The 230,686-nt window shown below is 63.1% G+C and carries 209 protein-coding genes, 2 tRNA genes and 6 pseudogenes (2 of these 217 cut by a window edge); 119 read left to right on the plus strand and 98 right to left on the minus strand.

Features of this window, described 5'->3' with window-relative positions:
* Positions 1-388 carry the 3' portion of an MmgE/PrpD family protein gene (locus V1292_RS07285; protein ID WP_334371417.1) on the plus strand. 983 nt of this gene lie to the left of the window's left edge, so the window shows 388 of its 1,371 coding nt (coding positions 984-1,371); the start codon falls outside the window, past its left edge; its stop codon occupies positions 386-388.
* Positions 389-584: 196 nt separating this feature from the next.
* Here the strand turns inward: V1292_RS07285 and V1292_RS07290 are convergent, their stop codons facing one another.
* Both V1292_RS07290 and V1292_RS07295 read right to left on the minus strand, forming a co-directional pair.
* On the minus strand, positions 585-2,009 hold the full coding sequence (locus tag V1292_RS07290; RefSeq protein ID WP_334371419.1) for a serine hydrolase domain-containing protein: 1,425 nt from the start codon (positions 2,007-2,009) through the stop codon (positions 585-587).
* A gap of 148 nt (positions 2,010-2,157) precedes the next feature.
* Positions 2,158-3,222 (minus strand): helix-turn-helix domain-containing protein, encoded by a 1,065-nt coding sequence (locus V1292_RS07295; RefSeq protein WP_334371421.1) that lies wholly within the window; start codon positions 3,220-3,222, stop codon positions 2,158-2,160.
* Between the two features lie 204 nt (positions 3,223-3,426).
* Between V1292_RS07295 and V1292_RS07300 the strand changes: the two genes are divergently transcribed.
* From V1292_RS07300 to V1292_RS07310, 3 genes are all read left to right on the plus strand, one after another.
* The gene (locus tag V1292_RS07300) at positions 3,427-4,344 is read left to right on the plus strand and encodes a pirin family protein (RefSeq protein ID WP_334371422.1); all 918 of its coding nucleotides are present in this window, start codon (positions 3,427-3,429) and stop codon (positions 4,342-4,344) included.
* A 69-nt stretch (positions 4,345-4,413) separates the two neighbouring features.
* Positions 4,414-5,328, plus strand: a complete 915-nt coding sequence (locus V1292_RS07305) for a phosphoribosylaminoimidazolesuccinocarboxamide synthase (RefSeq protein WP_334371424.1) — start codon at positions 4,414-4,416, stop codon at positions 5,326-5,328.
* A 224-nt stretch (positions 5,329-5,552) separates the two neighbouring features.
* On the plus strand, positions 5,553-6,356 hold the full coding sequence (locus V1292_RS07310) for a crotonase/enoyl-CoA hydratase family protein (protein WP_334371426.1): 804 nt from the start codon (positions 5,553-5,555) through the stop codon (positions 6,354-6,356).
* Positions 6,357-6,402: 46 nt separating this feature from the next.
* Here V1292_RS07310 and V1292_RS07315 read toward each other — a convergent pair whose 3' ends face one another.
* Together V1292_RS07315 and V1292_RS07320 are read right to left on the minus strand one after the other, a co-directional pair.
* The gene (locus V1292_RS07315; RefSeq protein WP_334371428.1) at positions 6,403-7,899 is read right to left on the minus strand and encodes an NAD-dependent succinate-semialdehyde dehydrogenase; all 1,497 of its coding nucleotides are present in this window, start codon (positions 7,897-7,899) and stop codon (positions 6,403-6,405) included.
* Positions 7,900-8,098: 199 nt separating this feature from the next.
* Positions 8,099-8,419 (minus strand): hypothetical protein, encoded by a 321-nt coding sequence (locus V1292_RS07320; RefSeq protein ID WP_334371430.1) that lies wholly within the window; start codon positions 8,417-8,419, stop codon positions 8,099-8,101.
* Between the two features lie 355 nt (positions 8,420-8,774).
* On the opposite strand from V1292_RS07320, the gene V1292_RS07325 reads away from it, so the two are divergent.
* On the plus strand, positions 8,775-9,968 hold the full coding sequence (locus tag V1292_RS07325; protein WP_334371432.1) for a serine hydrolase domain-containing protein: 1,194 nt from the start codon (positions 8,775-8,777) through the stop codon (positions 9,966-9,968).
* Positions 9,969-11,183: 1,215 nt separating this feature from the next.
* On the opposite strand, the gene V1292_RS07330 is transcribed toward V1292_RS07325, so the two are convergent.
* The 5 genes from V1292_RS07330 to V1292_RS07350 form a co-directional block, all read right to left on the minus strand.
* Positions 11,184-11,642 carry a very short patch repair endonuclease gene (locus tag V1292_RS07330; RefSeq protein WP_334371434.1) on the minus strand — a complete coding sequence of 153 codons (459 nt, stop codon included), beginning with the start codon at positions 11,640-11,642 and terminating at the stop codon, positions 11,184-11,186.
* Between the two features lies 1 nt (position 11,643).
* Positions 11,644-13,380, minus strand: a complete 1,737-nt coding sequence (locus V1292_RS07335) for an ATP-binding protein (RefSeq protein ID WP_334371436.1) — start codon at positions 13,378-13,380, stop codon at positions 11,644-11,646.
* An 8-nt stretch (positions 13,381-13,388) separates the two neighbouring features.
* Complete coding sequence (locus V1292_RS07340) at positions 13,389-15,335, minus strand: DNA double-strand break repair nuclease NurA (RefSeq protein WP_334371438.1); 1,947 nt, start codon at positions 15,333-15,335, stop codon at positions 13,389-13,391.
* Positions 15,335-16,843: a DNA cytosine methyltransferase gene (locus V1292_RS07345; protein WP_334371440.1), complete on the minus strand. Its 1,509-nt coding sequence runs from the start codon at positions 16,841-16,843 to the stop codon at positions 15,335-15,337. The genes V1292_RS07340 and V1292_RS07345 overlap by 1 nt, the downstream gene beginning before the upstream one ends.
* A 238-nt stretch (positions 16,844-17,081) precedes the next feature.
* Positions 17,082-18,083, minus strand: coding sequence for an adenosine kinase (locus V1292_RS07350; protein ID WP_334371442.1), 1,002 nt, complete (start codon positions 18,081-18,083; stop codon positions 17,082-17,084).
* A gap of 293 nt (positions 18,084-18,376) precedes the next feature.
* Between V1292_RS07350 and murJ the strand changes: the two genes are divergently transcribed.
* The 18 genes and pseudogenes from murJ to trmB all read left to right on the plus strand — a co-directional run bounded on the left by murJ (position 18,377) and on the right by trmB (position 36,667).
* Positions 18,377-19,945, plus strand: coding sequence for a murein biosynthesis integral membrane protein MurJ (gene murJ, locus V1292_RS07355; RefSeq protein ID WP_334371443.1), 1,569 nt, complete (start codon positions 18,377-18,379; stop codon positions 19,943-19,945).
* Between the two features lie 218 nt (positions 19,946-20,163).
* Positions 20,164-21,217: pseudogene (gene trpS / locus V1292_RS07360) on the plus strand (tryptophan--tRNA ligase).
* A gap of 278 nt (positions 21,218-21,495) precedes the next feature.
* Positions 21,496-21,990 (plus strand): universal stress protein, encoded by a 495-nt coding sequence (locus tag V1292_RS07365; protein ID WP_057844710.1) that lies wholly within the window; start codon positions 21,496-21,498, stop codon positions 21,988-21,990.
* 116 nt (positions 21,991-22,106) lie between these two features.
* Positions 22,107-22,676 carry a NifU family protein gene (locus tag V1292_RS07370; RefSeq protein ID WP_334371446.1) on the plus strand — a complete coding sequence of 190 codons (570 nt, stop codon included), beginning with the start codon at positions 22,107-22,109 and terminating at the stop codon, positions 22,674-22,676.
* Between the two features lie 237 nt (positions 22,677-22,913).
* The gene (gene tsaB / locus V1292_RS07375; RefSeq protein ID WP_334371448.1) at positions 22,914-23,612 is read left to right on the plus strand and encodes a tRNA (adenosine(37)-N6)-threonylcarbamoyltransferase complex dimerization subunit type 1 TsaB; all 699 of its coding nucleotides are present in this window, start codon (positions 22,914-22,916) and stop codon (positions 23,610-23,612) included.
* Positions 23,609-24,094, plus strand: coding sequence for a ribosomal protein S18-alanine N-acetyltransferase (rimI, locus tag V1292_RS07380; RefSeq protein ID WP_442895502.1), 486 nt, complete (start codon positions 23,609-23,611; stop codon positions 24,092-24,094). Before tsaB ends, rimI begins: the two co-directional genes overlap by 4 nt.
* A 52-nt stretch (positions 24,095-24,146) precedes the next feature.
* On the plus strand, positions 24,147-24,596 hold the full coding sequence (locus V1292_RS07385) for a Fur family transcriptional regulator (RefSeq protein ID WP_028347833.1): 450 nt from the start codon (positions 24,147-24,149) through the stop codon (positions 24,594-24,596).
* Positions 24,597-24,608: 12 nt separating this feature from the next.
* Positions 24,609-25,307 (plus strand): HAD family hydrolase, encoded by a 699-nt coding sequence (locus V1292_RS07390; protein ID WP_334371450.1) that lies wholly within the window; start codon positions 24,609-24,611, stop codon positions 25,305-25,307.
* Between the two features lie 140 nt (positions 25,308-25,447).
* Positions 25,448-25,843 (plus strand): hypothetical protein, encoded by a 396-nt coding sequence (locus V1292_RS07395; RefSeq protein WP_334371452.1) that lies wholly within the window; start codon positions 25,448-25,450, stop codon positions 25,841-25,843.
* A gap of 243 nt (positions 25,844-26,086) precedes the next feature.
* Complete coding sequence (locus V1292_RS07400) at positions 26,087-28,009, plus strand: ArnT family glycosyltransferase (protein WP_334371454.1); 1,923 nt, start codon at positions 26,087-26,089, stop codon at positions 28,007-28,009.
* Between the two features lie 200 nt (positions 28,010-28,209).
* On the plus strand, positions 28,210-29,640 hold the full coding sequence (miaB, locus tag V1292_RS07405) for a tRNA (N6-isopentenyl adenosine(37)-C2)-methylthiotransferase MiaB (RefSeq protein ID WP_334371456.1): 1,431 nt from the start codon (positions 28,210-28,212) through the stop codon (positions 29,638-29,640).
* A gap of 4 nt (positions 29,641-29,644) precedes the next feature.
* Complete coding sequence (locus V1292_RS07410) at positions 29,645-30,700, plus strand: PhoH family protein (protein ID WP_035726726.1); 1,056 nt, start codon at positions 29,645-29,647, stop codon at positions 30,698-30,700.
* Between the two features lie 83 nt (positions 30,701-30,783).
* Positions 30,784-31,287 (plus strand): rRNA maturation RNase YbeY, encoded by a 504-nt coding sequence (ybeY, locus tag V1292_RS07415; protein ID WP_442895503.1) that lies wholly within the window; start codon positions 30,784-30,786, stop codon positions 31,285-31,287.
* A gap of 1 nt (position 31,288) precedes the next feature.
* Positions 31,289-32,407: a hemolysin family protein gene (locus tag V1292_RS07420; protein WP_334371457.1), complete on the plus strand. Its 1,119-nt coding sequence runs from the start codon at positions 31,289-31,291 to the stop codon at positions 32,405-32,407.
* Positions 32,404-34,014, plus strand: coding sequence for an apolipoprotein N-acyltransferase (gene lnt / locus V1292_RS07425; protein WP_334371459.1), 1,611 nt, complete (start codon positions 32,404-32,406; stop codon positions 34,012-34,014). Before V1292_RS07420 ends, lnt begins: the two co-directional genes overlap by 4 nt.
* Positions 34,015-34,259: 245 nt before the next feature.
* Positions 34,260-34,676: a helix-turn-helix domain-containing protein gene (locus V1292_RS07430; RefSeq protein ID WP_213252774.1), complete on the plus strand. Its 417-nt coding sequence runs from the start codon at positions 34,260-34,262 to the stop codon at positions 34,674-34,676.
* 123 nt (positions 34,677-34,799) lie between these two features.
* Positions 34,800-35,927 carry a M20 family metallopeptidase gene (locus tag V1292_RS07435; RefSeq protein WP_334371462.1) on the plus strand — a complete coding sequence of 376 codons (1,128 nt, stop codon included), beginning with the start codon at positions 34,800-34,802 and terminating at the stop codon, positions 35,925-35,927.
* Positions 35,924-36,667, plus strand: coding sequence for a tRNA (guanosine(46)-N7)-methyltransferase TrmB (gene trmB, locus V1292_RS07440; RefSeq protein ID WP_334371463.1), 744 nt, complete (start codon positions 35,924-35,926; stop codon positions 36,665-36,667). The genes V1292_RS07435 and trmB overlap by 4 nt, the downstream gene beginning before the upstream one ends.
* A 422-nt stretch (positions 36,668-37,089) precedes the next feature.
* On the opposite strand, the gene V1292_RS07445 is transcribed toward trmB, so the two are convergent.
* Positions 37,090-37,998, minus strand: coding sequence for a DUF2189 domain-containing protein (locus V1292_RS07445; RefSeq protein ID WP_334371464.1), 909 nt, complete (start codon positions 37,996-37,998; stop codon positions 37,090-37,092).
* A 533-nt stretch (positions 37,999-38,531) separates the two neighbouring features.
* Here V1292_RS07445 and V1292_RS07450 point away from each other — a divergent pair.
* From V1292_RS07450 to V1292_RS07475, 6 genes are all read left to right on the plus strand, one after another.
* Positions 38,532-39,365, plus strand: coding sequence for a cytochrome c oxidase subunit II (locus V1292_RS07450; protein ID WP_334371466.1), 834 nt, complete (start codon positions 38,532-38,534; stop codon positions 39,363-39,365).
* Between the two features lie 76 nt (positions 39,366-39,441).
* A complete protein-coding gene (locus tag V1292_RS07455; protein WP_334371468.1) occupies positions 39,442-41,217 on the plus strand; it encodes a cbb3-type cytochrome c oxidase subunit I in 1,776 nt (591 codons plus the stop codon).
* The gene (locus tag V1292_RS07460; RefSeq protein WP_334371469.1) at positions 41,214-41,918 is read left to right on the plus strand and encodes a cytochrome c oxidase subunit 3; all 705 of its coding nucleotides are present in this window, start codon (positions 41,214-41,216) and stop codon (positions 41,916-41,918) included. The genes V1292_RS07455 and V1292_RS07460 overlap by 4 nt, the downstream gene beginning before the upstream one ends.
* Positions 41,919-41,929: 11 nt before the next feature.
* Positions 41,930-42,652, plus strand: coding sequence for a heme-copper oxidase subunit III family protein (locus V1292_RS07465; protein WP_334371470.1), 723 nt, complete (start codon positions 41,930-41,932; stop codon positions 42,650-42,652).
* Between the two features lie 9 nt (positions 42,653-42,661).
* Positions 42,662-43,069, plus strand: coding sequence for a cytochrome C oxidase subunit IV family protein (locus V1292_RS07470; protein WP_334371471.1), 408 nt, complete (start codon positions 42,662-42,664; stop codon positions 43,067-43,069).
* Between the two features lie 70 nt (positions 43,070-43,139).
* Positions 43,140-44,051, plus strand: coding sequence for a heme o synthase (locus V1292_RS07475; protein WP_334371472.1), 912 nt, complete (start codon positions 43,140-43,142; stop codon positions 44,049-44,051).
* A 40-nt stretch (positions 44,052-44,091) separates the two neighbouring features.
* Here the strand turns inward: V1292_RS07475 and V1292_RS07480 are convergent, their stop codons facing one another.
* Positions 44,092-45,162: a DUF2336 domain-containing protein gene (locus tag V1292_RS07480; protein ID WP_334371473.1), complete on the minus strand. Its 1,071-nt coding sequence runs from the start codon at positions 45,160-45,162 to the stop codon at positions 44,092-44,094.
* A gap of 338 nt (positions 45,163-45,500) precedes the next feature.
* On the opposite strand from V1292_RS07480, the gene rimP reads away from it, so the two are divergent.
* The 9 genes from rimP to V1292_RS07525 all read left to right on the plus strand — a co-directional run bounded on the left by rimP (position 45,501) and on the right by V1292_RS07525 (position 56,790).
* Positions 45,501-46,259, plus strand: a complete 759-nt coding sequence (rimP, locus tag V1292_RS07485; RefSeq protein WP_334371475.1) for a ribosome maturation factor RimP — start codon at positions 45,501-45,503, stop codon at positions 46,257-46,259.
* Between the two features lie 3 nt (positions 46,260-46,262).
* Positions 46,263-47,873, plus strand: coding sequence for a transcription termination factor NusA (nusA, locus tag V1292_RS07490; protein WP_057844732.1), 1,611 nt, complete (start codon positions 46,263-46,265; stop codon positions 47,871-47,873).
* A gap of 75 nt (positions 47,874-47,948) precedes the next feature.
* On the plus strand, positions 47,949-48,632 hold the full coding sequence (locus V1292_RS07495; protein ID WP_334371476.1) for an RNA-binding protein: 684 nt from the start codon (positions 47,949-47,951) through the stop codon (positions 48,630-48,632).
* Positions 48,633-48,707: 75 nt separating this feature from the next.
* On the plus strand, positions 48,708-51,365 hold the full coding sequence (gene infB, locus V1292_RS07500) for a translation initiation factor IF-2 (RefSeq protein ID WP_334371478.1): 2,658 nt from the start codon (positions 48,708-48,710) through the stop codon (positions 51,363-51,365).
* A 169-nt stretch (positions 51,366-51,534) separates the two neighbouring features.
* Positions 51,535-51,948: a 30S ribosome-binding factor RbfA gene (rbfA, locus tag V1292_RS07505; RefSeq protein ID WP_028347857.1), complete on the plus strand. Its 414-nt coding sequence runs from the start codon at positions 51,535-51,537 to the stop codon at positions 51,946-51,948.
* Positions 51,948-53,081, plus strand: coding sequence for a tRNA pseudouridine(55) synthase TruB (gene truB / locus V1292_RS07510; protein ID WP_334371479.1), 1,134 nt, complete (start codon positions 51,948-51,950; stop codon positions 53,079-53,081). Before rbfA ends, truB begins: the two co-directional genes overlap by 1 nt.
* Before the next feature lie 2 nt (positions 53,082-53,083).
* Complete coding sequence (gene rpsO, locus V1292_RS07515; protein ID WP_028347859.1) at positions 53,084-53,353, plus strand: 30S ribosomal protein S15; 270 nt, start codon at positions 53,084-53,086, stop codon at positions 53,351-53,353.
* 319 nt (positions 53,354-53,672) lie between these two features.
* On the plus strand, positions 53,673-55,829 hold the full coding sequence (gene pnp / locus V1292_RS07520) for a polyribonucleotide nucleotidyltransferase (RefSeq protein WP_334371481.1): 2,157 nt from the start codon (positions 53,673-53,675) through the stop codon (positions 55,827-55,829).
* A gap of 226 nt (positions 55,830-56,055) precedes the next feature.
* Positions 56,056-56,790: a superoxide dismutase gene (locus V1292_RS07525; RefSeq protein WP_334371483.1), complete on the plus strand. Its 735-nt coding sequence runs from the start codon at positions 56,056-56,058 to the stop codon at positions 56,788-56,790.
* Between the two features lie 81 nt (positions 56,791-56,871).
* Here V1292_RS07525 and katG read toward each other — a convergent pair whose 3' ends face one another.
* Complete coding sequence (gene katG / locus V1292_RS07530) at positions 56,872-59,025, minus strand: catalase/peroxidase HPI (RefSeq protein WP_334371485.1); 2,154 nt, start codon at positions 59,023-59,025, stop codon at positions 56,872-56,874.
* Positions 59,026-59,128: 103 nt separating this feature from the next.
* On the opposite strand from katG, the gene V1292_RS07535 reads away from it, so the two are divergent.
* Together V1292_RS07535 and V1292_RS07540 are read left to right on the plus strand one after the other, a co-directional pair.
* Positions 59,129-60,067, plus strand: a complete 939-nt coding sequence (locus V1292_RS07535) for a LysR substrate-binding domain-containing protein (RefSeq protein WP_334371487.1) — start codon at positions 59,129-59,131, stop codon at positions 60,065-60,067.
* 270 nt (positions 60,068-60,337) lie between these two features.
* Complete coding sequence (locus V1292_RS07540; RefSeq protein WP_334371489.1) at positions 60,338-60,934, plus strand: glutathione S-transferase family protein; 597 nt, start codon at positions 60,338-60,340, stop codon at positions 60,932-60,934.
* A 122-nt stretch (positions 60,935-61,056) separates the two neighbouring features.
* Here the strand turns inward: V1292_RS07540 and fabI are convergent, their stop codons facing one another.
* The 3 genes from fabI to fabA all read right to left on the minus strand — a co-directional run bounded on the left by fabI (position 61,057) and on the right by fabA (position 63,809).
* Positions 61,057-61,857, minus strand: a complete 801-nt coding sequence (fabI, locus tag V1292_RS07545; RefSeq protein ID WP_028347866.1) for an enoyl-ACP reductase FabI — start codon at positions 61,855-61,857, stop codon at positions 61,057-61,059.
* Positions 61,858-61,998: 141 nt separating this feature from the next.
* Complete coding sequence (gene fabB / locus V1292_RS07550) at positions 61,999-63,222, minus strand: beta-ketoacyl-ACP synthase I (RefSeq protein ID WP_334371490.1); 1,224 nt, start codon at positions 63,220-63,222, stop codon at positions 61,999-62,001.
* A 62-nt stretch (positions 63,223-63,284) separates the two neighbouring features.
* Positions 63,285-63,809, minus strand: coding sequence for a 3-hydroxyacyl-[acyl-carrier-protein] dehydratase FabA (fabA, locus tag V1292_RS07555; protein WP_057844746.1), 525 nt, complete (start codon positions 63,807-63,809; stop codon positions 63,285-63,287).
* Between the two features lie 334 nt (positions 63,810-64,143).
* Between fabA and irrA the strand changes: the two genes are divergently transcribed.
* Positions 64,144-64,635: an iron response transcriptional regulator IrrA gene (gene irrA, locus V1292_RS07560; RefSeq protein WP_057844747.1), complete on the plus strand. Its 492-nt coding sequence runs from the start codon at positions 64,144-64,146 to the stop codon at positions 64,633-64,635.
* Between the two features lie 128 nt (positions 64,636-64,763).
* Here irrA and V1292_RS07565 read toward each other — a convergent pair whose 3' ends face one another.
* Positions 64,764-65,291 (minus strand): SH3 domain-containing protein, encoded by a 528-nt coding sequence (locus V1292_RS07565; protein WP_334365903.1) that lies wholly within the window; start codon positions 65,289-65,291, stop codon positions 64,764-64,766.
* 344 nt (positions 65,292-65,635) lie between these two features.
* On the opposite strand from V1292_RS07565, the gene V1292_RS07570 reads away from it, so the two are divergent.
* The gene (locus V1292_RS07570) at positions 65,636-66,637 is read left to right on the plus strand and encodes a 2-hydroxyacid dehydrogenase (protein ID WP_334371491.1); all 1,002 of its coding nucleotides are present in this window, start codon (positions 65,636-65,638) and stop codon (positions 66,635-66,637) included.
* A gap of 186 nt (positions 66,638-66,823) precedes the next feature.
* Here the strand turns inward: V1292_RS07570 and V1292_RS07575 are convergent, their stop codons facing one another.
* The gene (locus tag V1292_RS07575; protein ID WP_334371493.1) at positions 66,824-67,741 is read right to left on the minus strand and encodes a LysR family transcriptional regulator; all 918 of its coding nucleotides are present in this window, start codon (positions 67,739-67,741) and stop codon (positions 66,824-66,826) included.
* Positions 67,742-67,859: 118 nt separating this feature from the next.
* On the opposite strand from V1292_RS07575, the gene V1292_RS07580 reads away from it, so the two are divergent.
* Positions 67,860-68,861, plus strand: a complete 1,002-nt coding sequence (locus V1292_RS07580; RefSeq protein WP_334371494.1) for an aldo/keto reductase — start codon at positions 67,860-67,862, stop codon at positions 68,859-68,861.
* Positions 68,862-68,875: 14 nt separating this feature from the next.
* Here the strand turns inward: V1292_RS07580 and V1292_RS07585 are convergent, their stop codons facing one another.
* Positions 68,876-69,679, minus strand: a complete 804-nt coding sequence (locus tag V1292_RS07585; RefSeq protein WP_334371496.1) for a HesA/MoeB/ThiF family protein — start codon at positions 69,677-69,679, stop codon at positions 68,876-68,878.
* 146 nt (positions 69,680-69,825) lie between these two features.
* On the opposite strand from V1292_RS07585, the gene V1292_RS07590 reads away from it, so the two are divergent.
* Positions 69,826-71,205 (plus strand): serine protease, encoded by a 1,380-nt coding sequence (locus V1292_RS07590; protein ID WP_334371498.1) that lies wholly within the window; start codon positions 69,826-69,828, stop codon positions 71,203-71,205.
* Between the two features lie 54 nt (positions 71,206-71,259).
* On the opposite strand, the gene V1292_RS07595 is transcribed toward V1292_RS07590, so the two are convergent.
* On the minus strand, positions 71,260-71,382 hold the full coding sequence (locus V1292_RS07595) for a hypothetical protein (RefSeq protein WP_334371501.1): 123 nt from the start codon (positions 71,380-71,382) through the stop codon (positions 71,260-71,262).
* A 244-nt stretch (positions 71,383-71,626) separates the two neighbouring features.
* On the opposite strand from V1292_RS07595, the gene V1292_RS07600 reads away from it, so the two are divergent.
* Entirely contained in the window at positions 71,627-72,403 is a 777-nt protein-coding gene (locus V1292_RS07600) for a nucleotide-binding protein (RefSeq protein ID WP_334371502.1), read from the plus strand.
* A gap of 107 nt (positions 72,404-72,510) precedes the next feature.
* On the opposite strand, the gene V1292_RS07605 is transcribed toward V1292_RS07600, so the two are convergent.
* Together V1292_RS07605 and mutM are read right to left on the minus strand one after the other, a co-directional pair.
* On the minus strand, positions 72,511-73,077 hold the full coding sequence (locus V1292_RS07605) for a GNAT family N-acetyltransferase (protein ID WP_334371504.1): 567 nt from the start codon (positions 73,075-73,077) through the stop codon (positions 72,511-72,513).
* Entirely contained in the window at positions 73,065-73,946 is an 882-nt protein-coding gene (gene mutM / locus V1292_RS07610) for a bifunctional DNA-formamidopyrimidine glycosylase/DNA-(apurinic or apyrimidinic site) lyase (protein ID WP_334371506.1), read from the minus strand. Before mutM ends, V1292_RS07605 begins: the two co-directional genes overlap by 13 nt.
* Positions 73,947-74,025: 79 nt before the next feature.
* On the opposite strand from mutM, the gene ubiE reads away from it, so the two are divergent.
* The 11 genes and pseudogenes from ubiE (at position 74,026) to trxA (ending at position 91,279) form a co-directional block, all read left to right on the plus strand.
* Complete coding sequence (ubiE, locus tag V1292_RS07615) at positions 74,026-74,787, plus strand: bifunctional demethylmenaquinone methyltransferase/2-methoxy-6-polyprenyl-1,4-benzoquinol methylase UbiE (protein ID WP_334371508.1); 762 nt, start codon at positions 74,026-74,028, stop codon at positions 74,785-74,787.
* Positions 74,784-76,358 (plus strand): 2-polyprenylphenol 6-hydroxylase, encoded by a 1,575-nt coding sequence (gene ubiB, locus V1292_RS07620; protein ID WP_334376969.1) that lies wholly within the window; start codon positions 74,784-74,786, stop codon positions 76,356-76,358. Before ubiE ends, ubiB begins: the two co-directional genes overlap by 4 nt.
* A gap of 58 nt (positions 76,359-76,416) precedes the next feature.
* Positions 76,417-77,856, plus strand: a complete 1,440-nt coding sequence (gene coaBC, locus V1292_RS07625) for a bifunctional phosphopantothenoylcysteine decarboxylase/phosphopantothenate--cysteine ligase CoaBC (RefSeq protein WP_334371510.1) — start codon at positions 76,417-76,419, stop codon at positions 77,854-77,856.
* Complete coding sequence (dut, locus tag V1292_RS07630; RefSeq protein ID WP_334371512.1) at positions 77,853-78,311, plus strand: dUTP diphosphatase; 459 nt, start codon at positions 77,853-77,855, stop codon at positions 78,309-78,311. The genes coaBC and dut overlap by 4 nt, the downstream gene beginning before the upstream one ends.
* Positions 78,312-78,581: 270 nt before the next feature.
* The gene (locus V1292_RS07635; protein WP_334371513.1) at positions 78,582-81,101 is read left to right on the plus strand and encodes a PAS domain-containing sensor histidine kinase; all 2,520 of its coding nucleotides are present in this window, start codon (positions 78,582-78,584) and stop codon (positions 81,099-81,101) included.
* The gene (gene tsaE / locus V1292_RS07640; RefSeq protein WP_334371515.1) at positions 81,098-82,618 is read left to right on the plus strand and encodes a tRNA (adenosine(37)-N6)-threonylcarbamoyltransferase complex ATPase subunit type 1 TsaE; all 1,521 of its coding nucleotides are present in this window, start codon (positions 81,098-81,100) and stop codon (positions 82,616-82,618) included. The genes V1292_RS07635 and tsaE overlap by 4 nt, the downstream gene beginning before the upstream one ends.
* An 89-nt stretch (positions 82,619-82,707) precedes the next feature.
* Complete coding sequence (locus tag V1292_RS07645; protein WP_057844762.1) at positions 82,708-83,031, plus strand: PilZ domain-containing protein; 324 nt, start codon at positions 82,708-82,710, stop codon at positions 83,029-83,031.
* A 128-nt stretch (positions 83,032-83,159) separates the two neighbouring features.
* Positions 83,160-83,882, plus strand: a complete 723-nt coding sequence (locus V1292_RS07650) for a nucleotidyltransferase family protein (RefSeq protein WP_334371516.1) — start codon at positions 83,160-83,162, stop codon at positions 83,880-83,882.
* Positions 83,883-84,222: 340 nt separating this feature from the next.
* Positions 84,223-87,369, plus strand: a complete 3,147-nt coding sequence (gene addB, locus V1292_RS07655; RefSeq protein WP_334371518.1) for a double-strand break repair protein AddB — start codon at positions 84,223-84,225, stop codon at positions 87,367-87,369.
* Positions 87,363-90,889, plus strand: a pseudogene (gene addA, locus V1292_RS07660) (double-strand break repair helicase AddA). Before addB ends, addA begins: the two are co-directional and overlap by 7 nt.
* A 69-nt stretch (positions 90,890-90,958) precedes the next feature.
* Entirely contained in the window at positions 90,959-91,279 is a 321-nt protein-coding gene (trxA, locus tag V1292_RS07665; protein WP_016847387.1) for a thioredoxin, read from the plus strand.
* Positions 91,280-91,362: 83 nt separating this feature from the next.
* Here trxA and V1292_RS07670 read toward each other — a convergent pair whose 3' ends face one another.
* From V1292_RS07670 to aroA, 12 genes are all read right to left on the minus strand, one after another.
* Complete coding sequence (locus V1292_RS07670; protein ID WP_334371520.1) at positions 91,363-92,103, minus strand: metallophosphoesterase family protein; 741 nt, start codon at positions 92,101-92,103, stop codon at positions 91,363-91,365.
* A gap of 252 nt (positions 92,104-92,355) precedes the next feature.
* Positions 92,356-93,696: a bifunctional folylpolyglutamate synthase/dihydrofolate synthase gene (locus V1292_RS07675; RefSeq protein ID WP_334371522.1), complete on the minus strand. Its 1,341-nt coding sequence runs from the start codon at positions 93,694-93,696 to the stop codon at positions 92,356-92,358.
* Positions 93,693-94,634, minus strand: coding sequence for an acetyl-CoA carboxylase, carboxyltransferase subunit beta (gene accD / locus V1292_RS07680; RefSeq protein WP_334371524.1), 942 nt, complete (start codon positions 94,632-94,634; stop codon positions 93,693-93,695). Before accD ends, V1292_RS07675 begins: the two co-directional genes overlap by 4 nt.
* 100 nt (positions 94,635-94,734) lie before the next feature.
* On the minus strand, positions 94,735-95,571 hold the full coding sequence (gene trpA / locus V1292_RS07685; RefSeq protein ID WP_334371525.1) for a tryptophan synthase subunit alpha: 837 nt from the start codon (positions 95,569-95,571) through the stop codon (positions 94,735-94,737).
* The gene (gene trpB, locus V1292_RS07690) at positions 95,568-96,785 is read right to left on the minus strand and encodes a tryptophan synthase subunit beta (protein ID WP_334371527.1); all 1,218 of its coding nucleotides are present in this window, start codon (positions 96,783-96,785) and stop codon (positions 95,568-95,570) included. Before trpB ends, trpA begins: the two co-directional genes overlap by 4 nt.
* Complete coding sequence (locus V1292_RS07695; RefSeq protein ID WP_334371529.1) at positions 96,782-97,441, minus strand: phosphoribosylanthranilate isomerase; 660 nt, start codon at positions 97,439-97,441, stop codon at positions 96,782-96,784. The genes trpB and V1292_RS07695 overlap by 4 nt, the downstream gene beginning before the upstream one ends.
* A 61-nt stretch (positions 97,442-97,502) precedes the next feature.
* Positions 97,503-97,895, minus strand: coding sequence for a LapA family protein (locus V1292_RS07700; RefSeq protein ID WP_334371531.1), 393 nt, complete (start codon positions 97,893-97,895; stop codon positions 97,503-97,505).
* Between the two features lie 71 nt (positions 97,896-97,966).
* On the minus strand, positions 97,967-98,272 hold the full coding sequence (locus V1292_RS07705; RefSeq protein WP_057844774.1) for an integration host factor subunit beta: 306 nt from the start codon (positions 98,270-98,272) through the stop codon (positions 97,967-97,969).
* Positions 98,273-98,443: 171 nt separating this feature from the next.
* A complete protein-coding gene (gene sppA / locus V1292_RS07710; RefSeq protein WP_334371533.1) occupies positions 98,444-99,424 on the minus strand; it encodes a signal peptide peptidase SppA in 981 nt (326 codons plus the stop codon).
* Between the two features lie 194 nt (positions 99,425-99,618).
* Positions 99,619-101,322 (minus strand): 30S ribosomal protein S1, encoded by a 1,704-nt coding sequence (rpsA, locus tag V1292_RS07715; protein WP_028347899.1) that lies wholly within the window; start codon positions 101,320-101,322, stop codon positions 99,619-99,621.
* Positions 101,323-101,750: 428 nt separating this feature from the next.
* The gene (gene cmk / locus V1292_RS07720) at positions 101,751-102,383 is read right to left on the minus strand and encodes a (d)CMP kinase (RefSeq protein WP_334371535.1); all 633 of its coding nucleotides are present in this window, start codon (positions 102,381-102,383) and stop codon (positions 101,751-101,753) included.
* The gene (aroA, locus tag V1292_RS07725; RefSeq protein WP_334371537.1) at positions 102,380-103,717 is read right to left on the minus strand and encodes a 3-phosphoshikimate 1-carboxyvinyltransferase; all 1,338 of its coding nucleotides are present in this window, start codon (positions 103,715-103,717) and stop codon (positions 102,380-102,382) included. The genes cmk and aroA overlap by 4 nt, the downstream gene beginning before the upstream one ends.
* A gap of 143 nt (positions 103,718-103,860) precedes the next feature.
* Here aroA and V1292_RS07730 point away from each other — a divergent pair, with 143 nt between their 5' ends.
* Both V1292_RS07730 and V1292_RS07735 read left to right on the plus strand, forming a co-directional pair.
* Positions 103,861-104,286 carry a TIGR02300 family protein gene (locus V1292_RS07730; protein ID WP_057844777.1) on the plus strand — a complete coding sequence of 142 codons (426 nt, stop codon included), beginning with the start codon at positions 103,861-103,863 and terminating at the stop codon, positions 104,284-104,286.
* A 65-nt stretch (positions 104,287-104,351) separates the two neighbouring features.
* A tRNA-Ala gene (locus V1292_RS07735) sits at positions 104,352-104,427 on the plus strand.
* 199 nt (positions 104,428-104,626) lie between these two features.
* Here V1292_RS07735 and V1292_RS07740 read toward each other — a convergent pair.
* A complete protein-coding gene (locus V1292_RS07740) occupies positions 104,627-105,085 on the minus strand; it encodes a MarR family winged helix-turn-helix transcriptional regulator (RefSeq protein ID WP_334371539.1) in 459 nt (152 codons plus the stop codon).
* 166 nt (positions 105,086-105,251) lie between these two features.
* On the opposite strand from V1292_RS07740, the gene V1292_RS07745 reads away from it, so the two are divergent.
* From V1292_RS07745 to V1292_RS07780, 8 genes are all read left to right on the plus strand, one after another.
* Positions 105,252-105,677 carry an organic hydroperoxide resistance protein gene (locus tag V1292_RS07745; protein WP_334371540.1) on the plus strand — a complete coding sequence of 142 codons (426 nt, stop codon included), beginning with the start codon at positions 105,252-105,254 and terminating at the stop codon, positions 105,675-105,677.
* Positions 105,678-105,852: 175 nt separating this feature from the next.
* A complete protein-coding gene (locus V1292_RS07750; RefSeq protein ID WP_334371542.1) occupies positions 105,853-107,049 on the plus strand; it encodes a CaiB/BaiF CoA transferase family protein in 1,197 nt (398 codons plus the stop codon).
* Between the two features lie 327 nt (positions 107,050-107,376).
* Positions 107,377-108,690, plus strand: a complete 1,314-nt coding sequence (gene ugpB, locus V1292_RS07755; protein ID WP_334371544.1) for a sn-glycerol-3-phosphate ABC transporter substrate-binding protein UgpB — start codon at positions 107,377-107,379, stop codon at positions 108,688-108,690.
* An 83-nt stretch (positions 108,691-108,773) separates the two neighbouring features.
* The gene (gene ugpA / locus V1292_RS07760) at positions 108,774-109,655 is read left to right on the plus strand and encodes a sn-glycerol-3-phosphate ABC transporter permease UgpA (protein WP_334371546.1); all 882 of its coding nucleotides are present in this window, start codon (positions 108,774-108,776) and stop codon (positions 109,653-109,655) included.
* Positions 109,655-110,503 (plus strand): sn-glycerol-3-phosphate ABC transporter permease UgpE, encoded by an 849-nt coding sequence (gene ugpE, locus V1292_RS07765; protein WP_334371549.1) that lies wholly within the window; start codon positions 109,655-109,657, stop codon positions 110,501-110,503. The genes ugpA and ugpE overlap by 1 nt, the downstream gene beginning before the upstream one ends.
* Positions 110,504-110,519: 16 nt before the next feature.
* Positions 110,520-111,602 carry a sn-glycerol-3-phosphate import ATP-binding protein UgpC gene (locus V1292_RS07770; RefSeq protein WP_334371551.1) on the plus strand — a complete coding sequence of 361 codons (1,083 nt, stop codon included), beginning with the start codon at positions 110,520-110,522 and terminating at the stop codon, positions 111,600-111,602.
* Positions 111,603-111,882: 280 nt separating this feature from the next.
* The gene (locus V1292_RS07775; protein WP_028347911.1) at positions 111,883-112,308 is read left to right on the plus strand and encodes an Hsp20 family protein; all 426 of its coding nucleotides are present in this window, start codon (positions 111,883-111,885) and stop codon (positions 112,306-112,308) included.
* A 52-nt stretch (positions 112,309-112,360) separates the two neighbouring features.
* The gene (locus V1292_RS07780) at positions 112,361-112,627 is read left to right on the plus strand and encodes a DUF1150 family protein (protein WP_065746389.1); all 267 of its coding nucleotides are present in this window, start codon (positions 112,361-112,363) and stop codon (positions 112,625-112,627) included.
* A 223-nt stretch (positions 112,628-112,850) separates the two neighbouring features.
* On the opposite strand, the gene V1292_RS07785 is transcribed toward V1292_RS07780, so the two are convergent.
* From V1292_RS07785 to V1292_RS07830, 10 genes are all read right to left on the minus strand, one after another.
* Positions 112,851-114,539: a methyl-accepting chemotaxis protein gene (locus V1292_RS07785; protein WP_334371554.1), complete on the minus strand. Its 1,689-nt coding sequence runs from the start codon at positions 114,537-114,539 to the stop codon at positions 112,851-112,853.
* Positions 114,540-114,657: 118 nt separating this feature from the next.
* The gene (ptsN, locus tag V1292_RS07790; RefSeq protein ID WP_028347914.1) at positions 114,658-115,119 is read right to left on the minus strand and encodes a PTS IIA-like nitrogen regulatory protein PtsN; all 462 of its coding nucleotides are present in this window, start codon (positions 115,117-115,119) and stop codon (positions 114,658-114,660) included.
* Between the two features lie 233 nt (positions 115,120-115,352).
* Entirely contained in the window at positions 115,353-115,955 is a 603-nt protein-coding gene (hpf, locus tag V1292_RS07795; protein ID WP_334371556.1) for a ribosome hibernation-promoting factor, HPF/YfiA family, read from the minus strand.
* 129 nt (positions 115,956-116,084) lie between these two features.
* On the minus strand, positions 116,085-117,734 hold the full coding sequence (gene rpoN, locus V1292_RS07800) for an RNA polymerase factor sigma-54 (RefSeq protein WP_334371558.1): 1,650 nt from the start codon (positions 117,732-117,734) through the stop codon (positions 116,085-116,087).
* A gap of 206 nt (positions 117,735-117,940) precedes the next feature.
* The gene (lptB, locus tag V1292_RS07805) at positions 117,941-118,948 is read right to left on the minus strand and encodes an LPS export ABC transporter ATP-binding protein (RefSeq protein ID WP_334371560.1); all 1,008 of its coding nucleotides are present in this window, start codon (positions 118,946-118,948) and stop codon (positions 117,941-117,943) included.
* Positions 118,949-119,142: 194 nt separating this feature from the next.
* Positions 119,143-119,826, minus strand: a complete 684-nt coding sequence (locus V1292_RS07810; protein WP_334371562.1) for an LptA/OstA family protein — start codon at positions 119,824-119,826, stop codon at positions 119,143-119,145.
* A complete protein-coding gene (gene lptC / locus V1292_RS07815) occupies positions 119,823-120,554 on the minus strand; it encodes an LPS export ABC transporter periplasmic protein LptC (RefSeq protein WP_334371564.1) in 732 nt (243 codons plus the stop codon). Before lptC ends, V1292_RS07810 begins: the two co-directional genes overlap by 4 nt.
* 130 nt (positions 120,555-120,684) lie before the next feature.
* A complete protein-coding gene (locus tag V1292_RS07820) occupies positions 120,685-121,299 on the minus strand; it encodes a ribonuclease D (protein ID WP_334371566.1) in 615 nt (204 codons plus the stop codon).
* Positions 121,300-121,666: 367 nt separating this feature from the next.
* Complete coding sequence (locus V1292_RS07825) at positions 121,667-123,280, minus strand: GNAT family N-acetyltransferase (RefSeq protein ID WP_334371567.1); 1,614 nt, start codon at positions 123,278-123,280, stop codon at positions 121,667-121,669.
* 235 nt (positions 123,281-123,515) lie between these two features.
* Positions 123,516-123,602, minus strand: a tRNA-Leu gene (locus V1292_RS07830).
* Positions 123,603-123,751: 149 nt separating this feature from the next.
* Between V1292_RS07830 and V1292_RS07835 the strand changes: the two genes are divergently transcribed.
* Complete coding sequence (locus V1292_RS07835) at positions 123,752-124,732, plus strand: complex I NDUFA9 subunit family protein (protein WP_334371568.1); 981 nt, start codon at positions 123,752-123,754, stop codon at positions 124,730-124,732.
* Between the two features lie 177 nt (positions 124,733-124,909).
* Here V1292_RS07835 and V1292_RS07840 read toward each other — a convergent pair whose 3' ends face one another.
* Positions 124,910-125,716, minus strand: a complete 807-nt coding sequence (locus V1292_RS07840) for an undecaprenyl-diphosphate phosphatase (RefSeq protein WP_334371569.1) — start codon at positions 125,714-125,716, stop codon at positions 124,910-124,912.
* Positions 125,717-125,899: 183 nt separating this feature from the next.
* Here V1292_RS07840 and V1292_RS07845 point away from each other — a divergent pair, with 183 nt between their 5' ends.
* On the plus strand, positions 125,900-126,592 hold the full coding sequence (locus V1292_RS07845) for a glutathione S-transferase family protein (RefSeq protein ID WP_028347923.1): 693 nt from the start codon (positions 125,900-125,902) through the stop codon (positions 126,590-126,592).
* Positions 126,541-127,728 carry a tRNA epoxyqueuosine(34) reductase QueG gene (queG, locus tag V1292_RS07850; RefSeq protein ID WP_334371571.1) on the plus strand — a complete coding sequence of 396 codons (1,188 nt, stop codon included), beginning with the start codon at positions 126,541-126,543 and terminating at the stop codon, positions 127,726-127,728. Before V1292_RS07845 ends, queG begins: the two co-directional genes overlap by 52 nt.
* Before the next feature lie 9 nt (positions 127,729-127,737).
* Here the strand turns inward: queG and V1292_RS07855 are convergent, their stop codons facing one another.
* Positions 127,738-128,208, minus strand: coding sequence for a nuclear transport factor 2 family protein (locus V1292_RS07855; protein ID WP_334371573.1), 471 nt, complete (start codon positions 128,206-128,208; stop codon positions 127,738-127,740).
* Positions 128,209-128,382: 174 nt separating this feature from the next.
* Complete coding sequence (locus tag V1292_RS07860; protein WP_334371575.1) at positions 128,383-129,189, minus strand: alpha/beta hydrolase; 807 nt, start codon at positions 129,187-129,189, stop codon at positions 128,383-128,385.
* 225 nt (positions 129,190-129,414) lie between these two features.
* Here V1292_RS07860 and infC point away from each other — a divergent pair, with 225 nt between their 5' ends.
* The gene (infC, locus tag V1292_RS07865) at positions 129,415-129,954 is read left to right on the plus strand and encodes a translation initiation factor IF-3 (protein ID WP_028347926.1); all 540 of its coding nucleotides are present in this window, start codon (positions 129,415-129,417) and stop codon (positions 129,952-129,954) included.
* 235 nt (positions 129,955-130,189) lie between these two features.
* Here the strand turns inward: infC and V1292_RS07870 are convergent, their stop codons facing one another.
* Positions 130,190-130,615, minus strand: coding sequence for a hypothetical protein (locus tag V1292_RS07870; RefSeq protein WP_334371577.1), 426 nt, complete (start codon positions 130,613-130,615; stop codon positions 130,190-130,192).
* Positions 130,616-130,879: 264 nt separating this feature from the next.
* Here V1292_RS07870 and rpmI point away from each other — a divergent pair, with 264 nt between their 5' ends.
* The 6 genes from rpmI to V1292_RS07900 all read left to right on the plus strand — a co-directional run bounded on the left by rpmI (position 130,880) and on the right by V1292_RS07900 (position 136,615).
* Entirely contained in the window at positions 130,880-131,080 is a 201-nt protein-coding gene (gene rpmI, locus V1292_RS07875; protein ID WP_008539890.1) for a 50S ribosomal protein L35, read from the plus strand.
* Positions 131,081-131,155: 75 nt separating this feature from the next.
* Positions 131,156-131,515, plus strand: coding sequence for a 50S ribosomal protein L20 (gene rplT, locus V1292_RS07880; protein ID WP_028347928.1), 360 nt, complete (start codon positions 131,156-131,158; stop codon positions 131,513-131,515).
* 224 nt (positions 131,516-131,739) lie between these two features.
* A complete protein-coding gene (gene pheS, locus V1292_RS07885; RefSeq protein ID WP_334371578.1) occupies positions 131,740-132,822 on the plus strand; it encodes a phenylalanine--tRNA ligase subunit alpha in 1,083 nt (360 codons plus the stop codon).
* Positions 132,819-133,208, plus strand: a complete 390-nt coding sequence (locus V1292_RS07890; RefSeq protein ID WP_334371580.1) for an ASCH domain-containing protein — start codon at positions 132,819-132,821, stop codon at positions 133,206-133,208. Before pheS ends, V1292_RS07890 begins: the two co-directional genes overlap by 4 nt.
* A gap of 9 nt (positions 133,209-133,217) precedes the next feature.
* Complete coding sequence (pheT, locus tag V1292_RS07895) at positions 133,218-135,626, plus strand: phenylalanine--tRNA ligase subunit beta (RefSeq protein ID WP_334371582.1); 2,409 nt, start codon at positions 133,218-133,220, stop codon at positions 135,624-135,626.
* Positions 135,627-135,844: 218 nt separating this feature from the next.
* Entirely contained in the window at positions 135,845-136,615 is a 771-nt protein-coding gene (locus V1292_RS07900; RefSeq protein WP_334371584.1) for a sulfite exporter TauE/SafE family protein, read from the plus strand.
* A gap of 144 nt (positions 136,616-136,759) precedes the next feature.
* Here V1292_RS07900 and V1292_RS07905 read toward each other — a convergent pair whose 3' ends face one another.
* Together V1292_RS07905 and V1292_RS07910 are read right to left on the minus strand one after the other, a co-directional pair.
* Positions 136,760-137,428 carry an ATP-binding protein gene (locus V1292_RS07905; RefSeq protein ID WP_334371586.1) on the minus strand — a complete coding sequence of 223 codons (669 nt, stop codon included), beginning with the start codon at positions 137,426-137,428 and terminating at the stop codon, positions 136,760-136,762.
* Positions 137,428-138,828 (minus strand): flavin monoamine oxidase family protein, encoded by a 1,401-nt coding sequence (locus V1292_RS07910; protein ID WP_334371588.1) that lies wholly within the window; start codon positions 138,826-138,828, stop codon positions 137,428-137,430. The genes V1292_RS07905 and V1292_RS07910 overlap by 1 nt, the downstream gene beginning before the upstream one ends.
* A gap of 189 nt (positions 138,829-139,017) precedes the next feature.
* Here V1292_RS07910 and V1292_RS07915 point away from each other — a divergent pair, with 189 nt between their 5' ends.
* The gene (locus V1292_RS07915) at positions 139,018-140,016 is read left to right on the plus strand and encodes a YiiX/YebB-like N1pC/P60 family cysteine hydrolase (RefSeq protein WP_334371590.1); all 999 of its coding nucleotides are present in this window, start codon (positions 139,018-139,020) and stop codon (positions 140,014-140,016) included.
* A 104-nt stretch (positions 140,017-140,120) separates the two neighbouring features.
* On the opposite strand, the gene V1292_RS07920 is transcribed toward V1292_RS07915, so the two are convergent.
* Complete coding sequence (locus V1292_RS07920) at positions 140,121-142,271, minus strand: TonB-dependent receptor (protein ID WP_334376970.1); 2,151 nt, start codon at positions 142,269-142,271, stop codon at positions 140,121-140,123.
* Between the two features lie 188 nt (positions 142,272-142,459).
* On the opposite strand from V1292_RS07920, the gene nikR reads away from it, so the two are divergent.
* On the plus strand, positions 142,460-142,906 hold the full coding sequence (gene nikR / locus V1292_RS07925; protein ID WP_334371591.1) for a nickel-responsive transcriptional regulator NikR: 447 nt from the start codon (positions 142,460-142,462) through the stop codon (positions 142,904-142,906).
* Positions 142,907-142,983: 77 nt separating this feature from the next.
* Here the strand turns inward: nikR and V1292_RS07930 are convergent, their stop codons facing one another.
* The gene (locus V1292_RS07930; RefSeq protein WP_057844804.1) at positions 142,984-143,259 is read right to left on the minus strand and encodes a metal-sensitive transcriptional regulator; all 276 of its coding nucleotides are present in this window, start codon (positions 143,257-143,259) and stop codon (positions 142,984-142,986) included.
* A 50-nt stretch (positions 143,260-143,309) separates the two neighbouring features.
* On the opposite strand from V1292_RS07930, the gene V1292_RS07935 reads away from it, so the two are divergent.
* Entirely contained in the window at positions 143,310-145,706 is a 2,397-nt protein-coding gene (locus tag V1292_RS07935; protein WP_334371594.1) for a heavy metal translocating P-type ATPase, read from the plus strand.
* A 271-nt stretch (positions 145,707-145,977) separates the two neighbouring features.
* Here the strand turns inward: V1292_RS07935 and V1292_RS07940 are convergent, their stop codons facing one another.
* Positions 145,978-146,916 carry a hydroxymethylglutaryl-CoA lyase gene (locus tag V1292_RS07940; RefSeq protein ID WP_334371596.1) on the minus strand — a complete coding sequence of 313 codons (939 nt, stop codon included), beginning with the start codon at positions 146,914-146,916 and terminating at the stop codon, positions 145,978-145,980.
* 123 nt (positions 146,917-147,039) lie between these two features.
* On the opposite strand from V1292_RS07940, the gene V1292_RS07945 reads away from it, so the two are divergent.
* The gene (locus V1292_RS07945) at positions 147,040-147,792 is read left to right on the plus strand and encodes a sulfate transporter family protein (RefSeq protein WP_334371597.1); all 753 of its coding nucleotides are present in this window, start codon (positions 147,040-147,042) and stop codon (positions 147,790-147,792) included.
* Positions 147,793-147,920: 128 nt separating this feature from the next.
* Here V1292_RS07945 and nth read toward each other — a convergent pair whose 3' ends face one another.
* On the minus strand, positions 147,921-148,673 hold the full coding sequence (nth, locus tag V1292_RS07950) for an endonuclease III (RefSeq protein ID WP_334371599.1): 753 nt from the start codon (positions 148,671-148,673) through the stop codon (positions 147,921-147,923).
* A gap of 23 nt (positions 148,674-148,696) precedes the next feature.
* Between nth and V1292_RS07955 the strand changes: the two genes are divergently transcribed.
* Positions 148,697-149,218, plus strand: coding sequence for a DUF2244 domain-containing protein (locus V1292_RS07955; RefSeq protein ID WP_334371601.1), 522 nt, complete (start codon positions 148,697-148,699; stop codon positions 149,216-149,218).
* Positions 149,219-149,274: 56 nt separating this feature from the next.
* On the plus strand, positions 149,275-150,171 hold the full coding sequence (locus V1292_RS07960; protein ID WP_334376971.1) for a bifunctional helix-turn-helix domain-containing protein/methylated-DNA--[protein]-cysteine S-methyltransferase: 897 nt from the start codon (positions 149,275-149,277) through the stop codon (positions 150,169-150,171).
* A gap of 260 nt (positions 150,172-150,431) precedes the next feature.
* On the opposite strand, the gene V1292_RS07965 is transcribed toward V1292_RS07960, so the two are convergent.
* The 13 genes from V1292_RS07965 to dnaK all read right to left on the minus strand — a co-directional run bounded on the left by V1292_RS07965 (position 150,432) and on the right by dnaK (position 164,897).
* Positions 150,432-151,055, minus strand: coding sequence for a 2,3-bisphosphoglycerate-dependent phosphoglycerate mutase (locus V1292_RS07965; protein WP_334371602.1), 624 nt, complete (start codon positions 151,053-151,055; stop codon positions 150,432-150,434).
* Positions 151,056-151,078: 23 nt separating this feature from the next.
* A complete protein-coding gene (gene dapB / locus V1292_RS07970) occupies positions 151,079-151,894 on the minus strand; it encodes a 4-hydroxy-tetrahydrodipicolinate reductase (protein ID WP_334371603.1) in 816 nt (271 codons plus the stop codon).
* Between the two features lie 180 nt (positions 151,895-152,074).
* Entirely contained in the window at positions 152,075-153,085 is a 1,011-nt protein-coding gene (locus tag V1292_RS07975) for a M23 family metallopeptidase (protein WP_334371605.1), read from the minus strand.
* Between the two features lie 16 nt (positions 153,086-153,101).
* Positions 153,102-154,310 carry a helix-turn-helix transcriptional regulator gene (locus tag V1292_RS07980; protein ID WP_334371606.1) on the minus strand — a complete coding sequence of 403 codons (1,209 nt, stop codon included), beginning with the start codon at positions 154,308-154,310 and terminating at the stop codon, positions 153,102-153,104.
* A 44-nt stretch (positions 154,311-154,354) separates the two neighbouring features.
* Positions 154,355-155,692: an HlyD family type I secretion periplasmic adaptor subunit gene (locus V1292_RS07985; RefSeq protein ID WP_334371608.1), complete on the minus strand. Its 1,338-nt coding sequence runs from the start codon at positions 155,690-155,692 to the stop codon at positions 154,355-154,357.
* The gene (locus V1292_RS07990; RefSeq protein WP_334371610.1) at positions 155,689-157,458 is read right to left on the minus strand and encodes a type I secretion system permease/ATPase; all 1,770 of its coding nucleotides are present in this window, start codon (positions 157,456-157,458) and stop codon (positions 155,689-155,691) included. Before V1292_RS07990 ends, V1292_RS07985 begins: the two co-directional genes overlap by 4 nt.
* A gap of 84 nt (positions 157,459-157,542) precedes the next feature.
* Complete coding sequence (locus V1292_RS07995) at positions 157,543-158,847, minus strand: calcium-binding protein (RefSeq protein WP_334371612.1); 1,305 nt, start codon at positions 158,845-158,847, stop codon at positions 157,543-157,545.
* Between the two features lie 400 nt (positions 158,848-159,247).
* Positions 159,248-159,550, minus strand: coding sequence for a DUF1330 domain-containing protein (locus tag V1292_RS08000; protein ID WP_057844815.1), 303 nt, complete (start codon positions 159,548-159,550; stop codon positions 159,248-159,250).
* 16 nt (positions 159,551-159,566) lie between these two features.
* The gene (gene pyrF, locus V1292_RS08005; protein WP_334371614.1) at positions 159,567-160,277 is read right to left on the minus strand and encodes an orotidine-5'-phosphate decarboxylase; all 711 of its coding nucleotides are present in this window, start codon (positions 160,275-160,277) and stop codon (positions 159,567-159,569) included.
* A gap of 6 nt (positions 160,278-160,283) precedes the next feature.
* Positions 160,284-160,862, minus strand: coding sequence for an NADPH-dependent FMN reductase (locus V1292_RS08010; RefSeq protein WP_334371615.1), 579 nt, complete (start codon positions 160,860-160,862; stop codon positions 160,284-160,286).
* 49 nt (positions 160,863-160,911) lie between these two features.
* Positions 160,912-161,511 carry a class I SAM-dependent methyltransferase gene (locus V1292_RS08015; protein WP_334365815.1) on the minus strand — a complete coding sequence of 200 codons (600 nt, stop codon included), beginning with the start codon at positions 161,509-161,511 and terminating at the stop codon, positions 160,912-160,914.
* 207 nt (positions 161,512-161,718) lie between these two features.
* Positions 161,719-162,852, minus strand: a complete 1,134-nt coding sequence (gene dnaJ, locus V1292_RS08020) for a molecular chaperone DnaJ (RefSeq protein WP_334371616.1) — start codon at positions 162,850-162,852, stop codon at positions 161,719-161,721.
* Positions 162,853-162,995: 143 nt separating this feature from the next.
* Positions 162,996-164,897, minus strand: a complete 1,902-nt coding sequence (dnaK, locus tag V1292_RS08025; protein ID WP_334371617.1) for a molecular chaperone DnaK — start codon at positions 164,895-164,897, stop codon at positions 162,996-162,998.
* Positions 164,898-165,454: 557 nt separating this feature from the next.
* On the opposite strand from dnaK, the gene V1292_RS08030 reads away from it, so the two are divergent.
* Positions 165,455-166,393: a hypothetical protein gene (locus tag V1292_RS08030; RefSeq protein WP_334371618.1), complete on the plus strand. Its 939-nt coding sequence runs from the start codon at positions 165,455-165,457 to the stop codon at positions 166,391-166,393.
* 122 nt (positions 166,394-166,515) lie between these two features.
* Positions 166,516-167,229 carry a bifunctional nicotinamidase/pyrazinamidase gene (gene pncA, locus V1292_RS08035; protein WP_334371620.1) on the plus strand — a complete coding sequence of 238 codons (714 nt, stop codon included), beginning with the start codon at positions 166,516-166,518 and terminating at the stop codon, positions 167,227-167,229.
* Positions 167,230-167,273: 44 nt separating this feature from the next.
* Here pncA and grpE read toward each other — a convergent pair whose 3' ends face one another.
* Both grpE and hrcA read right to left on the minus strand, forming a co-directional pair.
* The gene (gene grpE / locus V1292_RS08040) at positions 167,274-167,888 is read right to left on the minus strand and encodes a nucleotide exchange factor GrpE (protein ID WP_334371622.1); all 615 of its coding nucleotides are present in this window, start codon (positions 167,886-167,888) and stop codon (positions 167,274-167,276) included.
* A gap of 100 nt (positions 167,889-167,988) precedes the next feature.
* On the minus strand, positions 167,989-169,077 hold the full coding sequence (hrcA, locus tag V1292_RS08045) for a heat-inducible transcriptional repressor HrcA (RefSeq protein WP_334371624.1): 1,089 nt from the start codon (positions 169,075-169,077) through the stop codon (positions 167,989-167,991).
* Between the two features lie 281 nt (positions 169,078-169,358).
* On the opposite strand from hrcA, the gene rph reads away from it, so the two are divergent.
* The 3 genes from rph to hemW are packed head-to-tail and all read left to right on the plus strand — an operon-like array spanning position 169,359 to position 171,875.
* Complete coding sequence (gene rph, locus V1292_RS08050) at positions 169,359-170,072, plus strand: ribonuclease PH (protein WP_334371626.1); 714 nt, start codon at positions 169,359-169,361, stop codon at positions 170,070-170,072.
* Positions 170,073-170,083: 11 nt separating this feature from the next.
* Positions 170,084-170,713: an RdgB/HAM1 family non-canonical purine NTP pyrophosphatase gene (gene rdgB, locus V1292_RS08055; protein WP_334371627.1), complete on the plus strand. Its 630-nt coding sequence runs from the start codon at positions 170,084-170,086 to the stop codon at positions 170,711-170,713.
* The gene (gene hemW / locus V1292_RS08060) at positions 170,706-171,875 is read left to right on the plus strand and encodes a radical SAM family heme chaperone HemW (protein ID WP_334371629.1); all 1,170 of its coding nucleotides are present in this window, start codon (positions 170,706-170,708) and stop codon (positions 171,873-171,875) included. Before rdgB ends, hemW begins: the two co-directional genes overlap by 8 nt.
* A 129-nt stretch (positions 171,876-172,004) precedes the next feature.
* Here hemW and V1292_RS08065 read toward each other — a convergent pair whose 3' ends face one another.
* Positions 172,005-173,219 (minus strand): penicillin-binding protein activator, encoded by a 1,215-nt coding sequence (locus V1292_RS08065; RefSeq protein ID WP_334371631.1) that lies wholly within the window; start codon positions 173,217-173,219, stop codon positions 172,005-172,007.
* Between the two features lie 230 nt (positions 173,220-173,449).
* On the opposite strand from V1292_RS08065, the gene rsmI reads away from it, so the two are divergent.
* The 15 genes and pseudogenes from rsmI (at position 173,450) to V1292_RS08140 (ending at position 188,005) form a co-directional block, all read left to right on the plus strand.
* On the plus strand, positions 173,450-174,403 hold the full coding sequence (rsmI, locus tag V1292_RS08070) for a 16S rRNA (cytidine(1402)-2'-O)-methyltransferase (RefSeq protein ID WP_334371633.1): 954 nt from the start codon (positions 173,450-173,452) through the stop codon (positions 174,401-174,403).
* Positions 174,390-174,803 (plus strand): YraN family protein, encoded by a 414-nt coding sequence (locus V1292_RS08075; protein WP_334371634.1) that lies wholly within the window; start codon positions 174,390-174,392, stop codon positions 174,801-174,803. The genes rsmI and V1292_RS08075 overlap by 14 nt, the downstream gene beginning before the upstream one ends.
* Before the next feature lie 29 nt (positions 174,804-174,832).
* Positions 174,833-175,780, plus strand: a complete 948-nt coding sequence (gshB, locus tag V1292_RS08080) for a glutathione synthase (protein ID WP_334371635.1) — start codon at positions 174,833-174,835, stop codon at positions 175,778-175,780.
* Between the two features lie 293 nt (positions 175,781-176,073).
* Positions 176,074-176,904 (plus strand): hypothetical protein, encoded by an 831-nt coding sequence (locus V1292_RS08085; protein WP_334371637.1) that lies wholly within the window; start codon positions 176,074-176,076, stop codon positions 176,902-176,904.
* A 194-nt stretch (positions 176,905-177,098) separates the two neighbouring features.
* Entirely contained in the window at positions 177,099-178,082 is a 984-nt protein-coding gene (locus V1292_RS08090) for an MBL fold metallo-hydrolase (protein ID WP_334371638.1), read from the plus strand.
* Positions 178,083-178,379: 297 nt separating this feature from the next.
* Complete coding sequence (locus V1292_RS08095) at positions 178,380-178,562, plus strand: hypothetical protein (RefSeq protein WP_334371640.1); 183 nt, start codon at positions 178,380-178,382, stop codon at positions 178,560-178,562.
* Positions 178,563-178,645: 83 nt separating this feature from the next.
* Complete coding sequence (locus V1292_RS08100) at positions 178,646-180,184, plus strand: YifB family Mg chelatase-like AAA ATPase (RefSeq protein ID WP_065746343.1); 1,539 nt, start codon at positions 178,646-178,648, stop codon at positions 180,182-180,184.
* A gap of 152 nt (positions 180,185-180,336) precedes the next feature.
* Positions 180,337-180,531 (plus strand): periplasmic nitrate reductase, NapE protein, encoded by a 195-nt coding sequence (gene napE, locus V1292_RS08105; RefSeq protein WP_334371642.1) that lies wholly within the window; start codon positions 180,337-180,339, stop codon positions 180,529-180,531.
* A 7-nt stretch (positions 180,532-180,538) separates the two neighbouring features.
* Positions 180,539-180,835, plus strand: a complete 297-nt coding sequence (locus tag V1292_RS08110; RefSeq protein ID WP_334371644.1) for a 4Fe-4S dicluster domain-containing protein — start codon at positions 180,539-180,541, stop codon at positions 180,833-180,835.
* Entirely contained in the window at positions 180,832-181,119 is a 288-nt protein-coding gene (locus tag V1292_RS08115) for a chaperone NapD (RefSeq protein ID WP_334371646.1), read from the plus strand. The genes V1292_RS08110 and V1292_RS08115 overlap by 4 nt, the downstream gene beginning before the upstream one ends.
* Complete coding sequence (gene napA, locus V1292_RS08120) at positions 181,100-183,595, plus strand: periplasmic nitrate reductase subunit alpha (RefSeq protein WP_334371648.1); 2,496 nt, start codon at positions 181,100-181,102, stop codon at positions 183,593-183,595. Before V1292_RS08115 ends, napA begins: the two co-directional genes overlap by 20 nt.
* A complete protein-coding gene (locus tag V1292_RS08125) occupies positions 183,568-184,065 on the plus strand; it encodes a nitrate reductase cytochrome c-type subunit (RefSeq protein ID WP_334371649.1) in 498 nt (165 codons plus the stop codon). The genes napA and V1292_RS08125 overlap by 28 nt, the downstream gene beginning before the upstream one ends.
* A gap of 9 nt (positions 184,066-184,074) precedes the next feature.
* A complete protein-coding gene (locus V1292_RS08130) occupies positions 184,075-184,767 on the plus strand; it encodes a cytochrome c3 family protein (protein WP_334371650.1) in 693 nt (230 codons plus the stop codon).
* Between the two features lie 306 nt (positions 184,768-185,073).
* Positions 185,074-185,541, plus strand: coding sequence for a hypothetical protein (locus V1292_RS08135; RefSeq protein ID WP_334371651.1), 468 nt, complete (start codon positions 185,074-185,076; stop codon positions 185,539-185,541).
* A 224-nt stretch (positions 185,542-185,765) separates the two neighbouring features.
* Positions 185,766-188,005, plus strand: a pseudogene (locus V1292_RS08140) (ATP-binding protein).
* Positions 188,006-188,140: 135 nt separating this feature from the next.
* On the opposite strand, the pseudogene coaA reads toward V1292_RS08140, so the two are convergent.
* The 7 genes and pseudogenes from coaA to hisB form a co-directional block, all read right to left on the minus strand.
* Positions 188,141-189,098: pseudogene (gene coaA / locus V1292_RS08145) on the minus strand (type I pantothenate kinase).
* Positions 189,099-189,113: 15 nt separating this feature from the next.
* On the minus strand, positions 189,114-189,437 hold the full coding sequence (locus V1292_RS08150) for a phosphoribosyl-ATP diphosphatase (protein ID WP_334371653.1): 324 nt from the start codon (positions 189,435-189,437) through the stop codon (positions 189,114-189,116).
* Positions 189,438-189,520: 83 nt separating this feature from the next.
* Complete coding sequence (gene hisF / locus V1292_RS08155) at positions 189,521-190,297, minus strand: imidazole glycerol phosphate synthase subunit HisF (RefSeq protein ID WP_334371655.1); 777 nt, start codon at positions 190,295-190,297, stop codon at positions 189,521-189,523.
* A gap of 11 nt (positions 190,298-190,308) precedes the next feature.
* Positions 190,309-191,058, minus strand: coding sequence for a 1-(5-phosphoribosyl)-5-[(5-phosphoribosylamino)methylideneamino]imidazole-4-carboxamide isomerase (gene hisA / locus V1292_RS08160; protein WP_334371657.1), 750 nt, complete (start codon positions 191,056-191,058; stop codon positions 190,309-190,311).
* The gene (gene hisH / locus V1292_RS08165) at positions 191,046-191,696 is read right to left on the minus strand and encodes an imidazole glycerol phosphate synthase subunit HisH (protein ID WP_334371658.1); all 651 of its coding nucleotides are present in this window, start codon (positions 191,694-191,696) and stop codon (positions 191,046-191,048) included. Before hisH ends, hisA begins: the two co-directional genes overlap by 13 nt.
* Complete coding sequence (locus tag V1292_RS08170; protein WP_334371660.1) at positions 191,693-192,226, minus strand: DUF2628 domain-containing protein; 534 nt, start codon at positions 192,224-192,226, stop codon at positions 191,693-191,695. Before V1292_RS08170 ends, hisH begins: the two co-directional genes overlap by 4 nt.
* A gap of 38 nt (positions 192,227-192,264) precedes the next feature.
* Complete coding sequence (gene hisB / locus V1292_RS08175; RefSeq protein WP_028348312.1) at positions 192,265-192,858, minus strand: imidazoleglycerol-phosphate dehydratase HisB; 594 nt, start codon at positions 192,856-192,858, stop codon at positions 192,265-192,267.
* A 191-nt stretch (positions 192,859-193,049) separates the two neighbouring features.
* Between hisB and hslV the strand changes: the two genes are divergently transcribed.
* Genes hslV through hslU form a run of 4 tightly spaced genes read left to right on the plus strand, consistent with a single transcriptional unit; the run spans position 193,050 to position 196,055 of the window.
* Positions 193,050-193,601, plus strand: a complete 552-nt coding sequence (gene hslV, locus V1292_RS08180; protein ID WP_334371662.1) for an ATP-dependent protease subunit HslV — start codon at positions 193,050-193,052, stop codon at positions 193,599-193,601.
* A 13-nt stretch (positions 193,602-193,614) separates the two neighbouring features.
* Complete coding sequence (locus V1292_RS08185; protein ID WP_334371663.1) at positions 193,615-194,100, plus strand: GNAT family N-acetyltransferase; 486 nt, start codon at positions 193,615-193,617, stop codon at positions 194,098-194,100.
* Positions 194,097-194,702, plus strand: a complete 606-nt coding sequence (locus tag V1292_RS08190) for a DUF2585 domain-containing protein (RefSeq protein ID WP_334371665.1) — start codon at positions 194,097-194,099, stop codon at positions 194,700-194,702. Before V1292_RS08185 ends, V1292_RS08190 begins: the two co-directional genes overlap by 4 nt.
* A 51-nt stretch (positions 194,703-194,753) precedes the next feature.
* A complete protein-coding gene (gene hslU, locus V1292_RS08195) occupies positions 194,754-196,055 on the plus strand; it encodes an ATP-dependent protease ATPase subunit HslU (RefSeq protein WP_334371667.1) in 1,302 nt (433 codons plus the stop codon).
* Positions 196,056-196,141: 86 nt separating this feature from the next.
* On the opposite strand, the gene V1292_RS08200 is transcribed toward hslU, so the two are convergent.
* From V1292_RS08200 to V1292_RS08210, 3 genes are read right to left on the minus strand one after another with little or no spacing between them, the layout of a single operon-like run.
* Positions 196,142-196,738 (minus strand): Smr/MutS family protein, encoded by a 597-nt coding sequence (locus V1292_RS08200; RefSeq protein WP_334371669.1) that lies wholly within the window; start codon positions 196,736-196,738, stop codon positions 196,142-196,144.
* Positions 196,735-198,324: an MltA domain-containing protein gene (locus tag V1292_RS08205; protein WP_442895504.1), complete on the minus strand. Its 1,590-nt coding sequence runs from the start codon at positions 198,322-198,324 to the stop codon at positions 196,735-196,737. The genes V1292_RS08200 and V1292_RS08205 overlap by 4 nt, the downstream gene beginning before the upstream one ends.
* Positions 198,302-199,003 (minus strand): Tim44/TimA family putative adaptor protein, encoded by a 702-nt coding sequence (locus V1292_RS08210; protein WP_334371671.1) that lies wholly within the window; start codon positions 199,001-199,003, stop codon positions 198,302-198,304. The genes V1292_RS08205 and V1292_RS08210 overlap by 23 nt, the downstream gene beginning before the upstream one ends.
* Before the next feature lie 429 nt (positions 199,004-199,432).
* On the opposite strand from V1292_RS08210, the gene secB reads away from it, so the two are divergent.
* Complete coding sequence (gene secB / locus V1292_RS08215) at positions 199,433-199,921, plus strand: protein-export chaperone SecB (RefSeq protein ID WP_028348320.1); 489 nt, start codon at positions 199,433-199,435, stop codon at positions 199,919-199,921.
* Positions 199,922-199,946: 25 nt separating this feature from the next.
* Here the strand turns inward: secB and dnaQ are convergent.
* From dnaQ to V1292_RS08235, 4 genes and pseudogenes are all read right to left on the minus strand, one after another.
* Positions 199,947-200,649: pseudogene (dnaQ, locus tag V1292_RS08220) on the minus strand (DNA polymerase III subunit epsilon).
* A 28-nt stretch (positions 200,650-200,677) separates the two neighbouring features.
* Positions 200,678-201,277 carry a dephospho-CoA kinase gene (gene coaE, locus V1292_RS08225; RefSeq protein ID WP_334371673.1) on the minus strand — a complete coding sequence of 200 codons (600 nt, stop codon included), beginning with the start codon at positions 201,275-201,277 and terminating at the stop codon, positions 200,678-200,680.
* Between the two features lie 27 nt (positions 201,278-201,304).
* Positions 201,305-201,913 (minus strand): Maf family protein, encoded by a 609-nt coding sequence (locus V1292_RS08230; protein ID WP_334371675.1) that lies wholly within the window; start codon positions 201,911-201,913, stop codon positions 201,305-201,307.
* A gap of 10 nt (positions 201,914-201,923) precedes the next feature.
* Positions 201,924-202,763: a pyruvate, water dikinase regulatory protein gene (locus V1292_RS08235; RefSeq protein ID WP_334371677.1), complete on the minus strand. Its 840-nt coding sequence runs from the start codon at positions 202,761-202,763 to the stop codon at positions 201,924-201,926.
* Between the two features lie 445 nt (positions 202,764-203,208).
* Between V1292_RS08235 and hemJ the strand changes: the two genes are divergently transcribed.
* From hemJ to V1292_RS08270, 7 genes and pseudogenes are all read left to right on the plus strand, one after another.
* On the plus strand, positions 203,209-203,655 hold the full coding sequence (gene hemJ, locus V1292_RS08240) for a protoporphyrinogen oxidase HemJ (protein ID WP_334371679.1): 447 nt from the start codon (positions 203,209-203,211) through the stop codon (positions 203,653-203,655).
* 257 nt (positions 203,656-203,912) lie between these two features.
* Positions 203,913-205,178 carry a transcription termination factor Rho gene (rho, locus tag V1292_RS08245; RefSeq protein ID WP_057834504.1) on the plus strand — a complete coding sequence of 422 codons (1,266 nt, stop codon included), beginning with the start codon at positions 203,913-203,915 and terminating at the stop codon, positions 205,176-205,178.
* 305 nt (positions 205,179-205,483) lie between these two features.
* On the plus strand, positions 205,484-206,812 hold the full coding sequence (mnmE, locus tag V1292_RS08250; protein WP_334371680.1) for a tRNA uridine-5-carboxymethylaminomethyl(34) synthesis GTPase MnmE: 1,329 nt from the start codon (positions 205,484-205,486) through the stop codon (positions 206,810-206,812).
* A 131-nt stretch (positions 206,813-206,943) separates the two neighbouring features.
* A complete protein-coding gene (gene mnmG, locus V1292_RS08255; protein WP_334371681.1) occupies positions 206,944-208,827 on the plus strand; it encodes a tRNA uridine-5-carboxymethylaminomethyl(34) synthesis enzyme MnmG in 1,884 nt (627 codons plus the stop codon).
* Positions 208,828-208,959: 132 nt separating this feature from the next.
* Positions 208,960-209,658 (plus strand): 16S rRNA (guanine(527)-N(7))-methyltransferase RsmG, encoded by a 699-nt coding sequence (gene rsmG, locus V1292_RS08260; protein ID WP_334371682.1) that lies wholly within the window; start codon positions 208,960-208,962, stop codon positions 209,656-209,658.
* Positions 209,655-210,504 (plus strand): annotated as a pseudogene (locus V1292_RS08265) (ParA family protein). The gene rsmG and the pseudogene V1292_RS08265 overlap by 4 nt, the downstream one beginning before the upstream one ends.
* Before the next feature lie 148 nt (positions 210,505-210,652).
* Positions 210,653-211,537 carry a ParB/RepB/Spo0J family partition protein gene (locus V1292_RS08270; protein ID WP_334371684.1) on the plus strand — a complete coding sequence of 295 codons (885 nt, stop codon included), beginning with the start codon at positions 210,653-210,655 and terminating at the stop codon, positions 211,535-211,537.
* Positions 211,538-211,660: 123 nt separating this feature from the next.
* Here the strand turns inward: V1292_RS08270 and V1292_RS08275 are convergent, their stop codons facing one another.
* The 5 genes from V1292_RS08275 to V1292_RS08295 all read right to left on the minus strand — a co-directional run bounded on the left by V1292_RS08275 (position 211,661) and on the right by V1292_RS08295 (position 218,150).
* Positions 211,661-212,017 (minus strand): ADP-ribosylation/crystallin J1, encoded by a 357-nt coding sequence (locus V1292_RS08275; protein WP_334371686.1) that lies wholly within the window; start codon positions 212,015-212,017, stop codon positions 211,661-211,663.
* A gap of 1 nt (position 212,018) precedes the next feature.
* Positions 212,019-213,047, minus strand: coding sequence for a DNA polymerase III subunit delta (gene holA, locus V1292_RS08280; protein ID WP_334371688.1), 1,029 nt, complete (start codon positions 213,045-213,047; stop codon positions 212,019-212,021).
* A gap of 116 nt (positions 213,048-213,163) precedes the next feature.
* Positions 213,164-213,715 (minus strand): LPS assembly lipoprotein LptE, encoded by a 552-nt coding sequence (gene lptE, locus V1292_RS08285; RefSeq protein WP_334371690.1) that lies wholly within the window; start codon positions 213,713-213,715, stop codon positions 213,164-213,166.
* On the minus strand, positions 213,702-216,326 hold the full coding sequence (gene leuS / locus V1292_RS08290) for a leucine--tRNA ligase (protein WP_334371692.1): 2,625 nt from the start codon (positions 216,324-216,326) through the stop codon (positions 213,702-213,704). Before leuS ends, lptE begins: the two co-directional genes overlap by 14 nt.
* A gap of 132 nt (positions 216,327-216,458) precedes the next feature.
* Complete coding sequence (locus V1292_RS08295) at positions 216,459-218,150, minus strand: sensor domain-containing diguanylate cyclase (protein WP_334371694.1); 1,692 nt, start codon at positions 218,148-218,150, stop codon at positions 216,459-216,461.
* 117 nt (positions 218,151-218,267) lie between these two features.
* Between V1292_RS08295 and V1292_RS08300 the strand changes: the two genes are divergently transcribed.
* On the plus strand, positions 218,268-218,945 hold the full coding sequence (locus tag V1292_RS08300; protein WP_334371696.1) for a YggS family pyridoxal phosphate-dependent enzyme: 678 nt from the start codon (positions 218,268-218,270) through the stop codon (positions 218,943-218,945).
* Positions 218,946-219,093: 148 nt separating this feature from the next.
* Here V1292_RS08300 and V1292_RS08305 read toward each other — a convergent pair whose 3' ends face one another.
* Positions 219,094-219,879, minus strand: a complete 786-nt coding sequence (locus V1292_RS08305) for a 2-keto-4-pentenoate hydratase (RefSeq protein WP_334371698.1) — start codon at positions 219,877-219,879, stop codon at positions 219,094-219,096.
* A gap of 16 nt (positions 219,880-219,895) precedes the next feature.
* Complete coding sequence (locus V1292_RS08310; RefSeq protein ID WP_334371699.1) at positions 219,896-220,465, minus strand: L,D-transpeptidase family protein; 570 nt, start codon at positions 220,463-220,465, stop codon at positions 219,896-219,898.
* 268 nt (positions 220,466-220,733) lie between these two features.
* Here V1292_RS08310 and V1292_RS08315 point away from each other — a divergent pair, with 268 nt between their 5' ends.
* Both V1292_RS08315 and V1292_RS08320 read left to right on the plus strand, forming a co-directional pair.
* Entirely contained in the window at positions 220,734-221,420 is a 687-nt protein-coding gene (locus tag V1292_RS08315) for a response regulator transcription factor (protein ID WP_028348340.1), read from the plus strand.
* Positions 221,421-221,471: 51 nt separating this feature from the next.
* Positions 221,472-221,912: a cyclic nucleotide-binding domain-containing protein gene (locus V1292_RS08320; protein WP_334371701.1), complete on the plus strand. Its 441-nt coding sequence runs from the start codon at positions 221,472-221,474 to the stop codon at positions 221,910-221,912.
* A gap of 148 nt (positions 221,913-222,060) precedes the next feature.
* Here the strand turns inward: V1292_RS08320 and V1292_RS08325 are convergent, their stop codons facing one another.
* The 4 genes from V1292_RS08325 to V1292_RS08340 form a co-directional block, all read right to left on the minus strand.
* Positions 222,061-222,876, minus strand: coding sequence for an exodeoxyribonuclease III (locus V1292_RS08325; RefSeq protein ID WP_334371703.1), 816 nt, complete (start codon positions 222,874-222,876; stop codon positions 222,061-222,063).
* 73 nt (positions 222,877-222,949) lie between these two features.
* Positions 222,950-223,756, minus strand: a complete 807-nt coding sequence (locus tag V1292_RS08330) for an outer membrane lipoprotein carrier protein LolA (RefSeq protein WP_334371705.1) — start codon at positions 223,754-223,756, stop codon at positions 222,950-222,952.
* Between the two features lie 120 nt (positions 223,757-223,876).
* The gene (locus tag V1292_RS08335) at positions 223,877-226,324 is read right to left on the minus strand and encodes a DNA translocase FtsK (protein ID WP_334371707.1); all 2,448 of its coding nucleotides are present in this window, start codon (positions 226,322-226,324) and stop codon (positions 223,877-223,879) included.
* A gap of 13 nt (positions 226,325-226,337) precedes the next feature.
* A complete protein-coding gene (locus V1292_RS08340) occupies positions 226,338-227,564 on the minus strand; it encodes an aminotransferase class I/II-fold pyridoxal phosphate-dependent enzyme (RefSeq protein ID WP_334371709.1) in 1,227 nt (408 codons plus the stop codon).
* Between the two features lie 171 nt (positions 227,565-227,735).
* On the opposite strand from V1292_RS08340, the gene V1292_RS08345 reads away from it, so the two are divergent.
* On the plus strand, positions 227,736-227,972 hold the full coding sequence (locus V1292_RS08345; RefSeq protein WP_057844908.1) for an AbrB/MazE/SpoVT family DNA-binding domain-containing protein: 237 nt from the start codon (positions 227,736-227,738) through the stop codon (positions 227,970-227,972).
* Positions 227,969-228,379 carry a type II toxin-antitoxin system VapC family toxin gene (locus V1292_RS08350; protein WP_334371712.1) on the plus strand — a complete coding sequence of 137 codons (411 nt, stop codon included), beginning with the start codon at positions 227,969-227,971 and terminating at the stop codon, positions 228,377-228,379. The genes V1292_RS08345 and V1292_RS08350 overlap by 4 nt, the downstream gene beginning before the upstream one ends.
* Before the next feature lie 124 nt (positions 228,380-228,503).
* Here the strand turns inward: V1292_RS08350 and V1292_RS08355 are convergent, their stop codons facing one another.
* The 3 genes from V1292_RS08355 to V1292_RS08365 all read right to left on the minus strand — a co-directional run.
* On the minus strand, positions 228,504-229,946 hold the full coding sequence (locus V1292_RS08355; RefSeq protein WP_334371714.1) for an ammonium transporter: 1,443 nt from the start codon (positions 229,944-229,946) through the stop codon (positions 228,504-228,506).
* Between the two features lie 37 nt (positions 229,947-229,983).
* Positions 229,984-230,322: a P-II family nitrogen regulator gene (locus V1292_RS08360; RefSeq protein WP_008142813.1), complete on the minus strand. Its 339-nt coding sequence runs from the start codon at positions 230,320-230,322 to the stop codon at positions 229,984-229,986.
* Positions 230,323-230,629: 307 nt separating this feature from the next.
* Positions 230,630-230,686, minus strand: the 3' end of a protein-coding gene (locus V1292_RS08365; protein ID WP_334371716.1) for an ammonium transporter. It continues 1,251 nt past the right edge of the window; 57 of the gene's 1,308 nt are visible here — the last part of the coding sequence; its start codon lies beyond the right edge, outside the window; it ends in the stop codon at positions 230,630-230,632.

A 230,686-nucleotide genomic window follows, 5' to 3' on the forward strand; every position in this document is an offset into this window, starting at 1 on the left:
TGGGCAATTCTCGATGTTCTTCACCGGCGCGCTGGCGCTCGACCAGGGCCGTTTCGGCTGGGACGATTACGAGCGGCTCGGCGATGCCGCCGTCAATGCGCTCGCGGATAAATTCGACGTGGTGCAGGACGATCGCCTCGAGATCGGTCGCACCCATCCCTTCGGCGCGCGCGTCTCGATCACCACCGACGATGGCATGCATGAGCGGCTCTATGCCGATCCCTCCGGCGAGCCGGATACGTTTCCGGACGCGCAGGCGATGCAGCAGAAATTCCTCACGCTCGCGCGCCCCGTGCTGAACGGCCGCGCCGACCAGCTCGCCGACGCGATCCTGTCGCTGGAGCGGTTCGACCGCGTCGAGAAGGCCACGCAGTTGGGACGGCAGTAGCTGAGCTAGCTTCAGCGTCGGCGGTGTTACCCTCCCCTTGAGGGGGAGGGTCGGCTCGCATGGAGCGCAGCGAAATGCGAGACGGGGTGGGGTGATCTCTCCGCTCGGGCACTGTTGGACGTGGAGAGACCGTCACCCCACCCCGCCGCTCATTTCATGAGCGCCGACCCTCCCCCTCCAGGGGAGGGTAGGCACCTCAATTCGCGCCCGCCAGCTTTCCTTTGCTCCCCGTCGCCGCGACCACATCTCGCACGAGCTCGAACACGCCGTCGGCTTCAGGCGGCCAATTCGGCGAGCGCCCGAGCCGGACGATCACCAGCCGTTCGGAGGGCACCACGATCACATATTGCCCGAGCGTGCCCTTGGCGTAGAACGCATCGCGCGGCCAGCCGCGCTCGGTGCGGTAGGTTGCGCCAAAACTGTCGCCGAGATTGGTCCAGAAGCCCGCGCCCTGGCCGACCCAGGCGTTCGGTGTCGGCGTCGCCGTATATTTCACCCAGCCTTCGGGGAGGATGCGTTTTCCACCGGCCATGCCGTCATCGAGATAGAGCTGGCCGAAGCGCGCCCAGTCGCGCGCACTCGCCAGCAACTGGCTCGATCCTTCCGCATTGCCCGAGGCGTCGAATTCGAGCGTCACGTGGCGCATGCCGAGCGGCGCGAACAACTCCTGCCGCGCGAAGCCGATCATATGGGCCGCGCTGCCGCCGATGGCCTGGCGGATCAGATGCGCGAGGATGATGGCGTTGCCGTCATGGTAGTTCCATGCCGCGCCCGGCGCTGACTCCAGCGGCCTGCTCACGGCGTAGGCCGCCATGTCAGGCTCCATGAACTTCATGCGATTGACCGGCTCGAGCGCGGACGCCAGCGAGGCCTGCAGCGAACTGCCGAGCTTTAGCCCCGCGGTGTGCCGCAGCAGATGATCGAGCGTGATGGCCCGCCTTGGATCACCAGGCTTTTGCCACGCGGCGATCGGCACCGGCTCATGCAGCTTCAGCGCGCGCTTGCGCACGAGGATGCCGGCGAGCGCCGATATGACCGACTTGGTGGCGGAGAAGCCAAGCAGCGGCGTGTCGATGCCGATGCCTTGGGCATAGCGTTCGGCAATGATACGGCCATCCTTCAGGATCACCATAGCGCGGGTGTTGCGCGGCGCCGACTTGTCCGGCCCGGCGAAGGCGCGGTCGAGTGCGAGAGCAAGTTGCGGCGTCTGCGGTTCGACAATGGCACGGCCAGCGATGTCGGGCAGCAGCGCCGGTTTGGTCTCCGACGGCGGCAACACAATCTCGGCCACGGCACCATCATGATCGAGATAACAGCCCAGACCTTCGCCGCGGTAGACGGCGCGGCTCCCGCCCATGCCGAACAGCGTCACGGTGACGTCCTTGCGCGCGCGGTCGAGGCGATAGTCGAGCGCCCAGGCGATCAGGCCGGCGCCCGGCATCGCGGACGTGGTCTCGGCGAATACCCGCGCCGGGTCGAGGCCGGAGACGAAGGTCTCGGTGCAGAGCACGCTGGCGACGAAGCCGGTCGCGACCTTCGGCACGTCGCGGGCGCGGGAGGCCGAGAGCGCGCTGAGCACCGTGGTGGCGGCGAGGATAAGGATGAGATTTCGTCTGGTCACAGAGGCCTCCGGCATGACGCATCAGCGCGTGCCGGGGATGTTGATGAAGCCGCCGCCGGCCGCTCGCCGGATTTGGAATGCGCGCTGGCCGAATGCTCAATCGCCTCGCCGATTCTGCAATTACACAGCAGTAACAATATGATGCGGGCTAGACCATGGTCGCCTTGAGCCGGCGATATTCGGTCGGCGTAACGCCGGTGATGGCCTTGAAGGCGCGGTTGAAGGGGCCGAGCGACTGGAAGCCGGCATCCATCGCAATCGTGATCACGGGCACCTCGGCCTGGCTTGGATCAGCCAGCGCCGCCTTGGCTTCGGCGATCCGGTGCTCGTTGAGGAAGACATTGAAGTTGCGGTAGCCAAGCCGCTGGTTGATCAGCCGCCGCAGCCGGTATTCGGGAATGGCGAGTTTGGTTGCGAGCGTGCCGATCGTGACGTTGTCGCGCCGATAGATGCGCTCATCGGCCATCAGCCGCATCAGTGCATCGATGAGTTTTTGATCGGCGGCGCTGGATTCGACGACGGCTGCCGTCTCGATTGGATCCGGCTCGACGACCGCTGCGGCCGGAAACAGATCGGCGCCTTCGACCCGCATCATCGCAATCGCGATGGCCGCGACCACGGCGGCGAGCATCGCCGAATTCAGCGTGTTGGCAATCTCCATGGAGCCGCTACCGGACAGCGATATCTGCAGCACCGCATTCAGCCCGCCATACAGCGCCGCCGCGCTGACGATAAAGAGGCGGATGCGTCGCCGGCCCTCGACCAGATCGGCCGACCATGACGCGACGGTCTGCACGACGGCCAGCACGATGAAGCCGAGCGCGAGAATGTTGACCATGATGATGGAAAACTGCACGCCGGATGCGGGCGCCAGCCACATGCAGTTGACGAAGCTGAAAACCGCGACCGCCGCCCAGACCAGCGCGTGCCACCAGCGCAGCCTGAACGTCTCCTCAAACAGCGCGCGCGTAAACAGCCAGAACACCACGGCGTTGCCGGTCGACAGCGCGATCACAGGCGCGAGCGCCGGGGCTACCTTCGATGGCACACCGATCGAACAAGTCACGGCATGCGCCGCCGATCCCACTGCAAAGGCCACGGCCAAGCGCCCGACGAGCACCGCTCCAAATCCGCGAAACAGCGATACTGCCAGCACCAAGAGCAGCGCCACGGTGGCGCCGCGCAGGGCGATGTCGAGGGTGGAAAGCAGCATCGGACGGTCCGTTCGCGCGGGTCATCCCCGCGCGCCGTCAATCTAGTGTGAATCGCACCGTGGTTCAATTTCCGCCGATTAGCCCTTCCAACGATCGCGCGACGTCACCGGCGCTCACCATGGCCGCAGGGACGATATGCCGAGGGATTTGAACGCAATCCAGCAATTGCTGCTATAATCGCCGCCAAACCTGAAGGAGTCCCCATGAGCTGGCAACCGTCCAACGATCCCGTGCTCGGCGATCCCAAAAGCTGCGACGCGCTCGATCTTATCATCGTGCCGCGCACCCGCGATCTCGGCGACGGGTTTGCGGTGCGGCGCGCGCTGCCGCATGGCAAGCGGCAGATGGTCGGGCCGTTCATCTTCTTCGATCATTTCGGTCCCGTGCAGTTCATGGCCGGCAAAGGCATGGACGTGCGGCCACATCCGCATATCGGGCTCGCCACCGTCACCTATCTGTTCGACGGCTCGATCATGCACCGCGACAGCGAGGGCAACATCCAGGAGATCCAGCCCGGCGCGATGAACCTGATGACGGCAGGCCGCGGCATCGCGCATTCCGAGCGCACGCCGGACGTCCAGCGCCGCGATGGCCAGAAGATGCTCGGCCTGCAAAGCTGGATCGCGCTGCCGGCGGGCTCCGAAGAAATCGCGCCGTCGTTCCAGCATTACGCGGCCGAAGCGCTGCCGACCGTGAAGGAGAGCGGGTTCACCGCGCGCATTATCGCGGGCCACGGCTTTGGCGTGAAATCGCCGGTCAGCATGGTCTCGCCCTGGTTCTATACCGAAGTGACGGCGCAGGCCGGCACCAGCGTCCCGCTCGACCCTGACCATGAGGAGCGTGCGATCTACCTCGTCGACGGCGAAGTCGAGATCGCGAACGAGCGCTACGAGGGGCCGCGCCTCCTGATCTTCCGCCCCGGCGACCGCATCACGGTGAAGGCGGTCACGCCGGTGCGGATGATGTTTCTTGGTGGCGACGCGCTGGAAGGCCCGCGGCACATCTGGTGGAATTTCGTTTCCTCCAGCAAGGAGCGGATCGAGCAGGCCAAACAGGATTGGAAAACCGGCCGGTTTGCAGCCGTTCCGCAAGAACATGAGTTCATTCCGCTGCCGGAGTGAGCTATTGCTCCGCTTTCTCATTTGCCGCCTCGCGCTTGCACGAGGCCGCCTGTTCGAAAGCCTGACCAGATGAACGCGATGCTCGCCAGCGACTTGCCCCTGCCCCGGATCGGCCGCGGCAAGGTGCGCGATATCTACGCCGTCGGCAGCGACTGCGTGCTGCTGCTCACCACCGACCGCATCAGCGCGTTTGACGTGGTGATGGCGGAAACCATCCCGATGAAGGGCGCAGTGCTGACGCAGATCAGCGCGTGGTGGTTCCGCCAGCTCGAAGGCGTGGTGCCGCATCACATGATCAGCGCCGACGCCGACGAGATCATCCGCAAGGTGCCTGGCCTGAAGGATTATCGCGCCGACATCCTCGGGCGCGCGATGCTGTGCCGGCGCACCACCGTGTTTCCGGTCGAATGCGTGATCCGCGGCTATATCTCCGGCTCCGCCTGGAAGGAGTACGCGGCCTCCGGCACGCTGGCGGGCGAGGAACTGGCGGAAGGCCTGCTCGAAAGCGGAAAGCTCGAGCCGCCGATCTTCAGCCCGGCGACCAAGGCCGAGACCGGCCATGACGAGAACATCACCATCGCGCGCATGCGCGAGATCGTCGGCAACGATGTCGCCGAGAAGCTCGAGAGCATGGCACGCACGGTCTATAATTTCGGCGAGCGGATCGCCCGCCACCAGGGCATCATCATCGCCGACACCAAGTTCGAATTCGGCCGCGCGGCGGACGGTCGCGTCATCCTGATCGACGAGGTGATGACGCCGGACAGTTCACGGTTCTGGGCCGCCGACGTCTACAAGCCCGGCCGGCCGCAGCCCTCTTTCGACAAGCAGCCGCTGCGCGACTATCTCGACGCCGAGCGCCATGCCGGCCGCTGGAACGGCGACGCCCCGCCGCCTCCGCTGCCCGACAGCGTGGTGGAGGCGACGAGCAAGCGCTATCTCGAAGCATACCGGCGCGTGACGGGGGATGAGCTAGAGGTTTAAATAGTCAACCGCGACCTCGCTCATTCTCCTGCTGTCGTCGCCCGGCTTGACCGGGCGATCCAGTACGCCGCGGCTTCTCGATTCATTCACTGCTTTCTCTGGGATACTGGGTCGCCCGGTCAAGCCGGGCGATGACAACTGTGGACGAGGCGGCCTTACCGTCATTGCGTCACCCTCACCTCCAATGCCAAGCTTCCAGGAAATAATATCCAGGGAGCGCCTCAATGACCGAAGTCGATTCCGTGCTCGTCGAGCGTGATGGTCCGGTGACCATCGTTTCCATCAACCGTCCGCATTGTCGCAACGCCGTTGACGGCGCGACCGCGCGGAAACTCTACGATGCGTTTCTTGCTTTCGATGTCGACGAGAGCGCGTCGGTTGCAGTGTTCACCGGCACCGGCGGCTATTTCTGCGCCGGCGCTGATCTGAAGGCGGTGGCGGCGGGCGATCCGAACAAGAGGCGGGAACTCGGCGGCCACGATTCGATTGCGCCGATGGGGCCAAGCCGGTTGCGGCTGTCGAAGCCGGTGATTGCCGCGGTCGAAGGCTTTGCGGTGGCCGGCGGCATGGAGCTCGCGCTATGGGCCGACATGCGCGTGGTTGCGGAAGACGCGACCTTCGGCATCTTCTGCCGCCGGTTTGGCGTGCCGTTGATCGATCTCGGCACCATTCGGCTACCGCGGCTGATCGGGCACTCGCAGGCGATCGACTTGATCCTCACCGGCCGGCCGGTCGGCGCGCAGGAGGCGCTGCGGATGGGCCTGGCCAATCGCGTCGTTGGCCGCGGCGAGGCAGCCGCCCAGGCGATTGCACTGGCACAGGAGATCGCGCGCTTCCCGCAAAAATGCCTGCGCGCCGATCGGCTGTCGGCGCTGCGGCAATGGGATCTTGCGGAGGAGGAAGCGATCGCCAACGAAATGCGCGGCGGGCTCGCGGTGATTGCGTCAGGAGAAACACTGTCGGGCGCGACGCGGTTTGCTTCCGGCGTGGGACGTCATGGCGCGTTTGCGAGTGACGCGAGCGATTAGAGGAGCCGTCGTCCCTGCGAACGCAGGGACGACGAGAGAGTTTGGGCTACACCCCGGCCATCATCACGTATTTGATCTCGACATATTCTTCCATGCCGTGATGCGAGCCTTCGCGCCCCAAGCCTGACTCCTTGACGCCGCCGAAGGGCGCGACTTCGGTGGTGATGAGGCCGGTGTTGACGCCGACCATGCCTGACTCCAGCGCTTCGGCGACGCGCCAGACGCGGCCGAGATCGCGGGAATAGAAGTAGGAGGCCAGGCCGAACGGCGAGGCGTTGCACATCGCGATCACGTCGGCTTCATCCTTGAAGCGGAATACCGGCGCCAGCGGCCCAAACGTTTCTTCATGCGCGACCAGCGCATCCGGCTTCACATTCGACAGCACCGTCGGCTCGAAGAAGCTGCCGCCGAGCGCATGGCGCTTGCCGCCGGTGACGATCTTCGCGCCGCCCTTCACCGCATTCTCGATGTGTTTCTCGACCTTGAGTACCGCGTCCATGTTGATCAGGGGACCCTGCACCACGCCCTGCTCCGTGCCGTCGCCGATCTTCATCGCCGCGACCTTCTTGGAAAGCTTCTCGACGAACGCGTCGTAGATCTTGTCCTGGGCGTAGAGGCGGTTGGCGCAGACACAGGTCTGGCCCATGTTGCGATACTTCGAGATCATCGCGCCCTCGACCGCGGCATCGATATCGGCATCATCGAACACCACAAACGGCGCGTTGCCGCCGAGCTCGAGGCCGAGCTTCTTCACGCCGACGGCGGCCTGCTGATAGAGGATCTTTCCGACTTCGGTCGAGCCGGTGAAGCCGACGAACCGCACCGCGGGATGCTCGCACAGCACCTTGCCGATCGCGGACGAATTGCCGGTGAGGATGTTGAACACGCCCTTCGGCACGCCGGCCTTTTCGGCGAGCGCGACCAGCGCCAGCGCGGTCAGCGGCGTTTCATTGGCGGGCTTGAGCACCACGGTGCAGCCGGCGGCGAGCGCCGGCGAGACTTTCCGGGTGATCATCGAACACGGGAAATTCCACGGCGTGATCGCGCCGCAGACGCCGATCGGCTGCTTGATCGCGAGTAGCCGCGCATCCGGCCGCTGGGTCGGAATGGTTTCGCCATAGACGCGGCGGGCTTCTTCGGCGAAGAATTCGACATAGGCGCCGCCGATATCGACTTCACCGAGCGCTTCCGCCAGCGGCTTGCCTTGTTCCGACGTGAGGATCAGCGCGAGATCCTCGCGGTTTGCCGCGATCAGCTCGAACCACTTTCGCAAAATGTTGGAGCGCTGTTTGGCGGTGAGCTTGGCCCAGGCGGGGAATGCACGCTCGGCGGCTTCGACGGCTTGCGTCGCTTCGGCCGTGCTGAACGCCGGGACTTTTGCGAGTTCGACACCGTTGACCGGATTGGTGACCGGGCGCGACGGCGTGCCGACCCAGGCGCCGTCGATGTAGCAGCGGTCGCGCAGCAGCGAGGAATCTTTCAGGCGGTCATGCAGCGAGGGCGTGGAGGTTTTTGAAGCGCGTGCGGCAACGGGCGGGTTCATGGCGTACTCCTCGGATTTTCTTGAAGGATTGGTCCGAGTATAGGCCCAAACCAGCGCCGATGCACCGGCGCCAGACGCGGGTCTGCTTCAAGCAATTTTGAGGGGGTTATTGGCCGTCATTCCGGGGCGATGCGAAGCATCGAACCCGGAATCTCGAGATTCCGGGTTCGCTTCGCGCCCCGGAATGACGATCCCTCACTCACGCCGCGCCGCTCATATAGGTCTCGCGGCGGCCGATCATGCGCTGCGCGGCCGCCTTGGCGTCGGCTTTGGTGGAGGTCGCGCAGGTCCGGTATTCGAGATCGGGCAATTTGGCCGTATCACGGCGGCCGAACCAGGATTTGGAGCCGACCGCAAGTTGCGCCAGCGCCTGGGCGACGTTGTCGACCGCCTCGAACGAGTACAGCGCGCCGGTACCGGCGTAGCGGACTTCGTAGATTCCGGGCGAGATCGGCGCCTCGATATTTTCGCCACGCCCGGGACGGGGATAGCGCTTCCATTCACTCCAAGTCGAAATCATTGCGTACCTGTGCACAGCCGAGAAATGACAAGCATTTTGGTTAATTTGACCCCAGCCAACGCGCTGGCGTTTGTGCTGGAAACTGAACGCCTTACTGAAAAAGATCGGCGAGGGGAATCGCAGGCCTAATCACGTTATCGTGGATGGTTAAACCGGTCACTGCCATTGCCCTGCGTCCCCGCAGAAAGCGGCGATGTGTTGCCGTTTTGTGCCGCCAGCCCGGCGCACCTGCTGCCCACCCTCCTTGCTTATCACGAGATCGCGACATCGGCGGCGGCGCCCGCCGAGCGCTTGCGGGATCACGCGGCCGGGAGGAAGATCGCGCCACTCCATAAAAACAAACGGGAGGTGCCCCATGCAAAGCAAAGCCGCGATCGATCAGGTTCTGCGTCAGAAATGCGAGGCGAAGGAAATTCCCGGCGTGGTCGCGATGGCGGCCACCAGCAAAGAGGTGATCTACCAGGGCGCGTTCGGCCAGCGCGACCTTTCCAAGGACGACGTCATGACCGCCGACAGCGTGTTCTGGATCGCCTCGATGACCAAGGCGATCACGACCGCGGCCGGCATGCAGCTCGTGGAGCAAGGCAAGCTCTCGCTCGACGAGCCGATCGGCAAGCTGCTGCCTGATTTGGCCAACCCGCAGGTGCTGGAAGGCTTTGACGCCAGCGGCGAGCCGAAGCTGCGTCCCGCCACGAAGCCGATCACGCTGCGCCAGCTCATGACCCATACGGCCGGTTTCTGCTACGAGATGTGGAACGGCGACATGGGGAAATACATGGAGAAGACCGGCACGCCCGGCGTCATCACCTGCCTGAACGCCGCGCTGAAGGCGCCGATCATGTCCGATCCCGGCACGCGCTGGGAATACGGCACCAATATCGATTTCGTCGGCAAGGCGGTGGAAGCCGTCAGCGGCAAGCGGCTCGATGTTTACCTGCACGATAACATGTTCACCCCGCTCGGCATGAACGACACCGCCTTCAAGATCACCGATGCGATGCGCCAGCGGCTGGTCGGCATGCATGCCCGCGGCCCGGATGGCTCGCTGGCGCCAATCCCGTTCGAACTCGAACAGGCGCCGGAATTTCACATGGGCGGCGGCGGCCTCTACGGCACCGCGGCCGACTACATCAAGTTCACCCAGATGATCCTCAACAAGGGCCGCGGCAACGGCAACGAGGTGCTGAAGCCCGAGACGGTCGCGCTGATGAGCCAGAACCACATCGGCGATCTCACGATGGGCAAGATGGTGACGGTGGCACCGATCTACACCAACGACGTCGATCTCTATCCCGATATCGTCAAGAAGTGGGGGCTCTCGTTCCTCATCAACACCGCTCCGACGGCCGAGGGGCGCAGCACCGGCAGCCTGGCCTGGGCCGGCCTCGCCAACACGTATTTCTGGATCGACCCGGCGCGCGACGTCAGCGGTGTGATCCTGATGCAGTTGTTGCCGTTCGCCGACGCCACGTGCCTGGAAGCCTTTGCGGGATTTGAGCGCGGGGTGTACGCCGGGCTCGATGCCGGCAGCGGCCAACGCGCGGCGTGAGTGCAAGAGGCGACGCGATCGCCTTTGCTCTTCGTGCGTCACAGCAAGCTCCCTCCGTTCCCTCTCCCCTTGCGGGAGAGGGTCAGGGAGAGGGGTAAGCCGCGAGCGCCGGTGTGTGTGGCTTACCCCTCTCTCCAACTCTCCCCCGCAAGGGGGGAGAGGACGCAGCGGAGTTCGTGGCGAGCATCTGGAAAATGAACAACGAGAGCGGCGACGCTTTCGCGTGTCGCACTCCCTCACCTCACCCACAGACGTCATGCCCCGCGCATGCGGGGCATCCAGTACGCTGCGGCCTATCGATTCAATCATCGCTGTCTCTGGATCGTCATGGCAATGACGGGAGGTAGCGACACGCCCACAGCCGTCATCCCCGCGAAGGCGGGGATCCAGTACGCCGCGGCTTCTCGGTTCAATTACCGCTGTCTCTGGGATACTGGGTCACCCGCCGGAGCCTGTCATCGGGCGCGCATTCGCGCGACCCGTTGGCGGGTGACGACAAGAGAGTGTGCGGCGCTGTCATTGTTCGTCAAACACACCTTCGCGATCTCGCGACATGAACTGCCCGAGGTTTGCATCTTCGTTCGCCCTCCCTAGGAACAGAGGGCGCAGGGAAGACCGGGTGCGCGCTGCACCCGCGGTCTCGTGTGCAATTGCGCAAAAAGAACGCGCACACGAGCATACAGGTCCAGCGGAGAGCATCCGGCCTTCCCTGCGCAATGGTTTTACGGCGTACTTCGCGCTCTCCCCGGTGTGCGAATTCCTTTAGCCACCGTCATCCGCGGATTGATGGATGGGGTCGGCCCGGTCGGGCCGGCACATCCTCCGCGGACTTGACACCAGCCACGGGTGCCAGGACCACACGACTTGGCCGTACGCGGCACGCCTTTACGCCAGAAGCTTCGACGGGCTTGGTACCTATCCGCCGAGATCTAGCGAGAGGCGCTTTCAGCATCGGTCGTCTGCGTGCCGTCCCTTCGCTCACGAACTCAAGAAGAGCCCGCCCTGCGACGACGTCTGCGCGCCCGACGCTGCCGCGTCCACCGCACCCCGCCCCGCGTTTAGTGACGATCGCGAAACGCCCCTCTTTGGTGGGACGGGATGGCGGAAGTTGTACGAGTGATTTGGGTCAATCGCGAAGCGAATTATTTTTGCGGGAGGGGCGGTTTTTGATTTGCGTTGTCGGGCAAATCAGTGCTGGGGCGATGCGGAGCTTCGCTACCGCTTCAGCATCGGAATTTGAACAAGTCGACTTTTACTTGCGCAAATTGCGGTACGGAGTCGGGCCCACGTTCTTATCAACCCCTCAGGCGTGACAGCTCTTATCGAGCATTCCCACAGGACTATGACACGCCAACCTTGGAGGTGAAGTTGCTGAATTGCACGGCTGTCGCGAACACAAGTGTCGGAGATCTTTGTTCTCCAGAATTCGGTGCGCGTAGCGGGGAGCTTCGAGAGATGGCACCCATGACCATGCCAGAAGCAGCCATTGACAAAGATTGCGACGTTGTACTTGCGGAGTACAAGATCGGGGGAACCAGGCAGCGTCCGCACATGAATTCTGAACCGGAAGCCCATCGCATGGAGCGCTGAACGGACAAGAAGCTCGGGCTTAGTATTGCGGCCGCGGATGCGGCTCATGTTAAGCTGGCGCTGAGCGGGTGTAAGGACGTCCATCTTACCTACGCTTGACGCCACGCTTGCGATTGGCGTCCACTTTAGCCATTGAGTCCCGAACCCGCTGACGTGAAGCGGCTTTGGAGTCCGGTTTCCAATTTTGCGCTTGCGTCAGAAAATCCTCGTCACCGATTTCAGACAGCCTCAACTCATCATCCATCTTAATCCGGATCGGCAGTGGGAAGCGAACCACTTGTCCGCTTACGATCCCCTGGCCGGGGCCAAAGCCGGGTATCATTCGCGCATCAGAGTCGGTCAAGTTTTCCATTACTCTACGCACAAACGTTTGATCGTTTGGGTTGACCACACGGAGAATTAGAAACGAATTGCACTGCGACACAATGGTTTCATCCAACCGGCTCGGACGCTGCGAGATTAACATTAGGCCGGTTCCGAACTTCCGCCCTTCAGTAATTATTCTGCGGATCACAGCGAGCGAAACCGCGTCGTCGGTCTTCTCTCGAGTTGATGGAATAAAGGTATGAGCTTCCTCAACAACGGTGAAAAACGGCGCTATTCTCTCGGAGAGAGAAGCGCGGCAATTAAAGAGTGTCTCTAACGTGATGGCGGCAATCGAACATTGCGTTAGCTGGTCGTATCCGCCGAGATACAAAATAGAGGTCTGTCCTGGATGAATGATCTTCTCCGGTTCGCTGAAAGGATTTGGTAGCGCTTCAAAGGAGAGATTCTTAAGCTTGGAACTCTTACGCATCATCTCGCTGCTTCTGCGCATTGCTGACAGCTTACCTTCAACGATCCTTAAGGACCGGAGGACTGCGTACATGGTAGGCTGTCTTGCGCCCCCACCGCTGTTGGATCTGGCTTCTACCTCATTTTGAGTGATCAGACGGCGGAAATACTCAAGTGCATACTCGCCTTCGTTCGCAGGCTTTCTTGCGAATAATCCGCGGATATAGTCGGCTTGAGCTTCGGTCAAACCGTTAGTCATTTGACCGATTAGTGTCTCAACCAACCCCTCTCCGGATTTCTGCATTAGCAGCTCAGGATAGAAGAGCTTTATGGTTGTGCCGGGACTTTCTTTTTGAAGCAGCTCACGACATTTCCAAAGGCCGATGTAGTCTCCATGCGGATCCAAAATGAGCAGCGGATACTTCTGCTTGATAAGTTCCCGAATAATGCGTCTTGCTGCAACAGTTTTTCCTCCGCCAGTCATTGCCAGGATTGCGAGATGACGTGCAATCAGCCGGGGGGCGGAAAGAGCAACATCAACATCGCCGCGGGCAATCAAAGTTCCAACCGGAATATTCTGCTCTTCTTGGCGATCTCCCAGAAGGAGCTGCCGCACCGCCTCAGCCGGCGGGTGATAAACGGTTGACGCGGGCTTTACTGGATAAGTTAAGGGAAAAATGTTCGACAAGTTATCGTCGGTTGTCGCGCCAAGAATCAACGCGGCCGCTTCAAGTTGATCCAATGTGCCGGAGAGCACGGTATCTTCCAGTGAGACGGATTGCGCAGCCAGTTCCTGGGCTGCCTCCGTGGGAAAAAATGGGTTGAATCTCCTAATATCGGTAATTCGCGCCCAAACATAGATGCGATCCTGATTGCCATAACTCCCATCGGGCACCTCCATGCCCAGGGCTACTATGTCGCCAACCCGTGCCTGAAAACGACGCAAAATGAATGTAAATTCTGCTATACCCGCATTACCGACGACCGTACCAACAGCGCGCCAGTCCGTCGGAACATCCTGATCCAAGGTTGGACTAATCTGATCCATCACTCCCCCTATCGCATTGCTCCGGGACGCAACAACCAATCGCGGCTTGTCCCGCATAGGATCCTTCTCAAATTATCAAACAGTTTGTCGTCGCCGAGGTCCAAAGCGCGACGCAATGCTTGAACGGCCGTGTGAGTGTTGATTGGACGGCTCATCCAGTTCGGAATCTTTGCAAACTTATCGACGATGTCCAGCCCAACTGGAAACGCATATTGCGGGAGAAGCATAGCGCAATGAATTATGAGTGCCGCCGTCTCTTCAAATCTTTCGGCATCTTTTTCAAACATCTCGATGCGAATGGGAGCGTTCCATTCGGTCGGCTGAACATAAGAAACGATCGGCTTCGGATATTGCCCAATAATATCGTGCCAAGCCTTCGGCGCGCGTCTCATTTCGTTCCGATCAATTGCTACGGGTCGAAGAACCTCGCCTGGTTCGAGCACACAGCGGAATAGAAGTGAGTCCGTAATCCTTTGCACGTCACCATCATCATCGTCTGCGGGGTCGACCGTGGTCCTGAACCATTCTTTCCAGACTGCAGGCGAAGTAGGAAGGAGAGCAGCAATCTCATCATCATGGAGGCTATTGAGAATTGCTTTGATCACACTTGAGGTCGTGCTTTCACGCTCAATGACCCCGCAAACTACCGCCGATGATTGTTGCAATAGCTCTAGCTGACGCAGGTGCACGCTGACGAAATTAGCGTCGCGACCGACGCGGTTATTCTCGTTCGCAGGCAAGAGCTCCTTCAGAGCCATGGAAGAGAAATCCGGAAACCGATGAGCCACCCTTTCGTGCTTCATAACGTCGGTATACCGAGAAACCGGATTTACCAGCGCTCCGTGCTGGAAGACCCAACGAAAGTCAGGAAACTCCGATAATATCCTCACGCTCCCGGCCGCTTCGATTGAAATGCGTGCTGCGTCACGAAGAGCGCCAACGTCCGGAAAGCCCCCATCGTATACACTGCCGTTCTCGGCGGCGTATAATTCGGAAATTAGCAGCTTCAACGTCGTGAACGCCTCACGATCAGGCCCGCGCTGACCTGGTACGACGGAATAGCCACCGACCCGGCACGCGATCGGTGCTGATCCCAGGGAACTAAGATTAGCTAGTCCGCCATCAACGAAGCCGATGCGCGTTCCAGCGACCTTGGGCCAAAATGTCCCGTGGTCGCGACCGAGCTTTATGATACCCCCCGTCTCAAGCAAAACTTCTCTGAGTTGAGAAGCGAGCATCTCAACGTTCTGCATAAACTGTACTTGTGCAGGGGCCGACAGATCACTGGAAGCTCTGAACATCCTCTCCAAGATGCTCGGGCTCCGCAGCTTCTCTTTGATCGTGCGCTCACGTCGCGTTGCTTTTTTCTCATCACGCGGCATCGGCGCGATTGAGATTGAAATCTTCGACTTTTGCGCGGGGAGCCCGGGGACGGCAGCAGGAGCGTTCGGTGAAGGTGGGCGGGCCGTCAGCGCAACCAGTTCAGAAAAGATTGCATCTGAAGAATCAATAGTCGCAACACTGCGGTTCAAACGCGCCGTTAGCAGAGTACCCAGCCTCGCATGTTTGCCAGCGTCTGTAGCACGAGCAACGAACGTAAGCGAAATCGGAAAACTGCCATCATTTCCCTTGACGGAGCGGATAATGGCGAAATCTGCGCTATCAATCTGCGCGTAAAGCCTGCCTGCGAGCCGTTGCCCTCCCAAACGCCAGTTCTTGTGTATCTTGGCGAAACTACGTTTCGAACGCTCCTGAACAGAATCAAAAACTGTTAGGCAATCGAGCGCATCACCGCCACTTTCATACAGATCGCGGCTTAACAACTGTTGCGCAGCGGGGGCATTAATATTCAGGGCTCTTTGCTTGCTGCTTGCGGCGGCTCTGTGCGCAGCGAAAATCCCAAGGTCGGAATCCGTCAGTGACCTAACAATCAGGAGCTCCGCTGCGTCGGCCACTATCCCACCGCCTCTTTGACATCGATCCGCGATCCAGGCTCTTCCATCGAAACGCCCGCGTACATTTTCCTGATGAGAGTTTCCGCGAGACGCTGCGCAAGCAATGGCGGCACCGCATTGCCTATCTGCTTGAATGCAGGATTCATTGTTCCAGAAAAAACGAATCCATCGGGAAAGGATTGCAACCGCGCCGCCTCACGAACGGAAATCGTCCGCGCTTGGTCGCTGTCGTAATGTATGTGGCTGTAACTATCCTTCCCAAGGTGCGCCATAAGCGTGCGCGCCGGCCAATCCTCTTCCATCTTACGCCATTTGTTCGGAAACTTGTTCGGATCGTATGGCGGCACAATGCCGTCGCGCAATCTGCGCCAAGCCGCGGTGCCTGCTTCTGGCGCCACACTTTGCTTCCGTAGTTGTGCGAGCCTCTCTTCAAACATCTTCTCAGCGCAGGCGTAAGCTTGGGGGTACTGATCTCCCGGCTGAAGGCGTGAAAATAACTCGTAGTCTCGAGGCAGATAGCGGATCACATGATCATATAGCGAGGGTTTTGCTTGAAAGGCCGGCCAAGAACGCATTAACGCAGCGTATTGGCTTATTGAACGTGGGCGTGTGAACGCAATCGGAACGTTAAGCCGCCGTGCACCGCGGGTAAGCGATCCGTCACTCAGGAGCTTGCGGGCGTAGATTGTCGGGAGATCGCCGATAGCTTGCTTGGCCGTCACTGCCGGCTGAAGCGCCTTATCCGCTTCAGGTGGAGCGACGTAGTGTCCGTTATCGGCAAACAAATCTCTCGAAAGAAGTTTCAGCGCAACAGCACGAGACCCCTCATAGCCAGACGGAAGATCTACCCAATGCGTGGGTTCCGGAAAATCAACGATCTGCCGAAGTTCTTTGCGATATGCTATCAAAAACATTCGCTCGCGCATCTGCGGGACGCCGTAACGCGCGGCGTTGAGCAAGGTATAACCACAGCGATAACCGCGACTTTCCAGAACGTCGCTTATCTCTTCCGCAATGTTGTGCCCGCCGTGATTCAGAATGTCGGGCACATTTTCCATAAGGACCGCTAGCGGCGCGCACTCCTGTACGTACTCCAAGTACTCAATGTAAAGTCGCGCCCGAGGGTCGTGCCGGAATGCCTCCGGATGATCCGCTACCTCGCGGAGCTTTGAGCGCCCTACGCGCGCGAACGCTTGGCAGGGAGGCCCACCAATCACGACGTCGAAGGCAAGGGACTGGTGACCCAGTTTGAGCGCCTTCGTAAGCTTAGCCGGCGGAGTCGCGGAAATATCTCGCGGCTCAGTATGCTCCTTTGCGCCAGCGTGAAAATTCAGACCGTGAGATCTTGCGGCGTCTGGATCACACTCGACGGCCGCTGCAATCTCGCAGCCAGCCGCATGAAATCCTAGCGACAGCCCGCCACATCCGGAGAAAAGATCTAAGACGCGGACTTTTGCCCCCGTCTGGAGTCTGGCCAGTTTCTGACGAATCGCTGAAGGTGTAGCCATCAAAGAAATAACTTCTTGGAGTCAATGCTGCTGCCGCCTGCGACTCACCAATAACACGCACAGGCGCATCGTACTACGACTGGTTGCGCCTGGGATATTGTTGATTCGAGTAATGAACAGGCTAGCGGGCTCTCCCGTCTTGGAGCAGCCTCCCCAAAGAGGGAGACCTTGGTCCTCAAGCCTGCAGGATCCAGATAAAGGCAATCCAGCGTAGACTCACCTGGCTTGAGGAAGCCGCCTACACCCCCAACCCGTTCTGTTCCGCCAATTCCTTCAGCGACACCTGCGGCCTCGCCCCGATGTGCTGAATCACCTCGGCTGCCGCCAGCGCCCCAAGCCGGCCGCACGTCTCGTGGCTCGCCTCGCGCACCAGGCCGAACAGGAAGCCGGCGGCGAACAGGTCGCCGGCGCCGGTGGTGTCGACGAGCTTTTCGATCGGGAACGCGGGCGCCGCGACAACGCCATCGGACGACACCACGACGCAGCCCTTCTCGCTGCGGGTGACGACGGCGAGTTTTGTGTCCGCGCGGAGCTGCTTCAGCGCGCCCTCGAAATCCGAGGTCTGGTACAGCGAGTGCAGCTCGGCCTCGTTGGCGAAGACGAGGTCGACGGTGCGTTTGCGCATCAGATCGAGAAACTCGTCACGGTAGCGATCGACGCAGAAGGAGTCCGACAGCGTGAGCGCCACCTGTCGGCCGGCACCATGGGCGATGCCCGCGGCCTTGACGAAGGCTTCCTTGGCGTTCTGGGGGTCCCAGAGATAGCCTTCGAGATAGACGATGCGCGATGCCGCAATCTGCGCCTCGTCGATGTCGGCCGGCCTCAGGTCCTGCGCCGCGCCGAGATAGGTGTTCATGGTGCGCTCGCCGTCCGGCGTCACCAGAATGTAGGAGCAGCCGGTGGCCGGGCCGTCGGAGGCGGCCCTGGTTTCGAAGGCTACGCCCGCGGCGCGGATGTCATGGGTGTAGAGGCCGCCGATCTGGTCGCTCTTGACCTTGCCGACGTAAGCGGCGCGGGCGCCGAGATTGGCGATGCCGACGATGGTGTTGGCGGCCGATCCGCCCGACACCTCCGTCGCCGGGCCCATGTCGCGGTAGATCGACGCGGCGCGGGCCTCGTCGATCAGCGCCATGCCGCCTTTGGTCATGCCGTGATCGGCCAGGAATTTTTCGTCAGTTTGCGCGAAGACGTCGAAAATCGCATTGCCGATAGCGAGAACGTCGTATTTTGCGTCAGTCATTCATCCGTCCTGCTTCACGGCTGTTTGCGATGAGGTTCGGGCTACCACGGCAAGGCCCGCGGCAGCAAGGTTGCCTGTTCCTCATCCTGAGGAGCGGCGCTCGCGCCGCGTCTCGAAGGATGTAGGGCCGTCTGTGGCCGCATCCTTCGAGACGCGGCGGAGCCTGTCATCGGGCGCGCGTTCGCGCGACCCGTTGGCGCTCCTCAGGATGAGGGGATAGATCGCACCGAGACGCGCTCCTCAGGATGAGGGTCTGCTGGCAGCAAGCCAGGCTGCTGCTATAAGCCCCCTCAATGATCCGCTCCTTTCTCACAGTCTCCTCGGGAACGCTGGCCTCGCGGCTGCTCGGATTCGTGCGCGATTCCGCGCTGGCGGCGCTGCTGGGCGCGGGCGCGGTGGCGGATGCGTTTCTGGCGGCGTTTCAGCTCGTCAATGTGGTGCGAAGGCTGCTGACCGAGGGCGGGCTGAACGCCGCGCTGGTGCCGGCATGGCTGCGCGTCCGAGAGACCGGCGGCGTTGCGGCTGCGGCGGCTTATGCGGGCCGCGTGCTCGGCACGATCACGGCTGGGTTGATCGTTGCCACGGCATTGCTGGCGCTCGTTATGCCGCTCGTCATCACCGTGCTGGCGCCGGGATTTGCCGGCCGCGAGACGCTGCAGCTCGCGACAGACAATGCGCGGCTGATGCTGCCGTACCTCGCCTTTGCCGGTCCGGTGACGGTGATGATGGCGCTATTGAATGCACAGGGGCGATTTGCGCTGACCGCGTTCTCGCCGCTGCTGTTCAACATCGCGCTGATCGCGGTGATGGTAGCGCTGCTGGTCGTGCAGCCGGATGCCACGCGGGCCGCGCAGATCGTCGCCGCAACCGTCGGCATCGCCGGGCTGTTGCAACTCTCCGTGCTGGTGCTGCGCCGTGGCGAAAACGTCGCGACACCCGTTGCGACCCCCTTGCGCGTCTCGTTCGACAAGGAGATCCGCGGCTTTCTCGGCAAGGCGGTGCCGGGCATGATGGCATCGAGCGCGCCGCAATTGCTTGTCGTGGCCGGCGCGATCATCGCGTCCTCGTCGCCGTCGGCGGTGTCGTGGCTCTATTTCGCCAACCGGCTGGTCGAACTGCCGCTCGGCATTGTCGGCGTCGCGATGGGCACGGTATTGATCCCGGAACTGACGCGCGCGGTGCGGGCCGAGGACCGTGCTGCCGTTGCTCACGCCGAATCCCGCGGCCTCGAACTCGCGGTTGGCCTCGCGCTGCCCGCAACGCTCGGCCTGATCGTGTTAGCTGCGCCGATCGTGCGGCTGTTGTTCGAGCATGGCGCGTTCACCGCCGATGACACCAAAGCCACCGCCCGCGCGCTGATCTGGCTGACGCTGGCATTGCCGGCGCATGTGCTGGTCAAGGCGCTGTCGCCGGCGTTCTTCGCGCGCGAGGATACGATGACGCCGCTGACCGCCGCGCTGAAAGGCGTGGTGCTGGCGATCGCTTCTGCCTTCCTGCTCAGCCATTGGTACGGCGCAGACGGCATCGCGGCGGCCATTGCTGTCGGCGCCTGGAGCATGGCGTTCAGCCTGATCCGCCGCGGCGCGAAAGCCTTCGGGTTTTCGATCGACACGGAAGCAAAACGACGGCTGCCGCGCATCGCGCTATCCGCACTCGCCATGGGCGCGTTGCTGTGGCTTGCGACGCGGTCGCTGCCTTCCCTCACCTCGGGCGCGCACGGCCTTGTGCAGGCCATCCTGCTGCTGGTCGTGATCTCGGCAGGAATTGCGATTTACGGCCTGCTCTTAAGGGTTTTCGGCGTCATCGGCTGGCGCGACGCGGTTAACGCCTTGAGTCATGGTCGCTCCAACCCCTCATCCTGAGGAGCCGCCAACGGGTCGCGCGAACGCGCGCCCGATGACAGGCTCCGCGGCGTCTCGAAGGATGAAGGCCCGTCTGTGGCCTCATGGTTCGAGACGCGCTTCGCGCTCCTCACCATGAGGGCTCGAACCGCCCCTTAACGGCTTGCACGGACACTGCCCGCGTGGCAAACGACGGCGCGAAACAGGCATCCGAGACAGGATCCTTGGGGAAGCTGACAATGGCTTTTGTTGAACGGGTTTTTTCGGGCGTCCAGCCGACGGGCAATCTGCATCTCGGCAATTATCTCGGCGCGATCGTCAACTTCGTGAAGATGCAGGAAACCCACAACTGCATCTATTGCGTCGTCGACATGCACGCGATCACGCAAGGCGTGGACGTCTGGGGCGGCCCGACGGAACTGGCCCGCAACACCCGCGAGGTCACCGCGGCCTTCATCGCCGCCGGGATCGATCCGAACAAGCACATCGTGTTCAACCAGAGCCAGGTCGCCGGCCACGCCGAGCTCGCCTGGATCTTCAACTGCGTGGCGCGGGTCGGCTGGCTCAGCCGCATGACGCAGTTCAAGGAGAAGGCCGGCAAGGACCGCGAGAACGCCTCCGTCGGGCTCTACGATTATCCGGTGCTGATGGCGGCGGACATTCTGCTGTACCGCGCCACCCATGTGCCTGTTGGCGAGGACCAGAAGCAGCATCTGGAGCTCTCGCGGGATATTGCGCAGAAGTTCAACAATGATTTCGGCGATTCGATTCGCGGCCACGGTTTCAACGACGGCGCGTTCTTTCCGCTGCCGGAGCCCTTTATCACCGGCCCGGCGACGCGGGTGATGTCGCTTCGCGACGGCACCAAGAAAATGTCGAAATCGGACGCCTCGGACAATTCGCGCATCAACCTGACCGACGACGCGGATTTGATCGCGCAGAAGATCCGGAAAGCCAAGACCGATCCGGAACCGCTGCCGTCGGAGGAAAAGGGGCTGGAAAATCGCCCCGAGGCCGACAATCTCGTCGGCATCTATGCGGCGCTGGCCGAGCGCAGCAAATCCGATGTGCTGCAAGAGTTCCGGCGGCGGGCAGTTCTCCAGCTTCAAGAATGCGCTGGTGGAACTTTGCGTGGCAAAACTCGCGCCGATCGCCTCCGAGATGAAGCGGCTGGTGGCCGATCCCGGCCATGTCGACAAGATCCTGGTCGACGGCGCCGACCGCGCGCGCGTCCTCGCCGACGAAACCATGCGGGCGGCGCGGGACATCGTCGGTTTCATCCGAAAGAGCTAGAACTTTCACCCTCCCCTGGAGGGGGAGGGTCGACTCACATTGAGCGAAGCGAAATGTGAGACGGGGTGGGGTGATCTCTCCACTCGGGCACTGCTGGATGTGGAGAGACCGTCACCCCACCCCGTCACGCATCTCGCTTCGCTCGATCCGTGCCGACCCTCCCCCTCCAGGGGAGGGTAAGTTTCCATCACCGCGAGATTGAGGAACAGCGTCGCCGCTTGTCGAAAGCGGCTGCGCCGTGGCAGCATGCGGCGGTTTGGCGCAGCACCGGGACATGCATGACCACCCAGCGACGAAGCTACGAGACGGGTCACAAGCCGAAATGTCTTGTCATCGTTGACGACACCGCGGAATGGGACCGCGCGGTATATTACGCCAGCCGCTGGGCCGTGCGTGTCGGCGGCGGCGTGGTGATGCTGCGAATCATCGCGATCGAAGACCAGAACCAGCAATGGCTCGGCGTCGCCGACCTGATGCGCGCCGAGGCCGAGGACGCCGCCAATGAAGCGCTCGACCGCGCCTCCGGCCGCGCCAACGGCATCGCCGCGATCACGCCCGAACGGGTGATTCGCGAGGGCGATCCGACCACCCAGATCCTCGACGTGATCGACAAGGACGTCGATATTTCGATGCTGGTGCTGGCGGCCAATCCGGGTCCCGAGGGGCCGGGACCACTGATCAGCATGATGGCCCAGGCCGCCGGCTCGTTCCCGATTCCCGTCGTCATCGTCCCCGGCGATCTCAGCGATTCCGAGATCGACGGGCTGTCTTAGGGCTTGATCTGGTTAAAGAATTTCTGATTTCCGCCCTTGACCGTGCGCGCGGCGTCGCCATCTGCTATGGGAGACCCCACGCGCCGGCCTTGAACCGGCGACGCCGGAGAAAACCAATGTTCATTCAGACCGAAGCCACGCCCAATCCCGCCACCCTGAAATTCATACCTGGCCGCACCGTGCTCGACACCGGCACGATGGAATTTTCCAGCCGCGAAGCCGCCGCCCGTTCGCCGCTCGCCGAGCGACTATTCGGCGTATCAGGCGTCTCCGGCGTGTTCTACGGCTACGATTTCGTCACCGTGACCAAGGCGGACGGCGACTGGCAGCACCTCAAGCCCGCGATCCTCGGCGCCATCATGGAGCATTACATGTCCGGCGCGCCGCTGCTGGCGGACGGCACCGTCGGCAATGACGAGGCGGCGGACGAGGACGGCGAGTTCTTCAACGAGGCCGACGCCGACACGGTGGCGACCATCAAGGACCTGATCGAGACGCGGGTGCGCCCCGCGGTCGCCAATGACGGCGGCGACATCACCTTCCGCGGCTTCAAGGATGGCGTTGTCTATCTCAACATGAAGGGCTCCTGCGCCGGCTGTCCGTCCTCGACGGCGACGTTGCAGCACGGCATCCAGAATCTGTTGCGACATTTCGTGCCCGACGTGGTCGAAGTCCGCCCGATGTAAGGGATCTCGTAGGGTGGGCAAAGCCACCGGGTCGCGCGAATGCGCGCCCGATGACAGGCTCCGCGTGCCCACCACCCGCAGCACGACCAGTATGGTGGGCACGGCGCGAAGGGCGCCTTTGCCCACCCTGCGAACCACCAGCCGACGTTATGAGGAGCGAATGGCGAGTAGCGAGTGGCGAATAGAGACGGATATCGATAATCTATTCGCCACTCACCATTCGCTATTCGCCCCCTCATGCTGATCCTTTCCATCGATACCGCGCTCGATGCCTGCGCCGCGGCCGTGCTCGACACCAGCGCGGGCGGTTTGATTGCCCGGGAATCGCAGGCGATGAAGCGCGGTCATGCCGAGGCGCTGATGCCGCTGATCGCGCGCGTCATGAAGGCGTCCGGCGTTGCCTTTGCCGCGCTCGACCGCGTCGCCGCGACGACCGGTCCGGGCAGCTTCACCGGATTGCGCGTCGGCCTGTCCGCCGCCCGCGGCATTGCCCTCGCCGCCGGCAAGCCCGTGGTGGGCGTGACGACACTGACCGTGTTTGCCGCCCCCATCGTCAGCGAGAGCAGCGAACATCCCGTCATCGCCGCGATCGATGCGCGGCATGATCACGTCTATTTCCAGGTGCTCGGCGGCGACGGCAGTTCGCTGGTCAAGCCGAAGGTGGCGCCGATCGCCGAAGCGCTCGAGGCGGCGCGCTTCGGCGCGCCGCATCTGGTCGGCAATGCGGCGAAAATTCTGGCCGAGCGCTGGCCGGCCGATGCGCCGCCGCCTTTCAAAATCAATCAGCAGGCCGCGCCCGACATCGCCTGGGTGGCGTGGCTGGGCGCCGCGGTCAATCCCGAGAGCTCACCGGCACGGCCCTATTATCTGCGCGCCCCCGACGCCAAGCCGCCGAAAAATCCGTTATCCGACGCATCGCAGCCGCCGGCATCATGATGACATGGTTCACCGAATGGTGGGGCGGCGGCACTTCGGTGATCGAACCGGCCATTCCGCGCGATGCGCGACGTCTGGCGCAACTGCACGGCGCATCGTTTCACCGCGGCTGGGGCGAAGGCGAATTCGAGGTGATGCTGACCGAGCGCAACACGCTCGTTCACCGTCTCAGGCTCGGGCGCAAGATCATCGGCTTTGCAGTGTCGCGCATGGCGGCCGATGAGGCGGAGCTATTGTCAATCGCCATCGACGCGACTGAGCGTGGCCGCGGCCTGTCACGCAACCTGTTGCTGACGCACCTCGGCCATCTCGCCGGCCGCGGCGTGCGCAAGGTGTTCCTCGAGGTTGAAGAAAATAATCAGCCGGCGCGGCGGCTGTATGAATGGGCCGGCTTCGAGGTCGTCGGCCGCCGGGAACGCTACTATCAGCAGCCCGGCGGGGAGCAATTGAATGCACTTCTGATGCGACGTGACTTGTCGTAATATGCGCAGGGTGGCACAACAGCCCCGACGTGTTCTTCAAGGCCCCAAGGTCATGCCCGTACTGAAATCCCCGTCTGCGCAAAAAAATACCGGCATCGAGGCTCGCTGCGCCGCCACCGGCATGCGCATGACCGAACAGCGCCGGGTGATTGCGCGTGTGCTCGCGGAATCGGCCGACCATCCGGATGTCGAGGAGCTTTACCGGCGCTGTGTCGCGGTCGACGACAAGATCTCGATCTCGACGGTGTATCGCACCGTCAAGCTGTTCGAGGATGCCGGCATCATCGAGCGGCACGATTTCCGCGAGGGCCGCGCGCGCTACGAGCAGATGCCCGACAGCCACCACGATCATCTGATCAATCTGCGCGACGGCAAAGTGATCGAGTTCACCTCCGAGGAGATCGAGAAATTGCAGGCCGAGATCGCCCGCAAGCTCGGCTACAAACTGGTCGATCACCGGCTGGAGCTTTATTGCGTGCCGCTCGACGACGACAAATCCTGATCGCGTGCCAACTTGAACCCGAACTTCGATCTGGTCATCTTCGACTGCGACGGCGTGCTGGTCGACAGCGAAGTCATTTCATGCCGCGCGCATGCGGAGACACTGACGCGCCACGGCTATCCGATCACGGCAGAACAGGTTCTCGAACGGTTTCTCGGCGTGTCGGACCGCGAGGCGCGCCAAACCATCGAACGCGAGATCGACCGAAGACTGCCCGATGATTTCGAACAACAGGTGAAGGCGGCCACGCTGAAGTTCTACGAGGGCGATTTGCAGGCGATCGCCCATGTCGGCGAGGCGATTGGCGCGATCGGCCTGCCCAAATGCGTGGCTTCGAGCGGAACGCCGGAAAAGATTCGCCACGGCCTCACCTGCGCCGGCCTTTATGACCAGCTCGCTCCGCATATTTTCTCCGCTACGCAGGTCAGCCGCGGCAAACCTGCGCCCGACCTGTTTCTGTTTGCTGCCAAGCAGATGAATATCTCACCGGAACGCTGTGTCGTGATCGAGGATAGCGTTCCCGGCGTCACCGGCGGCCGCGCCGCTGGCATGACCGTGCTCGGTTTTCACGGCGGCAGCCATTGCCGCCCCGGCTATGGGGACAGGCTGCGCGATGCCGGCGCCATCGCTGTTTTCGACGACATGCGGCAATTGCCCGGGCTTCTTGAGAAGATCGGGGTTGAGGCAACACCGAACCAAGCTCTGTACTGAGAATCGGTCAATGTCCGCTTTGCTTCATAAAGCAGGATCTTCACCGACACCTTCGGTATGGAAGGAACCCCCGAATATCTGCGGACGTTTTCTCGTATCCCTCATTTCGAGCGAGAGACAACCTCAAGCAGGAGGTTCAGATGTCTACACGCATAGTGACCGCAACAGCATTCGCCCTTATCCTCGCGTCGCCAGCGTTTGCTGATTGTAACCAGGAACTGAAGGCGCTCGAGCCGAATATCGTTGCCGCGGGGACGGGCGCGAGCGAAACGGGAATGCCGGGGACCAAGCACCAGGAGGAGGTTCTGGCCGGTAAGCAAAAGAGCGCTGAGCCTGAAACCACCGGATCAACGGCAGCGGCCGTGCAGCCCACTTCACCGCATCAGGAACAAGTCACGAGCAAGAGCAGCACCCAGAAGAGCGCCGAGCAAGCCAACCAACTGATGGCCGAAGCCCGCAAGATGTCTGAGGCTGGCGACGAATCAGGGTGCATGAACAAAGCGGCAGAGCTCAAGGACGTCTTGGGAGTCAAGTGAGCGTCAGGTTGCCGGGTGCGCAAAACTGGCAATGACCTGGATCAGAGTGCGTTCACGCGCGTCCTAGACACGCGATGGCTTGCGGCGTGATGCGCTGCGACGCGTCCGGGACATGAGATACCTTGCCGCGAGCTAACCTTGCCGCGAGTTAACTGGGCGCCGGCGCCGCAGGTGATAATTTCAGATCGACCTGCGCGAGGGGAGCGGCGCATTCTGAAATTACCCGACATATTGAAGACGGCCTTGCCGCTCTCGCTCATCGTAGCGCTGGCTGCGCTTGCGCGAACCTGGCAACTTTCGCAGAACGATTTTGGAAGACAGTATTATGCCGCCGGCGTGCGCAGCATGCTCGGTAGCTGGCACAATTTCCTCTTCAACGCGTTCGACCCTGCCGGCTTTGTCTCCATCGACAAGCCGCCGGTGGCGATCTGGCTGCAGGTCGCCAGCGCCAAACTGTTCGGCTTTGGCGCGCTTTCGATTCTGCTCGCGCAAGTGATGGCGGGATTGGCCGCGGTCCTGATCGTTTACGTTCTGGTGCAGAAATATTGGGGCAGGACGGCCGGAGCCGTGGCCGCGCTGGCGCTCGCGCTCAGCCCGGTCAATGTTGCAGTCGACCGCTCCAACAATACCGAGAGCTGTCTCATCCTGGTGCTGCTCGCCGGCGCATGGCTCGCAATGCGGGCCGCCGAAACCGGCCGGCTCGCGATGCTCTGCGCCGCGATGGCCGCGATCGGCATAGGCTTCAACGTGAAGATGGGAGCGGCGCTGGTGCTGGCGCCGGTCGTGGCGCTGACGTTCAGCCTCGCCCGGCCGACCGCGCCCATCACCTGGCATATCGGGCGACAGGCCGTCGCGGGCGTCGTGCTCGTTGCCGTCTCGCTATCTTGGGCGATCTTCTTCGATTTCGCGCCGGCGCGGGACCGGCCCTATGCGGGCAGCACCAAACACAATTCGATGCTGGAGCTCGCCTTGGTGCATAATGGCGCGGCCCGCTTCCTCGCGACGAGTTCGGCACCCCCCTCCCCCGCCGTCTCGGGCGAGACGGCGCCTGCAGGCGCGGAAGTCCGGTCGCAACCCGTTATGACGGATGACTCGCCAACCGGTCTTCTTCGCCTGTTCCGGCCGAAGCCGGCGACGCAATTTGCCTGGCTGCTTCCGCTTGCGCTCGCAGGCCTCGTTTTCGCCTGGTCGGATGCATCGGCTCCGGCCACGCCGGCATCACGCCGCATCGCCGCCGCTGTCTGGACCGGCTGGCTCGTGATGTACTGGATCGTGCTCAGCTTTGCGGGCGGATTGATCCACACCTACTATGTAGCCGTGCTCGGTCCACCGCTCGCGGTGTTTTCCGGCATCGCGGTCGCCGGGTTTTGGTCGAGGTGGAAGGCGGGCACACCAGCGCGGATATTCCTGCCGCCGATCGTCGTGGCCACGGCCGCGTGGCAGGCGTATCTCTGCGTGGCGCAGTCCGAAACGATCGGGTCTGATTGGCTCAGCCTGACATGGCTGACGGCGATCGGGGTCGCCACGATTTGCGCGGCCGTTCTCTACGTATTTCCGCTGCAGAACACATCATCAAAACTGTTCGCGGTCATAGCGATCGGCGCGCTGCTCGTTCCGCCGGCATTGACCGCCGCGAGCGTCGTTCTCAGGCGCCCGAACATAGCGGCGCCGGTTGCCAATATGAGCGCGCTGCTCGCACCGCCAGACACTGAACGCGCGGCATTCCGGACATCGCGGCTGGAAGCCTCCCGCCAGAAACTTAGCAGCTACCTGATCGCCAATCGCGAGGCCGCAAACTTTCTCGTCGCGGTTCCCAACGCAAACGTCGCCGCGCCGCTCATTATCTCGACAGGCCTGCCCGTCATGGCGATGGGCGGATATCTCGGCGACGATCCGATCCTGACGCCTTCAGATATCGAACGCCTGGTCTTGGACAGGCAACTGCGCTTCGTGATGCTGGGCGGATTTACCCTGGCGCCGGCAAAGCAGGCGGCGGCGCTCGAACCGATCGCTCGATGGGTGCGTGCCAACGGTCGCCTCGTCGATCCAAAGTTGTGGCGTCTGTCAGGGCCCTCGAGCAGCGCACCCTATCGCATCAACCTTGGCAACCAATGGGTGGAGGTTCCGCCGCCCGAACTGTACGATCTCTGGGGGAATGCGGACTAGCCCAGCCGGTCATTCCGGGATGGTCCGAAGGACCAGACCCTGAATCTCGAGATTCTCAGGTGCGCAACTGCGCACCATAGTTCGATGCTGCCGCATCGCCCCGGAATGACGTTGCGCCAGCGCTGGATTTTCAGCGGGTTAGCCTATAATTAAGCCCCAGCCGCCGCCAGGGCGCTATTTCCACCAACACCCAAGGTTCCATGAAGCCGCCGCGCAAGCTGCACATCAAGTCCTATGGCTGCCAGATGAACGTCTACGATGCGCAACGCATGGTGGATACGCTGGCGGGCGAGGGCTTTGTCGAGACTGAAAGCGCTGACGATGCGGATCTGGTGATCCTCAACACCTGCCATATCAGGGAAAGGGCGTCCGAAAAGGTCTACTCCGAACTCGGCCGGCTGCGCGTCGCCAAGGACGAGGCGGCACGCAACGGGCGCGAGATGCGCATTGCGGTTGCCGGCTGCGTCGCGCAAGCCGAGGGCGAAGAGATCATCCGCCGCGCGCCGACGGTTGACGTCGTGGTCGGGCCGCAAAGCTATCACCATTTGCCGCAGTTACTGGCGCGCGCGAAGAGCGAAGGCCGCGCGCTGGAAACCGAATTTCCCATCGAGGACAAATTCGGCTTTCTCCCCGCCCCCAAGCCGGATGCGATCCGCGCGCGCGGCATCTCCGCTTTCGTCACCGTGCAGGAAGGTTGCGACAAGTTCTGCACCTTCTGCGTGGTGCCCTATACGCGCGGCGCGGAAGTCTCGCGCCCGGTCGCAAAGATCGTCGACGACGTGAAGCGCCTGGCCGATAACGGCGTGCGCGAGATCACCCTGATCGGACAGAACGTCAATGCCTATCACGGCGAGGGCCCCGATGGCCGGACCTGGCCGCTCGGCAGACTGTTGCATCGCCTGGCGGAAATCGAGGGCGTCGTGCGGCTGCGCTATTCGACCAGCCATCCCCGCGACGTCGACGATTCGCTCATTGCAGCGCATCGCGATCTCGCAGGCCTGATGCCGTTCGTCCATCTTCCGGTGCAGTCCGGCTCCGACCGGATTCTTGCCGCCATGAACCGCCGGCATACCGCCGATGACTACCGCCGCGTCATCGACCGTTTTCGCTCGGCGCGCCAAGATATTGCATTTTCATCGGATTTTATCGTCGGTTTTCCGGGCGAAACCGAGGGAGAATTTGCCGCGACCCTCGCGCTTGTCACGCAAATCGGGTACGCTGCGGCGTATTCGTTCAAATATTCGCCGCGGCCCGGCACGCCGGCGGCGGACATGCGGGAGACGGTGTCAGCGGCTGAAATGGACGAGCGATTGGTGCGGCTCCAGGAATTGATCGACAGTCAGCAATCGGCCTTCAACAGGGCCATGATTGGCAACACCGTCGATGTGCTGTTCGAACGCGCGGCCCGCAATCCCGGCCAGATCGTCGGCCGCACTGCCTATCTTCAGCCCGCGCATGTGTTTGCCTCGCCCGACATTATCGGACAGGTGCTGCCGGTCAGGATCGAGAGCCTGGAGCGTTACAGCCTGCTCGGCGAACTCGCTGATACCTCAGCCATCCCATCGCCTGTTTCACACATGACCGATCCTTCTCCATTGACCGATTCTTCTCAAAAGATCATGGGAGCCTGAACCCTTGCCAAAAAGCGCATCGGATTCGTCTTCGCTCGCTCCCAGCCGCAAATTTGACCGCGACATGCAAATACCGCCCGAGACCCAGGTCGTTATCGATTTCGACGACAACCGCGCCGCTTCCGCCCTCGTCGGCCCTTACGGCCAGAACCTGGCGCTGGTCGAACGGCGGCTCGGCGTTGTGGTCGATTCCCGCGGCAACCACATCACGATCGCCGGCTCGCGTGACGGCTGCGACGCCGCACGGCGCGTGCTGGAGACGCTCTATTCGCAGGCCGTGCAGGGCCACGACCTCTCGCAGGGCGAAGTCGAAGGCGCGATCCGCGCCGTCCTCGCGCAGGGCTCGCTGTTCGAGTTCGACGCCAAGACCGCAAAGCCCTCGTTCGAGACCATCAACCTGCGCAAGCGTCCGGTGCGCGCGCGCACCGCGGCGCAGGATTCCTACATCCGCGCCCTGAAACGCCACGAGCTGGTGTTCGGCATCGGCCCGGCCGGCACCGGCAAGACCTGGCTTGCGGTGGCGCATGCCGCGCAATTGTTCGAACGCAAGGAAGTCGATCGCATCATCCTGTCGCGGCCTGCGGTCGAGGCCGGCGAGCGGCTCGGCTTCCTGCCTGGAGACTTGCGCGAAAAGGTCGATCCTTACTTGAGGCCGATCTACGACGCGCTGTACGACCTGATGGACGCGCGAGTGGTGGAACGTGCATTGCAGGGCGGAGAAATCGAGATCGCGCCGCTGGCCTTCATGCGCGGCCGCACCCTGACCAATGCCGTGATCATCCTCGACGAAGCGCAGAACACCACGTCGATGCAGATGAAGATGTTCCTGACCCGGCTCGGCGAGAACAGCCGCATGATCGTCACCGGCGATCCATCGCAGGTCGACCTGCCGAACGGACAAGCTTCCGGGCTTGCCGAAGCCTGCAAGCTGCTCGACAACGTCGAAGGCATTGCGCAGGTGAAATTCACCGCGGAAGACGTCATCCGCCATGAACTGGTGGCGCGGATCGTCGCCGCCTATGAGGGATTGCCGCAGAAACCGGCAACCGGAAAATCTTGACCGCAAACTCTTCGCGCCCGGACCTGCCGCCGGCAGGCCGGGGCCGCAACCCCAACATTGCAATGCAAACCGCTGGAACGCTCGTGTCGTCCGTCCTTCCCCTCACCGAAGTTCTCGCCGTCGCCGATTGCTGGCAGGCCGAGCCGGAGGCCGAGGCGGTGATCCATCGCGCCATCAATGCGGCGGCCGAAATTGCCGATGCCGACGTCGGCGATACGGAACTTGCGGTCATGCTGACCGACGATGCCGGAATCCGCACGCTGAACAGCAACTGGCGCGGCATCGACAAGCCCACCAACGTGCTGTCGTTTCCGGCGCTGCAGCCAGCCGCGGGCGCGCCTGCGGACGCGCCGCGTATGCTCGGCGATATCGCCATCGCCTATGAGACCACCCGGAAAGAGGCCGATGAGGAAGAAAAGCCGTTCGATCATCACCTCAGCCATCTTGCGGTTCACGGGTTCCTGCATTTGATCGGGTACGACCACGAGAAGGACGACGACGCCGAGGCCATGGAGGATCTCGAACGGGAGATTCTCGCGCAGCTCGGCATTCCCGACCCCTATGCGGACCGGGAGCGGATGGACTGAAATGCCGGACTCCGACCCGATACAGGACAACCCGCGCGACACGCGCAACTTGCCCGTGGTGGTGCAGGAAGGCGAAGTTATACGTCCGACCGCCGAGAGCTGGCTGATACGGGCGATCCGCACGCTGTTCGGTTGGAGGGCGGGATCGGTGCGCGCCGATCTTCAGGTGGTGCTCGATACTTCCACCCCTGACGATGCCGGCTTCTCCGCCATCGAGCGCACCATGCTGCGCAACATCCTCGGGCTCAACGAGCGGCGGATCGCCGACGTGATGGTGCATCGCGCCGATATCGTCGCGGTCAAGCGGGATATTCCGCTCGGCGAACTGATGGGCCTGTTCGAGAGCGCGGCGCATTCGCGGCTTGTGGTCTACGACGAAACCCTCGACGACCCCGAAGGCATCGTCCACATCCGTGACCTGCTGGCGTTCATGACCGCGAAGGCGCGCGTCGGCGATACCACCAAGCCCAAGCGCAAGAAGCCGTTCCCGGCGGGGCTCGACCTGCGCGCGGTCGACCTCGCAATGCCGCTGGCGGAGGCCAACATCATCCGCAAGCTCCTGTACGTGCCGCCGTCGATGCGGGCGATCGATTTGTTGGCGCAGATGCAGGCCTCGCGCATCCACCTGGCGCTGGTGGTGGACGAATATGGCGGCACCGACGGGCTGGTCTCGATCGAGGACATCGTCGAGCAGATCGTCGGCGAAATCGACGACGAGCACGACAGCGACGAGCCCCCATCGATCGTCCGCCAGGGAGATAACGCCTTCATCGCGGATGCCCGCGCCAGCCTCGAGGATGCGCGCAAGATGATCGGCGAGGAATTCGTGACCGGCGAGGGGAGCGAGGAAGTCGCCACCCTCGGCGGCTATCTGGTGTCCCAGGTCGGCCGGCTGCCCGTGCGCGGCGAGGTCATTGCCGGTCCGGGCAACTTCGAGATCGAGGTGCTCGATGCCGATCCGCGGCGGGTCAAGCGGCTGCGGATCGGGATTCGGAAAGAACGCCCCGCGCCGCGCTCGACGCGCGAGCGAAGCCGCCGCGAGGCCGCGCCCGACACCGGCACGGCGCCGACCAACGACAACACGCCGCCGGCTTCCGGCGATGGAGCCGGCCCGCAGTGATCTCAACCAGCAAATTCCGTGTCGCGGGACTTTCGATCATCCTGGCCTGGGGCTGGAAGCGCGCAGCGATTGCGCTCGTCGCCGGCGCCATGTCGGCACTTTCGATGGCGCCGTTCAACGCCTGGCCGGTGCTGTTTGTGACGTTTCCGGTCGTGGTCTGGCTGATCGACGGCGCGGCGGCCGGAAAATGGCGCGGGGTGCCGGCGGCGGCGATGGCGGGCTTCTGGTTCGGGCTCGGCTATTTCGTGCCCGGGCTCTACTGGATCGGCAACGCCTTCCTGGTTGACGCGCCGACCTTTGCCTGGCTGATGCCGTTCGCGGTGCTCGGCCTGCCGGCCTATCTCGCCTTGTTTCCGGCGCTCGGCTTCGCGCTGGCGCGACTGATCTGGACGCGGGATGCGTCGCGGGTTCTGGCGCTCGCGATCGGGCTGACGGTCAGCGAATGGCTGCGCGGCTATGTGCTATCGGGATTTCCCTGGAATGCCTTCGGCTACGCGCTGTCGGAGCCCTTGGCGCTGGCGCAGGCGGCGTCGCTGATCGGGCTGTGGGGCATGACCTTCCTCAGCGTTGCGATCTTTGCCAGCCCGGCAGCGCTGATCGACGGCTCATCGCGCGGCCGCAAGCCCTGGATCGCGCCGGTGGCGGCACTCTTGCTGCTCGCGGCGATGGGAATTTACGGCGCCGTACGGCTGTCGCTGCAGCCGACGGCCCTGACCAAGGTCAAGCTACGTATCATGCAGCCGAACCTGCAGCAGGACGTCAAATTCAACTATGGCGCCAAAGCGGAGGTGATGCAGAAATACCTTGCTCTGTCCGACCGCGCTTCAGGCCCGCAGTCCACCGGCGTGCGCGACGTGCAAATCCTGATCTGGCCGGAATCGGCTTTCCCGTTTTTCCTGACGCGCGAAGCCGACGCGATGGCACAGATCGCCGAGCTCCTGCCCAAGGGCACGGTGCTGATGACCGGCTCGGTGCGCGCTCCGGACACCCCGCCCGGCGTGCGCGTCTCCCGCGCCTATAATTCGATCTATGTGATCGACCACGACGGCGGCGTGCTGTCGGTCTACGACAAGCTGCATCTGGTGCCGTTCGGCGAGTATCTGCCGTTTCAAGAATGGATGGAGAAGCTCGGCTTCGTGCAGCTTACAAAAGTCCACGGCGGCTTCATTCCGGGCACGCGGCACCACCCGATGGAGATACCGAATGCGCCGCGCGCGCTACCGTTGATCTGTTATGAGGCGATTTTTCCCGGAAATGTTGCAACGCGTGACGACCGCCCCGGCTGGATCGTCAACCTGACCAATGACGGCTGGTTTGGAAATTCAACGGGCCCCTATCAGCACCTGCAGCAGGCGCGGCTACGTGCGATCGAAGAAGGTCTGCCGATGGTGCGCGCCGCCAACACCGGCATCTCGGCGGTAATCGATCCCTCGGGGCGAATTGTGGCACAGCTCGGCCTCGGCATCGAAGGCGTGCTGGATGCCAGCCTGCCGCTCGCGCTGTCGCCGACGGTTTATGCTCGCCTTGGAGATATCCCGGCGGCCGTGATTGTGGCCGCAGCCTTGTTGGTCGTCGTCAGACGCCGCGTTGCGAAGCACGCTGCCTGAGATTTGCACTGACCGAGTTGTCACTGGTTTACTAAAAACGCTGCGTGCGCGGCTCCACCAGTTGACAGAGAGCCTGCGATTCGCTTTCTGCGCTTGCAAGCCAAATACGACAACCAGTCACTTCCGTTGCTCAGATCGTCCGCAATTCTACCCGATCCTCCGAGCAGGATATGACGGTACCGGCGCGCCTGAGGCATAGATTTCCACTGCCTCATTCCGGCGCGCAATCCCTAGGAGTGATGCAGATGTCCACCAAAGCGCCCAATCCGGTCGACAAATATGTCGGCAGCCGCGTCCGGATGCGCCGCATCATGCTGGGCATGAGTCAGGAAAAGCTGGGCGAAGCGCTCGGCCTCACGTTCCAGCAGGTTCAGAAGTACGAAAAGGGCACCAACCGGGTCGGCGCCAGCCGCCTGCAGCAGATTTCCGAGATTTTGCAGGTGCCGGTGTCGTTTCTGTTCGATGGCGGGCCGAGCGGCATAGCGAATGCGGACGGGTTTGGCGACGGTGGCTCTCCGGCCTACGTGTCCGATTTCCTCGCGACGTCAGAGGGTCTGGCGCTGACGCGCGCGTTCACGCGCATCACCGATTCCAAAATGCGCCGCTCCATCGTCGAATTGGTCGAGCAGATCGCGTCGCGCGACGGCCCGGACCCGCGCTGATTTTTATCGCGCACCGGTTTGAGAATTTCGTATTCCGGAATATGCCGTCATTTCCCGCCTGCATTGGCGCGGGTTCACGATGTGCAATTGCGCATCGGGGCATGACGCCGTATCGGATACGACATGACGACAACCAATCCCTTCGATTCCGCACCGATCCTCGAGGGCATTCGCCGCTGGGTCGAAATCGAAAGCCCGACCGAAGCGCCCGAGCAGGTCAACAAGCTCGCCGACCTCGTCGCTGAAGGCTATCGCGGCCTGCCCGCGACGGTGGAGCGGATCGCCGGCCGCTCCGGCTGTGGCGATCATCTGGTGGCGCGCTCGGCATGGGGGCAGCGCGAACCGGGAATCCTGGTGCTGAGCCATCTCGATACGGTGCATCCGCTTGGCTTCATCGAGCGGCTGCCATTCCGGATCGAGGGTGACAGCGCATTCGGCCCGGGCATCTACGACATGAAGGGCGGCGCCTATCTCGCCTATCATGCGTTTCGGCAAATCTGCGCCGACAGTGCACGGCCGCCGCTCGGCATCACGCAGCTCTATGTCTCCGATGAAGAGATCGGCAGCCCGACCTCGCGCGCGCTGATCGAGGCCGAAGGCCGCAAGGCGAAATATGTGCTGGTCACCGAACCGGCGCGCGACGGTGGCAAGATCGTCACCGGACGCAAGGGCGTTGGTCGCTTCGAGGTCTTCATCAACGGCGTGCCCTCGCATGCCGGCACCCGGCCGGAGGATGGCCGCAGCGCCATCCGCGAACTCGGCAATGTCATTCAAACGCTGGAGGCGATGAACGATCTTGCACGCGGTATCACCGTCAATGTCGGTGTGGTCCGCGGCGGCACCAGGCCGAACGTAATCGCGGAAGAGGCCTATGCCGAGGTCGATTTGCGCGTGCCGACGATGGCCGATTCCGACGAGGTCGTTGCCAAAATCCTCAATCTGAAATCGCGCAGCGATGGCGTCACCGTGAAGGTGATCGGCGAATTGAACCGCCCGCCTTACGAAAAGAGCAATGCCGGCGCCGCGCTCTACGAGCATGCCAGGACGATCGCGGCGGAGATCGGCTTCGATCTGGTCGACACCTCGACCGGCGGCGGCTCCGACGGCAATTTCACCGCGCCGCATACCGCGACCCTCGACGGCCTTGGCGTCGACGGCCGGGGCGCGCATACCCACTACGAGCAGATGTACGTCTCCTCGATCGAGCCGAGGGCGCGGCTGCTGTTCCGACTGTACCAGACGCTGCGATGATATCCGCTACGAACGATACGGAAGATCGCAGCACCCCGCCCGATGACGGCGCGGCTACGCATGCGCGCGGCTCGTTCTTCGGGCGCCGCAAGGGCCACAAGCTCCGCATCCACCAGGCCGACCTGATCGACAAATTGCTGCCGCATCTCGCGCTCGACATTGCGACGCCTGCGCCGGAGCGGCTTACCGATCTGTTCGATGGCCGACCTACCGATGCCAGGCTCGAGATCGGGTTCGGCGGCGGCGAACATCTGATCGCGGAAGCGCAGGCGTATCCGAACATCGGGTTCATCGGCTGCGAACCGTATGTGAACGGCATGGCCAAGATCCTGACGCAGATCGAGGCGCACAACATCGGCAATATCAGGCTCTACGCCGGCGACGCCGCGGAATTGCTGGCCTGGCTGCCGCCGCGGTCGCTGACGCGGATCGACCTGATCCATCCCGATCCCTGGCCGAAGCGGCGGCACTGGAAGCGGCGCTTCGTGCAGGACGCAACGGTGAAGGCGATGGCGCGCATCCTCAAGGACGGCGGTGAATTCCGTTTCGTCAGCGACATTGACGATTACTGCGCCTGGACGCTGGCACATCTGATGCGCTCGCCGGATTTCGTCTGGACCGCCGAGCGCGCCGCCGACTGGCAGAAGCCCTGGGACGCCTACACCATGACGCGCTACGGCCGCAAAGCCGAGCGTGAGGGAAGAGTGGCGGCGTATCTGCGGTTTCGGCGGGTCGGCTAGCGGGGAACCTTTCTGAGCCTGGATGCTTGAGTCCACCCCATGCGGGGCGACGAACTGAGAGGCGGGAATGCTCCTGACGGGACTTGGCGCGCTCTTCGTTATCGGCGGGCTCCTGTATATGGCGCGCACCACCATTTGGCGGGGACCGCTTAGCGGTCGGGATTCTGCCAGACCGGTTCGCCAGACTTTGGAGCCGCCCCAGCGCAGCGTGCGATTCTTAGGGTTTGGCGCGAATTGGCCGGGCATCCTCCTTATGGCCCTCGGTGGAGCTTTGTTGGTGTCGGGGGCCAATTTTTAGCCCCCGATAACCAGAGCCGTATGTCAGCAATGAATGGCGCCGAAGGCGGCGACGCGGGTCAAATCGATTTGCCGTAGACACGAACTCGGCAACTCGATCCCCGGTTCTATTTCACCGTTACGCGCTAACGCTCGCGGCTCCACGGGAAGAGATTGGCCGGGAAATCCGCTGCGTAACGGTGTCCTTTCCGCAGGCGAGGCTGCTCCTGTGGAGGATTGGAATCCGGCTCCACCACCTTTCGGTACAGATGCCAGGTGGCATGACCGAGCAATGGCAAAGCAACAGCGAGTCCAACGAAGACCGGCAACGAACCGAGCACCAGCAGCGCCGCGACAATCAGTCCCCACCCGGCTATTTCAACCGGATTCTTCATCACGACCCGCAGCGAGGTCCGGATCGCGTCAATCGCAGTCGCATGGCGGTCGAGCATCAACGGAAACGACACAACACTAACGCACAGGGCCGCGACCGCGAACAGGAAGCCAACGCCGCAACCAACGATGATGAGCGACCATCCGTCCGGCGTCGTCAGCACGCGCGTTGCGAAATCGGGGATGCTCGCAGCCGGCGCGTGGCCGAAGATCGAGACGTAGATAGCGTTCGCTGCGCCGATCCAAGCCCCGAACAGAACGAGCAGGAGCACGCCGAGTTCGACCATGGCACCGAGAGCCGGAGCGCGCAGCACGGAAAGCGCATCCCATGCGCCGACTTCCTCGCCGCGCTCGCGGCGGCGGCTGAGCTCGTAGAGACCGATCGCGGCAAAAGGTCCAATCAAGGCAAACCCGGCCGCCAGCGGAAACAGTAGCGGCAGTACCGAATAGCCAAGGACCATCCTGAACAGAAAAATACCGAGGACGGGATAAATCACGCACAGGACAACCGCGTGACTTGGCATTGCACTGAAGTCTTCCCAGCCCAGGCGCAGCGCCTCGCCCAGGTCGGATAGTTTGATTTTGCGAACGGGATACGTGGCGGCGTCGCCGAATACGTGCCGTGCAACTCTTGAGATGTTGTCGGAATAGACAGTGGCCATGGACGCACCCTCCCGTGCTCACAGTTGCGGCGGTCGAAACGACGCGCCGCAACATGCGCGTCTCCGCCCTGGTGTGCGAGAGTCGCGGTCGAGCCGAGTACGGCAAACCCAAATGCATCGAAAGGAGCTTAGCCGGACGAAACTTGTCGCGACCTCGCCGACAGCTTAGCGCCATAGCGTCCCGACAGTGCTCACGGTTCGGTGAACTGTGCACGTTCACGGTCATTTGGTGCATTGCGTCATCTCAGACGAATTGTGCTGACTGATGCTCGCCAGCTTGCTGGCATCCGCGCAGACGCTGAAGTGATCTATTGACGCCAGCCCCGACGCGTACCATCCTCACTACTGACGCCCCAGACTTGATGGTAATCGGTCGTAACGTGTGCCCGGCGCCACGTTTGGATGTCGCGACCGGTCAAAGTGGGCGAGGCAAGACACACTGCGATGGCGCACGTGAAGTCGGCCATCCAGACGGTGTGAGCTCCGCCCTCCGATTTGTCTCCGTTGCCTTAGGTGGCAAGGAGGACTGAGGGATGATTGTCGCTATCATACTGCTTTTGGTCGCAGTCGGCTCGGTGCTGTTTCACATCTACAGCCCGTGGTGGTGGACGCCGATCGCCACTAACTGGCGCTACATTGACGACACCATCAACATAACCTTCTGGATCACTGGGGCGGTTTTCTTCGCGGTCATCGCTTTCATGGCCTATTGCGTCTTCCGCTTTCATCACAAGGAAGGAAGACAGGCACACTACAATCCGGAGAACAAGAAGCTCGAGTGGTGGCTCAGCATCGGGACGGCAATCGGCGTCGGAGCCATGCTGGCGCCTGGCCTGTTCGTCTGGCACCAGTTCGTCACGGTTCCGGCGAACGCTACCGAGATCGAGGTCATGGGCCAACAGTGGCAATGGGCCTTCCGCCTGCCGGGGAAGGATGGCCGGATGGGCACGACCGATGTCCGCCACATCAGTCCCGAGAACCCTATGGGCCTGAATCGCGACGACCCGCACGGGCAAGACGACGTCGTGATCGAAAGTGGCGAGATGCACCTCCCGGTCGGAAAGCCGATCAAGGTTTTGCTCCGCTCAGTCGACGTCCTGCACGATTTCTATGTGCCCGAATTCCGGGCCAAGATGGATATGGTGCCCGGCATGGTCACCTATTTCTGGATGACTCCGATCCGAACCGGAACGTTTGACGTGCTGTGCGCCGAGTTGTGCGGCGCAGCGCATGCACAGATGCGGGCCAAGGTCATCGTCGAGGAAGAAAGCGAATATCACGCCTGGCTGGAGCAACAGAAGACGTTTGCGGAATTGTCAGGCCGAAGCGCCGTTACGAAGGCGACATACAGATCAGGCGGCAAGTAGGTGCCGCTGCGAAGATAGATCGGGCGCGTGAGACCGAGTCCTCACCCCCGACGGAAACGACCGAGGAGGTATTTCTATGGTCGATGTTCCATATGAAGCAACCGTCGACGTTCCGCCTGCCGAAGTGGCAGAGGTTGAACTCTATCACCCCAAAAGCTGGTGGACACAGTACGTCTTTTCGCAGGACGCCAAAGTCATCGCCATCCAATACTCGCTGACGGCGACGGCAATCGGTCTGGTGGCGCTGGTGCTGTCGTGGCTGATGCGCCTGCAACTGGGGTTTCCGGGCACATTTTCCTTCATCGATGCGAGCCAGTACCTCCAGTTCATCACCATGCACGGCATGATCATGGTGATCTACCTGCTTACAGCCTTGTTCCTGGGAGGCTTTGGCAACTACCTGATCCCGCTGATGGTCGGCGCCCGGGACATGGTTTTCCCCTATGTGAACATGCTGAGCTACTGGGTCTACCTGCTCGCCGTCATCGTGCTGGCTTCGACCTTCTTCGTACCCGGCGGGCCCACCGGCGCCGGCTGGACGCTATACCCGCCGCAGGCGATTCTGTCCGGCACCCCCGGGCAGGATTGGGGCATCATTCTCATGCTGTCCTCACTGATCCTGTTCATCATCGGCTTCACGATGGGCGGGCTGAACTACGTGGTGACGGTGCTGCAGGCGCGCACCCGCGGCATGACGCTGATGCGGCTGCCCTTGACAGTATGGGGCATCTTCACGGCCACCATCATGGCGCTATTGGCCTTCCCGGCGCTGTTCGTCGCCTCCGTCATGATGCTGTTCGACCGTCTCCTCGGAACCAGCTTCTTCATGCCCGCACTCGTCGAGATGGGGCAGCAGATGAAGTATGGCGGCGGCAGCCCGATCCTGTTCCAGCACCTGTTCTGGTTCTTTGGACATCCCGAAGTCTATATCGTCGCCCTGCCCGCCTTCGGCATCGTTTCCGATCTGATCAGCACGCATGCGCGAAAGAACATCTTCGGCTATCGCATGATGGTTTGGGCCATTGTGGCGATCGGCGCGCTCAGCTTTATAGTGTGGGCGCACCACATGTATGTGAGCGGCATGCACCCGCACTTCGGGTTCTTCTTCGCTACGACGACGCTCATCATCGCCATCCCCACCGCCATCAAAGTCTACAACTGGGTGCTAACCCTGTGGCGCGGCGACATTCATCTCACGGTGCCGATGCTGTTCGCGCTCGGCTTTATCATAACATTCGTGAACGGCGGGCTCACCGGCCTCTTTCTCGGCAACGTCGTCGTGGATGTGCCGCTTTCGGATACCATGTTCGTTGTCGCGCATTTCCACATGGTGATGGGCGTGGCGCCCATCATGGTCGTGCTGGGAGCAATCTATCATTGGTACCCCAAGGTCACCGGGCGGATGCTGGATGACTGGATGGGCAAGTTCCATTTCTGGGTCACGTTCCTCGGTGCCTACCTGATCTTCTTCCCTATGCACTATCTTGGACTGCTCGGGGTGCCGCGCCGGTATCACGACATCGGCGAAGCGGCGTTCATCACCCCATCGGTGCATACGCTGAACGCCTTCATGAGCGTGGTGGCGCTGATCGTGGGCCTCGCCCAGATGGTGTTCCTGTTCAACCTGGTCTGGAGCTATTTCAAGGGCAGGCCTTCCGGCGGCAATCCGTGGCGGGCAACAACACTGGAATGGCAGACGCCGGAGACGCCGCCCGGACACGGCAACTGGGGCAAGGAGCTCCCGGTGGTCTATCGCTGGGCGTATGATTACAGCGTGCCAGGCGCCAAGGAAGATTTCATTCCGCAGAACCAGCCGCCCGCGACACGGGCCGTTCAGGAAGCTGCGCCATGAGCGCCATCATCCTGTTCATGGCTGTGATAGCGGTCATCATTGGATGGTGGCTGTCGCGGCAACGGCTGACAGCCAAACCCTGGCTGGAAGAAGGTTCGATCGATCACTTCCCGGGCACGGGAGCAATGACCCTGCCGGCAGCGAAGATCGGACTGGGGGTATTTCTCGCGGTCGCCAGTTCGTTGTTCGCACTTTTCATGAGCGCTTATTCCATGCGCATGAACATGGTGGACTGGCGGGCTCTGCCCGTGCCGGGGCTGCTGTGGTTCAACACCGGCGTCCTGGTCGTGAGCAGCGTCGCGCTGCAATGGGCATACGTGGCCGCGCACCGGAACAGCATGGACGGTGTAATCATCGGCCTGTGCGCAGGGGGAGCGTCTGCCGTAACATTCCTGGTTGGGCAACTGCTGGCGTGGCAACAGCTTAGGGCCGCGGGCTATTTCATCGCGTCCAATCCAGCCAATTCCTTCTTCTACATGATCACCGCGGCGCACGGGTTGCATCTGATGGGCGGTCTGGTGGCCCTGGGCAGAACGACTGCCAAGGTGTGGCGCGGCGCTGAGATGCCCCAAGTGCGCCTGAGTGTGGAGCTCTGCACGATCTACTGGCATTTCCTGCTGTTGGTCTGGCTGGTCTTGCTTGGCCTGTTGACGGGCTGGACGGACGATTTCGTCGACATCTGTCGCCGGCTGCTCAGCTAGGGAGAGACCAGATGGCAGAGACGGTGCTGACAAACTCTGGAAAATCGCCTGCGCAGACTGCCGGCTTGAAGGGTGTCGCCGCCGACTGGTCCTCGGATCAGCGCGCGTTCAAGAACGTGTCCTGGGGGAAGGCCATGATGTGGATCTTCCTCCTGAGCGACACCTTCATCTTCAGTTGCTTCCTGCTCTCGTACATGACGGCGCGAATGTCCACGACCGTGCCGTGGCCCAATCCGAGTGAGGTGTTCGCTCTCGAGATTGGGGGGCATCACATCCCGCTCATCCTGATCGCCATCATGACCTTCGTCCTGATCAGCAGCAGCGGGACGATGGCGATGGCCGTTAATTTCGGCTACCGCCGCGATCGCGTCAAAACCGCAGTCCTGATGCTGGTTACGGCAGCACTTGGCGCAACGTTCGTCGGGATGCAGGCCTTCGAGTGGACCAAGCTGATCATGGAGGGAGTGCGGCCGTGGGAGAACCCCTGGGGTGCGGCGCAGTTCGGCTCCAGCTTTTTCATGATCACAGGCTTCCACGGAACGCACGTGACCTTCGGCGTGATTTTCCTGATCGCTATCGCGCGAAAGGTCTGGCGCGGAGATTTTGATCACGGACGACGCGGATTCTTCACGAGCCGGAAGGGAAACTACGAAATCGTCGAAATAATGGGCCTGTACTGGCACTTCGTCGATCTCGTGTGGGTATTCATCTTTGCCTTTTTCTATCTTTGGTGAGGTCAACGCATGACAAACGTGGCGGTAGATTTGGGGACCCGACAACCTTCGCTGCACACTCACACGCATGAGGCAGTCGCAGTCGCTGCTGGAGCCGCGCACGCAGAGGGCCAGCAGCACCCGATCAAGCTCTATCTCGTGGTCTGGGGATGGTTGTTTGTCCTCAGCGCCTGCTCCTATCTCGTCGACTACTTTGGCCTTCAGGGTTATCTCAGATGGTCGCTGATCCTGCTGTTCATGATGTTGAAGGCGGGCCTGATCGTCGCCGTCTTCATGCATATGGCCTGGGAGCGGCTGGCTCTGGTCTACGCTATCCTGCTGCCGCCGGTGCTGGTGCTGGTGTTCGTGGCCATCATGGTGTTCGAATCCGACTACACGCACTTCATCCGGGTCCTGTTCTTCGCATCACCGACGTAGTTATTTTTGCTTCGCGCGGAGGTGCTTCAAGGCGTCGCCAGTTCGCTTGCAACAGGGGGGCATCAGTCTCATGCAAATCAATCGTTCAATTCTCCTTCGCGGGAGGTATGCCAACGTCGGGGACTATGTCGCGCTGACAAAGCCGCGCGTTATGTCGCTGGTCGTATTTACGGCACTCGTCGGCCTCATGGTCGCGCCAGGCGACATCGATCCATTCGCCGGTATGGCTGCCCTTCTTTGCATAGCTGCCGGAGCTGGCGCTGCAGGTGCTCTCAATATGTGGTACGACGCCGACATCGATGCGGTGATGGCGCGCACCGCCATGCGTCCAATTCCTGGCGGCCGTGTATCTCGCTCGGAAGCATTGGTTTTCGGGCTGATGCTCGGCGTGTGCGCCGTTCTGGCTCTCGGCACTTTGCTGAACTTGGCCGCGGCTGCGCTGCTTGCGTTCACAATTTTCTTTTATGTCGTCGTCTACACGATGTGGCTCAAGCGCCGAACACCGCAGAACATCGTCATTGGCGGTGCTGCTGGCGCGCTGCCTCCAGTGATCGGCTGGGTTGCTGCCGCCGGAGGTGCCGGGATTGAGCCGCTGATCCTGTTCCTGATCATCTTCCTTTGGACGCCACCCCACTTCTGGGCACTGTCGCTCAATCTTGCCGGAGAATATACTAGGGCCGGCGTGCCGATGCTGCCGGTCGTAGCCGGCGAAGCCGAAACAAAACGCCAGATTCTTCTCTACAGCGTTTTTCTCGCTCTGATCTCATTGCTACCTTGGGCGCTGGGGTTCGCCGGAGCGATCTATGGCGCGGCTGCGGCGATCCTTGGGGCGATCATGGTTTTTCTTTCATGGCAAGTACATCGGAGCGACGATAAGCAACGGCGGCCTGCTCGTCGCCTGTTTGCGTTTTCGATACTCTATCTGGTTCTTCTGTTCGGCGTGCTGCTGATGAATGCGACACCCTACGCTCAGCCCCGCTAGAACGAAGCCCGCGCAATAACGCCGGCAGCCGGCGAGACCGTTACCGCGTCTTCCAGAACTCGACGACGCGCTGGGCGGTCATGGGCATCAGGCGCACGTAATTCACACGCGCGCTTTCGATGTCGGCAGGCGATGCCGTCCGGTTCGGACCGAGCCGAAGGATGATCAGCGCGCGCACCGTCGCCCATTCGAGATCGATGGCTTTGCCGGCGATCAGGATCGGATCGTAGCGATCGCCGCTGATCAGGCGGTCGAGGGTTTCGATCTTGACGCCGGTCATCGCCGACAGCGCGGCGATCGATTCCTCGTATTTGAAGACCCTGGCAAAGTTGAGCAACGCGCCTTCGCCGAGCGCGCCTTCGCGGTGGAGCTTCAGCACCGTGCGCTGCGCCGGCACGAAGTCGCGTCGCTCCTCGCGTTCGGACGGGCCGGTGATGGCAGTCATTGCCTGCTTGATATCGGCCTGGCGCTCGGGCTTGACGACCTGGAACAGGCGGCGACGGATGATGTCGATGGAGCCGGAGAGCAACTCCTTCAATTGCGCAGGCGACAGATCGTCGCGCTGGCCGAGCCTGATCGTCAGCACGCCGTCCTGGCCGGCGCGCTTGATCAGCGTCGAATAGCCTTCCGATGAAAAGGCCGCGCCCGCATTGCCGGCGGCGCGCCTGACCACCGCGCGGTCGCCGCGGGCGATCATGACGTCGGTGAGATCGGCCGAAAGCGTCGGCCGCTCCGCCATCGCCAGCAGATGACCCTGGCCCTTCATGGACGCAATTTCGAACAGCATCTTTTCGTCGATGACCGGCGAGCGGCGCAGCAGCGGGCCGGCAATGGCGATTTCATCCTCATGGGCAAGTTGGCCGACCAGGCCACGCGGCGCATTCGCCAGCGTCGACAAGCGCTCGGCCAACTCGGCGCGCGCCTCGATCTCGGCATGCGGAACGAGGCCGGTCAGAACGCCATCGAAAAAATCGACGTGATCGGGGCGGAAGCTTGCTGCACCCTGCAGGAAGAGTTCGCTGATACGGCGCGCGGCATCGGCGCGGCGCTTGGGGTCGCCACGACTGACAATGTCGTCGAGTTCCGGGATCAGCGATGGTGAAGCAATCATAAACCTACCTAAACCGGCCAAAATTGGCTGGTTTTCGGGGAAATCTAGGCGGCGTTCATGAATGAAGGGTTAGACTTTACCCCGCTCTCAAAGCTTGGCAAAATCGGCCTTAACGGGATTGCGGGCCTTGTCGGATTGCGGAAAAACCGCTATATCCGCGGCAACTTATGGTTCTCATACGATCGCGTATTGAGAGTGGGCCCCCCGGGACCCGCTCTTTTTTATTACCTGAACCCGCCTTGCCCAGAACGGGCCTCAAGGGCGGTTCGGGGAACCGACCGGACCTCCGGTTAGGCCCGGCCTAAACCCATGCAAGTAAGACGCTTTTGACCCTGGACATGACCGATCCAACTGCTGTTCCCGAGGATGCCGACCTCTTGGCCGAGCCCCGTCTCGTCGTCGAGCCGGGCGTGGCGGCGCGGGTGTCGGCGGTTGCCGGCCCGGTTTTGCAGGGAATGGGCTACCGGCTGGTTCGGATCAAGATCTCCGGCGAGGCCGGATGCACCGTCCAGATCATGGCGGAGCGGCCCGACGGCTCGATGCAGATCGAGGATTGCGAGGCGATCTCGCGGGCGCTGTCGCCGGTGCTCGACGTCGCCGATCCGATCGACCGTGCCTACCGTCTGGAGATTTCATCACCCGGCATCGACCGCCCGCTGGTGCGTCGCTCCGATTTCGAGCGCTACGGCGGTCATCTCGTGAAGATCGAAATGGCAGTCGCCCATCAGGGCCGCAAGCGCTTTCGTGGTACGCTCGCCGGCGTCGAGGGCAATGCCGTGCGGCTACATCGGGATGACACACGCGCGGACGAAGATGCCGACGTGCTCCTGGTGATGGAAGACATCTCCGACGCACGGCTGGTTCTGACCGACGAGTTGATCGCTGAATCGATGCGGCGCGGCAAGCAAGCCGAGCGCGAGTTGAAGCAGAATCTCGGGCTGGTGCCGCCGCCTCCGCCGCACGCAAAAAAGAGCGATCCGGCGAAGGGCAAGAAACCGAAGACCGGCAAGAAGCCGGAGCCGACGAATACAAAGAAACACCGCCTCGCTGCAGAAAGACTCCGCAGGGGCGAGATCGATCCTACCGAAGGAGACTAAGCCATGGCAGTCAGTGCCAACAAACTCGAGCTGCTGCAGATCGCAGACGCGGTTGCCCGCGAAAAGTCGATCGACCGCGGCATCGTGATCGCCGCGATGGAAGACGCCATCGCCAAGGCGGCCCGCGCCCGTTACGGCAGCGAGACCGACGTTCACGCCGAGATCGACGCCAAGAAGGGCGAACTGCGGCTGTCCCGCCATATGCTGGTGGTCGATCACGTCGAGAACTCGGCGAACCAGATTTCGCTGGCGGACGCGCAGCGCGCCAATCCGGGCGCCCAGGTCGGCGACACCATCGCCGACACGCTGCCGCCGCTGGAATATGGCCGCATCGCCGCGCAATCCGCCAAGCAGGTGATCGTGCAGAAGGTGCGCGAGGCCGAACGCGACCGGCAATACCAGGAGTTCAAGGACCGCATCGGCGACATCGTCAACGGCGTCGTCAAGCGCGTCGAATATGGCAGCGTCATCGTCGATCTGGGCCGCGGTGAAGCGATCATCCGCCGCGACGAAATGCTGCCGCGCGAGGTGTTCCGCAACGGCGACCGCGTCCGCGCCTATATCTTCGACGTCCGCCGCGAAACCCGCGGACCGCAGATCTTCCTCTCCCGCACCCATCCGCAGTTCATGGCCAAACTGTTCGCGCAGGAAGTGCCGGAAATCTACGACGGCATCGTCGAGATCAAGGCGGTGGCCCGCGATCCCGGCTCGCGCGCGAAAATCGGCGTGATTTCCAGGGATTCCTCGGTGGATCCGGTCGGCGCCTGCGTCGGCATGCGCGGCTCGCGCGTGCAGGCGGTGGTGAACGAACTGCAGGGCGAAAAGATCGACATCATTCCGTGGTCGCCCGACATCGCGACCTTCGTCGTCAACGCGCTGGCGCCCGCCGAAGTCGCCAAGGTCGTGATCGACGAGGATCGCGAGCGGATCGAGGTCGTGGTTCCCGACACCAACAACCAGCTCTCGCTGGCGATCGGCCGGCGCGGCCAGAACGTGCGCCTCGCTTCGCAGCTCACCGGCTGGGATATCGACATCCTCACCGAGCAGGAAGAATCCGAGCGCCGTCAGGCCGATTTCGAGAACTCGACCCGCGTTTTCATGGAAGCGCTGAACGTCGACGAAGTGGTGGGTCAGTTGCTGGCATCCGAAGGCTTCACGTCGGTCGAGGAACTGGCGCTGGTCGATGCCAAGGAATTGGCCGGTATCGAGGGTTTCGACGAGGAAACCGCCAACGAGCTGCAGAGCCGGGCGAGAGAATATCTGGAGCAGCTCGAAACCGAGCTGGAAAACAAGCGCAAGGAACTCGGCGTGGAAGATGCAATGAAGAAGGTCCCCGGCGTGACCTCGAAGATGCTGGTGAAGTTCGGCGAAAACGACATCAAGACGGTCGAGGATCTGGCGGGCTGCGCCACCGACGACCTGGTCGGCTGGACCGAGCGCAAGGAAGGCGGCGAGCCGACCAAGCATCCCGGCATTCTCGACGCCAACGAGATCTCGCGCGAAGATGCGGAAGCCATGATCATGCAGGCTCGCGTCATTGCCGGCTGGATCACCGAGGCCGAACTCGCCAAGCAATCCGAGACGGCTGAAGCCACCGAAGACCAGACGGCGTAATGCGGGTGTTCCGCAAAACCGAAACTCTTTTCTGCGCGCAAACCGTGCGCAGATGACTGGAGCCATCAAACAGGCATGCTTGCTTTGGCTGACCCCGATCTCGACCATGGGCCGCGGACCGACAAGTCCGCGACCATGCGGATGTGCGCGGTCAGTCGCGAGGTGCGTCCGATCGACGAGCTGATCCGGTTCGTTGTCACCCCCTCGGGCGAGGTGATCCCCGATTTGAAACGCAAGCTGCCCGGCCGCGGCCTCTGGGTATCGGCCTCGCGCCGGACGGTTGCGGAAGCGGTGCGGCGTCACCAATTTAGCAGAGGGTTCAAGCGCGACGTCCGGGTCGCGGCGACCCTTCCCGCCGATACCGAGGCCCTGCTGGAACGAAGCTGCACCGAGGCACTGGCCATGGCGGCCAAGGCCGGTCAGGTGGTTTCCGGCTTTGCCAAGGTCGAGGGCCTGCTCGAACAGGGCAGGGCCGAAGTCCTGGTCCACGCTTCCGACGGCGCGGCCGACGGAATCCGCAAATTGGACGCGATCGCCGGGCAAAGGGGCCGAAATATCGGTGAATCGCGGGATTTGCCGATTGTTAGTGCCTTAACCTCGGCACAATTGGATTTGGCACTGGGCCGGTCAAATGTGATACATGCTGCGCTGCTCGCGGGCCCGGCGAGCAAAACGTTCCTGTCGCGCTGCCAGATCCTGGTTCGATACCGGACGGACGATGACGACAAGACCGGGATGGCGGCCAGAAATTCTGACTGACGAAGATTGGTTCCGAAGACCTGCTTCAATGACGGTGCGGAAAACGCACAACGCTAACGAGATTAGGACTGCTGAATGGTTGATACCAAAACGCCTGGCGACAAGACTTTGAGTGTTCCGACCAAGACCTTGACGCTGAAGCCGCGGGTCGAGACGGGCACCGTGCGCCAGAGCTTCAGCCATGGCCGGACCAAGCAGGTCGTGGTCGAAAAGCGTGGCAAGCGCCGCGTCGGCGGCGACGCGCCCGCCACTGAGACGCATGCGCCCGAGCCGGCCGCCGCCAAGGCGGCGCCCGCCGCAAAGGCCCCCCTCTCCCGCCCTGCAGCAACGCCGGGTGCCGCGCCGCGCGGCGGTTCGGGCGTGGTGCTGCGAACGCTGACGGAAGACGAGCGTTCCGCCCGCGCCAGCGCGCTGGCCGACGCCAAGATGCGCGAAATCGAGGAACGCCGTCTGGCCGAGGAAGAGGCCAAGCGCCGCGCCAGCCGTGAAGGCATCGAACAGGCCGAACGCGAGGCCGCCGAAGCCCGCCGCAAGGCCGAGGAAGAACGGCACCGCCTGGAAGAGGAAGCCAAGCGCAAGGCCGAAGTCGAGGCCAAGAAGCGATTTGGCGAGACCGAGGCCAAGCCCGCGGCGACGACGACGCCGGCACCCGCCGCAGCACGACCCGCCGCCGCCCGCCCGGCCGGCGCCCGTCCGGCAGCGGTGCCGCCCGCGCGTGCCCCGGGCGTTGCCGCCGACGGTTCCGATGAAGACGAAGGTCCGCGTCAGATTCGGCGCGGCCCCGGCGGCGCCATGCGCCCCGTAGCCGCTCCCAAGACCACCCACAAGCCCGGTCCGCAAAAGGAGCGCGGCCGCCTGACCGTGGTCACCGCGCTCAATGATGACGTGCGCGAGCGTTCGATCGCCTCGTTCCGCCGCCGCACCCAGCGCCTGAAGGGCCATGCCGCCAACGAGCCGAAGGAAAAGCTGGTCCGCGAGGTCACGATTCCGGAAGCGATCACGATCCAGGAACTTGCCAACCGCATGTCGGAGCGCGCGGTCGATGTCATCCGCATGCTGATGAAGCAGGGCGCGATGCACAAGATCACCGACGTGATCGATGCCGATACAGCGCAGCTAATCGCCGAGGAACTGGGCCACACCGTCAAGCGCGTCGCCGCGTCCGACGTTGAAGAAGGCCTGTTCGACGTCGTCGACGATTCCACCGATACCGAGCCGCGCTCGCCGGTCGTCACCGTGATGGGCCATGTCGATCACGGCAAGACCTCGCTGCTTGACGCGCTGCGCCACGCCAACGTGGTGTCGGGCGAAGCCGGCGGCATCACCCAGCATATCGGCGCCTATCAGGTGACCTCGCCGGAAAGCGGCAAGAAGATCACCTTCATCGATACGCCCGGCCACGCCGCGTTCACCGCGATGCGTGCGCGCGGCGCCAAGGTAACCGACATCGTGATCCTGGTGGTGGCGGCCGATGACGGCGTCATGCCGCAGACGGTGGAGGCGATCAACCACGCCAAGGCGGCGAAGGTGCCGATGATCGTGGCGATCAACAAGATCGACAAGCCCGACGCCAAGCCGGAACGCGTGCGCACCGAGCTGTTGCAGCACGAGGTTCAGGTCGAATCGTTCGGCGGTGAAGTCGTCGACGTCGAGGTCTCCGCCAAGAACAAGACCAATCTCGACAAGCTGCTCGAAATGATCGCGCTGCAGGCCGAGCTGCTCGACCTCAAGACCAATTCGGAACGGCCTGCCGAAGGCACCGTGATCGAAGCCAAGCTCGATCGCGGCCGCGGCCCGGTTGCGACCGTGCTGGTCCAGCGCGGCACGCTGAGGGTTGGCGACATCATCGTGGCCGGCGCCGAAATGGGCCGTGTCCGCGCGCTGATCTCGGACCAGGGCGAGAACATCGACGAAGCCGGACCTTCGGTGCCGGTCGAGGTGCTCGGCTTCAACGGCCCGCCGGAAGCCGGCGACCGCCTTGCGGTGGTCGAGAACGAAGCCCGCGCCCGCCAGGTAACGAGCTATCGCGCCCACCAGAAGCGCGAGAACGCCGCTGCCTCGATTTCCGGCATGCGCGGCTCGCTCGAGCAGATGATGTCGCAGCTCAAGACCGCGGGCCGCAAGGAATTCCCGCTGATCGTCAAAGCCGACGTTCAGGGCTCGCTCGAAGCCATTTTGGGTTCGCTGGAAAAACTCGGCACCGACGAAGTCGCCGCGCGCATCCTGCACGCGGGCGTCGGCGGCATCTCCGAATCCGACGTCACGCTGGCGGAAGGCTTCAATGCCGCGATCATCGGTTTTTCGGTGCGCGCCAACAAGGAAGCTGCCGCGGCAGCCAAGCGCAACGGCATCGAGATCCGCTACTACAACATCATCTACGATCTCGTCGACGACATCAAAAAGGCGATGTCCGGCCTGCTCGCGCCGACGCTGCGCGAAACCATGCTGGGCAATGCGCAGATCCTGGAAGTGTTCAACATTTCCAAGGTCGGCAAGGTCGCCGGCTGCCGCGTGACCGACGGCACCGTGGAGCGCGGCGCCAATGTTCGCCTGATCCGCGACAACGTCGTCGTGCACGAAGGCAAGCTTTCGACGCTGAAGCGCTTCAAGGACGAAGTGAAGGAAGTGCAGTCCGGCCAGGAATGCGGCATGGCGTTCGAGAATTACGGCGACATGCGTGTCGGCGACGTCATCGAATGTTATCGCGTGGAGACGATCCAGCGCTCTCTGTAAGTCCAAGTCTTACGAAGAGCTTGGGATTTTTGAACTAAACCGTCATGCCCCGCCTGGTGCGCAATTGCGCCCTGGGATGGGGCATCCAGTAGTCACCGCAACTAACGTTGAGCACGGAATACGTCATCACCCGCTTTCGCGGGTGATGACGGCAATTGGGATTTCGACAATGCCCCGCCATCACAGCAAGGGTTCCGCTCCCGGCGGCTCGCAACGACAATTGCGCGTCGGCGAAACGGTGCGCCATGCGGTCGCCGATATTCTGTCGCACGGTAACGTGCACGACCCCGACCTCGAAGGCCACATCATCACCGTTCCCGAGGTGCGAATGTCGCCGGACCTGAAACTCGCGACGATTTACGTAATGCCGCTCGGTGGACGCGACACCGACGTCGTGATTGCAGCGCTCGAACGCAACAAGAAATTCCTGCGCGGCGAGATCGCACATCGCGTTAACTTAAAATTTGCTCCCGACCTTCGCTTTCGCGTCGACGAACGATTCGACGAAGCGGAACGGATCGAGAAATTACTGCGAACACCTGCGGTGCAAAGAGACCTCGCACCCGATTCGGACGATAAGTGATGGTTACGACCGCTGCCAACCGCGCGATCGAGCAGCAAACTGCCGATTCGCACGACGCTGAAAAAAATAATTTTTCCGATTCACGCAACGATGGTGAACGCCGCGCGGACGATAGTAATCGCCGCGACAACAACGATCCGCGCCACACCAAGCAGCCGCGCCAGAACAACCAGCCGCGGCGCGACAAGCGCGACGTTCATGGCTGGGTGATTCTCGACAAGCCGATCGGCATGACTTCGACGCATGCGGTCGCCATTCTCAAGCGCCTGTTCCAGGCCAAGCGCGCCGGCCACGCCGGCACGCTCGATCCGCTGGCGTCCGGCGGCCTGCCGATCGCGCTCGGCGAGGCCACCAAGACGGTTCCATTCGTGATGGACGGCCGCAAGCGCTACCGCTTCACGGTCGCCTGGGGCGAGGAGCGCGACACCGACGATACCGAGGGGCGGGTGACCCAGAGCAGCGAACTCCGCCCGTCAGCGGACGCGATCCGGGCCCTGCTGCCTCAGTTCACCGGGCTGATCGAGCAGATCCCGCCGCAATATTCGGCGATCAAGGTCCAGGGCGAGCGCGCCTATGACCTCGCGCGGGACGGCGAAACCGTCGAATTGAAGCCACGGCCGGTCGAGATTCACGAATTAACCCTTGTAGAACATGGAGATAACGGCCAATCCGTGTTCGAGGCGGAGTGCGGCAAGGGCACCTATGTCCGGGCGCTGGCCCGCGATATCGGCCGAATTCTGGGCTGTTTCGGCCATATCTGCGCGTTGCGGCGGACGTTGGTCGGCCCGTTCCGCGAAACGGACATGATTCCGCTGGAAGAGTTGGAGGCTTTATGCAATAGAGCCGCGTCTGGCGAGGGAAGCCTCGCCGACGCGCTTTTGCCCGTTGAGACCGCGCTGGACGACATCCCGGCACTGGCCGTCACACGGGCTGATGCGGCAAGGCTCCACAGGGGCCAGGCCGTTTTGTTGCGCGGACGGGATGCGCCCAATAGTAGCGGCACAGTCTATGTCACGGTGGCAGGCCGTCTTTTGGCGCTTGCTGAAATTGGCAATGGCGAACTCATCCCCAAGCGCGTGTTCAACCTGACCGGGCTGACTGCCAGTCCCGGTCGCAGCAATGAGAGAGTTTGACGATGTCGATTACCGCCGAACGCAAAGCGGAAGTCATCAAGACGAATGCCACCAAAGCCGGCGACACCGGCTCGCCCGAGGTCCAGGTTGCGATCCTGTCGGAACGCATCAACAATCTCACGGGCCACTTCAAGACCCACGTGAAGGACAATCATTCACGCCGCGGCCTCCTGAAGCTCGTGTCGACGCGCCGCTCGCTTCTCGACTACATCAAGAAGAAGGACGAGGCGCGTTACAAGGCGTTGCTCGAAAAGCATAACATTCGCCGTTGATTTGAGTGTACGCGCGCGCAGTTTGCGCGCGTTTTCGCATGATTTTCCGAAGAAGCGGACTCCAGTTTTTGGAGGCGATCATGCGCAAGGAGCATCATCCGACAAGGATCGTGCTCGACAAACGTCCAGCAGCAATCCGGCCGCTGGACCGGGCAAGGTGCCCATGACTGCCGGGAGGATGGACGCCATCCGAAAGATAAAGACCATGGCAGGATCGCCGGATGCTGATCTCATGTTGCGATCAGCGTCCCGCCATCTTGCGCATGGTCTTTGTGTTTTTGGGCTCCGCTCTCTCGTGAACCCATGAAAGAAGACCACTATGTTTAATACGCATTCCGTCGAGATCGACTGGGGTGGACGTCCCCTCAAGCTGGAAACCGGCAAGATCGCCCGTCAGGCCGACGGCGCCGTGATGGCGACCTACGGCGAGACCGTCGTGCTTGCCACCGTCGTTGCCGCCAAAGCGCCGCGCGAAGGCGTCGACTTCCTGCCGCTGACCGTGGACTACCAGGAAAAGACCTACGCCGCGGGCCGCATTCCCGGCGGCTACTTCAAGCGCGAGGGACGTCCGACCGAAAAGGAGACGCTGGTCTCCCGCCTGATCGACCGCCCGATCCGTCCGCTGTTCGCTGACGGCTGGCGCAATGAAACCCAAGTAATCGTCACCGTGCTCTCGCATGACATGGAGAACGATCCCGACGTGCTGTCGATGGTCGCCGCCTCGGCCGCGCTGACGTTGTCGGGCGCTCCGTTCAAGGGACCGATCGGCGCCGCGCGCGTTGCCTTCAGCAACGACGAATACATCCTCAACCCGACGCTCGATGAAATGACCGACACGCAGCTCGACCTCGTCGTCGCCGGCACGTCGGACGCGGTGCTGATGGTCGAATCCGAAGCCAAGGAGCTCTCGGAAGAGATCATGCTCGGCGCGGTCATGTTCGGTCACCGCCACTTCCAGCCGGTGATCAAGGCGATCATCGAGCTGGCCGAGAAGGCCGCCAAGGACCCGCGCGAAGTCACCATCATCGACAACAGCGAGATCGAGAAGGAAATGCTCGGCCTGGTCGAGCAGGACCTGCGCTCGGCCTACGCGATTCCGATCAAGCAGGAGCGCTATGCGGCGGTCGGCAAGGCCAAGGAAAAGGTGATTGCGCACTATTTCCCGGAAGGCCAGGAGCCGAAATACGACAAGCTGCGCATCGCCGGCGTGTTCAAGGAGCTCGAAGCCAAGATCGTTCGGTGGAACATCCTCGATACCGGCAAGCGCATCGACGGCCGCGACAGCAAGACCGTGCGCAACATCATCGCCGAAGTCGGCGTCCTGCCGCGCGCCCATGGTTCGGCGCTGTTCACCCGCGGCGAGACCCAGGCGATGGTCGTGACCACGCTCGGCACCGGCGAGGACGAGCAATACATCGACGCGCTGTCAGGAACCTACAAAGAGACGTTCCTGCTGCATTACAACTTCCCGCCCTACTCGGTCGGTGAAACCGGACGGCTCGGCGGCACCAAGCGCCGCGAGATCGGCCACGGCAAGCTCGCCTGGCGCGCGATCCATCCGGTGCTGCCGCCGCATCACGAATTTCCCTACACCGTGCGCGTGGTCTCCGAGATCACCGAATCCAACGGCTCGTCGTCGATGGCCTCGGTGTGCGGCGCCTCGCTGGCGCTGATGGATGCAGGCGTTCCCTTGAAGCGGCCGACCGCGGGCATCGCGATGGGCCTGATCCTGGAAGGCTCCCGCTTTGCGGTCCTGTCCGACATTCTCGGCGACGAGGATCATCTCGGCGACATGGACTTCAAGGTGGCCGGCACCGACCAGGGCATCACCTCGCTGCAGATGGACATCAAGATCGAGGGCATCACCGAGGAGATCATGAAGGTCGCGCTCGGTCAGGCGAGGGAAGGGCGTGTCCACATCCTCGGCGAAATGGCCAAGGCGCTGACCAACGCCCGCGCCGAGCTCGGCGAATACGCGCCGCGCATCGAGACCTTCAAGATCGCGACCGACAAGATCCGTGAAGTGATCGGCACCGGCGGCAAGGTGATCCGCGAGATCGTCGAAAAGACCGGCGCCAAGGTCAACATCGAGGACGACGGCACGGTCAAGGTTGCCTCCAATGACGGCGAGGCGATGAAGGCCGCGATCAAGTGGATCAAGTCGATCGCCTCCGATCCGGAGATCGGCCAGATCTATGAGGGCACCGTGGTCAAGGTGATGGAGTTCGGCGCGTTCGTGAACTTCTTCGGCGCCAAGGACGGCCTGGTCCACATCAGCCAGCTCGCCGCCAACCGCGTGCAGAAGACCTCCGACGTCGTCAAGGAAGGCGACAAGGTCAAGGTCAAGCTGCTCGGCTTCGACGACCGCGGCAAGACCCGGCTGTCGATGAAGGTGGTCGATCAGGTGACCGGCGAGGACCTCGAGGCCAAACAGAAGGCGGAAGGCCAAGCGCCGCGTGAAGCCGCCGGCGAGTAAGGCATCGCTAAAATGTGAACAAGAGGGCGGCCGAACGGCCGCCCTTTTTTGTTGGCGGCCCGAGTTACACTGCCAGGACCGCGCGGCACCTGTGCGATTCCGTCGCAGGGCTATGAGGAAAGAAAACGAAACCCGATCGCGCCCCTCGCCCGTAACTTGCCGCGCAGCGGCCAGCGGCGTCCCGTCCACACATATTCACCAGGCTCACCTACATAAGGAGAATTCGATGTCATCCATGTCCCGGCGCCACTTGATGTTTGCTGCAACCGGTATCGCGGCCGTGGCTGCAGCCCCACGTCTGGTCTTCGCGCAGGCCGCTGCTCCCGCCCCAACCGGGCCGTTCACGCTGCCGCCGCTGACCTATCCGACCAATGCGTTCGAACCCCACATCGACGCCAAGACGATGGAAATCCACCATGGCAAGCACCATGCAGCCTATGTCGCCAACCTCAACAACGTCGCCAAGACCAATCCGCAATTGGGCACGGCGAAGATCGAGGACGTGCTCGGCAACCTGAATGCGCTCGACGACAGCATCAAATTCACCGTCCGTAACAATCTCGGCGGCCATGCCAACCACACCATGTTCTGGGAGATCATGGGCCCGAACGGCGGCAAGCCGGAGGGCGAGGTGCTGGCGGCGATCGATCGCGATCTCGGCGGCATGGAAAAATTCCAGAACGATTTTAATGCTGCCGGCGGACGCCAGTTCGGCTCGGGCTGGGTGTTCGTGACGGTGGGCAAGGACGGCAAGCTTGCGATCGAGACCCGTCCGAACCAGGACAATCCGATGATGGACGGCAAGCGCGCCCTGATGGGTAACGACGTCTGGGAGCACGCTTATTACCTGAACTACCAGAACCGCCGCGCGGATTATCTGAAAGCGTGGTGGAATACGGTGAACTGGGCCAAGATCGCCGAGCGTTATGCCGCGGCGAAGGCCGGTACACTCGGCGTTTGAGCGCATCCCATGTGAAATCCCATGTGGAAAGGGCGGCCTCTCGGCCGCCCTTTTTTGTTTTCCGGATGGCTCTTGCCAGGATCAGGCGATGTCGAATCGATCGAGGTTCATCACCTTGGTCCACGCCGCCACGAAATCCTTCGCAAACTTCTCCTTCGAGTCCGTGCACGCATAGACTTCCGCGAAGGCGCGGAGCTGCGAGTGCGAACCGAAGATCAGGTCAACGCGGGTGCCGGTCCACTTGACGGCATTCGTCTTGCGGTCTCGGCTCTCGTATACGCCGTCGGAGCCGGCGGGCTGCCATTGCGTGCCCATGTCGAGCAGGTTGACGAAGAAATCGTTCGTCAGCGTGCCGGGCTTTTGGGTGAACACGCCGTGCTTCGACCCGCCAAAATTGGCGCCGAGGACACGCAGGCCGCCGACGAGAACCGTCATCTCCGGCCCCGTCAGCCGCAGCAACTGCGCCCGGTCCACCAATGCTTCCTCAGGCTTCATGAACTGGTGCTTCTTAGCACTGACGAAGTTGCGGAAGCCGTCGGCACGCGGTTCGATCGGGGCGAAGGATTCGACGTCGGTCTGGTCCTGCGACGCGTCCATGCGCCCCGGCGTGAACGGCACCTTCACGTCTAGTCCGGCGTCCTTGGCGGCTTTTTCGACCGCCGCGCAGCCGCCGAGAACGATCAGGTCGGCAAGCGAGACCTTCTTGCCGAACTCCTTCTGGATCGCCTCTAACTTCTGCAGCACGCTCTTGAGCTCGGCCGGCTGGTTGACCTCCCAGTCCTTCTGCGGGCTGAGGCGAATCCGCGCGCCGTTCGCGCCACCGCGCTTGTCGGAGCCGCGGAACGTCGAGGCCGACGCCCATGCGGTCGAGACGAGCTGGGACACCGAGAGGCCGGAGGCGAGAATCTTCGCCTTCAGCGCGGCGATGTCCTGCTCGCCGATCAGCGGATGATCGACCGCCGGAATCGGGTCCTGCCAGATCAGCGTTTCCTTCGGCACCAGCGGGCCGAGATAACGCGCGATCGGGCCCATGTCGCGGTGCGTGAGCTTGAACCAGGCACGCGCGAACGCATCCGCAAACTGGTCCGGATTCTCGTAGAAGCGCCGCGAGATCTTCTCGTAGGCCGGGTCGAGGCGCAGCGACAGGTCGGTGGTCAGCATGGTCGGCACATGCTTCTTCGACTTGTCGTAGGCGTCCGGGATCGTGGCTTCCGTCCCTTTTGCCTTCCACTGCTTCGCGCCAGCCGGGCTCTGCGTCAGTTCCCATTCGTTTTCGAACAGGTTCTTGAAGAACAGATTGCTCCACTTGGTCGGCGTCTGCGTCCAGATGACTTCAGGGCCGCCGGTGATGGCGTCGGCGCCGACGCCCGTGCCATGCTTGCTCTTCCAGCCGAGGCCCTGATCCTCGAGCGCACCGCTTTCCGGGTCCGCTCCGACCAGCGAGGGATCGCCGGCGCCGTGGGTCTTGCCGAAGGAGTGACCGCCGGCAATCAGGGCGACGGTTTCCTCGTCGTTCATCGCCATGCGAAAGAAGGTCTCGCGGATATCCTTGGCCGCCGCGATCGGGTCCGGATTGCCGTTCGGCCCTTCCGGGTTGACGTAGATGAGGCCCATCTGCACGGCGCCGAGCGGCTCGGCGAGCTGGCGTTCGCCGCTATAGCGTTCGTCGCCGAGCCAGGTGCCCTCAGGCCCCCAGAACAGCTCCTCGGGCTCCCAGACGTCGGGGCGGCCGCCGGCGAAGCCGAACGTCTTGAAGCCCATCGATTCCAGCGCGACGTTGCCGGCCAGAATCATCAGGTCGGCCCACGATATTTTCCGGCCGTATTTCTGCTTGATCGGCCACAACAGCCGGCGCGCCTTGTCGAGATTGGCGTTGTCAGGCCAGCTATTCAGCGGCGCGAAGCGCTGCTGACCGGCGCCGGCGCCGCCGCGGCCATCCGTGATGCGGTAGGTGCCCGCGCTGTGCCACGCCATGCGGATCATCAGGCCGCCGTAGTGACCGAAGTCGGCCGGCCACCATTCCTGCGAGTCCGTCATCAACGCGTGCAGGTCCTTGATCACGGCATTGAGGTCGAGCGTCTTGAATTCCTTGGCGTAGTCGAACGCCTCGCCCATCGGATCGGAGAGCGTGGAATTGCGGTGAAGGACCGAAACGTCAAGCGAGTCCGGCCACCAGTCGCGGTTCGTGCGTGCGCGATTGCCGCCCGAGAACGGGCATTTGGTCTTGTCATCCATGATTGTCTCCTGAGGTCGCTTCCTGTTCGGATTGGAAGCACTCTAAGCAGTGCCTTCCATCAGGTGAAGTTGATTTTAATGATCGATCTGATAAGATATTCTGATGATCCAGATGACACTCAGACAGCTTCGCTATTTCGATGCGCTGGCACGTCACGGCCATTTCGGACGCGCAGCAGAGGCATGTTCGATCTCGCAGCCGGCGCTGTCGATGCAAATCAAGGAAATGGAAGAAGTCCTGGGCGGCGTGCTGCTGGAACGAAGCGCGCGACAGGTGACGTTGACGAAATTCGGCGAAGAGATCGTCCAGCGTGTCCGCGACATCCTGCGCTCGGTCGATGAACTCGGAGATTTTGCCCGTGCCTCGCGTGACCGGCTCGCAGGGCGCTTACGCATCGGCATGATTCCTACGATTGCGCCCTATCTTTTGCCGAAGGTGATCGAGAATCTCGCGCGCCTGCATCCGGAGCTCGACATTCACGTGCGTGAGACGCTGACGCCGAAGCTTATCAAGGAAGTTGTCGAGGGCCGGCTCGATACCGCGATCGTTGCGCTGCCGGTGTCGGAGCCTTCGCTGACCGAGGTCGCGTGTTTTTCTGAGAATTTCCTGCTGGTGCGGCCGGGCGAGGATGAAGGAACGCCGGTACCGAGCCACGACACGCTGCGCGAAATGCGGCTCCTGCTGCTCGAGGAGGGCCACTGCTTCCGCGATCAGGCGCTGTCGTTCTGCAACATGCAGTCCTCGCCGCCGCGGGAAGTCCTGGACGCGAGCTCGCTGTCGACGCTCGTGCAAATGGTCGGCGCCGGTATCGGCGTCACCCTGATCCCGGAAATGGCGGTCGCGGTGGAAACCCGCTCGGCGCCGGTCTCCGTCGCCCGCTTCAGGAATCCGCAGCCGTCGCGAACCATCGGCATGGTCTGGCGCAAGACGAGCCCACTCGCCGGACAGCTCCAGCAAATCTCCGAAGTGGTTTGCCTCGCAGCCGACGCGTTGCGCGAACAGCGCAAGACGGGATCGTCATCACGGAAATCACGGGCCTGACCAGCCGGGCGCCTCGGGAGTTATCGGCGTGGAAGCTATGCTCGGCTTGCGGACGACATCTGCACCCTCTAGTTTATCTGCCTTGTGTCATCAACTAGCTTCGCTGCTGCCATCCACGTGTCATGCTTCGCGGTAAGATCTGCTGCGCGGAAGTTGACCAACATGTCGTTGAAACACGGCTCGCTAGTTCCAGGCGTAGTGCATTGCCAATTCGCGGTAGACGCGCAATGAACAAGCGCTGTCTGTCCACGCCGAAGAAAGGTTCGTCCCATGATCCAACTCTACTGGTCGCCGCGCTCCCGCTCCTTCTCCGCGATCTGGCTGCTGGAAGAAGCCGGGCTGCCTTATGAGCGCGTGCTCACCGACATCACCACGGGCGCGCAGAAGGCGCCGGAATATCTAGCGATCAATCCGATGGGCAAGGTGCCGGGATTGAAGGACGGCGACGCCGCGCTCGGAGAGGCGGCCGCGATCTGCGCCTACATCGGCGACCGCTATCCGGAAGCCAACCTTGCGCCGGCCGCCACCGATCCGCTGCGCGCAAGATACCTGCAGTGGCTGTTCTTCTCGCCGAGCTGCATCGAACCGGCGCTGATCCAGCTCTTCACGAAGCTGGAGGTGCCGTCGAGCACGGCGGCGTGGGGAAGTGCGACCCAGACGTTCGACGTGCTCGATGCCGCCTTGCAGAAGGGCCCTTGGATTCTCGGAGAGAAATTCTCCGCCGCCGACATCATGCTCGGCTCCGGCCTGAATTTCGCGGTGCGGATGTTCAAGATGGTGCCGCCACGGCCGTCGTTCGACATTTATATCGACCGCTGCGCGGCGCGTCCGGCCTTCCAGCGCGCGGAGAAGATCGCTGCGGGATGATCGAATCGTAGGGTGGGCAAAGCGCAGCGTGCCCACCGCTCAAGATGCATCTGGCGATAGGTGGTGGGCACGGCGGTAATGCGCCTTTGCCCACCCTACGAATCTGCCGTGCATTGGCAGCCCTACTCGCCCTTCAGCTCTTCGGGCCGCGGCATCGAGATCACGTTGTAGCCGGAATCGACGTAGTGGATTTCGCCGGTGACGCCGGTCGAAAGATCGGACAACAGATAGAGCGCCGAGTTGCCGAGTTCGTCCAGCGTTACTCCACGCCCGAGCGGCGAATGCTTCTGCATGAACGCAAACATCGCACGGGAATCGCCGATGACCGCTCCTGCAAGGGTTCGCACGGGGCCGGCCGAGATCGAGTTAACACGAATTTTTCGCCCACCGAAATCGGCCGCGAGATAGCGCACCGAAGCTTCCAGCGCGGCCTTGATCACTCCCATGACATTGTAGTTCGGCATCACGCGGGTGGAGCCGCCGAACGTCAGGGTAATGATCGAGCCCCCGGATTCGGGCATCAGATCGGCAGCACGCTTCGCCGTCTCGGTGAAGGAAAAGCACGAGATGACCATCGAACGGGAAAAATTTTCGCGCGTCGTGTCGGCATAGCGGCCGCGAAGTTCGTCCTTGTCGGTGAAGCCGATGGCATGGACAAGAAAATCCAGATGGCCCCACTTGGCTCGCAGAGTTTCGAACACCGCATCAACACTGGCGATATCTTCGACATCGCAAGGCAACACGATGTCGGCGTTCAGCGATTGCGCCAGCGGCTTGACGCGCTTGCCGAGCGCCTCGCCCTGATAGGTGAAGGCGAGTTCGGCGCCCTGCGCGTGAAGCGTCTTGGCGATGCCCCAGGCGATCGAATGATCATTGGCGACGCCCATGATCAGCCCGCGCTTGCCTTTCATCAGATCTTGCATTGTACGCACACTCCATTGTTCCCCGACGTCATCACCCGCGAAGGCGGGTGATCCAGTATTCCAGAGGCGTCAGTGATTGAATCGAGAGGCCGCGGCGTACTGGATGCCCCGCCTGCGCGGGGCATGACGACCAATTGAAAACTACGCATCCAGCCGCTTGAACACCAGCGTGGCGTTGGTGCCGCCGAAGCCGAACGAGTTCGACAGCACGGTGCCGAGCTTGGCGTTGTCGATGCGCTTGCGCACGATCGGCATGTCGGCAAATACCGGATCGAGCTCGGTGATATGGGCGCTCTCGCAGACGAAGCCGTTGTTCAGCATCAGGAGCGAATAGATCGCCTCCTGCACGCCGGTGGCGCCGAGCGAATGGCCGGTCAACGCCTTGGTCGCCGAGATCGGCGGGCACTTGTCGCCAGTGCCGAACACCTTTCGGATCGCCTCGATCTCCGGCGGATCGCCGGCCGGCGTCGAGGTGGCGTGCGGATTGATGTAGTCGATCGGCGTCTTCACCGTCGAAATCGCCATGCGCATGCAGCGCTCGGCGCCTTCGCCCGACGGCGCCACCATGTCGTAACCGTCCGACGTCGCGCCATAGCCGACCAGTTCGCCGTAAATGCGCGCGCCGCGCGCCTTGGCACGTTCGAGCTCTTCCAGCACCACCACGCCGGCGCCACCAGCAATGACAAAACCATCGCGGCTGATGTCGTAGGGACGCGAGGCTGTCGCCGGCGTGTCGTTGTATCTGGACGACATTGCGCCCATGGCGTCGAACAGCACCGACAGGGTCCAGTCGAGCTCCTCGCAACCGCCGGCGAAGATCACGTCCTGCTTGCCGATCTGGATCGTCTCATAGGCGTTGCCGATGCAATGGTTGGAGGTCGCGCAGGCCGACGAGATCGAATAGTTCACGCCCTTGATCTTGAACCAGGTTGCCAACGTCGCCGATGCCGTTGATGACATGCCCTTCGGCACCGCGAACGGGCCGACCCGCTTCGGACCCTTGGTGCGCGCGATGTCGGCCGCCTCCACGAGCGTCCGCGTCGACGGTCCGCCCGACCCCATGATGATGCCGGTGCGCTCATTGGAGACTTCGTTGGGTTCAAGGCCGGAATCGCGGATCGCCTGCTCCATCGCGACGTGATTCCAAGCCGCTCCTTCGGCGAGGAATCGCATGGCGCGACGATCGATCACGTCAGCGGGATTGAGCGTTGGCGCGCCCTGCACCTGCGATCGAAAACCGAGCTCGGCGTGCTTTTCCGCACGCGTGATGCCGGATTTTGCCTCGCGAAGGCTCGCAAGCACTTCCTGGGTGTTGTTTCCGATGGATGAGACGATACCCATCCCCGTGATGACAACCCGCCTCATGATCGCCTCGCCTTGCCGTTTACGTTGTTCTGTGAAGGTGTGTTGCTGCTTGATCGCGTTGCTCAGCCGCCCGGCGCGGAGCCCTGCTTGAACAGCCCGACCTTCAGATCCTTGGCGCGATAGATAATCTCGCCATCCATGGAAAGCCAGCCGTCGCCGACGCCGAGCACCAGCTTTGAACGCATCACGCGTTTCATGTCGATGTTGTACACAACCTTGCGGGCGTTCGGCAGCACCTGGCCGGAGAACTTCAATTCCCCGAGCCCCAGCGCCCGGCCGCGTCCCTCGCCGCCGATCCATCCGAGGTAAAATCCGACCATCTGCCACATCGCGTCCAGGCCAAGGCAGCCCGGCATGACCGGGTCGTTCTTGAAATGGCAGCCGAAAAACCACAGGTCCGGCTTCACATCGAGTTCGGCGCGGATCAGGCCCTTGCCGAACTCGCCGCCCTTGTCGGTGATCTCGGTGATGCGGTCGAACATCAACATCGGCGGCAGCGGTAGCTGCGCATTTCCGGGGCCGAACATCTCGCCGCGGCCGCAAGCGAGCAAATCCTCGTATTCATAACCGCTGCGCCGATCCAGCATCGTATTCAGCCTCACCTTAGATGTCCCGATGGAGCGCTTTGAGTGAACCGGACCCGTTTCCCCACGGGAGAACGTTTGTTTCCCGCAATTTGGCGCTACTTAGGGTGCTATCGGCATTAGTCTCTGCCGAAATCGCATATGTGGTCCGCGCGCTCTGTAACATAGGCATTAGGGCCCGGCAAAGCACTGGAACGGGCTAAAACGCCCCATAGTCACGCTGGTTCCTCTTAACCTTGGGCCGGTTCTAGTTGCGAAAAACTTGCATCTACCTGATTTCCTTTTATATTGGGCAAGATTATTGCCCAAGTTAGCGCGTGTGGTATCCGAAGTGGACATGAACGACCAAGCCTCGCCCCTGAACGACGACGGTATCGATCCGGCTGCCCGCGCCGCTGGACACCAGCCGGCGTTGACCGGCTGTCCTTGGCACGACGTCAACGAAATGCTGCAGGCCGCAGGTCTGCGGCCCACCCGCCAGCGCATGGCGCTGGGCTGGCTCCTGTTCGGCAAGGGCGCCCGCCATCTCACCGCGGAAATGCTTTACGAGGAGGCGACGCTCGCCAAGGTTCCGGTGTCGCTGGCCACCGTCTACAACACGCTTAATCAGCTCACCGACGCCGGCCTGTTGCGCCAGGTCTCGGTCGATGGCACCAAGACCTATTTCGACACCAACGTCACCGCGCACCACCACTTCTATCTCGAGAACAATCACGAGCTGGTCGACATTCCCGATCCGCATCTGGTGCTGTCGAAGATGCCCGACGTGCCCGAGGGCTACGAGATCGCCCGCGTCGACATGGTCGTGCGGCTGCGCAAGAAGCGCTGATCTTCTCCGAACTATTGGCTGTCATTCCGGGGCAATGCGTCAGCATCGAACCCGGAATCTCGAGATTCTCAGGTGCGCAATTGCGCACCATAGTTCACGCTTCGCGTGCCCCGGAATGACGCTGCGCGTCAATCCACCCTCTCGTCCGCATACACGCCCCAGAGGCGCTGCTGCTCGATCCAGCCGTCAAAGCCATTGCCGACGACGCGGCACCAGCCATTGGCGCACTTCTTGACTTGCGCGACGACGCCGGCCTGCAGACGGGCGGCGACCGCGCTGGTTGGATCGGGACTATCGTACAGCGACGCCAACTCGTCCTTGCTCTTCATGGTGACGACCGCAGTGCGGCGGCCGGACAGCAGCGAATGATAGACCCAGCCCTCGGCGCCTTCGGAATCGCGCACGCGCCGCCAGTTCTCGAACTCGGCGGTGATTTCGACCGGCAGACCCGAGCGGGTATAGACCCAGGCGACGTCGTTGTCCTTGGTAGGACCGGCCCGCACATTCACATGATCGGATTTGAGGCTGACATATCGTGGCACCGGCAGGCCGCTCGTGGTGGTGGCCGAATCCTTGGCCGAAAACCCTGTGCTGACGGAAGCGACAAGCCAGCACGCCGCCAGCACCGCCACCGAACAGAAACGCCCCAATGCCATCAACCCGTCTCCTGCCGGGCCACGCCCAACTCGAATTCTCCGAGTTGAAACCGCCCGCTAACGCCCGAAACCCCAGACCCCGTGCCCCGCTTTGGCCGCACCCGGCTTGCGGCGACCGAGGGTTCTTGTCTTGGCCCGGTCTTCTGATAGAGAGGACGGAACGCCTAGAACCAGAACGCCCGGATTTTCTGCCGAAAATCCGAGGCAAGTATTGGGGAACCCAAGGGACTTAACCTCAGCAAACAGCCGGATACCGAGACCGCGTGGCCACCGCAGTGTCGAACAACCGGGTTAATGAGGTCTGAACGGTGCGCCTTCGCGCACCTCCCTCATGAGAGCAGGACATGTCGGTCAAGAAAAAACCTCTCGTCGTCGTCACTCGCAAATTGCCGGACTCGATCGAGACCCGGATGCGCGAGCTGTTCGACGCGAGGTTGAATCTCGACGATACGCCGATGACGCCGCAGCAGATTGCCGAAGCCAGCCGCTCGGCCGACGTGCTGGTGCCGACCGTCACCGACATGATCAGCGAGGAGATGCTCAAGCACCCTGACTGCAAGCTGCGCATGATCGCCAATTTCGGCAACGGCGTCGACAATATCGACGTCACGGCGGCACATGCGCGCGGCATCACGGTGACCAACACGCCGAAAGTCCTGACCGAAGACACCGCCGACATGACCATGGCGTTGATTCTTGCCGTGCCGCGGCGCCTGATCGAAGGCGCAACGATCCTCCCCGACGGCAAGAACTGGCCCGGCTGGTCGCCGACCTGGATGCTCGGCCATCGCATCGGCGGCAAGCGCCTCGGCATCATCGGCATGGGCCGCATCGGCCAGGCGGTGGCTCGCCGTGCGCGCGCCTTCGGCCTGCAGATCCACTATCACAACCGCCGTCCGGTGGCGCCTGTCATTGCAGAGGAACTCGGCGCGACCTATTGGGAAAGCCTCGACCAGATGCTGGCGCGGATGGACATCATCTCGGTGAACTGTCCGCATACGCCGGCGACCTATCACCTCTTGTCGGCCCGGCGGCTCAAGCTGATCCGCAAAGACGCCTACATCGTCAACACCGCACGCGGCGGCGTGATCGACGAAGACACGCTGGTCAAGCTGCTCGAAGCCGGTGACGTCGGCGGCGCCGGGCTCGACGTCTACGAGCACGAGCCCGCGGTCAATCCGAAACTGGTGCGGCTCGCCAAAGCCGGCAAGGTGACGCTGCTGCCGCATATGGGCTCCGCCACCATCGAAGGCCGCGTCGAGATGGGCGAGAAGGTGATCATCAACATCCGGACCTTCCTCGACAACCACAAGCCGCCGGATCGCGTGCTGCCCAGCATGCTGTAAGCCGGATTGGCCCGATATTACCCTCCCCTGGAGGGGGAGGGTCGGCTCACATTGAGCAAAGCGAAATGTGAGGCGGGGTGGGGTGATCTCTCCTCACGGGGCACTGTTAGACGTGGAGGGACCGTCACCCCACCCCGCCGCTCATTGCATGAGCGTCGACCCTCCCCCTCCAGGGGAGGGTGACAGCTACGTCTTGCTCTTCCGCCTCTCCCGCTTCCGCCATTCCGCGACAAAAGCCACGAACGCGGCAAGCGCCGGCGGCGGCTGGCGACGGCTCGGATAATACAGAAACGGTCCCGGAAACGGCGGGCACCAGTCGTCGAGCACGCTGACCAGCGCGCCCGACTTGATGCCGTAGCGTACATAACCCTCGAACGTCAGCCAGAAGCCCACCCCGTCATGGACAGCGCGCAACGCCAGCCCCAGATAGGTCGCGACCAGTTTGGCCGGCGGTGAAACCTTTACGACGCGGCCCGCTTTCTCGAACTCCCAATCCAGCATCGCGCCGCTGCCGAAGCGGGTGCGGATACAGGCATGGTCGAGCAGATCCTTCGGCGCTTCCGGTCGACCATGCTGAGCAACATATTCCTTCGACGCCACCACCGCGTAACGCTGTGGCGCCCCGAGCGAGACCGCGATCATGTCCTGCGCCAGATGTTCGCCATAGCGCACGCCGGCGTCGAACCCGCCGGCGACGATATCGACAAACGCACTCTCGCCGACGATCTCCAGCTCGATCTTGGGATGCTTCTCGAGAAACGGCGCGACCATCGGCGCCAGCACCAGGTCGATTGCCGGCGCCGGCGCATTGATGCGCAGACGCCCCGACGGCACGGCCCGCAGGCCGCGCACCTGATCGAGCGCCGCACCGACATCCGATAGCGCCGGGCCGACGCGCCCCAGCAACAACTCGCCGGCTTCGGTGAGGGCTACGCTGCGCGTGGTGCGATTCATCAGGCGCACGCCGAGCCGCTCCTCCATGTCGCGCAGCCGCTGGCTGAGGCTCGAGACGGAGACGCCTTGCTCGACCGCGGCACGCCGGAAATTCCGGGTGCGCGCCACGGCAACAAAAGCATCGAGGTCGCGGAGGTCGAGATCCTTCATTGTTCGATATAGTGAACAAGCTATTTGAAATTGTCCACCTTACCGGTTCAGTCGAGAAGGTTCATATCAACCGCGTCATCACGGCGCAGATCCGGCGCCGACTACGAGGAGAACCGCCATGGAAACACGCAAACTCGGCTCTACCGGCCCAACCGTTTCTGCCATCGGCCTCGGCTGCATGGGCATGTCAGACTTCTACGGCCCGGCCGACCGCAGCGAGAGCATCGCCACCATCCACGCCGCGCTCGATGCCGGCATCACCCTGCTCGACACCGGCGACTTCTACGGCATGGGTCACAATGAAATGCTGATCGGCGAAGCGCTTGCCGCGCGCGGTCGCGATAAGGTCCAGATCAGCGTCAAGTTCGGCGCGCTGCGCGATCCCGCAAAGAACTGGTCCGGCTATGACAGCCGCCCGGCGGCGATCAAGAATTTCCTCGCTTATTCGCTGCAGCGGCTGCGCGTCGAGACCATCGACATCTATCGGCCGGCTCGGCTCGATCCGGACGTGCCGATCGAGGAGACGGTCGGTGCGATGGCCGACATGGTGAAGGCCGGCTGGATCAGGCATATCGGCCTGTCGGAGGTCGGCGCGGAGACCATCCGCCGCGCCCATGCGGTGCACCCGATCCGCGACCTGCAGATCGAATACTCGCTGATCTCGCGCGGCATCGAGGACGACATCCTGCCGACCTGCCGCGAACTCGGCATCGGCATCACGGCCTATGGCGTGCTGTCGCGCGGACTGATCAGCGGACACTGGACGGCCGACCGCGGGACCAAGGATTTTCGTGCCATGAGCCCGCGTTTCCAGGGAAGCAATCTCGACGCCAATCTGGCGCTGGTGGACTCATTGCGTGCGATTGCAACCGAGCTTGGCGCCTCCCCCGCACAGGTCGCGATTGCATGGGTCGCGGCGCTGGGCAACGACATCGTGCCGCTGGTCGGCGCCCGTCGCCGTGACCGTCTCGCCGAGGCGCTCGGCGCGCTCGATGTCAAACTGACGCGGGCTCACTTGTCCGCGCTGGCCGAGGCGTTTCCGCCGGGCGTGGCGGCCGGCGCACGCTATCCCGAGGCGCAGCTTGCGCATATGGACAGCGAGAAGCGCGTCGGTGCGTGAGTGGATCGGGCACGCTACGCCGCGTGCCCGCTCAAATCGGTGATCGTGGGCGTATCGCCGTTGAGCGGGTTTTGCGGATCGCGCGCGTAACGCAGGGTTTCGAACCGCATCGCGCGTGCATCGACCATCACCAGTCGGCCAACTAGGCTCTCGCCGAAGCCGACGATCTCGCGGATCGCTTCCAGCGCCATCATCGAGCCCAGCATGCCCGCCAGCGCACCCATGACGCCGGCCTCGGCGCAGGCCGGAATGGTGCCGGGCGGCGGCGGTTCGGGAAACAGGCAGCGATAGGTCGGATTGAAGTGGCCGTCGGCGTCCCGTTCATGCGCCCGGATCGTGGTCAGCGATCCGTCGAACATCCCGAGCGCCGCCGTGATCAGCGGCTTGCCGGCAAAGAAGCAGGCATCGGAAACCAGATAGCGGGTCTCGAAATTGTCGGAGCCGTCAAGCACGAGATCGTAGTCGTCGATCAGCGACATCACGTTCCCCGCCGCGAGACGCACTCCATGCGCCTCGAAACGAATATGGGGATTGAGCGCGTGAACGGTCTCCGCGGCGCTATCGACCTTGCGCCGCCCGATGTCCGGCGTGGTGTGGATGATCTGCCGCTGCAGATTGGACAGCGAGACGACGTCGTCATCGACAGCGCCGAGCCTGCCGACACCGGCCGCCGCCAGATACATCAGGACGGGCGCGCCGAGACCGCCGGCGCCGATCACCAGCACGGACGCCGCTTTCAAGGCGGCCTGCCCGGGACCGCCGACTTCGCGCAGCACGATATGGCGGGCATAGCGTTCGAGTTCGTCGGCGCTCAGCATGGTGGTGTGCTGTCCTTCCTTCGCTGGCAAACCCTCATGGTGAGGGGATCCCCCTGAACCGGGGCGCGGTTGTTGCCGACTAAGCAGATGTGCTTAATTGGCCGGGCGTCAATGATCGCACTCTCCTTATTCTGCCGGGATTTGTCATGAGATTGGTGCTTTCAGCAACATTGATGATCGCAGCCTCGGTTTTTGTGATCTCCGGGGCCGCCGCGCAGACGCAAATGACGCCACCTTCCACGGCGGGCGCCAAGCCGAAGCAAGTCACGACGGTGCCGATCCGTCCCGCGCTGCAGAAGCCGGAAGACACGGCGAAGGCCTTAGGCCAGGCCGAACGGCTGGCGCTGCAGTCGGACCTCGCCTGGGTCGGGCAATATAACGGCGCGATCACCGGCGACGTCAGCGAGCGCATGGTCAATGCGATCAAGGAATTCCAGAAGTCGCGCGGGGCTAAGCCAACCGGCGTGCTCAATCCGCAGGAGCGCGGCCTCCTCGCCGATACTGCCAGGAAAAAGCAGGAGAGCGTCGGCTGGAAAATCGTCATCGATCCCGGCACCAGCGCGCGGCTCGGCATTCCCGCCAAGCTGGTACCGCAGCAGGCCAGCGACGCCAACGGCACCAAATGGACGTCACCAACCGGCACGATCCAGATCCAGCTTTCGCGGCGCAAGGAAGCCAATCCGACCACGGCGAAACTCGCCGAGCGCGAGAAGAAGGAGCCGGGCCGCAACATCGATTACACCGTGGTCAAGCCGGATTTCTTCGTGCTGTCCGGCCTGCAGGGCCTGAAGAAGTTTTATATGCGCGGCACCTTCAAAGGCGACGAGGTCCGCATCCTCACCATCATGTACGACCAGGCAACCGAGAACACCGTCGAGCCCGTGGTGATCGCGATGTCGAGCGCGTTCAACGCATTTCCGGCGCCTGCGCAGACGGCGGGGCCTCCCCCGCGCAAGAGCGTGGAATACGGCACCGGTGTCGTCGTCGGCGACGATGGCGCGATTCTGGCCGACCGCCAGATCACCGACGGCTGCCTCACGGTCGCGATCGCGGGGTTCGGCAATGCCGATCGTGTCGCCGAGGACAAGGAGCACGATCTGGCGCTCTTGCGCATCTATGGCGTGCGCGGGCTGAAGGCGCTCAATCTCGCCAATGCTGCCACCAAACCGGCGCTCGACCTCACCGGCATTGCCGATCCGCAGAACCAGGGCGGCGGCGCGGCGGTGACCAGCACCAAGGCCACGGTAGCCCAGCTAGGCGGCAGCAGCGACATCACGCTGACGCCCGCGCCGGCGCTCGGCTTCTCCGGCGCGCCCGCGCAGGACGGCGACGGCAAATTCGCCGGCATCGCGCTGTTGAAGCCGGTTCAAGTGGCGGGACCTACCAATGGCGTGCCGGCGGCGCAAGCGATGCTGGTGACCGCCGAAACGGTACGCGACTTCCTCAAGGCCAACGGCATCAACGCGGCTGACGGATCGACGGACGCCAAGGCGTCGGTGGTCCGCGTGATCTGCGTGCGGAAATAGTGCTCGTGTCCCGGACGCGGTGCAGCGTGTAGCGCTGCTCCGCAGAGCCGGGACCTATGCCGCGAAACGATAGGCCCCGGCTCTGCCGCGCATCGTCTCGGACTGCTTCGACAACTCGCTCGACGCCTGCAGCATCTGATGGGCGGCGGCGCCGGTATCGCGCCAATGACCCGTCATGCTGTTTCCCGCTTCTGCTGTCGTTTTCATCAGGACAAATGCGCCGCACGGCAGTATTTGCCCGGATGACCACATTTCCATAATCGGGCATCATTGCAAACTGACTGATTCGGACTACCGCGATCCCCTGACCTTTGGATCGGGCTGGGCACGTCTGAACGAGCGTGTAACTCGGCGCCGCAGAATGCGGCGCAGCTCGTGTGCCGTAACCAAGATGCCTTGAAAGCCATCCAAAGGATCTGAAATGCAGACGATCGTATTGGCCACCCAGAAGGGTGGCTCCGGCAAAAGCACGCTCGCCATCAGCCTTGCGCTTGCCGCCATCCGGGCCGGGCACAATGTCCGCCTGATCGAGACGGACTCACAGGGCACCCTTTCGAACTGGAAGCGCCGCCGCCCCTATGCCGCGCCGCTCGTCGAGCCGATCTATGCTGCCCGGGAGGTGGAACAGCGCCTGCAATCACTCGCGCGCGAGGGCGTGACCGTGACGATCGTGGATACCGCCGGCGGTATTACCGCCGCGACCACTTCAGCGATTCGCTATGCCGATTTCTGTCTGATTCCGACCCGTCCGAGCATTGCCGACATCGAGGCAACCGCCCCGACGCTTAGCTGTATCAGGGCGTGGAGAAAGCCGTTCGCCTATGTCCTGAACCAAGCCCCAATCCGGGGCGCGGCGCGCCTCGCCGGCGCGGAAAACTTGCTGAGCGACGAGGCCGCGCTGGATATCGACGATATAGTTGCCCGCCCCATCATCATGATGCGGAACGATCACCAAGATGCGCTGACGGCCGGCCTTGCGGTCTGCGAATACGCGCCAGGCAGCAAATCCGCCGAGGAAATCCGCGATCTCTGGCAGTGGATCGAAACGCGGCTGGGCAACGTCGCGGCCGCCAGCGACGAACCGATCATCGAGAAGTTCGTGGAAATGGAAAGGCGCACGAGACTTCCGACAGTGGCTGCGCTTACCTCCATCGTGAACGACACGGCGCTGTTCCTGAGGGTGCAGGCCCGAAACTGACAACCCTTCCCCGCGACGCGGGGAGCGAGCGACTTGTCCGCCATAGCTTGAAGAGCAAAGACGAAAGCAATCCAGCCGACCAGCCCCGCTGGATTGCTTCGCTCCGCCTACCTGTTCCGGCGCAGCCATTGTTCCCGCGTCACACGCCATCGTTCCGCCAGCGTCTGACCGTTGTGATGGGCAAGCTCGGTGTAGCCGACCAATTCGGCGCCGGTCTTTTGCTTGACCCGGCGCGATGCCTCATTGGTTACCGCGTTACAGACGTAGAAAACCTCGAGACCCAGTACGCCGAAGACGAAATTGTTCACCTCCGCGACGGCTTCACTCATCAGGCCTTGATTCCAATAGCGCTCCGCGAGCCAGAAGCCCCGGTTGCCCTTCGCATTGTCCGACCTCGGGCGAAAGCGAATATTCCCGATCGCCTCGCCATCACCGCCGCGCAGCACCAGCATCCAATTATAGATCTCTTCCCCCGCGGCGACCCTCTCCAACTCCCTCGTGATGAAAGTCGTCGCGCCGTCCTCCGGATATGGCCAGGGGACAACCGATGCGAGATGCTGGATGATATTCCAGTTGTTGAAATGGCGCTGGATCGCCGGCGCATCGGACAGCGCGAGCGGCCGCAAGATCAGTCGCTTCGTTTCAAGCGTCGGCGTGTTGGTTATTTCTGACATTTCGGGCACCAGAAGGTTGAACGGCCGTTCTGTACGAAGCGTCGCACGACGCCGCCGCAGCCTTTAGTTTGGCACTTCTCGCCCTCGCGGTCATAGACCTGGAACGAGTGCTGGAAATAGCCGAGCTCGCCCGAGGTCAGCCGGTGATCGCTGATCGAGGAGCCGCCGGCCTTGATCGCCTGATTGAGCACTGTGTGAATTGCATTCACCAGCCGCCCGGCGTGATCGGTCGGCTCGCCCTTCTTCGTTGCCAGCGTCGCCGCCAACCGCCGCGGCGAGAGATGCGAGCGGTACAGCGCCTCACAGACATAGATATTGCCGAGACCGGCGACCACGCGCTGGTCGAGCAGCGCGGCCTTCAGGCTGGTCTTCTTGTTGAAACACGAGCGCGCCAGCATCCCGGCGTCGAATTCGTTGCCGAGCGGCTCCGGACCGAGCCCCTTCAATAGCGGTTCATCCTCCAGCACGTTGCGGGCAATAATCTTCATGTAACCGAAGCGGCGCGGATCATTGAACACGACGGATCTGCCCGACGACATGTGAAACACCACGTGATCATGAGCGCGGTCCTCGCTGCGCGGATGGTGGAATTGGCCGGGCGTATTGTTAGTGCCGCCATCGAGCACCCGGAACGAGCCGGACATACCCAGATGCATCAGCAGCACATCGCCGGAGGTAAGATCCGCCATCAGGTATTTGGCGCGGCGGCCAAGGCCGGTCACGGTCTGGCCCTCCAGCCGAGCGATAAAGTCTTTTTGAAAGGGAAACCGCAAATCCTTGCGCCGGGCTTCCGCCTTGAGGATTTTCGACCCCTCCATGGCGGGTTGCAGGCCGCGGCGGACGGTCTCAACTTCGGGCAATTCAGGCATGAAGGCATTCACCTTATGGAGGTGACGTGATAGCGCCATTGCGACGGGCGCGCTATGGTCCGCTAGTGGAGTACATCTAATGGTTCGGCCGGATCAAACCACCCATTTTGGCTTCAGGGACGTGCCCTTAGGGGACAAGCAGACGCTGGTGAACGACGTGTTTCACAGCGTGGCAAGACGCTATGACCTGATGAACGACCTGATGTCGGCGGGCCTGCACCGGGTCTGGAAAGACATCATGATCACGGCGCTCAACCCGCCGAAAAGTGATGCGCCGTTTGCGCTGCTCGACGTCGCCGGCGGCACCGGCGATATCGCCTTCCGCGCGGCCAAGGCCGCAGGCTTTGGCTTCCGCGCCACCGTCTGCGACATCAATGCGGATATGCTCGAGGTCGGCCACAACCGCGCGCTGGCGCAGCATCTCGACCATCAGGTGTCTTTCGTCGAAGGCAATGCCGAGGCGCTGACTTTCCCGGATCGCTCCTTCGACGCCTACACCATCGCCTTCGGCATTCGCAACGTGCCGCGGATCGATGTGGCGCTGCGCGAGGCCTATCGCGTGCTGCGGCCGGGCAGCCGATTCCTGTGTCTGGAATTCTCCACCGTCGACGTTCCCGGACTGGACTGGCTGTACGACCAGTTCTCGTTCAGGGTGATCCCGCCGCTCGGCCGCGCCGTGACCGGCGATGCCGAATCCTATCAGTATCTCGTCGAATCGATCCGGAAATTTCCCCGGCCCAATGTATTTGCCGAGATGATCCGCGGCGCCGGCTTTGCGCGGGTGAAGTGGGAAAGCCTCTCCGGCGGGATCGTGGCGCTGCATTCGGGCTGGCGCTTGTGATTTCTGCGGCGACCCACATCGCGCGGCTTGTCCGCGCCGCTTACGTGTTCGCGCGCGAGGGCGTGTTCGGCGTCGTCGATCCGAGCCTGGTGCCGGCGCCCGGGCAGCTCGCGCTGCGACTGGCGCGATTGATCGAACGACCCGGCGCCAAATCCGGCCCGCGACTATCCCGCGCGCTGACGCGGCTGGGACCGGCGTACCTCAAGCTCGGGCAGTTTCTGGCGACCCGCCCCGACGTGGTCGGGGTTGCCATGGCGCGCGACCTGGAAAGCCTGCAGGATCGGCTGCCGCCGTTTTCGCAAAGCGAAGCGGAAGCGGTGATCGCACTGTCGCTGGAACGCTCTGTGGCCAAGGCCTTTGTCAGCCTCGGCCCGGCGGTCGCCGCCGCGTCCATCGCGCAGGTGCATCGCGGCGAGATCGAGCGCAATGGCGTGCGCCAGCCGGTCGCCGTAAAGGTACTCCGGCCCAACGTCGCCTCGCGTTTTCGCCGCGACCTCTCCGACTTCTTCTTTGTCGCACACAACGCGGAGGCGCATTCGGCCGAAGCGCGGCGGCTGCGGCTGATCGAGGTCATCAACACGATGTCGCGCACGGTCGCGATGGAGATGGACCTGCGGCTCGAGGCTGCCGCTCTTTCCGAGATGGCGGAGAACACCCGCGACGATCCGGATTTCCGCGTGCCGGCGGTCGACTGGGACCGCACCACCCATAACGTGCTGACGATGGAGTGGATTGACGGCATCGCACTGAACGACCATGCGCGCCTCGAAGCAGCGCAAGTCGATTTGCCCGACCTTGGGCGCAAGGTGATCCAGAGCTTCCTGCGCCACGCGCTGCGCGACGGCTTCTTTCATGCCGATATGCATCCCGGCAATCTGTTTCTCGACGACACCGGACGGCTTGTGGCGGTCGATTTCGGCATCATGGGCCGGCTCGGCGTGAAGGAGCGGCGTTTCCTCGCCGAAATTCTCTTGGGCTTCATCACGCGCGACTACCGCCGCGTTGCGGAAGTCCATTTCGAGGCCGGCTACGTGCCGGGGCATCATTCGGTGGAAAATTTCGCGCAAGCCATCCGCGCCATCGGCGAGCCGATCCACAACCGCACCGCCGAAGAAATCTCGATGGCGAAGCTGTTGACCCTGCTGCTCGAGGTCACCGGCCTGTTTGACATGCAGACCCGGCCCGAACTGATCCTGCTGCAGAAGACCATGGTGGTGGTCGAAGGGGTAGCCCGGGGATTCGACCCCAAGCTCGATATCTGGAAGGTCGCCGATCCCGTGGTGCGCGAATGGATCGAGCGCAATCTCGGCCCGCTCGGGCGGGTTCAGGGGGCCATGACCGGCGCTGGCGAACTCGGCCGCGTGATGACGGGCCTGCCGGCGATCGCCTCGCGGGCGGTTGCCGTGATCGAGAACATGGAAAAGATGACCCGCGAAGGCCTGACGCTGTCGCCGGAGACTATTGCGGCCCTGGGCCGGGCCGAAGGCCGCAAGAGCCGCTGGCGCACGGTGGCGCTGTGGATCATCGCAGCGACCTTTATCGGAATTCTGTTTGCGATCCTGCAGTTGTGATTGCAATGCTAGCATAGCGTGCTAGCATTGACGGCATAGTTTTGCCGGAGGCCGTCCTATGGCCAGCCTGACCATCCGAAAACTCGATGAAACCGTCAAAGCCTATCTGCGGCTCCGGTCGGCGGGAAACGGCCGCTCCGTCGAGGAGGAAGTCCGGGTCATCCTGGGAGAACTCGTCCAAGGGCGCCCCGAACTATCAGGCGCCAGCACGTCACCACCATCCGCAGAGGCCAACGCACAGGCAGTGCCGGTCAGCGCCTCCAGCGAACGGAGTGTCACCCTGATCATCGGCGGCGGAATCGCCGCTTTCAAGTCGCTGGAGCTGATCCGGCGGCTGAAGGAGCGACACGTTCACGTCCGCTGCGTGCTGACCAAGGCAGCCCAGCAATTCGTCACGCCGCTTTCCGCCAGCGCGTTGTCGCATGAGCGCGTCTATACGGACCTGTTCAATCCCGAGAGCGAATTCGACGCCGGACACATCCGGCTGGCGCGCGAATGCGATCTGATCATCGTGGCGCCGGCGACCGCCGACCTGATGGCGAAGATGGCGCACGGCCATGCCGACGATCTCGCTACCGCCATCCTGCTGGCAGCCAACCGGCCAATCCTGCTGGCGCCTGCGATGAACCCCCTGATGTGGAACAACGCCGCCACCCGCCGCAACGTGATGCAGCTTCGCCGCGACGGCGTTCACATGATCGGCCCCAACGCCGGGGAAATGGCCGAGTCCAATGAGGCCGGCATCGGGCGGATGTCGGAGGCGGTCGAGATTGCCGCCGCCGCCGTCGACATCCTGCGCCCGCCGCGGCCGCGTCCGCTCGCGGGCAAGCGTGTGCTGATTACGGCAGGGCCGACGCATGAGGCGATCGATCCCGTGCGCTATATCGCCAACCGCTCGTCCGGCAAGCAGGGTTATGCCATCGCCGCCGCGGCACAGGCCGCGGGCGCGGACGTCACGCTGGTGTCCGGTCCGGTCGACTTGCGCGATCCCCCCGGCGTCACGGTGATCCGGGTCGAATCGGCGCGTGACATGCTGCATCGGGTGGAAGCCGCCTTGCCGGCGGACATCGCGATCTTCGCCGCCGCCGTTGCCGACTGGCGCGTTGCCAATGAAGGCGAGCAGAAACTGAAAAAGACGTCCGCCGGCATGCCGCAGCTCGCACTGGTGGAAAATCCCGACATTCTGGCGACGATCTCGAAACTGAAGGAGAAGCGTCCGCCGCTGGTGATCGGCTTTGCCGCCGAGACCGAACATCTGATCGACAACGCAAAAGCCAAGATCGCGCGCAAGGGCTGCGACTGGATCGTCGCCAACGACGTTTCGCCTTCAACCGGCGTGATGGGCGGCGACCGCAACACCGTTCACCTGCTGACGCGCGATGGCGAGGAGATCAACGTCAACAGCATTAAAGTGGAATCTTGGCCGGTGATGACCAAGGAACAGGTCGCAGCCGAACTGGTGGCGAAGATTGCGCAGACCATGGAGAAGAATTCGTGAGCGTGACGGTGAAGGTCGACGTCTGCCAATTGCCACATGGCGAAGGTCTCGCACTGCCGGCCTACCAGAGCGCCGATGCCGCCGGGCTTGATCTGCTGGCGGCGGTGCCTGCGGATACGCCGCTGATCCTCCCGCCCGGAAAATTCGCGATGGTGCCGACCGCACTCACGATCGCGTTGCCTTCCGGATATGAGGCGCAGGTGCGGCCGCGCTCCGGCCTTGCCGCCAAACACGGCGTCACGGTGCTGAACTCGCCCGGCACGGTGGATGCGGACTACCGCGGCGAGATCAACGTGCTCCTGATCAACCACGGTGATACGCCCTTTCCGATCAAGCGCGGCGAGCGCATCGCGCAGATGGTGATTGCGCCTGTGGTGCAGGCGAAATTGGTTCCCGTCACTTCGCTGGCGGCAACCGGCCGTGGCAGTGGCGGTTTTGGCTCGACCGGACGCTGAATCGTTCGGTTTGAACGGTTCTGAACGATGCCGCCTTGATTTTTTCACAGGCAGTTTTGCGTTCACGGTCTGGACTCTTACCGGTCGACTTCCGAAGGGGATACTCTCGACCCGATTCGTGTAGAGCGCGACCAGCAAAAGTGGGGTCCGGTTTTGTGTCCGGGCGCGCTCAATCCTTAGTCGGCGCATAATCTCAACGCAAACCGCTCACATTTTGGCGGATTATGCGCTGGGGGTGGTGCCAGCAGTCATGCGTTCTTGGGGCAAATAATGTCGGGCGTAGTCGCTGCGATGCGTCGAACCCTGCTGTCGTGCACCTCACTGGCGCGCCACGGCGTGATTGCGCTCGCCACCGCCCTCTCCGCGCTGCCGGAGCCCGCGTTGGCCGACGAATTGACGATCACGCAGGCGATTTCCGCCTTGTTCGACCTCAATCACCAGGAGTTCGCGGCGCTGACCACGGCGCTATCGCTGCTCGGTTTTACCGTGGTGGCCGCGATCCTGCTGATGCGCACGCGGATTCGGGCCACCCGGATGGAACTCGACCTGCGCTCCGACATCGCCGACCTGCAGGTACAAGCCGACCGGCTGCGCGCGCTGTTGTTCGCCGAGCCCCAGATCCTGATCGCCTGGGCCGCGGGGGACAACCGGCCCCAGATCAGCGGCGACACTTCGCTTCTGATCTCGCAGGACGCACTGTCGAATTCGCCGCAACGCATTCTCGCCTTTGGAACCTGGCTGCCGCCGGAACCGGCGCTGCAGATGGACCATGCGGTCGACGCGCTGCGCGAGGCCGGCGAAGGCTTTCTGCTCAACCTCTCCACCTCGAATGGCCGCGCCATCGAAGCGATGGGCCGCGCCATTGGGGGGCAAGCCATTGTGCGGATTCGCGAACTTGGCGGCTTGCGCCGTGAGCTCGCCGAATCCAATCTCCGCTACAGGACGCTTTTGGAGGAGACCGATTTGCTGCGCGACTTCGCCGCCGCGGCGCCCTGGCCGATCTGGGCCAAGAGCGCCGAGGGCAATCTGCGTTACGCGAACACCGCCTATGTGCGGGCCACCGAAGGCGCAAGCGTCGCGGACACGATCTACCGCAACCTCGAGCTGCTGGAGAACGACCAGCGTTCCGAGATGGGCCGGGTGCTGAACGACAATTCCACCTACGCCGCGCGGCTGCCGATCGTGGTCGGCGGCGAGCGGCGCATCTATGACGTACAGGCGCTCAAGCTCGGCGGCGGCAGCGCCGGCATCGCCATCGACGCCAGCGAGGCGACCCAGTTACGCGACGCCATGGAGCGGATGGCGGAAGCCCATCGCCGCACCCTCGACCAGTTGTCATCGGGGGTTGCCGTATTCGACGGCCAGCGGCGGCTTGCCTTCTACAACGAATCCTACCGGCGGCTGTGGGGCCTCGATCAAGCCTTCCTCGATTCCAACCCCGACGATTCAAGCGTGCTCGATCGGCTCCGCGCGGCGCGCAAACTGCCCGAGCAACCGGATTTCCGCGCCTGGAAGGCCAAGCTCCACGAAGCCTACCGCGCCGTCGAGCCGGAGAACTACACCTGGTTTCTGCCCGACGGCCGCGCCGTCAGCGTCGTCACCACGCCGAACCTCGAAGGCGGCGTCACCTATCTGTTCGACAATGTCACCGAAAGCTTGGATCTCGCACGCCGCTATGACCGGCTGACCCGGGTCCAGCATGAAACGCTCGACAATCTGGCTGAAGCGGTCGCGGTGTTCGGCAGCAACGGCCGCGTGGAACTGTTCAATCCCGCTTTCCTGAAAATGTGGAAGCTCTCGGCGGAAGCGCTCAAAGAACAGCCCCACATCGAAACCGTGGAAGCTTGGTGCAAGCCGCTGTTCGACGATGCGTTGACTTGGCGGACGCTGCGCGAGGCGATCACCGCGATCGAGAACCGGGCGCAGGTGGCGCAGAAACTCGAACGCAAGGACGGCAGCGTGCTGGATTGCATGACCATGCCGCTGCCCGACGGCGCGACTCTTTTGACATTCCAGGACATCACCGATACCGAAAATGTCGAGCGCGCGCTGCGCGAGCGCAACGAGGCGCTGGAAGCCGCCGACCAGATGAAGGTGGATTTCGTCCACCACGTGTCCTACGAGCTGCGCGCACCGCTGACCACCATCATCGGCTTCGCACATTTCCTCAGCGATCCCTCGACCGGCCCGCTGACGCCAAAGCAGGCCGAGTATCTCGACTACGTCACCAAGTCGACCAACGCGCTGCTCGCGCTCACCAACAACATCCTCGATCTCGCCACCATCGATGCCGGCGCCATGAAGCTCGAGCTCGGCCCGGTCAATATCGAAGGAGCCATTCAGGCCGCCGCCGAAGGCATCCAGGACCGGCTGGCGACCGACCGCATCGAGCTCAAGGTCGATATCGATCCTGAGATCGGCAACTTCACCGGCGACGAGCGGCGCGTGGTGCAAGTGCTCTATAACCTGCTCGCCAACGCGGTCGGGTTCTCGCCGCACGATGCCGCGGTCACGATCAGCGCGCGGCGAACCGAGCATCGCGTGATCTTCACCGTCTCCGATTCCGGCCCCGGCATTCCCGCCGAAGTGAAAGACAGGGTATTCGACTGGTTTGAGAGCCACTCCCACGGCTCGCGCCACCGCGGCGCCGGCCTCGGCCTGTCGCTGGTACGCTCGTTCGTCGAACTGCATGGCGGCAAGGTGCGCGTCGACTCGGTCGTCGGCAGAGGCACGACCGTCACCTGCGATTTTCCGATCGACCAGAACGCCCACCGTAACGCCGCCGAATGACCGCGCCTGCGACATTTACAGTGGCGTTGGCGAACGAGGCGGCAACGGCGCATCTGATGGCCGACCTCGCGCTGCTGATCGGCCCCGGCGACGTCATTACGCTGTCGGGCGATCTCGGCGCGGGAAAGACCGCGGCGGCGCGCGCCATGATCCGCTATCTCGCCGACGATCCCGCGCTCGAAGTGCCGAGCCCGACATTCACGCTGGCGCAGAGCTACGAGCTGCCGTTTCCGATTGTCCACGCCGATCTCTACCGCATCAACGATTCGAGCGAGCTGGAGGAAATCGGCTTGTCGCCACTGCCGGAGGGCACGCTGGCGCTGATCGAATGGCCGGAGCGCGCACCCGACGCACTGCCCGAAGATCGCATCGACATCGCCTTCAGCCACCGTCCCGCGCTCGGATCGAGCGCGCGGGCCGCCGAAATCACCGGCTATGGCAAGGCGGCGGCGCAGGTGGCGCGACTCAGCAGCTTGCGCAAATTTCTCACTGAAGCCGGCTTCCTCGATGCAGCGCGCGAGCGCATGCCCGGCGACGCCTCGACGCGCTCCTACGCGCGCCTGATCGGCGACGACGGCACATCCATCCTGATGAATTCGCCGCGCCGTCCCGACGGACCGGCGATCTATGACGGAAAGTCCTACAGCGCGGCCGTTCATCTCGCCGAGGACGTCAAGCCGTTCGTCGCCATCGACAATGGCCTGCGCGCACACGGTTTCTCGGCGCCCGCGATCCGCCACGCCGATCTCGATTCCGGTTTTCTGATCACCGAGGATTTCGGCAGCGCCGGCATCGTCGAAGGCGACCCGCCGCGACCGATCGCCGAGCGCTATGAGGCGGCAACCGACATGCTCGCGGCGTTACACCGCGAAACCCTGCCCGAAACGGCGCCGCTCGGGCCGCAGGGCTCTTACGAAATTCCGGTCTACGATATCGATGCATGGCTGGTCGAGATCGGGCTGATGCTCGAATGGTATCTGCCGGTTCACGGCGCTGAAGTCAGTCCGCAACAACGCGACGAATTCGTCGCGATGTGGCGAACACTACTCGAAAAGCCGGCGGCTGCGCCGCGAACCTGGGTGCTGCGTGATTTTCATTCGCCCAACATCATCTGGCTCGACGACCGCACCGGGATTTTACGTGTCGGCATCATCGACTTCCAGGACGCCGCGTTGGGCCCTGCCGCCTACGATTTGGTATCCCTGTTGCAGGACGCGCGGATCGACGTCCCCGAACCGCTCGAGTTGTCGCTCTTGACCCGCTACATCAAGGCGCGCCGCGCGGCAGATGGCCAGTTCGATCCGGCCAGCTTTGCCGAGCTCTACGCCATCATGTCGGCGCAGCGGAATACGCGCCTGCTCGGTACCTTCGCCCGGCTCAACGGGCGCGACGGCAAGCCGCAATATCTGCGCCATCAGCCCCGGATCTGGACCTACCTGAACCGCTCGCTGGCGCACCCCGCCCTGGCGGCGTTTCGCGAATGGTACGCCGCCAACGTGCCGCCGCCGCTGGCCTGATTTACCTCCTGTTAGCCACCGCGCATTTAATCTGGAACCGGCACGCTGCGCAGGCGTGGACCAGCATTTTTTGAAACGGAAGGACGGCCATGGCGGCGGCGGAACGGCGCAAGGGAGATCGAGTCGTATTCGAGCGCGGCTTTGCGGCGCACATGATGGGAATCGACGGCACCTGGCGGCGTGATTGCGTGATGGAAGACGTCTCCGAGACCGGCGCCAAGCTGACGGTCGAAGGCTCAGTCGAGGGCCTGCATCTGAAGGAATTCTTCCTGCTATTGTCGTCGACGGGACTGGCCTATCGGCGCTGCGAGCTGGCCTGGGTCAATGGCGATCAGATCGGCGTCAATTTCCTGAAGCAGGGCGACAAGAAGAAGAAAATGGCCAAGCGCGGGGCCGAGGACGCCGAGGCCTGAAGTTGGCAAGCACCGCGGCCGTCGTACGGCCGTCATGTGCGGCCACTAAGGCCTCATGGTTGCTGGGTTCAAGCGAATCGCCGTGGTATGATCCATGGCGCAATTTGAAGGTTCGAGAAACTCCAAGAATGTCCGTTACGCCCACCAAAGCCATGGTCCTTGCCGCCGGTCTCGGTTTGCGCATGCGCCCGCTGACCGACCACATGCCGAAGCCGCTGGTGAGCGTGGCCGGCCAGCCGTTGCTCGATCACGTGCTCGACAAGCTCGCCGGCGCCGGCGTCGGCGAGGCCGTGGTCAATGTGCATTACCTGCCTGACCAGATCATCCAGCACACCGCCAACCGTACCCTGCCCCGCATCATCATTTCCGACGAACGCGACCAGGTGCTCGGCACCGGCGGCGCGGTGGTGAAGGCGCTGCCGCTGCTCGGCAAGGAGCCGTTCTTCCACGTCAACGCCGATACGATGTGGATCGATGGCGTACGGCCCAATCTGACGCGTCTTGCCGAAACCTTCGACGCGGATCGCATGGACATCCTGCTCCTGATGGCGCCGACCACGAACAGCATCGGCTATGCCGGCCGCGGCGACTACGCCATGCTGCCGGATGGCGCGCTGCGCAAGCGGCGCGAGCACCAGGTGGTGCCGTTCGTCTACGCGGGAGCCGCAATCATGTCGCCCTCGCTGTTTGCCGACGCGCCGGCAGGCGAGTTTTCGCTGACCAAAATGTTCGACCGCGCCAACGAGCAGGAACGATTGTTTGGCCTCAGGCTCGATGGCGTCTGGATGCATGTCGGAACGCCCGACGCGGTACAGGCGGCGGAAGAGGCGTTTTTGGAAAGCGTGGCGTAGCCCCGCCCACAGCCGTCATGCCCCGCCACCGGGTCGCGCGAATGCGCGCCCGATGACAGGCTCCGGCGGGGCATCCAGTACGCCGCGGCCTCTCGATTTGATCACGGCCGTCTCTGGGATACTGGATCACCCGCCTTCGCGGGTGATGACAGATTCGTATGGTGGGCACGCTTTCGCTTTGCCACCCTACCGCTCAGACAAAAATCTCGAAAACAACCCCATGCAAAGTAGAGTGGGCGCGGACTGCTTTGACAGTGAGTAGCGGGGACGCCGCCCTCACCCGCATGACCTCCCCCTCATTCCTCCCTATATTGGCCGCTGATCTCGAATCAGGAAGCCCATGCGCGTTTTCAGCGTTCCCGTCTCCGCACCGTTCCTGCGCACCGTCATCGCGGCGCTGGTCGACGGCCGGCTGGTCGAGGGATTCGAGGCGCGAAGGGATCCGCTCAATCTCGCAACGGCAACGCTCTATCTGCCGACCCGGCGCGCCGGGCGGCTGGCGCGGGAGATTTTTCTTGATGAGCTGAAGACCGATGCCGCGATCCTGCCGCGCATCGTAGCCCTCGGCGACATCGACGAGGACGAGCTGGCATTTGCGGAAGGTTCCGAACAATTCAGCGGCGTCTCGCCGCTCGACATTCCGCCACGGCTCGGCGAACTGGAGCGCCGCCTGACGCTGGCGCATCTGGTTGCGGCATGGGCAAAGAGCCCGGTGTCGGCGCCGCTCGTGGTCGGCGGCCCGGCCTCGACGCTGGCGCTGGCCGGCGACCTGGCGCGGCTGATGGACGACATGGTGACGCGCGGCGTCGCCTGGGAAGCGCTCGACAGGCTGGTGCCCGACCAGTTCGACAAATATTGGCAGCACTCGCTGGAATTCCTGCGCATCGCGCGCAAGGCATGGCCGGAACACTTGAAGGAAATCGGAAGAATCGAACCTGCCGAGCGGCGCGACCGCCTGATCGAGGCGGAAGCCGCGCGCCTGACTGCGCACCACGAGGGACCGGTGGTCGCGGCCGGCTCGACCGGCTCGATGCCGGCAACCGCGAAATTCCTCAATGCCGTGGCCCGCCTGAAGCAGGGTGCGGTGGTGCTGCCAGGGCTCGACACCGATCTCGACGAGGAAGCCTGGCAGACGATTGGCGGCGTCAGGGACGCTCAGGGCAAATTCACTACGCAGCCCTCCTCGAACCACCCGCAATTCGCGATGCATGGATTGCTGGATCGCTTTGGCATCAAGCGAAGCGACGTCGAAATTCTCGGCACGCCGGCCCGGCAGAGCCGGGAAGTACTGGTATCGGAGACGATGCGCCCATCGACGGCGACCGAGCAATGGCACGAGCGGCTGGCGCAGCCGGAAGTGTCTGCGAGGATCGCGGCCGGCATGGCAAATCTTGCCGTCGTCGAGGCGCCCAACTCGGAGATGGAAGCGCTGGCGATTGCGGTGGCGATGCGCGAGGCGCGGCATCTGAACAAATCAGCCGCGCTGGTGACGCCGGACCGCGCGCTGGCGCGTCGGGTGATGGCGGCGCTGAGGCGCTGGAATCTCGAATTCGACGATTCCGGTGGCGACGCGCTGATGGATACGCCAAGCGGCATCTTTGCCCGCCTCGCCGCAGAAGCCGCCGCCAAGGGGCTGGAGCCCCCGACGCTGCTGGCGCTGCTAAAGCATCCGCTGTTTCGGCTTGGTGGCGCATCCGGCGCCTTCAAACATGCCATCGAGACCCTCGAATTGGCGCTGCTGCGCGGCACCCGGCCGCAGGCAGGAACGGCCGGCTTGGCGCGCGACTTCGATCGTTTCCGCGTCGAGCTCGGAAAACTCAGGCGCAAGGAAACCTCCTCGCTTCATGCTTCGGAGCCACGGGCGAAACTAAGGGATGACGAACTCGATCAGGCCCAGGCGCTGATCGCGGCGTTGCAGAAGGCGCTGTCGCCGCTGGAAATCATGGGCTCATCAAAGCCGTACGATTTCGCCGAGCTGGCGTTCCGCCATCGCGAAACGCTGATCGCGCTGTCCTCGGATCACAACGGCGTTGCGGTCGTGTTCGAGGAAGCCCAAGGCTCGGCCCTGTCAGCGGCGTTCGACGACCTGCTTGCCGAGCAAAAGCCGAGCGGCCTGATGGTCCAGCTCGGCGATTACCCCGATGTGTTCCAGACCGCCTATGCCGACCGCACCGTGCGGCGTCCGGAATCCGCAAATGCACAACTCCAAATCTACGGCCAACTCGAAGCGCGGCTGACCGAATCCGACCGCGTCATCCTTGGCGGGCTGGTCGAAGGCGTGTGGCCGCCGGCGCCGCGAGTTGATCCGTGGCTGAGCCGGCCGATGCGCCATGAACTCGGCCTCGATCTGCCGGAGCGGCGCATCGGCCTCTCCGCGCACGACTTCGCGCAATTGCTGGGCACGCCAGATGTGATTCTCACCCATGCGGCGAAAGTCGGCGGCGCGCCGGCGGTCGCCTCGCGCTTCCTGCACCGCCTGGAGGCGGTGGCCGGTGAACCGCGCTGGGAGGAAGCCAAACGTGCCGGAGAATGTTACGTCCGCTTCGCCGCCGAACTGGATCAACCCGACGAGGTCAAGCCGATCGAGCAGCCCGCGCCGAAGCCACCGGTCGAGACGCGGCCACTCAAGCTATCGGTCACGGCGATCGAGGATTGGCTGCGCGATCCCTATACGATCTACGCAAAATATATTCTGCGGCTTGATCCGCTCGACCCCGTCGACATGCCATTGTCGGCGGCCGACCGCGGCTCGGCGATCCATGACGCGCTCGGTGAATTCACGCAAGTATTCGCCGACGCCCTTCCGCCAGAGCCCGCGCTGGCGCTGCGCGGCATCGGCGAGAAATATTTCGCGCCGTTGATGGAGCGGCCGGAGGCACGCGCCCTGTGGTGGCCGCGGTTTCAGCGCATCGCCGCCTGGTTTGCGGAATGGGAAAAGGCGCGACGCGACGACATCGAGAAGATTACCGCCGAGATCAGGGGCGAGATCAAGATTCCGCTCGACAATGAGCGCATCTTCACGCTGTCCGCGCGCGCCGACCGGATCGAGCAGCGCCACGACGGTAGTTTTGCGATTCTCGATTACAAGACCGGACAGCCGCCGACCGGCAAGCAGGTGCGGATGGGCCTGTCGCCGCAACTGACGCTGGAGGCCGCGATCCTGCGCGAAGGCGGGTTTGACAATATCCACGCCGGCTCATCTGTCGGCGAACTCGTCTATGTCAGGCTTAGCGGCAACAATCCGCCCGGCGAGCAGCGCTCGCTGGAACTGAAAATCAGGAACAACGATACGCCGCAGCGGCCGGACGAGGCGGCCGACTACGCGCGCGAACAGCTCGAGGCGCTGATCCGCAAATTCGAGAACGTGGAGACCGCCTATACCTCGCTGAACCTGTCGATGTGGTCGAACCGCTACGGCGCTTATGACGACCTCGCCCGGATCAAGGAATGGTCGGCGGCCGGCGGGCTGGGGATCGAGGAATGGTGAAGGCCCGGCGCATCATCCCCGACGCCGTCCGCGCGACGCAGGCGCGTGCGTCCGATCCGGCGGCGTCCGCCTTCGTCTCGGCGAATGCGGGCTCGGGCAAGACGCATGTGCTGGTGCAGCGGGTGATCCGGCTGTTGCTCGACGGCGTGGCGCCGGAGAAAATTCTCTGCATCACCTTCACCAAAGCTGCCGCCGCCAACATGGCGGAGCGCGTGTTCACCACACTCGGCCATTGGGTGACGCTCGACGACGACGCGCTGGACGCGGCGATCCGCGAGGCCGGCATTCCCAATCCCAGCGCACGCCTGCGCAGATCGGCGCGCAAACTGTTCGCCTGCGCGCTGGAGACACCGGGCGGGCTGAAGGTGCAGACCATCCACGCGCTGTGCACGCGGCTGCTGCAGCAATTCCCGTTCGAAGCCAACGTGCCGGCGCGGTTCGCCGTGCTCGACGAGCGCGACCAGAACGAGATGATGGAGCGCGCCAATCTGGCCGTTTTCCTCGAGGCGTCGCGCAACCCTGACAGCGCCACCGGGCGAGCGCTGATGACGGCGATGGCGAGCGCCGCCGACGTCACCTTCAAGGACGTCGTGCGCGAGGCCTGTCTCAGCCGCGATCATTTCATGGCCTGGACGGATGCCGCCGGCAGCGCGCAGGCGGCCGCCGCGCAGATTTCAGCCGCACTCGGCGTCAGTGCCGATGATCGCATTGAAGATGTCGAGCGCGAGATCGTTGAAGGACCCAACCTGCCGCGATCGCAATGGCAGGAAATCGCCTTGGTTCTGGATACCAGCAGTAAAGCCGACCAGAAACAGGCCGATCGGCTTCGAGAGGCGCTGGCGTTTACCGGGGCTGCCCAAGTTGACGCGTATCTCGGATTATTTCTCACAGATGAACGCACACCACGAGCAACGGTCGTCACCAACAGCTTTGTCAAAAAGAATCTTGCGGTTGGTCGATTGTTCGATTCGGAAATCAGCCGCCTCGCTCCCCTGATCGAACGCCGCCGCGCGGTCGTCGCACGCGACCGCACCGAGGCGCTGCTATATATCGCAACCGCCGCAGCGGCGAACTATCGCCGCGAGAAGCAGGAGCGCGGCCTGCTCGACTATGACGATCTGATCGACAAGACGCTGGAAATGCTCGACCGCGTCTCCTCGGGCTGGGTGCATTACAAGCTCGATCGCGGCGTCGACCATGTGCTGATCGACGAGGCGCAGGACACCAGCCCGCGGCAATGGGACATCGTCGCGCACATCATCTCCGAATTTACTTCAGGCGCCGGCGCGCGCGACGGCGTGGTGCGAACGGTGTTCGCGGTCGGCGACGAGAAGCAGTCGATCTTTTCGTTCCAGGGCGCGGCTCCGCGCGAATTCGACCTGCGCCGCCGGGCCTTGCAGCGGAAGTTCGAGGGCGCCGGACTGAAGTTCGATCCGGTTTCCTTCACCTATTCGTTCCGCTCCGGACCGGAGATCCTTCACGCGGTCGACCAGGTGTTTCGCGAGCAGGATATCTATCGCAGCATTCACGCGGTCGATATCGGCAACCCGATCCATCACGCGCTGGCCGATGCAGGTCCCGGCCAGATCGATCTCTGGGAGCTGGCGGAAGCCGATGACCGGCAGGATATCGAGGGCTGGCGCGCGCCGTTCGACGGCGTGTCCGCAACCAGCCCCGAAGTGAAGCTGGCCCGGCGCATCCAGGCAGAGATCAGGGCGCTGGTCGGTAGCGGCGCGATGACGGGAAGCAAGAACGATCGCCGCCCGCTGCGCTATGGCGACATGCTGGTCCTGGTGCGGCGACGCGGCAACGCGTTCGACGCCGTGATCCAGGCGCTGAAGCATGCCGGTATCCCGGTCGCGGGCGCCGATCGCCTCAAGCTGACCGAGCACATCGCGATCATCGACCTGATGAACCTGGCCGACGCGCTGCTGCTGCCGCAGGACGATCTGGCGCTGGCAGTCGCGCTGAAGAGCCCGCTGTTCGGGCTCGACGATGACGACCTGTTCAAGATCGCCTGGCAGCGCAAGGGATCGTTGCGCGCCGCATTGACCGCGCGCGCCTCAACCGACGGCCGCTTGCGGGATGCGCTTTGGCGGCTCGAGCAGTGCGAGCGCCGCTTTGCCAGCGAAACGCCGTTTGCGTTCTATGCCTGGCTGCTCGGCGGCGATGGCGGCCGCGCGCGAATCCTGCGGCGGCTTGGGCACGAGGCGAACGACGCGCTGGATGAGTTTCTGGAGCTGGCGCTGAGCTATGAACGCAAGGCGCCGGCTTCGCTACAGGGCTTCATGGCCTGGCTGCGCACCGCCGATCTCGAAGTAAAGCGCGACATGGAAATCTCGCGCGACGAGGTCCGCGTCATGACCGTGCATGGCGCCAAGGGCCTGGAAGCGTCCGTCGTGTTCCTGGTGGACACCACGACCTCACCCTCGGATACGCAGCGGCTGAAGCTCATCAACCTGCCGCTGGGCAATGCCGATCCGCATGCGCCCGGTGTCGTGGTGTGGGCCGGCCGCAAGGCCGAGGATCCGCCCGCGGTCGTCGCGGCCCGCGCGGCGATGATCGGCGATACCGAGGATGAATACCGCCGCCTGCTCTATGTCGCGATGACGCGCGCAGCGGACCGCCTGATCGTCGGTGGCTGCATGCCCGGCAACATGAAAAGTGTCCGGCCTCAGTCCTGGTACGATCTGATCACCAAGGGGCTCGCCGGCTCCGCCTTGCAGCTTCAGGAGATCGAGACCGCCATCGGCCGGGTAAAGCGCTATACGCGGCCCGAGGAATCCGCCCCCTCGGCCGCTCCGCCTGCTGCGTCATCGCCGGCGGCGCCGATCGTGCTACCCACCTGGCTGCTGACGCCGGCGCAGCCCGAAATTTCCCCGGAAAGTCTGTTGCGGCCTTCGGACCCCGCTGACAGCGACAGCCACCCGGTACGTACGGCGGAGTCGCTCACGAAGCGTGCCCGCGCCCTGCAGCGCGGCACATTGGTGCACCGGCTTCTGCAGTCGCTGCCCGATATCGCCGCCGAGCGGCGCCGCGAGGCCGCGCTGGCCTATCTGGCCCGCAATGCCGATGGCTGGACCGAGGAGGAGCGGCAGGTGCTGGCCGAAAGCACGCTCGCTTTGATCGCTGATGCGCGGTTTGCGCACGCTTTCGCACCGGGCAGCCGCGCCGAAGTCTCGATCGTCGGGCGGCTGGAGCGACCGGGCGGACGGCCGGCGCTCGTGTCCGGGCAAATCGACCGCCTCGTAGTGACCGAGCGCGAAGTTCTGATCGTCGATTTCAAGACCAACCATGCCCCGCCGGGCCGGCCCGAGGAGGCGCCGAGGGGCTATGTCCGCCAGCTCGCGCTGTACCGGGCGGTGCTCGGCAAGCTTTATCCCCAGCGCCCGGTGCGGGCGGCGCTGCTTTGGACCGAAACCTCTGAATTGATGGAGATTTCCGCTTCCGCGCTGGAGGCCGAGCTGGCATCCATCATCTCGGCGTGACCGCGCTTGACCCGGCGGGATCGCGTTCATAGGTTTGCCACATCATCCCAGGGCGCGATTCTTGACCGCGCCCCTTAATTTCTAACCGAGAGGTAATTCCGATGGCCGTTGGCAAGGTTTCTGACGCCGATTTCGAAGCCGAAGTGCTCAAGGCGACCGGGCCGGTGGTCGTCGATTTCTGGGCCGAATGGTGCGGCCCCTGCCGCATGATCGCGCCTGCGCTCGACGAGATTTCCGGCGCCATGGGCGACAAGGTCAAGATCGTGAAGCTGAACGTCGACGAGAGCCCGAAGACGGCCTCCAAATACGGCGTGATGTCGATCCCGACCCTGATGATCTTCAAGGGCGGCGAGATGGCCTCCCGCCAGGTCGGCGCCGCGCCGAAGGCGAAGCTGCAGCAGTGGATCACGGCGGCGGTCTGATCGGTTTCGATTTTCTGATTTTGAAACGGCCGGCGAATAGCCGGCCGTTTTGCTTTTGTGGCGGATGATCTCGTAGTCCGGGACTATCTGATCCACCCCGTCGCCAGCGCGTCCGCCAGTTCGGCTTGGCCGTTTTGCCGCGCCAGCGCCGCCATCGCCTCGTGATCATATGGCACATGCCGAAACGTGACGCGCCAGGCGCCGTCAGCAAGTTCGAGGATCGCATAGCGCGCATCCGGCGTGCCGGCCTCAATGACATGCGGAAAGGGATGCACGTCGCGATAGCCGGGCGAGCCGACGCTGCCGGGGTTGACGATCAATCGGCCATCGCGAAGCCTGACCGCGCGGGCGAAATGGGTGTGCGCGCAGAGGATCAGGGACTGCGTGACGCCCCGCGCGCGCTCCTCGATTTCATCCAGCGATGACATTCGCACGGTGCCGTCGGGCAACACCGTTTCCAGCCAGTAGACCTCGTCATGCTCGGGCGTTGCATGGCAGAGGAAGACCCGATCGCGAAACACGGCCGTTTTCGGCACCGCGCGCAGCCAATCGAGATGGCGCTTTTCGAGCTGCGCGTGCGCCGGCCGGTCCCATGATCCCATCTTCTCCGGCGGCCGGTCGATCAGATAGCGATCATGATTGCCGAGTACGTGAACGGCATCGAGCGCCATCAGCGCATCCATGGTCCGTCGCGCGTCGAGCGGTCCGCTCGCCATGTCGCCGAGATTGACGATTTCGCCAATGCGCAGTGCGTGGATGTCGGCCAGCACCGCTTCCAGCGCGAGATAATTTCCGTGCACGTCGGCAATGGCGGCAAAACGCATGGGGATTCCAGCTTTGATGATTGTCGCACGGCCCTGCAAGAACGATGCTGCGCCATCTACCTCATTTGGGTGAAGCCAGCCCGCAACATTATCCTTACTTCCTATTGCGGAACGAAGGTTCCGACTCGCAGCTCTCAGGCGTCTTGGCTAGTCTTTGCAAAGACCGGGGCTGGCTAGTTTCATAAGCAATCGATATTTTTTCCCGGGCGGCCGCTGGAAGCGATTCCAGCGGTCATTTAATTTTGGGGCATACTATGTCGGCGGCGTGCCGTTGATGGCAAGCACGTGGCCGACGAGATAGAGCGAGCCGGTGACCAGAATCCGCGGCGGCACTTCGTAGGCGAGACGCGAGAGCGCGTGCAGCGCGGCTTCGACGCTTGCAGCATTTTCCACGCGCATGCCGAGCGCGCGCGCCGCATCCGCCAGCCGGTCCGGCGGCATCGCATTGTCGCGCCCGGGGATCGGCACCGCCACGATGTGCCGCGTCAGTCCTGCGAAATTGGCGAGAAACGCGCCGGCATCCTTGTTCGCCATCATGCCCGCGATCACCACCAGGGGCCGCGACACCCGCTCTTCGAGATCGCCGAGCGCGGCCGCAGCGACGCGGCCGCCTTCCGCATTGTGTCCGCCATCGAGCCAGATCTCGCAGCCCTTCGGCCCCTGATCGACCAGTGCGCCCGAGACCAGCCGCTGCATGCGCGCCGGCCATTCTGCGCCAACGATGCCGGCCTCGAACGCCGCCATTCCGATCCTGAACGCCTCGATCGCGCGCAGCGTGGCGATGGCAAGGCCGGCATTGTCGAATTGATGCCGCCCGAACAGCTTTGGCGCCGCAAGATCCATCAGGCCGCGCTCGTCCTGATAGACCAGCCGCCCGCGCTCGACACCGACATGCCATTGCTGCCCGGCAGCATGCAACGGCGCGCGCATGCGGTTGGCCTGCGCCTCGATCATCGCCATCGCCTCCGGCGCCTGCTCCGCGCAGATCACCGGCGCACCGCGCTTGAGGATGGCGGCCTTCTCGCCGGCGATCGCGGTCAGCGTGTTACCGAGAAATTCCGTATGGTCCATACTGACTGGCGTGATCACGGTCGCGACCGGCCGGTCGATGACGTTGGTGGCGTCGAGTCTTCCGCCGAGACCGGCTTCCAGCAGCACGACATCGGCGTCATGCTCCGCGAACAAGCAGAACGCCGCCACGGTCTCCATCTCGAAAATCGTGATCGGATCGCCCGCGTTGACCTGCTCGCAATGCTCTAGCACCCGGCGCAACTCGGCATCATCAGCCAGCCGTCCGCCGCCCTTCTCGCCCAGCCGGAAACATTCGTTGATCCTGACCAGATAGGGCGAGGTGTAGACGTGCACGCGCAGGCCTGCAGCCTCCAGGATCGCGCGCAGATAAGCGATGGTGGAGCCCTTGCCATTGGTGCCGGCGACATGGATCACCGGCGGCAACAGCCGCTCCGGATGATCGAGCCGCGCCAGCAGGCGGTGCATCCGATCAAGGTTGAGATCGATCCGCTTCGGATGCAAGGCAGAAAGCCGCGCGATCAATTCACCGAGCGGCTGGGATCTGGCGGCAGGCAGGCTCACGCGTGGGGCGCAGCCGGCACCGCTTCCGGGGCCGAGACGATCTGGGCCGGGTCTGTGACCACAGGCAAAGGCTTTGAGGCGACGTCAAGCGGCGGCGATTTGGTCAGGAGCCGGCACAGCCGCGCCAGCGTCGAACGCATCTCGTGGCGGTGCACGACCATGTCGATCATGCCGTGGTCGAGCAGATATTCGGCGCGCTGGAACCCTTCCGGCAATTTTTCACGGATGGTCTGCTCGATCACGCGCGCGCCGGCAAAGCCGATCAGCGCGCCGGGTTCGGCGATCTGCACGTCGCCCAGCATGGCGTAGGATGCAGTCACGCCGCCGGTGGTCGGATTGGTCAGCACCACGATGTAGGGCAGCTTTGCTTCCCGCAGCATCTGCACGCCGACGGTGGTGCGCGGCATCTGCATCAGCGACAGGATGCCTTCCTGCATGCGTGCGCCGCCCGAGGCCGCGAACACGATGAACGGCGACTTCTTCTCCACCGCAAGCTCGAGCCCGCGCACGATCGCTTCGCCCGCGGCCATGCCGAGCGAGCCGCCCATGAAATCGAAATCCTGCACCGCGATCACGACGCCGGCGCCTTCGAGCTTGCCGTAGCCGACCTTGATGGCGTCGTTCAGCCCGGTCTTGGCGCGGGCGTCCTTGATGCGATCGGCGTATTTGCGTTCATCGCGGAACTTCAGCGGATCGGCCGCCACTTCGGGCAGCGCGATGTCGTACCAGGTCTCGTTGTCGAAGATCGACTTCAGCCGCGCCACCGCGCCCATGCGCATGTGGTAGTTCGAGCCGGGAATGACGAACTGGTTGGCCTCGACGTCCTTGTAAAACACGAGCTGCCCGGAATCCGGGCACTTGATCCACAAATTCTCCGGCGTCTCGCGGCGCAGGATGTTGCGGATTTTGGGCCGGACGACATTGGTGAGCCAATTCATGGTTCGCTCCGAATGCGGTTGGACGCATTGACTGGATATATGGCGGCCGGCTCCAAGGCCGGCAAGCCGCTGTTAACGCCTATTTCCACGCAATTGTGGCTTATTCCGCAGCCTGCTTCGCGCCCCGGACGCCCTGCGCCAGCGACGCCACGACGTCAGCCACCGCGGCCACGGTCTTGGCGGTCGCGTGCCCCTGGGTGTCGAGGCTGTCGCGCAACGCATCGACCAAGGCGGTGCCGACTACGGCGCCATCGGCCTTCTCGGCAATCGCGCGCGCCGCCTGCGGGGTGCGGATGCCGAAGCCGACGCACACCGGCAGCTTGGTGTGGCGCTTGATACGGGCCACCGCATCGCCGACCACCTTCGAATCGGCCGCCGCAGCGCCGGTGATGCCGGTGATCGAGACGTAGTAGACAAAGCCGGAGGTGTTCGCGAGCACGGCGGGCAGGCGTTTGTCGTCCGTCGTCGGAGTCGCCAGGCGGATGAAGTTGAGCCCGGCCTTCAGCGCGGGGATGCAGAGCTCATCATCCTCCTCCGGCGGCAGGTCGACGATGATGAGGCCATCGACGCCGGCGGTCTTGGCGTCGGCGAGGAACTTGTCGACCCCATAAATATAGATCGGATTGTAATAGCCCATCAGCACCAGCGGCGTGGTGTTGTCTTCCTCGCGGAAGCCGCGCACCATCTCAAGCGTCTTCCTCAGGGTCATGCCGCCCTTGAGCGCGCGCAGACCCGCGGCCTGGATCGACGGTCCGTCCGCCATCGGATCGGTGAAAGGCATGCCGATTTCGATGATATCGGCGCCCGCCTTGGGCAGCGCCTTGATGATGTCGAGCGAAGTCGCGGGATCGGGATCGCCGGCCATCAGGAAGGTGACAAACGCCGAGCGGCCTTCTTTTGCGAGCTCGGCAAAGCGTGCGTCGATGCGGGTGGTCACTGCTTCCTGCCTTTCAAGATCTCCGTGATCTGCGGAATGTCCTTGTCGCCACGGCCGGAAAGATTGACCACCATCAGATGGTCCTTCGGCCGCTTCGGCGCGAGCTCCGTGACCTTGGCAATCGCGTGCGCCGACTCCAGCGCGGGTGGAATGCCTTCCAGTCGCGACAGCAGCATGAAGGCGGCGAGCGCTTCCTCGTCGGTCGCCGAAAGGTAAGTGACGCGGCCGGTTTCGTGCAGCCAGGAATGCTCCGGCCCGATGCCGGGATAATCGAGCCCCGCCGAGATCGAATGCGCATCCTGGATCTGGCCGTCGTCGTCCATCAACAGGTAGGTGCGGTTGCCATGGAGAACGCCGGGCCGGCCGCCGGCGATCGAGGCGGCATGCAGTTGCGTCAGCCCATGCCCGGCCGCCTCGACGCCAAAAATTTCGACGGAGGGATCGTCGAGGAACGGATGAAACAGGCCCATCGCGTTGGAGCCACCGCCGATGCAGGCGACCAGCGAATCCGGCAACCGGCCTTCGGCCTCCTGCATCTGCTTGCGCGTTTCATCACCGATCACCGACTGGAAGTCGCGCACCATCATCGGATAGGGATGTGGCCCCGCTACCGTGCCGATGCAGTAGAAAGTGTTGTGCACGTTGGTGACCCAGTCGCGCAGCGCCTCGTTCATGGCGTCCTTCAGCGTGCGCGTGCCTGACTGCACCGGCACGACCTTGGCGCCCAACATCTCCATGCGGAACACGTTCGGCGCCTGACGGGCGACGTCCACCGCGCCCATATAGACGACGCATTCGAGACCAAAGCGTGCGCACAGTGTCGCGGTGGCGACGCCATGCTGGCCGGCGCCGGTCTCGGCGATGATGCGCTTCTTGCCCATGCGGCGCGCGACCATGATCTGGCCGAGCACGTTGTTGACCTTGTGCGAGCCGGTATGATTCAGCTCTTCGCGCTTCAGGTAAATTTTGGCGCCGCCGAGATGCTCGGTGAGCCGCTCGGCCAAATAGAGCGGTGATGGTCGGCCGACGTAGTCCTTGAGATAGCCGTTCATCTCGGCCTGGAATGACGGATCGGCCTTGGCCGCCGCATAGGCTTTTTCCAGGTCGAGGATCAGCGGCATCAGCGTTTCCGCGACGAAGCGGCCGCCGAAATTGCCAAAATGCCCGCGCTCGTCGGGACCGGTGCGGAATGAATTGGGCAGGCGTTGATTCATCGGACCATCAATTCTTCGGTGGCGCGCGCGGCGCGAATGAAATGGCGGATCAGCTCGGGATCCTTGACACCGGGCGCACTTTCCACGCCCGAGGATACGTCGACGCCGCCGGCGCGGGTAACGCGAACCGCGTCCGCGACATTGTCGGCGCTGAGCCCGCCGGAGACCATGAAGGGCAATTGGAGATCGAGCTTTTCCAAAACGTGCCAGTCGAACACGGTCCCCAACCCGCCAGGACGGGTGGCGCCCTTGGGAGCGCGAGCATCGAACAGGATGCGGTCGGCAGCGCTCGCATAGCCCGGGAGCGCGGCGAGATCGGCCGCGGTTTCAACGGCGATCACCTTCATGACCGGCAAGCCGAATTTTTGTTTGATGTCGCGCACCCGCGCGATGGTTTCCTTGCCGTGCAGTTGCAGCAGGTCCGGCTGCAGCGTCTCGGCGATATTTTCGAGCGTCGCATCGTCGGCATCTACGGTCAATGCCACCTTGGCCGCGCGGCCCTTGGCCTGCCGGCCGAGTTCGCGCGCCGTCTCGAGGCTGAGATGGCGCGGCGACGGGGAGAAGAACACGAATCCCACCATGTCGGCACCCGCCTCAAGCGCTACCTCAAGCGTCTCGCGCGTGGACAGGCCGCAAATTTTGACGAGCAGGGACATGGTCTCTCGGGCACATATTTCGCCCCGCAACCGGGTGGAACAGGGGCTGACGGGGCGGGTTCTACAACGTCGCGCCCTGCTTGTCTCGCCCGGCGGCCCCATAGAAGCCGTACGGGGACGGTGCCGGAAGCCGCTGCTGGTCGGCCCGGGAAACTGCCGCCGCGGCCCGTAAATCAGCCGTTTCCGCCCTTGCCCGGCGGGCATCCGCTTCATGCTGGCGCGCCGCACGGCGCCAGTGGCGTTGGCGGAACCAGGTCGCCATGCCGCCCGCCGCGACCCCCAGAATGGCCACGGTGATGATCACGGCAAACAGCGGCATGCTCACCGCGATCGCCGGATCGGTCGAATTGAAGGGATCGAACGATACCGTCACGAAATGGCGGTTGGCGACTGCGAAAATGATGAAGATCAACCCTAAGGGAATGACGACCAGCGCCGTGAAGAACTTTCGCATGACCATCTCTCGCAGTGATGGAGAAAGGCGGGCACGAGGCCCGCAACACGGCTACAGATCGCAAAAATGGGTTACGCGCCGGCCTCGGGCGAGCCGTTGTCGCGGTTCAGCCGCTCGCGCATTTCCTTGCCCGTCTTGAAGAACGGCACGCTCTTCTGGTCGACCGGCACATGGGCGCCGGTGCGCGGATTGCGCCCTGCTCGCGCCGGGCGATGCTTGACCGAAAAAGCGCCGAAGCCGCGCAACTCGACACGGTCGCCGCGCGCCAAGGCAGCAACGATCTCATCGAGGATCGCGTTCACAATGTTCTCCACATCCCGCTGATAGAGGTGCGGGTTGTGCTCGGCGATGCGCTGAACAAGTTCGGATTTGATCATCGAAGTTGGGGTCCGGGATCGTGCGGACTTCCATTTCCGTGAAAATGCCTTGCACTGTCAAGACGCTAAATCACTTTTGGGCATCGCGAAATGGCGTGACGAACCGCCCGGAAGGGGTTTGTGACAACACCCGCAATGCGGGAGGGCGTCGCGAAAGGCAGCCCCTGCGGTTCAATTGGAGGCTGCGGGGCGCCACAACGCCAGCATGCCATCGAGCGCGAGCTGATCGACCGCCTGTGCGACGCCGGCCTGTTCAATCTGGCGTGCAATGGAACTCAACCCGAGCGCATCGAACGCGATGGAAGCCGCCGTTCGCAGAAACGTCAGGTCGCCAAGCTGCGGACTCAGCTTGTAATCGCGCACCGGCAGATCTTTCTTGATCTTCTTCTCGGCGACCAGCCATGCAACGGCTGCTTTTTCGTCGCCGAGCTGATCGACCAGTTTCAGTTCGACCGCCTGGCGGCCGGTGAAGACCCGTCCGTCCGCAACTTTTTCCAGTAGCGCCTCATCCATGCCGCGCCGCTCCCTCACCAGGCCGCGGAACCAGGCATAGGAATCCTTCACCAGCGCGTCGAGCGCAGCGCGCGCTTCAGGACTGGTCGGCTCGAAGCCATTGGGCGCAGCCTTTAGCGGCGAGGATTTCACCTCCTCGACCTTGACGCCCACGGTCTTCATCAGCTCGGTAAAATTCGGAAATTGAAACAGCACGCCGATCGAACCGACCAGCGAGCTCTGCCGGGCGACGATATGATCGGCGGCCAGCGCCGTGATGTAGCCGCCGGAGGCGGCCAGCCCCTCCACCACCACGACCAGCGGCTTCTTGGCCTTCAGCCGCACCAGCGAGTCGTAGAGCTGCTCGGAACCGGCCGTGGTGCCGCCCGGCGAATTGATGTGCAAGATGACCGCAGCATGGCTCGATTTCTCAAGCCGCTCCAGCGCCTCGACGCGCTGCTGGTCGCTGCGGATCAGCCCTTCGATATTGACGCGCGCGATCGATCCCGATGGCGTCAGGGCAGCCGGCCCGCTCGTTGTCGCGATTGCACCGGCGGTGACGATCGCCGCGATCGTCACCAGGCCAGCCATGATGCGCCAGAACGTCAGCTTCCGGCGGATCCTGCGGCGATCGACGATCACGTCCGAATCGAGCGACATCGAAATTCTCCTGAAAACATCGGCCCGTTTTGCAGTCGCAGCGTGAGCGAAGCGTTACCTGATTACACCAATTGCGATGCAATATGAAGAAAGCAAGGCCCGGCTTCGTTTCCCCTCTCCCCTTGTGGGAGAAGGAAAAACGAAAAGGCCCCGGTCGAAACCGGGGCCTAATGTCGCAGCCGATAAGCGAACGCTTACTTCTCGCGGTTCTTGAGCGCTGTGCCGAGAATGTCGCCCAGCGTCGCGCCCGAATCGGAGGAGCCGTATTGCGCGATGGCTTCCTTTTCTTCGGCAACTTCCAGCGCCTTGATCGAGACCTGCACCTTGCGGGCCTTCTTGTCGAACTGGATCACGCGGGCATCGACCTTCTCGCCGACGGCGAAGCGTTCGGCGCGCTGATCGTTGCGGTCACGGGCCAGTTCGGAGCGCTTGATGAAGGTGGTGAAGTCGGTGCCCGAGATCTTCACCTCGATGCCGGCCTCCTTCACTTCCAGCACTTCGCAGGTCACGACCGCGCCCTTCTTGACGTCGCCGGGTTCTGCGAAGGGGTCGCCTTCGAGCTGCTTGACGCCAAGCGAGATGCGTTCCTTCTCGACATCGACGTCGAGCACCACGGCCTTGACCATGTCGCCCTTCTTGAAGTTGTCGATGACCTGCTCGCCGGGCAGCTTCCAGTCCAAGTCGGACAGATGGACCATGCCGTCGACGTCGCCGTCGAGGCCGAGGAACAAACCGAACTCGGTCTTGTTCTTGACCTCGCCCTCGACCACCGAACCGACCGGGAACTTCTCGACGAAGACTTCCCAGGGATTGCGCATGGTCTGCTTGAGGCCGAGCGAAATGCGGCGCTTGACGGAATCGACTTCGAGCACCTGCACTTCGACTTCCTGCGAGGTCGAAACGATCTTGCCGGGGTGCATGTTCTTTTTGGTCCACGACATTTCCGAGACGTGAATCAGGCCTTCGATGCCCGGCTCCAGTTCGACGAACGCGCCGTAGTCGGTGATGTTGGTGACGCGGCCGGTGAAGCGCGCGTTCAGCGGGTACTTCGCCTCGATGCCCTGCCACGGGTCGTCCAGCAACTGCTTCATGCCGAGCGAAATGCGGTGGGTCTCGTGGTTGATCTTGATGATCTTGACCTTCACGGTCTGGCCGATGGTCAGCACTTCCGTCGGGTGATTGACCCGGCGCCAGGCGATATCGGTGACGTGGAGCAGGCCGTCGATGCCGCCGAGATCAACGAATGCACCGTAATCGGTGATGTTCTTGACCACGCCGTCGATCACCTGACCTTCTTCGAGGTTCTGCACCAGCTCCTGGCGCTGCTCGGCGCGGGTCTCTTCGAGAACCGTGCGGCGCGACACCACGATGTTGCCGCGGCGACGATCCATCTTGAGGATCTGGAACGGCTGCGAGTTGTTCATCAAGGGAGCGACGTCGCGGATCGGGCGGATATCGACCTGCGAGCGCGGCAGGAAGGCGACAGCGCCGTCGAGGTCGACCGTGAAGCCGCCCTTGACCTGGTTGAAGATGACGCCGTGAACCTTCTCGTTGTTGTTGAAGGCCTTCTCGAGCTTGCCCCAGCTTTCCTCGCGGCGCGCCTTGTCGCGCGACAGCACGGCTTCGCCGAGCGCATTCTCGATCCGGTCGAGGAACACCTCGACCTCGTCGCCGACCTTGAGATCGCTTTCGCGGCCGGGGCCGGCGAATTCGCGCAGCGCCACGCGGCCCTCGGTCTTCAGGCCGACGTCGATGACGGCCATATCCTTTTCAATTGCAACCACCTTGCCCTTGATGACGGAGCTTTCCTGCAGATTGCCGCCGGCAAAGGACTCGTCCAGCATCGCAGCGAAATCGTCGCGGGTCGGATTATAAGAAGCAGCAGTAGTCGAAGCCATTTGTTCTCCAATGCGGGATCTTGCCGGCCGTTCGGGTTAAAGGGCGCATCGCGCGTGAAGTGTCAGGGGTCCGCAAACCCTGACGACCGCATTTGCGGAGGGCGCAAAAGCGGGCCGGCAGCATGCCTGCACGTTCGATACGTTTGATGTCGCGCATTCCGCAAAAGCGGGTACCGGCTCAGCGGAAGGGTGCGCGTAGCGTCAGAAATCCGGAGCCTGAAACGAGCATATCGACTTCAAGAACCTGGAGCGGGCTTTCCTCCAATGACGGCGGGAGGTTCAAACCTCCGGCCGGCCCGCTCGGACAGCCCTGATCTCATCGATGGCGGCCCGGATGGGCGTGGATATAGCCCCACGGGCCATTTTCGGCAAGCCGGAAATGCCCGATTTACGAGCGGTTCGGGCCACCGCGACGGGTCAAATCCTGGCTATTTCCGCTGGGCGCGGACGGCCTCGACGATGGCAATTGCGGCGCGAACGCCGGCCTCGATGTCGAGATTGGAATTATCCAGGATGTGGGCGTCGTCGGCCGCTTTGAGCGGGGCGGCGGCGCGATTGCGGTCGCGCTCGTCGCGCTTGAGGATATCGGCCAGCACCAGCGCCTCATCGGCCTCCTCGCCCCGCGCGCGGGCTTCGAGCGTCCGGCGGCGGGCCCGCACCTGCGGATCGGCGACTACGAAAATCTTCACGTCGGCGTTCGGGCAGATCACGGTTCCAATGTCGCGCCCGTCGAGCACGGCGCCCGGCGGATCGGCCGCGAACTGGCGCTGAAAATTGACCAGCGCCTCGCGCACGCTGGGGATCGCCGACACCACCGAGGCGGCATCGCCGATCCGTTGTGTCTTGAGCTCGGGATGCCCGAACTTCTCGGGATCAAGCTCCATCGCGACGGCGACGGCCCGCGCCTCGTCCGTCAGATCGAAACCCTCGTCCAGCAACGCCTTCGCCACCGCGCGATAGATCACGCCGGTGTCGAGGTGGCGATAGCCGTAATGATGGGCGAGGCGTTTGCCGAGCGTACCCTTGCCGGATGCCGCCGGCCCGTCGATGGCGATGATCATGAAAACTCAGCTCCCAGCGAGCGCATCATCGGGATGAAATCCGGAAAGCTGGTGGCGATGAAGGCGGTATCGTCGACCTTGACCGGCTTGTCGGCCGCAAGCCCCATCACCAGCGCCGACATCGCAATACGGTGGTCCATGTGGGTGGCGACGAGACCGCCGCCGGGCACGTGGCCGCGGCCCTCGACGATCAAATCATCGCCCGCGATCTCGACCCTGACGCCGTTGACGCGCAGCATGGCGGCGGTCGCCTCCAGCCGGTCGGACTCCTTGACGCGCAGTTCCTGCAGGCCGCGCATGATGGTGGTACCTTCGGCAAAGGAGGCTGCGACCGCGAGCACCAGATATTCGTCGATCATCGAGGGCGCGCGTTCCGGCGGCACCTCGATGCCGCGCAGTTTTGAAGCGCGCACACGCAAGCGGGCCATCGGCTCGCCGGCGTCGCCGCGAACCTCGCTTTCCTCGATGGCGGCGCCCATCTCGCGCAGCGTCGTGAGCAGGCCGGTGCGCAACGGGTTGGTCATGACGTCGGAGAAGGTCACGTCGGAGCCCGCGACGATCAGCGCCGCCACGATCGGAAATGCCGCCGAAGACGGATCGGCAGGCACCACGACCTCGGCGCCGTGCAGTTCGGGCTGGCCGGTGAGCGCGATCTTGCGGCCGTGGCTGCCTTCCCTGACTGAGACGATATCTGCGCCGAAATGTTTCAGCATCAGCTCGGTATGATCGCGGCTGGCTTCCTGCTCGATGACGGTCGTGACGCCAGGCGCGGCAAGTCCCGCCAGCAGCACCGCCGACTTGATCTGAGCCGAGGCCACCGGCGTGCGATACAGGATCGGCACGGGATCGCGGGCGCCATGCAGCGTCAGCGGCAGGCGGCCGCCTTCCCTGGTCTCCCCGGCCTTGGCCCCCATCAGTTCCAGGGGATCGAGGATCCGGCGCATCGGGCGGGAGCGCAGCGAGGCGTCGCCGTCGAACACGGCCGTGATCGGGCAGCCGGCCACAGCCCCCATCACCAGCCGGCACCCGGTGCCGGAATTGCCGAAATCGAGCGGGGAGGTCGGCTGGGCGAAGCCTGCCACGCCCACGCCCCTGACCTGCCAGGCAAACGGTCCGGTTCGCTCGACCCGAGCGCCCAGCGCCTGCATCGATTTGGCGGTGTTGAGGACGTCCTCGCCCTCCAGCAGGCCGGAGATCCTGGTTTCGCCGACCGAAAGCGCCCCCAGGATGAGCGCGCGGTGTGAAATCGACTTGTCGCCGGGAACGCGGACTTTCCCGGCCAAGGGACCGCTGGCGCGGGATTCCAGCGGGGTCTGGATGGTTGAATGGGTCAAGATGGTGGTCCTCTGCGGGGGCGGCAGTATCACATGGACCACACGGCGTCACGCGGCTCTCAAAAGCTTCAAAGCGCTATTGACACCGGCCCCTCAACTAGCCAAGTGAAGCACCGTTTTTCAGAATTTCCCAGGATCTACACGTGGCCAAATCCGATCTCGGAACCAAGCGTATTTGCCCGACGACGGGTAAAAAGTTCTATGACCTGAACAAGAGCCCGGTGATTTCGCCCTACACCGGCGAGGTCGTCCCGATTGCCCCGGTCGCGCCGCCGCGAGCCGCCCGTGGCGATGCCGCGCGCGCTGCAGCCGCCGCGTCGGCTACCGCTGCCGCCGATATGCCGGAGGCCGCCGAGGCCGAAGAATTGGTCTCGCTCGAGGAGGCCGATGCCGAGGAGAACACCGGCAAGGTCAAGGCCGTGGTTCCCGAATCGGAAGACGATATCGAGATCGACGAGACCATCGAGGACGATGACGACGACGATTCTACCTTCATTCCCGACGAGGAAGAGGGCGATGAGGACGTTACCGACATCATCGGCGACGTTGGAGGTGACGAAGAGACTTGAGATCGGCCCTAAACTGTGGTTCAGGGTCATTGCCCGCACGCCGAATTGAGGCGCGCGATTCTTACGGGGCCATAGCTCAGCTGGGAGAGCGCTTGCATGGCATGCAAGAGGTCGGCGGTTCGATCCCGCCTGGCTCCACCACGCTTCGCCCTTCGGGCCACGCGTGGCGCAGCCACGTGATGCCCGAAGAGCGAAGCGTGGTGCCCGGCGTAGCCCGAAGGGCGAAGACGGGCTGGTACTGCGCCTTTCCTGATAAGTACAAAGCGCTTGAGTTCGAGAAGTATCTAAAATCTCACTCCGGCCGCGCCTTCGCCAGGAAGCGCCTCTAGCCGCCCGTGCCTCACTCCCCCACCACCGCATTCAACCGGTCGCGCAGCGCGACGATCTCGTTCTTCATCGCCACGAGTTCGCCGACCGAGCAGGCCGACGCCGCCAGGATCGCCTGCGGCACAGCCCGCGCTTTCTCCCGCAGTGCTTCGCCCTTTGGGGTTAATGCGATCAGCACCTGCCGCTCGTCCTCGGTGCTGCGTGTCCGCTTGATCAGTGCGGCCGTCTCCAGCCGCTTGAGCAGCGGCGTGAGCGTGCCGGAGTCCAGGTGCAGCCGCTCGCCGATGTCTTTCACCGGTACGCCGTCGCGCTCCCACAGCACCAGCATGACCAGGTATTGCGGGTACGTCAGGCCGAGCCGGTCGAGCAGCGGCTTGTAGACGCGGTTGAACGCGTGCGCGGTGGAATACACCGCAAAGCAGAGCTGATTATCGAGCTTCAGCGGCAGGTCAGCCGCATGTTTTCTGGCCATCACAACCTCGTCAACGGGCGGCGCCCCTGCCCCGATTCGGAGCCGTAAGCGCTTGATTTCAATTGTATACAATTAAATCGCGGCCTCTGCAATAATTTTGATTGTGCAAAATCTAATTGTGTGCAATACATAATCCACCAAAACGGCAAACCCAGAGGAGACCGACATGTCCGTGAACGTGCTCTACAAGACCAGCGCCAAGGCCACCGGCGGCCGCGATGGCCACGCCGCCACCCTCGACGGCGCACTCGACGTCAAGCTCGCCACCCCGAAAGAGCTCGGCGGCGGCGGTGGCGCCGGCAACAATCCCGAGCAACTGTTCGCGGCCGGTTATGCCGCCTGCTTCATCGGCGCCATGAAATTCGTGGCTTCGCAAGGCGGGCCAAAGGTGCCGGCAGATGCTTCGGTGACCTCCACCGTCGGCATCGGTCCGCGCTCGGCCGGCGGCTTTGGGCTCGATATCGAACTCGCCGTTTCGCTGCCCGGCGTTCCCAAGGCGGAAGCGGAAGCCCTCGTCGCGAAAGCCCATCAGGTGTGCCCTTACTCCAACGCCACGCGCGGCAATGTGGATGTGCGCCTGACGGTCGTCTGACGGCATGATTCAAACGGCCCGCCGCTGATATCGGCGGGCCGTTCGTCCCGCGGAATTTTCGAGTTCGTGCTACGGCGGCCGCGTCATGCGCCTGTGCGCGAGACGCCATTGCCGCCGCGCCTGAAGACCGCTAGCTCAAAGCCTCCATTTCTCACCCTGAGCGAAGGTCTTCTCCATGAGTTATCCCGGCGCAATGACCGGCCTGCGCGTGATCGATCTGACGCGCGTGCTTGGCGGCCCCTATTGCACGCAAATCCTCGCCGACCACGGCGCCGACGTGATCAAGGTCGAGCCGCCGGCCGGCGATGAAGTCCGCGACTGGGGCCCTCCGTTCCACGAGGAGGACGCGGCCTATTTCGTCGGCATCAACCGCAACAAGCGCTCGATCGGCCTCGATCTCGCGTCCGAAGACGGACGCGCGGTGCTGATGAAGCTATTGGAGACGGCCGACGTCCTGATCGAGAATTTCAAGCCGGGCACGCTCGACAAATGGGGCATCGGCAACGACGTCTTGCGCGCGAAGTTTCCAAGACTGGTACACTGCCGGATTTCCGGGTTCGGCGCCGACGGTCCGCGCGGCGGCAATCCCGGCTATGACGCGATCATCCAGGCCATGACCGGCATGATCGCGGCGACCGGCTCGCCCGAAAGCGGCCCGATGCGGATCGGCGTACCGCTGGTCGACATCACCACCGGGCTTTACGCGGCGATCGGCATCCTGATGGCGCTGTCGGAGCGGCAGCGTTCGGGGCTTGGCCAGTTTCTCGAAACTACGCTATATGAAACCGGCCTTGCGATCATGCATCCGCACACCGCGAACTATTTCATGCATGGCAAGCCGCCGTCGCTCACCGGCAACGAGCACCCGAACCTCGTTCCTTACGCGATCTTCCCGACCAAGACCGACAACATCTTCATCGGCGTCGGCAATGACGGCACCTTCCGCAAGCTCGCCAAGGAAATCGGCAAGCCCGAACTCGGCACCGATCCGCGCTTTGCCCGCAACAAGGACCGTATCGCCAACCGCGAGGCGCTGCGCGCCGAGCTCGCCGCCGTGTTCAGCCAGCACGAGGCCGAACCGCTCTGCAATCGGCTGCTGGCGGCGGGACTGCCGGCGGGCCCGGTGCAGAAGATCGACCAGGCGCTGACCAATCCGCATACGCTGCATCGCGGCGATATTATCGAAAAGGACTGGTACAAGGGCGTCGCCTCCCCGATCCGGCTGGAGCGGACCAAGCCCAGCCTGCGCCGCACGCCGCCGAAATTCAGCCAGCACACATCGGAGGTGCTGGACGAGTTCGGCTACTCGAACGGCGAGATCGAGGCGCTGGTCGCCAAGGGCGCGGTCTGCGGCTCCGAACGCAAGCGCTAAGTCTTCGCGGATTAGAAGGTCGAACTGCCGCCACGCTCGAAATCAGAGCTGCTACGGAGGCAGTCCCGATGACGCCACCCCTCTCCCCAACCCTCCCCCGCAAGGGGGGAGGGTTGGGGAGAGGGGTATGCCCCGGGCGCAACCGGCAGACACATTGCCATGCTGCATCAACAATCTCTAAGCCGCCGCACGCGTCGCAGAAAAATTCCCGCTTCCCCTAAGGTTCACTTCCCCCCTACGATTGGCTCGCTTATACGGTCATTTGCACGTCATCCGGCGCTGTTATCGCGCGAAACGAAGGTGACGACCCCAACCTGGAGGAATTACATGGCATTTCGACAATTCGGCCCAGCCGCGGCAGTCACTGCTGCGCTGGCGTTCGCAACACCTGCCCACGCTGTGACCGAGATCCAGTGGTGGCACGCCATGACCGGTGGCAACAACGACATCGTCAACAAGCTCGCCGAAGAGTTCAACGCCAGCCAGTCCGACTACAAGGTCGTGCCGTCCTACAAGGGCAGCTATCCCGACACCATGAACGCCGGCATCGCGGCGTTCCGCGCCGGCAACGCGCCGCACATCATGCAAGTGTTCGAAGTCGGCACCGCCACCATGATGAGCGCCACCGGCGCCATCAAGCCGGTCTACCAGCTCATGAAGGATGCCGGCGAGCCGTTCGACCCCAAGGCGTACCTGCCGACCATCACCGGCTACTACTCGACCTCCAAGGGAGACATGCTTTCGTTCCCCTTCAACTCCTCGTCGACGGTGATGTGGATCAACAAGGACGAATTGAAGAAGGCGGGTGTCACCGAAATCCCGAAGACCTGGCCCGAAGTGTTCGACGCCGCCAAGAAGCTGAAAGCGGCGGGGCATGCGACCTGCGGCTTCTCCAATGCCTGGGCGAGCTGGGTGCATATCGAGCAGTTCTCGGCCTGGCACAACGTGCCGATCGGCACCAAGGCCAACGGCCTCGACGGTTTCGATACCGAGCTGAAGTTCAACTCGCCGCTGCATGTAAAACACCTGCAGAACCTGGTCGATCTGCAGAAGGACAAGACCTACGATTATGGCGGGCGCACCAGCACCAACGAAGCTCGCTTCGGCTCCGGCGAATGCGCGATCTTCCTGACCTCGTCGGGCTATTACGCGACCGCCAAAGGCACGGCCAAATTCGACTTCACCTCGGCGCCGATGCCCTATTACCCTGACGTTGCCGGCGCCCCGCAGAACTCGATCATCGGCGGCGCGTCGCTCTGGGTGATGGGCGGCAAGAAGCCGGAAGAGTACAAGGGCGTCGCCAAGTTCTTCACCTTCCTGTCGGACACCAACCGCCAGGCCAAGCTGCATCAGGAGTCCGGCTATCTGCCGATCACCAAGGCGGCCTACGAGAAATCGATCAAGGACGGCTTCTATGAGAAGAACCCGACCCTGCAGACTCCCTTGAAGGAACTCACCAACAAGGAGCCGACCGAGAATTCGCGCGGCCTGCGCTTCGGCAACATGGTGCAGATGCGCGACCTCTGGTCCGAGGAGATCGAGGCGGCGCTGGGCGGCAAGAAGTCTGCGAAGGAAGCCCTCGATGCGGCCGTCTCCCGGGGCAATGCGATGTTGCGCACCTTCGAGAAGACTGCCAAGTAGGCGAAGCTGAACCAGACTACCGGCGCTCCCTCCTGCAATGCGGGAGGGAGCGCTTGCATCACCGGGAAGACCGCGACGCCTGAATGGAAAAGTCCACCGTCTTCAACAACCGCCTGCTGCCTTATCTGCTGCTGCTGCCGCAGCTTGTCATCACGGTTGTCTTCTTCTATTGGCCGGCAAGCCAGGCGATCTGGCAGTCCTTCCTGCGCGAGGACGCGTTCGGCCTGGTCTCCGAATTCGTCGGGCTGGAAAATTATCAGGCCCTGTTCGCTCAGCCGGAATATTACCGATCGATGCTGACGACGGTGATCTTCTCGACGCTGGTTGCGGCGCTGTCGCTCTCGATCGCGCTGTTGTTCGCAACCCAGGCCGACAAGAATCTGAAGGCCGCGCCCGCCTACAAGACGCTGATGATCTGGCCCTACGCGGTGGCGCCCGCGGTGGCCGGCGTGCTCTGGTTCTTCATGTTCCAGCCTTCGCTCGGCATGCTGGCGCGTCCGCTGCGCGGCATGGGTCTCGACTGGAATCCGCTGCTCAACGAGAACCACGCCATGATGCTGGTGGTAATGGCGTCCGTCTGGAAGCAGATCTCCTACAATTTCCTGTTCTTCCTAGCCGGCCTGCAGGCGATCCCAAGGAGCGTGATCGAGGCCGGTGCCATCGACGGCGCCCGGCCGATGCGCCGCTTCTGGACCATCATCTTCCCGCTGCTGTCGCCGACGACGTTCTTCCTGCTGGTGGTCAACGTCGTCTACGTCTTCTTCGATACGTTTGGCATCATCGACGCCGTCACCGGCGGGGGCCCCGCCGGCGCCACCACCACCATGGTCTACAAGGTCTATGCCGACGGCCGTCTCGGTGGCGACCTCGGCGGCTCGGCGGCGCAGTCGGTGGTGCTGATGGTCATCGTGATCGCGCTGACCGCGATCCAGTTCCGCTATGTCGAACGCAAGGTGCAGTACTGATGGTCGAGCACCGCCCGCTCACCGATTTCATCGCCTACGCGATCCTGACGCTTGGCATATTCATCGTCGCTTTCCCGGTTTATCTCGCGCTGGTCGCCTCGACCCATGATGCGGCGACGGTGGTCGGCGGCCACATGCCGGCTGTGCCCGGCAGCCGCACGTTGGAGAACTATTATCGCGCCATCTTCGTCGGCGGCGCACGCACCAGCCGCGAGCCGGTGGCCAACATGCTGATCAACTCCTTCGTCTCGGCGATCGGCATTGCGGTGGGCAAGATCTTCATCTCGATCCTGTCGGCCTATGCGGTGGTCTATTTCCGATTTCCCTTCCGCAAGACCGCGTTCTGGATCATCTTCATCACGCTGATGCTGCCGGTCGAAGTGCGCATCTACCCGACCTACAAGGTGGTCGCGGATTTGCGCCTGCTCGACACCTATGCCGGCCTGATCCTGCCGCTGATTGCATCCGCCACCGGCACGCTGCTGTTCCGCCAGTTCTTCATGACGGTGCCGGATGAACTCCTGGAAGCCTCGCGCATCGACGGCGCCGGACCCTTCCGCTTCTTCTGGGATACGCTCTTGCCGCTGTCGGTGACGACCATGGCGGCGCTGTTCGTCATCCAGTTCATCTATGGCTGGAATCAATATCTCTGGCCGCTTCTGATCACCACGCAGGATTCGATGCAGACCATCGTGATCGGCATCAAGAAGATGCTGGTGACGACCGACGAGCTGGCCGAATGGCAGCTCGCAATGGCGACCGCGGTCCTCGCCATGCTGCCGCCCGTCGCCGTGGTCATATTCATGCAGCGGCTGTTCGTCCGCGGCCTGGTCCAGACGGAAAAGTGAATATGGCGAATGCTCGATGGCTAATGTAACGCTCCGCAACGTCCGCAAAACCTACCTTGGTGGCTTCGAGGCCATCAAGGGCATCGACTTCGAGGTCGGCGACGGCCAGTTCTGCGTGCTGGTCGGCCCGTCCGGCTGCGGAAAATCCACGCTCTTGCGCATGGTCGCGGGGCTGGAGACCATCACCGGCGGTGAGATCGATATCGGCGGGCGCGTCGTCAACCAGATCGAGCCGGCCGACCGCGACATCGCAATGGTGTTCCAGAACTACGCGCTCTACCCGCACATGAGCGTCTACAACAACATGGCCTATGGCCTGCGCAACCGAGGCATGGCGGAGGGCGAGATCAAGACGCGCGTCGAGGAAGCCGCCCGCATTCTCGAGCTCGGCGCAATGCTCGAACGCAAGCCGCGGCAATTGTCCGGCGGCCAGCGCCAGCGCGTCGCGATGGGCCGCGCCATCGTGCGGCAGCCAAAAGTGTTTCTGTTCGACGAGCCGCTGTCGAACCTCGATGCCAAACTGCGCATCGCCATGCGCGTCGAAATCCGCAAATTGCAGCGCCGGCTGTCCACGACATCGATCTACGTCACCCACGACCAGCTCGAGGCGATGACGCTGGCCGACATTCTCGTGGTGATGAACGGCGGCCAGGTCGAGCAGATCGGCAATCCGCTGGAAATTTACCAGAAGCCCGCCACCACCTTCGTTGCCTCCTTCATCGGCGCCCCGCCGATGAACCTGATGCCGCTGCGCTCCGAATTGAAATCGCAATTGGCCGGCGATGCCCGCGCTGGCGAAGCCGGCATCATCGGCATCCGGCCTGAAGACTTTGTGATCTCGAACCAGACGGTGTCCGGCGGCGTGGCGCTCGGCCTCACCGTGGAAGCGATCGAGCGCGTCGGCGCCGAAACCTTCGTCTACGGGACGAGACAGCAGGAGATGCAGGGGGTGGCCGCTACTCCGGGCGAGCTGCCGCCTGGGGAAATCATCGTGCGGATTCCCGGCGCCGTCGGTCCCGCCATTGGCGAGCGAATCAGGGCGGTTGCCGCGCCCGAAAAGCTGCATCTATTTACCGCTGATGGACGGAAGCGGGTCTGAGTACGTCATTCCGGGATGGTCCGAAGGACCAGACCTCAGATGCGCAATTGCGCATCGGGGAATCTCGAGATTCTCTGGGGCGCAAGAGCGCCCCCATAGCTCGACGCTTCGCGCCGCCCCGGAATGACAGCTGTGGCGGCCCGATTTACGCAGCGTTCAGAGGTGCTTGAACCCTCCCCAAATCACCCCCATATTCCCTCATGACCGGACGGCAAGTCGGCCGGCCGGTTGAATGGGGCGCCGCAAGGGCCCCTCAAAGTCGCTTCGAGAGGACTTTGTGATGTCTCGTGTTCCTTCGTTATCAAGTCCGTTCCTGCTTGGGTTCGACGAAATCGAGCGTGCGCTCGATCGCGTCGTCAAAGGCGCCGACGGTTATCCTCCTTACAACATCGAGCGGTGTGACCGCGCCAACGGCCAACCCGAACGGTTGCGCATCACGCTGGCGGTGGCGGGTTTTACCCGTGACCAACTCGATGTGACCATTGAGGAAAACCAGCTCGTGATCCGGGGCCGCCAGCAGGACGACAAGGCCCGGCAATACATCCATCGCGGCATCGCCGCGCGCCACTTCCAGCGCACCTTCGTGCTGGCGGAGGGGATGCAGGTGCTGGGCGCGGATTTGAAAAACGGGCTGTTGTCGATCGACCTTGCCAGGCCGGAGCCTGAAAGGGTCGTTAAGACAATCGCTATCAATGAGCACGAATAATAGTGGAACAAGGAGCGGACTCGACCGCTTAGTCTCCAGAGGAGTCGAGACCATGAGTGACATGAGTGTGACCTTCGAATCCGAAAAGGTTTCCGTTGAGGCGCTGGCCCATCTTGGTGAAGGCCATATCGCCTACGTGAAACAAGTCCGTTCCGAGGACGTGCCGGGACTGTTTCCGCAAGCGCCGAAAATCGCGCCAGGGCTGAAACTGTTCGCGCTGCATGCCGCCGACGGCACCCCGATCATGCTGACCGACAGCCGCGAAGCGGCGATCGCCAACGCATGGAGCAACGAGCTTCAGGCCGTCAGCGTGCACTGACGCAGCGCTTGCTGCTGTCACTGACGCAGCACTGCTGCTGTCACTGACGAAGCTTCGCCGGTATCGACTGATCTGATTCCGAGTGAATGCGAGAAGAGAGTTTCGGATACGCGGGCATCGCCCGCGTATCTTCGTTAGTAGCAAATTCCAGTCCGCCTATATCATCTCTTTGTTTGAGCATGATCTTTTCGGAAAACCGCTTCGCACTTTTCCGGATCATGCTCTAGGCCGCGCGAACGGTGGAGAGGAATTTCTCCACTTCGCCCTTGAGATGATTGCTCTGTCCCAGCAGCGAGCGGGCCAGACCATGCACATGCGTCGATGCCGCGCCGGTATCGGTCGCGCCGCGGTTGACGTCGGTGATGCTGCCCGCGACCTGCGTGGCGCCCTGCGCCGCCTGCTGCACGTTGCGCGAGATCTCCTGGGTTGTTGCGCCCTGCTCTTCCACCGCTGCCGCGATTGCCTGCGAGATTTCCGCGATGCGGCCGATCGTGCCGCCGATTTCCTGGATCGCCGACACCGACTGATTGGTCGCCGATTGCATCTGGCTGATCTGCTCGCTGATTTCCTCGGTCGCTTTCGCGGTCTGCGCGGCAAGCGCCTTGACCTCGGAGGCGACAACCGCAAATCCGCGGCCCGCCTCACCGGCGCGCGCCGCTTCGATCGTGGCGTTCAGCGCCAGCAGGTTGGTCTGCTCGGCGACCGCGCTGATCATCTTGACCACTTCGCCGATCCGGCTGGCGGACTGCGCGAGATCGGCAATCCGCGCGTTGGTCTGCTCGATCTGGCTGACCGCCTCGCGGGATATCTTGTGCGAATCCTGGACCTGGCGGCCGATCTCAGACACCGACGAGGCCATCTCTTCCGCGGCCGCCGCGGCGGACTGCGCGTTGGCCGACGATTGCTCCGATGCGGAGGCAACGGTTGCCGAGAGCATCTGGGTCACTTCGGCAGTCTTGGTTAGCTGTCCGGCCGATGATTCGAGTTCGGATGAGGCGGTCGATACGGTCTGAATGATCTTTCCAATCGCGGCATCGAAGCCATCGGCCATCTGCTGCATCGCGGCCTTGCGTTCGCCTTCGGCCTTCGACTTCAGACTTGCCTGCTCCGACTCCATCGACTGAACGCGCAGCGCGTTGTCCTTGAACACCTGAACCGCGCGCGCCATGGCGCCGACTTCGTCGTCGCGGCTGAGGGCCGGGACCGAGACAAAGAGATCGCCGCCGGCAAGGCCCTTCATCACGTCGGTCATTTCGGCGATGGGGCGTATGACGCCGAATGCCACACCGAAAATGCCCGCGCCGATGACCAGAAACACCGCGGCCGAAACGCCCCACAGCACCCACGTGAACGTGCTGACGCGCCCCGTCGCCGCGACCTCCGTCGCCGCGTTCTGCTCGTTGGTCTGCTTGACGATGTCGTCGATGATGGCGCGGTGCGCGGTATAGCGTGCGGTGATCTCGGCATAGGATTTCGCCGCAGCCGTGCCGTCGCCCTTGGCGAGCGCAGGCAACAGGCCGCCCTGGATTGCGGTCCAGAAGCGGCGCACCTCGCTGTCGGACTTCTCGACCAACTTCGTCTTCAACACCGGATCGAGATCGGATTTGGTCCAGAAATCGTGCCGCTCGTCATATTCCTTCTTGAGCTGCGCAATACGGTCGCGATGCGACGAAAGCTGCGCCGGATCGTGCAGCACGAGGGTGGCCTCGAGATAGGCCTCGATGACATATTCGGGCGGCGGCAGGATGTCGGCAATGAGGTCGTTGCCGAGCTTGATCTGGTTGTAAAGCGGACCGCCGACCTTGAGCTGCGACAGCCCGTAAACGCTGGTGGCAATGACGGCACCGAGGCCCAATGCAGTAACCAATCCAAAAATCAATATTGCGCGCGAAATCGTCAGCCGCAGCGTCATGGCAATGTTCTCCGGGCGTTGAAAAAAATCCCAGCGACTGAAATTGCTAATATTTAGCTTAAAATTGCGTTTATCCGGTGTACTACCGGGCAGGGAATCACGATTCCGTTTGACGGAATTACGCCGCGCTCGCCGGCGGCAGCGCCAGCACCGAATAGATCGCCTGGGCGTCGCGGGAGGCGCGGAGCTTCTTGGCGACGTCCTGGTCGCGCAACAGGCGCGCAATCCGCGCCAGCGCCTTCAAATGATCGGCGCCGGCGCCTTCCGGGGCCAGCAGCAGGAAGATCAGGTCGACCGGTTGGCCGTCCATCGCCTCGAAATCGATCGGGCGTTCCAGCCGGGCGAACAGCCCGAACAGCTTTTCCAGTTTCGGCAGTTTGCCGTGCGGAATGGCGACGCCATAGCCCACCGCGGTGGTGCCGAGTTTCTCCCGCTGCAGCAGCACCTCGAACACCGAGCGTTCGTTCTGGCCGGTCAGGGCGGAGGCGCGCGCGGCCAGCTCCTGCAGCGCCTGCTTCTTGCTGATGACCTTCAAAGCGGGGAGAATCGCCTCGGGTGCGACCAGATCGGTAATCGTCATGGGGCGTTCCGAGGTGAATTAAACCGTCAAGTTGCGAGGATAGGTTCTAGAACCGGGGCGTCAAGAAGATGAGACGGGAGGCGGGGTTAAACCCGGGGCCCGATTTGCACGGCTTCTACTCCAACGCACGCGCGGTGCCAACTCCCGAAGGGCCAGTTCCGGCACCCCATGCTTAAAGCGCGGCGGACCATAGGGAGGGCCGATGGGGGCGTCAATGCCATTGGGCATAGATCTCAGGGGGTAACCGAGGGAGGGTCGATCCAGCCGACATTGCCGTCCGGCCGGCGGTAAATGATGTTCACCCGGCCGCTGGACCCGTGCTGAAACACGATACAGGCGGCCCCCGTCAGATCGAGTTCCATGACCGCCTCGCTGACCGAAAGCCGCTTCAGCGACGTGGTCGCCTCGGCGATGATAACGGGGCTATAGGATGTGACCTCCTCTTCGCCTCCCGCCGGCGCCTCGATCACATAGCTCGGCGCATCGAGCACCGGGGTATTGATCTCGGCCAGCGCTGCGGAAGCCGCATAGGCCTTGCGGGCCGAGCGGTCCTTCAGCCGGCTCTTGTAGCGGCGCAGGCGCTTCTCGATCATCAGCAGTGCCTGGTCGGCGCTGGCATAGGCATCGGGAGCATTGGAATCGGCCTCCAGCGTAATCCCGGAGTCCAGATGCAGCGCGCAATCGGTGCGGAAGCCGAAGCCATCCTTGCTCAGCGTGATGTGGCCGGAATAATTGCCGTCGAAATATTTTCTCAAGACCTCATCGGTGCGCTCGCTGACGCGCGAACGAAGCGCCTCGCCGACACTGATGCTTTTCCCGGAGATTCGAAGGGTCATTTGATGCCTCGCTTGATGCCTCGACTACTCTGGTGTTGCCGGAGCATGGCCCATTCGGAAAACCGGTGTCGCTTTCCGGGCCACGCTCTGTCGGGGACCTGACACTATCGCGATCCGACGCGAACGCAATCAGGCCGGCGCCGCATCGCGGGACCGGTCGGAGGAAGTGGCGGGAGCGGAAAGGGCGTTACCGAGCATGCTCTGTTTGTCGCGGCGGCGCTGGACCGAAGAAGGAATGCGCATGGCTTCGCGGTACTTCGCGACCGTGCGGCGGGCAATATCAATGCCCGATTCGCGCAATCGTTCCACGATGGTATCGTCGGACAGGATCGCACTCGGCGCTTCCGCATCGATCAATTGCTTGATGTGGTGGCGGACCGCTTCCGCCGAATGCGCCTCGCCGCCATCGGCCGAAGCGATCGAGGCGGTAAAGAAATATTTCAGCTCAAAACTGCCGCGATTGGTCGCCATGTATTTGTTGGCGGTGACCCGCGACACCGTGGATTCATGCATCTGGATCGCGTCCGCCACCGCTTTCAAATTCAGCGGTCGCAGGTGCGCGACGCCATGGGTGAAGAACCCGTCCTGCTGGCGGACGATTTCGGTGGCGACCTTCAGGATGGTGCGGGCGCGCTGATCGAGCGCGCGCACCAGCCAGGTCGCGTTCTGCAGGCAGTCGCTGAAATAGGATTTGTCGCCGTCCTTGCGGATCGTCTTCGACAGCTCGGTGTAATAGACCTGATTGACCAGCACGCGCGGCAAGGTGTCGCTGTTGAGTTCGACATGCCATCCGCCGTCCGGGCCGGGCCGCACATAGACGTCGGGCACCATGGTCTGCGTGCGCGCCGAGCCGAACTTGAGGCCGGGCTTCGGATCGAGACGCCGGATCTCGCCGATCATGTCGGTGATGTCTTCGTCGTCGACGCCACACAGTTTGCGCAACGACGCAATGTCGCGCCGCGCCAGCAGATCGAGATTTTCCACCAGCGCCTGCATGGCCGGGTCGTAGCGGTTGAGTTCGCGGAGCTGGATCGCGAGGCATTCGCTCAGGTTCCGCGCGCAGACGCCGGGTGGATCGAACGTCTGCAGCACCGCGAGCACGGCGTCGACATCCGCCTGCGAGGCGCCCAGGCGCTCGGCGGCCTGCCCCAGATCCGGCGGCAGATAGCCGGCGTCGTCGACCAGATCGATCAGATACTGCCCGATCATGCGCTGCGCCGGCGCACTGAAGGCGACCGCGAGCTGTTCGGCGAGGTGGCCGGATAGCGTCACCTCGGCGGCGACGAAGGCTTCCAGATTGTATTCGTCGTCATTGGAGGCGCCCCCGCCCCACTCGGTGTAGGCGGTCGGCGCCGCGTCCTGTGCGGCCCGCGCGGCGGCTTCGGCGGGCTCTTCGGAAAAGACGTTGTCGAGCGGGGTGTCGAGCGTCTGCTCGATCTCGGTTCGGCTGCCGAGGTCGCGGTTCAGCCAGTCCTCCTGGCCGGGCTCGAATGTCTCGCTCCCTGGGCCGATGCCCATATCGGAGGCATCGCCGCCGCCATCCTCGCCATAGCTGCCGGAATCGGAGAATTCGGCGCGCTCGGATACCGGCTCGCCTGCAACCGGCGGTTCGGGGCCGTCGCTGGCCCGGTCCAGCAGCGGATTGCGCTCCAATTCCTCCTCGACGAAAGCCGAGAGGTCGAGATTCGACAGTTGCAGCAGCTTGATCGCCTGCATCAATTGCGGCGTCATCACCAGCGACTGCGACTGCCGGAACTCTAATCTCTGCGTCAGCGCCATGAGGCCAAGAACCGATCCACCAAAAGTTGGTCCGATTCTTGCTTATATTAGTCCAACGCCCTTGTACACGCCTTGACGAACGCGAAAATTGGGCTATGGCGCGATCAGCGACCGCGGGAAGCCGAGCCGCTCCCGGGCGCGCCAGAAAATCCTGGTTGAGTGCAATACCTTATGACTGAACCGCCGATACTCTGGCGGGTCGCGCGCTATAGTCGGAATTCCTCACCAAGGTAAAGACGGCGTACATCCGGATCGTTGACGATCTCTTCCGGACTGCCCTCGGTCAGGATCTGTCCGGCATAGACGATATAGGCGCGGTCGGTGAGGCCGAGCGTTTCACGCACATTGTGGTCGGTGATCAGGACGCCGATGCCGCGGTTGGTGAGGTGGCGGACCAGGTCCTGAATGTCGCCGACCGCGATCGGATCGATGCCGGCAAAGGGCTCGTCGAGCAGCATGTAGTTCGGACGCGTCGCCAGCGCGCGCGCAATTTCGACGCGGCGGCGCTCGCCGCCGGAGAGCGCGATCGATGGCGATTTGCGCAAGCGCGTGATGTTGAATTCGTCGAGCAGCGAATTGAGCTCGGCCTCCCGCTTCTTGCGGTTGGGCTCGACGACTTCGAGCACGGCGCGAATATTCTGTTCGACGGTGAGGCCGCGAAAGATCGAGGCTTCCTGCGGCAGGTAGCCGATGCCGAGCCGCGCGCGCTGATACATCGGCAGTTGCGTCACGTCGTGACCGTCGAGTTCGATGGCGCCGCGATCCGCCTTGATCAGTCCGGTGATCATGTAGAACACGGTGGTCTTGCCGGCGCCGTTCGGGCCGAGCAGGCCGACCGCCTCGCCGCGGCGAACATAGATGCTGACGCCGCGCACCACTTGCCGCGTGCCAAAACTTTTTTCCACGCTGTGCACAGCGAGAAAGCCGGGCCGCTTGATCAGGCGGGGCGCTTCGCCGCCATTGGGCTTGGCGCGAGGCGCCTGTGCCCGTGAACGCGCTCTATCCTCGCGGGGTTCGACGTGGGGCTCGGGCTGCGGCAATTGCAACCCGGGCAGCGAAGCCGAACGCGCCATTGGCGGCGCATCGCGCACCGGGCTCGCCAGCATGTCGCCGAAGGAATCGCCGAGCGCGGTAATGTCCTCGCGCGAACGCGCAAAGCCCACAGGGCCGCGTTTCGCGGGGCGTCGACGGAACATGCCGAATAAATCCACCATCCCGCTTCGCTTAAGCCTTTCACGGTGATTCCGCGACGCGCCCGCCGGCGAATCGCTTCGCTAGCGAACCATGAATGAATGGATGTCCCTGCCCAGCGAAACACCCCGCCGTGCGCCCTGCCCTGTAGATACAGGCTCGCGCTACCGGCTTCAACCGTGACCGCCCCAAATAATCTTTAAGGCGCTGATCTGGCTTATTTTTTACCAGGGATCAGCGAGGGTATCTGGACCGGAGCGGGCTTCGACCCGCCCGATCCCGACCCGCAATTCTCTCCCTGGATGAACATGCCCTGCACCTTGCCGCTGTCGGATTCGACGCGCGACACGCCGGTCGTCATGTCGACCTTGAGCCGATCGCCCTTGAGTACGTTCTTGCACTGGGTGAGCACGACCCCGCCCACCATGGTGATGAGGTTGGCCCGCGTGTCGAAAATCGCAGTCTCGCCGGTCACGACCTGGTCCTTCTGCGTGACCACGACGGAGCCCTTGGCTTCGAGCCGGCGGATAGACGAGCTGCCGCCAGGCCCGGGGCTCGCGGACTGCATCGACGCGGATTTCGATCCCTTGGGTGCAGCGGGCGGCGCGTCCGATGCCGGACCGGAGTCGTAAAACACCACCAGCGACTTCGAGGTCATGGTGGTATCGCCCTGCACGACCTTCACGTTTCCGGAAAAGGTCGCCTCCTTTTTCTTGTCGCGCATTTCGAGCGACGCCGCCTCGATCTGAATCGGCTGATCGCGGTTTTGCGAAAAGCCCTGCATCGCATTCGGCACGCCCGACATGGCGCCTTGCGCGAAGGCGCCATCGGAGGCGGTCAACGCGAGCACAAGCGCTGCCGCCGCAAACCTGCGCGAGAACAACTGCATCATAGATATCATTTCGTGTTGGCGGACTTCCCGCTGATGGACCGCGTCTTCGGCGCTGGCTGCGGCTCAGGCTCAGGAGCAGGTGCCGGAGGGCTTTCCATGATCAGATTCATCACGACATTGCCTTCGAAGCGCACGATCTCGCCGCTGTTGATGATCCTGAGCCGGTCTGCGGTGAGCGTCCCGTTCAGCAATTTGACGTCGACATGCTCGTCCGACGTCACCGTGCCCTTGTTGATGTCGACATAGGCCTGCGACAGTTTCGCCTCATAGCCGGTGGAGGATTGCAGGAAGATATCCTTGCGCAGGTCGAGCATCTGCTGCTTGCTGTCGAAAAATCCCGTGCGGGCATCCATCGTCACCGTGCTCTTGTCCTCCATCATGACCTTGGCCCGCAGCGTCTGGAGTTCGACGTGATCGGGGTTGGCGAGATCCTGGATCGCCGCCTTGGCCCACAAATCGTATGGGCGCTGGTCGGTGGAGAAGCCGGCAAGGTGCGGCGTTTCCATGGTGATCTTGGTGCCTGACACCACGAGATTGCCCATGTCGACCGGCAGCTTCGAGAGCCCCGTGATGCGGAACGGGTTGAAGACCGAGATCGCGACGATCCCGGCCATGGCCAGCACCACGGCTGCCGGAACCGCGACCCGCAGCACCCGCACCATCCGGCTGTGACGGGCGGCCGCAGCGAAGCGGGCCTCCATTCCGGTGGCAAAGGCTGGGTTCTGTATCGAGTTCACCGCGGCTCCAAGGACGCCCAAGAGAGCGTCATCCTACCCGCAATCGCGGGATTATGCAGCCCGGACACTCGCGATGAGTGTGACCGAAACGGGGCGGAGGCGGGCAGCCCGGCGCTTCAAATGGTCCCGGTCACGAATGCGCGAAGATGTCCTCGGCCTCCCATCCGCCGAGATCGAGTTTAGCCCGGGTCGGCAGGAAGTCGAAACAGGCCTGTGCCATCGCCGTACGCCCCTCGCGGGCCAGCATGGCATCGAGCCGTTCGCGAAGGCTATGCAGATGCAGCACGTCGGAGGCGGCATAAGCGAGCTGCGCCTCGCTCAAACTCGCTGATCCCCAGTCGCTCGACTGCTGCTGCTTCGACAGATCGATGTTGAGGACTTCGCGCACCAGGTCCTTCAGGCCGTGGCGGTCGGTATAGGTGCGGCTCAGCCGCGAGGCGATCTTGGTGCAATAGACCGGCTGCGGCATCACGCCGAAGGTGTTGTAGAGCACGGCGACATCGAAGCGGGCGAAGTGGAAGATCTTCGTGATCGCCGGATTGGCGAGCAGCGCCTTCAGGTTCGGCGCGTCGGTGTGGCCCTTAGGGATCTGGATGACATCAGCGCTGCCATCGCCGTTCGACATCTGCACCACGCAGAGCCGGTCACGGTGCGGATTGAGCCCCATGGTCTCGGTATCGATCGCCACCGAATCCTTGTAGCGGGACAGATCGGGCAGGTCGCCACGATGCAGGCGGATTGTCATGAAGGGAAGCCTCGCGTCTTCGGTCGATTCGACGGAACACTAGCGCCCGAAACCGCCGGAGGCGAGCGGTTGGGCATGGCTTATGGGACGGGAATTGCGGAGTTCGCCGTGATTTTGTCCGCCAGTCAGGCCATCGCCCGCTTCGTGCATGGCGACGTATGCTCGCTGCCCTTAGGCAGGGCCGGCTTCCGCTCTTTGGACAGCTTGCGCGGCAGCCTGACGGTCTCCGTCATGGGTTTCTCCAGCGGTAAATTACACGCTCGCCCAGACTGCGGAACAGCAGTCAACTTACTGTTTTTATTGATGTATTCTACTAACCCGGTTACTGAATCTCGCTTGAGGGAACCGAGGCCGAGGTCTGCTCGCTTCAATGGCGGCCCTGGCTGTCCTGGACAATATTGTTCCGCTGCGTGATGGCGAGATCATAGTCGGGCTTGAGCTTGATGGCCGAGTTGAAGCTGGCGAGCGCTTCCTCCCGTCGGTTCAGGTACTTCAAGGCGAGGCCGAGATTATAGTGAGCCGCGGCAATATTGGGCTGAAGGCCAATGGCCCGGCTAATCTGCCGCTCTGCCGATTCGAACTTGCGCTGCTGCAGGAAAACCACGCCCAAGAGATATGCAGCTTCGACGTGGTTCGGGTCTGCCTTCAGAATCGCGCGATACGCATTCTCCGCCTCGGACGTTTGCCCGCGTTGATGGAATGCTTTGGCCTCGTGCAGACCGGCCGGCACTCTGCGCTGCTGTTCGGCCTCAAGCTCTTTCAGCAGGTTGGCTGTATCGGCGTGGCGCGGGTCGACCGCCAGGATCTGGCGGCAAGCTTGCTGGGCATCGTAGAGGGCGCCTGCCGTCTTGAGCCCCTGCGCACGCGCGAAAACCACAGGCAGGCTCAGCGGATCCAGTTGACCGCGAAGATTCTGCTGATCAAGCGTGGCCACGCGCATGCATTCGATCCTGCGTTCCAGCCCGCCAAAATCATACTTGTAGGCAAAATTTCCGGTCTGGAGATCGTACACGGTGAAGCCGTTCTCGATTCCCCATCGGATGCATTCAAGATGAAGAACAAAGCCGGGCGGGGGACGCTTGACGCTGAGATCGCGTCCGTTCAACAGGCTGATCAATGTGCCGTTCTTCCGGTCGATGAGGCTGACCTGGAGCCCGATGCGCGTTTCCCCTCGCCAGAGGATGGGCATAAGAAGCACATTGTCCGCGAAACAGCACTTCAGCATGTTACGGAAATTATTCATCATGCCGTAAGGCAGTCCTGGATTGTATCGCGCCGCCAGTTTGGCCGCCCACTGATTCTCCCAGAATTTCAGCAGCGCCTCGATGTCCTCGTCGATCGTATCGGCAGTCGGGCGCGTGATCCGGTATTCACCGCCGTTTTCGACCTGCCGGAAGGCCGCCCGAACGTTCCTGCGCGTGCTCGCGCTCAATGTTTGATGGAGAAATGCATCCCAATCGGCAGGCAGGTTCACGTAGACGTAAATGTCGTGGTCGATGCCGTCGCCGTCATCAGGGCGCTGAAGTTTCTCGATCACAAACTCGGTCGGCGAAAATTCATTCAAAAAAAGCGCAAGACGATCCGGCGAAGCCAGGATGTTGTCCAGGAAAAACACGGTCCAGTTTCGCCGCTTGGCGTGCTCGGCAAATGCACGCATTAGCTCGGCCTCGTGCCGGGGATCGCAAAGGAATCCGTTGTAGCCGGCGAAATACCCGCCGCCGGTTCTCAGTTGATTCTGGAATTTCCCGTCTTTGTTTCTAACGGTGCGCAGTTGCAGCGGAAAGAAGCCGACGTAATCCGGCGAGCCAGGGTCCTGCTTCGCTGCGAGGACGATCCATTGAGACCCGAGCCGTTCGAACCAGCCTGCCATCCAGGAAAAGGACATGTAAAGCTGCGCTTGGGGGTCAGCCTGATAAACAGCTTCCCAGTTGCTCTTGAGGCGGAGCAATTTGTCGAGACTCGAAATAACATCGACGTGCATGGCGTTGGCCTTTGCTCAAGGGAGCAGGTGGCGAACTGTGCAATGGTGGCGGCTCTGAATCCCTTGTCTTAAAAAACAACGTACAGTTCCATTTAGCCATGGAAGCCGGCTCGCTGGCAACCGGTCGGGTGGGGGATCAACTAGGGGGCTATGGCCCATGGTCGGGCGCGTCCGGCCAGCGCCTCGCCAGCCGCTCAACATGATTTGGGCATGGGTGGTACTTGGGCATGGGCAATGGTGCCCAGGAAAGGACTCGAACCTTCACGGCCGTGAAGCCACTGGCACCTGAAGCCAGCGCGTCTACCAATTCCGCCACCTGGGCCCGGGCGGGTTAGTAAGGATCAGTCACGCGCTTGTCAAATCGCTTCGATGCCATTCGAAATCCGCTGTACAGCGAAGCCGTGTTGGCGTATCGCGAATCCGCTAAATCCCACCGATATCTTCGAATTTGACCGGCAGGAATTGACCCCGATGACATCGCACGCGGCAGCGAACCTGGAAACGCTCATCACGGTGTTTGGCGGATCGGGCTTTCTGGGGCGAAACGTGGTCCGGGCGCTGGCCAAGCGCGGCTATCGGATTCGGGTGGCGGTGCGGCGGCCCGAACTGGCCGGGCACCTGCAACCGCTCGGCCGCGTCGGCCAGATCCACCCCGTGCAGGCCAATCTGCGCTACCCGGCTTCGGTGGAGGCGGTGATGCGCGGTTCCGAAACCGTGGTTAACCTGGTCGGCACCCTGGCCGAGAGCGGCGCGCAGACCTTCGATGCGGTGCAGACCAAAGGCGCCGAAACCATCGCCAAGGCCGCCGCCGCGATCGGCGCGCAGATGGTGCATGTATCGGCGATCGGCGCCGACGAGAATTCGCCGTCGGCCTACTTCCGCTCCAAGGCTTTAGGCGAGAAGGCCGTGCTGGCGGCAGCGCCATCGGCCACGATCCTGCGGCCGTCGCTGCTGTTCGGGCCCGAGGATCAGTTCACCAACCGCTTTGCGTCGCTCGCCCGGATATCGCCGTTCCTGCCGCTGATCGGCGGCGGCGAGACGCGGGTGCAGCCGGCCTATGTCGCCGACGTCGCCAACGCGGTCGCCGATGCTGCCGAGGGCAAGACCAAGCCGGGCGCGACCTACGAGCTCGGCGGGCCTGACGTGCTGACCATGCGCGAGATCATGGAAATCATCCTCAAGATCACCGACCGCAAGCGCATGCTGATTTCGCTGCCGTGGGGACTGGCGAAGCTAAAGTCGCAGTTCCTGCAATTCGCGCCGGGTCCGTTGAAGCTGACGCCGGACCAGGTGGCGATGCTGCAAGTCGACAATGTCGTGTCGGACGAAGCGAAGGCGGCTGGTCTGACGCTGCAGGGGCTCGGCATTACGCCGGAAGCGATGGAAGCGATCGCCCCGCAATATCTCTGGCGCTTCCGCGCCGCCGGGCAGTTTCAAAGGAAGAGCGCGTAATCTTCGTAGGGTGGGCAAAGGCGCTCCTGCGCCGTGCCCACCATTCAATAACCGCGCTCGTGATGGTGGGCACGCTTCGCTTTGCCCACCCTACACCCTGAGCTGGAGCTCCAGCTCATTTCAACAATCAAGATTTGTGGTTATGGGTCCCCGCGTTCGCGGGACGACGGAGAGAGCCTACTTCCCCAGCGCCAGCGCGATCAGGCCGAGCGCGCCGATGGCGACGCGCCACCACGCAAAGAACGTGAATCCGTGGCGGGTGACATAGGTGAGGAACGTCTTCACCACGATCGCCGCGGTGATGAACGAGACCACGAAGCCGATCGCGATGATGCCGATGTGATCGGTCGTCATCTCGGCGCGGTTCTTGTAGAAATCATAGGCGAACGCGCCGATCATGGTCGGGATCGCGAGAAAGAACGAAAACTCCGCGGCCGATCGCTTGTCACCGCCGAGCAGCATCGCCGCCACGATGCTGGCGCCGGAGCGCGACACGCCGGGAATCATCGCGACGCACTGCGCGATGCCGATCCACAGATACATCAGCAGCGGATAGCGCGTGGCGTCGTGCTGTGTCGGCTTGAGATAGAGTTGATCGACCCACAACAGAATTGCGCCGCCGACGATCAGGGTGAAGCACACCACCCACGGATTGAAGAGAAACTCCTTGATGTACTTGCCGGCAACCAGGCCGATGACCACCGCAGGCAGAAACGCCAGCAATACGCCGATCACGAAGCGCTGGTCGTCGGGGTTGCTGAACATGCCGAGCGCGACGCGCCACAATTTGACGAAATAAAGCATGACGATCGCGAGGATCGCGCCGAGCTGAATCAGCACGACAAAGCTCTGCCAGAACGCGCCCTCGCCGAGCCCGAAGAATCGTTGCGCGACCAGCATATGGCCGGTCGATGAAACCGGCAGGAATTCCGTGACGCCCTCGATGATGCCGAGAATCACCGCCTTCACTACATCCGACATCATGATGGGGGTCCGTTTTGACTGGAAAAACCGCGTCCTTCTCGCCTATTCATCCCGATGCCGCAATCGCAAAAAAACGCCAAAGACAGTTGCCTCTTGCGTCTGCTTGGCTAGTGTCGCGATTCGCATGACGCGGCTTGACCGCTCGGGTTCCTTGAGCGTCGCCGCGAATTGTTCAAGGATTTCATGTACACGCTCTATCATCATCCGTTCTGTCCGCATTCGCGCTTCATTCGCCTGGTGCTGGGCGAACACGGCCTCGACCTGCGCCTGGTGGAAGAGCGAGCCTGGGAGCGGCGTGAAGGGTTTCTCGTGCTCAATCCCGCGGGCACCACGCCGGTGTTGATGGCTGACGGCTTTCCGCCGATTCCCGGCGCAGGCGTCATCGCCGAATATCTCGACGAGACGCACGGCCTGGAGGCCGGCGAGCGGCGGCTGTTGCCGGCCTCGATGGCGGAGCGCGTCGAGGTCCGCCGGCTGATGGCGTGGTTCAACGAAAAATTCTTCGAGGAGGCCTCGAACCCGCTGGTAACCGAGCGCATCTATAAGCGTTTCATGAGCGAGGAGAATGGCGGCGGCGCGCCGGCGGCCGACGTGATCCGCGCAGCCAAGGCCAATGTGCGCTATCATCTGGCCTATATCGGCTGGCTGGCGCAGACGCGGAACTTCCTCGCCGGCGACCGGCTGAGCTACGCGGATCTCGCCGCCGCGGCGCACCTTTCGGCGATCGATTATCTGGGCGATGTCCCATGGAGCGAGGACGAAGCGGCAAAGATGTGGTACGCGCGGGTGAAATCCCGCCCGTCGTTCCGCCCGCTCTTGAGCGAGTGGCTGGCGGGCGTGCCGGCGTCACGCACCTACGTGGACCTCGACTTCTGAACAAGGCCGTCAAGCTCCCCGCCAGCGATCTAAAGTCCGCGCTCGTGCGCGAAGCCGCGACACTCGGTTTCGATTGCATCGGCGTCACCGATCCCGGCGCGCTCGGCAATGCCGGAAAATATTTCCGCGAGTTCCTCGATGCCGGCGCGCATGGCGACATGGACTGGCTCGCGGCACAACCCGAACGGCGGATGGATCCGCGCGTGCTGTGGCCGGGTGTGCGCTCGATCATCATGCTCGGCTTCAACTACGGACCCGATGACAATCCGCTCGCGCTTCTCGAAAAGCGCACACGCGGCGCAATCTCTGCCTATGCCCAGGGCGACGACTATCACGACGTGATCAAGAAGCGCCTGAAGACGCTGGCGCGGTGGCTGGTCGCGGCGTCGGGCGAGGAAGTTAAAGTATTCATCGATACTGCAGCGGTGATGGAAAAGCCGCTGGCGCAGGCGGCGGGACTCGGCTGGCAGGGCAAGCACACCAATCTGGTCTCGCGCGAGTTCGGCTCATGGCTGTTTCTCGGCGCGATCTTCACCGCCGCCGAACTGCCGCGCGACACCGCCGACACCGACCATTGCGGCTCATGCAACGCCTGCCAGGAGATCTGCCCGACTGCAGCGTTCCCCGCACCTTACAAGCTCGATGCGCGGCGCTGCATTTCCTACCTGACGATCGAGAACAAGGGCCCGATCCCGCGTGAATTCCGCAAAAGCATCGGCAACCGCATCTATGGCTGCGACGATTGCCTCGCCGTGTGCCCGTGGAACAAATTCGCGCAAAAAGGCCGCGAAACCAAACTCGCTGCACGCGCGGAATTGCGCGCGCCTTCGCTAGGAGAGTTGGCGCGGCTCGACGACGCCGCATTTCGCGCGCTGTTTTCGAAATCGCCGGTCAAGCGCATCGGCCGTGACCGCTTTGTCCGCAACGTGCTGATCGCGATCGGCAATGCCGGGGATGCGGCGCTGGCGATTGAAGCAGAGCGATTGCTTGACGATGCAAGCCCGCTCGTGCGTGGCGCAGCGGTCTGGGCGCTGTCGCAATTGGTCGAGCGAGAGAGATTCGACGCGTTGGCTGCGAGGGCTTCGAAGAGTGAAGACGATGAAAGCGTTCGGCAGGAATGGCTGCAAGCTTGCTAGCCTCCGCCGTCACTCCGCCAAATGCCGCTTCATCTCCGGCCGTGCCTTCAGCGCCGCGCCCTGCTTGGCCACGATCTTGGCGATCCGCTCGGGCGCGAATTTGAGGTCGACGAACGCCGGCGCAGTGTTGGCGACCTCGTGATATTCCATGATCTTGCCGTCGCGCAGCCGCATGATCGCGACGCCCTCGAACATCGCCCGCGCACCCTCAGCCTCCGGCAGCGTCGAGCGATAGCTGAATGTATAGCGCGCATAGAGCGTGTGGCCGTCGGTGACGGGATCATGCATGTCCCAGCGAAAATCGGTCGCGGTGCGATAGAACCAGTCGTCGATCAGGTCAGCGATTTTGGCCCGACCCTCGAACGCACCGTAGAACACGTCGTGATAGACGCCGTCCTCGGTGAACAGTTCCGCGAAAGCCTTGCCGTTGCGCTGCTCGACGGCGTCACAGAAGGCGCGGAGCATGGTGGATGTGTTCATGGCGTTGTCTCCCTGCACGTGATTTTTTCTTCCCTCTCCCCTTGTGGGAGAGGGTGGATCGAATGAGCGAAGCTCATTCGAGACGGGTGAGGGGTTCTCTCCGCGGAGACAAACCCCTCATCCGCCTTGCCTTCGGCAAGGCACCTTCTCCCACAAGGGGAGAAGGGAAAAAGATCACCCCATCTCCGCCACCGCAGCGATGATCCGCGCGATGTCCTGTGGGCGGGACAGACGGTGGTCGCCGTCCTGGATCATGGTCAGCACCACGTCCTCGGCCGGCAACCGGTGCGCCAGCGCGAAAGCGTGCTGCCAGGGCACGTCGGGATCCTGCGCGCCCTGCAGGATACGCACGGGACATCCGACCTCGATGGCGCTACCGAGCAGGAGATGGTTGCGGCCCTCCTCGATCAGTGCGCGCGTGATCGGATAGGGTGCGCCGTAGCCATACTCCGACGGCCGCATCCACACGCCCCTGGTCCTGATCTCCTCGCGAACCTCGTCGGAGAGGCTGTTCCACATCAATTGCTCGGTAAAGTCCGGCGCCGGCGCGATCAGCACCAGCCCGGCGAGGTTCGCCTGCGTCGCCTCACGCTCGGCGATGGCGCGCGCCAGCAGGAGCGCCAGCCAGCCGCCCATCGATGAACCGATCACGATCTGCGGGCCCCGGCAGAACTGTTCGAATACCGCAACGCTCTCTTCCAGCCAGCGTCCGATGGTGCCATCGACGAAAGCGCCGCCCGATTCGCCATGGCCGGAATAATCAAATCTAATACAGGCCCGGCCGTGTTCCGCGGCCCACGCGTCCAGCGCGAGCGCCTTGGTGCCCCGCATGTCGGAATTGAAGCCGCCGAGCCAGAATAGCCCGGGCCCGCTGCCGGCGCGGGCACGCACCGCGATCCGGCGGCCGGCGACGCCCTCTCCCACCTCGATAAAGGTCGGTTCCTGGTCGATTGGCGCTGAATTTGTCGCTGAATCAGTCATTGGATCGGTCACTCTCGCCCTGCCGCTTTGTCCGCGAGTGCGCTCTATCGGTCAAGCACGAGACCGCCCGGCGCTTGCGGATCAGGCCGCCGCGCTATATTTGCCGGACGTGACCGAAATGCCTCGCATTTGACGGTTTTCGGGCGCAGACCGCGAGTTCGCTTGCTGTCTTGAGCGTATTGCTTCAAACTGCGGCCCTTCTTTCACAACTTTGGAGAGTTACCCATTCGCCGTCCCAACAGAGCCCCGCCCGCTGCAACCAAAGACGGGCCGCGCACCAATGATGATATCCGCAACGCGCAGATCCAGCTGATCGATCAGAACGGCACCAACCACGGAACGGTCGAGACCGTGGTCGCCATCAAGATGGCGCTCGAGGCGGGCATGGATCTTGTCGAGATTTCGCCGAACAACAATCCTCCCGTCTGTAAGATCATGGACTACGGGAAGTTCAAGTATTCGGCACAGAAGAAGGCCGCCGAGGCGCGCAAGAAGCAGAAGATCGTCGAGATCAAGGAGATCAAGCTGCGGCCGATGATCGACGATCACGATTACGACGTGAAAATGCGCGCCATGCAGCGGTTCTTCGAGGAAGGCGACAAGGTCAAGATCACCTTGCGCTACCGTGGCCGCGAAATGGCGCACCAGGAAATCGGCACCAAGCTTCTGGACAAGGTGAAGGCCGACGTCGCCGAGTTCGCCAAGGTCGAGCAGGACGCCAGGTTCGAGGGACGCCAGGTCGTGATGGTGCTGGCGCCGCGCTAGGTTGAGTTAGTAGAATCGAAAGCGGCCCGTCGGATGACCCGGCGGGCCGTTTCTCGTTGGTGCCGATTGCGTTCCCCGGATGCTGCGCAACGCCAACAGCGCGTTCACGCGCGTCTTCGACGCGCTATGGCACTTGCGGCGTGGTGCGCTGCTGATCCGGGGTCCATGTGGCCCGGGGTCCCGGCTCTGCGATGCACCGCTCCGCGCTGCATCGAGTCCGGGACACGAGCTGGATCTAGGTCCGCGTGGCCTGCCAGGTGCCGCTACAGCGGTCACCGGTGATGATGCCGCTCCACGCGCCCGCCCCACTGATGCCGACGAGGCGGCCGCCGCCGCTGGCCTTGGAGGCGCCGACGGAAACCTTGACCGCAACCGCGCCGGTGCGATTGACCGAACCGGAAACCCGGCCGCCGCCGGCCGATGACACGCGGTTACCGGCGACAGTAAACGGGACGCTGTATCCGGAACTGCAATTGCCCCGCGTCGTCGCGAAGATCACGTTCCAGGTGCCGTCATAGACACCTGCGGCCCTTCTGGTGGCCGCATCGGCACCACCAGGTGTGGCCACCGCGGCAAGCGCTGCGAGTACGGGAAGCCAGCGCAGGGAGCGCAGGCCGGGAAACGCGTTAAAACAGGCAATCGATCGCTGAAATCGGGTCATTCTTCCTGCTCCACACCAAGGTGATTGATGACATCACGGCGTTGGTAACGGCACCGCCCCCCGCGGTTCATCGTTGCCATTTGGCATTTCCTCTGCCATAAGCCCGACCTTCATCGCCCGGCTGATCAAGGGCTGCCGTGTCGATGTTCGTGCGGGTTGTCTCGCTTTTTGGGAAAAACCTGAGCACTTTCAACGCTCTAACGAGCATTTTAAGCCGCAAGAGCGCCCCTCGGGCGCGTTTTTCTGCGGCCACAGGAGAGCCAAATGCCCAAGCTGAAGACCAAGTCAGGCGCTAAAAAGCGCTTCAAGGTGACTGCCACCGGCAAAGTGATGCACGCCCAGCGCGGCAAGCGCCACGGCATGATCAAGCGGACGAAGAAGCAGATTCGTCAGCTCCGCGGCACCCGCGTGCTGTTCAAGACCGACGGCGACAACGTCAAGAAGTACTTCTTGCCGAACGCCTGATCGCGTTCACGTCATTGCAGCCGAGCCGCGCCCGCGCGGCGATCCCGTCATCTATTCTGATCAAGGATACCAGTCATGTCTCGCGTCAAACGCGGTGTGACCGCTCACGCCAAGCACAAGAAAGTCTACAAGGCCGCCAAGGGCTTTTACGGCCGCCGCAAGAACACCATCCGCGCCGCCAAGGCCGCCGTCGAGAAGGCCGGGCAATATGCGTTTCGCGACCGCAAGCGCAAGAAGCGCACCTTCCGCGCGCTCTGGATCCAGCGTCTCAATGCCGCCGTGCGCCCGTATGGCATGACCTACAGCGTCTTTATCAACGGCCTCTCGAAGTCGGGCATCACGGTGGATCGCAAGGTGCTGTCGGATCTCGCCATCAACGAGCCGGCGGCGTTCCAGGCGATTGCCGAGAAGGCCAAGGCCGCGCTGGCGGCCTAATTCGCAATCGCTGCGGCGTTCTTGCAATTCCGGTGTCATGACCCGCCTTGTGCGCATTGCGCACTGGGGCGGGCATCCAGTAAACCACCGACCGACATTTTGACTCCGGGGGTTACTGGATCATCCGCCTTCCGCCTTCGCTCGCTGAGCTTCGGCGGACAAGTCGCGGATGGTGAGGGTCCCGTTTGGACTGCGAGCGCGCGTTCCCCAAAGGTACCGTCGCCATGTCCGACCTAGCTCAACTCGAATCCCAAATTCTCAGCCAGATCGCGGCCGCCGGCGACGAAGCCGCGCTCGAATCCGTGCGCGTCGCGGCGCTCGGCAAGAAGGGCTCGATCTCCGCGCTGCTCGCCACCCTTGGCAAGATGTCGCCGGACGAGCGCAAGACGCAAGGCGCCGCGATCAACCTCGCCAAGGACAAGGTTACGCAGGCGCTCTCCGCCCGTCGCGACATCCTGAAATCGGCAGCACTCGATGCGCGTCTGGCATCGGAGACCATCGACGTCACCTTGCCGCTGCGCGAGACGCCTGCCGAACAGGGCCGCATCCATCCGCTGAGCCAGGTGTTCGAGGAGGTCAACACGATCTTCGCCGACATGGGATTTGCGATCGCCGAAGGTCCTGATATCGAGACCGACGATTACAATTTCACGAAACTGAACTTCCCCGAGGGCCATCCGGCGCGGGAGATGCATGACACCTTCTTCTTCAATCCGAAGGAAGACGGTTCGCGCATGCTGCTGCGCACTCACACCTCGCCGGTACAGGTGCGCACGATGTTGTCGCAGAAGCCGCCGATCCGCGTGGTTTGCCCGGGCCGCACCTACCGCATCGATTCGGACGCGACCCATACGCCGCAATTCCACCAGGTCGAAGGCCTCGTGATCGACAAGAGCTCGCATCTCGGCCACCTCAAATGGATCCTGCACGAGTTCTGCAAGGCGTTCTTCGAGGTCGACCACATCAACATGCGGTTCCGCCCGTCGTTCTTCCCGTTCACCGAACCCTCGCTCGAGGTCGACATCCAGTGCCGGCGCGACAAGGGCGAGATCCGTTTCGGCGAAGGCGAAGACTGGCTGGAGATTCTCGGCTGCGGCATGGTGCATCCGAACGTGCTGCGCGCCTGCGGCATCGACCCCGATGTCTATCAAGGCTTTGCCTGGGGCATGGGCATCGACCGCATCGCGATGCTGAAATACGGCATGTCCGATCTCCGGCAATTGTTCGAGAACGACGTGCGCTGGCTGTCGCATTACGGCTTCAAGCCGCTCGACGTCCCGACGCTGGCGGGGGGATTGAGCACGTGAGTGCGGTCCCTGCGAAATATCAGGGTTTGCGCTCCTTCGCGTTCGGCGATGGGCCGGAGCTTGCCGACGAGTTGCTCGACCTCGTGGTCAAGGGCGTGAAGACTGCGACCTGCTCTACTGAGGACGAGCCGAACACGTCGACGCCGGGCGAGCAATGGATCGTGCTCGACGGGCGCCGCGCGCCGCGCTGCGTGATTGAGACGATCGAAGTCACTTACCGCCGCTTTCCCGAAGTGGATGCCGCCTTTGCCTATGAAGAAGGCGAAGGCGACCGCAGCCTCGCCTACTGGCGGCAGGCACACCGCAATTATTTCGGACGGCTGGGCAAGTTTCGCGAAGACATGATGCTGATGTGCGAACGATTCCGGCTGGTCGAGGTTTTCTAGGAACGTAAAATGAAATTCACGCTCTCCTGGCTGAAGGAACATCTCGACACCGACGAGCCGCTGGAAAAGCTTGCCGACAAGCTCACCATGATCGGGCTCGAGGTCGAGAGCATCGAGGACAAGGCGAAGGCGCTCGCGCCGTTTTCGATCGCGCGGGTGATCTCGGCCGAGCAGCATCCCAATGCCGATCGTCTGCGGGTCTGCATGGTCGACACCGGCAATGGTGCTGCGCCGGTGCAGGTGGTCTGCGGCGCGCCGAATGCGCGCGCTGGGCTCGTCAGCGTGTTCTCGCCGCCCGGCACATTCATCCCGGGCAAGAACATCACGCTCGGCGTCGGAACCATCCGGGGCGTCGAAAGCCGCGGCATGCTGTGCTCGGCCGCAGAGCTGCAGCTTTCCGAGGACCATGACGGCATCATGGAATTGCCGGCCGATGCGCCGATCGGCAAGGGCTATGCCGAATGGGCAGGCCTCGGCGATCCCGTGCTCGAAATCAACCTCACGCCGAACCGGCAGGACTGCACCGGCGTGCACGGCATCGCGCGGGATCTCTCCGCTGCCGATATGGGCAAGCTGATCGATCCCGGAATCAAACCGGTTAAGGGCGAATTCCCCTGCCCGGTGAAGCTGACGGTGGAAGATGCGACGCTGTGTCCAGGCTTCGCGCTGCGGCTGGTGCGCGGCGTCAAGAACGGCCCCTCGCCGGAATGGCTGCAGAAGCGCCTGGCCTCGATCGGCTTGCGGCCGATCAATGCGCTCGTCGACATCACCAACTTCATGACCTATGACCGCGCCCGGCCGCTGCATGTGTTCGACGCAAGGAAAGTGACGGGCAATCTCACCGTACGCCGCGCCAAGGAAGGCGAAAGCCTGCTGGCGCTCGACGGCCGCACCTACACGCTCGATCCCTCGATCTGCGTGATCGCGGATGAGCACGGCGTCGAATCGCTCGCCGGCATCATGGGCGGCGAGACTTCCGGCTGCGACGAGAACACGACGGACGTGCTGATCGAATCGGCGCTGTGGAACGCGATTAACATCGCGCAGACCGGGCGCAAGCTCGGCATCAATTCGGACGCGCGCTACCGCTTCGAGCGCGGCGTCGATCCGGCCTTCATGGTGCCGGGGCTCGAGCTTGCGACCAAAATGGTGATGGAGCTCTGCGGCGGCACGCCGTCGGAGACTTTCATCGTCGGCAATGCGTTCGGCGACGACCGCATCATCGACTTCCCGCTCGCCGAGGTGAAGCGCCTCGCGGGAATCGAGGTGCCGCTGGTCGAGATGCGGCGCATCCTCGGCCATCTCGGCTTCATGGTCGCCGGCAACGGCCCGGTGGTGAAGGTCGCCGTTCCCTCCTGGCGTACGGATGTGGACGGCAAGGCCGACATCGTCGAGGAAATCGTCCGCATCGTCGGCGTCGACAAGGTACCGATGACGCCGTTCGAGCGCGGCGACGAAGCGCGCAAGCCGGTGCTGACCACGATTCAGTCCCGCACCCGCCGTGCCAAGCGCGCGCTCGCCGCGCGCGGCATGGTGGAAGCCGTGACCTGGTCGTTCATCTCCAAGCTGCATGCTGAGATGTTCGGTGGCGGACAGGCAGAACTCGCGCTGGCCAACCCCATCGCTTCCGATCTCTCGGACATGCGGCCGAGCCTTTTGCCGGCCCTCGTCGCCGCGGCGCAGGCCAATGCCAACCGCGGTTGCTCCGACGTCGCGCTGTTCGAGGTCGGCCAGATCTTTAAGGGCGACAAGCCCGAGAACCAGTTCGTCGCAGCCTCCGGCGTGCGCCACGGCTTTGCGTCGACAAAGGGCATGGGCCGGCATTGGTCAGGCTCTGCCCAGACCGATGCACTCGACGCCAAGGCCGATGCGTTCGCGGTGCTCGCGGCGGTCGGCGCGCCGATGCAGGCGCTGCAGATTGTGCCGGGCGGCGCAAGTTGGCTGCATCCGGGTCGCTCCGGCACCATCCAGATCGGACCGCAGAACGTGCTCGGCTATTTCGGCGAGCTGCATCCGCGCACGCTGGAGGCGCTCGGCGCCGACGGCCCGATGATCGCGTTCGAAGTGATCCTCGACCGCATTCCCGATGCCAAGAAGAAGCCGACCCGCGCCAAGCCGCTGCTCGAACTCTCCGCGTTCCAGCCGGTATCGCGCGACTTTGCCTTTATCGTCGATCGCGCCGTCAAGGCCGGCGACATCGTGCGCGCGGCGCAGGGCGCGGACAGGAAGCTGATCACGGACGTAGCCGTATTCGACGTCTATGAAGGCAAGGGCATCGATCCGGCCCAAAAGTCGATCGCGATCGCCGTGACGATCCAGCCGCGCGAGAAGACGCTGACGGATCAGGAGATCGACGCCGTAGCGGCGAAGATCGTGGCCGAGGTGACGAAGAAGACCGGCGGCACGTTGCGGGGATGAGCCGACGGGCCTGACGGGATAACCGCACGACGAGCTGCAACCTCTCCCGCTTGCGGGGGAGGTCGCATCGCATCGAAAGATGCGATGCGGGTGGGGGCTCTCTCCACTCGAACAGTCTCATTTGTTGCGACACCCCCATCCCAGCCTTCCCCCGCAAGCGGGAGAAGGAGCCCACCTCTGATGCGGTCGCAGCTGAACCCAATCTCAGGCGCTAAAGAATGAACTCGCTTGGCCTGATTCCACCCGACATCAGCCTCAACGCGGCAATCGCGATTTGCGCCGTCGCCTTCATGTCGGGCACGGCGCGGGGTTTTTCCGGGTTCGGGGCGGCGCTGATCTTCATGCCGCTGGCCAGCTCGTTCGCCGACCCGCGGCTGGTGGCCGCGCTGCTGCTGATCATCGATTTCGTCGCCGCCGCGCCGCTGCTGCCGAACGCGTGGGAGAAGGCTGACCGCAAGGCGACTGCGGTCATAGTGTTGGGCGCCCTGATTGGCGTGCCGATCGGCACCTATTTCCTGAGCCGCCTCGAGCCGGTGACGACACGCTGGATCATCTCCGTCTTCGTGTTCGCGCTGCTGCTGCTTCTGCTCTCCGGCTGGCGCTACCGCGGCAAGGATCGCGCGGCGGTTTCAATCGGCATCGGCGGGCTGTCAGGATTTTGCAGCGGCCTCGCCCAGACCGGCGGGCCGCCGATCGTCGGCTACTGGCTCGGCCGGCCGATTCCTTCCGTGATCGCGCGTGCCAACATCGTGCTGTTCTTCGGCGCCTCGGATTTCTTCTCCGCCGTGAGTTACACCGCGACCGGACTGATCACGATGGATGCGATCAAGTTCGCGCTGGTGGTCGGCCCCGTCTACGGCATCGGTGTCTGGTTCGGCGCGTCGCTGTTCGGCAAGGCCAGCGAAACCGTATTCCGCTCGATCTGTTACGCGCTGATCGCGGCCGCGGTGATCTTCGGATTGCCTGTTCTGGATGGTGTGCTGAGATAGACACAGACCCGTAGGGTGGGCAAAGGCGCACTTGCGCCGTGCCCACCATCACACGCGCCGTTTTGTATCATGGTGGGCACGCTTCCGCCTTCGCTCGTTGAGCTACGGCGGACAAGTCACTTTGCCCACCCTACAATTCCTGCGCTAACTCACCACCAGGTCGCAATACGCATAACCATCACGCGCGACGCACTCTCCGGTCATCACCGTCACCCGCCGCGAGAACATCGGCCCTGCCACGACACAGGTGTGAAACTCGCCGTTCTCGCCGCAGGGGTCGACGCCCTCCGGCAGATCGGCGAGCAGCGTTGCATCGAATTTGCGACCGGCGAATTCCGCTGACAGCTTCTTCAGATCGACGGTCGCAATATGGGCTTCCAGCCCGCTTGCGATCATCGCTCGGGCGAGCTCCGGCGTTGGCCGCTCCCAGAGCGGAAACACCGGCGTGATTCCGGTGCCCGCGAGCTTCTGTTCGCGATAGGCGCGGATGTCGGCCAGGAACAGATCGCCGAAGATCATGTGCGTGATGCCGTCGGCAACCGCTTGCGCGATCGCCTCGCCCATCCGCGCTTCATAAATCTCGTTCGGACAGGGATAGGGAATTGCCACGATCCGCTGCGGCAGGCCGGCGGCTTCGCACTGCGCCTGCAAGATCTCCTGCCGCACGCCATGGATCGATACCCGGCCGAACGTCTCGGTCACCGTGGTCAGCGCGCCGACCACGTCGAATTCGCCCGCGCGCATCACTTCATGCAGCGCAAAGGCGGAATCCTTGCCGCTCGACCAGGAGATCAGGGCTTTGGGACGGGCCATCAGTTGCTCGGAGACGGTGCGCGCCGCCGCTGCTGCTTCGCCGGCCGCGCTTCCGGTTCGGGGTCCTTCAACGCACCGATCCGCCGCAGTGCCGCCTCTGCCGCGCGTTCGCCGCTTTCCCAGGCGCCGTCGATCGTTCCCCACAGCGTTTCATGGGTCGCCTCGCCGGCGAGATACATGCAGCCGATCGGATCGGTCAGAACCTTTCGCGAGGATTGCCCGCCAGGACCGGCTGCCGACATCGCGCCGAGCGTGAACGGCGCGGCGTTCCAGCGCGTCGCGCTCGATTTCGTCACCGCGGCGGCCACTTCGCTGCCGTACAGCTTCGTTAGCCATTCCACCGCAAACGCCACCATGGCCTTCTCGCCCTGCGCGGAAAGATCGCGGCCGAACGAGCCGCCGACGTCGAGGGTGCAGAACGACGAGCCGCCGATATTGGCTGATATCAGCGCCGTCTTGGTCGAATTGCTCTGCTCGATGACGACGTCGTCACGGGCGAGGCCGAGCGGATTGCCCGTCATCTGCAGGGCGATCCGATCGTAGCTGCCGAGACTGAGTTTCGAAGCGGCGTCGAGCATGCGCTTCGGGATGTCGGGCGCGAATTTGATATTGCCGGCCGCCAACACGTTGCTCGACACTGTGACAACGGCAGCGCGGGCGACGATCTTTCCGGCAGGTGTTTCCACAATTACGTCGCGGTTGCTCCAGACGACGCGATTGGCGGGTGTTGACAGCGCCACCGGCACCTGCTCGCCGAGTTTTGCGATCAGTGTGCCCAATCCCTGGCGGCAGCCGATCGCGATGTTGCGATCCTGCGCGCGCGACTTGTCGCCGACCGAGACGTCGTTCAGATCCTTGCCGGAGAAGCCGGCGCCCAGCACAAATTCTGCCGTGCCCGCCCAAACGCCGAGATCCTTCGGCAGCACGGAGGCGCAGGAAACATCGAACCGCCGCGCGGCGTCGTCGATGGCGCGGTTGGCGCGCACCAGCGCCGCCAGAAACTCTTCGGTCTCGCCGGCGCGGGCATTGCGGCGGCCGATGCGGATCTTCTGGCCCGATGGCGCGCTCGTGATCTCGAGCCCGGCCGCCCGCGCCAGCTTGATCATCGGATTGGTCTCGGGATTGTGCATCCAGCGCGCGCCGCGGTCGAACGGTACGTCGAAAGTCGAAGCGTCGGTCTGGCAGCGGCCGCCGATCTGGCTTGCCGCCTCCACCACGATCACCCTGCGGTTCGCCGCCATGATCCGCCGCGCCGCAGCAATGCCGGCCGCGCCTGCGCCGATCACCACGATGTCGGCATCCCGCGGCAAGGGCGCGGCCCCGGCACGAGCACCAGACAAAACCGGAACCGCCGCCAGGCCTGCGGACGCCGACAGAAAGGTGCGGCGGGTCAATGTCATGTCATGGTTTCCGGGACCTGAAGGACGCGAGAACAGCTAGCGAACTGTGCAGCATCTCACGTGACGCAGCAACACTCATGGTAAATCAATCATGATTGACCCGCCTCCCGCATGAACTAAATTGAAACGGCTTGCGACCATGATAAGGAAACAAAAAAAGCGGAAGAAAAGCCGCTCTGGGGGAGTTTCATGGGCGTAATGCTCGACACCATCGGCCAGTTGATTGCGGGCTACCTGCAGAAGGAAGTCCCGGGCTATGAGCCGTTCACGCCCAGCGACCCCGAACATCTGCGCGGCGTCATCGAGCCTGGCGACGTGCTGCTGGTCGAAGGCAACAACCGGATCTCCGGCATCATCAAATACCTCACGCAGTCCACCTGGTCGCACGGCGCGCTCTATGTCGGTCCGGTTGACGGCGCCACCGAGCCCGACGGCGAGCCGCATGTGCTGATCGAGGCCAATATCGGCGAGGGCGTCACCTCGGCGCCGCTGTCGAAGTATTTTCCCTATCACACCCGCATTTGCCGCCCGGTCGGCCTGTCCTACGAGGACCGCACCACGGTGTGCCGCTACGCCATCAACCGGATCGGCTTCGGCTACGACACCAAGAACATCGTCGATTTGATGCGCTATCTGATTCCGTTGCCGATACCGCAGCGATGGCGGCGGCGCATGATCGCGTTCGGCTCCGGCGATCCCACCAAGATCATCTGCTCGGCGCTGATCGCGCAGGCCTTCGACGCCGTGCGCTACCCGATCCTGCCCAAGATTACCCGCGCCGCCTCGCGAAAGGCCCGGCGCGAAATCCTGCATATCCGTGATTCCTCGCTCTACATGCCGCGCGATTTCGACATCTCGCCCTATTTCGAAGTCGTCAAACCCACCATCGTGCACGGCTTCGACTACACGGCCCTGCACTGGGCCGACAAGCAGAAGCCGCTCCCGGAGGTAGCGGGCCAATTCGGTGTGTTTCCAGAGGTCAAGTCGCCGCCGCTTGTTCCTGAAGAGATTGACGAAGAAACGCCGCTTCCGGCTGCGGCTGAAGAAGTGACTGTTGAGGAAGTCACCGTCGAAACCGCGATGATCGAGCGCATCACCGTGTCGGAACATTATCTCGCCGTCGAATATGTCCCGGTCCGCCCGCCGGAGCGCCGCATGAAGCCGCGGACATCGGAGATGACGGTGTAGAGACGAATCGTAGGGTGGGCAAAGCGAAGCGTGCCCACCATCAAAGCCAACGATCCGGAAAGATGGTGGGCACGGCGCAAGGGCGCCTTTGCCCACCCTACAATCTAAAACCTCGCAGCCAGCGTCAGTCGCACCGCCAACGGCTCTGCCGGATGCACATGACGGTCGGCGACGCCACCGATCGTCTCGCCCGGCAAGCGCGACAGGTAGTAGTACTCGATCTGGTTAGTCTTCGCGTTGAAGAGATTGAGCACGTCGAGCTGCAGCCGCAGGCCATTGTCGAACTTGTAGCCCGCGCGCGCATTGAAGATCAGCGATGATTGCGAGCGGACGCTGTCGTCCTCGATCAGGGGACGCGGGCCGAAGTAGCGTCCCCGCAGCGCGCCGAACCAGCCGGCCTCACCGCCAAATGTCACACCGCCGCTCGCGACCCATGCCGGCGCGCCCGGGATGAAATTTCCGGCCGGATCGGCATCGGTGAAGCGAGCGCGGGTGTAGGCGACATCGAAGTCGAGCCGCATCCACGGCAACATCTGATATTGGTTGGCCCATTCCACGCCGACGCGCCGGCTGGGCCGGCTGGGTTCGGTGGTGCCGGCATCGCCGACAAACAGCAGCTCGGAATCGAAATTCAGCACGAACACCGCAAGCGAGCTGGTAAGGCCTTCAATCGCTTTGGTGCGGATGCCGATCTCGGCGCCCTTCGACCGTACCAGCAGCGGCACGCGATCCTGCGGCGTCACCTTGTCGATCGGATCGACGGTGATGGTCGTCCCCCTGATATCGTTGGAGTGCAGGCCGTAGCCAGCATTGCCGTAGAACTCGGTCCGGTACCAGGGGCCCAGCACGAATCCGGCCTTCGGGCTCGCCATCGACGCCTGCGCGTTGCCGGAATTTTGCGGCGTATCGCTCGTGACACGGCCCGCAAAATAATCCTCGCGGATGCCGACCGTGGTGCGCAGCCAGTCGGTCCAGCGCGCCGTCGTGTCGGCCCACAGGCCAATGTTGCCTTCCCTCACGTTGTCCTCGCGAACGGTCGAAAGCGTCTCACGCTGCAACGTCTTGAACAGGCCGACACGGATATCATCGCTGCGCGTCTGCAGTCCGACGCGGGTCTGCGTTTCGATCCCGCCCACGCGTACATCGAAGGCGTGGCTGGCGTTAAGGCCATAGACCGTGCGCCGGTCCATCTGGCTGAACTGATCGCCATTGACGGGATCGTCGAGAAAATAGGTGAAGTTGTTGTAGAGCCGCAGCGACGAGTTGATCACATAGGCGTTGACCTTGCTCTGCCCGTATTCGCTCGACTGCGCCCAGTTACTCGACAGCGAGAACCGGCTCGAAACGCCGCCATCGGTCGGATCGAGCGTCCCGAACCGGCCGATCACGCCCTGGTCGATCGCGCGCTGCGCCACCTGGTCGGTCGAAGTCCAGCCGTTGGAATAGGCCATCGCCGACAGCGTAAAGCCATCGGTCGCGGTGCCCTGGCTGTAGCGCAACACGCCGTTGAGCTTGCGCACATTGTCGGGCACGTCCCATGGACCATTATATGCGACGCCTTCGAACGCGCTGAGCAATGTGCCTGCGCCGACCGCCGTCGATCCCGCCGCCAGCGCACGGCGATAACCGAAACTGCCGAACGTCAGCTCAGTGATGTTCTTCGGCAGCCGGTTGACATAGTCGATGGCGACAGCGCCCGCGGACGCGAAGTCGCCTTGGTCGGCGAAGTACGGTCCCTTGCGGACGCTGATCGACCGCACCAGTTCCGGAATCAGAAAATTGATATCGGCATAGCCCTGACCGTGACCATGGCTCGGCATGTTGACCGGCATGCCATCAACGCTGATGGCGAGATCGGTGCCGTGATCGAGATTGAAGCCGCGCAGAAAATACTGGTTGGCTTTGCCCTCGCCGGAATGCTGGGTCACGATCAGTCCCGGCACAACCTCCAGCGCCTCGCCGACGCGCGAGAAGGGCCGGGCGTTCAGCTCCGCGCCGCTGATTGTCGTGGCGCTGGCTGCGGTCGGTTGCAGATATGCCGGCCCTGCCGTCGCGGAGCCGGACGTCACGCCGCCGCTGGCGGGCGGCAGAACAGGTGCGCCCGGCTGAACGGCGGAGGAATTTCGGACGGCTTGTTGAGGGCGCGGCGGCTTGGCCCGGTTGCGCGGGCGCGCTTCGGGGGGATTTATTGTCACAGCAGGAAGCCGGTCAGCCCCTGCGGCAGCGACGCTCTGCGCGTCCGCCGGCGACGCCATCGCGAGCAGTGATGCGGCGGCGGAAAATGCTCCCCAAGCAGATCGACGCAACGCTCATGCCCCTGCATGATAACTGCTACAATCGGCGCGCGACCGCATCAGTTCGACTTAACCCGGCGCTTCACGCTAGCAAGCGCAGTATGATGATACAACAAGAATATCATACTGGAGCCAGAACGGAATTTTCCATGCAACGGATTACGATCACGATCGAAGACGAGCTGCTCGCCGAGATCGACGCGGCGGCGGAAGCCCGCGGCTACCAGAACCGCTCCGAGATCATCCGCGATCTCGCCCGCGCTGGCCTGCAGCAAAGCGCCGAGAACGCCACGCCATCGGGCCAGTGCGTCGCGGCGCTGGTCTACGTCTACGATCACGCCGCGCGGGATCTCTCAAAACGGCTGATACAGAATTTCCACGGCCATCACGATCTGTCGCTGGCGACGCTGCATGTGCATCTCGACGACGATAGCTGCATGGAGGTGACGGCGCTAAAGGGTGCAAGCGGCGAGGTCCGGCACCTGGCCGATCACATCATCGCCGAGCGCGGCGTGCGTTACGGACGCGTGGTGATGATCCCGACGGCCTCGGGCAAGAAGCTGCGGGCGCGCAGGCACACGCACCGGCACGACTAACACTGATCTGGATCAAGGCGCGCGGCTGGCTCGGAAGCGACAATCGCCGACCATCTCACGAGACCATTGCCGCGATGCTACCGGTCAGAGCGCCCGATCACGTCCATCAGCTCCGCGATCTTTTCACGCTGGTCGGCCTTGTTGCCGCTGGTGATGGCGTGCTCGACGCAGTGCGCCACGTGATCCCGCAGCACCTCCTCCTCAACGCGCCGCAGCGCGGCCCGGACGGCGGAGATCTGGGTGACGATGTCGATGCAGTAACGGTCCTCATCAACCATTCGTGACAGGCCGCGGACCTGGCCCTCGATCCGGCTGAGGCGCTTCTGACAGGATGCCTTGATGTCTTTTCGCATGCGGCCTATATACCCCTACAGGGTATAGGTTTCAAGTGCCGGAGATGATGATGAACAACAATGAAAACGCCGATCGAAACGGCGCGTCAAAGAGCGCCTGCTGCGGCGGGCATGGCCGCGCCAGTCACAGCCACCACGGCCATCAAGCCGCCGGTTCGGCAACCGTGCGCGATCCCGTCTGCGGCATGACCGTCGACCCCGCGACCAGCAAGCACCGCTTCGACCATCACGGCGAGACCTTTCATTTCTGCTCGGCCGGCTGCCGCACCAAATTCGCCGCCGATCCCGTCGCTTATCTCGAGAAGGACAAGAGGCCGAAGGCCGCCGTGCCGGAGGGCACGATCTACACCTGCCCGATGCACCCGGAGATCCACCAGGTCGGCCCCGGAAGCTGCCCGATCTGCGGCATGGCGCTGGAGCCGGAGGTGGCAAGCCTCGATACGCCACCCAATCCGGGACTCGCCGACATGACGCGCCGCTTCTGGATCGGCCTCGTGCTTTCGCTGCCGGCCGTCGTTCTGGAGATGGGCGGCCATCTCGTCGGCGGCCATGACTGGGTCGACCAGACGCTGTCGAACTGGATTCAGTTCGCGTTTGCCACGCCCGTCGTGCTCTGGGCGGGCTGGCCGTTCTTCGTGCGGGGCTGGCAGTCGCTGGTGACGCGCAATCTCAATATGTTCACGCTGATCGCGATGGGCACGGGCGTAGCCTATGTCTACAGCGTGATCGGCACCGTTGCGCCCGGCATCTTCCCAGCCACCTTCCGCGGCCATGGCGGTGCGGTCGCGGTCTATTTCGAAGCGGCGGCGGTCATCACCGTGCTCGTGCTGCTCGGCCAGGTGCTCGAACTCCGCGCCCGCGAAGCGACGTCAGGCGCGATCAAGGCGCTGCTGCAGCTTGCGCCGAAGACCGCCCGCCGCATCGGCGACGACGGCACGGATCATGAGGTCGAGATCGACGCGTTGGCGGTGGGCGACAAACTGCGCGTCCGGCCGGGCGAGAAGGTGCCGGTCGACGGCGTCATCCTCGAAGGCCGCTCCTCGCTCGACGAAGCGCTGGTAACGGGCGAATCCATGCCGGTCACCAAGGAGCCCGGCAGCAAGGTGATCGCCGGCACGCTCAACCAGTCCGGCGGCTTCATCATGCGCGCCGACAAAGTCGGCCGCGATACGCTGCTTTCCCAGATCGTGAAAATGGTGGCGGATGCGCAACGCTCCCGCGCGCCGATCCAGCGGCTGGCCGATCAGGTTTCCGGCTGGTTCGTGCCCGTTGTCATCGCCGTGGCGTTACTGGCGTTCGGCGCCTGGGCCTGGTTCGGACCGGAGCCGCGCGTGGCATTTGGCCTGGTCGCGGCCGTCAGCGTCCTCATCATCGCCTGCCCCTGCGCGCTCGGCCTCGCCACGCCGATGTCGATCATGGTCGGCGTCGGCCACGGCGCCCAGGCCGGCGTCCTGATCAAGAACGCCGAAGCGCTGGAGCGCATGGAGAAGGTCGACACGCTGGTGGTCGACAAAACGGGCACGCTGACCGAGGGCAAGCCGAAGGTGGTCACCATCGTGACGGCAGGCGGATTTAGCGAGAACGATATTCTGCGGCTGGCGGCGAGCGTCGAACGGGCCAGCGAACACCCACTGGCCGATGCCATCGTGCGGGCAGCCATGGAACGCAATCTCGATCTCGGCAAGGTGGACCAGTTCGACTCGCCGACCGGCAAGGGCGCCACCGGCCAGGTCGACGGCAAAACCATCGTTCTCGGCAATGCGAATTTCCTGCGGTCCCTCGGCATCGATGCCAGCGCGTTGAACGAACAGGGCGAACGTCTGCGCGGCGACGGCGCGACGGTGATCAACATGGCCGTTGATGGCAAGCTTGCGGGATTGTTCGCGATCGCCGACCCCGTGAAGGCATCGACACCCGACGCCCTGAAGGCACTGGCAGCCGAGGGCATCAAGGTCATCATGCTGACCGGCGACAACAGGACCACGGCGAACGCCGTCGCACGCAACCTCGGGATAGCAGATGTCGAGGCGGAAGTGCTGCCCGATCAGAAGAGCGCGGTGGTCGCAAAGCTGCAGAAGGCCGGCAAGATCGTTGCGATGGCAGGTGACGGCGTCAACGACGCGCCGGCGCTCGCCGCAGCCGAAGTCGGCATTGCGATGGGCACGGGAACGGACGTTGCGATGGAAAGTGCCGGCGTCACGTTGCTGAAGGGCGATCTCGGCGGCATCGTCCGCGCCCGCCGACTGTCGCAGGCCACGATGCGCAATATCAGGCAGAACCTGTTCTTCGCCTTCATCTACAACGCCGCCGGCATCCCAATCGCCGCCGGCATTCTCTATCCGGCGTTCGGACTATTGCTGTCACCGATCATCGCGGCGGCGGCAATGGCGCTATCGTCGGTCAGCGTCGTCGGCAACGCGCTGCGATTGCGATTGACGCGGCTATAGTGCAGGGCCTCGACGACACTAGGTAAAGTGCGACACTCTCACCGCACGAACGGTGAGCTCCCTCCCCCCTTGCGGGGGAGGGCTGGGGAGAGGGGTTCTCTCCGCGAGCACGGACCGGACAGATCGTCGACAGTCTTGCCCACGATTCCCGTTGACCACAAACACTGCCGATGCGGCCACCCCTCTCCCTAACCCTCCCCCGCAAGGGGGGAGGGAACATACCTCCCGAGACGCGGCAAGTTTGCCTTCACGTTTTGGCGCCAACCGCCCATCACGCCGCCTTCCCGCGCGGCAATCCGGCGCGTGCCAGACTGCCATACAGCGTCTCATCCGGCATTTCCGATTTCAGGATGCCGCGTACCGCGATCAGCTTCTCGATATCGATGCCGGTCTTAAATCCCTTGCTCTCGCACAGGAACACCAGATCCTCGAGCACCACGTTGCCGGTCGCGCCCGGCGCGAACGGGCAGCCGCCGAGGCCGCCGAGCGACCCATCGAGCACGCGCGCGCCGGCATCGAGCGCGGCGGAAGCGTTGGCGATTCCCATGCCGCGCGTGTCATGCAGGTGAATGCAGATCGGTTTTCGATCTGCGATCTTCACTGCGCCCGCGACCAATTCGCCGACCTGTTTGGGCCCGGCATAGCCGACCGTGTCGGCGATCGCGACCATGTCGACGCCGGCCTCGAACAGCTTTTCCGTCAGCCGCAGCACTTCGGCAGGGTCTACGGGACCTACGATCGAACAACCCAGCGCCATCGAGATCGCGGCGTTCACCACCGGTCTGTGCGCGCTGGCGTTGCGCAATTCGCAGAGCCGCCTGACGTTGGCGATCGCTGACACCCGCGACCGGTTGGCGTTGGCCTGGCTGTGTTCCTCGGTTGCCGAGACCACGGTTGCCACTTCGGCCACGCCGGACGCCAGCGCCTCGTTGGCGCCACGCTCGTTCAGCGTCAGCGCGATGCCGTAAGCGCCGGGCAGCGACGCCACGGTCCCGATGATGTCGCGCACATCGGCGAATTGCGGAAACGTCTTTGCCGGCAGAAACGAGCCAACCTCGAAATGGCGCACACCTGCGGCATACTCGTCACGCATCCAGCGCTGCTTGACGGACGTGGACGGAAATGTCTTCACGAGCTGCAGCCCATCGCGCAGGCCCACTTCGCGCAGCACGATCTTGTTGTCGGGATAGATCTCCTCAACACGGGTCATGGCAACCTCATGCGGTACTGTTTTTGACGGCAGTCTCGCCTCCCGGGAGCCGGCAGGCTCTTGCCGAAGCCCTTGCGGCTATCTACCTCTCGCGAGGGCTTTTTCACAAGAGGCAGAACCGCCATGTTGGACGCCGCCGTCAAGGCGCTTTCGCAGATCCTGTCGCCGCCGATGCGCACCATCCTGTGGCGCTCGATCGGGTTGGCGCTGGTGCTGATTACGGTGCTGGCCGTCGGCTTGCAGCGCGCATTGAGCTGGTTCGCTGAGTACGGCGAAGTCTGGGCCGAGGCGATGCTCGGCCCGGGCTTCCACACGTCGCTCAATATCCTTTCCTGGATCATCTCGATCGCGGCCGGCCTTGGCGTCGTGCTCGGCGGGATATTCTTGATGCCGGCGGTCACCTCGCTGGTTGCGAGCGTGTTCGTCGATGACGTCGCCGAGCATGTCGAGCGCGAGCACTATCCGGCGGAGCGTTCCGGCGATGCTCTGCCGTTCGGCGTCGCCATCCCCGAGGGCATCAAGACGGCGCTGCTCACCATTCTGGTCTATCTGATCGCCCTGCCCTTCGTGCTGCTCGCAGGCGCGGGCTTCCTGATCTTCTTCATCGCCACCGCCTGGCTGTTGGGGCGCGAATATTTCGAACTCGCCGCCATGCGCTTTCGCCCGCCGGCGGAAGCCAAGGCGATGCGCAGGGACCACGCGGCGACCGTGTTTACCGCGGGCCTCTTCATAGCGGCGTTCGTGTCGATCCCGATCGTCAATCTGGCGACGCCGCTATTCGGCATGGCCTTCATGGTCCACATGCACAAGCGATTATCGGGCCCGCGGCCGGAGTTGATCGAACCCGCGCGCAAGCCGGGCATGCCGGTGGTCTAACCCCTCATGGTGAGGAGCGCGTCTTCGCGCGTCTCGAACCATGAGGCCCGCGGCCCATCCTTCGAGACGCGACCTAACGGCCGCTCCTCAGGATGAGGAAGAGCAAGCGGGCCGAGGTAAGAAAAATCTCACACCGTCTTTTCCGGCCACCGACACAGATCGTTGATCAAGCACACCTCGCAGCGCGGCTTGCGGGCGAGGCATGTATAGCGCCCGTGCAGGATCAGCCAGTGATGGGCGTGCCGCATGAATTCCAGCGGGATCACCTTTTCCAGCCCTAGCTCTACCTCGAGCGGCGTGTTGCCGGACGCGAGACCGGTGCGATTGCCGACGCGGAACACATGCGTATCGACCGCCATGGTGTGTTCGCCATAGGCCATGTTGAGCACAACGTTGGCGGTCTTGCGCCCGGCACCCGGCAGCGATTCGATTTCAGCGCGGGTGCGCGGCACCTCGCCGCCGAATTCATCAATCAGCTTTTGCGATAGCGCGATGACGTTTTTCGCCTTGTTGCGATAGAGCCCGATGGTCCTGATGTAGTTGCGCACCTTGTCTTCACCGAGCGCCAGCATCTTCTCCGGCGTATCGGCCACCGCAAACAGCGCGCGCGTCGCCTTGTTGACGCCGGCGTCGGTCGCCTGCGCCGACAGCACCACCGCCACCAGCAGCGTGTAGGGATTGAGATGTTCGAGCTCGCCCTTCGGCTCCGGATTGGCCTTGCGAAATCGGCTGAACGCCTCGTGAATCTCGGCCGGCGTCCAGGCTTTCGGCTTCGGCGACTTCTTCGCCTTGGGCAACGACTTGGCGGCCTTCTTCGTCGGCTTCTTCGGCACGGACGGAACATTGGTCTTGGCGCCGGAAGCGCGGGTGATTTTGGCCATGATCGGGGATATACTGATACGCGATGACCGCAAGCAACGACTTTGATCCGACGCTTGACCAGCCGACGCTGTTTTCGGCGCGGGTGACGCCGCATCGCTCGCTGAACCGCACCGGTTTTTTGGTGCTGATGATTTTCATCAGCACCGTGAGCTTTGTCGCCGGCATCGCATTTTTGCTGATGGGCGCCTGGCCAGTGGTCGGCTTTTTCGGCCTTGACGTGCTGGTGATCTACTGGGCGTTCCGGGTCAATTTTCGCAGTGCTGATGCCACCGAGGACATCATGGTGACGCCAACGGAGTTGCGCGTCCGGCGGGTCAGCCATCTTGGCCATCTGATGGAATGGTCGTGCAATCCGCTCTGGGTGCAGTTGGAGCAGACCGGCGACCCGGAATTCGGCATCGAGCGGCTTTACCTGGTCTCCCGCGGCCACCGGGTGTCGATCGGCCAAGTCCTGGGACCCGACGAAAAGGCCAGCTTTGCCAAAGCCTTATTGGCCGCACTACAGGTCGCCAAGCGGGGGCCGACCTATAATCCGGTGGCCTGAGGTGCTTGTCGGAAATCGGGTGGTTTGGAGGCCGCATGCGCCCTAAATCAGACCCCATGATGATATCAGCCATACATGACCAGCGCCTGGCCAAGCCGGGTCACCAGAGCGCCGCGCTGCGCGATTACGATTCAGTGCGCCGCGCCATCGCGTTCATCTCGGAACATTGGCGCACGCAGCCGACCATTGAGGCGATGGCGGATGCCGCCGCCGTGACGCCGGACGAACTGCACCATCTATTCCGCCGCTGGGCTGGACTGACGCCGAAGGCGTTTATGCAGGCGCTCACTCTGGACCATGCGAAGGGCTTGTTGCGCGATTCCGCGAGCGTGCTCGATGCCGCGCTCGACTCAGGCCTGTCTGGCCCGGGCCGGCTGCATGATCTCTTCGTCACCCATGAAGCGATGTCGCCGGGCGAATGGAAGAATGGCGGCGCCGGCATGACGCTGAGTTACGGGTTCCATGCTTCGCCATTCGGCACGGCCATCGTGATCGCCAGCGAGCGAGGCCTTGCGGGGCTCGCCTTCGCCGATCCCGGCGACGAGCCGACAGCGTTCGCCGACATGAAGCGGCGCTGGCCGAATGCGACCTATGTCGAGGACCATGACGGCACCGTCAGCCTCGCGCAACGCATCTTCGATACGCGGCTGTGGCGGCCGGACCAGCCGCTGCGCGTGGTGCTGATCGGTACCGATTTCGAGGTGCGGGTGTGGGAGACGCTGTTAAAGATCCCGATGGGCCGCGCGGTCTGTTATTCCGACATCGCCACCAAGATCAAAAGCCCCAAAGCCTCGCGCGCGGTCGGCGCCGCGGTCGGCCGCAACCCGGTGTCGTTCGTGGTGCCCTGCCATCGCGCCCTCGGCAAAGGCGGCGCGCTAACCGGCTATCACTGGGGCATCACGCGCAAGCAGGCGATGCTCGGCTGGGAAGCGGGGCAGGTAGGATTGCATTGAATTTCGTAGGGTGGGCAAAGGAGCGTTAGCGACGTGCCCACCATCTCTCCCCGATGACGACTGAATGGCGGGCACGGCGCGTTCGCGCCTTTGCCCTACTGCGTCATAAGTTCCTCATGGTGAGGAGCGCGAAGCGCGTCTCGAACCATGAGGCCCCGTCTGTGGCCTACATCCTTCGAGACGCCCGCTCTGCGGGCTCCTCAGGATGAGGGTTTGAACGGGTGTGACGCAGTAGAATTTGCCCACCCTACGATCTGCGTTCACGCCGCCAGATCGAGCTTCGACGCCACCGTCGAGTCGGCGTTGAGCCGGTAGATCACCGGCGCGCCGGTCGCGAGTTCGCGCTTCAAGATCTGCTCGGGCGTCAACTTCTCCAGCACCATGATCAGCGCGCGCAGCGAGTTGCCGTGGGCGGCGACCAGCGTGCGCTCGCCGCGCAGCACGCAAGGCAGAATCTCCTGCACGTAATACGGCAGCGCGCGCGCCAGCGTGTCCTTGAGGCTTTCGCCGCCGGGCGGCGGCACGTCATAGGAGCGGCGCCAGATCAAGACCTGCTCCTCGCCCCATTTCTTGCGAGCCTCATCCTTGTTGAGTCCCGAGAGGTCGCCGTAATCGCGTTCGTTGAGCGCCAGATCGCATTTGGTCGGCAATCCGGTCTGGCCGATTTCCGCCAGCGCCAGGTCGAGCGTGCGCTGCGCCCGCTTCAGCACCGAGGTAAAGGCGACATCGAACGTCAGTCCCTGCGCCTTCAGCTTGCGGCCGGCCTCTTTTGCTTCCGATACACCGAGTTCGGAGAGGTCGGGATCCTTCCAGCCGGTGAACAGGTTCTTCAAATTCCAGTCGCTCTGGCCGTGCCGCACGAGCACGAGAAGACGATCGCTCATTCCAAGATTCCGTTTTTCGATGGTTAGAAGTCGGCGAGCCCCAGCACGTCGGTCATCGTGTAGAAGCCGGGCGCCTTGCCCCGCGCCCACAGCGCCGCCTTGATCGCGCCCTGCGCGAACATGGTCCGATCCTCGGCGCGGTGGGTCAGTTCGATCCGCTCCATCGGACCTGCGAAGATCACGGAGTGATCGCCAGTGACGGTACCGCCGCGCAGCGAAGCGAAGCCGATATCGCCGGACCGGCGCGCGCCGGTATGGCCGTCGCGGCCGCGCGCGGAGCGGGCGTGCAGGTCGACGCCGCGGCCGGCGGCGGCAGCTTCACCGAGCAGGAAGGCCGTGCCCGAGGGCGCGTCGATCTTGGCCTTGTGGTGCATCTCGACGATTTCGATGTCAAAACTTTCGTCCAGCGACTGCGCGACGCGCTTGACCAGCGCGGCGAGCAGATTGACGCCGAGGCTCATATTGCCGGACTGCACCACCACCGCGCGCGAGGTGACGCTCTTGATGACCGCCATGTCTGATACCGACAGGCCGGTGGTTCCGACGATGTGGACCAGGCCGCGTTCGGCGGCGATCGCGACATTGGCGATGGTGGCGGCGGGCACGGTGAAATCCAGAATGCCGTCGGCATTGGCGGACAATTTCCAGAGGTCCGCCGACAACTCGATGCCATTGGCAGGCAGGCCGGCGAGCACGCCGGCATCCTTGCCCAGAAGCTCCGAGCCCGGCGCTTCCAGCGCCCCGGTCAGCACCGCACCCGGCGTTTCCGAAATGACGCGCACCAGCGCGCGGCCCATCCGGCCGCCGGCTCCCGCTACGATCAATCGCATATCGGCCATGGCTTTTACCTCTGCACGCCCTATAGCGGGATGAGGCCGTTCCGGCAACCAACCAGGCGCTTTTGCGGCTCCCGGCGGCCAGGCGATCGGCTGGGCGGAGGCAAGAGGGCAATCAGGGTGGCGATCCTGCCATGATCGGGATCGGTCGGCGTCGTCTCCGCCGGCCGAAGACCGGCCGATCTAGAGGGTGAGTTCCAGCTCTCTCTCCAGAACGATCCGACCGTCGCGCTCCACGACATATGTGGCCTTGTAGGTGCCGCGCTCCCAGCCCGTCGCCGGACGCTTTCTGCCGGTGAACAGCATGAATTGCGCCTTGTTGCTCTCAAGTTGCGCGGCTCGATTTTCGGCGATGGCCTTTCCGGTTGGATCCTTGACGACGAGCCGTTGTACGTCGCCCGCCTTCAGGCCAATGACGCGAACGAAAGCGACAATTGCCGCCGCGCTGGCGGACGGCTTTTCCATCCCCGCGCTTCCATCCTCGACAAGCTCCATTGTCACCGGACCGTTCGCGAAGCCGGCGTTCAGAATGGTTCGCTCCCGATAAGCAAGTTGCGCGTGAAGTGCCGGATGCCACAGCAGTTCGCCGCCCCCGCAAGAGCCGGAAGCGGCACCATATGCGAAGGGATCTACGACCTCTCCCTTATGCCTCACCGTGAAATGCAGATGAGGATATTCGGTCAGCCCGGAGAGACCGACCCGGCCAAGCGGCTGCCCAACTTTGACTGCCTCTCCGGGCTTTACCACGAGGCTGCCGCGAGCCATGTGGCAGTATTGGGTTTCCCAATGTTCCGGGTGTTCGATCACAACGCCGTTGCCACATTCGACGTCGCGAACAGTTTCGGGCGCAGACTTGCCAACGGCGCCGTCTGGCGCGCCGTCTCGCGTGCGAAGCACGCGGCCACTTGCCGAAGCCTGCACTTCCACGCCGGCCTTTTGCGACGCCAGCGACGGCAAGCGAAAGTCCGTCCCGTTATGGCGGTCATACGTCAGGGTGCCGCATTTATAGTCTCGCGCTGACCCCGACGGATCGACATCAGTGTAATTCTGGATGTAGCAGGTCCGGCCAAGTTCGCACGCGATTGGCAGGCCCAGTTGAATGCTCTCGGCGATCGCATTGGAAGAAAAGCCCAGTGCCGCCACGATGGCAAAGGCTCGATAAGAAGTCATCCGGCGCATGAAGTCCTGGACCATCGCAAAGGCTGGCGTATCAATTCGGGGGCCGCTTATCAGCCGCACAGAGCAACCGGCAATCCGGTGACATCGGCACGACGGCCTTTTCGCGCCTGCCGGCCCCGAACGGGGACTGCGTGAGATGATAGAGCAGAAAGAACTCGGCCTGCCGGTTGATTCCCAGTTTAAGCATAATGCGCTTGGTATAGGTTCTTACTGTTGCCTCGGTCAAATGCAGGTCGGCGCCGATATCACGTGGACATTGGAATTGAAGAATCTTGGCGATGATTCTCTCTTCGGCCCAGTTCAAGCCGAACGCGGACGCAATACGGTGTGCTCCCAGTGCGTCGTCGAATTGCGGCACGATGATCAACGCCTTCCCCCCGTCCCAAGGCATTGGCGCGGCCCCGATCTTGGCGAAGGCAAACTGCTGGCGCTCCGTCGAGAGCGGCACAGTTGTGTTCAACCAGACCTGGCCGGGTCGCGGGACCAACGCCTCCCGGATCGCCGCCCGCAAGCTCTCGGTTACCGGTCCGCTGCCCGCGAGCCTGCCACCATCTATCTTGAGAAGCTCGCCCTTTGCCAGCAGCGCTTGTCCACTGTGGTTGATGCCGTGAACATGCAGGCCTTCGTCCACGATGAGCGCGGGAAAGGCCAGTTCTTCTAGCCAGATTTCGGCGTGTAGACGTCGATCCGGTGACAGTTGCGCGAGGGAATGAGCCGTCTCCCAAAACGTGCGAACCGCACGCGCGAGGCAGCGAATTTCGGCCCGAACCAATGCAGCCTGCCGCCATCCCGCGACAAATACCACGGTTGACCTGTCACGGGAGGCGAACCTCCCAATAACGGAATGGCTATTTGTTCCTGGCTCGGGGCCAATCAATTTCCGCACAAACGTGGTGCGCGCGTTGACGGGTTCGAGAAGGGCGCAATCTGCACCAGCGCCCTTGCGGGCAATACGCGCGACGGTATTGGTGCATGACGGATCGATTGTGGCGCGTCCGATCCGGACCTCTTTGAGCTCCGACCCGCTCGCGCGAGACATCACCGCGACATAGCAACTGCTGCACTCGAAAAGCTCGGCAACAGCCTTGCCAAAGTATTCCATCGCACTCTGGCTGGGACCTTGCTCCGCAGGGCGCCCTATCTGAGGATCTTCGGCGTTCTGAAGAGACGCGCTCCGTTCAGCGTCATTGAAGCGAAATCCGCTGTGCCTGGGAGGTAGTGTTTTGCTGTTTTCTTGCACGGGCGCCTCCCGTAAGGGTATGCAGCCGGACCGATGCCGGCTGTCTAGGGCTCCTTAAACGCGCGGTTGACGCGCAGTTCCATCGGCTGCAGCAAATATTCTGCGAAGGTTCTTTCCCCCGTCTCGATAAATATCTCAACGGGCATTCCGGGCAGTAGTGATGAAAAATACGAGGCCGTCGGCGCGTTGATATCAAGCTCGACTTCCGCCATGTAAGACGTAACGCCGCTCTTGGCGTCGGTCAGTGCGTCTGCCGCTACGGCGACGACCTTTCCATCGAGCATCGGCCGACGACGAATATTCTGCGCGTGAACACGAACACGCGCGCCCTGTCCGGCATAGACCTCTTCCCGATCCATTGGTTTCAATGCTGCTTCGATGACGAGCCGATCTTCCGTCGGAACGATTTCCAGGAGAGTTTCGCGCGGCGCAAGCACCGCATGAAGATCTCTGCTGTTGAGGCCGACGATCTTTCCACTCTCGGGGGCACGCAATTCAGACCGACCAAGCTGATCGCGCAAAGCGGCAATTCGATGTCGGAGCTCCCCAATCTCCTCGCTCGTCGCATGCCGCTGCTTCGCTATTTCCTGGTTTTGATTGAAGCCCAACTGTCGGCGCCTGTCCTCCAGTTCCGCCATTTTGCCCTGCTTCTCCGCGACCGATGCTGAGTTGCGGGCAATCTGTCCGCTGGCCTCCGCTTCGGCACGCTTCAGGGCCAATACGCGTGGCTTCCGGGCGAGGCCCTTTGACAGCAGGTAGCTTGTGTCAGCTATTTCTTCTTGCAAAAGCCTCAGTTGCTTCTCGACACCCTCGGTGTTGCTCTCGAGGCCGCGGATCGAGTCAGTCAGTTGCTGCATCTGCTGGTCGATCATTTTGCGTTCATTGTCGATCGCGGCCAGCCGCGCCGCAAACTCGGCTTCCTGGGTTTGCATGGCAATGCGCGCAGACGCATGGCTTGCATTTTTCTTCAGTTCGTCAGGAAACAAGATCGATGCCGCGAGGGCCTGTTCCGCCGCCAGCCGCGCCTCCATCGCCAGCGCAGCAAAATACTTTGTCTCGAACGAGCCCAGGGCTGCTTCGATCTGTGTAGTGTCGAGCCGCGCTATGAGCTGACCGGCCTCGACCTGATCGTTTTCCCTGACGTGAATCGACTTCACTATTCCTCCCTCAAGGTGCTGGACTGCCTTGCGCTTCGAATGAACCTTTATGACCCCTGGTGCCACAACCGCGCCGCGCAGGGGAATCGTCGTGGCCCACACGCCGAAGCCGCAAAATTGCAGAACGAGCAGTACACAGCCCCATCCTATGATCCGTCGCATGTCGGATCGCGGTCGTTCCTTGCGGAAAACGGCGATGGCGCGATTCTGACCGTCCTGGGTCATTGAACCGCCCCCCTCGCAGGCAGTTTATGCGGTTCCGGATTATGCCGGACGACATGCGGCTTCGACACGGATGACGTGACAGGCAGGCGGAGAACTTCGGCAGGTGGCCCGAAAGCCAGCTGCGCGCCATCCCTCAAAAGGAGTACTGCATCCGCGATGGTCAATAGCCGGGGCCGATGGGTGACAATCACCACCGTCGCGCCGCGCGCTTTCGCCCGCTCAATGGCGGAGCACAATGCTTCCTCGCCTTCTGGATCGAGATTGGCGTTTGGTTCATCCAGCAGGATCAATTTGCGATCGCCAAAGAAGGCCCGGGCAAGGCCGATCCGCTGGCGCTGCCCACCGGAAATCTTGTTGCCGTCGCGCCCTATTTCGGTCTGGTAACCGGCTGGCAGAGACAGGATCATCTCATGCGCCTGCGCGAGCACAGCCGCGGCAACGATGTCCTCATCACGCGCGTGTTCGTCGAAGCCGGCGATAGCTTCAGCCACGGTGCCGCCCAGGAGCTGCACCTCCTGAGGAAGATAACCGACAAACTGGCCGAGCTGGTCGGGGTCCCAGTTTTGCAAGGCTGCATCGTCCAGCCGGATCGTGCCGCCACTCGGCCGTTCCAGCCCCGCCATAAGGCGCAGCAAGGTCGATTTTCCGGCGCCGGTCGGGCCGACAATGACGACAATCCCGGAAGGCGGGCATTCAAACGTAATGCCTGCGAGGATCGGGCGCTGCATCGTGGCCGTCCGATATGTCACCCGATTCACTTCAATTCTGCCGGACGGGGACGGGAGCAGTGTACGTCTCTCACGAACAAGAACCGGAGCCGCAGCCGCCTGAACTTGTACCCACGCCTCGTGTGCCGATGACAATGCGCGCCATGCCGAGATAAGGCCTTCCATCGGCTGCAGCGTACGGGCGATCAGGATCGCACTTGCAATCAGGCTGCCGGACAGCACCTCGTTCTGAAGCACGAGCCAGGCGCCTGCGCCGATCGCGGCGATCTGCAAAACTGTTCGTACCATGCGCGCGGCGGATGCGATCGCGGATACCCGTTCGCTGCCGCGAACGACCGGGCACAATGCTTGGTCATTGAGATTCATGAATTCGCGGACGGCGCCTCGGGTCCAACCCATTGCCCGCACGAGGCCGGAATGTCGGACGATACCGTCGAGAGTGGCCTGCGTCCTCAGCGCAGCTTCCGACGCCTGCGCGACTTCCGTGCGCGCGACCCAGCGGCTGGCAATGCCCATGACCAGCAGAATTGCCGTTCCGATCAGGGCGATGACGCCGTACCATGGGTGCAGAAGAAACAGAATGAGAATGAACGCCGGCAGGAAGGGAGCGTCAATCAGCGACGCGACCGTCCCGCTCGAAAGGAAAGTTCGCAACTCGCGAACCCTGACGAGATCGTGCGTCCTGCCGTCGCCGCGCTTCGCAACGTCAACAATGGTGCTTTCGAGAACGATAGGCGCGACGCAGCGCTCAAATCCGACCGCAAACCGGCTGAGTAGCCGGCTGCGAAGAACATCGAACATGGCGCTGAAGACGAGAGCGCCTGCGGCGATGATGGTGAGGCCAACAAGGGTTTCAACGCTGCCGCTGGTGATGACCCGATCGAACACTTCAATGGCGTAGAAGGGAACGACGAGGAGAAGTATATTCAAAGACACGCTAAAGGCCACGACCCACACGAATGCGGATCGTCCCGGAATCAATCCAAGCAGCGATCGTGCAGCGGACGCTGGGATCTCACGACGGTTACGCGAATACATGACTGGCCGGCACTACTACTGAAAGAAGTATTGCAAAGAGGCGGGAGCGGGGCGGCTGCCGGGCCGCCCCGCTGAAGTGTCGAGTTATGCGACCTCGATGGCCTCGTAACCCGCGGCAGCGTTGATGTCGTCGATCGATTCGAATTCGTTTCCGACGCCGCCCGAAACGCCGGTGAGCGTGATGGTGCCGAAGCCGAAATCGAGCACCGTGTTGGTGCCGTCGTCATCGACCACGATGGTGGCCGGATCAAACGCCGGATCGGCATCGACATTAACTTCGTCGCCATCAGCGAAACTCAGGTCGACGACTTCATCGTCGCCGAAGTTGGTGGCCGTGCCGTCGCCGAAATTGTGGTCATCGGAGCCTGCACCGCCTGTCAGCATATCGTCGCCCTCGCCACCGTCGAGGACATCGGCGCCATTGCCGCCGTCCAACTCATCGGCGCCCGCGCCGCCGTTGAGGGTGTCGTCGCCGGCGTTACCGAGGATCGTGTCGTCTCCGTCTCCGCCATTGAGCTCATCGACATCGGCACCGCCGACGAGCATGTCATCTCCAGCGTCGCCGTCCAACGTATCTTCGCCAGCTCCGCCGCTGAGCTCGTCATCACCTTCGCCGCCGGACATTATGTCGTTGTCAGCACCACCGGTCATGGTGTCGTCGCCGTCGTCGCCGGACATGGTATCGTCGCCACCGCCACCGGCCATGTCGTCGTCGTCGTCGCCGCCGCTCATCGTGTCGTTGCCGCCTTGGCCGTTGAGCGTATCGTTGCCGGCACCGCCGTTCAGCGTGTCGTCATCGGCGCCGCCATTCAGCGTGTCGTTCCCGAAACCGCCATTCAGCGTGTCCATGCCCGTATTGCCGTTCAGGGTATCGTCACCGACCCCGCCGCTGAGCGTGTCATCGCCCCCGTTGCCCGACAGGTCGTCATCACCGGCGCCGCCGTTGATGGTGTCATTATCGGCACCGCCGGCGATCGTATCGTTGCCGGCATTGCCGTTCAACGTGTCCATACCGGCTCCGCCATCGATATCGTCGTCGCCCGCGCCGCCATTGACAGTGTCATCGCCTTCACCGCCGAGGATCGTATCGACGCCGGCATTGCCGTTCAACGTGTCGTTGCCGGCTCCGCCATCGATATCGTCATCGCCCGCGCCGCCACTGACGGTGTCATCGCCGTCACCGCCGGCGATCGTGTCCATGCCGGCATTGCCGTTCAACGTGTCGTCGTCGGCTCCGCCATCGATATCGTCATCGCCCGCACCGCCATTGACGAGGTCATCGCCTTCCAATCCGGTAATCGTATCGTTGCCGGCCAGGCCGTTGATCTCATCGGGATCTGGTGTGCCAACCAATGTATCGTCGTCTGGTGTTCCGGGGATAAATGCCATGGTTTCTACTCCTTGCGCCCGCGCATTCGCATGCGGGTCGGCCGCGGCCCGTCATGCACTAGCGATTTTGTGTTGGCTCGATTTCCATCACGATCGATGTGGAGTTCGATGGCGCGCAACTTGATGAAGCCGGGGCGGCGTCACAATCCCCAGTTGGGGACAAAAGAAATGTCGGATAGCGGACGTTTGGCCCGCAGACCCCGCGTTCGCTTGGAATGACGATCAGCTATTTGCTATTTTTCGACGGGGAGCCGATCGGCCAAGCACGATCGGAAACATTCGCACATATTTCTTGATGGGATGGAGTCCCGCGAAGCGGCGCGGAAATAGCCGCTTCTACGGGACCTCGCACCTTTGCGGAGGCCCTGAGGGGCGTAGATGTCGTGCGTAAGAATAGCGCTCAGGGCTGCGGGCCGTCATAGCCCTCGATGACGATGAGGTCTGCGATCGAGTGCGGCTGACGGACCTTGATGTTGGCCTGGTATTCCGGCGAATTATAGCAGGCCAGCGCTTTCTCATAGCTGTCGAATTCAATCACCACATTGCGCGAGCGGCATTGGCCTTCGACCGCGGTGAACTGGCCGCCGCGCACGATGAAGCGCCCACCGAATTTCTGGAAGATGGCCGGGTTGGCCGCCATGTAGGGCTTGTAGCCCTCGTCATTGTGAACGTCGACGCGTCCGATCCAGTATCCTTTGGCCATCTCAATCTCCTTCTTGTTACGTGATCGCCTGCTTGATTTCCGCCTGAATGGCATCCGCAGCAAGCCTGGGATCGGCGGCTTCCGTGATCGGACGTCCGACCACCAGATAGTCGGCGCCCGCGGCAATCGCCCGCGCCGGCGTCATGATGCGCTTCTGGTCGCCGGTCGCAGCGCCCGCCGGGCGGATGCCCGGCGTCACCAGATGCATCTGGTGGCCGACGATCTTGCGCAACGCGGCTGCCTCTTCCGGCGAGCTGACGAGGCCGTCGACGCCGAGCACCTGCGCCTGCTGGGCGCGCGCTTCCACCAGGTCGGAGACGTTGAGACGATAGCCGGCGGCATGCAGGTCCCCATCGTCATAAGAGGTCAGCACGGTGACAGCGAGAATTTTCAGACCCGAGCCTTGGCGCGCCTCGACCGCGGCCTTCATGGTTTGCGGATAGGCGTGCACGGTGAGGAAGGTCGCGCCGAGTTTGGCGACGCTCTCAACGCCGCGCGCCACCGTATTGCCGATGTCGTGCAGCTTGAGATCGATAAAAACCTTCTTGCCTGACTTCGCCAGTTGCTGCGCCAGCGGCAATCCGCCGGCATAGGCGAGCTGATAGCCGATCTTGTAGAAGCTCACGCTGTCGCCGAGCCGCGCGATCAACGCTTCCGCTTCAGTCACTCCGGGCAGGTCGAGCGCGACGATCAGCCGATCCTTCGGCGCGATACTGGCTGGCTGCATATCACCTCACATCATGCGTTGGGAAACGTCGATCAATTGCCGCACCAGCGCTTTCAGCCCCTCGGCATCAGCAGCATTCTTCAGGCGGTCCATCTCATCATAGGCATCGTCGGCGAACGCCAGCGCGAACTGGTTCGGTATCACGGTTGCATGACACGCCGACAGGATCAGCCGCAGTGCGGCCAGCGCGCGGGCGCCACCAAGCCGGCTGCCGGAGGCCGACGCAATCGCAAACACCCGATCGCGAAACACCTGGCCGCGGGTCTCATGCGCGTCCTGCACCCGGCTTACCCAATCGATGGTGTTTTTCACCAGCGCCGGCACCGAGGAATTGTATTCCGGCGTCACGATCAGCACGCCATGATGGGCTGCCATCATCCGCTTCAGGTTGACCGCGTGTTTCGGCACGCCGGATTTGGCCTGCAGGTCGCCATCATAGATCGGCAGCGGAAAATCGACCAGCGAGATGCGGGTGACTTCGGCGCCGGCCTGCGCCAGTTCGTGCACGGCCACCGCCGCCAGCCTCGCATTGAGCGAGCCGGTGCGGAGCGATCCCGGGATCACGAGGATTTTCAGCGCGGACATTTCTTAGAAATCGCAGTCGGAGCTAACCGTCCGCGCGACAGCGGACGACTTAGCCCTTGCGATACACCCAGACCCGCGCGGGCGGAAGGTTCATCCAGATCCGCTCGGAGGCCTCTGTGGACACGCCCGGCAGCGATTTCGGAATCGGCGGCGCGACCGAATAGGTGAACTGCACGAAGGGCGCGCCCGGCGCCAGCGCCAGGAAGGCGTCGCGGATCAGCTTCAGGCGGGTCAGCATCGGTTTTGTCACGAGCGGCAGGCCGGAGATCACGGCAGACGCCGGCGCATCCAGCGCATCTCCGAGCGAAGCGCGAAGCGTGTAGGCATCGCCCTGTACGACCTTGGCCTGCGGATAGCGATCGCGCAGCAGCGCGCAGAAACCCGGATTATATTCGACCAGCACGAGCCGCTTCTGATCTACACCGTGTTCGATCAGCGCGTTGGTGATCGCGCCGGTCCCGGGCCCAAGTTCGACGACCGGCCCTTCGGAATCGACATCGACATATTGCGCCATGGTGCGGGCGAGCACCTTGCTCGACGGCATCACCGCGCCCATGTGCAGCGGCTTTTCAATCCATGAACGAAGGAAGCGCACCTCGTCGTCGAGACGAGGCTTCTTCAACGCACGCACGGACGATTGCAAAGGCATGTCGCTACCAGGCGGGACCCGCTGACGGGCGGGAATGTCAAAAAACAGTCATGAACACGTATAGGTCGACGGGGATATGGTCAAGCCAAACGGTAATGCGCGAGAGGCGCCAAAGTGCCCGCGATCCGCCGATAACACTCTGTGTAAGCTGAATGAATCATGACTGCCGGGCGAGAACGGCGCTCGTCCGGGCGGCGTGCATGCGGTTCAGGAGCCCGCGCGGCTGCCGAAGAAGTCCTTGACCTTGGTGAAGAAGCCCAAGGCCTCCGGTTGGGTTTCCCCGGAGGACAGCTTTTCGAACTCGGCGAGCAGTTCCTGCTGCTTCTTGGTCAGATTCTGCGGCGTTTCGACCATGACCTGGACATACATGTCGCCGGTCTGGCGCGAGCGGAGCACCGGCATGCCCTTTGATGCAATGCGGAAACGGCGGCCGGACTGCGTTCCCGCCGGCACCTTCACCTTGGTCTTGCCCTTGTCGATGGTGGGCACCTCAAATTCGCCGCCGAGCGCGGCCGCGACCATCGAGATCGGAACCCGGCAGTGCAAATCGGCACCGTCGCGCTGGAAGAATTCGTGGGTGGCCAGCGACAGGAAAATATAGAGGTCGCCGGGCGGGCCGCCGCGGACACCGGCCTCGCCTTCGCCGGCCAGCCGGATACGCGTGCCGTCCTCGACGCCCTGCGGAATGTTGACCGACAACGTCCGGTCGCGCGTCACCCGTCCCGTGCCCGAGCAATTCGGGCAGGCGTCCTCGATCATCTGACCGCGGCCCTGACAGCCGGGGCAGGTTCGCTCCAGCGTGAAGAAGCCCTGAGCCTGACGGACGCGGCCGGCGCCGCCGCACATCGCGCAGGTCTTCGGCTTGGTGCCGGCCTTGGCGCCGGTGCCCGAACAGGGCTCGCAGGTGACCGAGACCGGAATTTCGATCTGCGCGGTCTTGCCGAGGTAGGCTTCCTCCAGCGTGATTTCCATGTTGTAGCGCAGGTCGGCGCCGCGCTCGCGTCCGCCGCCGCGCCCGCGCTGCCCGGCCATGCCGAACAGGTCCTCGAAAATATCTGAAAACGACGAGGCGAAGCCGGCACCGAAGCCGGGACCGCCGCCGCCCATGCCCTGCTCGAACGCGGCGTGGCCGTAGCGGTCATAGGCGGCGCGCTTGTCGCCGTCTTTCAGGACTTCGTAGGCCTCGTTGATTTCCTTGAATTTCATTTCGCTGGTGGCATCACCTGGATTCCTGTCCGGATGCCATTTCATCGCGAGCTTGCGGAAGGCCGACTTGAGCTTGGATTCGTCCGCGTTCCGCTCGACTTCCAGGGTTTCGTAATAGCAGCGCTTGGTGGACATCAGTCAAACCCGCCCGAAATTCGCCTTCACGCCGAAAGCACCTTCAATCGAAGATGCCGCCATCGGCTTAAAGAAAAATGACCCCCACCCATCGAACGCGAGCCGTGCGCTCTTTTGGATGAGGGTCATGATCGAAAGCCCGCTTATGCCGACTTCTTGTTGTTCTTGTCGTCGTCGACCTCGGTGAACTCCGCGTCGACCACGTCATCCTTGGCAGCATCCCGCTTGGCGTCCGCCTCGGCCTGCTGCTTGTACATGGCCTCGCCGAGCTTCATCGAAGCCTGCGCCAGCGTGTTGGTCTTGGCCTTGATGGCCTCGGCGTCGTCGCCCTTGAGCGCTTCCTTCAAATCGCTGACGGCGTCCTCGATGGCGCGGCGCTCTGAGTCTTCCACCTTTGAACCGTGCTCGGCCAGCGCCTTCTCGGTGGAATGCACCAGCGCGTCGGCATGGTTCTTGGCGTCGACCGCCTCGCGTCGCTTCTTGTCCTCGGCCGCATTGGCCTCGGCGTCCTTGACCATCTTCTGGATGTCGGCTTCGGAGAGGCCGCCGGATGCCTGAATCCGGATCTGCTGCTCCTTGCCGGTCGCCTTGTCCCTGGCCGAGACGTTGACGATGCCGTTGGCGTCGATGTCGAAGGTGACCTCGATCTGCGGCATGCCGCGCGGCGCCGGCGGAATGCCCATCAGGTCGAACTGACCGAGCACCTTGTTGTCGGCCGCCATTTCACGCTCGCCCTGGAAGACGCGGATGGTGACGGCATTCTGGTTGTCCTCGGCTGTCGAGAACACCTGGCTCTTCTTGGTCGGGATCGTGGTGTTGCGGTCGATGATGCGGGTGAACACGCCACCCAGCGTCTCGATGCCGAGCGACAGCGGCGTCACGTCGAGCAGCAGCACGTCCTTGACGTCACCCTGCAGCACGCCCGCTTGAATGGCCGCACCGATGGCGACGACTTCGTCCGGGTTGACGCCCTTGTGCGGCTCCTTGCCGAACAACTGCTTCACGACCTCCTGGACCTTCGGCATGCGGGTCATGCCGCCGACCAGCACCACTTCGCCGATTTCGGCGGCGGTCAGGCCTGCGTCCTTCAGCGCCTTGCGGCAGGGCTCGATGGTCTTCTGAACGAGATCGTCGACCAGCGCCTCGAACTTGGCGCGGGTCAATTTCATTGTCAGATGCTTCGGCCCGGTCTGGTCGGCCGTGATGAACGGGAGGTTGATTTCGGTCTGCGTCGTCGAAGACAGCTCGATCTTGGCCTTTTCGGCCGCCTCCTTCAGGCGCTGCAAGGCGAGCTTGTCGTTGCGCAGGTTGATGCCCTGCTCCTTCTGGAACTCATCGGCGAGATAACCGACCAGGCGCATGTCGAAATCTTCACCACCGAGGAAGGTGTCGCCGTTGGTGGACTTCACTTCGAACACGCCGTCGCCGATCTCGAGAATCGAGATATCGAAGGTGCCGCCGCCGAGGTCGTACACGGCGATAGTGCCCACCTTCGTCTTGTCGAGACCGTAGGCCAGCGCTGCCGCCGTCGGCTCGTTGATGATGCGCAGCACTTCGAGACCGGCGATCTTGCCGGCATCCTTGGTGGCTTGGCGCTGCGCGTCGTTGAAGTAGGCGGGAACGGTGATGACGGCCTGCTCGACCTTCTGGCCGAGATGGGCTTCCGCGGTCTCCTTCATCTTCTGCAGGATGAAGGCCGAGACCTGCGAGGGCGAGTAGGTTTTGCCGTCGGCTTCGACCCAGGCGTCGCCGTTCGATGCCTTGACGATCTTGTAGGGAACGAGCTTCTTGTCCTTCTCGACCATCGGGTCGTCGTAGCGGCGGCCAATCAGGCGCTTCACCGCAAAGAACGTCCGCTCGGGATTGGTCACCGCCTGGCGCTTGGCGGGCTGGCCAACGAGGCGCTCGCCGTCATCGGTGACGGCAACGATCGAAGGCGTCGTGCGCATGCCCTCCGCGTTCTCGATGACTCTTGCAGTCTTGCCATCCATTACGGCGACGCACGAATTCGTGGTGCCGAGATCGATCCCAATGACCTTTCCCATGGTCCTCATATCCTTCTTTTTGCGGCAGGTTGGCTGGGCCCTGGACGGCGCACCTAACCGAACCCCCAACGTTCAAATACTCGCGATATTGCGACGGTGAGCCTCATATAGGAGGGGGGGTTGTGCCTGCAAGGACCGAGCGCAAGCTTAGGGCCTGAAAAGGCTGGCGTTTGAAAGATTGTGCCGCCTGGGGCCGGCCCCCCGCGCCGCGACCGGCGTTAAGAAATCGGCAACTCCTTTGTCGCTCACACCCCGAAGCGTTGCACGGCGATACGGCAGCATCCTCACGGCGTGGACCGCCGCCGGTTGAGCGGACGCGGTATTTGGCCGCTGGAAGCGCCCCAAAAAAGCGCTCGGAGACTGGGCAGAATGCCGCGAAAGGCCAACATATAGGAGCGAGGCGAGGGAACGGACGCCCGCCCTGCCCTGTTGCAGGGACACCAAAACCGCTAAAAGCGGGCCGAACGGAACGACCCAGTCGCGCCCCGAGGCCCAGATTCCACCAGCTCCACCGTCCGATCTTTGAACGGCCTCCATGCAAACCCGGTAGACCATCCATGAAGCCACTTAGATACTTTGCTGCGGTTGCCCTCCTCGTTGCCGCCACCTCCTCCGCGTTCGCCGCGGACCCGGTTTTCCCGCCGGGCGCCAGGGTCGGCATGACGCCGCTGGTCGGCCTCAACAAGGCCAGAACGTTCACGGGATTCGAGACCGAAGACCAGGGCGTCAAGGTCCTGGTCGCCGACCTGCCCGCCGAGGCCTATGGCGAGGTCGCCAATGCCTTCAAGGCCAATCCCGGCGGCACTGCCGGCATCAAGCCGGAGAGCATCGAGACCAAAGCGGGGCTCGCCTACTACACCGTCGAGAACGCCAAGGACGGCGCCACCAACGTGCGCCGCTATTCCATGATCCTGCCCGGCCCAACCTTCTCTGGCTACGTCGCCGTGCAGGTGCCCGAGAACGCCTCGAAGATCTACACCGACGATGCCGTGCGCCAGATGTTCGCATCGGCCGTGATCCGCGTTGAGGTTCCCGTCGAGGAACAGCTCGGGATGATGCCGTTCAAGATCGGCGAGCTCTCGAGCTTCAAGAACGTCCGCACGTTGGCGCCGGGCGCCGCCCTCATTCTCTCCGACAGCGACGAAAAGAAAGGCTTCGAGGTCGCGCCTTTCATGATCATCGGCCTGATCGGCTCGACGGCGGCGTCGCCTGACGATCGCGGCCGCTTTGCCCAGCAGATCGCGACCACCATTCCCGGCGTACGCGACGGCAGGATCACGATGTCGGAGCCGGTCCGCATCGATGGCCAGCCCGGCTACGAGACCCGGATCGACGCCATCAGCGGCAAGGACAATACGCCGGTGACGATCGTGCAATGGCTGCGGTTCGGCTCCCAGACCTCGATGCGCATCATCGGTTCTTCGCCGCGCGATGATTGGACCAAGGCGTTTCCGCGCTTCCGCGCCGTGCGCGACGGAATCCGGCCGCGAGCCTGATCGCGAAATTCGAAAAAAGCGCGCGCCCTGATGTTCAGGACGCGCCGAAATTTCGGGCTTTCGTTCGTACACCAATGGAACTAGCCTTCCCCCTGCCGGGTTCACGACAGGGGAGACGCGCTATGCTTTCTCGCAGGCTGGTTCTGACAGGCTTTGGCGCGGTATCCGTCGTCCCCCTCCTTCCAACGATGCTATGGGCTGCGCCAATGAAACCCGACGACGCCTCCGCGCTCCTCGTCATCGACGTGCAAAACTGCTTCCTGCCGGGCGGCAGCCTCGCCGTGAAAGACGGCGACCAGGTGGTGCCCATCATCAACCGCATCGCCAAGGGCTTTGCCAATGTGGTGATGACGCAGGACTGGCACACCGCGGGCCACGTCTCGTTCGCTTCCACCCATTCCGGCAAGAAGCCGTTCGAAACCATCAATCTCCCCTACGGCAAGCAGGTGCTGTGGCCGGATCATTGCGTACAGGGGACCGAGGGAGCGTCGCTGTCAAAGGACCTCGCGATCCCGCATGCCGGCCTCGTTATCCGCAAGGGTTTTCGCAAGGACATCGACAGCTATTCGGCCTTCACCGAGGCCGACGGCAAGACCACGACGGGGCTGGCCGCATACCTGAAGGCGCGCAAGGTGAAGCGGGTTTACCTCGCCGGCCTTGCGACCGATTTCTGCGTGGCATGGAGCGCGCTGGATGCGCGCAAGGCGGGCTTCGAGGCCTATGTGATCGAGGACGCCTGCCGCGGCATCGACACCCAGGGCTCGCTCGCAAAAGCCTGGGCCGACATGACCAAGGCCGGCGTCAAGCGCATCCAGTCGAGCGATATCGCGGCTTAGCAATCTCGTGGTGGCGGAGCAGCGCTACGCGCTGCACCGAGATGTTAGCTTTGCTCTGAAGGAGCAGCCGCCGGCGCGGCCTTGGCGCCGCCCTTCGACACGCCGACCAGTGCCGGGCGCAGTATGCGTTCGCCGATCATGAAGCCGGCCTGCACGACCTGAACCACCGTCCCTGCGGGGACGGACGGATCGGGCACTTCGTACATCGCCTGCTGGAAATTCGGGTCGAACTTCTCGCCGGACGGATCGAACTTCTTGACGCCGTTCTTCTCCAGCGTGTTGAGCAGCGAGCGCTCGGTCAGCTCGACGCCTTCGATGAAAGCCTTCAGCGCCGGATCGGCGCTGGCCTTGGTTTCGGCCGGCATGGCATCGAGCGCGCGCTGCAGGTTGTCGGCGATTTCGAGAATGTCGCGGGCGAAACCGGTGATGCCGTAGGCGCGCGCGTCGGCGACTTCCTTGGCGGTGCGCTTGCGCAGGTTTTCCATCTCCGCCAGCGTGCGCAGCATCTTGTCGCGCGCTTCCGCCGCTTCCTTCGTCAACGCCTCGACCGATCCTTCCTCGGGATCGTCGGGCATGATGTAGGGTTTTGAGACCACGGGCTCGCCGGTCTGGTTGGCGGGTTGTGCCCCGTCGTCACTCGGCCGGTTGGGATCGGTCATAAGACTGCCTTCTCAAAAAACGCATCTGGTTGGATGGGGATTTGCTGAGCGGGATATCGTGCTTTAGGGGCCGAAAATCAAGCGGTCGATTCGTGGCGGATCAGCCGCCCAGCATCCGGCTGACAATGCGGGCGGCGTAATCCACCGTCGGAATCACCCGCGCATAGTTCAGCCGTGTCGGCCCGATCACGCCGAGAACGCCGACGATGCGGCCCGACGCGTCGCCATAGGGTGCAATAATGGTCGAGGAACCGGACAGCGAGAACAGCTTGTTCTCCGATCCGATGAAGATCCGCACGCCCTCGGCGCGCTCGGCCCGGCCGAGCAGATCGATCACGCCGCGCTTGGTCTCGAGATCGTCGAACAGCGACTTGACGCGTTCGAGATCTTCCAGCGCGTGCAAATCTTCCAGCAGGTTGGCGTGCCCGCGCACGATCAACTGCCGGTCCTCGTTTTCGCCGCCCGACCAGCTCGCAATCCCCGCCTCGATCACCTTCTGCGTCAGTTGGTCGAGCTCGATGCGGCTCTGCGCCATCGCGGTTTCGAGCTCTAACCGCGCTTCGGCGAGCGTCCGGCCGCGAATTCGCGCATTGAGAAAATTGCTCGCTTCGGTCAGTGCCGAGGAAGGCACGCCGGGCGGCAGCGTCAGCACGCGGTTTTCGACCTGGCCGTCTTCGCCGACCAGCACGACAAGCGCGCGCTCGGGCTCCAGCCGCACGAATTCGATGTGTTTCAGCCGCGAATTGGATTTGGCGGTCAGCACCACCGCAGCCGCCCGCGTCAGGCCGGACAGCCGCGTCAGCGCCTCGCCGAGCGCCGCCTCGACCGATTGCGCCCTGCCGACGGAGGCAAGCTGGTTCTGGATCGATTCCCGTTCGGGTTCGGTGAGATCGCCGACCTGCATCAGGGCGTCGACGAAGAAGCGCAGACCGAGTTCGGTGGGCAGGCGGCCGGCCGAGGTATGTGGCGCATAGATCAGGCCGAGCGCTTCGAGGTCCGACATCACGTTGCGGACGGACGCCGGCGACAGCGGCACCGCGATCAGGCGCGAGATGTTGCGCGAACCGACGGGGTCGCCGGTCGCGAGATAGCTCTCGACGATTTGACGAAAAATGTCGCGCGAGCGCTCGTTGAGCTGGGCGAGCCCCGCATGCGGCGCGATCAGGCCAATCGGATCGTGGTGGGCCACTGTTAACTCCCTGATACCCCTAATTTGTCGATCCGGCCCGCCGATGACAAGCGTCCGCTTTGCATAGCGTTTTCGAGCGAAGCGTGCCCTCGGACTTGATCCGGGGGTGGCCGCCGGTTCGCGTAAAGAAAACGCGTCAAAACAAGAGGGTAGAGGTCCGGTTCTGATTGATTCAGAACCGAACTCTACCCCGAAACAAGGCAAAAGCCCTTGCCGCTGCCCGCTCCCCCTCCTACAAGCACCGCGAACGAATTTTCGCTCGATTTTTGGAAGGATTCCCCATGCGGCCGAGCCGCCGTGCGCCCGATCAGTTGCGCCCCGTGTCGCTGGAACGCGGCGTGGTCAAATATGCCGAAGGTTCCTGCATGGTGAAGTTCGGCGACACCCATGTGCTGGTCACGGCCACGCTGGAAGAACGGCTGCCGCCCTGGTTGAAGGGCCAGGGCCGTGGCTGGGTCACCGCCGAATACGGCATGCTGCCGCGCGCCACATTGGAGCGTACCCGCCGCGAGGCCGCCGCCGGCAAGCAGGGCGGCCGCACAGTCGAGATCCAGCGGCTGATCGGCCGCTCCCTGCGCGCCGCCATCGACCTCGAAGCACTCGGCGAGCGGCAGATTACGGTCGATTGCGACGTGATCCAGGCCGATGGCGGCACCCGCACGGCCTCGATCACCGGTGCCTGGGTGGCGCTGGCCGACTGCATCGGTTGGATGAAGAACCGCAACATGCTGAAAGCCAACGTGCTGCGCGACAATGTCGCCGCGATCTCCTGCGGCATCTATCAGGGCACACCGGTGCTCGACCTCGACTATGCCGAGGATTCCGAGGCCGAGACCGATGCCAATTTCGTCATGACCGGCGACGGCCGCATCATCGAGGTGCAGGGCACCGCCGAGAAGACGCCATTTTCGCAGGACGAGTTCCTGGCGTTGATGGAACTGGCGCGCAAGGGTGTCGCGCGTCTGGTGGACTTGCAGAAGCTGGCTGTGGCGTAGTCTGATCGCACATGCACCGTCGAATCACCGGCCGGCTCGTGATCGCGACCCACAATCCCGGCAAGCTCGCCGAGATGCAGGAATTGCTCGCGCCGCACGGCGTCGAGGCGGTCTCCGCGGGCGAGCTGGGCCTCGGCGAGCCCGAGGAAACCGGCCAGACGTTTCGGGCCAACGCCGCGATCAAGGCGATCGCGGCGGCGAAAGCCGCGCAATTGCCGGCGTTTGCCGATGATTCCGGTCTCGTAGTCGATGCGCTCGACAGCGCGCCCGGAATCTTTTCGGCGCGCTGGGCCGGCAATGGCAAGGATTTTATGGCGGCGATGACAAGGATCGAGCGCCTGTTGCAGGAACGCGGCGCGACCATGCCCGACAAGCGCAAGGCGCATTTCGTCTCGGCTCTCTGCGTCGCCTGGCCCGATGGGCATCTCGAAGAGGTCGAGGCCCGCGCCGATGGAACCCTGGTCTGGCCGCCGCGCGGCACCGCCGGTTTCGGCTATGATCCGATATTCCTGCCCGACGGGCACACGCGGACCTTTGGCGAGATGACTTCCATCGAAAAGCACGGCCTGCCGCCGCTTGGACTTGGCTTGTCGCACCGGGCGCGCGCGTTCGTCAAACTGGCGGAGATCTGCCTTGGCTAGTCGCGAGCGACCCCGCCCCAAAGATGCCTTCGGCGTCTACGTGCACTGGCCGTTCTGCCTGTCGAAATGCCCCTATTGCGATTTCAACAGCCATGTCCGCCACGCACCGATCGACGAGCAACGTTTTGCGCGCGCGTTCGCGCGTGAGATCGAAACCACGGCGGCGCGCGCACCGGGGCGGACCGTCACATCGATCTTTCTCGGCGGCGGCACGCCTTCCTTGATGCAGCCGCAGACTGTCGGCGCGATTTTGGATGCGATCGGAAAGCACTGGCGGGTCGCCGGCAATGTCGAGGTCACGCTCGAAGCCAATCCGACCAGCGTAGAAGCGACGCGGTTTCGCGGCTATCGCTCAGCCGGCGTCAACCGTGTCTCGCTCGGCGTGCAGGCGCTCGACGACGCCTCGCTGAAAGCGCTCGGACGGCTGCATACCGCGCGCGAGGCGCTCGATGCGGTCGCGATCGCGCGCACCGCGTTCGACCGCTATTCGTTCGACCTGATCTACGCCCGCCCCGACCAGACGCCGCTTATGTGGGCGGACGAACTGAGGCTCGCGATCTCCGAAGCCGCCGAGCACCTCTCGCTCTACCAACTCACCATCGAGGAAGGCACGCCGTTCTTCGGCCTTCACGCCGCAGGCAAACTCAAGACACCGGACGAGGCGGTGGCGCGTGCGCTCTACGACGTCACGCAGGAAGTCTGCGCGCATCATGGCTTGCCGGCCTACGAGATTTCCAATCACGCGCGCGAAGGCGCGGAGTGCCAGCACAATCTCGTCTATTGGCGCGGTGAGGAATATGCCGGCATCGGTCCCGGCGCACATGGCCGCCTCGACATCGATGGCACACGGCACGCGACCGCGACCGAGAAGCGCCCGGAGGCCTGGCTGATGCGCGTCGAGGCCAACGGCCACGGCGTCGTCACCGACGACCACCTCAACAGCGAAGAACGCGCCGACGAATTCTTGCTGATGGGATTGCGGCTCGCCGAGGGCATCGATCCCAGGCGCTATGCGGCATTGTCCGGTCGCGCGCTCGATCCGAACCGCATCGCCATCCTGCGCAACGAAGGCGCGATATCCGTCGACTCCGACGGAAGATTGCGCGTGACGAAGGACGGCTTCCCGGTGCTCGACGCGGTGGTGGCGGATCTCGCCGCGTAACAGCCGTCGTTCCTGCGAAACCAAGAACCCATACGCCGCGGCCCGCGCAAACGGCACAAGGCGCGACGCCCTCTTTCAACATCAGCAATGGTGGTTATGGGCCCCCGCGTTCGCAGGGGCGACGAAAGATCACGCTCCAAAACTCTTCGGCGAGCCGGCGACCGGCGTACTGCCGCCGCTTGCGACTTTCATCACCGCAAGCCCGCGCTCGTTGGTGCCGTCGGAACGGAATCGGAAGAGCCCGTCGATGCCGGCGAAGCCGGACGGGTTGGTCAGCGTCTCCGGCGCAAAGCGCTGGCCGCCCTGCTGCTTCGACAGCGCAGCAACCAGCGCGACGGCATCGTAAGCGAGCGTTGCGGTGCGCACGGGGTCCGTGCCGTATTTGGCGCGGTAGCGGCCGGAGAAGGCGCGGAAGCCCGACGGATCCGGCGCAGCATAAAGCCCGCCCTGCAACGTCGCGCTGGCATAGACGCGCGGATTGTCCCAGAGTCCCGTGCCGAGCAACTGGATGTTTCGCAAATTCGCGCCCGCCGAGGTCAAGGCATCCGCCGCTGCCACGACCGATTCGCCGTCGTCGGCGATGAACAGCGCGTCCGCCGAGCCGAGCGATTGCGCCACCGTCCGCGCCGCGCCGGCACGATCGGCGGTGTATTTCTCGAAGGCGACGAGACGGCCTTTGCGGCCGACCGCCTGCTTGAACGCCGCTTCCACCACATTGCCATAGGCGTTGTCGGGCAACAGCGCCGCAAACGATCGCTTTCCGATGCCGGCGGAATAATCGACGATCCGGTTGACGTCGGATTCGGGCAGGAAGCTCAGCAGATAAACCCCGCGTCCGGCGACGCTGGAATCGGTCGAGAACGCGATCACTGGAATGTTCCGCGCGCGCGTCAGTTGCGCGGTCGCCGGCACCGAGGCCGCAAACAGCGGGCCCAGAACGATTTCCACGCCTTCGCCGAGCGCCTCCTGGGTGACCTGCTGGGCGCCCTGCGGACTGCCGCCGTCGTCCTTGATCAGAAGCTGAATGTTCGGATTCTGGAATTCCGCCAGCGCCATCTCGGCCGCGTTCTTCATGGATTGCGCGGCGACCCCGGCATTGCCGGCGGCCGAAAGCGGCAGGATCAGGCCGACCTTGACCTGCCCGGTGCCGACGGCGAGCGGCTGCTGCTGCGGGCCTGGCGGCCCCTCGGGCGCTGACGGGCCAAACGGGCTGGAAATCTGTCCACCACCGGAGCAGGCGCCGAGCAGGGGCGCGCCGAGGATAAGACCAAGTGCCGTCCGCCGGGTCGGGCCTGACGGCCGCGAGTCCGGGGATCCAAGCTTGCGATTGAACGGGCCTTCCATTCTGTCTCTTCTCTTGACCGACCGCCGTCGGCCAGGATTCCGGCCTTCTGGGCCGAGGCACCTGAACCGCTACTGAACCCAATTGGGATTCTGCATATTGTCGAGAATTAGTTAACCAAAACAAAAGGATTACGGCCTCGCCGCCCGTGGCCCGGCCGCGGGGGGAACTTCGTCTTTGCCGCCATCCGCCGGATATGGCGCTTGCCCCAAGACCCCTCTAGATTGCCGATATGCGCGCAAAATCCAGTTCAAACTACGGCTTCGATACCGAACCGGGTTCGGCCAACCGAACATTCTTGATTGGCGGCCACCTTCTGAATGCCCCGAAGCCGGTTCCCGGCCTCTATCTGGTGGCAACCCCGATCGGCAATCTCGGCGACATCACTTTGCGCGCGCTGGAGACCTTGGCCGGCGTCGACATCATCGCCTGCGAGGACACCCGCATCACCCGCCGCCTGATCGAGCGCTATGCGATTTCGGCAGAACTCAAGCCGTATCACGAGCACAACGCGGCGATGGCACGGCCGAAAATCCTGGAGCGGCTGGCGCAGGGCGCTTCCATCGCGCTGGTGTCGGACGCCGGCACGCCCCTGATCTCCGACCCCGGCTTCAAGCTGGTGCGCGAGGTCTCTGCTGCCGGCCATACCGTGATCGCGGTGCCCGGTGCGTCCTCGGTGCTGACGGCGCTTTCGGTCGCAGCGCTCCCGACCGACCGGTTTTACTTCGAGGGATTTTTGCCGGCCCGGCAAGTTTCGCGGCGGACGCGGCTGGCCGAATTGGCAAGGATCGACGCCACGCTGGTGATGTTCGAATCCGGCAACCGCGTGCAGGAAACACTCGCCGACCTCGCCGAGATCATGGCCGGGCGCGACGCCGCGATCTGCCGCGAACTGACAAAGCTGCACGAGGACATCAAGCGTGCCCCCATCGCCGAGCTGGCAAGGACGGCCGATACGCTGGAAACCCGCGGCGAGTTCGTGCTCGTGATCGGCCCGCCGCGCAAGGACGCCGATGTCATGACCCAGCATGACCTCGACGACCTGCTGCGATCGCGGCTTTCGCGCGAAAGCGTCAAGGACAGCGTCGCGCACGCCGTCGAGCTCTCGGGCCGGCCGCGCCGCGAAGTCTATGCCCGCGCGCTGGAGCTCGCGAAGGAAGTAAGAGGCAGCGATGGCGAAGACTGAAGGCCCGTCGCCGCCAGACGCCGTGGCAAAGCTCGCTGCGCCCGAGCGGGTCGCAGCGTTTCGTACCGGGCTTTCCGCCGAAAGCCGCGCCGCCGCCTATCTGATGGCAAAAGGCTACCGCATTCTCGCCAAACGCTTCCGCACCCCCTATGGCGAGATCGACCTGGTGGCGAGGAAGCGCAGTTTGATTGCCTTCATCGAGGTCAAGGCGCGCGCCAGCCTCGATGACGCCGCCTATGCCGTCACGCCGCGCCAGCAGGCCCGCATCATCGACGCCGCCCAAGCCTGGTTGATGGCGCATCCCGAGCATGCCGAATTCGAGCTTCGTTTTGACGCCGTCCTGATTGCGCCCAGGCGTCTGCCACGCCATCTGTTAGCGGCATTCGACGCCAGCGTTTAAGATCCCCTCCAGAGACCCGGACCTCACTCATGAAACTGAATGTCGCCGTCCAGATGGACCCCATCGCGCGTATCAACATCCGCGGCGATTCGACCTTTGCCCTGATGCTGGAAGCGCAAAAGCGCGGGCATGGACTTTCCTATTTCACGCCGGACCAGCTCTCGCTGCGCGGCGAGGAGCTGGTGGCGCCGGTGCAGCACCTCACCGTGCGCGACGAGGTCGGCGATCACTTTACGTTGGGAGAGCCGAAGCGCGAGCCGCTCGAAGCCTTTGACGTCATCCTGTTGCGGCAGGAGCCGCCGTTCGACATCGCCTACATCACCTCGACGCATTTGCTGGAACGAATCCATCCCAGGACGCTGGTCGTCAACGATCCCGCCAGCGTGCGCAACGCGCCGGAAAAGATGTTCGTGCTGAACTTTCCTCAGCTAATGCCGCCGACGCTGATCTCGCGCGACCTCGACGAAATCAATTCGTTCCGCGATGAGCATGGCGCGGTCGTCATGAAGCCGCTGCACGGCCATGGCGGGGCCGCCGTGTTTCGCGTCATGCCGCAGGACATGAATTTCGGCTCGCTGTTCGACATGTTTTCCGTCACCTTCAGGGAGCCCTGGGTGATCCAGCGCTTCCTGCCCGAGGTGAAGCACGGCGACAAGCGCATCATCCTGGTCGACGGCGAGTTCGCCGGCGCCGTCAACCGCGTCCCCGCTCCCGACGACCTCCGCTCCAACATGGTGCGCGGCGGCGCGGCGCAGGCGACCGACCTTACCCCGCGCGAACGCGAGATTTGCGACACGCTGGGCCCGGCGCTACGCGAACGCGGCCTGCTGTTCGTCGGCATCGACGTGATCGACGGCAACCTCACTGAGATCAACGTGACCTGCCCGACCGGCATCCGCGCCATCCAGCGTCTCAACGGCCCGGATGTCGCCGGGAAGATCTGGGATACCATCGAGAAGAAGCGCACCGGGAAATAGTTTCGCCCTCGCGCGACCAACTCATTCGCAGCGCGCCCATACGCGACCAGACTTAGGCCGGATGAGCCGGATGAATTGCGTGCGCCTCCTGCCGGCCGATTGGAACCGACGAGGAGAGCCGCGGCACCGTTGTGCTACGCCGCCGGGGGCGGCCCGCTGGATTGCAGGACGCTATCGCCATGTGATGCCATATTCTACCATCATGCGGCCATTCTTTGGGCAAGACTGCACGGAGCGCTGCCGGATGCTCGGCCGGCCACCTTCGGATGACATTGGACGGAAAGGAAACGCCAATGAACTCCACACCTACACCGAAAGAAACTGAACCCCACGATGCCCTGAGCGCGCGTGCCGATGAGAGGCTCACGCAGGCCCACGAACAGATCAAACGCGCGGATGAGCAGCTCGCGCGTCTGACTGAACAGGTTGAAAAAATGGAGCGCGATGCCGCGCATCCGCCTGCGGCCCGACCTGGCCCGCAATCACCGGAGAAAAGGCCGGCGCTCCGCACCCTCGCCGCCTTGCCCCTGGCAGCGTGCATCATTGTCGCTGCGCTGATTTTGCAGTCGTCCTATAGCGGCGGAGCCAAGCAGGTTGTCGCTTGGTGGGCGCCGCAGCCCGTTTCATCGCCACCATTGCCGCCGGAAACTCCGCCAGCTCCCGCGCAGCCCGCTCCATCTACCGTTGAGGTGGCCGCGGCGGAGGCAGCACCACCGCAAGCGTCCTCGCCGCCGCAAGCAGCGCCCCCGCAGGCAACATCCTTGGCTCAGGCCGCACCACCACAAGACGCCCCGCCGCCAACTACAGCGGCTGGTCCCGACCAGACCCAGTTGCTGCAAACGATCGCGCGCGACCTCGCGAACCTGGAGCGAAACATCGAACAGCTCAAGGCGAACCAGCAACAAATGGCGAGCGACAATGCAAAGGCCATTGGGGAGATGAAGGCAAGCCAGGAAGAGATGAAGCGCGATCTCGCGAAGGTTTCCGAGCAGAACCCGCCCAAGGCGTCAGCGCCTCCGAGGCAGCCGGCTCCGACCTTGCGCAAACCAGAGCGGTCGCCGCCGCAAGCGAGATCGCGGCCTCGATACCCAAGGGAGTGGATGTACGACGACTACGATTGGTAGCTGTCGATGCTGATCTTCGAAATCTGTTCTGCAACATCGCCGCGACGCGCCGCGGAAGCGTCATCGTCATTTTCGCATCCCTGTCGTGCCTCCTCGTCCCACTTGCCAATTTCGGGAAGCGGGAGCAGCCTGCAGGCACGGATGAGTTCGTCCGGGCACGTACTGCAATCAATAAAATTAGTGGAGGAAGACGCATGACGACGAATCTTTCGCGACGGTCTTTGCTTGCGCTCGGCGCAGGACTCGGAATGGGCCTTGGCGCTTCAACGATGCTCGGCGGCAGCGCTCTGGCCAAGGCGCCAAAACTCGGCACGCAGACGCCCTACTGGCACCGCTTCATGCTCGGCGACGCCGAAGTGACCGTCGTCTCCGACGGCCCGCTGCCGCTCGGCGATCCCACCGGCACGTTTACCGGCGTGCCGAAGGAGGAAGTGAAGAAGATGCTGTCCGACAACTTCCTCAACCCCGACAACGTCGTGCTCGAGCAGAACTCGCCGATCGTGAACACCGGCGACAAGCTGATCCTGTTCGATACCGGCATGGGCACGTTAAAGGCATTTGGCCCGACCACCGGCCAGCAGCAGAAGAACATGATGGCGGCCGGCATCAAGCCTGGAGACATCGACGCCGTGGTGTGCTCGCACGCCCATATCGATCACATCGGCGGCCTGGTCGGCGCCGACGACAAGCCGTTATTCCCGAACGCGCAGGTCTACATCGCCCAGAGCGATTTCGATTTCTGGACCGATGAAGGCAAGCTCGGCAGTCCGTTGAAGGATTTTATCATTCATGCCCGCAAGAACCTGATGCCGGTGCGTGACCGTCTGGTGTTCTTCAAGGACAACCAGGAAATCCTACCCGGCGTTACCGCGCTGTCGGCGCCCGGCCACACCGTCGGCCACACCATTTTCATGGTCAGCTCGAAGGGCAAATCCTTCTGCTTCCTCGGCGACCTCTCGCATCACGCGGTGCTGCTGTTGGAGAAACCGCGGATGGAATTCTCCTACGACACCGACCCGAAGCAGGCGGCCGCCTCGCGGGTGAAGATGCTCGACATGCTCGCCGCCCAGAAGATCCCGGTCATGTCCTATCACTTCGCCTGGCCCGGCTACGGCCATGTCGCCAAGAACGGCGACGGTTTCAGGTACTATCCCGAACCGATGAACATGCAGCTCTGAGACGCAATATCCGGGGCCGGCAGTCGGTCCGGCCCCGGATCATCCAGGTGCCGGCGCTCGTGCGCGGGGCCCACACTTATTCGAGAGCCCCTCCCGAAGCAGGCGTGTCTAAGGAACCATAGCGGATCGCCGAAATTGGTTTTTTCCTCAGAGAGGAAGCATCATGAAACGCATCAAGGCCGCGACAAGATACCCGAGAGCAACATGAGCGTCAGGCCACAGGACCAGCAGGCGCCCAAGCCGAAATAATAAGGCCTGCATCTCGACCGCTTGGCAGCCAATATGGAGGCCCGGCAGATGACCAAAGACATGGTAGTGATCGGAGCCGGAATGCTCGTCGTCTGGCTCGCTGTGTGGAGCGTCCGGGGTAACCGCGAGAATGAGAGCCCTGCAAGGACAGAGGCGGTGCGCGTTCTCGCTGATGATCCGGCGCTGAAGCTTGTTTCTGAGCACAGCCCGTACATGCGAACGGAGCGCTAGGCCCTAGGCGCACAATGTTCTCTGAATGTTCTTGACTTGCTCTCCGGTTCCCCGCTACCTTCGATTGCGTCGCGGGGGGCAGCATGGTTGCGCGGGTATCTACCGTAGCTTTTGAGGGGATCGAGGCCCGCGCGGTCGACGTGCAGGTGCAGGTCGCGCCCGGGCTGCCGGCGTTTGCGATTGTGGGTCTGCCCGACAAGGCGGTGTCGGAGGCGCGCGAGCGGGTGCGCTCGGCGCTGATCGCCTCGGGGCTAGCCCTGCCGGCGCGGCGGATCATCGTCAATCTCGCGCCGGCCGATCTGCCGAAGGAAGGCAGCCATTACGATCTGCCGATCGCGCTCGGCCTGATGGCGGCGATCGGCGCGATCCCGCCGGATGCGCTCAACGGCTTTACCGTGCTCGGCGAACTCGGGCTCGATGGCTCGATCGCACCCGTAGCCGGCGTGTTGCCAGCGGCGATCGGGGCGAATGCACGCGAGGAGGGGCTGATCTGTCCCGCGGCGTGCGGCTCCGAAGCGGCCTGGGCAAGCCCGGACATCCAGATCATTGCGGCCAAATCGCTGATCCAGATCGCCAACCATTTTAAGGGCACGCAGGTGCTGTCACGGCCGCAGCCGAAGGTGCACGAGCCGGAAGCAACGCATCTGGACTTACGCGATATCAAGGGCCAGGAGAGCGCCAAGCGTGCGCTGGAGATCGCGGCGGCCGGCGGACATCATTTGCTGATGATCGGCTCGCCCGGTGCAGGCAAGTCGATGCTGGCGGCGCGGCTGCCTTCGATCCTGCCGCCGCTGTCGCCATCCGAACTTTTGGAAGTGTCGATGATCGCCTCCGTCGCCGGCGAAATCCGCGACGGCGCGCTGACCGCGCGGCGGCCGTTCCGCGCACCGCATCATTCCGCCAGCATGGCTGCGCTCACCGGCGGCGGCCTGCGCGCAAAACCGGGCGAAATTTCGCTGGCGCATCAGGGCGTGCTGTTCCTCGACGAACTGCCCGAGTTCGATCCGCGCGTGCTCGACTCGCTGCGCCAGCCGCTGGAGAACGGCGAGGTCTCGGTGTCCCGCGCCAACCACCGCGTTACCTATCCGGCGCGCTTCATGCTGGTTGCGGCGATGAATCCCTGCCGCTGCGGCCAGGCCTATGATCCCGGCTATTCCTGCAGGCGCGCACCGGTCGACCGCTGCACCGCGGATTACCAGATGCGCATCTCCGGCCCGCTGATGGATCGCATCGACCTGCGCATCGAGGTGCCGGCGGTCACCGCCGCCGATTTGATACTTCCTCCGCCAAGCGAAGGCTCTGCCGAAGTCGCAGCCCGTGTCGCCGCTGCCCGCAATATCCAGCTCGCGCGCTACGCCGCGGCAGGCATGCCGCACATCCGCACCAATGCCGAAGCACCGGCTTCGCTGCTGGAAACAATTGCGCAGCCGGATGCACAGGGGCAAAAACTTTTACGCGACGCCGCCGAAACCATGAAGCTGACTGCGCGCGGCTATCACCGCGTGCTGCGCGTCGCGCGCACGCTCGCCGACCTCGATCGGGCGGAAAAGATCGGCCGGCTGCATCTGGCGGAGGCGCTATCGTATCGCGCGCTGGCGGAGGATCTGCGAAGGGCGGCGTAGGCCGCGGCCGTCGGCTTGCCCGTTGCGACGACTTGTTACCCGAGGGAGTGTACTACGGCCTGATAGTCCGGCTGTCGCTGGAACCATGGCTGCAAAACTGCGTTCTGGCTCTCTGGATCGGCTTCGTCCCCCGAGGTCCCGCAGGCATCCGCATGGTCGACGCGTCCCAGAACGGCACACCACAGCGTAGGCCTGTCCCAAACAGTCGACGGGCCGAATTGATCGTATTCGCCATCATCGCCGCCTTCATCTGGCCGGTGGTCGCCGTCGGCGTGGTCGGCGGATACGGCTTTCTCGTCTGGATGTCGCAGATCATCCTGGGTCCGCCCGGCCCTCCGGGGGCATGACATCGCCATGAAAAACCAAGGACCTTCACCCCAAGGACCTTCACGCCGGGCACTGTTTCGCGGTCAACTTCTCTCCAAACCAATCGCTGTGATCGGCGATGGCTGCCTCGCCGAAGCCGGCATCGTCTGCCGATCCTGCGGCGATGCATGTCCTGCTTCAGCCATTCGTTTCCGGCCCCGAATTGGATTGCCGCCTCAGGCCATCGTCAATGAAGCCGCCTGCACCGGCTGCGGCGAATGCGTCGGCGCCTGTCCGGGCGACGCTGTCACGCTGGGCGCCGCGCGTCACGAGGCTGCCTCGTGACCGGGAAAGCCACCATTCACATCTCGAGCGCAGTCGTATCCGTACTGCCGGAACGCCGGGATGAGGTGTTGCGCAGGCTCGCTGCTCTGCCTGACGTTGAGGTCCATCAACGCGACGCCTCGAAGATCGTCATCGTGATGGAAGCGCCCGATAGCGGAATCCTCGGAAGCCGCCTCGCCGAAATCGCCTGCTGGCAGGGCGTGCTGTCCGCCAACATGGTGTTCGAGCAGATCGATGACCTCGTCGAGATCGGAGACCAGTCCCATGTCACTCTCGCGACGTGAACTATTGAAGGCACAGGCTGCTGCCGTTGCCGCAGCGGCAGCCGGCATCACCGTTCCAGCGATAGCGCAACCGGTGGCGGGCGGCATCGGATCGCTGGAGATCAAATGGTCGAAAGCCCCGTGTCGCTTCTGCGGCACCGGATGCGGGGTCATGGTCGGCGTCAAGGGCGGCAAGGTCGTCGCCACCCACGGTGACACGCTCGCCGAGGTCAATCGCGGGCTGAACTGCATCAAGGGGTATTTCCTTTCCAAGATCATGTATGGCGGCGACCGCCTGACCACGCCGCTGCTGCGCAAGAAAGGCGGCGTGTTCGACAAGAACGGCGAACTGACGCCGGTGACCTGGGACGAGGCCTTCGACGTGATGGCCGCGCGCGCCAAGACAGTGCTAAAGGAGAAGGGCCCGACAGCGGTCGGCATGCTCGGCTCGGGGCAGTGGACAGCTTATGAAGGATATGCCGCCACCAAGTTGATGAGGGCCGGCTTTCGCTCGAACAACCTTGATCCGAACGCCCGCCACTGCATGGCATCGGCGGCCTACGCTTTCATGCGCACCTTCGGCATGGACGAGCCGATGGGTTGCTATGATGACTTTGAAGCGGCGGACGCGTTCGTGTTGTGGGGCTCGAACATGGCCGAAATGCATCCGATCCTCTGGACGCGGCTGACCGATCGGCGCTTGAGCCATCCGCATGTGAAGGTGGCGGTTCTCTCGACCTTCACTCACCGCAGTTCGGATCTCGCCGACATCCCGATCGTTTTCAAGCCGGGCACCGATCTCGCCATCCTGAACTATATCGCCAACCACATCATCTCGACCGGCCGCGTCAACCAGGATTTCGTCAAGAACCACACGACATTTGTGAAGGGCACGGTCGACATCGGCTACGGCTTGCGCCCGGACCATCCGCTTGAAGTCAAAGCCAAAGGCGCGGCGACAGCGGGCGCGACGCAGGCGATCGATTTTGACGCCTATGCCGGCTTTGTGAAGGACTACACGCTCGAGAAAGTATCCGACCTCTCCGGCGTCGTACGCGGCTTCCTGCAGGAGTTGGCCGAGCTCTATGCCGATCCAAAGCGCAAGGTGATGTCGCTCTGGACGATGGGATTCAACCAGCATGTTCGCGGCGTATGGGCCAATCAACTCGTCTACAATCTGCATCTGCTGACGGGAAAGATTTCCGAGCCCGGCAATTCGCCGTTCTCACTGACAGGGCAGCCATCCGCCTGCGGCACAGCCCGCGAAGTCGGCACCTTCGCGCATCGTTTGCCTGCTGACATGACCGTCACCAATCCGGAGCACCGCAAGCACACCGAGGAAATCTGGCGCGTGCCGCACGGCATCATTCCGGACAAACCGGGTTATCACGCGGTCGAACAGGACCGGATGCTTCGGGACGGCAAGCTGAACTTCTATTGGATCCAGGTGAACAACAACCTTCAGGCCGCCCCGAACAGCTCGCGCGAGACCTATCCTGGTTACCGGAATCCGGACAACTTCATCGTCGTCTCCGATGCCTATCCGACCGTCACAGCGATGGCCGCCGATCTCGTTCTTCCCGCGGCGATGTGGGTCGAAAAGGAAGGCATGTTTGGCAACGCGGAGCGCCGCACCCATGTGTGGCGGCAGCTCGTCAACGCGCCGGGGGAGGCGCGCTCCGACCTCTGGCAGATCATGGAGTTTTCGAAGCGCTTCACCACCGACGAGGTGTGGCCGACGCAGATCCTGACCGACAACCCCAATTACCGCGGCAAAACGCTGTTCGACGCGTTGTTCCGGAACGGCAAGGTCGACAAGTTCGCGACCACTGAAATCCCCGCCGAGTACGACAATAGCGAGGCCAAGGCTTTCGGGTTCTACGTGCAGAAGGGTCTGTTCGAGGAGTACGCCGAATTCGGCCGCGGCCATGGCCACGACCTCGCGCCCTTCGACAGCTATCACGAAGTACGAGGATTGCGATGGCCCGTCGTCAACGGCAAGGAAACCAAGTGGCGCTATCGGGAAGGCCTCGATCCCTACGTTAAGCCGGGCAAGGGCGTCGACTTCTACGGCCAGCCGGACGGGCGCGCCAGGATCATTGCGGTGCCCTACGAGCCGCCCGCGGAATCTCCCGACAAGGAATACGATACCTGGCTGGTCACGGGCCGTGTACTCGAACATTGGCACTCGGGGTCCATGACCATGCGGGTACCGGAACTTTACAAGGCGTTTCCCGGCGCACGGGTATTCATGCATGCGGAGGACGCGCGCTCCAGAGGCATCAATCAGGGCGCCGAAGTCCGGGTAGTTTCGCGGCGTGGCGAAATCCGAAGCCGAGTGGATACCAAGGGACGCAACCGGATGCCGCGCGGCGTCGTCTTCGTTCCCTGGTTCGACGCCAGCCAACTCATCAACAAGGCGACGCTCGACGCAACCGATCCCATTTCCAAGCAGGCGGACTTCAAGAAATGCGCGGTCAAGATCATTCCGGTCTGAAGAGATTTCGAAGTCCCGTAGCAGGCGCTCTGCTCGGCGGCCTGCTGGTGTTCGTCTGCGGCGCGATCTACGCGCAGACCGCGCCCCAGATCGTGCCGCGGATTACCGGCGCCGCAGCGCCGATGGGAGATGTGCGGACACCGCCGTTGGCGCGGCCGATCGTCGATGACAAGCGGCTGATGCGCAATTATCCGGAGCAGCCGCCGATCATCCCGCACTCCATCGAGAACTATCAGCTCACGCTCAAGACCAATCGTTGCCTCGACTGTCACCGCCGACAGTACACTGAAGGCTCGGGTGCGCCGATGATCAGTGTCACCCACTTCATGGACCGCGACGGACAGGTTCTAGCCGACGTTACGCCGCGGCGATATTTCTGCACGTCGTGCCATGTCCAGCAGACAGACGCACGACCGCTCGTCCCCAACGCGTTCAAGGACATGCTGCTCGTCGGTTCAGAGAAGAAGTGAGAACCGGCGATGAAGCGGGTCAAGGAACTGCTGATCTGGTTCTGGCGCATTGCCAGCCGGCCGAGCACGCATCTGAGCCTGGGCGTGCTCGCACTCGGCGGCTTCATCTGCGGCGTGCTGTTCTGGGGAGCCTTCAACACCGCGCTCGAAATCACCAATACCGAGAAGTTCTGCACCTCCTGTCACGAAATGCGCACTAACGTCTTCGAGGAATTGCAGCACACGCCGCACTTCTCGAACCGCTCGGGCGTCCGCGCCAGTTGCCCCGACTGTCACGTCCCGCATAACTGGACCGACAAGATCGCCCGCAAGATGCAGGCTTCCAAGGAGGTCTGGGGCAAGATCTTCGGCACCATCGACACCAGGCAGAAGTTTTTGGATCACCGGCTCGAGCTCGCCAAGCACGAGTGGGCGAGACTGAAGGCGAATGATTCACTGGAATGTCGCAACTGCCATTCTGCCGTCGCGATGGACTTCACCAAGCAGACGCGGCGGGCTGCGGACATCCACGGCAAATTTCTCATCACCGGCGAGAAGACCTGCATCGACTGCCACAAAGGCATCGCGCATGAGTTGCCCGACATGACAGGCATTGAGCCGGGCTGGCGAGCACCACCCGAGTTGAGGGACCGCCAGAGTTTTCGCGGCAATCCGCGGGACGAACTTGCACGGTGCCTCGCCGTCACCCCAGCCGAACAATAGCGCGCGGCACGGCCTACGTGATGATCTCGACAGTTGAGAGCCGGTCGGGCGCAACGCGTCGCGAGATCGGCTCCTGATACTCTGTCGTTATCGCCCGGCTTGACCAATGGCCAACCTGACAGTGATGTGTCCGAACAGGTGTCAGCCATGTCTCCGGACTAAACAATGGCGCACGAAATCCTCTCGCCTCACGGATGCTGCCGCCACAAAGGACAACCCGCGTCAACACCGCGGTAACTAGTTTCCTTTACCCTCTGCCAACCATAGGTCCCATGTCGCGGACTTATGGTGAGCGAGTAGCGTGTCATGTTGCGTATGAAAATCCTGGCCTCGGTGATTCCGCTGGCCGTTGTCGCTCTGTTCGCGCGCAGCGAATTCTTGGCCGGTCCGCGGCCCTGCATCGAAATATCAGGCACTTCCGTCCGGATCGCCGCCCTCTCCTGGCAGGCGCACCGGCACGTCAGTTTCACCAGCGATCCAGGCCGCGCGACGGTGCGGGTCCAGATTACCGACAACGCGGAGGCGGCCGACTTCACCGTGATCGACGATATCGATACGGCCGAAGCCGGTGCCTGCGCGAGCAACGCGCCGCCGCTTCTGGTTGCGATCTCCCGAAATCCCTCAAGCTCCGATCCCGTGATCTACCTTTCCAGGGATGGACCGGCCGACCACCGCATCTTCGTGTCCTCGAAGAGCTTTTCGCTGCTCGATGCCGCCGCCCTGATCGTCGGCGCTCGCGGCGAGCGCCACCGCATCGAAGCGGCGTCGCTCTAGGTTTGGAGCATGGTCTTTTCGGAAAACCGGTTCCCACTTTGCGCGAAAGCGGCCCTCCGGGTCCGGACCTTGCTTGGTTAACCTTTCATTCACCCTGTTCTCATCGCGGCCGTCATGCGCTGGGAGCCTCAAGCACTTTGCAACGTCGGCAACGCATCGTCTTTCCGAGAGAAGCGGCGAAGCAGGCCGGGTCAATTCAAGCAGCAAGTTTAGGGTCATTGGCGATGGGACGGACTTTCCGGATCAAACTTCGCTTTCGCCGCTTCGGCCGCCGTCATCCCTGGCTTACGTTCGCGCTGCGCTCCTTGATGATCTTCTCGGTCGTGTTCGGCGGGGCCTTTGGCTTCATCGCCGGAGCCAAGGCGGAAAATTCCGGCTATGATCCGCACTCTTTTGCGATCGGCGTCGCCTTCCTGTTTGCGATCGCCTGCGTCGCGCTCGCCACCTTCAGCGTCCGCCTCCGCCTGCTGCGCAAGAAGATGCGCAAGGTCGCACTGCATAACGAAGTGTTGGCCGACCGGAACTGGGAATTGCAGGAAGCCGAGCAGCGCACCCGGCGGCTGTTCGAATCGCAGGGCGACCTGATCGTTCTGCGCAACGGCGAGGGTCGGATCACCTATGCCAATGACGCCTATTGCGAACTGGCGCAAATGCCGCGCGACGCGCTGATCGGCAGCCGCTTCGCGCTTACCGTTCTCGAACAGGGCGACACCGCGCTCGAACCGAGCGGCACCCGCGTTCACGACCAGCGGATCGAGGGACCGCTCGGCCCGCGCTGGATCGCATGGCGCGAAGGGTTCGTCCGCAACGACGCCGGAGAGCGAGCGGAAATGCAAAGCGTCGGCCGCGACGTTACTGATCGCACCGAGAGCGAACGCGCGCTGACCGAGGCCCGCGACCAGGCGGACGCGGCAAGCCGCGCCAAGTCGCGCTTCCTCGCGATGGCGAGCCACGAGATCCGCACACGCTCCGCTCAACGGCATCATCGGCATGAGCGGCCTGTTGATGGATACGCCGCTGACGCCGGAACAGGCGACCTATGTCAAGGCGGTGAAGACCTCCGGCGACGCGCTGCTCTCGCTGATCGAGGAACTCCTGGATTATTCCAAGATCGAGGCCGGCAAGATCGATCTCGAACATCGTCCGTTCGCCTTGTCGGGCCTGATCGAGGACATCACCGAATTGCTCGCGCCGCGCGCGGAGGCCAAGAAGATCGAGGTGGCCGCCTATGTCGACGAGCGGCTGCCGACGCACGTGATCGGCGACGCAGCTCGCTTGAGGCAGGTACTGCTCAATCTCGCCGGCAATGCGATCAAGTTCACCTCAACCGGCGGTGTTGCCCTGATCGTCGAGCCCGGCATCTGGCCCAATGAAATCAGTTTCCTGGTGCGCGATACCGGCATCGGCATCGCCCCCGAAGCACGCGAGCGGATCTTTCGCGAGTTCGAGCAGGCCGACGACAAGATCGCCCCGCAGCTACGGCGGCACCGGTCTCGGCTTGAGCATCTCCGACCGTATCGTCAAACGCATGGGCGGCCGCATCGCGCTGGCGAGCACGCCGGGCATGGGCTCGACATTCGAGGTGTCGCTTCCCCTTGCCGCCGCCGGCGGCGAACAGATCTCATTTGCGGCGCCGGATCTTTCCGGCCACTCGATCATGCTGGTCTCGCCCGCGAGCATCGAGGCCTCGCTGACCGCGCGGCGGCTGCAGCGCTGGGGTGGGCAGACCTGCATGGTATCAGACGCCAACGTCGCAGAGGCCCTGCTGCCCGAGCGCGCCTGGCACGCCGTGCTGATCGATCACGCGCTGGGGCTCGCCGAAATCGAACGGCTTGGCGAAGCCGCGCGGCTTCATGCCACCCAGCGCATCGTGATGTTTACGCCAGCGACGCGGCACGAAATGCAGCCGTCCGCCACTTCCGCCCTCACCGGCTATCTGGTCAAGCCGCTGCGCGCGGCCTCGCTCGCGGCGCGCATGACGGCCGCGCCGGAAGTGGCCGCACCGAGCCTGGATCCGGCCATCGACCCAAGCGAGACGCCGGCCGCGCCGTCAGCCAAGGGCCTGTCGATCCTGGTCGCCGAGGACAATCAGATCAATGCGCTGTTGATCCGATCGCTGCTCGGCCGACTCGGCCATCACGCCGTCATCACCACCGACGGCACCGAGGCGCTGGAGTCCTGGCTCTCGGCGAAATCCGCGGGTAGCCCCTACGATCTCGTCCTGATGGACATCCAGATGCCGCAGCTCAACGGCATCGAAACCACCAAGCGGATTCGTACCCTCGAATCCGGCGAGCCGGGTAGCCGGACGCCGATCCTCGCGCTCACCGCCAACACGCTGGTGGAAGATCGCTACGCCTGCTTCGAAGCCGGCATGGACGGATTCTTGATCAAGCCGCTCGACCGCGAAAAACTCGCCGAGGCGCTCGCCGGGCTGATCGCGTCACGGCACATTGCAGCGTGAGTGGGAGCAAAAGTCGTCACCGCGAACGCAGGGTTCGTAGGGCGGGCAAAGCGAAGCGTGCCCACCACTCAGGTGTCGGGGGATAGATGGTGGGCACGGCGCAAGGGCGCCTTTGCCCACCCTACGACTACGACACTACAGACGCCGCAGCGCGACGGTCTCCACGAGGTGATCGGCGCGCTTTTTCAGGATCAGCGTCGCGCGCGGTCGGGTCGGCAGGATGTTGTCCTCGAGATTGGCGAGGTTGGTGCGCTCCCAGATCGCGATCGCGGTCGCGGTGGCCTCCTCGTCGGAGAGCACGGCGTAGCGATGGAAGTACGATTTGGGATCGTGGAACGCGGTGTCCCTGAGCGCCAGGAAGCGCCGCACATACCATTCGCGCAGCACCGGCTCCTCGGCGTCGATATAGACGGAGAAGTCGAAGAAATCCGACACCACGGGCACCGCCTTGCCGTCGCGCGGCAGTCGGCCGGTCTGCAGCACGTTGACGCCCTCGACGATCAAGATGTCCGGGCGATCAACCTCGATCCACTCCTTCGGCACGATGTCGTAGACCAGATGCGAGTAGACCGGCGCGCGCACCGGCCGACGTCCGGCTTTGATGTCGGAAAGAAAGGCCAGCAGCATCGGCAGATCGTAGCTCTCGGGAAAGCCCTTCTTCTGCATCAGCCCCTGCCGCTCGAGCGTGGCATTGGGAAACAGGAAGCCGTCGGTCGTCACCAGGTCGACCTTGGGCCGGGGCGACCAGCGGGCGAGCAGCGCCTGCAACACGCGCGCGGTGGTCGATTTGCCGGCGGCAACCGAGCCGGCGACGCCGATGATGTAGGGGACCTTGCGGTCGCGGATACCGAGAAACTGGCGCTGCGCCCGGAAGAGCCGATCGGTCGCATCGACATAGATCGACAACAGTCGCGACAGCGGCAGGTAGATGTCCTCGACCTCCTGCAGGTCAAGGCGGTCATGCATCGAACGCAACCGCTCGAATTCGCCCGGCTCCAGCGTCATCGGGCGTGTCGTCGCGCAACCGCGCCCACTGCTCGCGCGTGAAGATACGGTAGGGATTGTATTGCTGTTCCGGGGTGCGGATATCCATGAGCTGCCCTCTCGGCTAGTCGCGCTTGCGCGACGCCTTCTCCTCAAGCCCGGACATCGAGGTCCGCTGCGCCAGCGCGGCTTCGACCTCCTCGAGCTTCACGCCTCGCGACTTCAACAACACCAGCAGGTGAAACAGCAGGTCAGCGCTTTCGGCAATCAGGTGGCTGCGGTCGTTCTCGACCGCCGCGATCACGGTCTCGACCGCTTCCTCGCCCAGCTTCTTGGCGCAGTGCTCCGCCCCCTTGTCGAGCAATTTGCGGGTGTAGGACGCCTCCCCTCCCGATGCGGCCCGTGCATCGATGGTGGCGGCCAGGTCATGGATCGTGAAACGCGACATCAACCGAACTCAACACTCGCGCCCGGCCAAAGGCCGGGTCGCCGTCCCGGGCAAGGACTTAGCACTTTTGTGACGGGGAGTCGTCAGGGATCGAGCCGCATCGGCAGCCCGGCGCGCACCATGTGCTCCTTGGCTTGGCGTATGGTAAATTCGCCGAAGTGGAATATCGAGGCGGCCAGCACTGCGGTGGCGTGGCCGTGGCGGATGCCGTCGACGAGGTGGTCGAGATTGCCGACGCCGCCGGAGGCGATGACCGGTACGGGAACACTGTCGGCGATGGCCTGCGTCAGCGGCAGGTCGAAGCCTTGGCGGGTGCCGTCGCGATCCATCGAAGTCAACAGGATCTCGCCGGCGCCGAGCGAGACCACTTCCTGCGCGTATTCGATGGCGTCGATCCCGGTGGAGTTGCGTCCACCATGGGTAAAAATCTCCCAGCGGTCCGAGCCGCCGCCGCGCTTGACCCGCTTGGCGTCGATCGCAACCACGATGCACTGCTCGCCGAATTTTTCCGCCGCCTGCTTGACGAATTCACGGTTGGAGACGGCGGCCGAGTTGATCGAGACCTTGTCGGCGCCGAAGCGCAGCAGCGTCTTGATATCCTCGATGGTGCGCACCCCACCGCCGACCGTTAGCGGCATGAAACAGGCTTCCGCCGTGCGCCGCACCACATCCAGCATGGTGCCGCGGTTTTCGTGGGTGGCGGTGATGTCGAGGAAGCACAATTCGTCGGCACCGGCCGCGTCATATGCAATCGCCGCCTCGACAGGATCGCCGGCGTCGCGCAGGTCGACGAAATTGACGCCCTTGACCACGCGGCCGTCCTTGACGTCGAGACAGGGGATGACGCGGACCTTGAACATCGCAAAAACTCCTAGGCCGCCGCGCGCGCGGTGCGGATCAGCGTCAAAGCGGCGGCGGGATCCAGCCGCCCATCATAGAGCGCGCGGCCGGCAATGGCGCCGGCGAGCTTTTTGGCGCGCGGCTCGAGCAGCGCCTTGACGTCCTCGATGGAAGCAAACCCGCCGGATGCGATCACTGGAATTGAAATGCGGTCTGCGAGCGCAATCGTGGCATCGAGGTTGAGGCCCTTCAACAGGCCGTCGCGCGCGATGTCGGTGAAGATGATGGCGGCGACGCCGGCATCCTCGAACCGTTGCGCGATTTCGAGCGCAGTCACCTGCGAGGTCTCGGCCCAGCCTTCCACCGCAACCTTGCCGTCGCGCGCGTCGAGTCCGACCGCGACGCGGCCGGGGAATTTTTTCGCCGCGCCCTTCACCAGTTCCGGATCGCGCACTGCCGCCGTACCGATGATGACCCGCGCAATGCCCTTGTCGAGCCAGGCTTCCACGGTCTTGAGATCGCGGATGCCGCCGCCGAGCTGCACCGGCATGGTGACCGCCTTCAGCATCGCCTCGACCGCCAGCGCGTTCATCGGCTTGCCGGCAAAGGCACCGTCGAGATCGACGACGTGGAGATATTCAAACCCTTGCTCGGCAAAAGCGCGCGCCTGCGCCGCGGGATCGAGGTTGAACACGGTCGCGCGCGCCATGTCGCCCTGCTCGAGGCGCACGCATTGGCCGTTTTTCAGGTCGACGGCAGGAAAGAGGATCACGGCTTCCACTTCAAAAAGTTCGAGATCAGGGCCAGACCGAAACGCTGGCTCTTCTCGGGGTGAAACTGCGTGCCGATGGCGGTGTCTCGGCCTACGATCGCGGTCACCGGCCCGCCGTAGTCGGCACGTGCCAGCACATCGGCCTCATTGGAGGCGTTGAGGTGATAGGAGTGCACGAAATAGGCATGGCGGCCCTTCGGCCCGAGCGGCAACCGCTCCAGCACCGGGTGCTCGCGGACCAGGTCGAGCGTGTTCCAGCCCATGTGCGGAATTTTCAGATTTTCCTCGCGCGGGGAAATCTTCTCGACATCGCCCTCGATCCAGTTGAAGCCGTCGGTCGTGACGTGTTCCTTGCCGCGCGTCGCCATCAACTGCATGCCGACGCAGATGCCGAAGAACGGCCGCGCCTTGGCGCGCACCGCTTCCGTCATCGCTTCCAGCATGCCGTCCACGGCGTCGAGACCCCGGCGGCAATCGGCGAAGGCGCCGACGCCGGGCAGCACGATGCGATCGGCGCGGTACACGGCGTCCGGATCCCGCGTCACCATGACCTTCTGCGGATCTTCCATGCTCCGCGAGGCGCGCTCGAAGGCCTTTGCCGCCGAGTGAAGATTGCCCGAGCCGTAATCGACGATCGCAACGGTCATCGTGGCCCTCCCGGCTCCGGAAACAAACCGATGATTCCGCCTTGCGGCAAGGGCGGCGGCGGCTTGGAGAACGACTGGCCCGGAATGTTGCGGGTCGGCGGCGGTGCGCCGCGATCGACCGACCGTTGGTCGCTGATCAGCCCGCGCTGCCGGCCGGTCCAGCGTTCGAAGAAGCGGTGTTCGGCAGCTTCCTCGTCGTCGGCAACTACGATATCGAGCTGGCGCCATTTGCGCCGCGACAGCGTCCAGCGCCGCAGGCTGGCTGCTTCGAGGCCCATCAGGATGGCGATCAGGACATCAACAGCGAAGATCGTGCCGCGACTAGCGCCCAGCGCCGACATCCCGAACTGCACGGCTGTCATCAGAACAATCCAGCCGATCAGCGCCAGCCACAGCCGATGCCACAACAGCCAGATCACGCTCGCGACCGCCGCCCAGAAATGGAATCCGTCACGGACAAACACGAACTTGTCGGTCGCCGGAAGATCGGCGCCGTTGGCTACGGGGGCATGCACTGTGTAGACCGGCATCGAACCTCTCCGCCGCGAACGAAAACGCGAACAAGCAATCAGCCGCCGAGCTGACCCTTGGTGGAAGGCACTTCACCCGCCGCGCGCGGATCGATCGCAACCGCGGCACGAAGCGCCCTCGCCAAACCCTTGAAACAGGATTCGGCGATATGATGGCTGTTCTCGCCATATAAGGTCTCGACGTGCAAAGTCACGCCGGCGTTGATGGTGAAGGCGTTGAACCATTCGCGCACCAGCTCGGTGTCGAACTGTCCGACCTTGTCGCGCGGAAAATCGACCTTGAACACCAGCACCGGCCGGCCCGAAATGTCGATCACGACGCGCGAGAGCGTTTCGTCCATCGGCATGTGGATCGAGGCATAACGGGTGATGCCGGCCATGGTGCCGAGCGCCTGCTTGACAGCCTGACCCAGCGCGATGCCGACATCCTCGGTGGTGTGGTGGTGGTCGACATGCAGATCACCATCCGCCTTGACCGTGATGTCGATGCGGGAATGCCGGGCTAAGAGATCAAGCATATGGTCGAAAAAGCCGATACCGGTCGAAACCTTGGACACGCCCGTGCCATCGAGGTTCACCGCGACCTCGATGTCGGTTTCCTTGGTCTTGCGCTTGATGGACGCTGTGCGCATGAAAACTGCTTCCCTTGGGCCGCTTGGGGCCGAAAACGCGGCCCTTTTAACAGGCGGATGTCACCTTCGCCACTGCGGGATGACGTTTAAAGGGCTGAACTTCGGCCCATGGTGACCGGATTCGGGGGTGAAACGGCGCGATTGTAACCCCTCCCCTCAACCCCTAAATCTGACTGGAAAGAGGGCGATCCATGCAAGCATCTGAAAACAACCTGCCGATCTGGCACGGCACCACGATTTTGACAGTCCGCAAGGGCGGCAAGGTGGTAATCGGCGGCGACGGCCAGGTCTCGATCGGCCAAACCGTCATCAAGGCCAACGCCAGAAAAGTCCGGAAAGTCGGCAAGGGCGACGTGATCGGCGGTTTTGCCGGGGCCACCGCCGACGCCTTTACCCTGTTCGAGCGGCTGGAGAGCAAGCTTGAGCAATATCCGGGGCAATTGACCCGAGCGGCGGTCGAACTGGCCAAGGACTGGCGAACCGACCGCTATCTGCGCCGGCTGGAGGCGATGATGATCGTCGCCGACAAGGACGTCTCGCTGGTCCTGACCGGCACCGGCGACGTGCTGGAGCCGGAAGCGGGCGTGATGGCGATCGGCTCCGGCGGCAACTATGCCCTGGCGGCCGCCCGCGCACTTGTCGACACCGACAAGGACGCCGAAACCATCGTGCGCCGGGCACTCGATATCGCCGCCGACATCTGCGTCTACACCAACCGCAACGTCACGATCGAAACGCTCTGAGGAGCCGCCGGTCATGGCGCCGGAATATGCCTTCCGCCCGATGACTGTGGCCGACCTGCCGTTGATCCGGCAGTGGCTCGCGCGGCCGCATGTGCGCGAATGGTGGGGCGACCCCTCTGAACAATATGAACTGGTCAGCGGCGATCTCGATGAGCCGGCGATGGATCAGTTCATCGTCTCGACGGGAAGCAACGATTTCGGCTACCTGCAGTGCTACGACCTGACGGCGTGGAATTCAGGCTTTGGCGAACATCCGCGTGGCACCCGCGGCATCGATCAGTTCATTGGAGAGCCCGATATGGTCGGACGCGGCCATGGTTCGGCATTCATTCGCGCCTTCGTCGACGAGCGTTTGCGGAACGGCGCGCCGCGCATTGTGACCGATCCCGATCCGGCCAATACCCGGGCCGTGCGTGCCTACGAGAAGGCGGGCTTTGAAAAAGTCGGTATGGTCGATACACCTGATGGCCCCGCTCTATTGATGGTCCGCAACGCATGACCTCCACCAACAGTATCGAGAAAGCTCCAGTCACGCTTTCGGGCCGACACTGGATATTAATTGCAGGCGGCATCCTCGCGGCGCAAGCTGCGATCCTGTACGGGATGGGACGCCTGCCGATCTGCGCCTGCGGCTACGTCAAGCTCTGGCACGGTGTCGTGCAGAGTTCGGAAAACTCCCAGCACATCGCCGACTGGTATTCGCTATCGCATATCCTGCACGGCTTCCTGTTCTACGGCGCGGCCTTCCTCGCGTTCCCGCGCCTGGCCTGGCAGGGCCGCCTGATACTCGCCATTCTGGTCGAAGGCGGCTGGGAACTGGTCGAGAATTCCGACTGGATCATCAACCGCTACCGCGCCGGCACGATCTCGCTGGATTACTTCGGCGATACCATCGTCAATTCGATTTCCGATATGCTCTTCATGATCGGTGGCTTCCTGCTGGCGAGGAAGCTTCCCGTGGCAGTCACCATCGCTCTTGCGATGTTGTTCGAGCTGGTGATGACGCTCCACATTCGCGACAATCTGACGCTCAACATTATCATGCTGATTCACCCCTTCGAGGCGATCAAGCTGTGGCAGGGTGGCCCGCCGATCATTTAGCGGCCTCGTGCACCGCTTGCTCTCGCAACATTGGACACCTACCTAGGACCCATGACCGACTTTTCTCCCCGTGAAATCGTCTCCGAACTCGACCGCTTCATCGTCGGCCAAGCCGACGCCAAGCGCGCGGTATCGATCGCGCTGCGCAATCGCTGGCGACGGCTGAAGCTAACTGGCTCGCTTCGCGAAGAGGTGCTGCCGAAAAACATCCTGATGATCGGGCCGACCGGCGTCGGCAAAACCGAGATCGCGCGGCGGCTGGCAAAGCTCGCCGGCGCACCCTTCATCAAGGTCGAGGCCACGAAATTCACCGAGGTCGGCTATGTCGGCCGCGACGTCGAGCAAATCATCCGCGATCTCGTCGAGGTCGCGATCGTTCAGGTGCGCGAGCGCAAGCGCAAGGACGTGCAGGCCCGCGCACAGCTCGCCGCCGAGGAGCGCGTGCTGGACGCGCTGGTCGGGCCGGCCTCCAGCCCGGCGACCCGCGATTCCTTCCGCAAGAAGCTGCGCGCTGGCGAGCTCAACGACAAGGAAATCGAGATCGAGACGCAATCCTCCGGCGGCATGCCGATGTTCGAGATTCCGGGGATGCCCGGCGCGCAGATGGGCGCGATCTCGATCGGCGACATTTTTGGCAAACTTGGAGGGCGAACCAAAACCCGCCGGCTCACAGTCGAAGGCTCGCACGAGATTCTCGTCAACGAGGAATCCGACAAGCTGCTCGACAATGACCAACTCGTGCTGGAAGCGATCGCGGCGGTCGAGAACAACGGCATCGTGTTCCTCGACGAGATCGACAAGATCTGCGTGCGCGAAAACCGCCTCGGCGGCGACGTCTCGCGGGAGGGCGTGCAGCGCGACCTGCTGCCGCTGATCGAAGGCACCACCGTCACGACCAAGCACGGCGCGGTCAAGACCGACCACATCCTGTTCATCGCCTCCGGCGCGTTTCATATTGCCAAGCCCTCGGATCTGTTGCCGGAATTGCAGGGCCGCCTGCCGATCCGCGTCGAGTTGGAGGCGTTGACCCGCGACGACATGCGCCGCATCCTGACCGAGCCGGAAGCGTCGCTCATCAAGCAATATGTCGCGCTGATGCAGACAGAGGGGGTGACGCTCGATATCACCGACGGCGCCATCGACGCGCTGGCTGATATCGCCGTCGCCGTCAACTCGACGGTCGAGAACATCGGCGCGCGGCGGCTGCAGACGGTGATGGAGCGCGTGCTCGACGAGATTTCATTCGCCGCGCCGGACCGTCATGGCGAGACCATCAAGGTCGATGCCGAATACGTGCAGAACCACATCGGCGATCTCGCCAAGAACTCGGATCTGAGCCGGTTTATTTTGTAGCCGTCACGCGTTTTCCTGACGCGAACTGGTGTCGACCCCGGATCAAGTCCGGGGCAGGCTTTCGATTGAAAACGCTCTAAGCGAGATTAGAGACGCGCCCGTCGCACCCGCACATACAGGGCACCCTCGCCGCCATGGGCGATATGGGCTTCCTCGAAGCCGACCACCAGGGCGCGGAATTCCGGCAGCCCGAGCCATTGCGGCACCTTGCGGCGCAGCACGCCGCGCTCGGACTCAGCACCCACCTTGCCCTTGCCGGTGATGACGAGCACGAAGCTCAGCCCGTCATGATGGGCGCGCTGCAGGAAACCGAACAGCGCGCGATGCGCGCGCGTCTGCGTCATGCCATGCAGGTCCAGCCTTGCATCGATCTCCTTGCGACCACGCGACAGATGCGACCGCTCGCGGCGGCCGATCGGCGCCAGCGGCGGTGGTTCCGGCTTTGAAGGCGCAACGATTCGCGCCGGGGCGACGTGCCTCGGTGAAGCGGCGGGTTTCGGAGCGACCTTGTGCTCGGTTTCCGCCAGAGCAGCCGACGGCTTCGAGGCGCGGTGCCGCTTGCGCAAAGGCTTGACCTGCTTGGCGACGCTCTCCCACAGCGCGCGCTCCTCTTCGCTCAGGCCGCGCTTGCGGCGCGGCGGCTCCGGCAATTCGGGAATCAACCTCGACGGCCGGCGTTTCATTGACGATGGCGATATCGGCGCAGGTGACGCGGCTGCGGCTTTGCCGAAACCGCTTCAACGTTCGGCCGCGGTTCTGGAAGCGGTACTGGCTTTGCTACGGCAGCCTGGATGGCCGGGGCTGGCGAGGGCCCGGTTGCAGACGATGTCGTCGCCTGCATCGCGGGTTTGGCGTTGGTCGCTGCCGCCGTAACATCGGACGGCTTTCCGGCATTCTTCGGATCCTTTGACGGATCGGTTTGCGGGAACAGTTTTGCGATCGTCTCCGACGGCCGCTCATCGGGCACCGGCATCTTGCGGCCGCGCGCAACCGGATCAAGGCTCTTCGGCGCCAGGATCACGAAGCGCGCATTGTGGCGGAGGCGGCCGGACACCTTGCCGGCGTCGAGGCCGGCGCCAAAGTAAAGATCGGCGCGGGCTGGACCGACGATGGCGGAGCCGGTGTCCTGCGCAATCATCAGACGGCGAAACGGTGTCTTCGATCGCTCCGATTCGATCGGCAGTTCGCCCTCGATGAAAAACGGCGTGCCATAGACATGCAGTGATTTGTCGACCGCGATCGACCGGCCCGGCGTCAACGGCACGCCCTGGGCGCCGACCGCCTCGTCCTTGTCGGAAAGCTGCACCTCGCGGAAGAAGACGTAGGACTTGTTCTGCCGCCGCAGCTCGTCGGCCTCGTTAGGATTCTGTTCCATCCATTCCCGGATCTTCTGCATCGACATCTGATCCTTGGGGATGATGTTGCGTTCGATCAGGATGCGGCCGACCGGCGTATACGGAAAACCATTATGCGCATCGTAATTGATGCGAACGGTCGAGCCGTCGTCGAGGCTGACCCGCGCCGAACCCTGGATCTGCGAGAACAGCAGGTCGGTCTGGTCCTTCAGCCAGCAGATTTCGAGGCCGCGGCCGGCGATTGCGCCGTCCTCGATCTCGGCGCGATCGTAATAGGGCACCAGCTTGCGGCGGCCGATCTTGCGGAACACCTGGCCCTTGTTGGGCAAGCCGGCCGAGGCCTGCGTGGTGCCCCGGACGAACAGGTTCGAGGGTCGGCGATAGACCGGCACCTTGTAGACCTCGTTCTCCGTCCGTGAACCGTCGACGATGGGCTCGTAATAACCGGTTACAAAACCCTCGCCTTCGCCAAGTCGCGAAATACGCAAGGGAAGAAAGTGCTCCTCGAAGAAGGCCCTCGCCTTCACTCCATCTGATAGTTCGAGACCCTTGGCGATACGGCAGGGATCGCGGAGCGACATGCCGAGTGCCTTTGGATCGGCGGGCGGCTTCTGCTGCGCCGCTATCGGCCTGCAGCTTACGCGAAATGCGTTGTAGGCGGCGAGATGATCGTCCTCGCGCCAGCCCGCGATCTCGGACCAGGCGACCGGCGCATACTGGCCGCCGGTAATCTGAAACGGGAATTCGAGCGGTGGGTATGGTAGGTGCCGGACGGGCTGCGGATGCGAGGGCTTTTGCGCACGTGAATGGCGCACTGCTGCGGCATCCGACGGTGCGATCGAGCACGCCAAAGCGAGCACGCCCAGCGCAAGCCCCGCAAGGCTTCGCGCCTTAGCCCGCGCTTCCGGTGCCAACCAGCTTCCAGTTCGGATCGCGAGAGCTCGTGTCGCGGGCGAAAGTCCAGACATCGGTGATATCGGCGACCTTATCGGGGTTGCCATCGACAATGGCGCCGGTCTTGTCGCGTGTGACCGAAATCATCTGCGACACGAAGCGAACCGTCAGTTGCGCCGCGCGGTCGCGGGCTTCCGCATTTACCAGCTCGGCCTTGTCGATCGAAACAAACCGCGTTTCGGTTTTCTGCTCGTGCTTCTCGCGATCCTTGATCACGGCCTCGAAGCTCTCATAGACTTCGCTCGACAAGAGATCCTTCAGCGCCCGGCGGTCGCCATTGGCGAAGGCCAGCACGATCATCTCGTAGGCGCTGCGGGCGCCGGAGAGAAAGTGCCGCGGATCGAATGAGGAGTCCTGGGCGGTGATGGCGTCGAGGCCCGCGGCAAGCGGCGTGCCCGGCTCGGCAATGCCTTTCCAGCGATCGGCCGGCGCAATATCGGCATTCGGCGCCAGCGGCGTCTGATCGATGACGGTACCCGGCATGGGAACGACGTTGTTGTCCTGCGTACGCTGCACGACGTTGGGAGCGGCGCGATCATAGGGCGGACGTTCGCTCCCGGTGCGCTGTCCGAGGACGCTGCGCAGGCGCAGGAAGATAAAGACCGCCAACGCCAGGAAGATGATGGTATAAATATCCACGTCGTATTCGCTTTCTGGTTCCAGCGCCGGCAACGGGCCCGGCGGTCGAGCGTTCCCTGGTGAGAAGCTCTCTTACGAGATTTCCCTGAGAACGGCAGAGATTACATCAACGATCGAGACTGCAGCATGTAGGCATGAAACCGCGCCCGGCCAATGGCGCGTTTTGGCGCGGGCTAATTGTAGCGCGTTTTGGCGACGAGGGGAAACCCGATCGTGGCCGGAAATCACGCGCATTCAATTATTTACGGTACATTTTGCGCGGCTGGCGGGACGGTGTTAGGCATATCCGCCACAATTGACGGCCGGACTGGTCTGCCGCCGCGCAGTCGTCCTTGTGGAACGAGCCGGGGCTATGATAGCCACTCGCCCGGAAAACGCATTTTCAGACGAACCCGGGCCGCGCTCGCGAGCGCTTCAGGAGAGATTTTCATGACCAACGGCAACGGCGCGCCTCCCGAACAGGCCCCTCCCCAGCTCAACGTGCTGGCCCAGTACACCAAGGACCTGTCGTTCGAGAATCCGAACGCACCCTCCTCGCTGGCGCCGCAGCAGCAGCAGCCCGCGATCAACATCCAGATCAATGTTTCGGCGAACAATCTCGCGCAAAACGAGTTCGAAGTGACGCTCTCGATCGAGGGCAAGGCTGAAAATGCCAGCAAAGTGATGTTCAGCTTCGAACTCGCCTATGCGGGCGTGTTCCGCATCCTCAACGTGCCGCAGGAGCAGCTTCATCCGCTGGTCATGATCGAATGCCCGCGGCTGTTGTTCCCGTTCGCGCGCGAGATCATCGCGACCGCGGTGCGCGACGGTGGCTTCCCGCCCTTGATGCTCGATCCCGTCGATTTTGTCGGCCTGTACCGCCAGAACATGGAACGGCAGGCTGCAGCACAGGCCGCCTCGGGCGCGAAGCCGAGCTAAAAGGCGAGCGGCGGCTTGTTTGCCGCTAGACCGCTGCCGGAAGAAAATCGTTCCAGATCGGCTTGTCGCCCAACGTGGCGATGAAGGCGCGATGAGCCTCGAGGTCCGCGTCGGTGATTCGTGGCGCCAGCGGTATTTCGCGCTGCCGGCGTGGCGTATCGCCAATCCCGCTGGTAACCGTGATGCGGGTTTCCGACGCCAGGATCAGTTGCGACTGCCGCGCGCCGATCAGGTCGATATAGACCTCGGCCAAGAGCTCGGCGTCGAGCAGCGCGCCGTGCTTGGTGCGGCGGGAATTGTCTATCGCATAGCGCGAGCAGAGATCGTCCAGCCGATTCGACACGCCGGGATGCTTACGGCGCGCCAATAGCAGAGTATCGACCAGCCGTTCGCGCAGAATCGGCTGCCGCTTGATGCGATCGAGCTCGGCATTGATGAAGCTGATGTCGAACGAGGCATTGTGGATGACGAGCGGTGCGTCGCCGATAAACTCCAGGAACTCCTCGACCACTTCGGTGAACAGCGGCTTGCTGGCGAGGAACTCGGTCGACAGGCCGTGCACGGCAAAGGCTTCCGCTGGCATGTCGCGCTGCGGGATTGATGTAGCGGTGAAACGTCTGCCCCGTCGGCATGCGGTTGAAGATCTCGATGCAGCCGATTTCGACCAGCCGATCGCCGCGCAGCGGATCGAGGCCGGTGGTTTCGGTATCGAGAACGATTTCGCGCATGGATGTGAGAGACCGAAGTTTCGACGAATCAGGTCCGCCGCAGCGGCATCTTAACAACCTCGGCCAGAATGTCGCGGATCCGCGCGCGCACCGGGTCCAGCCCATGCGAGGTATCCACCACGAAATCTGCGCGCTTGCGCTTTTCGGCGTCGGGCAACTGCCGCGCCAGAATGGCGTCGAGGGCCTCTGACGTCATGGTGCCGCGCGCCAAAATTCGCTCGCGCTGGGTTTTCGGATCGGTCGTGACCACGACCACCGCATCGACGCGTTTCTCGCCGCCGGTTTCGAACAATAGCGGGATGTCCATCACGACAACCGGCGCGCCGGACCGCTCGGCCTCATCGAGGAATTTCTGGCGGGACGCGCCGAGCATTGGGTGAACGATCTGCTCGAGCTGCTTGATGGCAGCAGGGTCATGCACCACCTTGGCGGACAATTTGGCGCGATCGACCTTGCCGTCCACCGTCGTGCCGGGAAACGCGGCTTCGATCGCGGGCGCCGCCTCGCCTTCGTAGATTTTGTGAACGGCTGCGTCGGCGTCGTAAACCGGCACGCCCGCCTCGGTAAACAGTTTTGAGGTGGTGGATTTCCCCATCCCGATCGAGCCGGTGAGTCCCAGGATCCGCATCAGATCGCCGTTGCCAAAGTAGTGATTCTAAACATTGAGCAAACCCTCGCCGCGCAGGAACGCCAGTAGCGGCAACAGCGGCAGGCCGAGGATGGTGAAATGGTCGCCCTCGATCCGTTCGAACAAGTGCACGCCTAGCCCTTCGAGCTGATAGGCACCGACGCTGGTGGTGACCGCCTGCCCGGCCTGATCCAGATAGGCTTCGATCTCGCTCTCGCCCAAGCGCCGCATCGTCATTCTGGCAATGTTGAGGTCGGAAAACACTAGCTTGCCGTCACGGGCAACCGCAACGGCGGAGTGCAGCTCGTGCGTCTGGCCGGCAAGCAGCCGCAATTGCTCTGCGGCCTGTGCGCGGCCGGCCGGCTTGCTGAACAGCCGGCTTGCCAAAGCCAGCGTCTGATCGGCGCCGACGACATAACGACCGGGATTTTTCGACGATACGAAACACGCTTTCTCGCGCGCCAGGAGGCCGGCGATTTCACTGGGCGCGGAAAGGCCTGAGTTCTTCTGCACGGATCGTTCGTCGATATCGGCAGGAACGGCGTCGAAGGAAATGCCGGCATTGGCAAGCAGCATTTGCCGCGCGCGGCTCTGCGAGGCGAGAATCAGCGGATGTTGTCCACGCCAAATATTCATCTTGGCTGCGTCATTCCGGAAGCCGCTGTCGCTGGCGATCGGTGAACAGTTTTAGCACCGCCGCCGCGGTTTCCTCGATCGAACGCCGTGTCACGTCGAGCTGCGCCCAACTGAATCTGGCGCTCAGTTTCCGGGCATAGGCTACTTCATCGGCCACCGCCTGGCGATCGATGTAATCATCATTGGGGGTATCGGCGCCCATGCTCAGCAAGCGATTTTGCCGGACCTGGATCAACCGCTCCGGTGTCGCATGAAGACTGACGACCAATGGCTTTTTCAGCGTCTCCAGTTGGTGCGGCAGCGGAATGCCCGGGACCAGCGGCACGTTCGCTGTACGGACGCCGCGGTTGGCGAGATAGATCGAAGTCGGCGTCTTCGAGGTGCGGGACACGCCGACGAGAACGACATCCGCCTCTTCCAGGCCTTCGACGTGCTGCCCGTCGTCATGCATCATGGTGTAGTTCAGGGCGTCGATGCGCTTGAAATATTCGGCGTTCAGAACGTGCTGGGCGCCTACCCTGCCCGTCGTCGCCGCGCCCAGATAGGCCTCGAACAACTGCATCACCGGACCAATGATGGAGAGGCTCGGTATGTTGATGTGCCTGCACTTGGCTTCCAGCCGGGCGACCAGATCCTTTTCCAGCAACGTGAAGAGCACGATGCCCGGTGCTTCCTCGATCTCGTCGAGCACGCGGTCGAGCTGCTTCTGGCTGCGCACCAGCGGATAGACATGTTCGACCGCCGTCACGTTGGCGTATTGCGCGGCGACCGCGCGCGCCACCGTGATCAGCGTCTCGCCGGTCGAGTCCGAGACCAGATGAAGATGAAAATAGTTGCCGGTCGTGGGCACCAGAACCCCTGTGTATTCCTGTGAATCCTGTGGAGCATAACCGAGATGTCGGGCCCTGGATCGCCGCCTGCGGGAAAACCCTTGGTTTCTTCACAGGGCCTCACGCGAGGACAAGTCCAACGTCTCGCGACAATGATAGTGAGAAGATGTGGATTTGTCTCTTCATAAGCTGACCACAAAACATCGCAAGCGATTGATGCACGTGGTGTTATCAGGACGATCCGGTGTTTGGCCCGAATTGGTGATGGATGTGAACAAGCCTCGCAAAGAGACTGGATGGTTTTGTATGAGTCCAAATCACCGTCACTTAGACTCAAACCTAAGATTCTAAAATTATTAGTTTAGAGAAGCGGTGCTTTGCGGATATGTCTTGCGTCCCACGCTGGCGGGGCTTCTTCGCAACGCTTGAGAAGATCGGAACGTTCCGGAGTTCAGGGCGGCTGCAATGTACGAGTGGATCACGATCACGGCCTACCCGTGGATTAAGGCGCTGCATGTGATTGCCGTCATCTCGTGGATGGCCGGCATGCTCTATTTGCCGCGGCTGTTCGTCTACCATTGCGAAGCCGAGGTCGGATCGAAGCAGTCCGAAACCTTCAAGGTGATGGAGTGGCGCCTGCTGAAGGTGATCATCAACCCCGCAATGATCATCACCTGGCTGGCCGGGCTCTATTTGGCCTGGAGCGGACATTGGTACACGTCCGGCTGGTTTCACGCCAAACTGACGCTGGTGCTCATCCTGTCGGGCGTCCACGGCTTTTTTTCCCGCTGGGTTAAGGACTTCGTCGCCGACCGGAATACCCGAAGCCAGAAATTCTATCGTATTATCAATGAGGTACCAACCGTACTGATGATCTTTATCGTCATCCTGGTGATCGTGAAGCCGTTCTAGGGCAGCTTTTCGTGGGTCGGTCGGTTTCTCGCCTGCTTGCGAAGCGGCGGCCGATTTTCTATATTGTCGAAATCCCACCCCACGCAGGCGGATGTGGCTGCGTTCCGGCTCCTTCATTGGACCGGCCGCCGCATCAGGTTTGAAGCCTCACCGGCGCTTTCCTTGCTTAGACCTGCGGACCTTCCATTTTTCGTGTCCGGCTTTCCCCAAAGCCAGCTTCGCACCCTTCTTAAAAGACACTCCACAGGACCACCCCAATGCGGGAAATGAAACTCCAAGACCTCAAATCGAAAACGCCGGCCGAGCTCGTTACGTTCGCCGAAGAGAGCGGGGTCGAGAACGCCAGCACCATGCGCAAGCAGGAGCTGATGTTCGCCATTCTCAAGCAGCTCGCGATTCAAGAAATCGACATTATCGGCGAAGGCGTCGTCGAGGTTCTCTCCGACGGCTTCGGTTTCCTGCGCTCGCCCGACGCCAACTACCTGCCCGGCCCCGACGATATCTACGTCTCGCCCTCGCAGATCCGCCGCTTCGGACTCCGCACCGGCGACACCATCGAAGGCCACATCCGCAGCCCGAAGGAAGGCGAACGCTATTTCGCGCTGCTGAAAGTCAACACGCTCAATTTCGAAGATCCGGAAAAGTCCAAGCACAAGGTCAATTTCGACAATTTGACGCCGCTGTTTCCGGATCAGCGCTTCCGTCTCGAGCTCGAAGACCCGACGCGAAAAGACCTTTCCGCAAGGGTGATCGATATCGTCGCCCCGATCGGCAAGGGCCAGCGCGCGCTGATCGTGGCGCCGCCGCGCACCGGCAAAACCGTGCTGATGCAGAACATCGCGCACTCCATCACGGCCAATCATCCGGAGTGCTATCTGATCGTGCTTCTGATCGACGAGCGTCCGGAAGAAGTCACGGACATGCAGCGCTCGGTGAAGGGCGAGGTGGTGTCGTCCACCTTCGACGAACCGGCGGTGCGTCACGTTCAGGTCGCCGAGATGGTGATCGAGAAAGCCAAGCGCCTGGTCGAGCATGGCCGCGACGTCGTGATCCTCCTCGATTCGATCACGCGTCTCGGCCGCGCCTACAACACCGTGGTGCCGTCATCGGGCAAGGTCTTGACCGGCGGCGTCGACGCCAACGCGCTGCAGCGGCCGAAGCGATTCTTCGGCGCCGCGCGCAACATCGAAGAGGGCGGTTCGCTCACGATCATCGCTACCGCTCTGGTCGATACCGGCAGCCGAATGGACGAAGTCATTTTCGAAGAATTCAAGGGCACCGGTAACTCCGAACTGATCCTCGACCGCAAGGTCTCGGACAAGCGGACCTTCCCGGCGATCGACATCTCGCGCTCCGGCACACGCAAGGAAGAGCTGATCACCGATCCGCAGCTCTTGAAGAAGATGTATGTGCTGCGCCGGATCCTCAATCCGATGGGCACGATGGACGCGATCGACTTCCTGCTCGACAAGCTCCGCAACACCAAGAACAACTCCGAGTTCTTCGACTCCATGAATACCTGAGCCGCCAAGCCAGGGGCTTAGGGGAGGGCGCCTCGCACCCGCGGGGCGCCCTTTTTCTTGGTGCGGTCATCGCTGCGATGCGAATGCAGTATCGGAAAATTGGCGTTATTGATTGGTTAACCAAGTAAGTTATTGAATTTTATATTGTTTATTTCGATCTGGAGATCAGGGCAGGGAGCCTCTCCAGATTTTGCAGCATAGCTGCTGCACCTTTGCTGCAATAAGGTCGGCGGATGTCGGCCTGCGTCCTAAGATCCCGAATCGAAACTGCGTTGCCTTTTCAGGACCTCCCGCACAAATAGGCCATGCATCCGCGGGACCAGACCATTTTTGCACTATCGTCGGGCCGGCCACCGAGCGCGATTGCCTTGGTGCGCGTCTCGGGTTCGCAGGCCGGGAAGCTCGTGACGGCACTAGCTGGCAAATTGCCGTCGCCGCGAATGGCCAGCCGGGCGCTCCTCCATGATGTCGGCCAGCGGCCGATCGACGATGCCGTGGTGTTGTGGTTTCCGGGTCCGGCCAGCGCGACCGGGGAAGACGTCGCGGAATTTCATGTCCATGGCGGGCGCGCGGTGTTGGACGCGTTGTTCGCTGCGCTTTCTACGTTCGAAAATGTGCGTCCGGCCGAGCCCGGCGAATTTACCCGGCGCGCCTTCGAGAACGGCAAGCTCGACCTCACCGAAGCCGAAGGACTCGACGATCTCATTCATGCCGATACCGATCGGCAGCGGCGCCAGGCGCTGCGTCAATTGAAGGGGCTGCTTGGCGACCGAGCTCGCGACTGGCGTGCGCGGATCATCGAAGCATCCGCCCTGATCGAGGCTGGGATCGATTTTTCGGATGAGGGCGACGTGCCGGCCGAATTGATCGCGCCGGCATTGGCGAAGGTCAAAGCGCTGTCGGCTGAGATCGAGGAAGTCCTGGCGGAGCAGGGGCGGAGTGAGCGGCTTCGCGATGGCCTCGTTGTCGCGATCGCCGGGCCGCCGAATGTCGGCAAGTCGACGCTGATGAATCAGCTCGCGCGCCGGGAGGTCGCGATCGTCTCGCCGCACGCCGGCACCACGCGCGATGTTATTGAGGTGCAGCTCAATCTCGACGGTTATCCGGTGACCGTGATCGATACCGCTGGGATTCGCGAGACGGATGATCCGGTCGAGCAGGAGGGCGTTCGTCGCGCCCGGGCCCGGGCCGCGGATGCGGATCTTGTGCTGTGGCTCTTCGACTCGCCGGCAGCGATTGACCACGATTGGGATGCGCCAGTTTGGAGCGTGCGAAACAAAATCGATCTGGAACAGATAGGTCGGCCATTGGCCGATCCGTCAGGGCAGGGCGTTTTTCAGATCTCGGCGAGCCGAGGCGATGGCTTGCCCGAGCTGATCGCGGCCCTGGTTGGTTTCGCGCAAAATTACTTTGGCGGAAGCGAGGCTGGCCTGATCGGCCGAACCCGGCAGCGCTTGCTCTTGCAGGAGACCGCGGCCTCGTTACGACGCTGCGTTCAGGTAGTCGGGCAGGGCGAGGAGCTGGCGGCGGAAGAATTGCGCATGGCGGCCCATTCGCTGGGGCGGCTCTTGGGGCGCGTGGATGTCGAGCACATTCTGGACGTTATCTTCCGGGAGTTCTGTGTGGGTAAGTGAACCTTCCCTACCATCCTGTTTCACGTGAAACAGTTCCATGGACTTGGGATGTTTCACGTGAAACACCCGGCCTCAAACATCCAAGCAATTCTTTCTTCCGCGTTTTCCAACTCCGCGATAGAAGTCGCGGCATGATTTTCCGAGCAGACTCCTTCGACGTCATTGTTATTGGCGGCGGCCACGCCGGCTGTGAGGCCGCGAGTGCGGCCGCGCGGATGGGTGCTAAGACGGCCCTGGTGACCCATCGGTTTGCGACCATAGGGGCGATGTCCTGCAACCCCGCGATCGGAGGTCTCGGCAAGGGTCATCTGGTCCGCGAAGTCGATGCTCTCGATGGCCTGATGGGCCGAGTGGCGGATGCCGGCGGGATCCAGTTTCGGATGTTGAACCGCCGCAAGGGTCCGGCCGTCCGCGGACCCCGCGCCCAGGCAGATCGCAAGCTTTATGCTGCGGCCATGCAGACGGCGATCCGGGAGACCGCCAATCTCAGCGTGATCGAAGGCGAGGCGGACGAGCTGATCGTCTCGAACGGCCGGGTCGCTGGAATTCGCTTGATCGAGGGAAGGCTGCTTTCGGCGGGCGCCGTGGTCATCACGACCGGGACCTTTTTGCGCGGGCTCATTCATCTCGGCGAGAAGAACTGGCCGGCGGGCCGGGTCGGGGAGGCGCCTGCGATGGGGCTTTCGGCCTCGTTCGAGCGCGCCGGCTTTACGCTTGGACGGCTGAAGACCGGCACGCCGCCGCGACTCGATGGCACGACCATCGACTGGGCCACCGTTGAAATGCAGCCCGGCGACGATCCGCCTGAGCCGTTCTCGGTCATGACCGATCGGATCACGACGCCCCAGATCCAATGCGGGATCACCCGGACGACCCCGGCGACCCACGAGGTGATCAGGGCAAATGTGCATCGCTCGCCGATGTATTCAGGGCAGATCAAGAGCAGCGGCCCGCGCTATTGTCCCTCGATCGAGGACAAGATTGTCCGGTTCGGCGATCGTGATGGCCACCAGATCTTCCTGGAGCCGGAGGGGCTCGACGACTCCACCGTCTACCCAAACGGCATCTCGACCTCGCTGCCGGAGGAAGTCCAGCTCGCGATCCTCGCGACCATCCCCGGGCTCGAACGGGTGAATATGGTTCGGCCGGGCTATGCCATCGAATACGATCACGTCGATCCGCGCGAGTTGGAGCCGACCCTGCAGACCAAGCGCCTGCCGGGTCTCTTCCTGGCCGGGCAGATCAACGGCACGACGGGATATGAAGAGGCGGCGGCCCAGGGAATCGTTGCCGGTCTGAACGCTGCCTTGATGGCGGGTGACGCCGATCCGATCGTATTTGATCGCGCTGACGGTTATCTCGGGGTGATGATCGACGACCTCGTGACCCGCGGGATCACGGAGCCATATCGGATGTTCACCTCGCGGGCCGAGTACCGCCTGACGCTCCGAGCCGACAACGCAGACCAGCGTCTGACCGACAAGGGCATTGCCTTGGGCTGCGTAGGACAGGCGCGTTCGCAGCGGCATCGCGACAAGATGACCGCGTTGGATGCCGCCAAGGCGTTGGCCAGGTCGCTGTCGATCACCCCCAACGAAGCCGCAAAGCATGGCTTGGCATTGAACCGGGACGGCCATCGGCGCTCGGCGTTTGAGTTGCTGGCCTACCCGGAGATCGAGTGGACTGCCCTGCGCGGCATATGGCCGGAGCTCTCGGCCATCGATCCATCGATCGCCATGCATCTCGAGATCGATGCCAAATACGATGTCTATCTCAAGCGCCAGACCGCCGACGTCGATGCCTTCCGGCGCGACGAAGGTTTGGTCCTGACCGATATCGATTATGCCGATGTGCCCGGACTCTCCAACGAAGCGCGCGCCAAGCTCGAAGCGGCGCGGCCGCGGACAGTGGGGCAGGCGGGTCGGCTCGACGGTTTGACGCCCGCGGCGCTGGGTATTCTGGCGGCCTATCTCCGGCGCGAGGCGCGGCGCAAGAACGCGAAGGCGAGCGCTTAAGAATCTGTTTCACGTGAAACGTTGATGTAGGATGGGTGGAGCGGAGCGGTACCCATCAGATGCCTCCACAAAAAAGATGGATATCGCTGCGCTCCACCATCTACGATCGTTGGCTTAGCCGAGACCACCCCAATGGCGAAAGCCGTCGACCAGATCCCTTCCCCAGTCCTACCATCCGACAAAGCCGCCGCCCTGGCCCTCACCCCCGTTTCACGTGAAACAGAGGTTCGGCTCGATCGCTACGTCGCTCTGCTTCTGGAGTGGCAGTCCAAGACGAATCTTGTGGCGCCATCGACGCTTCCGAATCTGTGGACCCGTCACATCTCCGATTCGTTGCAACTCCTCGACCTGGCGCCGTCCGCAAAAATCTGGGTCGATCTCGGCAGCGGTGGAGGTTTCCCCGGCGTGGTGCTCGCTTGCGCATTGGCGGCGACGCCGGGCGCCAACGTCCATTTGGTCGAGCGCAACGCCAAAAAGGCAGCCTTCCTGCGCGAGGCGGTCCGCGTGACATCTGCGGCTGCGATCGTGCATTTGGCAGGAATCGGGGATATTGTGGATAGAATCGGTAGCCGCGTCGATTGCGTCACCGCGCGGGCGCTGGCTCCATTACATCAGCTTGTCGGCTTCGCGGAGCCGTTTGTGAGAGAAGGCGCAAAAGCTTTGTTTCTCAAGGGTCAAGATGTAGAGGCTGAATTGACCGAGGCTACCAAATATTGGAATATTGAACCGCGACTCCATTCCAGCCGAACGGGCGGGCACGGCTGGATCGTCGAACTCGATCGCTTCGAGCGGCGCAATCCTTCCGCGATCACACATGGCGATCGGGCATGACCGAATTAGATGAATTATATCAAGAGGATAGGGAGCAAACTCCGCCGCCTCATCCACGCATCCTGTCGCTCGCCAACCAGAAGGGTGGCGTCGGCAAGACTACCACAGCGATCAATCTTGGCACCGCGCTCGCGGCGATTGGCGAGCGCGTGCTGATCGTCGACCTCGATCCGCAGGGCAACGCTTCGACTGGCCTGGGCATCGATCGCCGCAACCGCAACTGCTCGACCTACGACGTGCTGATCGGTGAAGCGCCGCTGCGCGACGCGGTGGTTGCCACCGCGGTGCCGCGCCTGCACATCGCGTCCTCGACGATGGATCTGTCGGGCCTCGAACTCGAACTCGGCACGACGCCCCGGCCGCGCATTCCGCCTGCGCGATGCAATCGCGGCGTTGAACAAGAACGCGGCGCCGGACACCGACTACACCTATGTGCTGATCGATTGTCCGCCGTCGCTTAATCTTCTCACCGTCAACGCGATGGCAGCGTCGGATGCGATCCTGGTGCCGCTGCAGTGCGAGTTCTTCGCGCTCGAAGGTCTGTCGCAATTGCTGCAGACAGTGGAGCAGGTGCGCTCGACGCTCAATCCGAACCTGTCGATCCACGGCATCGTGCTGACGATGTTCGACTCGCGCAACAACCTGTCGAACCAGGTGGTCGCCGACGTCAGGCAGTTCATGGGCTCCAAGGTCTACGACACCATGATCCCGCGCAACGTCCGCATCTCCGAGGCACCGTCTTACGGCAAGCCGGTCTTGGTCTACGATCTCAAATGCGTCGGCAGCGAAGCCTATCTGAAGCTTGCAACGGAAGTGATCCAGCGCGAGCGCGAGCTGAGGCATTAGTCAGGAATCGTAAGGTGGGCAAAGGCGTCTTCGCCGTGCCCACCTTGCCCGCGGCAAGATCATGGTGGGCACGCTACGCTTTGCCCACCCTACCATCACCGAATTCAGTTCCGGAGTAGCTTAAGTGAATCCTAGGGAGTTGGCGGCGATGGCCGACGAAACGCGTTCGCGACTGGGTCGTGGTCTCGCAAGTCTGATCGGGGACGTCGGCGGCGAGGCCGCGCATGTCGAACGGCCGCGCAACCAGCGCAAGGTACCGATCGAATTTTTAAAACCAAATCCGCGCAACCCGCGCCGGACGTTTTCCGATGCCGAACTCGGCGAGCTCGCCTCCTCCGTCAAGCAGCACGGCGTGATCCAGCCGATCGTGGTGCGGCCGGTGAAGGGTGCGCAGGACCGCTATGAGATCATCGCCGGCGAACGGCGCTGGCGCGCGGCGCAGCTTGCCAGCCTGCACGAAGTGCCGATCGTTCCCATCGATGTCAGCGACAGCGACGCACTCGAGATCATGATCATCGAGAACGTGCAGCGCGAAGACCTCAACGCGATGGAAGAGGCGCAAGGCTATCACGCGCTGGCCGACGAATTCAAACGGAGCCAGGAAGACATCGCCAAGGAAGTCGGCAAGAGCCGCAGCCACGTTGCCAACATGATGCGGCTGACAAAGCTGCCGGCGGAGGTGCAGGCCCTTATCGCGAGCGGCGAATTGTCGGCGGGACACGCCCGCGCGCTGATTAGCGTGCCCGATCCGCTGGCGGCCGCCAAGCGCATTGTCGCCGAAGGCCTCAACGTGCGTCAGACCGAGGCGCTCGCCCACGAAGAGGGCGTACCAGAGCGCAAGCCGCAGAAGGCGCGCAGCGGTGGCGGCAAGACAAAGGATCCCGACACCATCGCGCTGGAGAAACGCGTCAGCGACGCGCTCGGCCTGACCGTGACCGTCAACCACCGCGACCCCGGCGGCACAGTCCAGATCAGCTATCGCAATCTCGAGCAACTCGACGAGGTGATGCGGCGGCTGGAGAAGGGGAATTGATCTAGCAGGCCCCTCCACATCATTGCGAGGAACGACAGCGACGAAGCAATCCATGCTTCCGCGAGCGCGGAGAGATGGATTGCTCCGCGATGACGGCGGGGCGACGGCGCGAAGCGGTAAGCTTCAACGAAACGCGGCAACGACCTCGATCGCGCCGACGATAGCTGCGTTGAAGGCCGACATTTCCTCTGCGGGGATCCAGTATTCCGAATGCGCGGAGCCACCGGCTTTCTGAACGTCGTATTTTTCGAGGAAGTCCCGCCGGACCTCAAAACGAGTGACATAGCCAGAGCCGCTGGCCGGGACGTTCCAGTCACGGGCAATTTTCACGGCGTATTCTTCCGAGAGCACGGGATAGAAGATCGGCTGATCCGGAAGCCGTGGCGGGAATGCACGCATTCCGCTCTCACGGATCAATTCCAATTCGGCCGGCCCAACCGGGCGCCAAAGGGTCACGACGTCTGCCGCGTCGGCCGGCATGCTACCCCCTTCGCTTGGCATTCGCCGCGATCGAGAGCAGCGTGCGCAGCGCAATCGCTGACGCGAGCGAGGCCTGCTTGCGCATGTCGAGGGCGGCAGTTCCGAGCTGGTCAATGATCCCGGCAAGCCGCGCCGCGCTGAAATTGCGCAGCGCGATTTCGACGGCACCCTTTCGCGAGAAGTGCAGGCGCGGATAGCCGCCCTCGAGCAAGGTGGAGACGGGCGTTCCCTCCGCGACCGCAAGCGCCGACTTGTGCAGCCACGCGGCTTGACGCTGCGCGGCCGAGATGATCACGCCGGGATAGGTGCCGGCGACCATCGCCTTGGCGAATTCGCTTTCGACCAAATCCGGCTTGCCGGCAAACGCGCCATCGACGATCGGGTCGAGCTTTAGCTCGGATGCATCGGAGACGACGGTCATGACGTCTTCGAGCGCTATCTCGCCCTTGCCATGGGCATAGAGCGCAAGCTTGCGGAGCTCGTTGCGCGAGGCCTGGCGGTCGCCGCCAAGCAGCGACATCAGCACGGCGCGGGCATCCGCGGCGATGCGCAAATTGGAAGTCCGCAATTCCTCGTCGATCAATCGAGCAAGGTCGCGCTCGGTGTCGGGATAGCAGGCGATGGCGACTGCGCTCTTGGCGCGCTCGCATGCCTTGCGCAGCGGCGATTCGGGCCGCAACTCGCCGGCCTCGATCACGATGCGGCAATCCTTGATTGGCGAATCGGCCAGCGTATCGACGCCGCTGGCAAAACTGCGGGAGCCGGCGCGCACACGAATGGCACGCCGGCCGCCGAACATCGGGATCGTCATCGCCTCGTCGACCAACCGCGACGGCTCGGCCGCCAACTCGTCGCCATCGAGCCGCACCAGCGAAAACGGATCATTGGGATCGTCGACTGCCGACGCAATCAGCGCGTCGGCGCGCTCGCGCACGAGACCGGCGTCGGGACCGTACAGCAGGATGATAGGGCGGCCGGCATCAGGCCGGGCGAGAAAAGCGTCGATGTCTTTTCCGCGGAGCGCGACCACGACGGACCTTTCTTGACGTCATTCCCGGGACACGCGTCTTCGCGTGGACCCGGAATCCAGAGCTTGCTGCGCGAGATTCCGGGTTCGTGCTTCGCACGCCCCGGAATGACGGAACATCAGGTGCCGGCGTAGAAGTAGGACGCGAGCCGGGTCTGGATGTTTTCCGCGACCTCGTTGGCGGCGCGGTCCTCGGCGTCGCGGAAGGCGCGGGCGCGGGCGAAACGCTGCAACTGGCCAGGGACGTCATAGGACACGCGGGAGAACGTCGTGCCCGTCATGACCGACTTGTTGGTGGCGAGGTCGATGAGATTGTACTGCGCGTCGATGCCGTAGTTTTCGCTCGACGGCAGCGCGGTGGCCGGATCGAGCATCAGCGAAGAGCGGGTGGTGTTGAACCGCAGCACCAGCCGATGGGTCGGCGGCATGCCGGTGGCGTTGCCGTAGAGCTTGAACGCCAGCGCGTTGCGGATCTCGACCTGAATTCGGGCTTCCCGCGAGGCGTTGGCCTTGTCGACCGGCGGGATTTCCACGCCCATCAGCTTTTCGCGCAAGCCGGGCTTGCCGTCCGTACGTTCGGCATACATCGGCTGGAAACAGCCCGCTGTGAGCGCCGCCAGAGCTGCGACGGCGATGAGCCGAACGGCGATCCGGGTCCTAGCCAACGACATTCACGATCCTCATGGGAACTACGATTACCTTGCGGACGGTCTTGCCGCCGAGGGCGAGTTTTACCGCATCGAGCGCCAAAACGGCAGCCTCAATTTCCGGATTTTGGGCGACCCGTGGCACGGTAACATCACCCCGCTTCTTGCCGTTGACCTGGACCACCAGCGTCACAGTGTCTTCAACCAGCAGATCGCGTTCGATTTGGGGCCAGTTGGCCTCCGAAATCAGCCCGGACTGCCCCAGAACCTGCCAGCACTCCTCGGCCAGATGCGGCATCATCGGTGCGAACAATTGAACCAGGATGATTGCGGCCTCCCGGACGGCCCAGGCAAGGTCCGGCGCCGGCTTGGTCTCACGACCCAGCACCTCGGCCAGCGCATTGGTGAATTCCCGGATATGAGCAAGGCAGACATTGAAATGCAGCCGCTCGATCCCGGACGAGACCTTGTCCAGTGCGCCATGGGCTGCCTTGCGCAAGCCAAGCGCATCCGCCCCGAACGAAGCCGGCCGCGCGGCTGGGGCTATCTTGGCGATCTCGGCCGATTCGTTCACCAGCCGCCACAGTCGCTGCACGAAGCGTGAGGCACCCTGCACGCGCTCGTCGCTCCAGATCACGTCGCGATCGGGCGGCGAGTCCGACAGCATGAACCAGCGCGCGACGTCGGCGCCGTAGGTCGCGATGATGTCGTCGGGGTCGACCGTGTTCTTTTTCGACTTCGACATCTTTTCGATCGCGCCGATCGTGACCTCTTCGCCGCTGTCGAGGAGCGCGGCCCGGCGGCCATTGCCGCCGGTCTCGACCTTCACCTCGGCCGGCGTCACATAGGTGCCGTCGGCTTTTTGGTAGGTCTCGTGCACCACCATCCCTTGCGTGAACATGCCGGCGAACGGCTCGTCCATGCCGATGTGGCCGGTCGCCTTCATCGCGCGGGTGAAGAAGCGGCTGTAGAGCAGATGCAGGATCGCGTGCTCGACGCCGCCGATATACTGGTCGACCGGCATCATGCGGTTGGCGACATCAGGCGTGGTCGGCGCCTTTTCGTTCCAGGGATCGGTGAAGCGCGCAAAATACCAGGACGAATCCACGAAGGTGTCCATGGTGTCGGTTTCGCGCTGGGCCTTGCCGCCGCATTTCGGGCAGGTGACGTGCTTCCAGGTCGGATGATGGTCGAGCGCATTGCCGGGCTTGTCGAAGGTGGCGTCCTCCGGCAGCGTCACCGGCAGATCGGCGTCGGGCACCGGCACCACGTCGCATTTCGGGCAATGGATCACCGGGATCGGGCAGCCCCAATAGCGCTGGCGCGAGATGCCCCAGTCGCGCAGGCGGAAATTCACCTTGCGTTCGCCGACCGGCGCATTGCCGCGAACTTCTGCTTCCAGCCGCTTCGCCACCTCTTCCTTCGCCTGCTCGATGGTCATCCCATCGAGGAAGCGAGAATTGATCATGCGGCCCTCACCGTCATAGGCGGTATCGCTGACAACAAAGGTTTTTGGGTCCTGGCCTTCGGGACAGACCACCGGTGTGTTGCCGAGCCCGTATTTGTTGACGAAATCGAGGTCGCGCTGGTCATGCGCCGGGCAGCCGAAAATCGCGCCCGTGCCGTATTCCATCAGCACGAAGTTGGCGACGTAAACCGGCAGCTTCCAGTTCGGATCGAACGGATGGACCGCGCGGATGCCGGTGTCAAAACCCTGCTTCTCGGCGGTATCGATGATTTCCTGCGCGGTGCCGATCCGTTTGACCTCGGCAATGAATTCCGCAAGCTTCGGGTTCTTCGCAGCCGCGGCCTGCGCCAGCGGATGGTCCGCTGCAATCGCCATGAATTTCGCGCCGAACAGCGTGTCATGTCGCGTGGTGAAGACTTTCAGCTCGGATTCGCCCGTCGGCGTTGTGGCCGGATCGAGCGCGAAACGCACCAGCATGCCTTCGCTGCGCCCGATCCAATTGCGCTGCATCAGCCGCACCTTGTCCGGCCAGCGATCCAGCCCATCCAGCGCGTCCAGCAGTTCCTGCGAGTACTTCGTGATCTTGAAGACCCACTGGTTCATTTCGCGCTGCTCGACGACGGCGCCCGAGCGCCAGCCGCGGCCGTCGATCACTTGCTCGTTGGCGAGCACGGTCATGTCGACCGGATCCCAGTTGATCTTGCGCTTCTCGCGCTCGGCCAGTCCCGCGCGCAAGAAGTCCAGGAACATCTTCTGCTGATGCTTGTAGTAGCTGGGGTCGCAGGTCGCGAATTCGCGCGACCAGTCGAGCGACAGCCCGATCGACCGCAACTGCTTCCTCATCGCGGCGATATTGTCGTAGGTCCAGGCCTTAGGCGCGACCTTGCGCTCGATCGCGGCATTCTCGGCCGGCAGCCCGAAGGCGTCCCAGCCCATCGGGTGCAGCACGTTGAAACCCTTGGCGCGCATGAAGCGGGCCAGCACGTCGCCCAGCGTGTAGTTCCGGACATGCCCGATATGGATGCGCCCGGACGGGTAGGGGAACATCTCGAGCACGTAGTATTTCGGCCGCGGATCGTCGTTTTTCGAGGCGAAGATCGCCTTTTCGTCCCACTGGCGTTGCCAGCGCGGCTCGGAATCACGGGCGTTGTAACGTTCGGAGGTCATGGAATCGCAGGGCTTTTTGTGGATTCGGGTCCCGTCCAGAGGACGGCGGACTAGGCCACAAAAGCGGCTGCGGGGTCAACGGGTTGGGACAGCGGGGAGGGGGCGTTCTAGCCGATGGCGTGGAGCGTCCGCTCACCCCGCCATCGCGATCCCCGCCTCGTCCACCAGCTTTGCAAAGCCGTGCTCGACCACGGTATTTCGCCCGCGGTGTTTGGCGGCGTAGAGGGCGGCGTCCGCCGCCTCGATCAGCTCGCCGGGGGTTTGAGCGTCGTTCGGAAGCGTCGCGGCGACGCCGACGCTGACGGTGACGGTGCGGTGGCTGGAGGTGATGTGCGGCAGGCCGAGGCCTTGAACGGTGGCGCGCACGGTTTCGCCGATCTCGAGTGCTTTCTGCGGGCTGGTGTTCGGCAGCAGCAGGCAGAATTCTTCGCCGCCATAGCGGCCGGCAAAACCCAGATTGTCGGCGGCGATGCCGGCCAGCGCTTCGCCGATCCGGGTGAGGCAGGCGTCGCCTTCCGGGTGGCCATAGGTGTCGTTGTAGAGCTTGAAATGATCGACATCGATCATCAGCAGCGACAGCTCGCTAGAATACTGCTGCGCCTTCATCCATTCGAAATCGAGCCGGCTCTGGAAGCCGCGTCGGTTGGCGAGGCCGGAGAGCATGTCGATCGAGGCCATCACGGTGAGCCGGTCGTTGGTGGCAACGAGCTCGCGTTCGCGCTGGCTGAGTTGCGCTGCCATCGCGTTGAAGGCGCGGGCCAGTGGCATGAATTCCGACGGCAGGCGGCTGTGCGAGACGCGGGCCGACCAGTCGCCTTCGCCGAATCGCCTGGCCATGCCGGTCATGACTTCGATCGGGTTGATGATGAGCTTTTCCGCGCCGATCAACGCGCCGAGCAGCACGAACAGGCAGACTAGTCCGAGCTGCAGATAGGCGGTGCGGATATCGCGGTTGATCGCCGTCGTGATTTTGGCCTCGTCGATGCTGACGATCAGGCGGGACTGCGTGCCGGGAATGCGCGCGAAACTGATCGCGCGTTGCGACCCGTCGGCTGCAGTGAAGGAAAGCGAACCCATCGGGGTGTCGGAAACGAGTGCCTTGTGAGCGATGGCCGTCAGCAGCGGCACATTGTTGAGCGGCTTGCCAATCATGCTGGCCTCGTCCGCCGGCGCGGCCAGCACGACGCCGGCGCCGTCGACCAGCAGCGCCGAAATGCCCGGCCGTCCGCCGAACTTGGCCATGATCTTCGACATCCAGTCGAGATTGATGCCGGCGACCACCACGGCGTCTTCTTCCGGATTGATTGCGGCTACTGGATAGGCCGCCATCAGGATCGGTCTGTTGCTTACCCTGGCGAACAGATAGTCGCTGAAAACGAAGTCGCGGGTCTGTTGTGCCTTTCGGAAATAGTCACGGTCGCCGATGTTGAGGCCGACCAGCATGTTCAGCGTCGAGCACTGCACCACGCCTTCCTTGCTGACGATCATGATGCTGCGGATCCAGGGCAGGTTGGTCGGCAGGCTGGCGCGCAGGATTTCGCAACTGCGCCCGATGCCGCTGGAGGCGCGGATATAGGCAGCCGATTTCAGCATGGCTTCGACCGAGGAGACGACCTCGCGCTGGGTCTCCGCGGTGTGCAGCGTAATGTTGGCGTATTCCTCCGAAGCCATCGCGATCTGCTTGGCGCGCGCGTCTTCGAGCGAACGGACCCGTTCCAGCATCAAGGGCGCCACCAGCATCACGGCGAGCAGCGCAAGCCGCGCCCGGATTCCCAGAAGCTTCTTGAGTTTGACCCGATTGCGCTTGAAAGTAACGCCAGCCATCCTGCCCCCCACACGGCAAGGTAGTGTGAAGGGTTCAAGAAGCCTTTCCCGAACTTGGTAAAATTAGAGGAAATGCCGTAAAATTCTCGGCCGAAATCAGGATATGACGCGAGAGAGATGCCGACATCGCTAACCAAGTCTTTACCAAATGGTCTTGCGCAGGTGGAGCAAGAGATCGCGCGCGCCTGCAAGGAGGCGCGCCGTGAGCGCGCATCGGTGACGCTGATCGCGGTGTCGAAGACATTCGACGCCACAGCCATTTCGCCTGTCCTCGATGCCGGGCAGCGCGTGTTCGGCGAAAACCGCGTGCAGGAGGCCAAAGCGAAATGGCCGCCGCTGGTGTCGGCCTATCCCGGAACTGCATTGCACCTGATCGGGCCGCTGCAATCCAACAAGGCGAAGGAGGCCGTCGCGCTGTTCGATGCCATCCACTCGGTCGACCGACCCAGCATCTGCGAAGCGCTCGCCAAGGAAATCAATTCGCAGAACAAGCGTCCGGAATTGTTCGTTCAGATCAACACCGGCGAGGAACCGCAGAAGGCCGGCATCGCGCCCGGCGAGGCAGATGCTTTTATTGCGAGCTGCCGCGACAAATACGGCCTGGTCATTTCCGGCTTGATGTGCATTCCGCCGGTCAACGAGGCGCCGGCGCCGCATTTCGCGTTGACCGCCAAGATCGCCGCGCGCAACGGGCTGAAAAATCTGTCGATGGGCATGAGCGCCGATTTTGCAGTCGCGATCCAGATGGGTGCGACGCATGTGCGTGTGGGGTCCGCAATTTTCGGGGCGCGATAAAAGTCTGTGCCGTCGTCCCTGCGAACGCAGGACCATACGCCGCCGCGGCTTATCAGTCAGGCGATGGAATAGTTACCTTCCGTACCAACGAGCGATGGTGGTTATGGGTCCCTGCCTTCGCAGGGACGACATCGATTGTGAGCAACGCTTATTCGAACCCCACCGACACCTTACCCAGCGCGCCGAAATCGACAGCGCAAAAATCGCCTGACTGAATCGGCAGCGGTGCATGACAGGTGCCGGTGGTGATGACGCGGCCGGCTTTCAGCGTCACGCCAAGCTGGCGCAGTTCGTTGGCGAGCCAGGTCAGCGCAATGCGGGGATCGCCCAATACGTTCTTGCCGTGGCCAACGAACTGCTGGCCGCGCATCGTGACAACCGGCCGTTCCTCGACGAGGTCCATTGAACGCCAGTCGGCGGTTGCCGCCGGCCCCAACACGAACAGATGCGCGCAAGCGTTGTCGGCGATGATCTGGGCTGCGCCAGCGGTAACGAAATTCTCAAACCGCGAATCCGGAATTTCGATGGCCGGATGCAGCGTGTCGACCGCATCGAGAACCTGCTGCATTGTATAGGGCGTGGAGCGCGCCGGCAGATCCACGCGCATGCGAAAGGCGAATTCGGGTTCGGCGACGCGCATTTCGTTGCCTGCCATCGAAGCCGTTCCGCCGTCGGGGATGATGGTTTCGGCCAGAATGCGCCCAGCCATCGGGCCGTCGACGTTGATGTGCTTTTGTCCGGCCTCGCTGGTGGCCGCGATCTTCCAGCCGAACAAGCTATCGGACGAGTATTTTTCGAGTCCCGCCTGGATCGCGTAGGCCTCAATGCGGTCGCGCGGCCGCAGCGATTCGTCGAGGCCGGAAAATTTGGTGCCGGCGCGCCAGTGGTCGTGCAGGATCTTTGACGCGGCCGTTATTGCGTTGCTATCGAGCATTGCTTTTGCTTCCCCATCAGCCGATCATGATTTTCGTCTGCGGACCCATTCGCCGCAACAGCCGCAGCATGGCGGATTTCGTCATCGAGACGCATCCCGCCGTGGGCGAGAAATTGGTTCGCGCCAGATGCAGGAACACGGCGCTGCCGCGGCCGGCAATTCGCGGCGTGCTGTTGTGATCGATTTCGACGATGAAGTCGTAGAGGTGATCCTCGCGCGTCAGCCGGTCACCAGCCTGATCCCGGACCAGGCGGATTGGCTGGTTATAACGGCGGTCCTGCGGGTCCTCGCACCAGGCATCTTCGGGCCGGATCGGCCGGACCGGCAGATAGGTCCGCGGTCGGGGATGGCGGTCGGCGCGCCACCACAATTGCAGCGGATGATAGGTGCCTCGCGGAGTGCCGCCGTCGCCCTCCCGCTTGTTAGCGAGGATGCCGCCGCGGCCAAGTGCCACCGGCACGGTCCAGCCGTCCGCCGTCAGCCAGCCCCGGCAGGGGTCGCCGGCGGCCCTGTGGACCCGGATTGCCGTCAGCGGCCGATCACGCGCACCTGTCTGATAAGTGATTGAAATGGCGTTGCTTTCCATGCCAATGCCCGAATCCTGGGTTGCTTGCCCTGCTGCAGTTGCTCTATTTGGCGGCATTACAGGACATTCATCCAAACGCGCCTCAAATTTGGGATAGACTGCGGTTCGGCTTGTGAAACTGTAACAATCTCCTACCTCAATGCGAATCAGTGCCTGATAACCCGGCTTGCTTGTGAAGTTTGCCCGCGAATCAGGTTGTTATCGACCAAGACCCGGCTTGAGACGCTCTCGCTTGTGTCCGCCGCCTGCCTCAAGAGGATCGTATCCTATGCCCAATGCCCGCAAGATCCTGATCGTGGATGACGACACCGATCTGCGCGATACGTTGGTGGAGCAATTGTCGCTGCATGAGGAATTCGAGGCCTCCGCAGTCGATACCGGCGCCAAGGGCGCCAGCGCCGCCAAAGCCAATTCGCCCGATCTGGTGCTGATGGATGTCGGCCTGCCGGATACGGATGGAAGGGAGGTCGTGCGCAGCCTTCGCAAGGGCGGCTTCAAGGCGCCAATTATCATGCTCACTGGCCACGACACCGACTCGGATACCATTTTGGGGCTCGAATCGGGTGCCAACGACTACGTCGCCAAGCCGTTCAGGTTTGCCGTCCTGCTCGCCCGAATCAGGGCGCAGCTCCGCCAGCACGAGGCCAGCGAAGACGCGGTATTCTCCGTCGGCCCTTACAGTTTCCGGCCCGGCTCCAAGATGCTGACCGCCGCCAACGCCAGAAAGGTGCGGCTGACCGAGAAGGAAACCGCGATCCTGCGCTTCCTGTATCGCGCCGGCCAATTGCCGGTGTCGCGCGAGACGCTGCTGCAGGAAGTCTGGGGCTACAATTCCGGCGTTACCACGCACACGCTGGAAACGCATATCTACCGTCTCAGACAGAAGATTGAGAAAGATGCGGCCAACCCGGAAATCCTGGTGACGGAAGCCGGTGGCTACAAACTGGTACCGTGATACGATTCGCAGCCACGATTGGTAGTTTTCGCGCATCCCGGTCAACGGTCCATGTCGATCGACGATGATGTAGCCCTGCTTGAGCGGGTCCCGACATTACGCCTGTTGGGAACGACGGCGCTGCGCATGCTGGCAATCGGTTCGGAGCAGCGCGATTTCTCATCTGGCGATTATCTGTTCAATGCGGGCGACGACGCGGATGCAGGCTACATCGTTCAGCGCGGTTCGTTCCGCGTCGAAGACGGCGGTGCTGAAGTCGTTGCGGGCCCGGGGGCCCTGATCGGCGAATTGGCGCTGATCGTGGCCATGAAACGACCGTCCAGCGCGGTCGCGCTTGATCATTCCTCGGTCATCCGGGTGTCACGCAGCCTGTTTCAGCGCGTGCTCGAAAGTGATCCCGCCGCGGCGCGCCGCTTGCGCGACGAACTCGCCACCCGCACCAGCCAGCTCGCCAGCGACATTCTGATGGCGGGCGCGAAACTGAGTATTTGAGCTCCGTCGCCCCGGACAAGCGTGCAGAAGGAGCGCTATCCTGGACCCATACGCCGCGGCCTCACAATTTGCCCCTGGGGCCAGCGGCCTCTTCACCAACTGAAGCCTGTGGTTATGGGCCCTGCGGTTCGCAGGGGCGACGAAGAACCTACACCTCCAGCGTCACCGTGACAGGAACGTGGTCCGATGGTCGCTCCCAGCCGCGGGCATCGCGGGTGATCCTGAAATCGCTGACAGCGTCCTTCAGCGCGCGGGAGACCCAGATGTGGTCGAGCCGACGGCCACGGTCGCCGACCGTCCAGTCGGCGGCGCGGTAGCTCCACCACGTATAGACCTTTTCCGAAAGCGGGATCCGCTCGCGCGCGACGTCGAACCATTCGCCATGGGCCTGCGCGGCCAGGAGCTTTTCGCATTCGATCGGCGTGTGCGAGACGACCTTCAGAAGCTGCTTGTGCGACCACACGTCGTTTTCATGTGGTGCAACGTTGAGGTCGCCGACCAGGATATGCCGGTCGTCGCCGCGCGGGTGCAGCGGCTCGCAGGCCTTCATCTCGTCGAGAAATTTCAGCTTGTGATCAAACTTCGGATTGAGCGCGGGATCGGGAATGTCGCCGCCGGCCGGAACGTAGAAATTGTGCAGCACCAGTGGCTTTGCAAGCTGGGCCTTCTCGCCGAAAGCCACCGAAATATGCCGCGAATCGATCTTTTCGCAGAAGGTTCTGATATCGGTGGTGTCGAAGGGAAGTTTCGAGATGATGGCGACGCCGTGATAGCCCTTCTGCCCGTTCAGTGCGACATGCTCATAGCCAAGACGCTTGAACCGCTTCAGCGGAAAAGCGTCGTCGATGCATTTGGTTTCCTGCAGGCACAGCACATCCGGTCGCGCCGATTTGAGGAATTTGGCGACGATATCGATGCGTAGGCGCACCGAATTGATATTCCACGTTGTCAGGGAAAAACGCATGGGAGCCGTGTCTTACCACGGTTCATGACGCGCATTTCCTCCTCTCCACAGAAAGAATGGAGGAAAGCGACGCTCAGTTCGCTGGAGTGAAGTAGTTGGTGAAGTCGATTTTGAACAGGCCGGGATCGACCTTCTTGGACGAGTCCAGATTGTAGACCGCAACCGTGGTGTCGTAACCTTGCGGGTCGGTCACCGTCCATTGCTTGAGCTGGCCGTCCTTGACGCCAACCATCAGCATCAGCCGGCTGGTGCCAATCAGGGCCTGCTTCTCCTCGATGGTGACGCTGATGTAGACGTCATCGGCCGTGACGCTGACGACATTGGTGTCCTTCAACAGATCGATCCGGTCCGACAGCAGGAAACGCAGCGGCGTTTGCGACAGCGGATAGATGTCCTGGGTGGCGAGCTTGCGATCGCGCACGGCCAGCGATGAACCGTCGGCGATAATCGCGATCGGACTCGGGTCGTCATATTCGAAACGTACCTTGCCCGGCTTCTGGATGTAGAAATCGCCCTTGGTCCTGCTGCCGTCGGGGCCGACCTGGACGAAATTTCCGACCAGCGTCTGCAGCGACGATAGATATGAACTCACCCGCGCAGCCTGCGCCTTCTGGTTGGCATCGAACGTCGCAAAAACATTGGCCGGGACATTACGGCGCGGGTCCGGAAGCACCGGATTCGGCGGCGCCTGGGTCGCGCCGGTGGTCATCGGAACCTTGTCCTGTGCGCTCATCTGCACATTGCCGTCGCGGGCCTTGGGCGCGGGCTTCGGAACCGGCACGGTCTGCGAGAGAGCCGATGTCGCGAAGCCAGCGATGGATGTGGCGATCAAAAGGGCCAGTCCGGAGCGCAGCCCGCGATGGGTGGGTTGTTGTGTCATCAGATATTTCGGATCTCTATTCGACGAGGCATCCCGCTGCCGGCCAGTTTATCGCGCTTTCGACCAAAGGAGATATCGTTTTTCCGTGAAAATCGTTGCGCCGAATCCACGTTCGGCGCATTAGAATCCGCCCTCTTCCTCCTCGACCAGAATTTCGCGTTTGCCGGCATGGTTCGCTTGGCCAACGATGCCTTCCTGTTCCATCCGTTCCATCAGCGAGGCGGCGCGGTTATAGCCGATTTGCAGCCGGCGCTGAATATAGGAGGTCGAGGCCTTGCGGTCGCGCTTGACGATCGCAACCGCCTGCGCGAACAGGTCGCCGCCACCATCGCCGCCCATGCCGGTGGAATCGAATACCGCGCCGTCTTCTTCGCTCGGTTCCTCCGCGGTGACCGCCTCCAGATATTCGGGCGCGCCTTGCGTCTTGAGGTGACGCACCACCTTCTCGACTTCTTCGTCTGAAGCGAATGGTCCATGCACGCGGCTGATGCGACCGCCGCCGGCCATATAGAGCATGTCGCCCTGGCCGAGCAGTTGCTCGGCGCCCATCTCGCCAAGAATAGTGCGGCTGTCGATCTTCGACGTGACCTGGAAGGCGATGCGAGTCGGGAAGTTAGCCTTGATGGTGCCGGTGATGACGTCGACCGACGGACGCTGCGTCGCGAGAATGACGTGCAGGCCGGCGGCGCGCGCCATCTGCGCCAGGCGCTGCACCGCGCCTTCGATGTCCTTGCCGGCCACCATCATCAGGTCGGCCATTTCGTCGACGATGATGACGATATAGGGCAGCGGCTCGAGCTCGAGCTTTTCCTCCTCGTAGATCGCCTTCCCGGTTTCCTTGTTGAAGCCGGTGTGCACCGTGCGCGTCAGCTCCTCGCCCTTGGCCTTGGCTTCGACGAGGCGCTGGTTATAGCCGTCGATGTTGCGCACACCGAGCTTGGCCATTTTCTTGTAGCGCTCCTCCATCTCGCGCACGGCCCATTTCAGCGCCACCACCGCCTTCTTCGGATCGGTCACGACCGGCGTCAGCAAATGCGGGATGCCATCATAGACGGAGAGCTCGAGCATCTTGGGGTCGACCATGATCAGGCGGCACTGATCCGGCCTCAGGCGATAGACCAGGCTGAGGATCATGGTGTTGATGGCGACTGATTTGCCGGAGCCGGTGGTGCCCGCGATCAGCATGTGTGGCGTACGCGCCAGATCGATGATGATGGATTCGCCGCCGATGTTTTTCCCGAGGCAGAGCGGCAACTTCACCGTCGACTCGTTGCTGTCCTTTGTGGTCAGCAATTCGCGCAGGTAAACTTTTTCACGATGCGCATTTGGCAGCTCGATGCCGATGGCGTTGCGGCCGGCAACCACGGCGACGCGCGCCGAAAGCGCACTCATCGAGCGCGCGATGTCGTCGGCAAGGCCGATGACGCGCGAGGATTTGATACCGGGCGCCGGTTCGAGTTCGTACAGCGTCACGACCGGGCCGGGATTGGCCTTGACGATCTCGCCGCGGACGCCGAAATCGCCGAGCACGCCTTCCAGCGCGCGCGAATTGGCCTCCAGTTCGGCCTTGCTAAGCGGCTGCCGGTCCGACGCCTTCGGCGCCGTCAGCATCGAGACCGAAGGGAGTTCGAACTTGTCGGATTTCTTCGCCGCTGCGCGCGGTGCAGGCTTCTTGCGCGGAGCGCGGGTGGCCGGGACTTCCTCGTCCTCCTCTTCCTCTTCTTCCTCGTCCTCGAATTCCTCTTGCTGTGGGGCCAATGCCGGTGCGCCTCGGCCGCCGAGGCTCGGTTCCTGACGTTCGAACGAGGATTTGCGAGGCGGCGGCGAACTCGACACCAGCGATCGGTAGGCCACGCCCATCAGCCATCCGAGCCGAGCCTTTGCGCTCATCAGGGCATGGTACACCCATCCGAGCGATACCGAACTGCGGTCCTCTTCTTCAACGAAGGGCGCGTCATCATCCTCGATCGGCGTCAGCTCTTCCTCTTTCGGGCGCGAGCCCCAGCCGCAGGCAAACAGAAAGGCCGCAGCCATCGCCGCAAACAGGATGATGCCGAGCACGAGGCGATAGGTGAAGCCGACCGGGCCGAACACGACGGCGGGCGCACGCACCAGCGCGTCGCCGACGACGCCGCCAAGCCCGGTCGGCAGCGCCCACGCGCCGCCATGCGGCCAGCAGCTTGCAAAGCCTGCCGCGATCACCGTGCATAGAATCCAGCACCCAAGGCGCAGCGCTTCGCGGTCGAAGGCGCGATGGGTCAGCATGCGCCAGCCCCACACCGCGACGGGCAGGATCAGCATGATCGCGCCGAGGCCGAGAATCTGCATCAACAGATCGGCGCCGATTGCGCCGGGGTAGCCGAGAACGTTGCGGATCGGGCGCGAGGTCGCGTGGCTCAAGCTTGGGTCCTGCACCGACCACGTCATCAGCGCCGCCGCCGCCACGCCGGACAGCGCGATCAGGCTGAGGCCGGCAAGCTCGCGCAGCCGCCGCGCCAGGGCCTCGCGGATCGAGACCGGCAGATGACCGACCAAGGGAATGACACGTTCGATCGCTGGCATGCTCATTGGGGCCCTGCGACTAATCCAGAATTTCGACCAGCCGGTGCAATGCCTCGGCCGTTGATTCACTATCGGAGACCAGCGCCAGGCGGATGTAGCCTGCGCCGGGATTGAAGCCGTCAGGCTGCAGCCGCGACAGATAGCTGCCCGGGATCACGCGGACGCCCGCATCGCGATAGAATTTCACCGCCGCCGCTTCGTCGCCACCGCGTTCGGATACGTCGAGCCAGACGCAAAAGCCGCCCGCCGGCCGCACATAGCCGTAGCGGCTGCCGAGAATCTGGTCGGCAAGATCGAATTTGATGCGATAAAGCCTGCGGTTTTCTTCGACGTGGGTCTCGTCGCTATAGGCGGCGACTGCGACGTGTTGCAGCGGCACCGGCACTTGCGGCGCCGCGACATTGCGAAACTCGTGGAAGGCAGCGAGGAACTTGCCATCCCCGGCGGCAAAGCCGACGCGCATGCCGGGCAGATTGGAGCGCTTCGACAGCGACTGGAACGCAACGACGTTGGTGAAATCAGGCCCGGCGCATTCCAAGGCGCTGCCCGGCGCCTGCCTGGTGTAGATCTCCGAATAGCACTCGTCGCTCAGGATCATGAAGCCGTAGCGGTCGGCGAGGGTCTTCAGCCGTGTGAAGTAATCGCGCGAGGCGACGGCGCCTTGCGGATTGGCGGGCGAGGCAATGAACATCGCGACGGTTCGGGCCAGCGTCGCCTCGTCGAGCGTATCGAGATCCGGCAGGAATCCGTTGGCGCGCGTGGTCGGCAGGTAGATCAGTTCGCAACCAGCGGCCCGGGCGCCTGCGCCATAGGCCGGATAGAACGGGTTGGGCATCAGGATCGCGGGCCTGCCCTTGCGCGGGCCAACATAGCGAGCGGCAGTGATCGCCGCGAAAAACAGCCCTTCCCGGCTGCCGTTCAGCACCAGGATTTCGCTCTCGGGGTCGATCGGGCGGTGGAGCTGGAACCGGGTCGAAAGCCAGTTGGCGGCGGCGCGTCGGAACGGCTCGATGCCCTTGGCAAGCGGATAGCGGCCGAACTCAGCAATGTGTTTCGCCAGGACCGGCCCGACGAAGTCGGGCACCGGGTGCTGCGGTTCGCCGAGGGACAGCGTAATCAATGGCTTGGCCGGCTGGTAGGGCGCCAGCAGCTCGGTCGTACGCAAGAACGGCGAGCGTTCGGCCTGACCGGCAGGGGTTGCACTGCCAGCGCCCTGCGCCACGCCGGAAGAGGCGGTCATTGCCATGTCTGAAACGCCAGCACTTTCAAAAGCGGTCAAAGGACTTAAGCGAGCCCCGGAAACCCACAAACCACCATAGATACGGCGAGGTTAAGACGCGATTAACCATCGGCTGGTCTGGACAATTTGCAGAGTATTACCATATTTTGAGCGGGTATTACTTCCGGGAGTTCTGCCATGGCGACGACAGTTACGAGCAAGGGCCAGGTGACCATTCCGAAACGTGTCCGCGACTATTTGGGGATTCAGCCTGGCAGCCAGGTGGATTTCCGCCGCAGCGCCGATGGTGGTGTGGTGATCGAAAAAGCCGATGGGCCTCGGCCGCCTAGCAGGTTTGCCAAAGCGCGAGGGTCGGCTGGGCCAGGCATGACGACCGACGAGCTGATGGCTCTCTTGCGTGGCGAACCGGAATGACGCTCGTCGATTCGAACGTCCTCCTGGATGTCGTCACCGACGGTGAAATATGGGCGGACTGGTCGCAACAACGGCTTGAGCAAGCGGCCTCGTCCGGGCCGCTTATCATCAATGATATCATCTACGCCGAGATATCGACGCGCTACGCCACGGTCGAGGGCGTGGACGCGATGCTCCGCAATTTGGGCATCGAACTGGCGGCGATCCCGCGCACCGCGCTCTTCCTCGCGGGCAAGGCTTATCTGCGGTATCGCGGCTCCGGGGACCTTCGCACCGGCGTGCTGGCGGACTTCTTCATTGGCGCTCACGCCGCTGTCGAACAGCTACCTCTGCTGACACGCGATGCAAGGCGTTATCGAACCTATTTCCCGACGGTCGAACTGATCGCGCCGGAACGGGAACAATAGCGGAGCATAAAAAGAAAGGGGCTCCAGCTTGCGCTGGAGCCCCTCAACGGTCAGGGCATTGCCGGGTATGTGCCCGAACCGGAGTTGTGGATGCGACCCTTTAGGAGATCGTACCCGGGAGAGCTTACATGTTGTAGGCGCGCTCGGTGTGCTCGGTGACGTCGAGGCCTTCACGCTCGGTCTCGACGTTGACACGCAGCCCGACGATGACATCGACGACCTTGAACAGGATCGCCGAGCCGATGCCGGACCACACCAGCGTGGTGCAGACGCCCCAGAGCTGCGAGGTCATCTGCGCGACGAAGTCGTAGTCCGCGATCTTGCCGGCGACGTAATCCATGACGCCAGTGCCGCCGAGTGCGGGATTCACCAGGATGCCGGTGCCGATCGCGCCGACGATGCCGCCGACGCAGTGGACGCCGAACACGTCAAGCGAGTCGTCATAGCCGAGCGAGTTCTTCACCACAGTACAGAAGAACAGACAGACGACGCCGACCACGAGGCCAAGCACGAGCGCACCCATCGGACCCGCAAAGCCGGCCGCAGGCGTGACCGCTACAAGGCCCGCCACTGCGCCCGACAACGCGCCGAGCACGGAAGGGTGGCCTTTGACGATCCATTCCGCGAACATCCAGGACATCGCCGCCGCTGCGGTCGCAACGAAGGAGTTGGTCATGGCGAGCGCGGCACCGCCGGAGGCTTCGAGGTTCGATCCGGCGTTGAAGCCGAACCAGCCGACCCAAAGCAGCGAAGCGCCGATCATGGTCATGGTGAGGGAATGCGGAGCCATCAGCTCCTTGCCGTAGCCGACGCGCTTGCCGATCAGGAGCGCACCGACCAGACCGGCGATGCCGGCGTTGATGTGCACCACGGTGCCGCCCGCGAAGTCGATAGCGCCTTTCTTGAAGATCCAGCCGGCGTCGGCATTGATCTCGTCGAGCTTGGCCTGCGCCGCAGTTTTCGCCGCACCGTCAGTCGCCGCGGCAAGAGCCTTGGCTGCATCCGTGATCAGGTCCGGTCCGGGCCAATACCAAACCATATGCGCGATCGGGAGATAGATCAGCGTGACCCAGAGCGGGACGAACAGGGCGACCGCCGCGAACTTCATGCGTTCGGCGAAGGCGCCGACGATGAGGGCGGGGGTTATCGCCGCAAACGTCATCTGGAAGCAGATGTAGATGAGCTCGCTGATGTTGGCGTCGACACTGAAGGTCGCCGCTTTCGAATCCGTCGTCACGCCCATCAGGAAGGCCTTGGAGAAGCCGCCGATGAAGTCGGAACCGCCGGTGAAGGCGAGGCTGTAGCCGTAGAGCGCCCAGAGCAGGACAACGATGCAGACGGTATAGAAAACCTGCATCAGCACCGAGAGCATGTTCTTGGCACGGACGAGACCGCCATAGAACAGCGCCAGACCCGGAATCGTCATCAACAGCACCAGCACTGTCGACGTCAGCATCCAGGCGTTGTCTCCCTTGTTGACGGTCGGCTCGGCGTAGGCAGCGGTCGCGGCGAACAGGCCGACTGCGAGGGCCGCCAGTCCCGCGCTATAGGGACGTTTAAACGTCATTTGGTTTTACTCCTGAGTGTAAGGTTTGTGCGCGAAATCAGAGGGCCGCGGCATCTGCCTCGCCGGTGCGGATGCGTACCGCATGGTCGAGGTTGATGACGAAGATCTTGCCGTCGCCGATCTGTCCGGTCTTGGCAGCCGATGTGATGGCGTCGATGGTCTTGTCGACCTGGTCCGACGCTACCGCGACTTCGATCTTGATCTTGGGCAAGAAGCTCACGGCGTATTCGGCGCCACGATAGATTTCCGTATGGCCCTTCTGGCGGCCATAGCCTTTGACTTCCGTCACCGTGAGACCGTGAACGCCAATGGCGGTCAGGGCGTCCCGGACTTCTTCGAGTTTGAATGGCTTGATGATCGCCATAACAATTTTCATGGGTCTTGGTCCCCGCTTGGGCCCGGGTCAGGCGGACCGGGCGTCTCGACTGAGGTTCACCACGCGGAGATGTTCACTACGCGGGCACAGCCGGGACCCTTAGAATCAAATGCCGTGCCAGATCGGGATCGTTCCCTAACAGACTATGAATCCGGACCTTTTCGCCCTCTGCGAGAATTGCATCTTCCCGCGCCATTCGGTCGCGCCCAAAGCGTAGTCAGTCCTGCTCAAAACATGGGCAGGGCCTGATGGCCGACGCAAATCGTGCTCAGCAGCAGGGCAAGAAAACGGTAATCCGGTGGGTGGCCTATTGCAGGGCTTCGCCGTGCTGCGAGATGTCGAGGCCTTCCAGCTCCTGCTGCAG

The sequence above is a fragment of the Bradyrhizobium sp. AZCC 1719 genome, assembly GCF_036924525.1.
Classification (GTDB): domain Bacteria; phylum Pseudomonadota; class Alphaproteobacteria; order Rhizobiales; family Xanthobacteraceae; genus Bradyrhizobium.

Coding starts and splice junctions, on each gene's coding strand:
- V1292_RS07295 (WP_334371421.1), bottom strand. CDS start 3,222: ATGCTGCTTTCCACCCTCGACATCGCCCTGCGCGGCGCCACCGTGGCG.
- V1292_RS07300 (WP_334371422.1), top strand. CDS start 3,427: ATGAGCTGGCAACCGTCCAACGATCCCGTGCTCGGCGATCCCAAAAGC.
- V1292_RS07305 (WP_334371424.1), top strand. CDS start 4,414: ATGAACGCGATGCTCGCCAGCGACTTGCCCCTGCCCCGGATCGGCCGC.
- V1292_RS07310 (WP_334371426.1), top strand. CDS start 5,553: ATGACCGAAGTCGATTCCGTGCTCGTCGAGCGTGATGGTCCGGTGACC.
- V1292_RS07315 (WP_334371428.1), bottom strand. CDS start 7,899: ATGAACCCGCCCGTTGCCGCACGCGCTTCAAAAACCTCCACGCCCTCG.
- V1292_RS07320 (WP_334371430.1), bottom strand. CDS start 8,419: ATGATTTCGACTTGGAGTGAATGGAAGCGCTATCCCCGTCCCGGGCGT.
- V1292_RS07325 (WP_334371432.1), top strand. CDS start 8,775: ATGCAAAGCAAAGCCGCGATCGATCAGGTTCTGCGTCAGAAATGCGAG.
- V1292_RS07330 (WP_334371434.1), bottom strand. CDS start 11,642: ATGGACGTCCTTACACCCGCTCAGCGCCAGCTTAACATGAGCCGCATC.
- V1292_RS07335 (WP_334371436.1), bottom strand. CDS start 13,380: ATGGATCAGATTAGTCCAACCTTGGATCAGGATGTTCCGACGGACTGG.
- V1292_RS07345 (WP_334371440.1), bottom strand. CDS start 16,843: ATGGCTACACCTTCAGCGATTCGTCAGAAACTGGCCAGACTCCAGACG.
- V1292_RS07350 (WP_334371442.1), bottom strand. CDS start 18,083: ATGACTGACGCAAAATACGACGTTCTCGCTATCGGCAATGCGATTTTC.
- murJ (WP_334371443.1), top strand. CDS start 18,377: ATGATCCGCTCCTTTCTCACAGTCTCCTCGGGAACGCTGGCCTCGCGG.
- V1292_RS07365 (WP_057844710.1), top strand. CDS start 21,496: ATGACCACCCAGCGACGAAGCTACGAGACGGGTCACAAGCCGAAATGT.
- V1292_RS07370 (WP_334371446.1), top strand. CDS start 22,107: ATGTTCATTCAGACCGAAGCCACGCCCAATCCCGCCACCCTGAAATTC.
- tsaB (WP_334371448.1), top strand. CDS start 22,914: ATGCTGATCCTTTCCATCGATACCGCGCTCGATGCCTGCGCCGCGGCC.
- rimI (WP_442895502.1), top strand. CDS start 23,609: ATGATGACATGGTTCACCGAATGGTGGGGCGGCGGCACTTCGGTGATC.
- V1292_RS07385 (WP_028347833.1), top strand. CDS start 24,147: ATGCCCGTACTGAAATCCCCGTCTGCGCAAAAAAATACCGGCATCGAG.
- V1292_RS07395 (WP_334371452.1), top strand. CDS start 25,448: ATGTCTACACGCATAGTGACCGCAACAGCATTCGCCCTTATCCTCGCG.
- miaB (WP_334371456.1), top strand. CDS start 28,210: ATGAAGCCGCCGCGCAAGCTGCACATCAAGTCCTATGGCTGCCAGATG.
- V1292_RS07420 (WP_334371457.1), top strand. CDS start 31,289: ATGCCGGACTCCGACCCGATACAGGACAACCCGCGCGACACGCGCAAC.
- V1292_RS07430 (WP_213252774.1), top strand. CDS start 34,260: ATGTCCACCAAAGCGCCCAATCCGGTCGACAAATATGTCGGCAGCCGC.
- V1292_RS07435 (WP_334371462.1), top strand. CDS start 34,800: ATGACGACAACCAATCCCTTCGATTCCGCACCGATCCTCGAGGGCATT.
- trmB (WP_334371463.1), top strand. CDS start 35,924: ATGATATCCGCTACGAACGATACGGAAGATCGCAGCACCCCGCCCGAT.
- V1292_RS07445 (WP_334371464.1), bottom strand. CDS start 37,998: ATGGCCACTGTCTATTCCGACAACATCTCAAGAGTTGCACGGCACGTA.
- V1292_RS07450 (WP_334371466.1), top strand. CDS start 38,532: ATGATTGTCGCTATCATACTGCTTTTGGTCGCAGTCGGCTCGGTGCTG.
- V1292_RS07455 (WP_334371468.1), top strand. CDS start 39,442: ATGGTCGATGTTCCATATGAAGCAACCGTCGACGTTCCGCCTGCCGAA.
- V1292_RS07460 (WP_334371469.1), top strand. CDS start 41,214: ATGAGCGCCATCATCCTGTTCATGGCTGTGATAGCGGTCATCATTGGA.
- V1292_RS07465 (WP_334371470.1), top strand. CDS start 41,930: ATGGCAGAGACGGTGCTGACAAACTCTGGAAAATCGCCTGCGCAGACT.
- V1292_RS07470 (WP_334371471.1), top strand. CDS start 42,662: ATGACAAACGTGGCGGTAGATTTGGGGACCCGACAACCTTCGCTGCAC.
- V1292_RS07475 (WP_334371472.1), top strand. CDS start 43,140: ATGCAAATCAATCGTTCAATTCTCCTTCGCGGGAGGTATGCCAACGTC.
- V1292_RS07480 (WP_334371473.1), bottom strand. CDS start 45,162: ATGATTGCTTCACCATCGCTGATCCCGGAACTCGACGACATTGTCAGT.
- rimP (WP_334371475.1), top strand. CDS start 45,501: ATGACCGATCCAACTGCTGTTCCCGAGGATGCCGACCTCTTGGCCGAG.
- nusA (WP_057844732.1), top strand. CDS start 46,263: ATGGCAGTCAGTGCCAACAAACTCGAGCTGCTGCAGATCGCAGACGCG.
- V1292_RS07495 (WP_334371476.1), top strand. CDS start 47,949: ATGCTTGCTTTGGCTGACCCCGATCTCGACCATGGGCCGCGGACCGAC.
- infB (WP_334371478.1), top strand. CDS start 48,708: ATGGTTGATACCAAAACGCCTGGCGACAAGACTTTGAGTGTTCCGACC.
- rbfA (WP_028347857.1), top strand. CDS start 51,535: ATGCCCCGCCATCACAGCAAGGGTTCCGCTCCCGGCGGCTCGCAACGA.
- truB (WP_334371479.1), top strand. CDS start 51,948: ATGGTTACGACCGCTGCCAACCGCGCGATCGAGCAGCAAACTGCCGAT.
- rpsO (WP_028347859.1), top strand. CDS start 53,084: ATGTCGATTACCGCCGAACGCAAAGCGGAAGTCATCAAGACGAATGCC.
- pnp (WP_334371481.1), top strand. CDS start 53,673: ATGTTTAATACGCATTCCGTCGAGATCGACTGGGGTGGACGTCCCCTC.
- V1292_RS07525 (WP_334371483.1), top strand. CDS start 56,056: ATGTCATCCATGTCCCGGCGCCACTTGATGTTTGCTGCAACCGGTATC.
- katG (WP_334371485.1), bottom strand. CDS start 59,025: ATGGATGACAAGACCAAATGCCCGTTCTCGGGCGGCAATCGCGCACGC.
- V1292_RS07535 (WP_334371487.1), top strand. CDS start 59,129: ATGATCCAGATGACACTCAGACAGCTTCGCTATTTCGATGCGCTGGCA.
- V1292_RS07540 (WP_334371489.1), top strand. CDS start 60,338: ATGATCCAACTCTACTGGTCGCCGCGCTCCCGCTCCTTCTCCGCGATC.
- fabI (WP_028347866.1), bottom strand. CDS start 61,857: ATGCAAGATCTGATGAAAGGCAAGCGCGGGCTGATCATGGGCGTCGCC.
- fabB (WP_334371490.1), bottom strand. CDS start 63,222: ATGAGGCGGGTTGTCATCACGGGGATGGGTATCGTCTCATCCATCGGA.
- fabA (WP_057844746.1), bottom strand. CDS start 63,809: ATGCTGGATCGGCGCAGCGGTTATGAATACGAGGATTTGCTCGCTTGC.
- irrA (WP_057844747.1), top strand. CDS start 64,144: ATGAACGACCAAGCCTCGCCCCTGAACGACGACGGTATCGATCCGGCT.
- V1292_RS07565 (WP_334365903.1), bottom strand. CDS start 65,291: ATGGCATTGGGGCGTTTCTGTTCGGTGGCGGTGCTGGCGGCGTGCTGG.
- V1292_RS07570 (WP_334371491.1), top strand. CDS start 65,636: ATGTCGGTCAAGAAAAAACCTCTCGTCGTCGTCACTCGCAAATTGCCG.
- V1292_RS07575 (WP_334371493.1), bottom strand. CDS start 67,741: ATGAAGGATCTCGACCTCCGCGACCTCGATGCTTTTGTTGCCGTGGCG.
- V1292_RS07580 (WP_334371494.1), top strand. CDS start 67,860: ATGGAAACACGCAAACTCGGCTCTACCGGCCCAACCGTTTCTGCCATC.
- V1292_RS07585 (WP_334371496.1), bottom strand. CDS start 69,679: ATGCTGAGCGCCGACGAACTCGAACGCTATGCCCGCCATATCGTGCTG.
- V1292_RS07590 (WP_334371498.1), top strand. CDS start 69,826: ATGAGATTGGTGCTTTCAGCAACATTGATGATCGCAGCCTCGGTTTTT.
- V1292_RS07595 (WP_334371501.1), bottom strand. CDS start 71,382: ATGACGGGTCATTGGCGCGATACCGGCGCCGCCGCCCATCAGATGCTG.
- V1292_RS07600 (WP_334371502.1), top strand. CDS start 71,627: ATGCAGACGATCGTATTGGCCACCCAGAAGGGTGGCTCCGGCAAAAGC.
- V1292_RS07605 (WP_334371504.1), bottom strand. CDS start 73,077: ATGTCAGAAATAACCAACACGCCGACGCTTGAAACGAAGCGACTGATC.
- mutM (WP_334371506.1), bottom strand. CDS start 73,946: ATGCCTGAATTGCCCGAAGTTGAGACCGTCCGCCGCGGCCTGCAACCC.
- ubiE (WP_334371508.1), top strand. CDS start 74,026: ATGGTTCGGCCGGATCAAACCACCCATTTTGGCTTCAGGGACGTGCCC.
- coaBC (WP_334371510.1), top strand. CDS start 76,417: ATGGCCAGCCTGACCATCCGAAAACTCGATGAAACCGTCAAAGCCTAT.
- V1292_RS07635 (WP_334371513.1), top strand. CDS start 78,582: ATGTCGGGCGTAGTCGCTGCGATGCGTCGAACCCTGCTGTCGTGCACC.
- tsaE (WP_334371515.1), top strand. CDS start 81,098: ATGACCGCGCCTGCGACATTTACAGTGGCGTTGGCGAACGAGGCGGCA.
- V1292_RS07645 (WP_057844762.1), top strand. CDS start 82,708: ATGGCGGCGGCGGAACGGCGCAAGGGAGATCGAGTCGTATTCGAGCGC.
- V1292_RS07650 (WP_334371516.1), top strand. CDS start 83,160: ATGTCCGTTACGCCCACCAAAGCCATGGTCCTTGCCGCCGGTCTCGGT.
- addB (WP_334371518.1), top strand. CDS start 84,223: ATGCGCGTTTTCAGCGTTCCCGTCTCCGCACCGTTCCTGCGCACCGTC.
- trxA (WP_016847387.1), top strand. CDS start 90,959: ATGGCCGTTGGCAAGGTTTCTGACGCCGATTTCGAAGCCGAAGTGCTC.
- V1292_RS07670 (WP_334371520.1), bottom strand. CDS start 92,103: ATGCGTTTTGCCGCCATTGCCGACGTGCACGGAAATTATCTCGCGCTG.
- accD (WP_334371524.1), bottom strand. CDS start 94,634: ATGAATTGGCTCACCAATGTCGTCCGGCCCAAAATCCGCAACATCCTG.
- trpB (WP_334371527.1), bottom strand. CDS start 96,785: ATGAATCAACGCCTGCCCAATTCATTCCGCACCGGTCCCGACGAGCGC.
- V1292_RS07695 (WP_334371529.1), bottom strand. CDS start 97,441: ATGTCCCTGCTCGTCAAAATTTGCGGCCTGTCCACGCGCGAGACGCTT.
- V1292_RS07700 (WP_334371531.1), bottom strand. CDS start 97,895: ATGCGAAAGTTCTTCACGGCGCTGGTCGTCATTCCCTTAGGGTTGATC.
- V1292_RS07705 (WP_057844774.1), bottom strand. CDS start 98,272: ATGATCAAATCCGAACTTGTTCAGCGCATCGCCGAGCACAACCCGCAC.
- sppA (WP_334371533.1), bottom strand. CDS start 99,424: ATGTCGCTCGATTCGGACGTGATCGTCGATCGCCGCAGGATCCGCCGG.
- rpsA (WP_028347899.1), bottom strand. CDS start 101,322: ATGGCTTCGACTACTGCTGCTTCTTATAATCCGACCCGCGACGATTTC.
- cmk (WP_334371535.1), bottom strand. CDS start 102,383: ATGATCATCGCCATCGACGGGCCGGCGGCATCCGGCAAGGGTACGCTC.
- V1292_RS07740 (WP_334371539.1), bottom strand. CDS start 105,085: ATGGCCAGAAAACATGCGGCTGACCTGCCGCTGAAGCTCGATAATCAG.
- V1292_RS07745 (WP_334371540.1), top strand. CDS start 105,252: ATGTCCGTGAACGTGCTCTACAAGACCAGCGCCAAGGCCACCGGCGGC.
- V1292_RS07750 (WP_334371542.1), top strand. CDS start 105,853: ATGAGTTATCCCGGCGCAATGACCGGCCTGCGCGTGATCGATCTGACG.
- ugpB (WP_334371544.1), top strand. CDS start 107,377: ATGGCATTTCGACAATTCGGCCCAGCCGCGGCAGTCACTGCTGCGCTG.
- ugpA (WP_334371546.1), top strand. CDS start 108,774: ATGGAAAAGTCCACCGTCTTCAACAACCGCCTGCTGCCTTATCTGCTG.
- ugpE (WP_334371549.1), top strand. CDS start 109,655: ATGGTCGAGCACCGCCCGCTCACCGATTTCATCGCCTACGCGATCCTG.
- V1292_RS07770 (WP_334371551.1), top strand. CDS start 110,520: ATGGCTAATGTAACGCTCCGCAACGTCCGCAAAACCTACCTTGGTGGC.
- V1292_RS07775 (WP_028347911.1), top strand. CDS start 111,883: ATGTCTCGTGTTCCTTCGTTATCAAGTCCGTTCCTGCTTGGGTTCGAC.
- V1292_RS07780 (WP_065746389.1), top strand. CDS start 112,361: ATGAGTGACATGAGTGTGACCTTCGAATCCGAAAAGGTTTCCGTTGAG.
- V1292_RS07785 (WP_334371554.1), bottom strand. CDS start 114,539: ATGACGCTGCGGCTGACGATTTCGCGCGCAATATTGATTTTTGGATTG.
- ptsN (WP_028347914.1), bottom strand. CDS start 115,119: ATGACGATTACCGATCTGGTCGCACCCGAGGCGATTCTCCCCGCTTTG.
- hpf (WP_334371556.1), bottom strand. CDS start 115,955: ATGACCCTTCGAATCTCCGGGAAAAGCATCAGTGTCGGCGAGGCGCTT.
- rpoN (WP_334371558.1), bottom strand. CDS start 117,734: ATGGCGCTGACGCAGAGATTAGAGTTCCGGCAGTCGCAGTCGCTGGTG.
- lptB (WP_334371560.1), bottom strand. CDS start 118,948: ATGGTGGATTTATTCGGCATGTTCCGTCGACGCCCCGCGAAACGCGGC.
- V1292_RS07810 (WP_334371562.1), bottom strand. CDS start 119,826: ATGATATCTATGATGCAGTTGTTCTCGCGCAGGTTTGCGGCGGCAGCG.
- V1292_RS07820 (WP_334371566.1), bottom strand. CDS start 121,299: ATGACAATCCGCCTGCATCGTGGCGACCTGCCCGATCTGTCCCGCTAC.
- V1292_RS07825 (WP_334371567.1), bottom strand. CDS start 123,280: ATGCACGTCGATGTTATTTCGAGTCTCGACAAATTGCTCCGCCTCAAG.
- V1292_RS07835 (WP_334371568.1), top strand. CDS start 123,752: ATGACATCGCACGCGGCAGCGAACCTGGAAACGCTCATCACGGTGTTT.
- V1292_RS07840 (WP_334371569.1), bottom strand. CDS start 125,716: ATGATGTCGGATGTAGTGAAGGCGGTGATTCTCGGCATCATCGAGGGC.
- V1292_RS07845 (WP_028347923.1), top strand. CDS start 125,900: ATGTACACGCTCTATCATCATCCGTTCTGTCCGCATTCGCGCTTCATT.
- V1292_RS07855 (WP_334371573.1), bottom strand. CDS start 128,208: ATGAACACATCCACCATGCTCCGCGCCTTCTGTGACGCCGTCGAGCAG.
- V1292_RS07860 (WP_334371575.1), bottom strand. CDS start 129,189: ATGACTGATTCAGCGACAAATTCAGCGCCAATCGACCAGGAACCGACC.
- V1292_RS07870 (WP_334371577.1), bottom strand. CDS start 130,615: ATGACCCGATTTCAGCGATCGATTGCCTGTTTTAACGCGTTTCCCGGC.
- rpmI (WP_008539890.1), top strand. CDS start 130,880: ATGCCCAAGCTGAAGACCAAGTCAGGCGCTAAAAAGCGCTTCAAGGTG.
- rplT (WP_028347928.1), top strand. CDS start 131,156: ATGTCTCGCGTCAAACGCGGTGTGACCGCTCACGCCAAGCACAAGAAA.
- pheS (WP_334371578.1), top strand. CDS start 131,740: ATGTCCGACCTAGCTCAACTCGAATCCCAAATTCTCAGCCAGATCGCG.
- pheT (WP_334371582.1), top strand. CDS start 133,218: ATGAAATTCACGCTCTCCTGGCTGAAGGAACATCTCGACACCGACGAG.
- V1292_RS07900 (WP_334371584.1), top strand. CDS start 135,845: ATGAACTCGCTTGGCCTGATTCCACCCGACATCAGCCTCAACGCGGCA.
- V1292_RS07905 (WP_334371586.1), bottom strand. CDS start 137,428: ATGGCCCGTCCCAAAGCCCTGATCTCCTGGTCGAGCGGCAAGGATTCC.
- V1292_RS07910 (WP_334371588.1), bottom strand. CDS start 138,828: ATGACATTGACCCGCCGCACCTTTCTGTCGGCGTCCGCAGGCCTGGCG.
- V1292_RS07915 (WP_334371590.1), top strand. CDS start 139,018: ATGGGCGTAATGCTCGACACCATCGGCCAGTTGATTGCGGGCTACCTG.
- V1292_RS07920 (WP_334376970.1), bottom strand. CDS start 142,271: ATGGCGTCGCCGGCGGACGCGCAGAGCGTCGCTGCCGCAGGGGCTGAC.
- nikR (WP_334371591.1), top strand. CDS start 142,460: ATGCAACGGATTACGATCACGATCGAAGACGAGCTGCTCGCCGAGATC.
- V1292_RS07930 (WP_057844804.1), bottom strand. CDS start 143,259: ATGCGAAAAGACATCAAGGCATCCTGTCAGAAGCGCCTCAGCCGGATC.
- V1292_RS07935 (WP_334371594.1), top strand. CDS start 143,310: ATGAACAACAATGAAAACGCCGATCGAAACGGCGCGTCAAAGAGCGCC.
- V1292_RS07940 (WP_334371596.1), bottom strand. CDS start 146,916: ATGACCCGTGTTGAGGAGATCTATCCCGACAACAAGATCGTGCTGCGC.
- V1292_RS07945 (WP_334371597.1), top strand. CDS start 147,040: ATGTTGGACGCCGCCGTCAAGGCGCTTTCGCAGATCCTGTCGCCGCCG.
- nth (WP_334371599.1), bottom strand. CDS start 148,673: ATGGCCAAAATCACCCGCGCTTCCGGCGCCAAGACCAATGTTCCGTCC.
- V1292_RS07955 (WP_334371601.1), top strand. CDS start 148,697: ATGACCGCAAGCAACGACTTTGATCCGACGCTTGACCAGCCGACGCTG.
- V1292_RS07960 (WP_334376971.1), top strand. CDS start 149,275: ATGATGATATCAGCCATACATGACCAGCGCCTGGCCAAGCCGGGTCAC.
- V1292_RS07965 (WP_334371602.1), bottom strand. CDS start 151,055: ATGAGCGATCGTCTTCTCGTGCTCGTGCGGCACGGCCAGAGCGACTGG.
- dapB (WP_334371603.1), bottom strand. CDS start 151,894: ATGGCCGATATGCGATTGATCGTAGCGGGAGCCGGCGGCCGGATGGGC.
- V1292_RS07975 (WP_334371605.1), bottom strand. CDS start 153,085: ATGGTCCAGGACTTCATGCGCCGGATGACTTCTTATCGAGCCTTTGCC.
- V1292_RS07985 (WP_334371608.1), bottom strand. CDS start 155,692: ATGACCCAGGACGGTCAGAATCGCGCCATCGCCGTTTTCCGCAAGGAA.
- V1292_RS07990 (WP_334371610.1), bottom strand. CDS start 157,458: ATGTATTCGCGTAACCGTCGTGAGATCCCAGCGTCCGCTGCACGATCG.
- V1292_RS07995 (WP_334371612.1), bottom strand. CDS start 158,847: ATGGCATTTATCCCCGGAACACCAGACGACGATACATTGGTTGGCACA.
- V1292_RS08000 (WP_057844815.1), bottom strand. CDS start 159,550: ATGGCCAAAGGATACTGGATCGGACGCGTCGACGTTCACAATGACGAG.
- pyrF (WP_334371614.1), bottom strand. CDS start 160,277: ATGCAGCCAGCCAGTATCGCGCCGAAGGATCGGCTGATCGTCGCGCTC.
- V1292_RS08010 (WP_334371615.1), bottom strand. CDS start 160,862: ATGTCCGCGCTGAAAATCCTCGTGATCCCGGGATCGCTCCGCACCGGC.
- V1292_RS08015 (WP_334365815.1), bottom strand. CDS start 161,511: ATGCCTTTGCAATCGTCCGTGCGTGCGTTGAAGAAGCCTCGTCTCGAC.
- dnaJ (WP_334371616.1), bottom strand. CDS start 162,852: ATGTCCACCAAGCGCTGCTATTACGAAACCCTGGAAGTCGAGCGGAAC.
- dnaK (WP_334371617.1), bottom strand. CDS start 164,897: ATGGGAAAGGTCATTGGGATCGATCTCGGCACCACGAATTCGTGCGTC.
- V1292_RS08030 (WP_334371618.1), top strand. CDS start 165,455: ATGAAGCCACTTAGATACTTTGCTGCGGTTGCCCTCCTCGTTGCCGCC.
- pncA (WP_334371620.1), top strand. CDS start 166,516: ATGCTTTCTCGCAGGCTGGTTCTGACAGGCTTTGGCGCGGTATCCGTC.
- grpE (WP_334371622.1), bottom strand. CDS start 167,888: ATGACCGATCCCAACCGGCCGAGTGACGACGGGGCACAACCCGCCAAC.
- rph (WP_334371626.1), top strand. CDS start 169,359: ATGCGGCCGAGCCGCCGTGCGCCCGATCAGTTGCGCCCCGTGTCGCTG.
- rdgB (WP_334371627.1), top strand. CDS start 170,084: ATGCACCGTCGAATCACCGGCCGGCTCGTGATCGCGACCCACAATCCC.
- V1292_RS08065 (WP_334371631.1), bottom strand. CDS start 173,219: ATGGAAGGCCCGTTCAATCGCAAGCTTGGATCCCCGGACTCGCGGCCG.
- rsmI (WP_334371633.1), top strand. CDS start 173,450: ATGCGCGCAAAATCCAGTTCAAACTACGGCTTCGATACCGAACCGGGT.
- V1292_RS08075 (WP_334371634.1), top strand. CDS start 174,390: ATGGCGAAGACTGAAGGCCCGTCGCCGCCAGACGCCGTGGCAAAGCTC.
- gshB (WP_334371635.1), top strand. CDS start 174,833: ATGAAACTGAATGTCGCCGTCCAGATGGACCCCATCGCGCGTATCAAC.
- V1292_RS08085 (WP_334371637.1), top strand. CDS start 176,074: ATGAACTCCACACCTACACCGAAAGAAACTGAACCCCACGATGCCCTG.
- V1292_RS08090 (WP_334371638.1), top strand. CDS start 177,099: ATGACGACGAATCTTTCGCGACGGTCTTTGCTTGCGCTCGGCGCAGGA.
- V1292_RS08095 (WP_334371640.1), top strand. CDS start 178,380: ATGACCAAAGACATGGTAGTGATCGGAGCCGGAATGCTCGTCGTCTGG.
- V1292_RS08100 (WP_065746343.1), top strand. CDS start 178,646: ATGGTTGCGCGGGTATCTACCGTAGCTTTTGAGGGGATCGAGGCCCGC.
- napE (WP_334371642.1), top strand. CDS start 180,337: ATGGTCGACGCGTCCCAGAACGGCACACCACAGCGTAGGCCTGTCCCA.
- V1292_RS08110 (WP_334371644.1), top strand. CDS start 180,539: ATGAAAAACCAAGGACCTTCACCCCAAGGACCTTCACGCCGGGCACTG.
- napA (WP_334371648.1), top strand. CDS start 181,100: ATGTCACTCTCGCGACGTGAACTATTGAAGGCACAGGCTGCTGCCGTT.
- V1292_RS08125 (WP_334371649.1), top strand. CDS start 183,568: ATGCGCGGTCAAGATCATTCCGGTCTGAAGAGATTTCGAAGTCCCGTA.
- V1292_RS08130 (WP_334371650.1), top strand. CDS start 184,075: ATGAAGCGGGTCAAGGAACTGCTGATCTGGTTCTGGCGCATTGCCAGC.
- V1292_RS08135 (WP_334371651.1), top strand. CDS start 185,074: ATGTTGCGTATGAAAATCCTGGCCTCGGTGATTCCGCTGGCCGTTGTC.
- V1292_RS08150 (WP_334371653.1), bottom strand. CDS start 189,437: ATGTCGCGTTTCACGATCCATGACCTGGCCGCCACCATCGATGCACGG.
- hisF (WP_334371655.1), bottom strand. CDS start 190,297: ATGTTCAAGGTCCGCGTCATCCCCTGTCTCGACGTCAAGGACGGCCGC.
- hisH (WP_334371658.1), bottom strand. CDS start 191,696: ATGACCGTTGCGATCGTCGATTACGGCTCGGGCAATCTTCACTCGGCG.
- V1292_RS08170 (WP_334371660.1), bottom strand. CDS start 192,226: ATGCCGGTCTACACAGTGCATGCCCCCGTAGCCAACGGCGCCGATCTT.
- hisB (WP_028348312.1), bottom strand. CDS start 192,858: ATGCGCACAGCGTCCATCAAGCGCAAGACCAAGGAAACCGACATCGAG.
- hslV (WP_334371662.1), top strand. CDS start 193,050: ATGCAAGCATCTGAAAACAACCTGCCGATCTGGCACGGCACCACGATT.
- V1292_RS08185 (WP_334371663.1), top strand. CDS start 193,615: ATGGCGCCGGAATATGCCTTCCGCCCGATGACTGTGGCCGACCTGCCG.
- V1292_RS08190 (WP_334371665.1), top strand. CDS start 194,097: ATGACCTCCACCAACAGTATCGAGAAAGCTCCAGTCACGCTTTCGGGC.
- hslU (WP_334371667.1), top strand. CDS start 194,754: ATGACCGACTTTTCTCCCCGTGAAATCGTCTCCGAACTCGACCGCTTC.
- V1292_RS08200 (WP_334371669.1), bottom strand. CDS start 196,738: ATGAAACGCCGGCCGTCGAGGTTGATTCCCGAATTGCCGGAGCCGCCG.
- secB (WP_028348320.1), top strand. CDS start 199,433: ATGACCAACGGCAACGGCGCGCCTCCCGAACAGGCCCCTCCCCAGCTC.
- coaE (WP_334371673.1), bottom strand. CDS start 201,277: ATGCGGATCCTGGGACTCACCGGCTCGATCGGGATGGGGAAATCCACC.
- V1292_RS08230 (WP_334371675.1), bottom strand. CDS start 201,913: ATGAATATTTGGCGTGGACAACATCCGCTGATTCTCGCCTCGCAGAGC.
- hemJ (WP_334371679.1), top strand. CDS start 203,209: ATGTACGAGTGGATCACGATCACGGCCTACCCGTGGATTAAGGCGCTG.
- rho (WP_057834504.1), top strand. CDS start 203,913: ATGCGGGAAATGAAACTCCAAGACCTCAAATCGAAAACGCCGGCCGAG.
- mnmE (WP_334371680.1), top strand. CDS start 205,484: ATGCATCCGCGGGACCAGACCATTTTTGCACTATCGTCGGGCCGGCCA.
- mnmG (WP_334371681.1), top strand. CDS start 206,944: ATGATTTTCCGAGCAGACTCCTTCGACGTCATTGTTATTGGCGGCGGC.
- rsmG (WP_334371682.1), top strand. CDS start 208,960: ATGGCGAAAGCCGTCGACCAGATCCCTTCCCCAGTCCTACCATCCGAC.
- V1292_RS08270 (WP_334371684.1), top strand. CDS start 210,653: ATGGCCGACGAAACGCGTTCGCGACTGGGTCGTGGTCTCGCAAGTCTG.
- V1292_RS08275 (WP_334371686.1), bottom strand. CDS start 212,017: ATGCCGGCCGACGCGGCAGACGTCGTGACCCTTTGGCGCCCGGTTGGG.
- lptE (WP_334371690.1), bottom strand. CDS start 213,715: ATGTCGTTGGCTAGGACCCGGATCGCCGTTCGGCTCATCGCCGTCGCA.
- leuS (WP_334371692.1), bottom strand. CDS start 216,326: ATGACCTCCGAACGTTACAACGCCCGTGATTCCGAGCCGCGCTGGCAA.
- V1292_RS08295 (WP_334371694.1), bottom strand. CDS start 218,150: ATGGCTGGCGTTACTTTCAAGCGCAATCGGGTCAAACTCAAGAAGCTT.
- V1292_RS08300 (WP_334371696.1), top strand. CDS start 218,268: ATGCCGACATCGCTAACCAAGTCTTTACCAAATGGTCTTGCGCAGGTG.
- V1292_RS08305 (WP_334371698.1), bottom strand. CDS start 219,879: ATGCTCGATAGCAACGCAATAACGGCCGCGTCAAAGATCCTGCACGAC.
- V1292_RS08310 (WP_334371699.1), bottom strand. CDS start 220,465: ATGGAAAGCAACGCCATTTCAATCACTTATCAGACAGGTGCGCGTGAT.
- V1292_RS08315 (WP_028348340.1), top strand. CDS start 220,734: ATGCCCAATGCCCGCAAGATCCTGATCGTGGATGACGACACCGATCTG.
- V1292_RS08320 (WP_334371701.1), top strand. CDS start 221,472: ATGTCGATCGACGATGATGTAGCCCTGCTTGAGCGGGTCCCGACATTA.
- V1292_RS08325 (WP_334371703.1), bottom strand. CDS start 222,876: ATGCGTTTTTCCCTGACAACGTGGAATATCAATTCGGTGCGCCTACGC.
- V1292_RS08330 (WP_334371705.1), bottom strand. CDS start 223,756: ATGACACAACAACCCACCCATCGCGGGCTGCGCTCCGGACTGGCCCTT.
- V1292_RS08335 (WP_334371707.1), bottom strand. CDS start 226,324: ATGAGCATGCCAGCGATCGAACGTGTCATTCCCTTGGTCGGTCATCTG.
- V1292_RS08340 (WP_334371709.1), bottom strand. CDS start 227,564: ATGGCAATGACCGCCTCTTCCGGCGTGGCGCAGGGCGCTGGCAGTGCA.
- V1292_RS08345 (WP_057844908.1), top strand. CDS start 227,736: ATGGCGACGACAGTTACGAGCAAGGGCCAGGTGACCATTCCGAAACGT.
- V1292_RS08350 (WP_334371712.1), top strand. CDS start 227,969: ATGACGCTCGTCGATTCGAACGTCCTCCTGGATGTCGTCACCGACGGT.
- V1292_RS08355 (WP_334371714.1), bottom strand. CDS start 229,946: ATGACGTTTAAACGTCCCTATAGCGCGGGACTGGCGGCCCTCGCAGTC.
- V1292_RS08360 (WP_008142813.1), bottom strand. CDS start 230,322: ATGAAAATTGTTATGGCGATCATCAAGCCATTCAAACTCGAAGAAGTC.